The following is a 230,686-nucleotide window of genomic DNA, read 5'->3' as shown; positions in this document are numbered from 1 at the left end:
GTGGCCATCCGATTCTTGCTGAATCTATTAGCTGGTTTAATATTGTTGGTAACGGCTACGTAAAACTTTTACAAATGGTCGTGATGCCTTTGGTCTTTGTTTCGATTTTAGGTGCGGTAGCAAAGTTACACCAAGCTTCCTCTTTAGGAAAAATCAGCGTCTACACTATTGGAACTTTGTTATTTACAACACTTATCGCTGCGTTAGTTGGGGTATTTGTGACGAACCTATTTGGCCTAACTGCCAAAGGTCTAGTACAAGGCGCCGCTGAAACAGCACGTCTGACTGCAATTCAGACTGACTATGTGGGTAAAGTAACAGACTTAAGCGTACCGCAATTTATTCTTTCCTTTATTCCAAGTAACCCTTTTGCTGAGTTAACGGGTGCAAATCCGACTTCAATTATTAGCGTGGTTATCTTTGCTATCTTTTTAGGGATCGCAGCACTCAACCTAATGAAAGATGACGTAGAGAAAGGTCAGCGTATTTTGACTGCTATTCAGACGTTACAGTCTTGGGTAATGAAGCTGGTTCGCTTAGTCATGACGCTTACGCCGTATGGTGTTTTTGCCCTCATGACTAAGGTTGTGGCAAGTTCAAATGTTGCAGATATCTTAAACTTAGGCGGTTTCTTGGTTGCGTCGTACTTAGGTTTGGCAATTATGTTTGCCGTACATGCCATTATTTTGACCCTGACCGGTGTGTCTCCGCTTAAATTCTTTAAGAAAGTTGCGCCAGTTTTAACCTTTGCATTTACAAGTCGTTCAAGTGCAGCAAGTATTCCACTGAATATTGAGGCACAAACTCGTCGTTTAGGTGTACCTGAGTCTATTGCAAGCTTCTCTGCTTCTTTTGGTGCGACCATTGGTCAAAATGGTTGTGCGGGTTTATATCCTGCCATGTTAGCCGTGATGGTTGCTCCAACGATGGGTATTAACACACTAGACCCAATGTGGATTGCTTCTTTAGTGGGTATTGTGACTTTAAGCTCAATTGGCGTAGCAGGAGTAGGTGGTGGTGCAACTTTCGCAGCACTCATCGTGCTTCCTGCCATGGGTTTACCTGTAACGTTGGTTGCACTTCTTATTTCAATTGAACCGTTAATTGATATGGGACGTACAGCATTGAACGTAAATGGTTCAATGACCGCGGGTGTAGTGACGAGCCAATTTATGGGGCAGACCGACAAAGCTATAATGAATAGCGAAGATGAAATTGAATTAACTCAACATCATTAAGAGTTAATATTAAACGGCTCTCCACTCTGGATGAGCCGTTTTTTTATATGCTTAAATTGCCGCTGTGATGTTAATTTTTAAAAAACTGTATCTGTTTTTCTTTTAAATAATTTTCGAAAATGAACCTATTACAAAAGAGAGCACTATCATGAAAATGTATCAAGTCGATGCTTTTACCAAAGAGTTATTTCGTGGCAATCCAGCTGCCGTGATTGTTGAAAAAGAATGGCTAGATGCAGATTTAATGCAAAAGATAGCACTTGAAAATAATTTGTCTGAAACTGCTTTTGTAAAAATCATAGACGCTGAAAACTATGAAATTCGTTGGTTTACGCCAACAGTTGAAGCTGATTTTTGTGGGCATGCGACTCTTGCCAGTGCTTTTGTATTATTTAAAGATTTTACTGACAAGAAGACCATTAATTTTCATGTCCGAAATTTAGGGCTTTTTATCGTTCATCAAGATGATGATGGCAAAATCAGAATGAATTTTCCAATTCGTAAGGCTCATCAAGTTGAAGATTATCCGGCTGTTTTACGTCAAGCATTAACGAAACCTTTTAAAGCGGTTTATCAAAATGTTCAAGCTTATATTGTTGAATATGAGTCAGTTCAAGATGTATTAGATGAGCAGCCTGACATGAACCTCCTCAAGACTTTAGGTAAACGGGCTGCTATTACAACTACAGGCATGGAGGTTGCAATTACCTCAAAAGCCGATCAGCAATATGACTGTGTATCTCGTTATTTTGCGCCTATTGCGGGTATTGACGAAGACCCCGTTACGGGTTCAATTCATACTGCAATAGCACCGCTATGGGCAGAGAAACTCGCTAAAAATAATATTGTGGCGTATCAGGCTTCTAGCCGTGGAGGCGTCTTATATTGCAATATCTTGAATCAGGAACGTATTGAAATTTCAGGTTATGGCAAACTTTATATGCAAGCAGAAATTTTTCTTTAAAATATAAGGCCGTTTAAATAAACGGCTTTTTTTTCAAATCTTTACTATTAATGTCAGCTTAAATTTCCTACTATAGTCCCACAACTATTGATTTTTTATTATTCAAATTAATTGGTATTTATATGTTTATGCAGTTTAAACAACTGACTCTCTCCCTATGTATTCTTGGTTTAAGTGCTGCCTCATTTGCACAAACGACATTAGTAAAAAGTAAGCAAAATATTGAGGAATATAAATTAGATAATGGTTTTCGGGTAGTGCTTGCGCCGAATGACAAAGAAAATAAAATCTTTATTAATACCATCTATTTGACAGGTTCTTTAAACGACCCGCAAGGTAAAGGTGGCTTAGCGCATTTACTTGAACATTTGGCGTTTAAAGGCACGCAAAATGTGAAGGGTGAAGAGTTCCAGCGCCGTTTAGACCAATATACATTAATGACTAACGCGAGCACGGACTACTATTCAACCAAATACACCAATATCGTCCGCCCAGAAAAAACTGCGTTAGATCAAGTGTTGTACCTTGAATCTGAACGTATGGATAAATTGGTACTCCAAGAAAAATTTGTTCCCTCTGAAATTGAAATCGTAAAGCGTGAACGTGAAGTCCGTATGGATCAGCCTTTTGCAGTCTTAATGGATCAAATGTGGAAATCGGCTTATGGAAACAAGTATTTAGGGCGACTACCAATTGGTGATTTACCTGAGCTTAAGTCTATTAAAATGCCTGAGTTAAACCAGTTCTACCGCAGTTGGTATGCACCGAACAATGCGGTCATGGTGATTTCAGGTAAGTTTGATAAAACAGATGTTTTAAAGACAATTGACCAATATTTTAGCCCAATTCCTGCGCGAGCTGTACCGAAGCCTGTTCAGGTGCCAGTGTTAGATTCCACAAAAATGAAAGATCGTGAATTTGTGGTGAAAAAGGGCAGCGATTTAGCCAAATTCCATATTTATATGAATGGAAAAAACATCAAAATTCAACCGACACTGGCTTTAGCACCAATGTTATATACCATGCAGCCAAGTGGTCATTTGTACCAGAACATGGTTGAAACAGGTATTAGTACAGACGTTCAGGCATCAACATGGTTAGACCAAGATTTTAACGTCGTATTTTTAGGTGCTGTTTACTCACCAAAAAATGACCCTAATAAAGTTGAAAGCGCTTTGCTCTCTGGAATTGAAAAGGGTAAACCTTTTACAGAGATGGAGCTAAATCGTGTAAAAAGCTTAATGAAAACGCAAGGTGAGTTAGTCAATAAAGACGCTGTTGCTTTGGGTTCTCGTTTAAGTGATTACACTGTAGCTGGTGGGCAGTGGGATCAATATTTTAAAGATTTAGATGCAGTTGAGAAAGTGAAACTCAATGAAGTCAATCAAACCTTAAAACAGTTCCTTGTTGCTGGGCATCGTATTGATGGCGATATTTTGCCAACACCTGAAGATCAAAAGAAAGCATTGCAACTCGATCCAAAAGATAAGCCTAAAACTTTAGATCAAAGCGATGTTAAGCCAGAGCCTTTAAAAGACCCGAAAGTTTATCAACAAGAAGTTAACGAGTTTTTAAAAACCTCTAAGCAATATGCCGAAAGTAATGAGAAAAAGATTATTCGCGGGAAACTTAAAAATGGAATGAAGTATGCTTTATTCCCTGTAGAAACTCGTGATGACCGTACCTATGCCACTATTACTATGGATTTTGGTACAGAAAAATCTTTATTTGATAAAGGTACGGTTGTTGATTTAACTTCATATTTATTACTTCGTGGTTCTGATAAATATAGTTTGCAAGACATTGCAGATAAATCGATTGATGCAGGCGGAGCAGCTTATGCGAGTGCCGACGGTAATGGCATGACTATTAATATTCAGTCTAAAACTGAAAAATTTGATGAGTTCTTCAAGTTTGTTTTAGAGGTCATGAAAAATCCTAAATTTGAACAATCTCAATTCGATCTAATTAAGTCGCAAAGCTTATCTAGCCTTGATCGCCCATATACTGAACCGGATGTCGTGGCAGGTTTAACATTGTCGCGTTTAATTGAAGAGTACCAACCAGGTGATTTGCGTTATCACTTTGAACCTGAGCTGGCTAAAAAACAATTAAAGAATGTGACTCAAGAACAAGTGAAAGAGCTATATCAGCATTTCTTTGCAATGAATCATGCGCAAATTGCGATTACGGGTGCATTTGATGCCAAGAAAATGAAAAAGTTATTAAATCAAGAATTCGGCAGTTGGAACAGTAAGCAGCCGTATGAAAAAATCTTGATTCAACATGTCGATTTTCCTGCTCAACAAGTACATGCTTTATCTGAACAACGTGAGTTTGGTAGTTATCAAAGCGTACTCGCATTACCTGTTGGGAAAAACCACCCCGATGCATCTGCCTTAATTTTAATGAATTACATTTTGGGTGATTCTCAAATTTCATCACGTTTGGCTCAAGAGCTTCGTGAGAAAAATGCATTGGTATATGGTTTTGGAACAGGGCTGCAACTCGATCAGAATACTAATGTTGGTGCATTAAGCATTAGTGCAAACTATACGGCTGGACGTTCAGCGCAAGTTACTGCCTCTGTTCATAAGGTACTCAATGACTTATTAACCAATGGTATTACCGAGCAAGAGCTTGCAGCAGCGAAAGCAGATCTCATGAAAAAACGTGTTACTGCTTTAGAAGACGAACGCAATATTCATGGTATGTTAAACCTTGAGCTTGAGTCAGGTAAAACCTTACTTGACCGTGTTAAGCATGATCAAGATTTAACAAAGCTGACCGTTGCTGATGTGAATGCCGTCATTAAAAAATATATTAAACTTTCAAACCTTGTGGAAGTTATGGCTGACCAATATGGTCAACCGCAAAAGCAATAAATGACTTAGCAAATAAAAAAGCCACTTGAAGTGGCTTTTTTATTTGGATATTTAAAATTTATTAATGATCATGATCATGTTTGTGAGTATGAAAATCTTCATTCTTACGGAAACGTAAGTAGTTATCGAACTGTTCACAGTACTCATCAAAGTTATCTTCAAGCATCATTTGAAATTGCTGAAGCAGATAAGACATCACTTGCTCTTTTGCATCACGCATTTCGTTGCCATCTTTAAAATTATTGGCAGCAACCCATGTATTAAAACGGGCAGTTGCAAATAACATGGCTGCACTTACTTGACCGCGAAGCTCGGCAGGGTCAGGTTTTTGGCCTTTAGGCGGGCGACAAAAATCATTCGCTTGTTTAATGAATTCATCCGCACGCTCAAAGAAAACAGCATTTAACGCTTCTTCTTCAGTAATATCTGTTGCATTAATCTTTTGAGACATGACATATTCCCGCAAAAATAGAGCTGCTTATTATAGGCAAAGCCTTGCGGAAACAAAACCTTTGCCTTAGTCTGTAAATAGCCTAAGTATTGGGAGTTTTAATATGCAAGATGCAATTGCCGTTCAAAGTTTAAAAACAGATATTGCTTTATTACGTCAGCATATTTTTCCGCCCCAATATTTAGAGCATGTCGAAAGCCTGCCAATTTATTATGGTTTGCAAGAAGAAGTTTTAGCCTATTACCAGCAATGGAAAGACTTAATTGAAAGGGCACAAGAGCTTTTCCAGCCTTTTATGGAAGATGAATTACCAGATGCGATTCATTTACCGAGTCATTTGAACTTACCTTTATTCTTTTTCCATGTAGACCGAATTCGGATTAATAAAACACGCGCAAAAGAATCGAAAACTTTCCGTGGTGTGGCCAGTCTTATTGAAAAATGTGGGCAGTTTGACACAGACCAGATTTTTACCATGCAAGAATGGTTGCAGAGTGATGACACCGCAGCATTAGTTGCACACCGTGAGTTTATCGATTTAAGAACTTATGTGTTTCAACATGGTCAAAGTGAATATACGCGTTCACGGTTTTATACCAATGGTATTGTGTTGGGGGTAGAGCCACACTTTAAACTTGTCGATGCCCGCGATAAGCCAAGAAAACAGCGTAGTGATAGTTATAGCGATCCGTTAGCAGATAACGGTGTATGGAAAGTATTTGGTAAGTACCGATAAAAAGTCGCGACATATGTGTCGCGACTTTAAGATGCTTACCAAAAAGTTTTTACTTGTTTAAATTTTTGCAAAGCTTCGGCAGACTGATTTTGTAAATAAGGTTGTTTGGCCTTAATCCATCCTAATGCAAACCAAAAGTGCGGGTCGTGTTCAATTGCTTTATTAAATAGATCTTCGGCAATAAACAAGTCGTTATAAAGCCCTAAGGTATTTTGCACAGGTTGTAATTGTTTTGAAAACTGCTGAACATTTTTGCGAGGGTATAAGCTCGATATAAATTCGATGCAGTAACGTAATTGCTTCGCTTTTTTGCGTATTTTGTGTTGCTCAGTGACTTCAAGTTCGGTGAAATGCTCGGCATGACTCACGACTTGATGATGTAACTTGTCTAAGCTTTTTTTTATCTGTTTTTTTAATTTTCCTTTGGTGTTTTGATCATCTTCTTCAGAATAAGCAAATGCTAGCAAGGCAAGTATAAGCTTAATGGTATCTGCTGATTTAAACAGCGTGGCAAGGTCTTTTAATGGCTGTTCAGAGATTGGAAGCAAAAGCTCAGGTGAACCATGCTGCACAATCATCGGTAAAATTTCAGTACGAATAGCATCTTCATCACGTGTGTCTCCAAGCTTGCGGAAAAGCTCGGCAATTTGTTCTTCCCAAGCAGGATTTAACTCGTCCGACCATGCTGAAAAGTGATGAAATGCACTGCGTAAACGACGTAAGCTCACACGTGCCTGATGAATATGCTCAGCTTCGGCAACGCCATCGGCAATTGCAGCCATATTCGGTAAGAATTGTCCTAAACAGTTTTCTACAATCTTTTTGAGCGCTTGTTCTGCTGAAATGTCTTTGTCTAAATTCAGGCTTTTTGCGTGAACAGCAGGCGAAGCAGCTTGTCCTAAGGCTAATAAATTACCGCGCTCGGCTTTACTTCTAACATCGAGCCATAACTCATAACGATTAATCCATTGCTGTGCAAATTGAATTAGTGTTTTAACAGCACCTTGTTTAAGTTCAAACTCAACTTCACAAATTTTACTTTGGGTGGTTGCCGTTTTTACTACACCGTCATCAAGACAGACTTCTATAGCAGTGTCATCGGCTTCAAACACATGATAAGTACGATGTACATCGGTCTCAAACTGCAAGCTTAACTTTTCAACTTCAGTACCTAAAGCTTGAGTAAGTAAATCAGTAACTGCTTTATTATCTTTGTATAGCTCAAGGTTTAACTCGGGTTCTTGTTCGCATTTCCCTAAAAAAACTTCTTCTTCGACACGGTGTAAATGGCTTTGACCCGCAGCTTTAAAGGTTTGTACCCACAAATCATTTTCTTTACGTAAACGTAGGGCCATACCATTTTTCGCGAGTAGGCGATTTGGTGTATCGTAATATTTAGCCTGCAAATGAATATTCTGTGCTTTATGCTTTTTTAAATACTGCTGAACAGTTTTTTTCTTCGATTCAGGTAACTGAAACTTAAGCTCAACTTCAACCATAATGGATCTCCCTGAATCAGGTATTTAAACTATCTTGAATAAGTATAATAGCTTAGCGCTAAAAGTAGTGCTTTTGATAGAGAAAGTTACAATCAAACATATGACTTTAGGCTTTCTTTTAGGTGTACAATCAGCTCATGTTTTGATCAAATAAAAATCAGGAAGATGATCGTGAATGCACCAGTAAACTTCAACCATGAAGCTCAGCCAGAGTTTGAATTACCGATTAAAAACTATCAGGAATTTTATCGTTTTTATTTAACCGAACACCGTAACATTATGAGCAGACGCTTACATGTGGTGGGTAGCAGCATTGGCATATACTTTTTTTCAAAAGCCATTCGTAAAAAACAGGCCAAATACGCACTTTATGGTTTAGTTTCTGGCTATGCATGTGCATGGGTTGGACATTTCGTATTTGAGAAAAATAAACCTGCGAGTTTTAAACAGCCTCTTTATAGCTTTATTTCTGATTGGCGAATGCTCTCTGATGTTGCGACTGGTCGATTAAGTTTAATTGATCGCAAGCACGATAAAATTCCAAGTTAATTTTTATTTCTATTTTTAATATACCGATTGGTACTGGTAAGCCTATATCAATCGGTACTTATGATGACTTATAAATCCGTTATACTAGCGAAGTTTTTAAAAAGCGAGAGTAGAGTATGCGCGGTTTATACCTCATTACCAATGATGACCCAATCCAATTATTATTAGAAAAATTAGACGCCGCACTCGCAACCCGTCAAATCGCAATTTTACAGTACCGTCGTAAAAAAGTAGACAAAGCCGACCAATCTGCTGAAGTTGAACAGATCAAACAGTTATGTGAAAAATATCAGGTTTCTTTTGTCATTAATGATGACCTAAAACTGGCTGCTCAGTTTGGTTTAGGTGTGCATTTAGGCCAAAGTGATGGTGAAATCACAGATGCAAAATCGCAGTTACCAGAAGGTGTCGTTATTGGCCGTACTTGCCTAAACTCATTAGAACTTGCCAAAAAAGCAATTGCCGATGGCGCAACTTATGTTGCCTTTGGTGCTGTGTATGCAACTGCCACAAAACCAGAAGCAGGCAATGTTGGCATTGAAGTCATTAAGCAAGCAGCGGCTCAATATGATTTACCTATTTGTGCAATTGGTGGTTTAACTGTTGAAAACTCAAAACCCGTGATTGAGGCCGGAGCTGACCTCTGCGCAGTCATTAGTGATATATTAGGCCGATCAACTGCTGAAATTCCTGCCCGTGTACAGGCGTGGGCACAATTATTTTCTTAAGCTTTCAAAATTATTTTTTAGATATTTAAGACGAGCATTTCCATGAGTTTATCTCCAAAGCAAGAACAGTTATTTAAACAAGCCAGCAAACACATTCCAGGTGGTGTGAACTCTCCAGTACGTGCCTTTAATGGCGTTGGAGGCACACCAGTTTTCATCGAGAAAGCCAAAGGTGCGTATTTGTGGGATGTCGATGGCAAGCGCTATGTAGATTATGTTGGCTCTTGGGGACCAATGATTTTGGGCCATGCTCATCCAGATATTATTAAAGCTGTACAAACAGCAGCAGAAGATGGTTTAAGTTTTGGTGCACCAACCGTACACGAAACAACGTTGGCAGATATCATTTGTGAAATCATGCCATCAATTGAATTGGTACGTATGACTAACTCTGGTACAGAAGCGACCATGACGGCTATTCGTTTAGCGCGTGGTTATACTGGCCGTGACAAAATCGTAAAGTTTGAAGGTTGTTACCACGGGCACTCTGACTCTTTATTGGTAAAAGCAGGTTCTGGTTTATTAACTAAAGGTGAGGGTGAACCAACATCGAAAGGTGTACCAGCTGATTTCGCTAAACACACTTTAACGCTGCCATATAACGATATTCCAGCATTAAAAGAATGCTTTGCTAAATTTGGTCATGAAATTGCGGGCGTCATTATTGAACCGGTCGCAGGTAACATGAATATGGTGAAACCAATTGACGGTTTCTTACAAGCCATTCGTGATATTTGTGATGAATATAAATCTGTATTTATTATTGATGAAGTGATGACAGGCTTCCGTGTTGCTTTAGGTGGTGCGCAATCGGTTTATAACGTTAAACCTGATTTAACGACTTTAGGTAAAATTATTGGTGCTGGCTTACCTGTAGGTGCATTTGGCGGTAAGCGTGAAATCATGGAATGCATCGCACCTTTAGGTGGTGTATACCAAGCGGGAACTTTATCTGGTAACCCACTTGCGATGCGTGCTGGTATCGAAATGTTTAAACATTTACGTCAACCTGACTTTTATAGCAAGTTATCTGCTCAACTTGAAAAGTTACTTGCAGGTTTACAAGCAGCAGCAGATGAAGCGGGTATTCCATTTAAAACTCAGCAAGCTGGTGCAATGTTTGGTCTTTACTTTACCGACCAAGAAGACATTACAAGCTTTGACTCTATGTTGGCATGTGATATTGAAGCTTTCAAAAAGTTCTTCCATGGCATGTTAAAGCGTGGTGTAAACTTAGCGCCATCTGCATTTGAAGCTGGCTTTATTTCATCTGCTCATTCAGATGAAGATATCGAATATACGATTCAGGCTGCAAAAGAAACATTCGCCGAAATGAAGTAAGCAAAAAGGCCCGTTTTAAACGGGCTTTTTAATTTGAGCTATTTTTATATTTGTAGAGAACAATGTTTTATCCTTTACCTCGAAAAATCCAGTTAGCCGCAAGTACTTCAAATTGGCCTATTGAATCTACGCATAGCATCTTGCTCATGGTTGGGTTAAATGAACTTGAAAATGCCCCTGACTGGATGAACCAGCCATTAGTCGATCATTTAGAATTACTAAGCAAAAGAGCAAAGGCACTTGAGATTCCAGTCATGATGATTCAGACATCTCAACTTCAACAGGTCATGTTACAGCTTGGGCAACAGCTGTCATCAAACACTCAGGCACAGGTGATTATGGCGGGGAATTTATCACCGCTATTTAAGCAAGTTATGCAGCTTGTTTTATCCATTACCGATTATGTAGCTGTTGTAAATGATGCGATTTTGGCGAGTAGTTTAGAGCAGCATATACAATGGATTGAAAAAATCAGTTTTGACTCCATTCAACATGTGAACACACAGAGTTTAATGCGGTTATGGTCTTTAAGTGCACCGTCGTCACAGGTGCTATCCGAGAAAGGAATTTTATTGGCAGTTGCTGAACAGGTGGGTCGGCATCCAATGGAAATTCATCCAGAAATAGATTTAAGAAACTATGGTCTAGACGCTTCGGGAGTCAATTATTTGGTGGAATTATGGCGTGCTAATGGTGCGAGCCTAACTGTTGATGAGTTGATGCAAACTCCTACATTGCAACATATTATGCAGTTATTGAAGCGCTAATCGGCTTTAGCCGTAATGTGATTCATAATATTTGCAAATTCTGTCGTTAATTTACCCGAACGGCATTGTAATTCGGACGTAAGCTTTTTATTATTGCCCGCTTGTTTTTCATCTTGCCTTGGGAATACAACTTTGAGTGATTTTCTAAGTGAACATCTGATCTATCGTGATGATGATTTTATGGTGATTCATAAACCTTCGGACATTTTGAGTGTGCCAGGGAAAGGTGATTTACATGACAGCGTTTTGACAAGACTGGTGGCAATTGAACCACGAACTTTGCTCATTCACCGCCTTGACCGTGATACTTCGGGTATTTTGGTTTTTGGGTTATCTAAGCGTGGACAAAGTGCGATTGCGCGCCAATTTCAAGACCGTCAAACTTCGAAAATATATGAAGCGTTAGTCGCAGGCCATCTAGACGGCGAAGGGACAGTTGATATTCCTGTAGTCTATGACCCGAGTCGACCACCTTTACATATTGTCGATGCTTCTCATAACAAACCTGCTTTAACACATTGGCAGGCGATTGAACATTTCCAGATTCAGGGACAACCGGTTACGCGTGTCAAATTAACACCGATTACTGGACGTTCTCATCAACTCCGTGTACACATGCAATATCTGGGACATCCGATTGTAGGTGATACATTGTATGCAACACCGGAACAATTACTTGTTCCTCGTCTGTGCTTGCATGCTAAACAGTTAAGCTTTAATCATCCTGTTACAGGGGAATCATTAACTTTTAACTGTCCTGTACCGTTTTAATGTAAAAACTTTCAATGAGTAATTTTTGTAGCGAAACAATTTAATTGGTTTCTGCTGCAAAATTTTGCTTTAAAGACTACATAAAAAGATGCAAAAATAAGCTAATTTGCATCGTACAATATGTAGTGCGAACTTGAGAAAAAGGTGGAAAAATTGCAGCAGTATGCTATTGGTCAACGTTGGCTATCAGATACAGAGACTGAGCTCGGTTTAGGCGTTCTTATTGATGTAGATGAAAGATCTGTCAGCATTTTATTCCCCAAAAGTGATGAAACGCGTGTCTATGCACGTAATAACGCACCGCTATCTCGCATCATCTTTAACACAAACGATGAAGTTCAAGATCAAGAAGGCCAGAAGTGGATTGTTGAGTCGGTTGAAGACCGCCATGGGGTTTTGCGTTATAACGTCGTTCGTACTTTAGAAAATGGCGAACAAGAACGTAAAGCGCTCAATGAAACTCGTATTGGTGCACAAATTCAGTTGTCAAAACCTTTAGATCGTTTGCTGGCAAGCCAGATCGATTATAAAGAGTGGTATGACTTACGCATTGAAGCAATGCTGATGCAATCGCAAATGCAAACCAGTCCTTTACGCGGCTTGGTCGGTGCACGTGTAGGTTTAATCCCGCATCAACTTTATATTGCGCATGAAGTCGGTAAACGTTTTGCACCACGTGTTTTACTTGCCGATGAAGTAGGTTTAGGTAAAACAATTGAAGCTGGTTTAATTATCCACCAACAGCTTAAAACTGGCCGCTCTGAACGTATCCTCATTTTAGTCCCTGATTCACTACAATATCAGTGGATGATTGAAATGCGTCGTCGTTTCAACTTGCAATTTTCTCTGTTCGACTTAACCCGTACTGCATCTATTAAAGAACATGATCCGGAGCTTAATCCGTTCTTAACTGAGCAATGCATTATTGCCAGCGTGGATTTGATGGTGGATCATGACGATTTACGTGAGCAAGCGCTAGAAGCTGGTTTCGATTTGCTCGTAGTCGATGAAGCGCATCACTTAATGTGGAGCGAAGAAGAAGGCGGTAATGATCGTTACGATTTAGTTGAAGAACTTGCTGAAAATACAGCGGGTGTATTACTTCTTACAGCAACACCTGAACAGCTTGGTGTAGAAAGCCACTTTGCACGTTTACGCTTGTTAGATCCGCAGCGTTTTAGCAGTTTAGAACGTTTCTTAGATGAAGAAGCGCAATATCAGCAAACTGCTCAAGTTGCAGAAGTGCTCATGTCGGATGAACCTTTAACTCAAGAGCATTTAACTGCTTTAGAAGGTTTATTGGGTCATTCAATTGAAGATCAGCCTGAGCAACGTTTCAGAGCGATTCATGAGTTGTTAGACCGTCACGGTACGGGGCGTATTTTATTCCGTAATACGCGTGAGGCGATTCAAGGCTTCCCAGGCCGTGATTGCCAACCGGCACCTTTACCAGCGCCAGAAGATTGGTCAAAAGACGGTAAATTACGTGAGCAAATGTGGCCAGAAGAAGCACAACTTGATGGTTCATGGATGCAAAATGACCCACGTGTGCCATGGTTAATGGAAATTCTACGTAAAGAACTTAAGCATAAAAAAGTTCTTTTAATTGCACGTAGTGGCCCTGTTGTTGAATCTTTAGAAAGTGTACTTCGTTTGCATGCTGGTATTCGTACTGCAATGTTCCATGAAGGCATGAGTTTACTTGAGCGTGACCAAGCGGCTGCTTACTTTGCAGAAGAAAGCTATGGTGCTCAAATTTTACTGTGTTCTGAAATTGGTTCAGAAGGCCGTAACTTCCAGTTTGCAAGTGATCTGATTTTATTTGATTTGCCTGCAAACCCAGATGTCTTAGAGCAACGTATTGGTCGTTTAGACCGTATTGGTCAAGAAAACCGTATTCAAATTCATGTACCTTACTTAATGGGCACCGCGCAAGAGCGTATGTTCCGTTGGTACAATGAAGCGTTGAATATTTTCAGCAATATTTCTCCGACAGCTCAAACGCTGCAAGAAAACTTTATTGTTGAATTAAAAGACTGTTTACTTGCAGACCAAGGTCAAACATTTGAAGATTTACTCGAAGAAGTAAATGTTCAACGTCAAGCTTTGGAAACCGAGTTACAAGCTGGTCGAGATCGCTTGCTTGAATACAACTCATGTCGTCCTATCGTTGCACAAGAAATTGTTCAAGCTTTAGAAGACTACGATGACAACACAACATTACCTATGTTTGTGAAGCGTTTTATGTCTTCAACCAATATTGATTTTGATGAGCAAAGTAACGGTACTGTGATTATTCGTCCGACAGACCAGATGCAAGTACAAGGTTTGGCATTAGACGAAGAAGGCATGACTGCGACGTTCTATCGTGATCAGGCGCAAATGCGTGAAGATGCTCAATATCTAACTTTAGAACATCCGTTCATTGAAAGTGTCATGGAAATGATCCGTACACAAGCGTTCGGTAGTACCAATGTTGCTGTTCTTAAGTCAAATGCATTAAAGCAAGGTTCTGTATTACTTGAAGTTTGGTTTAAAGTTGATGTAGTTGCACCAAAAGCTTTGAACTTGCCATCAAGCTTGCCGAAACAGCTTATTCGCGTGTTGTTAAGTGAAAATGGTCAGGACTTATCTGAAAAGATTGATCCAACCATTTTAAAACCATATTTGCATCATTTAGATGGCAATAGCTGTCGCCAAGTGGTTAAAGCTCGCCGTGAAGTAATTGAAGAGCGTTATAGACAAGCGCTTGATATTGCTAAAGTCGGCTTGCCTCAGCTTCAACAGCAGGCAAAAGAGCATTATGGTAGTAAATGGCAATACGAGATTGACCGTTTAACGTATTTGAAACAGTTCAACCCAAGTATTCGTCAAGACGAAATTGAGCGCTTACAGAAGTTGCAAAAAGAAGGTTTGAGTTTACTTGATGGCTTAACGGTAACTCCAGAAGCAATTCAAGTGCTTGTGGTGGTTAAACCATAAGTGATGAACTATAAAAAAGCGCCGTTACGGCGCTTTTTTATTGAGCAAATTTTAATTAAATCATTCTGGCATCTTTTAGTTCTAGTTTTAAATAGGCATAAAAGATTGGCGCTGCAATAAGGCCGCCTAAACCGAAAATTGACTCAAAAATTAACATGGCTAATAAAATTTCCCATGCGTTGGCATTAATTTTATGTCCAATAATTTTCGCATTAATAAAATATTCTAACTTATGTACTAATACGAGGTAGAGCAGAGCAACACCTGCTAGACCGAGTGAAACCGTAAGTGCAGCAATAAAAGTAAGCGTATTTGAAATTAAGTTGCCTAAAATTGGAATGAGACCAAACAAAAAAGTAAGAATCGTTAAGGTCTTGGCAAAAGGTAGGTGAACACCCCAAATCGGCAATAGTACAAACGCAAATAAGATAAAGAGCAGCGTATTAATTGCCGAAATTTTAATTTGGGCAAAAACTACATTCCTAAAAGAAATTGATAATTTTTGAATACGTTGTATGAGTAAAGACTTAAAAATAGGCTGTGGTGTACGACGGTGAAAGCCATGAATAGCCACCAAAATACCAATAATAAGGCCCATAATCATGGTTACAAAGTTATGTAAGATATCGGAACTGGCATTTTTTAATGTCGTCACGTTATCTTTCATAAACGCGAAAATTTCATCTTTTAGTTCTGTAACACTATCTGGAATATAACCTGGAAGATATTTGCCAATTTCGCTTTGTAAGTGTAATAGCGTTTGATCGACTTTATTGTTGATATTATGGATACCTACACCTTTTAAGTCATAAACGACAAAGCTAATTAAACTTGTAATGAAAAAGGCAATAAGTGAAACCGTGATAATACTTAATAAAATACTAATAAAAATGCGGGCTCTTTGACCATCAATATAACGTTCAACAATAGAGCTTAAACTAATAATAATTTCATAAATGAGAAAGCCAGCAAAAAAACTTGCTAAGAGATGCAAGGGGATAACCGAAAGCAAAAAAATGCCCATCAGAATATAGCTTGCAATCAGGCTTTGACGATTACTCAAACTTTGCATGTGAATCCCTAAATATCGTGGGGAAATATGGGTATGTATTGCTAGAATAATAATTACTTATACTCTTGCATGTTGGTTGCTTCAATCTGTGAATTATATTTTTATCAAGAAATAGGTATGTCTGTATAAAAAATGGCTTGTACAATGACAAACCATTTTATGTTGAATTTATCGTATTTTTGCTTCGTCTAGATGACGGGCACCTTCTAAAATCATTCTGATCATGATCATGGTTTGTTCGGCGACTTCCGCACGTTGATGAACTGGAAGATCAATCACTTTAGCACCCATGTGAAATACCAGTTGCGTAATTGCTTTTGCAACGAGTTCCGGATGGTATAGATGGTTGTTATTTAAGCGCTCTAGGCGGATTAAATCTTCTTGTAGCTCTTGCTGGAAAAAGTTGAGCTGACGGTCTACCGCAGCTTTATAAGAAGCTGAACCTGTAAAGCCCTCGCGTAACAATAGACTTAAATTACCTTCGTCTGCATCAAGCTGCTGAAGAAAAATTTCTACAGAACTGCGAATAATGCTGTCTTGAAAAGATGCACGCAAACGGGCTTGACGAATAATCTTACGTAAAACGATACCAGCGCGGTCAATGAGTGAAATAGCTAATTCATCAATATCTTTAAAGTGGCGATAAAAGCTATTTGGTGCAATACCCGCTTCTCTCGCAACTTCACGTAAGCTTAATGAGGCGATACTTTTTTGTGGACCAATCAGGTTAAGTGCAGCCTGAAAAAGTTCGTCTTTCGTAATCGTCGCTTTTCTTCCAACAGAACGCGTTGCTGTTTTTATTTCAATGACATCTTGTGAAGAGGCTGTGTCATTTGGGCTCTGAGAAAGTGAGGTTTGGGTCATGCTTTTCAATATATTCTTAAACTGTCTGGATTATAGCGTTAGACAGGGAACTTGTGAAATTGTAATTAAAAGTACAGGTGTATATACAAATATATATACATGTGTATAATAATTAAAAAAGAGCGACAGAGCCCTCAGTTATGCAAGCAATCGAAAAGAGAAATTCTCTATTCAATTCATTAACACAAGCTGTATTTGATAAAGATATAGCGAGTTTCTGGCTACAAAAAATAAATCCTTTATGGTCTGTAAAGCACGGACTAGTTCAAATTGTAAAAAAAGAATTCGTAGCTCATGACACTGTGAGCCTTACTTTAAAATGCAACCGTTTGGTTAAAATGGGAGCAGCAGGTCAGCATCATCCAGTGATTGTTGAAATTGCAGGCCGCCGTTATGAACGTACTTATAGCTTGACGCAAGTAGACGCAGAGCACTTACGTTTAACCGTTAAAAAAGTTGCTGATGGTATTGTCAGTAACTGGTTCATTGCCGAAAGTAAAATTGGTGATATTTTTGAGCTTGGTCAGCCTTATGGTGATATGCAACAAAATATCCAGACACCGAAATTAATTATGTTGGCTGCGGGTAGTGGTATTACACCAATGTTGAGCTTAATTACAGCAATTAAGCAAAGCCAGCAGTTAGAAAAAGTACAGGTTCAGCTTTTATATTGGGTAAAACAGCGTTCTGATGCTGCTTTTACAGAGTATTTTGAACAAGTAGCAGAGCAAAATCCAAACTTCAGCTATCAAGTGTTTTACACACAAGAAACACCAAATGATGAGCGCTTAAATGTTGAACATCTTGCATTGGTTGATGATGTTGAAAACAGCACGGTCTACGCATGTGGTCCATCTGGTTTTGTTTCAACTGTCGAAGAGCTTTTTGAAAAGGCACCAGCCGTGCTTACTGAAGCATTTAGTTTAACCAATGAAAGCTCTGCAGATGATGTCGGTTATGTGAATGTCACATTAACACAGTCTAATAAAGTGATAGCAATTCCTAAGGGGCAATCGATTTTGGTGAGCCTAGAGCATGAAGGTGTTAAGCCAACACACGGTTGCCGTATGGGAATTTGTAATAAATGTGTTTGTAGTAAAACGCAAGGTTCTACACGTAACTTACTAAATGGTAGTCAAAATACAGAACCAAGCCAGTTACTTAAGATTTGTGTGAACTCAGCACAATCCGATCTAGTTATTGATCTTTAAGAGAGACCTCTTATGAATATGCCAGTGAAAGTCGAATATTTTAAAAATCCTAAAAATCGCGATTTGACTCCAGCGGAACTTGAAGCATTTGCAAAAGAGCTTGATCAGATCAAACAAGAAGTATTGGATGATTTGGGTGAAAAAGACGCAAAATACATCCGCCGTGTTTATGCAGCAGTTCGCTATAGCGGTCTTTTAGGCCGTGCATGTCTATTTGCAGGTTGGTTCCCGCCAGCATGGATTTTAGGTACAGGCCTATTAGGCTTCTCTAAAATTATGGAGAACATGGAGCTCGGTCATAACGTGATGCACGGTCAGTATGACTGGATGAATGATCCTAAGTTTAATGGTCAAACTTATGAGTGGGATACAGTAGGTACATCGGATAACTGGCGTCAAACGCATAACTATAAGCATCATACTTATACCAATATTAAAGGTATTGATGATGATATTGGTTATGGCTTACTTCGCTTATTCCCAGAGCAACGTTGGAAACCAGGTTTCTTGCTTCAACCTGTTTATAGTATTCCGTTTTGCTTATTGTTCCAGTGGGGCGTAGCAATCCAGAATCTTGAAATTGGTCGTGTTCTTTATAAACGTAAGACTAAAGCAAAATTTTTGGAAGAGTTAAAACCAGTGAATAAAAAGATTGGTAAACAACTTTTTAAAGACTATGTTTTCTTCCCATTAATTGCAGGTCCTGCAGCATTACCTGTATTTACAGGAAACTTGGTTGCAAATGGTCTTCGTAATATTTGGACATTCAGTATTATTTTCTGTGGTCACTTCACAAAAGATGCAGAAGTGTTTCCAAAAACAGTTTTACAAGACGAAAGCCGTGGTCACTGGTATATGCGCCAAATTCGTGGTTCTTCTAACTTAACTGGTTCGGAAGCATTCCACATTTTATCTGGTCACTTAAGCCACCAAATTGAACACCACTTATTCCCAGATATTCCTGCTCGTCGTTATCGTCAAATGGCTCCAAAAGTTGAAGCAGTTTGTAAAAAATATGGTTTGAACTATAACAATGCTAGCTTTGTTAAACAGTTCGGCCAAGTGGTTGGGCGTATTGCAAAATATGCTTTCCCATTTAAAAAATAAGATAAAAAAGCCCTGAAGTTTCAGGGCTTTTTTTATTTCTTTTTAGAAATCCACATTGTAATGATCGCATGAAACACTTTGTCTTTATGAGTGTCGTAAACATCTACACTTACTAAATATTCTCCTGCTTTTTCCCAGTCATAATCAGTTTGTACAGGCGTTGCAATAGCGATGAGGTCTGTTTCTGCCTTTTTTAAATATTCAACTGTCATACCTTTAGGAATCCAGCGGTGTGTAGAAGGGACGGTCACTTCTGTCATAGTACCACCTGCGAGTTCTGCCATATTGCACATGGCAATTGCATGGATCGTCCCAATATGGTTAAGCACAGAGCGCTTCTTCTTAATAGAAATTTCGCAATAGTTCGGTTTTAACTCAATAAAAAGAGGGGAAATGCTACCGAAATAGGGCGCTTTTAGACACAGCATACGAGAGAATGTCCACTTTCCTTTAGGAAAAGCAGTCACTTTTTTCCAAAGTTCTAAGGTAGTTGGCATAATTTTACTTCCTATAATTTTAAATACAGAATATTATTCTGTTAAGGAATATAGTTCTGTTTACAAATAGGCGTCAAGTCATTCAAAATATCTCCGATGACTGGTCAGAGAATACAAAATGGTATCTGCTCAAAACTTATTAGAACGTTTGTATCCCGGAAGAAGGGCTGTTTTAAAACGACAAATATTGTTAGATGCTTTAGTCTGCTTTTTAGAGCATGGTATTGAAACGACCAGTATAGAAATGATTCGAGCCAAATCAGAAACGAGTGTTGGAGCGATTTATCATCATTTTAAAAATAAAGAGGGTATCGTCGCGGCATTATTTTTTTCAGCTTTAGATGACCAAACAGCTCTAAGAGATGAATACTTAAAACAGGCCAAAACGCTACAAGATGTGGTATTTGCTTTAATTCATAGTTATGTGGACTGGGTAAGTGAGCAGCCCGAATTTGCAAAATTTTTAAATTCAGCACGTTTTAACATGATGAAAGGTGAAGAACACCAGCAGCTCGTCCAAAGAAATAAGAACAGAAACCAAAATATATTTAGTCTGATTGCAAATTTTGAAGAATTTAAAGCTTTAAGTTTAATTCCAAATGAGCTTTTGCTTTCATTAGTGATTGGTTCTACAGAGAGTTATTGTCGTGCGTGGTTATCACAGCGTGTAAAGTCCGACCCAAAAGTCTATAAAGATGTGTTAGCCAAAGCAGCGTGGAGTTCATTGCAGGATTTACGTTTAGAACCTTAATATCGAACAATAAAAAAACCGCATTCTTTATGCGGTTTTTTTAGTTTGAAAGATAAATTATTTAAACTGGATTGAGCCGTTTGCATTTACGGTAATTTTAGACTCACCAGCAGCCATGTCTTGAGCTGGTGCCGCTTCAGCAGCAGCGAACTTAGCTAGGCTGGCACGCATAACAGGTTGAGGGAAGTAGTTGTTGGTATTCAAGTTCAGATTCACCAATGTGTATTGGCTTTTATTCCAAGCTTGAGTCAGCATTTGAGCACGTTGCTGGAAGCTTTTAGATGCCTCAACCATTAACTCATTTTCAACTTTTTTACGTTGCTCATCTGAAACGCTAAAGTTAATCGACTGAGTTTGGAAGTTTTGCTGTAACTCATTAATCAATTGGCTTGCTGCTTTAAAATCTTTACTTTCTAAACGGATTTCTGCACGGCCACGCCATTCTTTTAATTTGTTACTGTCATTGTCATAAATTGGATAAGTGCTTTGAGCACCAGTTTCCACTTTTACTTGCGGGTATTTACGTGAAGTCGCAAGTGCTTGATTCATTAACTGGTTAATTTGATTTGAAAGTTCAGCAGGTTGTTTGTTACTTTTTTCAATATATAAAGTTGCATGCATTTCATCGTTAGATACCTGACGAGAAGCTTCAGCTTGTACATTTACGATATTGTAGTGAAGTGCATTATCATCTTGGGCAAAAACCATAGGGCTGAGTACCGTACCAAGTAGAAGAGTAGATATTGCTAAAGTACGCATAAATTTATCCTTTAAAAATTAATATAAATTTAATTTTTTTCATTAAGAAATGTTAAACATAAGTTATGCATAACTTTTGCAGATTTTGTGGGGTATTTGTAATATTTAAATCAATTTTTTTAATTTTTGGTGCAAATAAAACCTTTAAAAAATAAAAACTTAAAATTAAAGTATTTCAATGTAACTTAAAAAATCAAACTAATATAAAAAAAGAATATTTTCTTTAGGTTGTCACATAGTATGATGATAATTCATCATAACTATTGGGATAATACATTTTTTCAATAAGATTAGATGAGTAAAGTACACAAAAGACGTTTTTTTTCTTGCAAAATTAGGTATCATCGCGCTCCTAGTTACAAGATATAAAATATGTGTCTTCGCTAGTTCTATAAAGCACCGAGTCAAAGGACCAAAAGTCACCAGACTTATTTCTTTCTACCCTTATCAGAGATGGTAATCCGATATGAGCGTTACTTCTGTCAACCCTGCCACTAATGCTACCAACGAATATTATTTGACTCGCCAAAGTCAGATGGAATCGAATGTTCGTAGCTATCCACGTAAATTACCGTTAGCGATAGCGAAAGCACAAGGTTGCTGGGTTACTGATGTTGAAGGTACACAGTACCTTGATTGTTTAGCTGGGGCAGGTACATTGGCTTTAGGTCATAATCATCCTGCGGTGATTCAAAGTATTCAAGACACATTGGCAAGTGGTTTGCCATTGCATACTTTAGACTTAACCACACCTTTAAAAGATGCGTTTACTGAAGCGTTGTTAGCATATTTACCAGGCGGTAAAGAAGAGTACTGCTTACAGTTCTGTGGTCCTGCTGGTGCAGACGCGACTGAAGCAGCGGTTAAACTTGCTAAGACTTACACTGGTCGTAGTTCAGTAATCAGTTTCTCTGGTGGTTATCATGGGATGACTCATGGTTCACTTGCAATGACTGGTAACTTAAGTGCGAAAAACTCGGTTAATGGTTTAATGCCAGGCGTACAATTCATGCCATATCCGCATGAATATCGCTGCCCACTTGGTTTAGGTGGTGAAGCTGGTGTTGATGCTTTAACTTACTATTTTGAAAACTTTATTGAAGATGTTGAAAGCGGTGTAACTAAGCCAGCAGCTGTCATTCTTGAAGCAATTCAAGGTGAAGGCGGTGTTGTTACAGCTCCAGTAAAATGGTTGCAAAAAATCCGTGAAGTGACTGAAAAGCACAACATCGTTTTAATTTTAGACGAAGTTCAAGCTGGCTTTGCACGTTCAGGCAAAATGTTTGCATTCGAACATGCAGGTATTGAACCTGATGTTGTTGTAATGTCTAAAGCAGTAGGTGGTGGTTTACCACTTGCAGTATTAGGTATTAAACGTAAATTTGATGCTTGGCAGCCTGCTGGTCACACGGGTACTTTCCGTGGTAACCAACTTGCTATGGGTACTGGTCTTGTTGTATTAGAAACGATCAAGGAACAAAACCTTGCTCAAAATGCACAAGAACGTGGTGATTTCTTACAAGCTGAATTGAAAAAATTAGCTACTGAATTCCCATGTATTGGTAACGTACGTGGCCGCGGTTTAATGATCGGCGTTGAAATCGTTGACGAGCGTAAACCTGCTGACCGTATCGGTTCTCATCCTGCTGACTCTCAGTTAGCAGCTGCGATCCAGACTGCTTGCTTTAACAACAAGTTATTGCTTGAAAAAGGCGGTCGTAACGGTACAGTAATTCGTTTACTTTGTCCACTTATCATTACTCAAGAAGAGTGTGTTGAAGTAATTGCCCGCTTCAAGAAAGCGATTGCAGAAGCATTGGTTGCAGTACGAGGCGCGTAAGAATGGTGGATTTTGCAGAACATCGTAAAGCGTTACTCTGCAATGATGCACAATCCATTGCTGACTATGAGTCAGCAATGGGCGAAGCGGTAAAAGCCGTTTCAGCATGGTTGCAAAATGAAAAAATGTACACAGGCGGTAGCATTAAAGAATTGCGTTCAGCAATTTCTTTCCAACCTTCAAAAGAGGGTATGGGTGTACAAGAATCACTTCAACGTATGATTGAGCTTTTCTTAAATAAAAGCTTGAAAGTACACCATCCTCATTCATTAGCGCATTTACACTGCCCAACTATGGTGATGAGCCAGATTGCGGAAGTGTTAATCAATGCAACTAACCAGTCTATGGACTCATGGGATCAAAGCCCGGCAGGTTCATTAATGGAAGTTCAGTTGATTGATTGGTTGCGTCAAAAAGTAGGTTATGGTTCTGGTCAGGCTGGTGTTTTCACTTCTGGCGGTACTCAATCTAACTTGATGGGTGTATTGCTTGCTCGTGACTGGTGCATCTCGAAAAACTGGAAAGACGAAAATGGTAATCCATGGTCTGTACAGCGTGATGGTATTCCAGCTGAGGCAATGAAAAACGTCAAAGTTATTTGTTCTGAAAATGCGCATTTCTCTGTGCAAAAGAACATGGCAATGATGGGCATGGGCTTCCAGTCAGTTGTGACTGTTCCTGTGAATGAAAATGCACAGATGGATGTTGATGCTCTCGAAAAAACGATGGCACATCTTCAAGCTGAAGGTAAAGTTGTTGCTTGTGTTGTTGCAACAGCAGGTACAACCGATGCTGGTGCAATTGATCCATTGAAAAAAATTCGTGAAATCACAACGAAATATGGTTCATGGATGCACATCGATGCTGCATGGGGCGGTGCACTGATCTTGTCAAATGACTATCGTGCAATGCTTGATGGTATTGAGTTGTCTGACTCGATCACTCTCGATTTCCATAAGCATTATTTCCAAAGCATTAGCTGTGGCGCGTTCTTGTTGAAAGATGAAGCGAACTATCGTTTCATGCACTACGAAGCTGAATACTTGAACTCTGCTTATGACGAAGAACATGGTGTACCAAACCTTGTATCTAAGTCATTACAAACGACTCGTCGTTTTGATGCATTGAAATTGTGGATGACCATTGAATCACTAGGTGAAGACTTATATGGTTCAATGATTGACCATGGTGTAAAACTGACTCGTGAAGTTGCAGATTACATCAAGGCAACTGAAGGTTTAGAGCTTTTAGTTGAACCACAATTTGCTTCGGTATTGTTCCGCGTTGTGCCAGAAGGCTACCCAGTTGAGTTTATCGATAGCTTGAACCAAAACGTAGCAGACGAATTGTTTGCACGTGGTGAAGCAAATATCGGTGTAACAAAAGTGGGTAATGTACAGTCATTGAAGATGACAACATTAAGCCCTGTTGTAACATTCGAAAATGTTAAAAACCTTTTAGGTCAAGTATTGGCTGAAGCTGACCGCATTAAAGATGCAATTGCTTCTGGTAACTATGTACCACCAATCGACTAATTAAGTTGATAACAAAAAAAAGCTCGGTTTATTGCCGGGCTTTTTTATTACATATTATTTTTATTAAAAGTGTGCATCACAACAGAAGGAAATGCACAAAACATGCATATTTTCAAAAAACATAAATAATTATGCATGATTTATGGGGAGCAAATTTCTTATTGTATTGGTATGTTCCCGATATTTTGGGTCGCATTGATATATCAATATCGTACTCACTTTAAATAATCCCGCTTTAACTGAAAAAAGTAAGTGGCTGTAATTACAATTAAGACAAGGAAGAAGAAATGCAACAAGCGAATATGCTCAATGAATTTAAACTCATTATTGGCGGTCAACTTTGTTCAGGTGAACAAGGTGAACTAGAAATTCTTAACCCCACTACTGGCCTAACTGCTGCACGTTGTGCAAAAGCATCGGTTGCACAGGTAAATCAGGCAGTGAGTGCAGCTAAACAGGCATCTAAAGCTTGGCAACAAGTTTCACACGAAGAGCGTAAATCAATCTTAAACAAGATTGCAGATGGCATTGAAAAGCACGCTGAAATGCTTGCAGAGTTGGTTGTGCTTGAACAAGGTAAACCACTCGCACTGGCGCAAATGGAAGTGCAGGGTGCAATTGGTTGGACGCGTTATGCGGCTGCTATGGATTTACCTGTAGAAGTCATTGAAGACAGTGAAACTAAGCGTATTGAGCGCCATCGCCAACCATTAGGTGTAGTGGCTTCAATTACGCCATGGAACTGGCCACTCATGATTGCGGTTTGGCATATCATGCCTGCTTTACGTGCAGGTAACGTTGTCATTAGTAAACCTTCTGAATACACACCATTATCGACTTTACGTTTATGTGAAATCATTCAGCAAGAAGTTCCTGCTGGTGTAATTTCGATTGTGGTTGGTGCTGGTGAGATTGGTGAAGCATTATCTTCTCATCCAGATGTACAAAAAGTTGTGTTTACGGGATCAACTCGAACAGGTCAGCACATTATGGCTGGCGCAGCTCAGCAGCTAAAACACTTAACTTTAGAGTTGGGTGGTAATGATGCTGGTATTGTATTGCCAGATGCAAATATCGATGAAATTGCAGCCAAGATTTTTAATATGGCGTTCTTAAACGCTGGTCAAACATGTGCAGCTTTAAAGCGTCTATACGTGCATGAAAGCCAATATGAGGCTTTATCTCAAAAGTTAGCTGATATTGCCAACGCTCAAGTGGTAGGGGATGGTATGGCGTCTTCTACAACATTTGGTCCAGTACAAAACCAAATGCAATATAACAAGGTAAAAGCTCTGATTACTGAAGCGATTGGACAAGGTGCAAAAGCACTGTCTGGACAACAACAAGTTCCAGAGCAGGGTTACTTTATTGCGCCAACAATTCTGACTGAAGTGTCTGACTCTTGCCGCGTGGTACAAGAAGAGCAATTTGGTCCAGTGTTGCCTGTTTTAAAGTATACCGATATCAACGATGCAATTGCCCGTGCCAATGACAGCGAGTTTGGTTTAGGTGGATCAATCTGGTCTTCTGATATTAAAGCTGCTCAAACTTATGCTACACAGCTTCAATGCGGCACTGTTTGGATTAATACACATGCAGAAGTGCTGCCTCATGCACCTTTTGGTGGCTGGAAAATGTCTGGTTTAGGTGCTGAATTTGGCTTGGAAGGTTTGCTTGAAAATACAATTGGGCAAACAGTTCATATTAGTAAAGTCTAAATATTAACTTTAAGGCGGATCTAGTATCCGCCTTTTTATTTTCACCTTTATGAGTGAAAAGCTGAGCTGTTTATTGGGAGTGATGATAGCTCATGCTTTTAGGTTTGATTAAAAAGTGATTCTGTTCTTTAATTTTTTTAAGAACAATGTAAGACTTTATGTGCCCTATAAAATTATAAGAAAGCAATCTTTCAGTCACAAATTGAGAAAGCTGTTCTAAATTTTCAGCAACGACTTTTAAAATAAAATCCGCATCGCCACTAATTGAAAACGCATCTTGAATGTTGTCTTCAGCTTCAATGAGTTCTTGAAAAGCCTGTTGTGATTTTGCCTCATGTGTCCTTAAATTAATGTGAATCATTGCTGTAACTTCTAGCCCTAGCGCCTGTTGTTGAATGCGCGCCGTGTAACCGAGAATCACACCTTTTTGCTCGAGCAATTGACGTCGTCTTGAACATTGCGAAGCAGATAAACCGATTAAATCTCCAATTTCCTGATTGGTGAGTCGTCCATTCTTTTGTAGTGCCTGAATGATTTGCCAGTCGAACTTATCCATTGCATAAAATCCTTTTATGATACACAAATCATGTATTTTTATTAAAATGCGTTTTCATTATGCACGAAATCTAAAAGATAGATGAAATATTATTTTTCTATGGAATAAAAATTGGTCTCAAAGGATATAGAGCAATGTTCATAGAAATTGGTGAATTTTTAAATCTTCGTCTAAAACAAATGGGTATCCAACATCTTTTTGGTGTACCTGGTGATTTTAACCTCTCATATCTAGAACAAGTTGAAGCAGACCCACAACTCGAATTTATTGGAAATTGTAATGAATTAAATGCTGCCTATGCAGCAGATGGTTATGCACGAATTAACGGTTTTTCTGCCTTGGCAACCACTTATGGTGTAGGTGACTTAAGTGCGATTAATGGTATTGCAGGTGCCTATGCAGAAAATGTGCCTCTTATTCATATCTCAGGTATTCCACCTTTACATGCAGTTCAAAAGGGCACTCTCATACACCATACGTTAGTTGATGGTAACTACGACAACATTATGAACTGTATGAAAGAGTTCACTGTTGCCCAAACTCGTTTAACTCCAGCAAATGCAGCCTTTGAAATTGACCGTGTGTTACGTCAGTGTTTCCTTGAGCGTCGTCCTGTACACATTCAACTACCAGGCGATATTACTCACGTTAAAATTGAAGTATCTGAGCGTCCGCTCGACCTAAGTTATCCAGCTGTTGAACCTGAATTATTACAAAGTGTGGTAAGCAAACTTTGTGACATTATTGAGAATGCTCAAAGCCCAGCACTTCTTATTGATAATGAAGCTTCGGTTTTTGGTGTAACGTCGCTTTTAAATGATCTATCTCAAAAATGCTCAATCCCATTTGCAGGTATGAATACTGCAAAAAATATTATGGATGAAGGCTCGCCTCGTTATATCGGGACTTATGTAGGTGGGGCAAGCCAACCGCATGTAAAAAATATCATTGAGCAATCTGACTGTCTAATTGGTATTGGTGCACGCTTTACCGATGTTGGCTCAGCTGTATTTACTCATCAAATTGAGACCAAGAATTACATCGAAATTAAATCTTATGGTCTGAACATTTTCGGGCAAGATTTTCCGGGTATTGAAATTGGCCAGTTACTTGTTGAGCTAAATAAAAAAGTTGCACCACGTAAATCGTCAACCCCTCTTCTTGAAAAACAACCTCAGAAAGTAGTTGAAGCACCAGCTCAACAAAAGCTAAGCCAAGATGTGCTTTGGAATTATATTTCAGGGTTCTTAAAAGAAGATGATGTGATTATTGGTGAAGTAGGAACATCAAACTCTGCTTTGTCAGGTATAAAGCTTCCAGCGACAGCTAAATATATTGCTCAGCCGCTTTGGGGCTCTATTGGTTATACCTTGCCGGCTTTGCTTGGTAGTTTGTTAGCTGCTCCTGAACGCCGCCAAATTTTGTTTATTGGTGATGGTTCTTTCCAGCTTACGGTACAAGAGCTTTCTACAATTATCCGTCATGGTTTAAAACCAATTATTTTCTTGCTGAACAATGGCGGTTACACCATTGAGCGCCTAATTATGGGTGAAACTGCTGCCTATAACGATGTACAAAACTGGAAATACACTGAAATTCCAGCGGTATTTAACGGTAAGAAAGGCCATACAACTTATGTAGTTGAAACCGCAGGGCAGCTAAAGAGCGTTTTAGACAACGTTCAGCAAAATGACCAGTTAACTTTTATTGAATTAAAACTACCGGCAATGGATGCGCCAGTAAGTTTGAAAAAATTTGCTTCCGTGATTGCACGTTTTGACTACGGCGATCGTGGCTACGAAATTTTAAAGGAGCGTTCCCAACCGATTAAATGTAAGGATGCAAGCTCGTTTTAAATAGAAGACAGGACAAGTCTTCTCAAAATTAAATGGACTCATATTAAAGCAACTTATGTCCGAAGGTCGGTTTCTGATCTTCGGATGTAGTGCTGAATAAAGGTGTACAGGAAGTGACACCAACATTGGAGATAATGTTATGGATGCAAACAATAAGCACGAGTTAAAACAAGGCTTATCCAACCGGCATATTCAACTCATCGCACTCGGAGGGGCGATCGGAACAGGGTTATTCTTAGGTCTTTCTCAAACAATTAAATTGGCTGGTCCTTCAATTTTATTAGGATATGCAATTGCAGGGGTGATTGCCTTTTTAATTATGCGTCATTTGGGCGAAATGGTTGTTGAAGAACCGGTAAGTGGTTCTTTTAGTTATTTTGCGAACAAGTATTGGGGCAAAATGGCTGGTTTTATGTCTGGCTGGAACTATTGGGTGTTGTATGTGCTGGTGAGCATGGCCGAACTGAGTGCAATTGGTACTTTTATTCAGTTTTGGTGGCCTGAAATTCCGACATGGATGACTGCATTATTTTTCTTTATTTTAATTAACGGCATTAACTTGGTAAATGTCCGCTTTTTTGGGGAATCCGAGTTCTTATTTTCCTGCATTAAAATTGTTGCGATTTTAAGTATGATTGGCTTCGGTGCTTATCTTTTACTTTCAGGCTCAGCAGGTCCGCAAGCGGGTGTTGCAAATTTATGGCAACACGGTGGTTTCTTTCCGCATGGTATTCATGGCTTTATTATGGCCTTGGCTGTCATTATGTTCGCATTTGGTGGCTTAGAGCTTATTGGTATTGCTGCGGCAGAAACCAAGAAACCAGAAACAACAATTCCAAAAGCAGTGAACCAGATTGTGTACCGCATCCTGATTTTTTATATCGGTGCAATCGGTATTCTTTTATGCCTTTACCCTTGGAATATGGTGGCAGAAGGTGGTAGCCCATTTGTCATGATTTTCCAGTCACTCAATAGTAATGGCGTAGCAAACGTTCTGAACTTTGTGGTCCTAATTGCTGCTATTTCGGTTTATAACAGTTGTATTTATTGTAATAGCCGTATGTTACATGGTTTGGCAGAGCAGGGTAATGCTCCGGCAATTTTGAAAAAAGTAAACAGCCGTGGTATTCCAGTTCCAGCAGCAGTTGTTTCTGCCTCAATCACAGCAGTATGTGTGGTGGTGAACTATTTAATCCCTGGTCAAGCTTTTCAGCTCTTTATGATGTTGGTTGTGGCTGCACTTGTTATTAACTGGCTTATGATTTCAGTCACGCATTTGAAATTTACCAAAGCAATGAAATTACAACGTCGCCAAACTAAGTTCCAAAGCATTATGAGTCCATGGAGTAATTATTTAACGATTAGCTTTGTATGTTTCATTCTCATTATTATGGCAATGACGCCAGATATGAGGCTGGCTGTAATTTTAGGCCCAATCTGGCTTGCTGTGTTAGCCATCATGTATTTCTTCAAGTATCGTAAAAAAATGGTCCCAATGCCAGAAGTACAATCAAACTAATACGCTAAATTGACAGTGATATTGCGGTTATCTGACAAAGAGCAGGTAACCGTTTATCTTTTTGTCATAATATTTTCATGTTAGAACGAAATAATTTTTTAAAAATAAATATGACATGTAAAAATTTGAGAAATATGTCAATAAATTAACTTTGTAATATCAATTTATTAAATTCTTTAAGCTTTTATAATTTAAGAATAATTGTAATTTTATCAATTTGGGTGATTGTCATATTTAATATAAAATTGAGGTAACACAACCCTTATAAAATAAGATTAAATGATTGATATAAAATAGATTTAGAAATGTGACAATGAACATTATAAAAATCATGAAAGCGTCATAATACTGTAACTTATTTGTCATATTTTCTATTCACAATGCAGCTATCGAAGAGCGTACAAGCACTCAACAAAAAGTGACGTACAACCTATTGCATTAATGAGAGAGAACAGAATGCGCTTAAATCCACGTCAAATCGCAATTGCGTTAGCAGTAACTGGGGCCGCTGTAACAACGACTGCAAATGCAGCTCGTGATACGATTCAAATTGCTGGTTCTTCAACTGTATTACCGTTTGCCAGTGTTGTAGCTGAAGAGTTTGGTAATACATTCCCTCAATTTAAAACTCCTGTTGTAGGTTCTGGTGGTTCTTCTGCTGGTTTAAAACAATTTTGTCAAGGCGTTGGTGACAACACGATCGACGTTGCAAACGCTTCTCGTAAAATTAAAACTACAGAAATTGAAGCTTGTAACAAAGCTGGCGTAAAACAAATTCAAGAAATCAAAATCGGTTATGACGGTATCGTATTTGCGTCTAGCTCACACAAAGCAGCTTATAAATTAAAACCTTACCATGTGTTTGCTGCTTTAGCTGCACAGTTACCTTCAAAAGGTAAATTGGTTCCAAACCCTTATACAAACTGGAACCAAATTGACAAATCACTTCCTAACGAACCTATTACGCTTGTAATTCCTGCGTCTAACCACGGTACGCGTGAAGTTTTCCAAGAAAAAATGGTTGATGCTGGTTGTGAATCATACGAATACTTCAAAAACCTAGATAAAGATGCTCAGAAGAAAGCTTGTTCGACTTTCCGTAAAGACGGCCGTGTAATTGAAATTGCTGGCGACTATACAGAAACTCTAGCTCGCTTAAAAACTTCTCCAAGTGCAGTCGGTGTATTTGGTTTAAGTTTCTATGACATGAACCGTGACAAGTTACGTGTAGCATCAGTAAACAACATTCTTCCTTCTGAGAAAACTGTGTTAAATGGTACATACCCTGTATCTCGCCCATTATTCTTCTATGTGAAAGGCGAACACTTAAAATCAGTTAAAGGTTTACCACAGTATGTAGAATACTTCCTAAGCAAAAAAGCGACTGGTAAAGGTTCTAAAGCTGAGCGTGACGGTTTAATCGCGATGTCTGACGCAGAGCGCGCTAAAGTCTTGGCTGACTTTAAAGCAGGTAAAACTGTTAAATAAATTGTTTTGAATAGGGGCTGGTGATCCCAAGTGATCATCAGCCTTTTTGTCTAACACGTTTTTCCCAAATTATGACAATTGAGAAAACAGTGGAGAATACATGAATCTGCTACTTATCGGTGTGTTGTTAGCCCTTGTGGCAATTGCATATCAACTTGGGCTGAGAAAAAGCCGTAACCTAGCAGGTAAGGGAAGCAACTCGGCGACATTACATTCTCGTCCTGGTTATTATGGCGCACTGGTTGGACTTTGGTGCGGTATCCCTGCTTTTTTAATTTTGATGATTTGGAACTTAGTTGAACCAAATATTTTAAATCATATTATCTTTAATAATGTTCCAGCTTCTGTGTCAGCTTCTCTTGATGAAGCAGCAAGAAGTGTACTTGTTGATCGAGTTCAAGCGATTGCTTCTGGTTTTGGGGTAAGTGATCATCCGGCAGCTTATGAGTTAGCTGCTGCTCAGCAATATGCAAAATTTCAAACGATTGGCTCTTTTGCCAAATTTGCCGTTGTTGTATGTGCTGCATTATTAGGTTTAGTCTGGGCAAAGAAAAAAATCAGCCAAGAATATCGTGCACGTAACCAAGTTGAACGTGCCATTAATGTTGGTTTGATCTTGTGTTCTGGTGTAGCAATTTTGACCACAATCGGCATCGTAATGTCGATGTTTGGTGAAGCAATGCGCTTCTTCCATTTTGTAAGTCCAATTGACTTTTTCTTTGGTACAGAATGGAACCCTGGCTTTAGTACTTCAGGTAATGCTGAAGGTAGTTATGGGTTATTACCATTGCTATGGGGCACGCTCATGGTCAGTGGTATTGCTTTATTGGTTGCTGTACCTGTTGGCTTAATGATTGCCATTTATTTAGCTGAATATGCTTCACCATGGTTACGTTCATGGGCAAAACCAACGATTGAAGTTTTAGCGGGTATTCCAACAATTGTTTATGGTGTTTTTGCCATGATGATTATTGGTCCATTCTTTAAAGCTGTAGGTGCCCATATTGGTATTGAAATTAACGCAACCAGTGCACTTACTGCCGGTTTCGTAATGGGAATTATGATTATCCCATTCGTTTCATCTTTATCTGATGACATTATTACTCAAGTTCCTCGTGCACTTCGTGATGGGTCACTCGGACTTGGCGCAACCAAATCAGAAACAATTCGCCAAGTGGTTTTACCAGCCGCTTTACCGGGTATTACGGGGGCATTTTTATTGGCTGTATCGCGTGCCGTGGGGGAAACCATGATTGTGGTTTTGGCAGCGGGGAACAGCCCACTTCTACATGCAAATCCGTTTGAAGCTGTTTCGACAGTGACCGTAACCATCGTAAAACAGTTAACTGGCGATACCGATTTTGCAAGCCCACAGGCCTTGGTGGCATTTGCATTGGGTTTAACACTCTTTGTAATCACCTTGGGACTAAACATTGTTGCACTGTACATTGTGCGTAAATACCGTGAGCAATACGAATGAGTACATCAAATACATCGTCTCCTATGGATCAGAACGTATTTGATCCACAAGCTGCTGCTCAAGCACGTGATCGCCGTAAAAAGGTGATTGAAAAGTCATTGGCTAAACGTCACCGCAAAGAAAAAGCTTTCCGTTTTGCTGGTTTATCGGCAGTGGTTATTGGTCTTGCATTCGTAGCGCTATTGTTTGGTAGTATTTTGGCAAAAGGTTTACCTGCTTTTTGGCAAACCAGTATGAATGTACCAGTTTACTTCGATCCTAAAGTGATTGATGCCGGTCCATTGCCAGCACGTACTCAAGGTGAAACACCTGCGCATTACCAAGAACGTTATGTAGCTTGGCAAACAAAAATGGGTATGGTGGATTGGGATAGCCTGATCGTAAATGGTATGGTCGCTAAAGATCCTTCACTTGAGTCACAACGTGATTCTTTACGTAGCCTTTACGCAAGCTCTGAAGCTTATCGTTTGCGTGACATGGTATTTGCTGACCCATCGCTGATTGGTAAAAAAGAGAACCTTACTTTCTTGGGTGATGCTAACGTAGATGTATGGTTAAAAGGCAACATTGACCGCTCATTACCAGATGACCAGCAACAGCTTGATCCGGAAATCCGTAAGCTTGCAGATGATTTGAAAGCAAAAGGTATTCTCGAAAATACGTTTAATACCAACTTATTTAAAAATCCGGACTCTCGTAGTTCACCAGCAATTAGTGGTCTTGCAGGTGCATTCATGGGCTCGTTATTTATGATGCTGATTGTGATCATTATTTCGATTCCAATTGGTGTGGCGAGTGCTATTTATCTGGAAGAGTTTGCTCCAAAGAATGTCCTGACAGACATTATTGAAGTCAACATTAATAACCTTGCAGCTGTTCCTTCAATTGTGTTCGGTTTACTTGGTGCAGCCATTTTTATTGGTTGGATGCATTTACCATTATCGGCTCCATTTGTCGGTGGTTTGGTATTAAGTTTAATGACATTACCAACAGTCATTATTACAACCCGTGCGTCTTTAAAAGCTGTTCCACCATCAATTCGACAAGCTGCACTTGGTTTAGGTGCTTCTAAAGTACAAACCGTTTTCCATCATGTTTTACCTTTGGCGATGCCGGGCATCATGACAGGTTCAATTATTGGTGTGGCACATGCGCTTGGTGAAACTGCACCGTTACTTTTAATCGGAATGAGTGCATTCGTTGCAAGTATTCCAACCACTCCATTTGATCAAGCAACTGCTTTACCTGTTCAAGTTTACTTATGGCAGGGTAATGAGTTGCGTAACTTCTTCGAAGGCCGTACTGCTGCTGCGATTATCGTACTTCTTGCATTAATGATTGGTTTAAACAGCCTTGCAATTTGGTTACGTAAAAAGTTCGAAGTGCGTTGGTAATAGAGGATAAATAATGAATACTATTGATATTACGAATTCCTTAGAAAAGGATAAGTTAGTGAATACTGAACAATCTCAATTTACAGATAAGCCGCTGAATCATGGCACTTCATATGTTTCGCATTTTGAACCACAAACTTCAAAAAAGCAGAACTCAACAGAAATCAAAATTAGTGCACAAGATGCCCATGTTTACTATGGTGACTTTGAAGCGATTAAAGGCATTGATTTAGATATCTATCAAAATGAAGTGATTGCATTCATTGGACCATCAGGTTGTGGTAAATCAACTTTTCTACGTACTCTAAACCGTATGAATGACACGATTGATGGCTGTCGTGTAACAGGTAAGATCACTTTAGATAATAAAAATATCTATGATCCAAATCTGGATGTTGTATTGCTACGTGCTCAGGTGGGTATGGTATTCCAAAAGCCAAACCCGTTTCCTAAGTCTATTTTTGATAACGTTGCATATGGACCAAAGCTACATGGTTTAGCACGTGACAAATATGACCTAGAAGAAATTGTTGAAAATAGCTTGCGTAAAGCGGGCTTATGGGAAGAAGTGAAAGACCGTTTGAATCAGCCGGGTACTGGTTTATCTGGTGGTCAGCAACAACGTTTATGTATTGCACGTACGATTGCGGTAAGTCCTGAAGTCATTCTGATGGATGAACCATGTTCTGCACTTGACCCGATTGCAACAGCAAAAGTGGAAGAGCTTATTTCAGAACTTTCTGATCAATATACGATTGTGATTGTAACGCACTCAATGCAACAAGCAGCACGTGTTTCAGACCGTACAGCTTACTTCCATTTAGGTGATCTAATTGAAGTAAACTCTACAGAAAAAGTATTCACGCAACCTGACCATCAATTGACAGAAGCGTACATTACTGGCCGTTTCGGTTAATTTCTAGCTGTAAAAGAAAAAGAGCCTTGTGCTCTTTTTTTTATTTAATAAATGAAAATGAATCTATTTTGCAAAATCGCTATTGAATTTTAATTAAAAGAACCACATCTTAAGGCTATAAAGACAAACTTATGAGCATAGAATTTTATGTTATTCCATTTGCCTAAACTCCCTGCGGAAATACGTGTTAGTCATTTAAATGCACGTGTAAATGAACAGAGAAAAAAAATTGCACAAACCACAGCAAGCCGTTTAGAGCTTTTACAATTGGCTCAACAACTTGCGAAAGAAGCTAAAATCCGCCGTAAGAACAATCAGAAAATTTTTGTTTTAGATTTTAAAGGTGACATTCAAGCATCTGCGGTTGAAAACCTTCGTGAAGAAATCACTCTTATTTTAGCTACAGCTAAAGCTGGACGTGACCGCGTAGTGGTACGTCTTGAAAGTCCGGGTGGTATGGTTCATGGTTATGGACTAGCAGCAGCTCAATTAGTTCGTTTGCGTGATGCAGGTTTTCATTTAACGATTTGTGTCGACAAAGTCGCTGCAAGTGGTGGCTATATGATGGCTTGTATTGCAAATGAAATTATTTCTGCACCATTTGCTGTTGTTGGTTCGATTGGTGTCGTTGCTCAGGTTCCAAATTTCAATCGTCTTTTAAAAGAGCATAACGTTGACTTCGAACTTTATACAGCTGGGCAATATAAGCGTACTGTGACTATGTTCGGTGAAAATACGCCTGAAGGTAAAGCGAAGTTTGAAGAAGAGCTACAACAAACACATATCTTGTTTAAGCACTTTGTAGAGAAGTACCGTCCACAGCTTAATGTAGACAAGGTTGCTACAGGTGAGCATTGGTATGGACAAGATGCGCTTGATTTAAACCTTGTAGATAAACTAGAAACTTCTGATGAGTATCTATTAGCGTTGTTACCTCAGCATGATGTCTATGTGATTAACACACGTAAAAAGGCAACTTTGGGTGAAAAGTTAGGTCTACAAGCGGCCCAAATGGCAGATAGTTTGATTCCGGCGGTAATGAATAAAGTTGTAGATACATTGGCAAAAGCGAATTCAACTTTAGTGCAAATGCGCGATACGAAGTTTTAATTAAGATATATTTTTAACGAAAGAGTACCTTTATAGGTGCTCTTTTTTTATGTGAGTGATTAAATCTATTTGATTAATATTTGTTTAAGTTTCAATTGCCAAAGTTGTGGTTATTTTTAAATTTTTGAGTTTTGTAATGTCAAAGACATGGACGCATATTGATATTCTTATAAGAGTCTTGCACATCATTATTATGGTTGCGTTTGTTGGAGCTTATTTTACAGGGGACAATGAGGACTTACATCAGGTGCATATGATGTTTGGTTATATCCTCCTGATAAGCATTACCACACGAGTTATCTGGCATTTTTTAAGTCCACGTATTTCAAATACTGCGCCATTTGGCATAAAGAAGCGGAGCAGTATGGCATTCAACGCAATTAAAAAGCCGTTTAGTCATGCAAATTCAGTAAGTATTTTTTCGAAAAATTCAATTCAATTGATCAGTATTGGGTTATTTCAAGCTTCGATTGTATTTATTTTCATACTCATTCCTGTTGTTGTAGCACTTGGATATGGAACAGAGCACTTTACTTATTCTTTGAGAGACTTACATTCATTTTTCGCAAACTTATTTTTAGCTTTGGTTATATTGCATCTTTCAACGCTTATTTTAAATAGCATTCTTGCTAAACGCTTTCAGGGCTGGACTATGTTTAAAATGACATTAGCAGATAAAAAAATAACTAAATTTATGACATTATTGGTGTTAGTTCTTGTCGGAGCTTTTAGCTTTGTTTATTTAAGAATGTAATATATAAGGTGCATATAAATCCTGTTTGAAGTTATATTTTTTAATGAGAATTCAAAAAATATTGTTGATAAATATACTTATTGAATTGTGATAGATAAGTGATTTTGATATTTTAGGCAACAATAAAATAGCTTTTAGATGTTTCATTTAAAAAGTTACACATTTAAAAATATAACTGAAATTCAGGATAGGAAATAATGACAAGAATAATTGTGGCATCCAAAGAGGGTTTGGACGTTCTGCAAGATGGTCAGCTCAATAAAGTAATTTTAAACCAGCCTACTATTATTCAAATTGGTGTAAGTCAAAAAGATATTGCATCGATGGAAAAACAGGGTGGACGCCTAGTCCTCCATTTAAAAAATGGAGAGACCATTGTCTTAGAAAATTTCTTTAATGAAGCAACGAATACAATAGAGCATTCACTTGTTTTTCCAACAGAACAAGGGAAGTTTGTTGAAGCACAATTCGATGCCCAAGGCAAAGTGATCGATTATAAAGGCTTAAATCACGTTACAGATTTGGGCTATGCCAGTACGAGTTCAACAGCTGCAACTATGGCAGTTGATGGTGATCCAAGTTTTTCGATGGGTAATGTACTCAAAGCAGGTCTAGCAGTTCTAGCTGTGGAAGGATTATATCTTTGGGCTTTTAAGAAAGATGATAAGGATGACTCAGCAAGTGCACCTGATTTAATCGCACCTGCTGCTCCTACCGCTACGCTTACTGATGATACCGTGACAGTGACTGGTAAAACTGAAGCAAATGCAAAAATCTACCTTAAAGATGCTGCAGGCAATACAGTCGCATCGGGTGTTGCAGATGCAAGTGGTAACTACACGATTAAATTAGATAAGCCTCTAGTGAATGGGGACAAATTAAATGTTATTGCCCAAGATGCGGCTGGAAATAGCTCTAAAGCTACGGTTGTAACAGGTACAAAAGATACAATACCTCCAGATACTCCACAGGCTCAATTGAGCGATGATGGTTCATTATTGACTGGTAAAGCAGAGGCAAATGCAAAAATTACAGTTTATGATGCCACTGGCAAAGTACTAGGTTCTGTTTTTGCAAATAAAGATGGTATTTATTCTTTAAAACTTACTCCGCCATTAACTAGTGAGGCGGGCGGTAAAGTTGTTGCCGAAGATGCTGCAGGTAATAAATCTGAAGAAGTTAAGATTATTGCGGGTAAAGACACCGTGCCACCAGCTTCTCCTTTTGTTGAAGTCAACAAAGAAGGGGCGGTAATTCATGGTAAAACTGAAGCCAATGCAAAAGTTCAAATCAAAGATGCCGATGGCAATGTCATTGGATCTGGCATGGCGGATGCCCAAGGTGACTTTCAAATTACGCTTTCACCTGCTTTAAAAGAGTCTCAAAAAGGCACCGTAGTTGTTGAAGATGCAGCTGGTAATACGTCTAAGCCTGTCGAAATTAAGCCAGGTTTTGACTCGATTGCACCGGATAAACCAACGGCTCAAATTAATGCAGATGGTACTTCAGTAACTGGTACAGCGGAAGCCAATGCCAAAATTGAAATTAAAGATGCAACTGGTAAAGTAATTGGTACTGGAACAGCAGATGCAAATGGAAAATTTACCATTACTATTTCGCCAGCATTGACTGACAATAACCACGGTGCTGTTTCAGCGATTGATAGTGCAGGAAATAGATCTGAAAGTCTGGATATTGTGGGTACAAAAGATACTATACCTCCGACCAAACCTATCTTAAACAGTGTAGAAGATGATGTAGGTGACATCAAAGGCGCTATTGCGGCAGGTTCGGAAACTGATGATGCTAGGCCAAAACTTACGGGTTCAGGTGAAGCAAATGCGACACTTACGATTTATGATAATGGTGTTGCAATTGGGGTGGTGACTGTAACGGCTGGTAGATCTTGGTCATTTACTTTTGATAAAGACTTAACTCTTGGTAAGCACAGCATTACTTTAACTCAAACCGATGCAGCAGGGCTGACCAGTGAAGCAAGCTCTCCATTTACCTTTTATGTGGTTGCACCGAAGGTCGCGAGTCTGGCCGATGCTTCAGTCAATACTTTAAGTACAGAAGCACCATCTTTGGCAGATAGTGTTGGGTTACATACTTTAAAGGTTGCACAAAATACGACAACTGAGTCTGCTAGTCAGCAGAAAACTGTTCCTGTAGATGATTTGCTAAAAAGCTCTTCTTTAAACGAATCAGATCCTGTCTCAAAACTTCTATCATCGACAGCATTAAAAACGGCTCAGACTCCTGAGCAAAATGATGTAAATACTTCAATTGATCAGACAACAAATCTTGATCATCTTTTGCCAAATACGACTTCTTCACCGTTGCAAAATATTTTAGAGCAAACCTATCCGGTTGTTTAACAGGCCATTTGATAAAAAATAAAAAGCGCTCAATGAGCGCTTTTTATTTACGGTTTATTGTCTAATTTGGGGGCTGTTACCAAGGCGAAAAGCCCATAGAGGATTGCGCCAATTGTGGCGAGTAACATGTCTTTATGTGCATCCCACATATCACCTTGTTGCCCATTATAGTTTTCTGCTTGTTCAGGTGATAACCCAACTGCGATTGCCCATTCAATGAGTTCATAAAAGACACTTGATGCCATCACGAATTGGACTACAAGTAAGAATAAAGAAAAAGGACGTGCAGTGGGTAACCATACTTGGAATACACGATAAATAAGAGGGTAGAGCAAAACACCATAGGCAAGATGAACTAAACGATCATACATATTACGAGACCAGCCCATATATTGATCTAGGTTGAAATGAAAGATGTGTTGAATCCAGTCATTGTATGGAACGTATGAGTAGAGATAGTGAGCACCAATAATATGGATTAATAAAAACAGTAGATAAAAAGTAAAACTTAAGAAATCGAGCCCAATTTTTTTGAAAATAATAAAAAGCAGAATCACCATAAAAACAGTGCCAGCTTGATGAAGTAAATAAGCCTCAAACTCAAGTGGTTGAATACCTGAAATGATAATGGCAATAAAAAGCAGGCCAAGCGCAATATAGTGTTTAACTTTAAATTCTTTTTCGATCATTTTATAAATAAGTCTTTGTTCTGATTTATATGAGTGTAATAAAAAAGCGAAGCCTAAGCTTCGCTTTTTATAACTTTTTTAATTAGATTTTGCTAATTAAATCGTTAATTTGTTTTGCTTGTTCAGCTGCATTACCGGTGTAGGTTGCAGGTGTAAGCTCAGCTAAACGAGCACGCTCTTCGCTTGGTACTTGAGCAAGTTCATTACCATTTACGAAGTCAACCATCATGTCACGAGTCATTGCTTGACCACGAGTTAAAGCTTTTAACTTCTCGTATGGTTTTTCAACGTTATAACGACGCATAACTGTTTGAATTGGTTCTGCAAGAACTTCTTGAGCTTGGTCAAGGTCTTCATTTAAGCGGTTTGCATTGAGTTCAAGTTTACCAATACCTTTTAAGCACGCATCAAAAGCAATTAAGCTTTGAGCAAAACCAACACCCATGTTACGAAGTACAGTTGAGTCAGTTAAGTCACGCTGCCAGCGAGAAATTGGTAATTTTTCGCCTAAGTGAGCCAACACTGCATTTGCAATGCCTAAGTTACCTTCAGAGTTTTCAAAGTCAATTGGGTTTACTTTGTGTGGCATAGTTGAAGAACCAACTTCACCTTCTTTAAGTTTTTGTTTGAAGTAACCTAAAGAGATATAACCCCATACGTCACGGTTAAAGTCGATCAAAATTGTATTGTAACGACGTAACGCATCAAACAACTCAGCCATGTAGTCATGTGGCTCAATTTGAGTTGTGTATGGGTTAAATGTTAAACCTAAAGACTCAACAAAAGCTTGTGAGTGCGCTGGCCAATCAACATCTGGGTAAGCAGAAAGGTGAGCATTGTAGTTACCTACTGCACCATTGATTTTACCGAGTAACTCAACATTTTCAAATTGCTTGATTTGGCGAGCTAAACGATATGCAACGTTCGCCATTTCTTTACCCAAAGTTGTTGGGCTAGCAGTTTGACCATGTGTACGAGACAACATCGGTTGTTCAGCATGAGTCGTTGCTAAAGCAGAAATTGCATTTAAAATTTGCTTCATGCTTGATACTAAAACTTCACGACCGTTTTTAAGCATAAGCGCATGAGACAAGTTGTTGATGTCTTCTGATGTACAAGCGAAGTGAATGAACTCACCCGCATTTTGTAATTCAGCAATACCAGCAATTTTCTCTTTCAAGAAATATTCAACTGCTTTTACGTCATGGTTAGTTGTACGTTCAATTTCTTTAATGCGATTCGCATCTTCTTCAGAGAAGTTGCTTACGATTGCATCTAGAGCTGCATTTGTTTCAGCTGAGAAAGGAGCAACTTCAATAATTTCTGGACGATTAGAAAGCGCTTGTAACCAACGCACTTCTACAGTGACACGAGCATGAATTAAACCAAACTCAGAAAGAAAAGGGCGTAGCGCATCACATTTGCTGGCATAACGTCCATCTAATGGTGATAGTGCGGTTAAAGCGTTCATAACGATTCCTTAATGCTGGAATAAACATAAAACAAAAATAATCTCGTTACAGACTTAGATAACTTGGTACTGTAAGCGAGCAAGTGCTTGAATATCCTGTAGCAATTTACGTTTGCTAAAAATCATGTTCCATGAACTACCGCCGAGTTGTCGCCATAAATGAGCCATTTGTAGCCCTGTAAACAGACAAGCACGAATACGGTTGGTATGGTTGGTATCTTTAAATGCCTCAGCATTACCACGAACTAAAATGCGTGGATTAATTTGCCCGGCAGTATCAACATAGGTTTGCGCCAAATTGGCTAAAATACTTGGGTGTAAATAGTTATTATCAAAAAAAGAAAGCTGTTTTAAAATTTTCTGCTGCGCTTTTTCAATAATCGCCACATATTCAGGATTGCTATAGACTTTCTTTTCTAGCTGCAAAAGTGACATTGCGTAAGACATAGGAAGCTTTGCACTACGCATTTTAGGTAAACGAGACTTAGGCGCATTGGTAAAAGGCTGGGTAATACAATTTTCGAGTGTTTTAAGACCTAACGAAATATCAGCCAGTTGATTAAAAAAATCTAAAGTCTGGACGGTATTATTATTTGTTGTCGGGCGAATATTTAAACTCGCCTTTATTAATAACTCAAAATAGAAGTTACCACTTTCACCAATACTTTGCTGACCTGTCATAGCAGTCATATGTGTAAGCTGGGTCGCTTGGAATACCCCAGCCAAAGCAAGGGCACGGTTTTGGCGAACATTCAAAGCTTGTGATTGTTGAAAGGGTAACTCCACCATGCCACTCATTCCCTTAAATAAAATTTGGTGTAGGGGCATTTGTATGGTGAATCACACCCCCGCCTAGGCAAACTTCATCTGAATAAAATACAACACTTTGACCCGGTGTAACTGCGCGTTGAGGTTCATCAAACTCAACACGAATACCGTGTTCACTATTTTCATCAATAAACACTGTGCAAGCCTGATCAGGCTGGCGGTAGCGTGTTTTAGCGGTACAACGTAATCCTTCAGCCGGAATATGTTGTTCACCTGCTACCCAGTCAATGGACTCACTCCAAAGCTGTGTACTTTGCATCAGTGGGTGTTCATGTCCTTGGCCTACAACTAAACGGTTATTGGCAACGTCTTTATGAAGTACAAACCATGCACCTTCTGCTGCACCTTTCATACCGCCTAGACCAATACCACCACGCTGACCGAGCGTATAGTACATCAGACCGTGATGTTCACCAACTTCTTTACCGTTATCCAATACAATTTTACCTGGTTGAGCGGGTAAATATTGTTTAAGGAAGTCATTAAAACGGCGTTCACCGATAAAACATATACCAGTTGAATCTTTTTTCTTCGCAGTTGCTAAGTCCAGTTCTTCAGCAATTCTACGAACTTCCGGTTTTTCAATTTCGCCTACAGGGAACAGGGTTTTATTAATTTCACGCCCATGCACTGCATGTAAAAAATAGGTTTGGTCTTTGTTGTTATCTAAACCACGTAATAAAGGTGCATATGCTTCACCTTTAGAGTTGTAAGCAGTTTCAGCACGACGAGCATAGTGACCTGTTGCAATGAAATCTGCACCTAAAGTCATGGCATGGTCTAAAAATGCACGAAACTTAATTTCTTTATTACACAAGATATCTGGGTTTGGGGTGCGACCCGCTGCATATTCAGCCAAGAAGTGTTCGAATACACGATCCCAATATTCCATAGCAAAGTTTGCAGTATGGAGTTTAATACCGATTTTATCAGCTACTGCTTGAGCATCGGCTAAATCTTCCATTGCTGTACAGTATTCCGTGCCGTCATCTTCCTCCCAGTTTTTCATGAAAAGACCTTCAACTTGATAACCCTGTTGAAGTAAGAGTGCCGCAGAAACAGATGAATCTACGCCACCAGACATACCGACGATGACACGTTGTTGCATAGGACTAGGCATCCAAATGAGAAGTTAATGAGGGAGAGAAAGGGTGCTCATAAATAAGAGCTAAAGGATAATGGTGGCCTTTTATAGCATCTTCAATGGCTTTAATGACTAAAGGACTACGAGCACGGGCAGATTCTTGAAGCTCATCTAGAGTCATCCAGACAGCAGAAACAATACCTGTATCAAGTTTAGGGTCGCTTTCGACTTGAGTGACATGTGCTAAAAAGCAGAAGCGATAGTAAGTACGGTCCGGAAACATGGGTGGGGTATATGTATAAATACCAAGTAAGGCATCTATCTCAACATGATGACCCGTTTCTTCAAGTGTTTCACGAATAGCAGCTTCTGTTAGCGTTTCACCACATTCCACATGACCAGCAGGTTGATTAAACACAGTGTGTACAAAACCTTCGCTATGTTCTTCGACAAAAAGATAGCGTCCATCTTTTTCTACGACTGTAGCGACAGTGACATGAGGAGTCCATGCGGCCATAAAAAAGCACCATGAATTTAAAAGTCGTATGATACGAAATTTAGGGGTTTTTGGCTACGGTGATCTTACAAACGATAGAGCACTCTAAAAACTCTATCGTTTGAAAAACTAACTACGTTTTTAATTTGTTTGGTTATCTTTATGGTTATTTTGCACTTTTACATAATGTCTTGCTGAATAAGGTAAAAATGCCAATTCTTTTTCAGTTAGAGGACGTACTTGCTGTACAGGGCTTCCAACATATAGATAACCACTTTTTAAGACTTTACGAGGTGGAACTAAACTGCCCGCACCAATCATTACATCATCTTCAATAACGACATCATCTAAAATGACGGTATTAATTCCGACTAGTACGCGGTTGCCAATCGTACAGCCATGTAAAGTAACATGATGACCTACTGTCACATCTTCACCAATAATAAGAGGTGAACCATTGGGTTTCGCATCATTTTTATGGCTGACATGTAACATACAATGGTCTTGTACATTACTGTTTTTACCAATTTGAATGCTATTTACATCTCCGCGAATGACTGCAAAAGGCCAAACCGAAACATTTTCGGCCAATTTAACATCACCAACAACCACTGACATTTCATCAATGTAACAGCTTGGATCAATTTGTGGATGATGATCTAAATAAGGACGGATGTTTTTTGTCATGAGAAGCATCAAAATAAAATTTAATCGAATTATAAAATAAAAAAGCACTCAAGCTAATAGCATGAGTGCTTAATCCAACTACTCTAAACTTAGAATAAGTTGCTGAAGAATTGTTTGATATGGTCAATCATACGTGCGAAGAAACTTGCTTCTTCAACTGGTTTTAATGCAACAAGAGGTTTTTCAGCAATGACTTTGCCATCTAAACTTGCAACAAGTTTACCCACCACTTGGCCTTTTTGTAGAGGAGCATTAAGGTTTGGTTGTACAACTAATTGAGTCTTAATGCCACCAGCTTTGCCTTTAGGCATAGTAACGTTAAAGTTCTCTGCTAAACCAATTTGAACTTCATTTTCTTTACCGAACCATACTTTCGCTTTTGCAAGAACTTGGTTTGCAGGTTGAACATTTGCAGTTTCAAAGTTCGCAAAGCCCCAAGACAACAATGAACGAGTTTGATTAGCACGTTCATTAACGCTGTCGGTACCGAAAATAACTGAGATTAAACGCATTGGACCACGTTTACTCGAAGTTGTTAAGCAGTAACCAGCTTCATCTGTATGACCTGTTTTTAAACCATCAACGCTTGGGTCAGTGTAAAGTAAAGCATTACGGTTACCTTGCTTGATACCGTTAAATGTAAATTCTTTTTCAGAGTAAATTGGATAGTATCTTGAGCTATCTTTAATAATATGCTGAGCTAAAACTGCCATATCTTTTGCAGTTGAATAATGACCTTCAGCAGGTAAGCCTGTAGAGTTCATAAATTGGGTATTCGTCATACCAATACGTTTTGCTTCCTGATTCATCAGGTGAGCAAAAGTACCTTCATTTCCGGCAATGTGTTCAGCCATTGCTTTTGATGCATCATTACCAGACTGAATGATAATACCTCGAAGCATTTCTAAAACAGTTGCTGTGCCATTTAATGGTACATACATACATGATTCAGCGCTGCTTCCTTTACACCAAGCTGATTCGTTCATACGAACCTTTTCGTTCTCGGTAAGTTCACCTTTTAATAATTTTTGTTCAATGATGTAGCTTGTCATCATTTTAGTCATAGAAGCAGGAGCAAGCTTTTCATTTTCATTTTTAGAAGCGAGAATTTGTCCTGTCTCGTAATCCATTAATACATAAGACTTATTATTTAATTCTGGCGGAGCTGATAAGACAGTTGCTGCATAAGAAAAACTTGGTAAGAGGAGGAGTGCAGCAATAGCGCTTTTTCGAGTCATTCTAGGTAATTCCAATATCTTGTGTGAAGCAGAAGAGCCTAGCATTTTAGGACAAAGCAAAGCCGACTTCTATGGGGGAAGTCGGCTTTTTCAAACAGTATTGTAACTAGAGAGTTTTTAACTAATTTAGTTTTGCGATTGATAAGCTTTTACGTCTTGACAAACTAACGTGTTTTGCTCGTTACCAGCAGCTTTTGCATCATTACGTGCTTCTTTTAAGACTTTCTTGAAACTTTTGTCTTTAGTACGTTTTTCTAAAGCGGCAACTGGATCTGCTTCATTTGGTAAATAATCTTTTACAAGACGCTCATAACCTTGAGCAAATTCTGCATCTTTTTTACCAATCAAACTTGGGCAAATTTCAGAAAGTACTTGAATTGCTGCTAATTCTTCCGGCGTAGTACCTTTGGTCGGTGTAACTTCAACAACATTTTCATTTTCAGTTTTCTTTTCAGCTGTTTTTTTCTTGTCAGCAGCATAACCCACTGTTGCCATTGTCATGAGTAAAACAACAGAAAGTGATTGAACTAAGCTTTTTTTCATAAACATGGATAACCTGAAACAAAAATTTGAAATATGCCGATAGCTTAAACAATTTAAACGCTAAAAAAATGGAAAAAATGTATTGTTATGTAGGTTTTCTGCTTTACATAAACAGAAAACCCTCCAAAGAAAAGCGAATTAAGCTTAGTCTTTGTAATTTACAACTTCTTCACAAAGTTCATGTTGCTCATGATGATCCATTTCTTTTGCAGCTTGGCGAGCTTCATTTAATAAAGTTTTATACTCTGCATCATTTTGCAGTGCAGAGAAGGTAATTGCTTTATTGGAATAACCGCCGAGGTACATCGCAATAATCTTTTTAGTATTGGTTTCAAGATTTTTATTTGCGCCAACAAAAGTAGGGCAAATTTCTTGTAAAACTTGAGTAGATGCAATGTCATCTTTAATTAAGCTGTCAGCTTCTTGTGTCGAGATACCCTCATCAGCAAAAACCGTTTGCGTACACAATGTGATACTGATCCCCAATACTTGAAAAAAAGGAGCGAAAGTTTTCATTTTTTCACAATTTTATAATGCTATGGAGGCATAAATATATATAATTCAACAAATAATTCAATTGAGAAAACCTTTGGGTTTATTTGTCGAGAAAGATTTTTTGTGAATATTCTAATTGCGAATGATGACGGTGTATTTGCACCAGGTATACAAGCTTTAGCTGAAGCGTTAAAACCACTAGGCCGTGTTGTCGTGGTTGCTCCGGAAAGTGAAAGAAGTGGATTTTCGAGTGCGTTAACACTTGATCGCCCTTTACGTCCTATTCAAATTGCTGAAGATGTATGGGCAGTCAATGGAACACCAGCTGATTGCGTTTATTTATCCATGAATGGATTATTCGATTTCGAATTTGACTTGGTGGTGAGTGGAATCAACAGTGGCGCAAACTTAGGTGATGACGTTCTGTACTCAGGAACAGTCGGCGCTGCCTTTGAAGGGCGCTTAATGAAACAGCCTGCAATTGCGGTTTCTTTGGCTGGGTCGGATGTACGCTCATACAACCATAAAGATGATTATGCTCAAGCAGCCAAGTGGGTGCATGACTTTATTGCCAAAGGTTTACCTGCGCTACCGCCGCGACATATTTTTAATATTAATATTCCGGATGTGCCACAGCTTAAAGGGACTCAAATTACTTACCAAGGCCGTCGTGCTCAGTCTAAACCAATCACAAGTCATGTCGACCCAAGAGGAAGACAGGTTTACTGGATTGGTCTAGCAGGTGAAGCGGTTACGGACCCACAGCGTATTGCCAGCCAAGTTCAGTCTGACTTTTTTGCGGTTGCAAACGGTTTTGTAAGCGTAACCCCAATTCAGATGGATGCAACAAACTATGCGGTTTTAGAAGATTTGCAGGCAAGTCTGGGCTAATAATCTGGGCCAAATGTTATAACTTTGTGAATAAAGAAAAAGAGGAACATGTTTCCTCTTACTTTTTTGGTACTCTTAGCCGAAATGATTTGTAGCATTTAGTGAGGGAGATCGATGCATTTAACTGGGCAACAAAGCAGATCGCATATTCAAAGAGACAATATAATGAAAATTATGATGTTGTCTGTAGCTGTAGGTTTTACTGTTGCAATGGCAGGGTGTGCTTCTAAACCACAAATTAATAATAGTTCTCGCTATTCAATGGCTCCTAACTATTACACCGTCCGTTCAGGTGATACTTTAAGTGGTATTGCAATGCGTTATGGTTTGGACTACCTCAGTGTTGCAGAGATGAATGATATTGCTCCGCCATATCGCATTTATGTCAATCAATCACTACGATTGAAGAAATCTTCTTCACCAAAAACCGTGTCGACACAAGTCATGGCGCAACAAGAACCAATTAAGCGTCAAACCATTGCATTACCGACAACCACAACAACTCCACCAAAAACAACGGTTACTACACCGCCGCCAAGAACGGTTGCATCAACCACCAATACTACAGTGGGTGTCTCTGTTCCAAGTTCAAGCTTGCGTTGGGTGAAACCAAATAGTGGTCCAGTGATCCAAGGATTCAATTTGGCGAATAATGTCAAAGGAATTCGTTACGGTGGTAACCAAGGTGACCCGATTTATGCTGCGGCTGATGGTCAAGTTGTATACGCAGCCGATGGTTTAAAAGAATATGGTAATCTCGTTTTGATTAAACATATTGATGGTTATATCAGTGCGTATGCCCACAATAGCAAGATGATGGTGAAGAGTGGAGATAATGTAACCGCGGGCCAAAAGATTGCTGAGATGGGGTCTTCAGGGGCTTCTCGTGTCATGCTTGAGTTCCAAATTCGCCTTGACGGTAAACCAATCAATCCAGCAAATCTTTTACCAAATTAGCTAATGCAATAAATATAGGTTTCCTCGTATAATGCAATTGGTTGCTTTCATTACAACAATAAGCATTTTTTATAAATTTAGAATTAGATTTGAGGAAACCTATGTTAGATCAGCTTCGTGCGATGGGTGTTTTTGCTTGTGTGGTTGAAAAAAGTTCATTTAGTGGTGCGGCACGTGAATTAGGCATTACAACAAGTGCTGTAAGTCAGCAAATACGTTCTCTTGAAAATGAAATGGATGTAATTTTATTACACCGTTCTACTCGAAAACTTAGTTTGACAGAGGCTGGACAGGCTTTTTTCTCAAGTTGCCAAGAAATGTTGGCGGCAGCAGAAAGAGGCAAAATCAGAATCAATGAATTGCGAGATGATTTGATTGGTGATTTGCGTATAGCAACTACACCAGATTTAGCAGTTCAGCACATTATTCCTGCGTTATCTCACTGGATGTCTGCCCATCGTGGTTTATCTGTTCATTTTGAAGTGGGGCATCGTTATATCGACCTAATTGAAGAGCGAATTGATATTGCAGTGCGTATGAGTTCTACACCAGTAGAAGAGAGTAGTACTGTAGTTCCTATGGCTTTTGTTGATCAGATTTTGGTAGCCTCTCCCAGCTATCTCAATCAATCAAGCCCGATTTTGCATCCGAATGATTTAAACAACCATGAGTTGCTTTCTATCAATGCAATGAACGAATCACGCAGTTTTAGTTTCCAACATGCTAAAACCGGTGAAAAATTACATATAGAGATGGTAAGCCGTTTGCAAAGTAATAATTTGCAAGTTGCTAAAGCCTTATGTCAGCAGGGACATGGCATTGCCAGAATCTTATATTTAGATGCTCAAAAAGAACTTAAGGCTGGTTCTTTAATTGAAATCCTTCCAGATTGGAAACTCCCAGCTTTCACCTTATATGCAGAGATCGCAAAACACGATCAACAGCCAATGAAGATTCAGCGTTGTGTAGAAGCGCTTAAACAGTACTTTAGCCAATTGGCAGGCGGAAGAGCCATGCAAATTGTTCGCTAATTTTATCTTATTCGTAAAAAGGGCTTGTGATTACAAGCCCTTTTTTATTGGTGTTATTTCTGCTTCAGAGTCGCAACTTCTTCTTGAGTCTCTTGTGGAAGATCATCAGCTGTGAGCTCTTCATGCTTTTTGATTTTTTTCTTATTTTTCTTTTTCTTCTTTGGCTCCTCTTCAATTTCTGCACCATCTTCAATGGCTTGCCAATATTCGAGTTGTTCCATTACAGCAGCATAAATAGAGTGTTTACTGTACTTACCTTTTTTGTCGAGTGTACCGACAGGGCGGGCCATTAAAATCTCAAGCGCTTGATCGATGGTATCAATCGCATGGATATGGAATTGGCCACTTTGCACCGCATCAATCACGTCTTGACGTAACATCAAATGCTGCATGTTTTGACGTGGAATAATGACACCTTGTTTGCCAGTTAAACCTTGTAATTTACAAGCATCATAGAAGCCTTCAATTTTGGCATTTACACCACCAATTGGTTGAACTTGGCCTAACTGGTTCATAGAGCCAGTAATTGCCCATGACTGATCAATTGGTATTTGGCTAATTGCTGAAATTAATGCAGAAAGCTCGGCAACTGTTGCACTGTCGCCGTCCACTTGCCCATAGCTTTGTTCAAATGCAAGCGCAGCAGAGAAATGCAAAATCTGTTCACGACCAAAGTGAGCTTTCAAGAAGCTAGACATGAGCAACACGCCTTTGGCATGTAGTGAACCACCAAGTTCTACACTACGCTCAATATCAAGAATATCGCCGCCACCTTGATAAACTGATGCAGTCAAACGTGAAGGTAAACCAAACTCAACATCTGCATAGTGAATGACGGAGAGGGCATTGATTTGACCTAAACGATGACCAGAAGTTTCGATTAATTGAGTTCCACGCGACAGATCTTGCCAGTAAAGCTCTCTTAAATAGCCTAAGCGATATTGTCTATGTTGTAGTGCAAGGTTAATGTGCTGGTCGGTTACAATCTTTTCATTGGCTTTAAATGCATGATGATGCGCTTCGCGAATGAGGTCACCCAAAGTTGAAGCATGTAACGACAGTGAGCTTTGGTCTTCTGCCTGACGGCTTGAGTCGGTAAGTAAAGCTGCTAAAGCACTGCGGTCAAACGGAAGCAATTTATCTGCTTGTACATAGTCAGCAATTAGCTGCATGTAAGCTTGTTCATTTTCGTCATTACGTTGTAATGTATCGGTAAAATCTGCACGAATTTTAAATACACTACCAAGCTCTGGTTCTACTTCTAAAATTTCATAATAAATTTCAGGTTCCGCCATAAGAACCACTTTAATATCAAGTGGAACTGCAGCAGGTTCTATCGAGATAGAACCTGTTAACGTCAACATATGTTCAAGAGAAGAGAGCTTGAGCTGGCCTGATTTTAAGGCACGCTTTAAACCTTGCCATGCATAAGGCTGTTCGAGCAATTGCTCGGCCTCAAGCATTAAAAAACCACCATTCGCTTGATGTAGAGCACCTGGGCGAATGAGAGTGAAATCTGTGGTAATTGTACCGTTGTGAGTAAGTTGTTCTACATGACCAAGCAAGTTGTAGTGCGTTGGGAAATCTTCAAAAATAACCGGCGCACCGCTGTTTGGTTTATTTGAGACAATCACATTGGCTTGATAGCGTGCTGGCACACGATTGAACATAGCAGGAGCAAAGTCATCTTCTTCTTGTTCTAAAATGAGCTCAACATTGTCAATTACGTCTTGCGCATACTGTTTTAAATAATCTTCAAGGCCTTTGACTTGACCATATTTATTTAAAATCAAATCCATGCGTGGCATAACTACTTGAGTCGCGATGTCTCGATTTAAGACAGACACTTTGTCACGTGCGTCATCTTCTAAATCGCCTAAATGCAAACCAAGACGCTCGAGCTTTTTATCCATGTAGCGAACATTAGCTGCGATCTCAGCACGCTGCTTCGTATTTAAAGCATCAATTTCTGTTTGAGTTAGTTCTTGCACCTGATCATCTTTTACTTGTACAGGTACAAAACCATGTTTCTCATTTCGAGAAATCAATTTTAAATCGAGCTCTTCGCCTTCTTTGGTTAATTCAACCAGCGCTTGTTGTTGTTCATCTCCGGTTTCCTCACGGATACGCTCAATACGGTTATGGTAAGTCTCGGCACTAAAACGGCGTTCAAGCTGTTTTAAAATAATTTGCCAAGTTTGGTGAAGGGTATGCTGAAACTTGGTTCCTTGCCCAGCAGGGAAGCGTAGAGCAAGTGGTTGGCGTGCTTGCTTAAAATTATAGACATATACCCAATCATCTGGAGTAGGCATTGTTTTCGCATGTTGTTGGAGTAAACGCTTAATCATGGTGCGTTTACCCAAGCCTGCCGTTCCTACTGCAAAAATGTTATAACCAGAGTAGGGTAAAGAAATGCCTGCTTCTACCGAAGCTTTGGCACGATCTTGCCCTAAAAAGTTATTAAGCGGTTTTATACGTTTTGTAGAAGCTGGGATATTTTCGAAATTTGGAATATGCGTAAGTTGTTCGGGTTTTAAGGCTGTTTTATCCAAAGTCATTTTTATATCAGGTTGCTCAAAAGCTGAAGGAAATGCATTTATTGTGACGTTTGTGGTGTTTGTTTTAGCGAGTGATAAAGTTGAAGTTGTCACTTGATCAAGTTTTTGTGTCACTGTTGATATCCAGCAAAAGAAAACGAAGGTTGAAGATTAAAGGTATACAGGTTTAGCATAAAATATCAAGCAAACTTGCTGCTTTTATCACCAAAACAAAACTTGATTGCAGAAAGAATCTTGAAAGCAATTGTAAGAAGCGATTGAATAGGCGCATTTATAATTTATGGAAAATAAAAAACGAATGACCACACAAACCTCTGGTTGGGTCTCGGCGTTTAAAGCATTTTTAGACCGTCGTGCATTAATTATGCTATTTCTGGGTTTTTCTGCCGGAATACCTATTTTATTGATTTTCTCTAGCCTCTCTTTATGGCTAGGTGAGGCGGGTATCGATAAAAGTGCAGTCACTTTTTTCAGTTGGGCAGCTTTGGGATATTCCTTTAAGTTTGTTTGGGCACCCTTAATTGATGAGTTGCCAGTACCGGTCTTGACCAAGGCCTTAGGCCGAAGACGTGCTTGGTTGCTAATTGCACAGTGTTTAATTGTGCTTGCGATTTGTACCATGGCTTTTGCCGACCCGGCTTTAGGTCATAGCTACCTTGTTCAAATGGCGGCAGGTGCCGTGTTGCTTGGGTTCTCGGCGGCAACGCAAGATATCGTGATTGATGCTTATCGTATTGAGTTAGCTGAAACTGAAATGCAGACGGTGTTAGCATCTACTTATAATGCGGGTTACCGTATCGGTATGATTGTAGCGGGTGCTGGTGCATTATTCTTAGCAGCACATTTAGGAACAGCGAAAGGCAACTATATTTACGAGGCGTGGAAAACAACTTACTTAACAATGGCAGCCGTCATGTCGGTAGGTATTATTACAACCTTGCTTGTCCGTGAACCTAAGGTTAATCGCGTATATAAAAACTATAAAACTACTGATTATTACCGTCTGGTTTTAGTCTTCTTTGTAGCGGTCATTTCGTTTGTCATAACTTATATTTACTCAGGTCAAATTACTGAGGCAATTTCTAAAGCTGGCAATATTCAAGACAGCGCAGCTTTATTTGGCTTAGAAGCTTTAAGATTTTTAACAGCAACAGGCACTGCCATTTTAGTCGGTTATATACTGGTGAAAATAGGCGTGGTCAACCAGCAAATGGCAAAAGAAACTTGGATTGCACCAATTCTTGATTTCTTTAAACGTTATGGTGTCAAACTTGCGTTAGTGCTTTTATTCTTGATTGGTTTCTTCCGTATTTCAGACATTATTGCTGGTGTGATCTCAAATGTCTTTTATCAAGATTTGAACTTTAGCAAAGAGCAAATTGCCGAAGCTGTAAAAGTTTATGGTGTTATCTTTAGCTTGGTTGGTGGCTTCTTAGGTGGTCTATTAGCGCAGCGTATGAATATCATGAAACTGATGTTTGTTGGTGCTGTATTAGCAAGCTCTACTAACCTCATTTTCATTGGTTTAGTAAAATCTGGCAAACCGCTTGATATGGTTGATGTTCAAGTGGGTGATAAACATTATAAAGCTCAGCCAGATGAAGTAGGTTATTGGAAGATTAAAGTCCCGAGTTCCACTTTTGATGGGGCAAAACAAGTTGATGTAAAAGCTGGCTATGCTTTGCAAGGTCAACAAGCAGAGACCATAGTCCGAGTTCAACCATTAGTAACAACTCATGCTGAACATGTTCCTCTACAGATTTTACCTTTAATGGGCAGTGACCAAATCACTGCTAAATCTTCTGAAGGCAGTGTGGTTGTTCGCGGTCAGTACTTTGGCAAAGCTTTATCACCTAACCAAAAGATTGTGGTGAATCTTGATGGACAGAATTTTGATGCAAAAATGACAGATCAAAAAGGCGTGTTTAACGCTGCAATTGATATGCAAAAATTACTGTCATCACCAAGTAAACAACTGACTGCTTCGGTGGTTGAAGGAAACCAAAAAGTATTATCAGTTTCCCATCAATATGAAGTCGCTTCAAATTCTGAACCAAAAGCTGAATTAGATGTGAACATTGAACCTCTACCATACATTGACACCAAGTCAGGTAAAGAAGTTGAGATTAGCGGTAAAGTCATTAAGCCTTATAGTTCACTGTGGCTCTACTTCGCAATTGTTGTAGATAATATGGCTTCGGGTCTTGCTGGTGCAGCATTTATTGCATTCCTTTCGAGTCTAACCAGTGTGTCTTTTACTGCTGTTCAATATGCGATCTTTAGTTCACTGATGACCCTTACACCAAAACTTTTAGGTGGATATTCAGGTACCATAGTGAGTAATATTGGGTACCCAAACTTCTTTTTGATGACCACATTGATCGGGATTCCAATCTTAATTTTAGTGGTTTGGGTTGGAAAACTACTCAAAGATCATCAAACACATGAAACAGAAAAGGCAGGTGAATAAACATGCGAATGCTTCATACAATGTTGCGAGTAGGCAATTTAGAACAATCTTTAAAGTTCTATACCGAAGTATTAGGAATGAAGTTACTTCGTAAGCGTGATTATGAAGAAGGTCGTTTTACACTGGCATTTGTTGGTTATGGCGATGAAGAAAATAATACCGTGCTTGAACTTACACATAACTGGGATACATCAAGTTATGATTTAGGTAATGCTTATGGTCACATCGCAATTGGTGTCGAAGACGCTTACAAAGCATGTGAAGAAATTAAAGCACGTGGCGGTAAAGTTGTGCGTGAAGCTGGCCCAATGAAGGGTGGTGTTACGGTGATTGCCTTTGTTGAAGATCCAGATGGCTACAAAATCGAGCTCATTCAGCAAGATGCAAACGCTAGAAATAATTAAATAATTGACTTTGGCGCTTTAAGATTTAGGTCTTAAAAGCCTAGCTTTATTTTTATAGCCCAGTATGATGAAGGCTTGACCAAATGGTCAATTTATCAACTGGGTTTTTATTTGTCTAAAATAATCATAGGATGTGAACATGCTGAAGTTCTTGGCACTTGATCGATTTACAATTTTGTTGGTTGGTATGGTGCTACTAGCAACATTTTTTCCAGTCAGTGGTCAAGCTGCGCAGTATTTCAATACATTAACTACAGTCGCGATTGCAATTTTATTTTTTCTGCATGGGGCTAAGTTGTCTCGTGAGGCTGTAATTGAAGGTATTTTGCATTGGAAAATGCATTTACTGGTATTTGCAATTACGTTCTTTATTTTTCCTGCACTTGGTTTATTGGCTAAACCTATTCTTTTACCCTTATTAGGACAGCAGCTCTATTGGGGCTTTCTGTTTATGTGCTTCTTGCCATCTACTGTTCAGTCTTCTATTGCTTTTACTTCAGTGGCAAAAGGGAATGTGGCCGGGGCGGTATGTAGCGCATCTTTCTCAAACTTGGTGGGTATGTTCATCACGCCAGTTTTAGTGAGTTTCTTTATTTTAGGGCAAAGTCAGCACGGGTTTGATCCTACATCGTCTATTATAGAAATTACGCTATTGTTATTAGTGCCATTTGTTTTAGGGCAATTGTTTCGTCCTTATATTTTTCCATATATGGCAAAAGTACCAAGCATTGTAAAAGCATTCGATCAAGGCTCAATTTTGATGGTGGTTTATGGTGCATTTAGTGGGGCAGTAGTTGCCGGACTTTGGCATCAAGTGAACTGGAAAACCTTACTTCTTTTAGCACTCGCTTGCTCGGTATTACTGACTATTATTATGTTGCTTGCACTGTATTTGCCACGTGCTTTTGGTTTTAGCCGTGCCGATCAGATTACCGTGTTCTTTTGTGGCTCAAAAAAGACCTTGGCGAGTGGGGTTCCAATGGCACAAATCTTATTTATTGGTCAGCCTTTGGGAATGATTGTATTGCCAATTATGATATTTCACCAAATACAGTTAATGGTGTGTGGAGTAATCGCAAATTACTGGGCTAAATCCCAAGATTAAGTCGCAAAAAAAAATTATATGGCGTATAATACTGTCCACTTGTTGTGCTTAGCTCTAACCCTAGAGGTTTCGGTGGGCCAAAAGAATGGTCTGTTGTGGTGTTGATCTGCTTGAAAAGCCTGCCTCAATTTAATTGAGAGTGATCAATTGCGATGACAGCTTAAGCCTTTCTTCAATTAGGAGTAATCGACGATGCGCGCCGATATTCACCCAAAATATGAAAAATTAGTTGCAACTTGCTCATGCGGTAACGTAATCGAAACTCGTTCTGCTTTAGGTAAAGAAACTATTTACCTTGACGTATGTTCAGCTTGCCACCCTTTCTACACTGGTAAACAAAAGAATGTAGACACTGGTGGTCGTATCGACAAATTCAAACAACGTTTTGCTGGTATGTCTCGCTCTATCAAGCGTTAATACTTCAAAACGAAACAAAAAACGGGCTTATGCCCGTTTTTTGTTTTTAGCGTACAAGACCATTATTGGTCTTGCACATCTGTTAAGCGATCAAGCTTTTTCTGAAAATAATCACCTTGTAAGAAACGTGCTTCCACATTCCATGCATTAGCAAACAGGTTCATATCATTTAGGTTAGCCAGTAAAATTCCAATCGGTTTTACAGTTAGATAGTTCAATACTTTTTCTTGCAAGCTACTAAGTCCTTGGTCTGAGCTTAATAGGTCAGTTTTGCTGGACTGTAATTTTACAAGCTGAATATCAAGCTGCTGCAAAATTGAATCGCTATATATAGAAGAAGCAAAGTCTCGGATTGAAACTTCCGCACCATGTTGACGTAAACGACCAATCAGCGGCTGAGCTGTTGGGAGGTAGTGCTGAAGTGCCTGTTCCGAAAATTGCAAAATTAGCGGACTTTCAAGCTTGCTACCAATGATGGTAAGCAGTTTTGAAATCAGTTCAGGGAATGACTTATCTTTCAGCAAAATATCAATATTAAGGTTAATAATGAGTCTTGCTTTAGGATACTGAGCAATGAAGTTATGAAGCTGTTTACATGCTTCTACCAATATCCAGCGGTCTAGTTGAATTGATAACTCAGCATCTTCTTTTAAGTCAGCTAAGTCATTTAAATCATGCCATTGCTCATCAGCAATGAAGCCACTCGTCACTTCATAGTTATGAGTTTCTTCATCATGCTTGTCATAAACTTGCTGATACTTCAGGTGTATTTGGCCCTGAGCTAGTTTTTGTCTTAACTGCTGCAGCAAAGAAGACTGCGAAGTCACCTCAAAATGTTCAATCGTTAAATCAAGAGGAACAGCTTCAATGCTCGGAGAAACTGTTTTTTCTACGATAGGCGTTATTTCAAGCTGAGGGGTAACTTGAGGTAGGTTCTGCTTTTCAGCTTCATTAAGTAATGAGCTAAATGAAACCTCAGTGAGTGGTTGATTAAGCGGAGCATAGCTAAGCTTTAACTGTACTGAAAAGTTTTGCTCATTCACTTTTAACAAGTGCTCTTTTTGCAAAGTTTGTAAACTCGTCAACTGAGAGTTTAAAACTGTACTATTTTCAGCTTGTAAGATGCCGACATACGTACCCAAATCGACTTGGTAAATCGGCATTTGTGCATGGTCTTTTAAAAAACCATGTAGCTGATTGAAATACTGCCCTAAAGTCTGCCAACCTTGTTGAAAGAGGCGTTCTGGGCACTGTGCAAGTCTAAATAGAACTATGGCATTTGCTTGCGCAGGGTGGGTCGATAAATGTCGGTTAATCTGTGGCCAAGCTGTGCTTAACCCAGTCGTTTTCTCGGACGGTGCCGTATTTGCTGGTGTTTTTAAATCAACTTGATAGTCGATGGTCAGCTGTACAGCATCTTCTTCTTGGCTCGGAATAAATTCCAGTTTTAAAGCATTATTACCCGAAATGGCTTGATGCTGACTTTGAATCTCGAAGCGTGCTTGATCAAACTGTCCTAAAGAAATTTTCTTAAAACGTTGTTTAAAAATATTTAAATCGTTGGGTTGTAAGACATCTAAAATTGGCAAGCCAATAATATCTTCTTCTTGCTGAAAGCCAAAAAGATTCAAATATTCGGTATTTGCCTTAATGTGTATGCCTTCTTGGAAAATAGCGACCGCTTTATGGCTGTTATCGACCAATGTTTGTGTATGCGTATGAATGGTATCAAGCTCCGCCAAAAGACGTTGTTCCTTTTGTAAAAGGCGGCTGTATGACAGTGCTCGAACAAGCGTAATATAGAAATAGTCCAGAGGTTCTAGCGGGACTACATCATAAATACCTTTTTGAATATAGCTTTGATATTGCTGCGCTTGGTAATCATCTGGTTGTAGAAGTAAAATTGGTAGCTGCGGCTGTTCTGAGGCTTGAACAAGGGAGAGAGTTTGTTCAATTTTCAAATCATATGCGCGACCAAAAATAATGACATCCCAGGATGTATTGAGCTGCTTTTCAAAACTTTTTAAATCATCAAGTAATAAAGCATTAACTTGATAATCATTCCCCGATAATAAATTTAAAATTTGGTTATAACGTAACTGGTTATCATCAATAATGAGTAAACGTATTTCAGTACGTTTTAACCTTTTAGATAGTAAAGAGTTTCTCACTTTAATGCTTCCCATAAATCTTGGCTATTCACGTTACTATTCTTTTTCAGCATGAACTGATCAAGCAGGTGTTGCTGCTGCTCATTCAAAAGTTCAAATTGAAATTGAATAAAACTTTGAGTAATGAGTTGTGCTTTGAGTAGATACACTTTGATTTCTTCTGTCCCCAATCGTAAATGAATTGTTTGTTGCTCTCTAAAAATTTGAGACCCCGGTAAAATAAGCGTGTTTTGTATTTCTTCTAAGTTTTGAGTTTGTAGTAATAGTGCAGGGTGGTAATTACGAGTATGGCGCTCTGCCTGAATATGTACAGCACAAGGGAACATGGCTTGTGAAAGAATTTCTAAACCCAGTTCCAGACTTTTTTCAGTCGATTGTTTAATCCAGCGAATCACACCGCCACGCCACTGACCATGCAGCGTTTCTTTGACTAAAATATATTCGCCAGTTCTTAAGTTTTTAGGCGCTTCACCAGACCATTTAATACGGTAGCCATTCACACTAATATCAAGCACGGTGGTTTGATAAATGGTTTTACTTTCACGGCTTAAGCGTTGGTAAGACGAGGTTTGTTGCTCTTTTTTCTCTAGGTTTGATAAAACTTTCGATTCGCTTTGTAGATTATAGTTATTGTTAAGCTGTAGCGTTTCTTCAAAGTTTTTTGCTTTAGATAAGTAAAAATGAGCAGTACTTAACCCGAAACAGATTTGCAGTGCAGCATTATATTCATAACGTTCATGACGGCGTTGTGCTGTCGTGCCCAAAATGGTTTGAACATGGAATTTTAGTGCTGGGCTCAAATAAATCTTTTCATTTTTAGACATATATTGAGCATTTTTATGCATGGTGGCAGTGACATGCTCAAGCAATGCTTGCGTGCTAATAAAAATACTTGGGTTGAAGTTTGAACTTTGTTTTTTGTTATATACAGGCGGGTGGTCTTTAGTTGGATCGACCACATACTTTGTTAAAGCAGAGTCTTTAGGCAAGATTTGAATCATGCGTGCCCAGTCGAAACTACATTGAAACAAAGCCTGAATTTCTGATTGACGAATCTGATTGGTATTAAAAATATCTAATAAAATAAGCTGTGCATAAGCCTGCGTAATATTCGCTAAAGGATGTTGCACGCCTTGAATATGATTAATATTGGTTAAATGGTATTTGTGTTGAACGGCTGTTTCATAAAGTTGATGTGCAATTAACCATTGACCTTTTACAGGTTCGCTATAGAGCATATGCTGTTGGTATAAAAGGTTGGTCAGTTGCTGCAACGCATGGAATGTCGCCAAAATACGTGCAGTTTGTAAGTTTTTCTTTTGCTTAAATGAAAACAAAGAGAACTTCTGTTTTTGCAGCTGTTCGTGACTGGTCTGTGCAATATTTAAATAAATGCTGGCAAAATAACAGCGCAACAGCATTGCCAGCTCAATAATATGCTCGTTACGATCTGTACTAATCACACCTTGGTTAAAGAAGTTCTTTTCTAAACTTGCCAAAACATTATTAATGGTTGGGTGAAGCGTTTGAATTAAGTCAAAGCGAAGTGTTTCACTGCAATTTAATTCATTTAACTCCAAAATTGCGGTAAATAGCGCTTTTGAAGTATCACCCAATTGCATAATAGAAAGGGTAGTAACCCATTCATTAAGGTCTTTAATGTTGGCTTCACAAAAGCTTAACCGTTCACGAGTACGTACGGTTTGATTGTGAAAAATGTCCGAAAGTGCATTATTCATCATCACTTATTATATAACTCAAAAAGTTGTAGCCCCAAAAAGCGGTGTTTTATTCTTTTCGCCCGCAATTTCCCTGACGAGTTTAGGAACCAGATATCCAGGTAGGCTCGCTAACACGTCTTGATATATCGCATCTATTTCAGATGGCATTAAATCAAAATGTTGTGCACCTTTTACTTTATCTAATACGTGTAAGTAATATGGCATAACGCGAGCTTCAAATAGACGATAACTTAAGTCAGTTAAAGTTTGAGCAGAATCATTGACACCTTTTAGCAATACCGCCTGATTTAGTACAGTAATGTGGTGTGAAGATAACTCCATCAACTTTGAACAAGTAAAGTCATCGAGCTCAGAAGCATGGTTCGAGTGTACCACCAGAATAATACGCAGCCTACTGTTTTTTAATAAAGAAATCAGCTCTTCGTCGATTCGATTTGGAATGACAATTGGAACTCGTGAATGAATTCGCAAAATCTTTACTTGTTTGAGAGATGATAAACGTTCTAGCCAAAGTGCTAACTTACGGTTAGAAAGTGTAAGTGGGTCACCACCACTTAAAATTACTTCATTAATGTCAGGATTGGCTTCGATATAGTTTTTAATATTGAGCCAATCATCATTTTTTGGCAGATTTTCCTGATAAGGGAAGTGACGACGGAAACAATAACGACAATGCACAGCACATGCACCCGTCAAAGTTAGTAAAAAGCGCGATTTATATTTATGTAAAACACCCGGTAACTGGTTGGCTGCTTCTTCACCTAAAGGGTCTGTAACAAACTCAGGATGTTCCTCAAGCTCTAAATGATGAGGTAATACTTGTAGTAAAAGCGGGTCAAGCGGGTTTTTAGCGTTCATTTTTCCGACGAACGCACGAGGAACACGCAATTTAAACTTTTCAGAAGCCAGAATCGCACCTGATAATAGCTGATCTGAGGATAACTCGAGTAGGCTTAGCAATTCAGAAGGATCAGTAATAAGGTCACTGAGTTGTGATTGCCAGTTTTGCTCTTGGTATAAATAGTTTATCATTTGACACGATTAAGATAATGCAACAACGCATTATATCGCATAGTTGACTTGTTAAGTTTGGAGTGTGCCTTTCATGGCCTATTATTCTACAAATGATTTCAAAGCTGGCCTTAAGGTTATGCTTGATGGTAACCCATGTTCTATCATGGAAAACGAATATGTAAAACCAGGTAAAGGTCAAGCGTTCAACCGTGTAAAATTACGTAACCTTAAAACTGGCAAAGTATTAGAAAAAACTTTCAAATCAGGTGACTCTTTAGAAGCGGCTGACATCGTTGAAGTTGAAATGGAATACCTATACAACGACGGTGAAATGTGGAACTTCATGGATCCTGTAACTTTTGAGCAAATTGCTGCAGACAAAATTGCAATGGGCGATGCTGCTAAATGGTTAAAAGACGATTCAAATGAAAAATGTACAATTATGTTGTTCAACGGTGTACCTTTAACAGTAAGCCCACCGAACTTCGTTGTATTAAAAATTGTTGAAACTGATCCGGGCGTACGTGGTGATACATCTGGCGGTGGCGGTAAACCAGCTAAGCTTGAAACAGGTGCGGTTGTTCGTGTTCCGTTATTTGTTCAGCAAGAAGAAAGCGTTCGTGTAGATACTCGTACTGGCGATTATTTAGAGCGTGCATAATAGTTAAAAAATAAACTATTATCGAAGGGATGATGTAAATCATCCCTTTTTTTATGCGAAAGTATAAGAGGAAAAAAGAAAAAGGAGGAGTAGAGTCACAGGGATTAAGAGAAACAGTACATAACAATATAAAAATGCTGTAGTTATTTATTGAGAGGTTAAGAATGGACACAATGCAAGCGAAATCTACGCTTCCCTCCAAGCTGGTCTGGAGCCTAGTGGCAATTATAGGTGCAATTTCTTTTGGGATGCTGGCACTCAGTCGTGGTGAACATGTTAACGCGGTTTGGCTTGTACTGGCTGCAGCATGTGTATATAGCATCGCATATCGATTTTATAGTCTATTTATTGCAACTAAAGTATTTGAATTAAACCCAAGACGTTTAACCCCAGCACATCGTTTAGCCGATGGTCTGGATTATGTACCCACCAATAAATATGTGCTTTTCGGTCACCACTTTGCTGCCATTGCAGGAGCAGGGCCGTTAGTTGGACCAATTTTGGCTGCACAAATGGGCTTTTTACCAGGAACCATCTGGTTATTGGTCGGTGTAGTTCTGGCGGGTGCAGTACAAGACTTTTTAGTTTTATTTATCTCAACACGCCGTGATGGTCGTTCACTTGGTGAAATGGCAAAGCAGGAGCTTGGTTCTTTTGCTGGTATTGTCGTAATGCTCGGTGCGCTTGGTGTAATGATTATTATCCTTGCAGTACTGGCGTTGGTGGTTGTTAAAGCACTTGCACATAGTCCATGGGGTGTCTTTAGTATTGCAGCAACCATTCCAATTGCCTTGTTCATGGGCGTTTATATGCGCTTTATCCGTCCGGGACGTATTGCAGAAGTTTCAATTATTGGCTTTGTTTTAATGATGCTGGCAATTGTCTATGGTGGACATGTTGCAGCAGACCCGTACTGGGGTGAATTCTTCACTTTAACGGGTACACAACTGACTTGGTGTCTCATCATTTATGGTTTTATCGCATCGGTATTACCTGTTTGGTTGTTATTAGCACCACGTGATTATTTATCTACTTTCCTTAAAATCGGGGTAATTCTTGGTTTGGCGGTGGGTATTATCATTGCATTACCTGAATTGAAAATGCCTGCTGTAACTCACTTCATTGATGGTACAGGTCCAGTTTTCTCAGGTAGTTTATTCCCATTCCTATTTATTACCATTGCCTGTGGTGCCATTTCTGGTTTCCATGCACTTGTATCTAGTGGTACGACACCAAAACTCGTCGATAACGAAGCTGATATTCGTGTGATTGGCTACGGCGGTATGCTTATGGAGTCTTTTGTCGGGATCATGGCAATGATCTGTGCGACAGTTTTAGACCCGGGTGTGTATTTTGCGATTAATGCGCCAGCGGCAGTACTCGGTACAACTGTAGAAACTGCGGCAGAAGCTGTACGTAATTTAGGCTTTGTGGTTACCCCAGAAATGTTAACCGTATTGGCTCAAGAAGTAGGTGAAAGCTCGATTCTTTCACGTACAGGGGGTGCGCCTACCTTTGCGATTGGTATGGCTCATATCATTTCTGAAATTTTTAATAGCCGCCAAATGATGGCATTTTGGTATCACTTTGCCATTTTGTTTGAAGCATTATTTATTTTAACTGCTGTCGATGCGGGTACTCGTGCTTGTCGTTTTATGGTGCAAGATACTGTAGGTATTGTTATTCCTGCGGTTAAAGCATCAGGTTCTTTCTTTGGTAATTTGGTTGGTACAGCCGTTGCAGTTGGTGGATGGGGCTTCTTCGTCTATCAAGGTGTGATTGACCCACTTGGCGGTGTTAACTCATTATGGCCTTTATTTGGTGTTGGTAACCAAATGCTGGCTTCAATGGCACTCATTTTAGGTACAGTCATTCTGTTTAAAATGAAAAAAGAAAAATATGTATGGGTGACGATTATCCCAACTATTTTCTTGTTCGTGACCTGTATGACTGCGGGTTGGCAAAAGATTTTCCATGAAAACCCAAAAATTGGTTTCTTGGCGCAAGCGCATAAGTTCTCTGATGCGATTGCTCGCGGTGAAATTATTAAACCAGCCAAAACTATTGCTGAGATGCAAAACATTGTGATGTCGAATCAGATTAATGCTGCGCTTTGTGGCTTCTTTATGATTGTTTCGATTGTCATGATTATTGCCTCAATTGGTATTGTTCGCCGTGCTTTAGCGAGTCGTACTCCGACTGTAAATGAAGAACCTGCGGTATATGCCGATCCTAAAGTGGTTACCACTCGAGGAGAATAAAGATGAACTTTAAATTTGCAAAAAATGGAACTGTCATTATTGCGAAAATCATCAAAATGACAGTGCTCTCTCAAAAAGAGCTATTACTTTCTCCAAAGAACTGGTCGCGTATAGCAACCTTGTGGCAACGTTTACAGCAAAGCTTCCGACTTATGGTTGGGGTGCCGGACTATCAAACATATTTGGAACATATGAAAGCCCATCATCCAGATTTAATACCTATGGATGCGAAGACTTTCTATCGTCATTGTGTTGATGTGCGTTATCCATCGGCAGGTGGTACTTTGAAGAAATGCCCTTGTTAAGTTGAGCTTGATATTTGGCTAACCAAAGACGGTATGTGGTTGAACCATGTACCGTTTTACTTTTTGGGAAATGAAAAAGAGTTTGCTCAAAGTCTGCTCATTTGTATTTTTTTCAATGGTAAATGTCTTGTTTTGCTTTTGAAAAATGAATATGATGCTTTCCATTCTAGGTGTATAGCTCAGTTGGTTAGAGCGCTACGTTGACATCGTAGAGGTCTCCAGTTCGAGTCTGGATATACCTACCAAGATTTATAAAGGGTTTACATCGTTTTAATAACATGTAAGCCCTTTTTTTATGCCTGTTTGTCGCATTCTATATTTGGCGGAGTTGGAAACTAGGGGTTTTAGGACAATAAAATGAATATTGATACTTTAAAGAAGCAAATAGAATTCGAGTATAAAAATGTTACTCTGGGAGATGCTTATACCTTACCTGAGGAAGACTATGCCGATACAAGTTATTGGTACTTCGATAAAAGGCGCACCGATTTAAACTTAACTGAGGAAGAATGGGTAAAGCAGGAACTTTTCCTTCTTGAGACTGGTAATTGGTTTAGAGAGGACTTTAACGAGGCTGTAAATGCAATTAAAGAAAAGAGAAAAATGAATAATAGGTACAGTAATCCTTTTGAAATACCTGTTTCATATTTAAACAACTACCATACGGGTTTTAGTTTTTTAAAACCTCAAGGATTTCTGTTTTATACCCCAGCTATTATGAGTTCTGTTTTAAAAGACACAGAAGTTCTATCTTCACCTAGTTTTTTATCTTGGTTTTATCGTTTAAGAAGGTCAAATACTTTTGAAGAAATTTCTACGTTATTAAATTGTTTTACCAAAGCACAAATAGAAGTGCTAAAAGACTTTCTGTTATTTATTTCCACTCTATCTCTAGAGATGAAAGAAGGAGTAGATGAGTGTTTAAATAATATAAGTTTATTAGGATTCTGAGTGTAACGATAAAGGGTTTTCATCGCTTTAATAACATATAAGCCCTTTTTTAATGCCTGTTTTTTGTATGAAACCGATTAGAATTAAAATCAATAGCGAAGATTGAAGCGGGTAGTGGGTGAGAGATGGCGACCTGCCCCCATTGAGATTAAGTTGTAAAAATGATCACGACAAGAAGCAGGTCATTAAGCTATTTCTAAAAACGGCTTTGGCAAGTTAACCCATCTAAGCATTTAAGCAAATAGAGCTAACTCATGAGCTGAATATAGCATTCAAGCTTTATTTGTACATATATTATTTGGGGCTTAATTTGAAAGATTTGATTTTTTTATGAACAATCAGTTTTGAATATGCAAGCTCATATATTTAATGGCCAAACAAGTGTTTTTATAGATATAGCAGATATAGAAAAAAGCCCTAAATAACTAGGGCTTTTTATTAATTATTTTCGGCAATCATCAGCACCGAGTTCATCTTTGGTATATCCCTCATTTAGTTTTTTTAACCATGTTGACTGCTTGGCATCCACCCAAGCATAAACTTTCTGATAATCAACTTGAGACTGAGGGGATAAGTCTTTTTTATAATGCTGAAGAAACTTAGTTGTCCAACAAAGTTTATTTAGTTGAGCTAAGGAAAGGCTTTCTTCAATTACAAAGTTATTTCCAATTTCTTTTTCAAGCTCGCTTAAAACACCTGCTTTCTTTAAAGTGGTATACAGCAAAGCATTTGTAACTTTATTCTTTTCGGATGCTATAGCATTTTTATAGACGGGTTGATCCATAATCAGCATATTTACTGCACCACATGTCGCATTTACTAAAGCTTCACGGTCATTATTTACTTGTGTATTAGCACAACCATTCATGAAAAGCATAAACAGAGGGGGACAGATAAATTTAATATAAGTTCTGTTTGCTGACATTATTTGGATCTCTGTTTTTTCATTGAAAGGATACTTTTTAACTGCATACTTGAACGAAATTTTTAGCTGTTTGATCTTTACTATCTCTTAGCTTAATGATCTTTTTCCGTTCTTCGTATAAACGATGAACATCATTTAAAGTTTCATTTTTAATATCTTTTTTATAATCTACATTGATTTTTTTAACGTAATTCTCCATGTACACAGTCATCCAGCACACTGTGTTTAGGTCTGCATAATCAAAACTATTCTTATCTAAACCAACTACCCAATTAGAGTATTCTTCATTTAAAAGACTTCTTGCTGTTTCCAACTTTACATAGGTGTTATTAAATAGTGTTTCTTTTAAGGCAGGCTCATTGGAAAAGTTCTTATTAGCTTCAATAAAAACTCTATAATTATCCGTCGCATATTTTTTCAAATCAACTTTAACATATTGATCAATATCATCTTTGTCCGATGATGCTTTGCTGTAAGCAGTAACTCCAAATACAGAAATGAGAACAATAATACTGATTAATTTTCTATGCATGATTTATATTTTGAAACCAAAGTTAATATAAAAGAGAGCTTAGTAAGGGGCATTTTGATTTGAGTAAAATTATTTTAAAAGCCCTAAAGAATTAGGGCTTTTTTATTACTCACTTTCGACAATCATCTTCACCGAGTTCGTCTTTACTATATGATTGATTAAGTTTCTTTAACCACGACTGTTCCTTCTCACCAATCCAAGTAAAAATATCGCTGTAGATAGTCTGATCCTTAGATGGTAGTTCATTTTTAGATTGTCTAATAAATTTAGCCATCCAGCATAAATCATTTAATTTACGCGTATTCAAACTTTCTTCAATAACGAAATCCTTTCCAATTTCCGTTTCAAAAGTTCGCAAAATATCTGCTTTTTCTAAAGTGGAGTAGATCATTGCTTTCTTTACTTCACTTGTTTCAGAAGCTAAAGCCTTTTGATAAACATGATGATCTGTGATCACCATATTCACTGCTCCACGTGTCGCATTTACTAAAGCTTCACGGTCATTATTTACTTGTGTATTAGCACAGCCAGTAATCGCAAGTAATAGTAAAGGTACAATAAATTTTTTAGAAAAGTTGCTGATTGCCAACACTGTGAGGATCTCCATTGTATTCTCTATTTTCTTTCATAATCTGGATCATTTTAGGGTTGTAATCCTGATTGAATACTTTTTTAAACATTTCTCTATTGATGAAAAGTGGACCATTATTTCTTCGTAATTTTGTCAAATCGGCACTTGCTGATCCAGCATTTAATTTTGAAAGTGTATCTTTTAAGTCTCCAATTTTTGAGTAAATTTCCTTGCCTTGGTCGAATTTGCTTAAATTACGAAGTTCAAGAAGTTCATCTACGGCAAATGTACTTAAGAAGCGAACTTTAAATGCTGTTTGCTGAAATTCACCAACAATTCGCGCACCTTCTTTCATTGCATGTTTGAGTACATAATTATGAAACTTTATATACATTCCTGTATGAAAAGCAGGATCAGACATATTACTTGAAGGAAGTTTATTTACATCCCATTCCATACCAAAACGTACAGCCATTAATAGTTCAATATCATTTTTGACTTCTGACCATTGATTTATGTTCATCATAAAATTGTATGGTCTTGCCATGTAATAGTTTCTAATTTTTATATGTTCATTACAAAGTGGTTCAGTAATTTCACAAACTTTTTGTTCGGTTGGATAAGCATCCCAAGCGGGCGAGGTGTCAGGTATATTACGACTATAAGGGTTTCTTAAATTTTTATCTGACATTATTAATTCCACTCAGCCATAGGTTCGGATAAATCAAAAGTTGTTAAATCAATTTCTTTGGCTTCAGTACCGGTTTTAATTAATTTTGTATAACCACTTTTATCAGTAAATCCTTCGATTTCAGTTCCATCAGAACTCTTTAATTTAAAATATTGTTGCGCGAGTGGTTTGCCTGTCTCTTGATCTTTAAGTTGGAACTTAAGTCCGTGTTCGTCAGTTTGAGGTGCAAAGCTATCTTGTGCTTGATTTGTATGGGAACTTTGTGCAGAACCACCCCCATTATCCTGAACAACTAAACTTTGTTGTGGAAGTAACTTACAACCACAGGATAGAGAGTCACCAACACGCGCCGCCATTTTGCCAAAAATATTCATGCACGGATCACCCGATACAATCGTGGCTACTAATTTATGTGTAGGGCAGGTGGCTTTATCACCTGTGCAAGCTACAGCTTTTCCATCAATGAGAAATAATGAGTTTCCACTAATTACTTTGCCGCCGCCCGTAGTCGGGCAACCTATGGTGATATAGGGTGTCGCCAAATTATTATTCCTTGTTATTTTCATGAATTGGGCGAATGATAACAAAGAAAAATATACAGATCTGTCTATTTTCTAGAGAAAAGTCTGTGATCTCTAAAATATCTCACCTTTATAAACCCCTCTTAAACAATCACTTATCTATTATTTATCCTTACTTTTTAATGATCTAATTTAAAACAAATGTCATTTTGTGTGCTTGACTGCTAAAGGGCAGAGCACTATCCTTTGCCTGCTGGCCACATTGCCAGCCGGCTTTGACAGGCTGAATAATAACTCCCGCATCAGAGCTTTTCCTTCTGAGGAATAGTTTTGTGTGTGGTGGACCACTCGTTCCCTCCCGTAGCGGTAGGACGGGAGAGGGACACCTTCGGGTGTGCTAGTTTGAGTTATTACTAGTCTGTCAACCTTCTTCCGTTCTGCCACCATAATTCTATAAATGTCTGGCAGAACTCCCAATAAAAAGGAGTTGGCTTTGCACATCCATTATTTCTTGGCAACCTTTGCCAAAAGCTATAACGACACCACTTAAAAATTTAAAGCAGCTTGATGACCTTTAGGGTTTTCAGGCTTTCAGTCATTACGGCTCAAAAAACTTGCATCAACAATAAAACTTGAGATGTGCCAAGCACAGTCTTTATGGCTTTGCTGTGTCTTTTTTTCTCCCAGAAAGGGCACAGGCTTTTTTATCTCATTTATATACAACAAAAATTTATTTTATAACGGTAAAACTATGCCAAATTTAATTCTTCCAACACGTGCTTTTGAAGTTGTAAAAAAAGGGATTAATCTGTTCCATCACGGTGGGTTTCACATGGTCGGCGTCGACAAAATTGTGAGAGAAACCGAAGTGAACAAAATGACGTTTTATAATTATTTTCATTCTAAAGAACGCTTCATTGAAATTTGTCTAATCGTGCAAAAAGAACGCCTTCAAGACCAAGTGATTGCAATGGTCGAGTACGACGATGACACCAGTACACTCGATAAACTCAAGAAACTTTATGTATTACATACCGACTTAGAGGGGCCGTATTACTTATTATTTAGAGCCATTTTTGAAACTAAAAATACTTATTCAAAGGCCTATAAAACCGCGGTGAGATACAGAACATGGCTCACCAATGAAATTTATAGCCAGCTTAGACAACTCAAAACAGATGTTTCCTTTACCGATGCCAGAATCTTTTTATATATAATTGAGAGCGCCATTATTCAGCTTTTAAGCTCGGATGGGGTAGATGAAAGTGAGACGGTACTTGAGTATTTTTTGCGAAGGTTGGTTTAACGTTTATAAAAATATTTGGTATCTCATCGACCACCTAATTTATTCAATACTTATTGATGAGAAATGAACTTAGACTGAAAAAATGTTAGCTCTATTTAAAATCTGATAGTCACAAAAAATGATAACTATCAGATTTAAACGAGAGTAGTTCTATAACCAATTAAAAAATAATGACTGATGACTATCTATAGAATGAACAGCAACAGATACTTTCCGTTGTGGTTATAGCTTTACTAAACAATAGTAAGAACTTCGGTTACAGGCTTACGTATTTTTTGCGCCCAATTATTGGTTGTAGGATAACCCACAGCAACAATCATGACAGGCAATTCATTCGCAGTAAGGTCAAAATCTTGAGAAACTTGTTTTGCATCAAATCCACCCATTGCACAAGTTCCTAAACCCATTTCTTGTGCTGCGAGTATTAAAGTCATTGCAGCTAAAGATGCAGAGCGAATGGCCTCATCGCGTTGTAATATAGCGTTATCTTGATAAGCATGAGTCGCTTGTCTTACCCAGCTATCAATCACTTTATGTCCCATAATATTATTTTCTAGGGATGGCTGAAGTGCGTTATGCAGTTGATGATGTGCATCAAAAGTGCCGCAGATTATAAAGTTTACGGAAGCGTCAGTAATTTTATCTTGTCCGAAAGCCGCCACTTTTAATAATTGTTTTGATTCTTCAGAGCGTACAGCTATGAAACGCCAATTTTGTAAATTATAAGCCGACGGAGCTTTAGTTGCTAATTCGACTAATAACTTGATGGTAGCTTCATCTAATGAGCGATTTGGCTGAAAGTTATTAATTGATGTGCGAGTTTCGATAGCGTGTTGTATAGAGATATTCATATAAGCCTCAGAAAAGAGAAAATAATTTTAAAGTTAATCATTAATTACGACGTGCTGTGGTCCATTGCACTACAAACACACTAATGAGCACGATGACTAATCCTAAAAGGGCAGTTCCTGAAATTGACTGTGATAACAAAGCCCAACCCAGTACAACCGCAGTAAGGGGACTAAGTAACCCAAGGGATGCAACAGCTACACTTGGCAGACGGCTTATGCCTCTAAACCAAAGTACATAAGCCACTAAAGCACCCGCCAAGCTCAGATAAGCGTAAGAAATATATTGGACAGGTTTTAAAGTAGGGAGAGGTGCATCTACCATCCAAGCTATAGGTAGAAGAATTAAGCCCCCAATCACAAGCTGCCAACCCGTAAGAGCGAGTAATGGCATATCCAACTTCCAGCGGGAGGTTAGCCACACGCCACATGCCATACAAATAGCACCTAATAAGGCTGCTAAGATTCCAATCGGTTCAAATACGGTATTAGGCGATAACAGCAAGATTGCCATTCCAAACATACCTATTACGGCTGCCCATAATGTAGATCTGAGCGGTGACCGACCATCTACTACCCAAGCGATTACCATTACAAGTAAAGGCTGAATTGCACCAAGTACAGCTGCCAATCCACCGGGTAAACGATAGGCTGCTATAAACAAAAAGGCTTGGAAAAATCCTATATTGAGTGCCCCAAGTATGATGAGGCGCCACCAATCATTTTTTGCAGGCATGCGGCGCGTCAACAAAAGTAAGAGTAAGCCTGCTGGTAATACTCGTATAAGTGCTGAGGTAAATGGACGGTCGGATGGTAAAAGTTCCGATGTCACAATATATGTGGAACCCCAAATGAGAGGAGCTAATGCGGTGAGTAAAATATCTAACCCGCGTGATGTTGGTAATGTATTTGACATATTGTTGTAATTTATCTTCAATTCAAGATATTATTATGTTGTCACACTAATTAACTTGAAGTCAAGATAAATGAAAAATCAGAACGATAGTCTTGGAAAAGATGAAGTTGATAAAATTTTAGAACAATGGGCGAAAGAACGACCGGATCTTGATGCCAGTCCTATGGGGCCTATTGGTCGCATTAAACGCTGTGCGACTTTGTTAGAACGGCTTTTAGAATCTACGTTCTCAACCTTTGACCTGAGTCTTTGGGAATTTGATATGTTAGCTACCCTTCGACGTTCGGGATCTCCATATAGGCTAAGTCCAACTGAATTGTTTTCAGCATTAATGATTACTTCTGGGACAATGACGCATCGTTTAAAAAAACTTGAGCAGAGGAATCTTATTGAGCGTATAGATAACGAAGAAGATGCTCGTAGTATGCTTGTACAACTTACCAGTCATGGATTGGAGCTCATCAATAAGGCAGTAGAAGCACATGTAGAGAATGAACGTCATATACTTTCAGTACTGTCGAGTAATGAAATAGACAATATCAATGCTTCTCTATCAGTACTGCTCCAATCTTTAGAGAAGTCTTCAAAAAAGGTTAAGTAAGCATATTAAGTATGCAAATTTCTGCTAAGTCCTAATTAAAAATTGATATTTTATAATTAGGACTTGGTGATATATACGAATTACGCTATAACCAAGCTAAGGTCTAGCCTTTAATGCCTTAATGATAATTTTCGAAGTACTGCTTTAAAGAATTTAAAAAAAGTTCAACCTTCTTTGGAACTCTTAATCCATAAGGTGTGGTTGCATAAAAATAAAGGTCAGAGTTTAAAAGGGTTTTTGAATAATTAATAATAATTCCCTCATCTTCATATTTTTTTGCTAAAAAATCAGGTGCAAATAAAATACCTTGATTTCTCTTACAAAGTTCTAAAAGAATTTCTATATTATTACATGTCAATTTTGGTATTGAGTTAATAATATTATTTTTTAAGTCATCTTTAGAATATAGTAAAATACTATGTTCTCTAAGCTCCTCTATATTTTTCGGTTTTCCATATTTATTTAAATACGCGTCTGTTGCATAAAAGCTTCTTTTATACGTGTTTAAAATGAAAGTATTTTGCTCTTCAATATTTTCATCAACTTTTAAAATCACATCAAATTTATGGGGATTGATATGAGTTGAGTGGTCTGAAAACATAAGATCAATTTCAATATGAGGATATTTGATTAGAAAATTAGAAATGACATCTGAAAAGCACGTTTGGATAAAGGCATGTGGAGCACTAATTTTGAGTAAGCCTTCAGGGTATTTCTGGTCGTATACAAAGTCATGAGCTGCTAAATCTAACTCTTTCACAATCACTTTGCATCGCTCATAGAACTTTTCTCCAGAGCGAGTTAAGTCCATCTTTCGGGTGTTGCGTATAAATAATGGTGTATTAAATAGACTTTCTAAATAAAAAATTCTTTTTGAAACTTGATCTCTTGTAATGCCTAGATTTCTAGAAGCATGACTAAAATTTCCATTCTCTACCACACTTATAAAAGTATTAATACAGTCTATTTTATCCATCAAATTTTAAAGGCTAAATGATCTTGCCGCTAAATTATATGAGGAATATCTGTATATCAATCATTGTATCTTTTTAGAATACAGTTTGTATTTAAATAAATATCTAGTAGTTTACACGGATTTTTGATTTTATATACCGTGAGTTATTTGGGTTTTTAAAGGTTAATAAAATATTTAAAACTATTTAAATTGTCTTATTTATATAAAGATAATTTTATAAATTAGATCATGAATATTGCATATTTTATAAACTTTTATTAATACATGAAACTTATATTTTTTAAATATTAAAACTATGAGATTTCAAAAAGGTAAATAGATGAATGACTTGATTAATAATAACCCAGTATGGGTAAAAAAAATCTTATCAATTCATGGATTGCTTCCGCTACTTCGAGTTGCACTTGTTTCAGCCTATTTAGTCGGGGGAATTAATAAATTCATCGGATTTCATGCGGCTATTGAAGAGCAGGCGAGTTTTGGTTTACAGCCTGCTTGGCTCTGGGCAGCTACAGCGATTTTTATTGAAATTGTTGGTTCACTGCTGGTTATTTTTAATCGTTTTGTCTGGTTAGGAGCAGGGGCTTTAGGCTGTCTAACCGCAGTCGCGATGCTCGTTGCAAACGACTTTTGGAATCATACAGGCCCAGCATTTTTTAGTACGTTTAATAGTTTCTTCGAACATCTTGGGCTCATCGCTGCGTTGGTGATGGTCACCATTCTTTCTAATCAATCTTCAAAATCACAATAAGTTTAAGCATCTCATTTAAACAGGAGCATTTTATGAGTAAATCATTATCAGCATTGCTTTTAAGCACCATGCTAGTGGGCACAAATGTTGCCCTAGTTCCTCAAGTTTTTGCCAAAACAACAACAAGTATAAAAAGTGAGGCGCCCGGTGTAGCCCCCCAATACGATACAACGCATGTTTATGTAAACCCTGAAGACTTTGACAAATTTACCGATAGTTTGGTCGCAACATTCGGTGGCACCAAGTCGAAACAAGGTGTTTTCCAAGTTACACCAACACCGAGCCAGACGATGTCTCAGCTTGTATTGACCCCAGTAGGTACATTGTCTGTATTTGGTTTTAAAACCCCAATTCCATATCCGTTTGGTTTGGAAAGAACAGGCTATTTAGTCAAAGACATGGATGCAGCAGTGCAGGCAGCGAAGGCAAATGGGGCAGATGTCATTGTAGATGCTTTCCCAGACCCAATTGGGCGTGATGCGATTGTCCAATGGCCGGGTGGCGTAAATATGCAGCTCTATTGGCACACGACTAAGCCTAACTATAACCAGTTAGAGACTGTTCCAGAAAATCGTATTTATGTTTCAAAACAAAGTGCCGACTCGTTTGTTAAGAAGTTCGTGAGTTTCTCGCACGGTAAAGTCGTTTCCGATAACCCTAAAGCCGCAGGTATAGAAATTGGTCGCCCAAATGAAACGTATAGACGTATTCGCGTTGAGTCTGACTTCGGCAAAATGACAGTGTTCGTCACCAATGGTCATCTTCCTTATCCGTATGGGCGTGATATGACGGGTTATGAAGTTAAAAACTTATCTGAAACTTTAGATAAAGCCACAAAAGCAGGCGCATCTGTTTTGGTTAATGCTTATAAGTCGGATGGTCGTGAATCAGCAATGGTACAGTTCCCGGGCGGTTATATCGCTGAAATTCATGCGTCTATCAAATAATTTATAGCCTAAATGATCGATTGAAATTTGCACTTATGTTGCCTAAGAGCAGTATGAGTGCAAAACACCAAGTCTCTGCAACGACCTATTTATTACTATGGATAACACTTGATGGCCTCGCATGTTTTTAAAGATAGAACATATCGAATTAAGCACTCAGAGATTTACCTTAAAATAATAAAAATGAGTCTGTTATTAACCAGCAGTTTATTTTTCTACGAATCTGCTTATGCAGAAAATGAAGTCTCAAATAAAAATGCATGTCCAACTCGTCCAAAAATCTCAACGAATCGTTGGCAAGAAAATTGGGATGTTTTAAAAAATCCGTGTGTGCCAAAGAAAATAGGAGACGACTTCAAATATATACCTTTTGGCGATAATAATTATTTATCACTAGGGGCAAATATTCGTGAACGTTTTGAAGTCAATAATAATGCCAAGTTTGGTACTGGAAATAATCAGGCCGACAGCTATTTAATTCAAAGATTACAAGCGCATGCAGATTTACGAATAGGTGATCATTTACAATTATTTACTCAGCTCAGTGATGCCCGTGCGTTTGATAAAAAGAATATTACCAGTACCGATCAAAATAGACTCGATATAGAGCAAGCCTTTATTGCATGGGTGAGTCCGTTAAATAATGGAACTTTTAAATTTAGAGTAGGCCGTCAAGAAATGGCTTTTGACTTACAGCGCTTTATTTCAAATCGTGAAGGCCCAAACGTTCGGCAAGCCTTTGATGGCGTGTGGTCAGGTTATGAATATGGTGACTGGAGAATTTTAGGTTATCTCACCAGACCTGTTCAGATTGAAAAAGATTCCACGTTTAATGACCACTCAAAAAGCAATTTAAGTTTTAGCGGCTTTCGTGTAGATAAACAAAATGTAGGGGATGGCGAGTTATCAGGTTATTACTCGCGTTATGAACGAGATAATGCATCCTTTCCAAGTATTAAGGGCAATGAGGTTCGAGACTTATATGACCTTCGTCATATGGGTAAAAAGAATAATGTCGATTGGGATGTTGAAGGCATGCTTCAGCATGGAAAAATCGGTGGACAAACAATTCAAGCTTGGGCGCTCAGTAGTATTACGGGATACACTTTTGCTGACCAAGCGTGGTCACCTCGTTTAGGGGTGCAGTTTGATATTGCCACAGGCGACAAAAGTACCAACGATAATCAACTTAATACCTTTAACCAGCTTTTTGCAAATGGCTCATATTTTACTTTGGCGGGTTATAGTGGCTATAGCAATATTATTCACCTTAAACCGTCTCTGACACTTAAGCCTTCAGACAAGCTCACCTTGTTAAGTGCCTTAGGTTTCCAGTGGCGTGAAACCACCCACGATGCCATTTACTTCCAAGGCAATAACAGCATGGCGAATACCGCAGGGCAAGGTTCGAGATGGACTGGGGCATATATTCAACTCAGAGCAGATCGAAAAATTAATTCCAATCTGTCTGTGGCGGCCGAAGGCGTGCACTTTGAGGTTGGAGATACCATTAAGAAAGCGGGTGGTAAAGACGCAAACTATTTAGGCCTTGAGCTGAAATATGGTTGGTAAAACGAGAAGAGTAAAAATATGAGCACAGAATTAAAGCAAACTAAAATTGGGCGTTACCAAAATTTAAACATTGAACTCGTGACTTGGGACTGTACCTCGGCTGAGGTTGAGCTTTCCTGTGCTTGTATTTTTGAACATGAAATGAATAATCGTTCTTTTTCTGGTGGTTTGGCACATTTAGATGAAGCTCTAAACGGAAGACTATATGAAATACGGAAAAATAACTGGTTTAATGCAAAACTCAATGACTCTCTTTTAATAAATCAAACGCCTTCAACCATACAAGCACCTAAAGTTTTGCTTATAGGCATGGGGGCACCAGAAGATTTCACGGTAGAGCGAATCGAGACTGCGATAAAAACTATTGTAAGAACAGCGCATCAACTGGAACTCAAAAGTGTGGCATTTGCGCCGAGTATTTTAGATACAGGTTTAAATCCTCCTACTGGTTTAAATGAACTGATGCTAAGAAGTTTAAAAGAAGAATTAGACCGATATCATCAGCTTTATTTGCAAAAATTAGTCAAAAAATCTGAAATTGAAAAATGGGTATTTGATGCGGGTTTTCAAAATTATGATGCTAAGGCCGAGCAATATATCGCGTCTTTTGCCAAAGTTTTTACTCAAGATGAATTCTGATTTTAAAAATCAAATTCAGTAAAGCATTATGAAAAGGAACATGCTTTACATTTAACTGCATTAGCCTAAACGATGCAGTTAAATGATAAATATTAAGAAATTTCTAAAATTTTCTGAGCGATATATAAATCTTGGATCGATAAGCCTGAACTGTCATAAATTGTGATTTGTTCCTGAGACTGCCTACCTTGCGCATTTGCTAAAAGCACATCACCTATATTGATTAAGGTTGCAGTCTCAGGCGTATGTTGAAATTCACCAATGAGTTTAGACTGGACATTAAGGTCGCAAAATAAACCACTATGTGAAAATAGCTCTGGCGGAAGCTCTTGTTTGCCATGTTTATCTGAACCCATCGATGAAATATGAGTGCCAGCTTTGACCCATTCAGCTTTAAAAAGAGGAGTGTGCGAAGAAGTTGCAGTCACAATAATATCGGCTTGTTCACAGGCTTCTTTTGCACTCGTAATTTGAAGCTGAATACCTAAGTGTTTGAGGGCATCTGCCATTTTTTCAGCTTTATTCGAGTCGCGTCCTACTATCAAAATCTGTTCGAAATTTCTAATTCTTGCTAGCGCCTCACATTCATATTTGGCCTGATTTCCTGTACCAAATATAGCCAATACCTTTGAATCTTTTCTTGCCAATATATTGGTCGCAATTGCATTAGAAGCGGCTGTACGAAATGCATTTACTTTGGCTGCTTCGATAGCTGCTGCCATTTTTCCATTGGCTTGATTAAATAATAAAATGAGTGCGTTATGGCGAGGCAAACCATTTTTAGGGTTATCTTCCCAAAAAGAACCAACTTTAAGGCCAGCCAAATGCTCGGTCGCCGATGACTTAACACTAAAGGTATTTTTGCTATCGGACCCTTGACCATGAACTACAGCAAAACTTTTAGTTTCTGGTTGAGTCGCAGCAATTAAAGCTTGGTAAATGGCATCATAAGCCAGTTCATGATTGATGAGAGCAGAAGATTCAGACTCAGAAATAAATCTCATCACCATCTCCAAAAGTTTATTTAAATTAAGACACGAGCAAGTCGAGAGACGAATAGCATGTGATACCTATCTATGACGCATTAACGGACATCATAGATAGACATTGGCTTTTATTAAGCTGATAAAAACTCTACATATTTAGAAATATCGACATTCCCGCCACTAATAATGATGCCTATACGTTTGCCTTTTAACTCATGCTTTAAATTACGTGCAGCAGCAAATCCGAGACATCCTGTCGGTTCAACCACCATCTTCATTCTTTCAGCAAATAACTTCATACAGCTAATGAGGTCTTCATCTTCTACTGTCAAAATATCATCTACATTCTTTTGAATAATAGGGAATGTTAGTTTGCCTAGATATTGAGTTTGAGCACCATCGGCAATGGTTTGCGGCGTATCAATATGAACAATTTCTCCTTTTCTAAAAGACATTTGCCCATCATTTCCTAGGGCAGGTTCAACGCCATATATTTTACAGTTCGGAGAGAGCTGGCGAGCAGACAGGGCAGAACCTGCCAATAAACCACCACCCCCTAAACATACAAACAGGTAATCTAATTCGCCGACTTCTTCAAATAACTCTTTTGCAGCCGTTCCTTGGCCTGCAATTACATGTGGATGGTCATAAGATGGAATGAGTGTCAGGCCATTTTTTTCGGCAATCTCTTTTCCAATTTTTTCTCGATCTTCCGTATAACGGTCAAATTCAACAATATCGGCGCCGTATTCTCGCGTTGCTGCCATTTTTGCGGCAGGTGCATCTTGCGGCATAACGATTATGGCTGGAATACCAAGAGTTTTTGCTGACAGTGCAATTGCTTGTGCATGGTTTCCCGAAGAGAAAGCAACCACACCCGCTTTTTTCTGAGCATCATTGAATTGCAAAAGTGCATTCATTGCACCACGAAATTTGAAAGCACCAACACGCTGAAAATTTTCACATTTAAAAAATACTTCTGCTTCAAACTCATTGTTCACAGTACGCGAAGTTAAAACAGGAGTCTTATTTGCAAAACCTTTTATACGTTCAGCAGCGGCTGCCACATCTTCATAAGTGGGAAGGGTTAAATTTTTCATAATTAAACCTAATGCTATTCAATGTTTTTGGATGCAAGATTTACTATTGCTCAAGCAACGCACAATATACTGACCTTGTTTAGATAAAATATATATATTTAGATAAAATGTCTAATTTTATTTTCTAATGTGATAACAATGAGATATAAGATTTTGATTTACATTAAGTTTAAAATTAGATAAAAAGTCTAAATTACTATTGCATGCTTTACGTTAGGGTTTGAAATAGTAAATAAGTCATTTGGAGGAAATACCTTGGGCAATCGTGATAAACATTTACTCACTCAACTAGATACTATCGCGAAGGGGCTAAGTGAAACGTTATTTCCTTTTTGCGAAGTTGTTGTCCATGACTTAACAAATCCTGAGCATGCCATACTCTCTATACATAACAATTTATCTGGTCGAAAAATTGGAGATCCAGCAACTGAGCTGGGCTTGGCTAGAATCATGTCTCCAGAGTTTCCAAACCTCATTTCAAACTATGCAAACCAGTTTGCAGATGGACGCCCTGCTAAAAGTACCTCTATAGGGATTAAAGATGAAGAAGGGCAATATGTGGCTGCTTTATGTATGAATATAGATTTAACCCTATTTAGGGGAATGCAAAGTGCTTTAGATCAGTTCACTAAAATTGAAACTGACAACATTATTGAAAATCTGGAACCGAATGGTACAGAAGCAATTCGAAGATATATCGATCAATTTGCCTCAAAACATGCTACGACACCGCGTATGCTAAAACTCAATGAGCGAAAACAATTAATACATGAACTCAAGAATAATGGCTTATTAGACATTAAAAAGGCTGTGGAAACGGTTGCTCAGCATTTAGGTATATCTAGAGCAAGTGCCTATTTATATGTAAAGGAAACTCAAAACGATTTTTAATAATTTATAAAATGAGGGTGGTTTTATTTAAGCTATGTTGAGAGTGGTAGTGTGTAACCTTCGAGTTATTTTGAAAGGTTACTCATCCAGTTTTTTGCTTTAAAAGTTTTATAGTATTTATCAAAAAATAACTTGTTTAATGCTTATGGCTCATTTAAATAATTGAATAGACATAAATTAGTTTGTTATAGCTGTACTAAGTAGGTGGTTATTTGAAGGTATTTATTATTGTATTTATTACCATTTTTTCCAGTGTGGGATTATTTCTGTTAATTGCAGCTCTTCGCTATCGAAAGAATTATTCATCATCTAGTGAGCATGATTATTCATCGTCAGCAAACCATCATGTTTATGACAATAGCCATCATCATAGCTCAAGCCATTCAAATGATTGTTCATCATCTTCGGACTCAGGCAGCTGCGATAGTGGCGGCGGTAGTGACTAAAAAGCCCTTTTATATAAAAGGGGTTTTAGCTGTTTAAGGTAAATCAAACCAAATAAATTGGCTGTTTTCAAGTGCATGAATCACAGCGTTATCTTCAAACACTAAAGCATCACCAGCTTTAACTTCTTGATCACCAATACGAATTACACCTGAAATTACATGAACGTAATTTACCCGTTTTGATGTTTCAATAGGAAGTTCATTACCTTTTTCCAATACAGCAGATTTTACTTCTGCATTTTGGCGAATGTGCATCGGTGCATTTGCATCAGGCCCTGCAATTAAATGCCATTTATTTGGATCTTTACGTGGGTCCAAATTAATTTGTTGGTAGTTTGGCTCGGCTTCTTTTACGTCTGGAATAATCCAGATTTGTAATAGATGTACGGGTGTATCAGTGTTGTTGATTTCACTGTGCGCCACGCCTGTACCAGCGCTCATGAGTTGCCATTCACCAGCTTTAATCTGACCTTCATTTCCCATCGTATCACGGTGTGAAATTGCACCATCGAGCACACAGGTTAAAATTTCCATGTTGTCATGAGAGTGCGTGCCGAAACCGTTATGGGCATCAATTCGGTCATCATTAATCACGCGTAATGCACTGACACCCATATATTTCAGGTTATACCAGTTACCAAATGAAAAGCTATGATAAGACTCTAACCAGCCCGCTTTAACATGACCACGATCTTCACTACGATGCAAAAAAGCATTCATGATTTGATCTCCTCAAATTATTATTGATCTCTTGAGGACTATGTTAAACCTGTAGAATGAAGCTAAAAATAGAGTAGATGCAACATATTGTTGCGTTTTTAATATGATCGATATATCAATAAATATTCGTTTTAAATTTTAAGTATAAAAAAAGCCTGCATAAAGCAGGCTTTCTTCTTTAAAGGATTATTCTAAGAATTTAACAGTTACACCTGCACGTACTTTATTACCTAAATCGTTAGCATCCCAGTTGGTTAAACGGATACAACCGTGTGATGCAGTTTTAGAAATTAAAGACGGGTTTGGCGTACCGTGAATACCGAATGATTTTTTACTTAAACCAATCCAGATATTACCTACAGGAGCGTTAGGACCTGGTGGTAAAGAAAGTGGTTTTAAGTTTTTACCTTGTACGAAGTTCGAAGGTGAGTAGCTATACCAAGGGTTACGCGCAACACCAACTACCTTATAAGTACCGGTCGGAGATGGCGTATCAGTACTGCCAATTGTTGCAGGAAATGAGGCAATCATTTGATTGCGGCTATTAAACAGATACAACTGTTTAGCACCTTTATGCGCAATAATTAAATGAATGTCTTCTGGTAAGTCATTGCGTACGTTTGGAACGATAACTTTCTCACCAACTTTTTTGAAGGTCGCTTTCGGGTTTAATTTCTTTAAGAAACCTTCATCAATATGGAACTTTTCGCCCAACATTTCAGTCACACGCGTGTAGTACAAACCTTTCATTTTGGCTTGTAATGCGTAGTCAGAAGGAATTGACTCAGCATATGGACCTTTTAGGTCTGCATCAGTAATCGTGTATTCAATAAATGCTGGTTTTGTTTGTTTTGCAACAAGCGCATCCCAAGTTTCTTTAGTCAACTCGCCAGTAGGAGATAAACCATTCATTTGCTGGAAAGATGCAATTGCTTTTAGGGTATTTTTACCGCTCATGCCATCAATCGCACCCGGTGAAGCATGCGCGTTATTGAGCATGACGTGGGCACGTGCATAAACTGGTAATTGACCTTTACCAATATTTTCATACCACTCAGCATTATTTAAGCCATCTAATGTCCATGAAACAGCTGGAGCAGAAGTAGTAGAGTTAGATGCTGTTGTTGTTTTAGCTGGTGCTGTTGGTTCTGAAGCAGCAATGCCTGAGTCAGCATTTGGGTCTTCAGCTTTTTGCAAATTTTGTAATGTAGTAGACGCTCGATTTAAGTCATTTTGTTCTTGAGCAGTAATCTGTGTCTGGGCTTGAGCTTTAACAGTTGAAGCAGCATCTACAGCAAGCGGATCAATCGGATCTTCTACAGGAGCAGATACTTTTTTAGGAGTGACTGGTTGCTCAGTTGTTGACGCAGCCAAAGCAACATTAGCAATAATACAACTTAAACTCATAGCGAGTAATGAGCGAACAAACATGTAATTCAACCTTAAGAATTTTCATATAAGCAATAGGGTAAGAAGACTGATCCTAATGTTTATAAAATCACCAAAAACGCAATGTGTGCGTATTTAAGTATTGGTGAATTTAAGCATTAAAGGAATATCAATAAACCCGATGTAACATGTTGCAAGTATTGCAGAAAACCGAGCTACTTGCAGTAGACTTTTGTGTAAATATGCATTTTTTAGTAGATTGACAAGTTTTTTGTATGAAATTGAAATTATAAAAACATTCACCTTTTTGATATGATGCTGCCACATGAAAAAGATAGAGATCGGCAATGACGACACTTAAAAATGATCGTTTCTTACGTGCTTTATTACGTGAGCCTGTAGATACCACTCCAATATGGATGATGCGCCAAGCAGGACGTTATTTGCCTGAATATCGGGAAACACGCTCAAAAGCAGGTGATTTTCTATCTTTATGCAAAAATACAGAGTTTGCTTGTGAAGTAACTTTACAACCTTTGCGTCGTTACGATTTAGATGCAGCAATTTTATTTTCAGATATTTTAACGATTCCTGACGCTTTAGGACTAGGTCTTTATTTTGAAACAGGCGAAGGCCCTAAGTTTCATAAAACAGTTCGTACTGAACAAGACGTAGCAAACTTACCGAAGTTAAATGCTAAATCTGATCTTGATTATGTCATGAATGCAGTAAGCACAATTCGCTCTGCTTTAGGTGGTCAAGTTCCACTGATTGGTTTTTCGGGTAGTCCTTGGACGCTGGCGACTTATATGGTTGAAGGCGGTTCAAGCAAAGAGTTCCGTTTTACCAAACAAATGATGTATGCGCAGCCGGAAGTTTTGCATGCGTTGCTCGACCATTTAGCAGATTCAGTCATTGACTATCTAAATGCTCAAATTGATGCAGGCGCTCAAGCTATTCAGATTTTTGATAGTTGGGGTGGGGCTTTAGCACACCGTGAATATGTCGAGTTCTCTCTGAACTATATGAAAAAAATTATTGCAGGTCTGCAACGTGAAAAAGATGGACGCCGTATTCCAGTGATTGTATTCACCAAAGGTGGTGGTCAGTGGCTAGAGCCAATGATCACAACAGGTGCAGATGCATTAGGTTTAGACTGGACCACACCATTAAATACAGCGCGTACAACTGTAGCAGGCCGTGTTGCCTTACAAGGGAACCTTGATCCAGCAGTTTTATATGGTTCAGCAGCTACGATTGAAAAAGCAGTGAAAGCAATGCTGGATGATGCTTACGCAAATGGTGAAAAGACTGGCTATGTTGCAAACTTGGGGCATGGTATTACCCAATGGGTAGATCCAGTGCAGCCAAAAATCTTTGTAGATACAGTACATGAGTATAGTGCTAAATATCTAGGATAGTTTTTTGTGCAATATCTGTTTTTACCCCTTCAATTTATTGGCAAGGCTGTTTCGGCAGCCTTGTTTGGTATTTTGCTATTAATTGCTTTTGCTCTGACAGCTCCGATGGGAAGCCATGAATATATGGGTTTTTATCGTTATGATTATTTACTCATCTATGCGCTCATTATTCAAATTTGCTTGTTGTATTTAAAGCTTGAGTCATGGCAAGAAGCCAAGGTGATTGCTCTATTTCATATCATGGCAATGGTTATGGAAATCTTTTTAACGCATCCTGGCATTGCTTCATGGCAATATCCGCAGCCGGCTGTGTTTAAAATTATTACTGTGCCTTTATTTGCAGGCTTTATGTACTCGGCTGTAGGCAGTTTCTTTGCTCGCTCAATCCGTTTATTTCAGGTTTCGTTTGAGAAACTTCCAAGTTTTGGAAGCATGCTTTTTCTCGCATTTTTCTCATATATTAATTTTATGAGTAAATTTTTTATTCCTGATATTCGCTATATTTTATTTGCTTTTAGTGTTTATATTTTCTGGAAAACTACACTTTATTTTCAAATAAATGAACGTAAATTTAAAACCCCGATGCTCCCAGTTCTGTTGACACTCGCGTTTGTTATCTGGGTTGCTGAAAATATTAGTACCTTTTATAAAATTTGGGTTTATCCAAGTCAGATTAATGCTTGGCATATGGTGGGATGGGGTAAACTCGGTTCATGGTATTTATTATTACTACTAAGTTTAGTATTAGTTCTTAAAATATTAGGTCATCGAGATAATCAAGGTAATTGGAATTTAAGATAAAAATTTCCTTTTCTCTTTTTATCATATTATTTAATTTTTAATTGCTAAAAGACAAGCTTATCGTTATCTTTGGAGGGTGTAATAATAATTACACATAACAATACATAAGAAACAATCAATAATGATTTTTGGAGATATTCATCATGTTAAAAAAATTAGCTTTAGCTGCTTTGTTAGCAGCTGGTTCAAGTGTTGCTATGGCTGATAATGATGTAGGTTGTGGTGTGGGTACGCAAGTATGGGCAGGCAAAAAAGGAGTAGCGCCTAAAATTCTTGCTGCAACAACAAACGGTATTTTTACTAACCAATTATTAGGTATTACTTTTGGTACTTTAGGTTGCCGTCAAGGCGGAACAGTAACAGCTCAAGTTGTTACATTCACAAATGAAAATGCAGAAGCTTTAGCGCGTGATATGGCTGTAGGCCAAGGTGAAAGCCTGAACGTTCTTGCTGAATTAATGCAAATCAAACCACAAGACAAAGACCGCTTCTTCAAAGTTTCAAAAGCAAACTTTGGTGAAATCTATTCAACAAACAACCAAAACACACTTCAAGTATTAGCATCATTACAAAACGTAATGGCTAAAGATGAAGTTTTAAAAGCTTACGTATAAGTTTGAACTTGAAAACCCTGTCATCTGGCAGGGTTTTTCTTATATCTAATGATTAAAATTGATGAGCTTAATGAAGTCAGTTGTTTTAGTTTTTGCCTCTTTGGCAGTGAATATTGCGTATTCAGCAGAAATAAATCCATCTATTCAAAACTATTGGTCAGTTGCAGAACAAAAGAAATTAGACCAAGACATTACATGGCAACGGCTCATGTATGCCAATAAAAAACATAACAGTGAAGTGAGTTATTCTGGTTATTTTGTGGCAGCAAACGGAAAAAATAATTTAAAAGAAGAATTAAAAGCTGACATTGCTGAGTTATTTACATCTGCTCCAGATAATCAGTCTTTTCGTTGTAAATTTCCGGCACGTAGCCAGTGGTTAATACAACAGTTAGGTATTCAGCCAAACGAATTACCCGCGGTAAGTTGTTCAGAATTTGAAAACTGGATTGGCCAAATTAAGCCTTATAAAGCGACTTTAATTTACGCGACTGATTTTATGGGCAATCCGAGCTCGATGTTCGGGCATACCTTATTGCGCCTAGACCCTAAAGATCAACAGCAGTTAAACCTCGTTTCTTACGCCGTAAACTATGCAGCAACTGTAGCAGGTAACGACAACTGGTCATATGCATGGAAAGGCTTAACAGGGCAGTATCCGGGTGAATATTCACTTATGCCTTACTACCGTAAGGTAAAAGAATATGGTGATTTCGAGAGCCGTGATTTATGGGAATATGAGTTAAAACTATCCCCTGAAGAAACACGTTTTTTAGTGAGTCATATTTGGGAAATGCAACATGTAAGCTTCCCTTATTACTTTGTGAGTGACAACTGTGCTTATCGGTTATTAGGATTAGTTGATTTAGTTAAACCTGAGTCTAACTTACAAGAAAAGTTTAATTATGCTTCCATTCCAATGGAAACCATTAAAGCGATGCATCAACAAGGGCTAACCAAAGCACCTGTGTATCGACCCGCTTTAGAAACTCAATTATTGGCCCAAGCTCATCAGCATGGCGCGTCTTTAGCTAAAGTTGCTCATAAAGTAGCAATGATGCCAACCAAGCAGTCTTCTGAAATACTTAAGTCATATAGTCAGCCAGATCAGGCCAAAATTCTTGAGATGGCTTACGATGATTTATATTTGCAATTTATTAGTCGTAAAGTTGAAGAAAGCGTTGCTCAACCACAGTTACGGCAGCTTTTGGCTTTAAGAAGTCAGATTGATTTAGATAAACAGCGTCAAGAACCGAAACGGCCATCGACTGAGCCAACCCAAGGCCATAATGCACGTAATGTTTCGCTAAAACTGGGTGAAGTGCAGGGTGATCAGTTTATCGAAATTGGACATAGACAGGCTTACCATGACTTGATTGATCCACAAGGGGGGTATAGAGCTGGTACTCAATTGCTCTTTTTAAATGGTAGTGCGCAGTGGCGTAACGATCACTTAAAGCTAGAGCATCTTGATGTTCTGGAAGTGAACTCTTACAACCCGATTCAACCCTTTAAAACACCGCTTACTTGGGGATTTAACTTAGGTTGGCGTCAAGAAGCAGTCCATGACGGCGTTTATAGTGATGAAAAACAGCACGGTGTAGCAAGTTTTAATACCCAAGTCGGCTACAGTGTTGCAGACTATGAGCGTAAACATGTGTGCTATGGTCAAGTTCAAGCTTATGTTCAAGCGGGTTCAAATTTAGATAAAGGCTGGCGTGTGGGAATGGGCCCAACTTTAGGCTGTATGAACCAATGGTTTGAAAAGTTTAACTCAGTGGTACAAGTTGAACTGCCATATTGGGAAGACCAAAACCAATGGAACTTACGCTTAAATACACAGTGGCAATATGCCATTAATAGCAACAATGCTATTCGTCTTAATTGGGATTATGAAAAACAAAATCATCTGGACTGGATGAAATCCAGCTTAGGATATGTCTGGTTCTTTTAAATAGTATGTCTATAAAAAAGAGAGAAGTAGATGAAGTCTATTTCTCTCTTTTTGTTTTAAGAAAAGACAATTATTTCTTTATTGCATTCAACACAGCATAAGCCGCTTTAATGCGTTCTTCGTTTGGAATGCGTTTATTGGTTAACATGACTAAGCCAATATTTTCTTTAGGGATAAATACGACATATGTTCCAAAACCATTGGTTGAACCAGTTTTGTGGAACATCTTAACTGAAGGTTCTTTTGAAATGGCAGACACTTTATTAGGCTTCATCACAATTTGTTCTGAATTACTGTCTAATAAAGTTTGTAAAGGCGCTGGATAAGAAAATTCTTCCCAACCAAGTGCCTGATACATGGTGTCGACTTGATAGAAACCCTGATGTGTTTCATTAATTGCACGTTGAATATCTTTCGGATATTTCTGTGGGTTGAGGTTGGCATTAATAAAACTCAACATGTCGGGTAGTGTTGATTTGACGCCATATGCTGGGGCATCGAGTGGGCCGGGGTTAACTCGAATCGGCTGATTTTCTTGGTTATAGCCAAAAGCATAGTTTTGCATCTGGGTCTTAGGTACATTTACATAGCTATGTTTTAAGCCAAGGGCCGGAAAAATTGTTTTTTCTAAGACTTGGTCGAAAGGTTTATTCATAGACAAAGCTACAACCTTTCCAAATAGGCCAATACTTGGATTTGAATATTGTCTATATTCACCGATTGGGTTTTTAGGTTTCCAGTCTTTGAAAAAAGTTAAAACTTGTTGGTCTGTTTGTACTTCATCTGGAAATTGCAGGGCAAGATTACCACTGGTATAGGTGGCAAGTTGAAGTAAGTTAACTTGGTCAATCGGTGTATTTTTTAGTTCTTTCCAATATTTACCAGGCGTATCGTCAAAAGAGATTTTTCCTTTATTTTTGGCATAGGCACCTGCGGTTGCAGTAAATAATTTACTGACAGAACCTAGCTCAAAAATGGTACTGCTATTTACGGCTTTTTTATCTTGAATGGACTGCAAACCATAATACATTTCATACTTTTTATTATTTTGAATAACACCCACAGCCATACCTGGCACATCATATTTTTCTAATAATGGTTTAAAATTTTGATCTACCAGTTTTTTAATTTCTTGGTCTTTTGGTGTATTGCCCGCATAAATTGAGGTACTAAAAATAAAAAGCGGGGATAAAAGTAGACAAGAAATTTTTTTAAATCGCATGATTAGCTCATAAATTATTTAAAAAGAAAGATGCCTACTTTTATAACAAAAATCACCTAATTTAATTGTTATGTTTTATAGAGTTGGGTTGAACTTTATAAAGCTAGCCTATAAAAAAAAGCCCAACATGGTTGGACTTTTTTGTGCATTAACAACCAGATTAGTAGCTTTCTGGTACAGCACTTAAGAATTCACGGCGTGCTTCTTTATCGGTTTTAAAATCTCCGACAAATGAAACTGTACGGGTGGTAGATTCCTGTTTACCTACACCACGCATCATCATACACATATGTGCTGAATCGATGACTACAGCAACGCCACGAGCGCCAGTCACTTCAGCGACAGCTTCAGCGATTTGCTGAGTTAGGTTTTCTTGAATTTGCAAACGGCGAGCAAACATCTCGGTAATACGTGCAAATTTAGATAAGCCAAGAACTTTGCCTTCTGGTAAATAGGCAACATGAACACGGCCATAGAATGGGAGAAGATGATGTTCGCAGAGCGAATAAAATTCAATATTCTTCACCAATACCATTTCATGGTTATCTGATGGGAAAACAGCATTATTGGTGACTTCTTCTAAAGTTTTACTATAGCCAGAAGTTAAATATGAAAAAGCTTTAGCCGCACGCACAGGCGTATCTTTAAGGCCGGGACGATCAAGATCTTCACCGACGGCAGTCAGAATATTTGCGTACGATTGCTGCATAGACATAAGAATGTTCACTTACACTGGTTGAACAAAACGGCATTCTACCAGAAAACTATCAAAAGACTGAATTCTGTAGAAAAAGCCGATTATTGTTTGTACTTGGGATTTTTTTCTGCTCGTTTAAGCAGAACGAGAACAGCGCCGGTGCCACCTTGATTTTCAGGTGCACTTACAAATGCCAAAACATCGCGATGTTGGCGTAGCCATCCGTTTACATAGGTTTTTAAAACAGCTTCAGGGCCTTTACCATGCACAATTTTAATGACATTTTGATTTTCATCTTTTGCCATCTGGATGATTTGTAAAACGGCTTCACGTGCTTGTTCAATGGTACAGCCGTGTAAATCCACTGCTTCAAACCAGCGCATTTTACCAGCTTTTAAGTCTTCAAAAACTTTATGCTGAAGGGTAGCTATGCGATAGCTTAAAGCGGCTTGGCTTGCGACCGGATTTAACGCTGCTTGAGTATCTGATAACTCGGCATGTTCAGTATCACGTCCACCTTCAGCGGCTGCGCGTTTTGCTAGTGTTTGTGCATCGACTTTTTTAGCCCGAGGTGGTTTTACATCAGCCACATTACTATTGTTGATGCGTTTAACACCTGCAACAGCCTGTTGAAACAGTTGTGTATCTTCCAATTCTTCAGTCTCAACCTGAGATTTTTTAGTCTCAGGCTGATTTGCGATTTTGCTTGAATGAGGATTGGAGATTTGCTTTTTAAATTGCTTCAATAACTTTTGTTGCTCTTTAGAAAGCGATGAATCTTTATTACTCATATATCTTCATTAAACCGTTTGAGGTTGTCCAAAAAGGGCAGTAAAAGCTTGATCTGGACGTGGTTGTTTCATAAAACTCTCGCCAACCAAGAAGCTGTGAATATCATGTTCTTGCATCATACGCACATCATCTGGTGTCGCAATACCGCTTTCAGTAATTAATAAACGTGAGGCCGGAAGTAACTTTTTCAATCGGATAGATGTATTTAAATCTACATCAAACGTTTTTAAATTACGGTTATTCACACCTAATAAACATTGTTCAGAAAGCTTTAATGCACGTTCCATTTCTTCTTCGTCGTGAACTTCAACCAATACATCAAGTTGATGTTCAAACGCAGTTTTTGACATTTCTTCGAGTTGTTGGTCAGACAAACAAGCAACAATTAATAAAATGCAGTCCGCATGCAAAGCACGGGCTTCAACTACATTATATGGATCGATCAGAAAGTCTTTACGTAAAGCAGGTAGGGCACAATGATTGCGAGCAATCGCAATATTTTCATCTGCACCCTGAAAGAAATCAACATCGGTCAATACCGATAAACATGCTGCTCCAGCTTGTTCATATTGCTGGGCAATTTCGGCAGGATTAAAGTCTGCGCGAATAACTCCTTTTGATGGAGATGCTTTTTTAATTTCAGCAATCACACCTGGACGTTTATGTTTTAAAGCATTTGCAAAGCCACGCACTGGAGTCGCAGCTTTTGCTAATTCTTCAACGTCTTGCAAATTACGTTGTTTTAAACGTGCAGCAAGTTCCTCATGTTTACGGTCAACAATTTTACCTAAAATGGTATTTTGAATATTAATCATGAGAAGTCCTTAATCTGCCTGAGATTGTTTTAATGTTTTGGTAAATTCAGCCAAAACACTCATTTTTTCTAATGCTTGTCCGCCGTAAATAATATCTTGCGCGAATGTAACAGCCTGAGCATAAGTTTTGGTAATGCCTGCTACATAAATACCTGCGCCTGCATTAAGCGCAATCATGTTTGCAGCTTTTTCACCAATATCGGATTTATTTTTGCTTAAAGCATCTTTAATGAGTTTTAGACTTGCCGATGCATCAGCAACCACTAAACCATTTAACGTTTGTGACTCAATTCCGACATCTTCAGGGTTAAGTGTCCATTCAGTAACTTCGCCATCTTTGAGTTCAGCAACAGTGGTAGGTGCTGCAAGACTAATTTCATCAAGACCATCTCTTGAGTGAACAACCATCACGTGTTCAGCACCAAGTTGTTTCATCACTTCAGCAATTGGGCGACATAGTTCATCTGAAAACACACCAATGACAAAGCGCTTTACACCAGCTGGGTTGGTCAGTGGGCCGAGTAAATTAAAAATACTACGAATACCAAGTTCACGACGTGGGCCAGCAGCGTATTTCATGGCTTTGTGGTGGTTGGGTGCAAACAAAAAACCCACACCCATTTCACGGATGCAGCGTTCAGTTTGTTGCATATCTAAATCAAGGTGAATACCCGCTTGTTCAAGTAGGTCTGATGAACCCGATTTACTTGAAACGCCGCGGTTACCATGTTTTGCAATGGTCGCACCTGCTGCTGCAATCACAAAGCTAGACGCTGTAGAGACGTTAAATAAATTTTGTCCATCACCGCCAGTTCCAACAATATCAACCAAGTGTTTGATATCACTCACATCAATTTTAATCGCAAATTCACGCATGACACGTGCGGCTGCCGTCATTTCGTCAATGCTTTCACCTTTCATGCGTAGGCCCATCATTAAAGCACCAATTTGTGCTTCGGTTGCCTCACCTTGCATGATGCTGCGCATAATTTCTTCCATTTGAGGCTGAGTCAAATGAATGTTCTTGGTAATGTGGTTGAGCGCCTGTTGGATATTCATAGTCATGATTTACAGCATTAATGATTAAAATTTTTAGGTGAAGTTGATCAAGAGTGGGAGGTTCGGCCTATTGCGTTCCATGATTCACTAGCTACGGGGGGCTATGTTAGCAGAAAATAACCAAAGATTTTTGTTGTTCGATAAGAGATTTAGAAATTTTGCTCAGTGAAGGTTTTGAATCTATTCATAAACAAAATTTATTTATTGAAAAAGGTTTTAGTTTGTTGTGAGTTTTTATGATAAATAATTAACCATTTGGTATATATTAAACATAAATATATCTAGAAAAAATGTGTATAAATCAACCAAATAAAAGTGGATATAGTAGGGCGATCTTTATTTTGTCTATCAATAAATATGTATTTAAATAACTTGAAATATCTAGGGACGTTAAAAAATAAGCGCTCATTTATTTTTGTATTTGTTGCACTGTTTCATCCATTAGAAAGCTATGCGCAAGAAGCTGTAGAGCAACCACAAAACCAAGCTAAACCAGATAAAGTAGTTCGTGTTGCTGTGACAGGATCTCGGATTTCAAAAGCACAAAAAGATGGCCCGACCAGTGTGACAGTGATAACCGCTGCTGATATTGAAAAACAAGGTTTTAGTAATGCATTTGATGCACTCAATAACCTGACGCAGAACACGGGTTTTGTACAAGGCGCCGATTATGGAAATACTTTTACACCTGCGGCTAATGCCATTAGTTTGCGAGGTCTAGGACCCAATCATACTTTGACTTTAATTAATGGACATCGGGTTGCAGACTATCCTGTACCGTACGATGGTTCTGTCAATTTCGTGAACTTAGCCAATATTCCCACTGCCATTATTGACCGTATTGAAATATTAAACGGTGGCGCTTCTGCAATTTATGGTTCAGATGCAATTGCAGGTGTGGTGAACATTATTCTGAAAAAGAAAACAGACGGCACACAATTTAATATTAAGGCAGGTGGAACCAAAGAAGGTGGTGAAAACTTACGTTTACAACTGAGTGGCAGTAAAACTTTAGACAAGCTTAGTCTCGTTTATGGGGTCGAGCTTAGTGGCCGTGAACCGATATGGGCAGCCGATCGAGATTTTATGTCGAGCCGAACTCGTTTGGGGGAGAAACCCGATACTGTTGTCGGCCGTAAAAATGCCGATACTGGTAAATATCTTTCAATTGGTGGGTGTCAAGCCTTTAATGGTTTATTTAACGGATCAGTCAATAATATTGGACAAGCAGGGGCGGACAATTGTGCCAGTGGTTTGGCTCGACCGACTTATTGGACTGTTCAAACTCAAAATCGCAGTCAAAATGGTTATCTCGGTTTAGATTATGAGTTAAATGATAAAACTCAATTATTTGCCGATTTTTTAATTGGGGCAAATCAAATTGAAAACAATACCCGTAGTCCGATATGGACTTCTCTTGGCGCATCAAGTGGTTATTTCCTAAATCAAGATTCGGGAAATTATGAAATTTGGAATCGCCGCTTTGCACCTGAAGAATTAGGCGGAGTAGAACGAATAAATAAAAAATGGAAAGAACTTTCTTCTAACTTAAATTTTGGAATTCGAGGCGATATTGGAGAGACGAGCTGGAGTTATGAAGCAGCCTATAATGGTTCCATCTATACCAGTCAGCTACGCCGCCAAGGCTTATTACGTTCGAATGTTGATGAGTACTTCTTAGGTCAGCAACTTGGTACAGATGCAGATGGTATTCCTATTTATTCACCTCATTTAGATCGTTTAAGTCGACCACTCACAGCAAGTGAATTTGAAAGTATTTCGGGCACAACAAAAGAAAAAGATAAGTCGTGGGCGCAAAGTTTAACCTTAAGCGCGAATGGTGACGTATTTAAGTTACCTGCAGGAATGGCCAAACTTGCGGCTGTGGCTGAAATCGGACGTCAAGGCTTCTCGATTAAGCCAGATGAGGCGATCGAAAATGGTGAATATTATAATTTAAGTTCTAGTGGCGAATATGGAGGTACACGTACGCGCCAAGCACTCGGTGCTGAATTATTCTTACCCTTAGCAAAACCGTTAAATTTAACCTTGTCCGGACGCTATGACCGTTATGCTTTGTCAGATAACAGCATTGATAAGCTAACTTTCGGTTCGGGTCTCGAGTTTAGACCACATCCGACTTTATTAGTGCGTGGTAATTATGCGACCAGCTTTCGTGCACCAGATATGAACTATCTGTTTTTAAATAAACAAAAAGGTTATTTCGAAAAGACCACCGATTATTTACGTTGTAGTCAAACGGGACAACCTTTAGATAAATGTAGCTTTAAAGACTACGCACCTGGGGCGAACTACACTTTAACCGGAAACAAAGAGCTGAAACCTGAAGAGGGTAAATCTTATGGTGCAGGTTTTGTTTGGTCACCAACCAATAAATTTGATATCAGCGTCGATTACTGGGATATCAAAATTGATAATCTTGTGAGAAATTTGAGTGATGACAAAATTCTACGTTTAGAAGCAGATTGTCGTTTAGGCAACCAAGATATTAACTCTGCAGCCTGTATTGATGCATTAGCACGTGTGGAGCGTAACCCTGCAAATGCAGTTGTCGACCCAAATGTAATTAAGAATATTAATATCGTTCCGATTAATGCTGCATCAGACCATACCCGCGGGATTGATTTCACTAGCAGATGGCGCTGGAAAACAGTCAGCTTTGGTAACTTTCTCTGGACGGTAAATTATAGTCGTGTACTAGAACATGAATATCAACAATCAAAAGATCACGAGAAAGATGACTATTTAAAAGATTTAACTATTCAGGATTGGCGTGACCGTTTTAATACCAGTCTCAGCTGGAGCTTTGGTGATTGGGCATCAACAGTATTAGTTAATCGTTATGGCAAAATTCCAAACGGCGACCAGACTGCTTACTTAAGTCCAACGTATTTGGTGAATTGGAGTGGTACTTATCAAATCTCTCCAAAAGCTTCTGCTTCAATCATTATCAATAACTTGTTTGACAAAGTGAAACGAGATGATACGGGTGGTTGGCCGTATTATCCGGTAGGATCATATTCACCATTCGGCCGTCAAGGTTGGTTGGAGTTTAACTATAAATTCTAAGAATGATGTATGGATGCAGCGAAGTGGTACAGCATTTGCTGCATCTTTTTATTTAAAACTATAGAGGATAAAACCCCTTATGCTGGTCAAGCCTTCATTTAAAAAAAGATTGCTACTTACAACATTATTATCTTTATCGGCAACTCAAATTTTTGCATCTAATAACAGTGAACAAATCCCGATTGGTAAATTACCCGAGTGGGTCGTACCCGAATCTTATGATTTAGATTTTAAGATTGATCCCGCACAAAAAGGCTATACCGGTAAAACTACTATTCATTTAAAACTGGCTCAAGCCACAGATCACATCTGGATTCATGGCAAATCTTTGACGGTGAAAGATGTGAATATCATATCGGCAGAGGGCGTCAAAACCAAAGCAAAATATGAGCAAGCCTCTGAGGTAGATGGGGTGAGTAACATTAAATTTGCCAAGACTTTGCCAGCAGGTCAGTATCAACTCGTTTTAGATTTTAATGCGGCGTATGACCAGCAACTTGACGGTATTTATAAAATCGAGTTTGAGGGTAAACCTTATGTGATGACTCAAATGGAAGCAATTAGTGCACGCCAGTCATTCCCGTCATTTGATGAGCCACGTTTTAAAACACCGTTTAATATTCGTTTGACGATTCCAAGCAAATATTCAGGTTTTGCCAATACCCAACAAACGTCGGAGCAAGCAGAGAAGTCGGGTTGGAAAACCCTCAGTTTTGCACAAACCAAACCACTACCAACGTATTTACTTGCACTGGCTGTTGGACCGTGGCAATTACAAAAAGGGCCAGATATTGGAACAACTTTATGGCGTAAGCAGCCGATTCAGTTACGTGGTATTGCACCTGATGCTAAAGCTGAAAAAATGCAGCATGCCTTATCTGAAACGCCAGCCATTTTAAAAACTTTAGAAGATTATTTTGCCTTTGGTTATCCATTTGACAAGCTCGACTTACTTGCAGCACCAGACTTTGCTGCTGGGGCTATGGAAAACCCAGGGCTAATTACTTTTAGAGACTATCTAATGTTGTTGGATAAGGACTCACCAGTCTCTTTTGTACAGAATTCATTTAATGTCAATGCACATGAGTTGGCACATCAATGGTTTGGTGATGTGGTCACGATGCCGTGGTGGGATGATTTGTGGCTCAATGAATCTTTTGCCACATGGATGCAAAGTAAAATTACTCAAAAATTACATCCCGAATTTAATGCTGACCTAGAACGTATTGCGGATACCGCAGATGCAATGAAAAGTGACAGCTTGGTAAGTGTGCGTCGTATTCGTCAGCCTATTTTAAGCAATGCCGATATTCAAACGGCTTTTGATGGCATCACTTATCAAAAAGGTGCGGCTGTTTTAAATATGTTTGAAAGCTACTTAGGTGAAGAAAAATTCAAACAAGGCGTACGCAATTATATTAATAAGCACCAATATGGTAATGCGACAGCCAATGATTTAATTAGCGCTTTAGCAGAGCAGTCTGAGCAAGGTGAGCGCTTTGCCAAAGCGATGAAAAGTTTCCTTGATCAACCAGGTGTGCCTTTAATTAATACTTCACTACAGCAAGAAGGAAATAAAGTCTTTTTAAATGTGAAGCAAAGCCGTTATTTACCTGTGGGCTCAAAAGGTGATGCAAGAAGTCTGTGGGGTGTACCATTATGTGTACGTTATGAAGTTCCAAATGCAGGCAGTAAAGTTCAGTGTGAACTGGTAGATCAAGCAGAAGCCAAGATTGAACTCAAAGGTGCCAGCCTTGGCAGTTGGTATATTCCAAATGCAAATGCGGCGGGATACTACCAATTTAGTTTACCTCAAAAAGAATTTGCTCGTCTGACTGCCGCTACAGAAAAGCTTTCTAACACTGAACAGTTAGCCTACGCCTACGCGATTTCAGCGGCATTTAACCATGGTGATATTAATTTATTGGCTGTCGTAGATGCTGCGAAGAAATTTGCCAATTCGAATAGCCGACAAATTAGTACAGCGCTGTTTTCCCAGTTAAGTACCATTCATCGTCATGTATTAAAAACAGACGCTGAACGTGAACATTTTAGGAAAGTCTTGGCCAATTTATATTTACCTAAATTAAATCAGTTAGGTTATGTAAACAAAAAAGATGAATCAGCCGAAGACAGTTTATGGCGTAGCGAGTTAGTTAAGTTTCTTGCTTTAGATATTCAAGTTCCAGAAGTCCGTACACAACTGTTAAAACAGTCAGATGCTCTATTTGCTCAAAAGCAGCTTAACTTTGCGCAAGTAACCCCTGAATTATTGCCAACCATTTTAGCTGTACGTGTACAAGAAAAAGGCCAACCTGCTTTTGATCGTTTATCTGGAGAGTTACAACGCGTGACTCAACCAACACAACGTCTTGCGATTCTTACGGCTCTAGGTTCAGCAAATCAAGAAGCAACACGCCAACAAGCACGACAGTTGATTTTAAACCCGCGTGTTAAAGTTGGTGAAGTTCGTACCGTCGTCAACTCAATCAATAATTATGGAGATGAACAAGGTGGCTTATGGTCTTGGTTTAAAGTAAATCATGACGCCGTGTTTGATCGTTTAGGTAAATCTTCGGCTGGGCGTTTCCCTGCAATGTTTAGTGGGGCCGCATGTACCCAACAACAGGCAGTCCAGTTAAATGACTTTTTTGCACCACGAACTAAAGAATTGGTCGGGGTGGAAAGAGGATTGAAACAAACCAAAGAGCGTATTCAACTCTGCGAATCTTTGGTGGCAAAACAAGATGGATCGATTGTGCAGCAGTTACAGTTGTAATTGATTCAGCCATAAAAAAAGCCAACTGATCGTAGTTGGCTTTTTTATTCAGGTTCTTATCAAATTACTTTTAAAATAATCTATTTACGGCTGCCTTATGCATAGATATCTAAAAAGTTTTTAAAGATTTGATGGCCATGTTGACTTAAGATTGATTCAGGATGGAACTGCACGCCTTCAACAGGCAATGTCTTATGTTTAACACCCATAATTTCTTCCATTGAGCCATCTGCTTCATTGGTCCAGCAAGTTACTTCAAGGCAATCAGGCAGTGTTTGTTGATCGATCACCAAAGAATGATAACGAGTTGCCGAGAATGGGCTAGGAAGATTACTGAAAATACCTTTATTGCTGTGGTACATATCAGATAAACGTCCGTGCATCACCGTTTTGGCTCTTACAATTTTTCCGCCAAAAGCTTGCCCAATACTTTGATGCCCTAAACACACGCCAAGCAAAGGAATTTTTCCGGCAAAGTGGTTAATTGCAGGAATTGAAATGCCTGCTTCGCTTGGAGAGCAAGGGCCAGGACCAATCACGAGATATTTTGGTTGCCATCGTTCAATATCCTCTAATGTGACTTGATCATTGCGAACAACTTTTACTTCCTGATCCAACTCGCCAAAATACTGGACGATGTTGTAGGTAAAAGAGTCGTAATTGTCGATCATTAGAAGCATGATGAACTTAACCTCATGATAATTAAAATATATTTAATGAGTGGTTAGAATATTACTCACATTCATACTCACTGTTTAGAAAAGACTTTTTAGGTTTAAAAAATAAGAAGCCGCTTTCTAATGGGCTAATATAGCAAAAAAAGAAGTAACCAGTTTAACTATTTCATTCGTTAGAAATTTGCAGAAAAAATGGTTTAAGAAGTGAGGCTTTTTGAAATTATAGATAAGTACAAATAAGGCAGAATAAGCTTCTATTATAAATAAAAAACTATTCTGCCTTGGTCACACGAAGATTAAATTTTACGTGTGTTATAAATCAGCCAATCTAAAACATCGCCAGATAAGTGTTCAGCCAGTCTTTCTTGGACAGTTTGATGGTAACCATTTAACCAGTCTTTCTCTTCATTATTAAGCATATCGACAACAATACAATCTAAATGAATTGGACAAAGGGTCAGCGTTTCAAACTCTAAAAATTCACCGTAAGTTTTTTCAAATCCAGAGTGGAGACGGTTTGCAACGAGGTTTTCAATACGAATACCGTATTGTCCCTCATGGTATAAGCCCGGTTCGTTAGAAATAATCATTCCTTCACGCAATTTGCTATAGGCATGTATAGGTGCGTAATAAGAAAGCACTTGTGGCCCTTCATGAACATTAAGCGAAAAGCCTACGCCGTGACCTGTTCCGTGGCGGTAATCTAAACCATGTTGCCATAAAGTATGGCGACAAATTGAATCGAGTAGAGGAGCAGCTAAACCTTCTGGATAAATCGTTTTTGCCAAAGCAATATGACATTTTAACACCAGAGTATAGTCACGTTTTTGTTGCTCTGTTGGTGTACCGACAGGTACAACACGAGTAATGTCGGTAGTGCCGTCTACGTATTGTCCACCAGAGTCAATCAGTAATAGACCATCACCTTCAATGAACGAGTAGTGCTCTTCAGTTGCACGGTAATGGGGTAGAGCACCATTCGCATTAAAGCCAGCAATCGTTGAAAAACTTGGGCCTATGAACCCATCTTGCTGAGCGCGGAAAGCTGTAATTTTCTCATCAATAGTCAACTCTGAAATGCTTTCACCGTGATGAAGTGTTTTTTCCAACCAGTGAAAAAAGTGACAAAGTGCAACACCATCTTTAAGCATGGCATGGCTGATATGAGCTATTTCAGTTTCATGTTTACGCGATTTAAAAAGTGTACTTGGGTTGATATCGTAGACAACCCGAATATCTTTTGCGATGGCTTGTTCATGAAAAATCGAGACTTTGGCGGGATCTAACAGCACAGAAGCATCAGAAATATTCGCTAAAAACTGAGCGGAATCTTGGTAGTTACGAATCTCAATACCATCAGCTTTGAAAGCCTGTTGAATGGTTGAATCAACTTTGTGGCTATCAACAAATAAAACAACCTGTTGAGTACTGATATACAAATGGGAAAGGAATACAGGATTGTATTCTACATCTTCCCCCCGTGCATTTAAGACCCATGCAATATCATCTAAAGATGAAATGAAATGTCCTTCAATCACCTTAGTTTTTAACGTTTCGCGAATTGCTTGTATTTTCTCTTTACGAGATAAGGCATTTAACCCTTCAGGCATTAAATGAATCTGCTCTAAAGGAAGTTCTGGACGATTAGACCAGATTGAACCAATTAAATCTTGCTGTATTTCAAGTTTAAAGTCGTGTTGTTTTGCCGTATTTTCCAATGCTTTAAATTGCTGGATTGAAAGCGTTTGCCCGTTTACTGAAATGACAGAACCAGTTGATAAATTTTTCTCAATCCATGCGAGATGTGTAGAAGATTCATCACTGGTCAGTTTTTGTAATTGAAAGCCAGTTCCAGCGAGTTGTTGTTCGGCTTGTACCCAATAGCGTCCATCAGCCCAGAGTCCTGCAAAGTTTTGGGTCACGACTAAGGTGCCAACAGAGCCACTAAAACCGCTTAACCATTGCCTTGCTTTCCAGTAGTCAGGTAAATATTCAGACATATGGGGGTCTGCACTCATGACAACCAAAGCATCAACGTGTTGATTGGTCATGAGTTCACGAAGTTTTGCTAGTTTTTCTGGAACAGTTAAGTCGTTCATATGGTTTCCAAATCAGGTTGAACTTTGTTGGTGCTTTTGCCCATTAATTTATTCATTGGTTTCTTTAATAAAAATAACACGATTGCGCCAATAACCAAGGCCAATACACAGCGCATAAATAGGCTAGGTAAATGATTAATACCATCTGCCGATACATGTCCGCCAATTAAACCTGCCATGAGGTTGCCTAAAGCTGAACCAGTGAACCATAAACCCATAATTTGACTGCGTATGACATCAGGTGCAAGTTTGGTCATGGTTGATAAGCCAATCGGGCTTAAGCAAAGTTCACCTATGGTAAGGAGAAATAAAGTACCGACTAACCAAAATGGTGAAACTACTCCGCCATGAATAGCAAAATGACTGGCTAAAGTCATAAGCAAAAAGCCGCCTGCTGCGAATAACAACGCAATAATAAATTTGCTGATATAGCTTGGATCTTTATTTGCTTTACCAAGTTTAGCCCATAGCCAAGCTGCTACTGGAGCAAAGATAATAATAAAAAGAGCATTGATTGATTCAAACCATACCGTTGGGATCTCAAATCCGAAAACAATACGGTCCGTATAATCTTGTGCAAATAAAGTAAAAGTTGTGGGCTTTTGTTCGAAAGCTGACCAGAATAGAGCAGATGCTGCTAATAAAACGAAGCAAATAACGATTTTAAATTTTTCATGTTGCTCTAAATTCAGGAAAAGTAGTAAGTAGGCAAAATAAGCAATAATCCCAATGCTAATTCCTACAGTTAAGTAGGTTGCAACAACGACTGGGTTGATGTGAATAATCCCAAAGAAAGTTAATCCAATAACCACTGCAACAGCGAATAAAAAGCTAAATACAATTTTAGGCGCATTTTTATTTTCTACGACAGGTTTGCTACAGCTGTTGGCTTCTTGTCGCAATTCATTAAAAGTTTGGAGCTGCGGGACAGCCAAAAAGCGGAAAATTAATAAAGCAATGAGCATCCCAATGCCGCCAATACCAAAGCCTAAGTGCCAGCCATAATCGCGAGCTAATAGACCTGTAATGAGCGGGGCAATAAAGGAGCCCGTATTAATTCCCATATAAAAAATGGAGAATCCAGCATCTCGTCTACTATCTTGAGCTTTGTATAAAGTTCCTACAATGACTGAAATACAAGTTTTAAATAAACCTGAGCCAAGAACAATCAGAACTAGACCGAAATAAAAAAAGAATTGATCAAAAATGGTGGTGAGGGCAATTGATAAGTGTCCTAAAGCAATAATAATTGAACCGTACCAAACAGCACGTGCCTGACCTAACCAGTTATCTGCAATCCATCCACCAAAGACGGTCATTAAATACATGGAGCCTGCAAATAATCCAACAATTGCGGCGGCAGTTGGCCGATCAAGTGCTAGCCCACCGTCATTCACCATAGCAACCATATAAAGAACGAGTAAGGGTCGAATTCCATAATAAGAAAATCTTTCCCAAAGTTCTGTAAAAAATAAAGTTTTTAGTGGTTTTGGATGACCGAAAAATGCTTTATCGGTCTGTTCAAGTTCATGTTTCATTATTCAAATCCTTGAATGATTTTATGTTTTTTATAAACATAACTTTTAGTTTGCTTATTTATAACCAAAATTTATGTTTTTATTTTTTTAGTTATTTTTAACAATAAAAGCAAATTTACCTTGTATAAAAACAGTGAATGAAAAAGAATATGAATAGTGGAGTTTGTTATTAGATAAATAACAGTAAGGTGCGTTCATTTGATAAATCTAAGTCCTGTTAAAAGCGAAATGATTTATAAGAATTCATAAAAATGAAAACTATTTGGTAGATTGTGGATAAGCAATAAAGAACTTTCAAACTTGCTTAGTCAAGAAACTTGAGTCTTTTAAGAAGCGTAAAAAAGGGCGAAATCTGTAGCTTTAAGAGATGTAAATATTTTTGTGTAATCTCATAACAATCTCAACATTATATATAAGAAAGTATTATGATCAGGAACGACTGTTAGAAATTGATGCAGCGAATTATATCAGTGCAACAATTTTGCACTAAATTAGGGCAATAATGAGCTGTTTAAATATGCCATAATTTGAAAATGTGTGAATATGGTGCATTTGCACAAGCAAACAGTATAATGGGTTCAAGACAAGGGGCCTAAATCATGAATACTTATAAGTAATTCAATGTTTTAGGTAAGTCTTATAAAGTTGGTATGAGAATTGCTTAATAAATACCAGCAACTAACACGCACTTAACAAGTGCAACAAAATTTCATTGGAGCAAAATGAGCATGGCGAACAAGGTCCTTCAACTCATACAAGAAAGTGGCGCAAAATGGGTCGATTTTCGCTTTACTGATACTAAGGGTAAAGAACAGCACGTAACTTACCCAGCTGATTCTATTGATGAAGATACTTTTGAAGACGGTAAAATGTTTGATGGTTCTTCAATCGCTGGTTGGAAAGGTATTGAAGCATCTGACATGATCTTACGTCCAGATGCGGAAACTGGTTTCATCGACCCGTTCTTTGCTGAACCAACTGTAGTTGTGACTTGTGACGTTATTGAACCTTCAACTGGTCAAGGTTATGAGCGTGACCCACGTTCGATTGCTCGCCGTGCAGAAGAATACTTAAAATCTACAGGTATCGGTGATACTGCATTCTTCGGTCCAGAACCAGAATTCTTTGTATTTGACGAAGTGAAATGGGACATCGATATGTCTGGCGCTCGTCATACATTAATCGCTGAAGAAGCTGCTTGGTCTACTGGTAACAGCTATGAGTCTGGTAACTCTGGTCACCGTCCACGTGTTAAAGGTGGTTACTTCCCAGTTCCTCCAGTGGATTCTTCACAAGATATGCGTGCAGAAATGTGTGCAAAAATCGAAGACATCATGGGCCCAGGTCGTGTAGAAGTACATCACCACGAAGTTGCTTCTTGCCAGTTAGAAATTGGTGTGAGCTTCAACACTCTTGTTCGTAAAGCTGACGAAGTTCAACAGTTCAAATATGCTGTTTGGAACGTTGCACATCAATATGCAAAAACAGCTACGTTTATGCCTAAACCAATGGTAGGTGATAACGGTTCTGGTATGCACGTTCACATGTCTATCTCTAAAGATGGCAAGAACTTGTTTGCTGGTGATGAATATGCTGGCCTTTCAGAAATGGCGTTGTACTTCATCGGTGGTATCATCAAGCACGCTCGTGCATTGAATGCAATCACAAACCCATCTACAAACTCATACAAGCGTTTGGTTCCTCACTTCGAAGCACCAATTATGCTTGCTTACTCAGCGCGTAACCGTTCTGCGTCTATCCGTATTCCATACGTTTCTAGCCCTAAAGGTAAGCGTATCGAAGCTCGTTTCCCAGACCCAATGATGAACCCATACTTAGGTTTCGCTGCATTGTTAATGGCTGGTATCGACGGTATCCAAAACAAGATCCATCCGGGCGAAGCTGCTGACAAGAACTTGTATGACCTTCCTCCAGAAGAAGAAGCAAAAATCCCAACAGTTGCTCATAGCTTAGATATGGCTCTTGAAGCACTTCAAGCAGATCACGAATTCTTGTTAAAAGGTGGCGTGTTCACTAAAGAAATGCTTGATGCATACATCGAACTTAAAACTGAAGATGTACGTCGTCTTAACACGACTACTCACCCAGTTGAATTCGATATGTACTACAGCTTGTAATACGTATTTCTTAAAAAAGCCTGCTTATGCAGGCTTTTTTATTGCTTGGAATGTTGATTGAATTCTTTACGTTTTTTATCAAAAAATTGGGGTAAACTAGGTGCGAGTTTTCATGTGAGCAGATTATGCGTAAACGACAACCAGTACTTAAACAGGAACAAGTTTTAAATCCTGCATTGAAAACATGGTTGTATGCGTCTGGTTCTCTGACCCAACAATTGACTGAACTTGGCGGTGGACAGTTCAGCGTAAAGCCTTTTAAAGAACACTTTCAACGTTTAACTTTTGCAGACAGTCAATGGATGAGTATGCCTCATACCCACACTTCATGGGTGAGGGAAACTTATTTATATGGCTGTGAAGTTGAGCCATGGGTAAAAGCAAAAAGTATTTTTCCAATTCAAAGTTTACAAAAAAAAGCCCGTATATTTCAGCATATTGGTTCTAAACCGATAGGCCGTTTTTTATTTCAAAGAACAACACCTCTGTGTGACCGCCGTGTTATTCGCTTACCAGAAGGCTGGACGCGACAAAGTTGCTATACTTGGCATGGATGTAAATTTATTGTTCAAGAAACATTCTTACCGGCTTTTGAAGCTTTTTTATATCAGCAGCACGACAAGGAATTACTATGACGACTGCAACAGGCACAACATGGCGTCAGCGTTTAGAAGCTTATTATTATCTATGTCGATTTGATAAGCCAATCGGCACTGAACTGGTGTTCTGGCCAACCATGTGGGCACTTTGGGTTGCATCAAAAGGAATACCGAATTTAGGTATTTTATTCGTCATGATTTTAGGCGTCATTTTTATGCGCGCTGCTGGTTGTGCGATTAATGACTTTGCTGATCGTAAAGTAGATGGTCATGTAGAGCGTACAAAAACTCGTCCTTTAGCAACGGGAGTTATTCGCGCAAGGGAAGCCGTATACGTATTCTTGGGCCTTGTTTTAGCAAGCGCATGTCTTTTGTTCTTTTTACCTATAGAAACTTTTTATTGGTCATTTGGTGCATTATTTTTAGCGTTTATTTATCCATTTATGAAACGCTATACCCACTTACCGCAAGTTTTTTTAGGTGCAGCATTTTCATGGTCTATTCCTATGGCTTTTACCGCTGTAGGTAAAACTCCAGATTTGACTTGTTGGTTGCTCTATTTTGGTAATTTGGCTTGGACAGTGGCTTATGACACTCAATATGCAATTACCGATCGTGAATATGATTTAAAGATTGGCGTCAAATCTACAGCTATTCTTTTTGGTCGGTATGACATCCAAATTATTGCCCTTTTACAAGCAACCAGTCTTGTTTTGATAGGAACGGCGTTATATTTAGAAAATATTTTATTTCCATGGGCAATCATTGCTTTAATTGTTGTGGCATTCGATTTTATATATCAAACAATTAAAACCAAAGACCGCAACCCTCAGGTTTGTTTCTGGGCATTTCGTCACAATCGCTGGGTTGGATTAATCATTTTTCTAGGAATATTTTTAAATTTCATATAGTAAAAATGACCGTGAGGTTGAAAAGTGTTCTATGCAGAGCACTTTTTTTATGTCTTAATATTTGTGCATAAGAAATATGCGGAATAAATAACACATAACATAAAAAGGATATTGTATGAAACGGTCAAATATTGCTTTAGCTATAACATTAACAGCTTCAACTTTTTTTCTTGCAGCCTGTGATGACAATGAAGATGACTATATTGGTGTAAACCCTGATAAAACTTATATTTCAGAAAAAAACTATTCTCAGGACAGTTTAAGTGGCGCTGCATCTATCAAAGTGATGACCTATAACATGGAGAATGTACAAGGGAAAACAGCTCAAGCAACGGCACTTGTCATGTTCCCTAAAATTGCTCAGCCTAAAGACGGTTATCGGGTCGTGGTCTGGGAACATGGAACAGTAGGTGTAGGGGATGGTTGTGCACCAAGCAATAATACAATTAATCCACGTTTCAAAATTTTAGCAGATACTTTATTGGCAGCTGGCTATGTTGTGATTGCCCCAGACTATGAAGGTTTAGGTACGCGAGGAATGCATCCATACCTTAATTTGGGAAGTGAAGCTAAATCTGCAATTGCAGCGGTTAAGGCTGCAAAAGATCATTATGGTAATCAGCTAAACGGGGCATGGATGTCGATTGGACAGTCTCAAGGTGGGCATGCTTCACTAGGTACTGCGGAATTTGCAAATAACGACACCAACTATAAAGGTGCAGTTGCAACGGCACCAGCTTCTAGCCTTGGCTATATTATTTCTACAGTTGCACCACAAGCAATCCAAGATATTCTTAAAAAAGAGCAAGCTGGTACAGCACCTATTGGTACGGCTGTAGAAGTTTATGCTGAGCTACTTGCATATGCTGCATATACTACGGTAGGTATTACCGCTTATGAGCCAAAATTTAATTATCGTGAAATTTTCCAACAACGTTCACAAAGTATAGCTGAGTTCGCAGAGGGCACCACAGGCGAAAATGGTATGTGCTTAACCGATTTACATAATAAATTTGCAGCTGATATTCGTGATTATCTTGCGACTAATGCTGGTAAAATAGTTACAGATTATCCAGGTTTAGCGGGTAATTTCCAAGAAAACCCAACTGTGAAAAAATTCTTGGTAGATAACCAACCTGCTACTAAAAAAATTAATTCACCAGTCATGATTGTTCAGGGTACTGCTGATATGGCTGTACCATATCCAGTCACGGATGCTCTGCAAAAGAGTCTTAAGAACATGGGAACTGACGTGACGTTTGTGCCTGTTCTAGGGGCTGCCCATACTCAAGCGATTGTATGTAGAAATGCTGAAATTTATCAATTTGTACAATCTAAGATGCCAGCTAAAACCAACATCGTGCTCGATCCATCGGTAATAGATGCAAGTAAAAATGTTGAATGCACTGGGGTAGCACAATAATTTTGTATTAAAAATATTCAATTTAAAAGAGTCCTAAAAGGGCTCTTTTTTGTTATATTGTTACATATCTTAAAATTAACGATGTTCGAGTTTAAAGCACTTATGAGCCAGCAACCTGTTGAAAAAAAATCTGTTCCTTGGTTATTAATGGGATTAGGGTTGCTTATTCCTTTTTTGATTATTGCAATACTTTTCTTTGCTGCAAAGAGTGATGCTGAGAATAAAAAGCAATATGAGCAGCAACGTCTAGAAATGGAAAAAAGAATAGCTGAGAAAGAAGCTGCAAATTCGGATAAAAAATAGTATTAGCTATTTAATGAATATCTCTTTGTAGTTGGCGTACGCTAGGAATGCTTGTATATCGTTTTACGATATAACCTGCTTCGGTAAGCATTTGATCACGGATACGATCTTCTTCTGCTTTCTCAAGATGAGAGGGGTCATCTAGTTCAATAATAGCAATTACTTCCATTTTGTCGTTTAGCACGACAAAGTCGGTAACTTTACGGTTGAACTGACTACGAACTTTATAGTCATTACTGGTAATTAACGCGCTAAAGGCCACTTGAGCTAAAACATGGCAACTTGGGAAACTCTGTTTTAAACGTATAAACATCTGAGTTTCAAAATTAGTAATAACAGGACGGGCAAAGAATTTTTGTTTTGGAAATAAATAGGGACGTAAACAAACAACAAGAAAAATGCAGGTGCTTAAGCAACCTAAAATAATAAAAAATAAATGACTCGATTCGAACATGGGATAACATCATACAAATAAAAACCCACTCGTAATGAGTGGGTTTTTAAGAATCTTGGCTCTCCCACCTGGGCTCGAACCAGGGACCTGCGGATTAACAGTCCGTCGCTCTACCGACTGAGCTATGGGAGAATCTGGAAAAGGATTTTAGGCAGGAAAGGGGGATAGGTCAAGGGTTAATAAGAGAATTAAAGAGAATATCTAACTGATTGGCTTAAAAATACTCGAAACATTGATTTTATTCAAAATAATAGAAAATTATTAAATGATTAGAAAAGAAAAAACCCGCAATAAATGCGGGCTTTTAGAATCTTGGCTCTCCCACCTGGGCTCGAACCAGGGACCTGCGGATTAACAGTCCGTCGCTCTACCGACTGAGCTATGGGAGATTAGTAGATGGCTCTCCAACCTGGGCTCGAACCAGGGACCTGCGGATTAACAGTCCGTCGCTCTACCGACTGAGCTATTGGAGAATCTGATGCGCATTTTATGGATGAAATCTAAAAGCGTCAATAAGAATATTAAAGAAAATGAATCGTTTGCTTGATTAATATGCTTTTGTTGTACTAAAAATAAAAAAACCACCCTAAAGAGGGTGGTTTTTTTATAAAGAAATAAACTTATTTCTCTACACCAGCTGGTTGACCTGCAAGTTTTGCATTTGCATAGTCCCAGTTCACAAGGCTTTCTAAGAAAGTTGCGATGTATTTAGGACGTAAGTTACGGAAATCGATGTAGTAAGCATGTTCCCATACGTCAATTGTTAATACAGCAATTTGACCATGTGCAAGTGGAGTGTCTGCATTAGAAGTTTTAGTAATAGAAAGTTTACCGTTCACTTCATCAGCAACTAACCAAGCCCAACCTGAACCGAATTGAGTTGTTGCAGCAGCAGTAAATTCTTCTGCAAATTTTTCGTAGCTACCAAAAGCTTCGTCAATTTTAGCAGCGATTGCACCAGTAGGCTTACCACCACCGTTTGGCTTCATGCTGTTCCAGTAGAACGTGTGGTTCCAAACTTGAGCAGCGTTGTTGAAAATACCAGCTTTAGATGCATCACCAGCAGTTGCTTTAATGATTTCTTCTAAAGTTTTACCTTCAAGGTCAGTACCTTTGATTAAGTTGTTTAAGTTAACAACATAGGTATTGTGGTGTTTGTCGTGATGGTATTCTAAAGTTTCTTTACTGATATGTGGCGCTAAATCATCATAGCCATATGGAAGTGCAGGTAAAGTAATGGTTGTCATGTTCCTATTCCTTGCATTTGCTGGGTTATACAATATTAAGTGGCTCTATTGTAAATGATTCTGTTCACAATAGGGCATCGTTTTAAAGAACTATACACAATAAAGATCTAATTAATACGCATAACACAGATTGAAAAAAAGACTTAATTAAATCGGATTATTCAATTCAAAATATTCACTTTCAACAGAGAACTGTTTTGAAATAGCCTGTGCCAAACGTTGAACACCATAACGTTCAGTTGCATGGTGGCCACAGGCAAAATAATGAACACCTAATTCTTTTGCTTCATAAAAAGTTCGTTCACTGACTTCGCCTGAAATGTAAGCATCGCAGTTTTGCAAAGCCGCTTTAGCAATAAAGTCTTGAGCGCCCCCTGTACAGAAGCCTACTTTTTGAATGCTTTGTTTTTCAGCTGGTAAGTGAATCACTTTAAAATCAAAACTGTTTTGTAGTTTTGCTTTAAATTCATCTACAGAAAGCGCTTGTTCTAAATAACCAATATTACCAATCGGATGTTTCTCATTTGGATCAAGGGGTTCTAAATTTTGTAAGTTTAGTTTTTCTGCAATAGCGATATTATTGCCTAAACTTGGATGCGCATCTAAAGGTAGATGGTAAGCCACCAATGAAATATTATTTTGAATAAGTTTTTTAATGCGATTGCCTCGCATACCAGTGATTGGATACGGTTCACCCTTCCAAAAATAACCGTGGTGTACGAGTAATAAGTCTGCATTTTGAGCAATGGCTGCATCAATTGCATCTTCAGAAGCAGTTACTGCACAAAGAATACGTTTTACTTCAGTTGAACCTTCAATTTGCAGGCCATTTGGTGCGTAATCTTTAAACTCTGCTGCTTTTAAGGTTTGGTCGCACCACTGAATAATTTCATGCAAATTCGCCATGATATTTCCTGAATTGAGTAGTAAATAGTTGCTAAAGCTATAGAAACATATTTTGTTGTGTAACTAAAGCTAGACAAATCTTTTTTGACTTTTTTATGTATATCGACATATTTAATTTAAAATACTTAACTGAAAACTCTTTTTGTTCAATATATTAATTTAATTAAAAACTTCTTTGCGTAGAGGATATGAACGTGCGCCGCACCTTTACATGGTTACCTTGGGTGTTACTTATTATTGTAATTGCCAGTTTTATTGCATGGCAAAAATACCATCAGCCGAAACCAACTGTTGCAGTTGATGGGGTGCAAATGCCTGCTGAGAAAGTTGAGCCACTGGTGGATACTTCTCGAACGGGCGGGGTGGTGTCTTATAGTGCTGCGGTAAAAGTTGCAGCGCCGGCAGTTGTTAATATTTTTACGACCCAGAAAGTTAAACAAAATCATCCTTTATTAAGTGATCCGGTTTTCCGTGAATTTTTTGGAAATCAGGTTCCCGAACAACAACAGCAAAATGAAAATAGCTTAGGTTCAGGGGTTATTGTTCGTGCTGATGGTTATATTCTTACCAATAACCATGTGATTGCCCAAGCTGACCAGATTGTAGTTGCTTTACATGACGGACGTCGTGCAGAAGCTACAATTGTTGGAACTGACCCCGATACCGATTTGGCAGTCATTAAAATCGATTTAGATAAGCTGCCAGTATTGCCATTTAAGTTAAGTGGTAATGAGGTAGGCGATGTTGTTTTAGCAATTGGTAATCCGTTTGGTGTAGGGCAAACGGTAACCCAAGGTATTGTTTCAGCAACAGGTCGCTCAGATTTAGGTATTAATACCTATGAAGACTTTATTCAAACTGATGCAGCAATTAACCCTGGGAATTCAGGTGGGGCTTTAATTGATGTGGCTGGTAACTTGATTGGTGTGAATACGGCTATTTTTTCACAATCAGGTGGCTCTTTAGGTATTGGCTTCGCAATTCCTGCTAAGGTTTGTCAACAAGTACTCAACTCAATTTTAAAAGATGGTCGTGTAGTTCGTGGCTGGTTAGGTATTAGTTTACTTCCACCTACACAAGATGATGTATTGGCACCAAAACCACCAGTAGGTGTAGTTGTTGCTGATGTATTAAAAAGTGGTCCAGCGGCTTCAGCTGGGATTAAAGTTGGCGATAAAATTGTTCAGGTAAATAATGAACCGATTACTTCGGCTTCTCATTTGATTAATTACGTGGCTTTACAAGCGCCAAATAGCGAAATTAATGTGTTGGTTGAACGAGATGGGAAACAACAAAACTTTGTTGTGACTGTGGGCGAGCGAAAAGCGCAAAATACTCAATCTCAGTATATCCCGCTTCCTAAACGTTAAAACCTCATAAAAAAAAAGCCTCACGATGAGGCTTTTTTTATGACTACTGATTAAGAATGGCTAAGACTTTGATGTTGGTTTTTAAACTCAGCTAAAGCCTCAATTCGATATTGAATGAGCATTTCACCAATTTCCGCACCTTTAATGTTCTCTGGTAAATCCTGAACTTTAATAGAGCGAACAATCTGCATGGCTTCACGCATATATTGAGCTTGAGGATACGGACGATCTTCTAGTCCTAATCTTCCTTTTGCATCACACTCACAGGCTTGGACAAAAGCCTCGACTCTTTCTGGGCGACGTAAAACATCTAGGCGTTGTAATAGACGCCATAAAGTGCCTGGTTTTAATGACATAATCTGGTGGCATTTTAAATGTTCTTTACACACTGATAATGCCAATTGCTTGGTTTGTGTTGGAACTCTTAAACGCTCACATAATTGAGTAACCGGTTTAATTCCACGTTCTTCATGCATGATATGACGAGGAAGCTCATCGGCTGGAGTAAGCGCTTTACCCAGATCATGTACTAAAACAGCAAAACGTACATCGAGTGAATAATTCGATTTACAAGCTTGTTGCAGAGACATAAGGGTGTGAACACCACAATCCACTTCTGGATGATATTCAGGGCGTTGAGGTACACCGAATAAAGCATCAATCTCTGGGAAAAGATGTTTTAATGCGCCGCAATCACGCAAAGTTTGGAAGTAAATATCAGCATGAGTTTCCATTAAAGCGCGAGAAGTTTCTTTCCATACACGCTCTGGTGTTAATGCATCTAGTTCACCTGACTCTGCCATGGTGTGCATAAGCTGCAAGGTCTCAGGAGCAATTTGAAAACCATATGGGAAATATCGAGCTGCAAAACGAGCGACACGTAAAACCCGTAAAGGATCTTCAGCAAATGCTTCCGAAACATGACGCAAAATTTTATTTTCTAAGTCGCTTTGGCCACCATATGGATCGTATATTTTGCCGTCTTGATCCATGGCTATTGCATTAATAGTTAAGTCACGACGAATTAAGTCGTCTTCTAAACTTACAGTTGTATCAGTAAAAAATTGAAATCCGTGGTATCCCTGACCAGACTTTCGTTCGGTTCGTGCAAGTGCATATTCTTCTTTGGTTTGGGGATGAAGAAACACAGGGAAATCTTTGCCTACAGGTTGGAAACCTTGGGCGAGCATGTGTTCCGGCGTTGCACCGACCACAACATAGTCTTTTTCTTGATAGGGATGCCCAAGTAAATAATCTCGAACAGCACCGCCTACTAAATACACTTGCATGAAAAAACCTCTATTCTTCAAGCAATCATGCTACAGAATAGAGGTTTTCTCAAGTCATTAGAAAGGCTTTTCGTAAAAAGCGGTTTCTAAATTACTTTTCTTGTTGTTGAATCTCAGCAACTGTTAAAGCAGTCATATTGATAAGACGGCGAGTTGTCGCTGTAGGTGTCAAAATATGAACTGGTTTAGCAGCACCTAGCAAAATTGGACCAATTGTAACGTTGTTACCAGAAGTTGCTTTTAACAAGTTAAATGAAATGTTTGCTGCATCTAGGTTCGGCATAATAAGCAAGTTTGCAGAACCTTTAAAACGTGAACCTGGGAAAGCATATTGACGAATGCTTTCGTCTAATGCTGCATCACCATGCATTTCACCTTCAACTTCAAGCTCTGGAGCTTGCTCAGATAAAATACGATAAACTTCACGCATTTTTTGAGCGCTTGAATCAGTCTGGTCGCTACCGAAGCTTGAGTGAGAAAGTAAAGCTACGCGTGGTGTAATACCAAAGCGACGTACTTCTTCAGCTGCTAAAATTGTCATTTCAGCAAGTTGTTCAGCAGTAGGATTAGTGTTTACATACGTATCAGCAATAAACAAGTTACGGTCTTCAAGCATCAATGCATTTAGCGTGAAGAAGTTGTTCATACCTTCTTTAAGACCAATGACATTGCGTACGAAGTCAAGGTGAATGTTATAGCTACTATAAGTACCACATAACATACCATCTGCTTTGCCGAATTTAACCAAAAGCGATGCGATTAAAGTTGAACGACGGCGAGCTTCACGTTGAGCATATTCAACAGTAATGCCTTTACGTTGCATGGTTTGATAGTAGTCTTTCCAAAACTCTTCGTACATCGGGTTTTGTTCTTGATCTACAATCTCAATATTTACGCCATGTTGTAAGCGTAGACCCAATTTTTTGATGTTTGCTTCAATGACTGCAGTACGACCAACTAAAATTGGTTTAGCTAAATCTTCATCAACTGCAATTTGAACAGCACGTAATACGCGCTCATCTTCACCTTCAGCGTATGCAATACGTTTAGGATCAGTTTTTGCTTGAGCAAAGATTGGTTTCATCAAGAATGCTGAGTTATAAACAAACTCAGAAAGTTTTTGACGATATGCAGAGAAATCTTCGATAGGACGAGTTGCAACACCTGAGTCCATTGCAGCTTTAGCAACAGCAGGTGCGATTTCTAAAATCAAACGTTGATCAAGTGGACGTGGAATTAAGTAGTCACGACCAAATGAAGCAGATTTTTCACCATATGTTGCAGCATCAGCTTCTACATGAGCCATACGTGCAATTGCGTGTACACATGCAATTTTCATATCTTCGTTAATGGTTGTCGCACCTACGTCAAGTGCACCACGGAAGATATAAGGGAAACATAAAGCGTTGTTTACTTGGTTCGGGTAGTCCGAACGACCAGTTGCCATAATGACATCAGGACGTACTTCATGTGCGTGTTCAGGCAGAATTTCTGGATCTGGGTTTGCCAAAGCAAAGATAATTGGATTTTCAGCCATTTGTTTCACCATATCTTTGGTGAGAATACCCGCAGCTGAAAGACCCAAGAACATATCTGCACCAGCCATTACTTCATGTAATTGCGTCGCTTTAATGTCTTGTACATAACGTTTTTTAGATTCATCTAAGCCTTCACGTGAAGTCGTAAGTAGACCACGAGAATCGGCAACAATGATATTTTCTTTATTTACGCCTAGAGCGCAAAGTAAATCTAAACAAGAAAGGGCAGCAGCACCTGCGCCTGAAGCAACAATTTTGATTTCTTCAATTTTCTTGTTAACCAGTTGTAGAGCATTTAATAATGCTGAACCTACAATAATACTTGTACCGTGTTGGTCATCATGGAACACAGGAATTTTCATGCGTTCACGAAGTTTCTTCTCGATATAGAAACATTCTGGCGCTTTGATATCTTCAAGGTTAATACCGCCGAAAGTTGGTTCTAATGAAGCAACAATATCAACGATTTTATCTGGATCGTTTTCAGCAATTTCAATATCAAATACGTCAACACCAGCGAACTTTTTAAACAGAACGCCTTTACCTTCCATTACTGGTTTAGAAGCTAATGGACCGATGTTACCTAAACCAAGAACCGCAGTACCGTTACTTACAACAGCAACCAAGTTACCACGTGCAGTGTATTTTGCAGCAGCTGAAGGATCACGTTCAATCTCTAAACATGGAGCAGCAACCCCTGGTGAATAAGCTAGAGCCAAATCTCGTTGGTTGACGAGTTGCTTACTAGGCGTGACGCTGATTTTCCCTGGATTTGGATATTCGTGGTAATTTAAAGCGGCCTGTTTTAAAGATTGATCGTCCATCTGAGTCTCTATTTGATACAAAAAAGCAAACTAGTCAAATCACTCATTTAGGGGGAGGCAACTCAGTTCTTTTACTATGCTTTAATTTTTACCAATTAAGAGAATAGTAGACGAATTGCCAATAGCCCCGTAGTGAGCTAAATGCTAAAGAATATAACACTACTTCTTTATTTCTCACAGTCAAAAACGCTCATTTTTGGAAAAACCAGCGCATGTAAAATAGACTGTTAAAACAATTATGAAATATACGTATTTGATTGTAGATATTGAATAATCTGATTTGGATGGAGCGGGCGACTAAAGAAATAGCCTTGTAAAAAATCACATCGTTGTTTTTGTAGATAAATAACTTGCTCTTCAGTTTCAACACCTTCAGCAACCAGTTTAAGCGCCATACTTTTACCCATTGCAATCATGGCATTGACAATAGCTTCTTGTTTTTGATCACCGATTTTCGAAATAAAGGCTCGATCAATTTTCAAAACATCAATTGGGTATTCGGTTAGATAAGCTAAAGATGAATAGCCAGTACCAAAATCATCGAGTGCGATCGAAATGTTGCGCTCTTTAATTGAGTGCAGTAGTTTCTTCACATTATCGGTATTGTCCAATAAAGCTGATTCAGTAATTTCTAGTTCTATATTTGAGCCATCTAGCTGATATTTCTCTAAAAATTCATCTAAATCGTTAAGCAATAATCCTCGATGAATTTGTTGAGCCACAATATTTACAGAGACTTGAATATCTGTATAGCCAGCATTTTTCCATTCTTGTAATTGTTTGCCGACTTTATCTAAAACAACTTTGCCAATATCGGAAATAAGACTACTACGCTCGGCAAAAGGAATGAACATATTTGGCATAACTAGTCCTTTTTCAGGATGCTGCCAGCGAATTAAAGCTTCAAAGCCTTTAACCGATTTATCATTTAAATTAATTTTTGGTTGGTAATAAACCACAAATTCATCATTTTGAATGGCTTTACGCAGTTCTTGTTCTAAATCTGCTGTCTTATATGGATTCGTTGTTTTATTACAATAGTAGCTAATAGTATTGCCACCCAAGCGTTTTGCTTCGGACAATGCTTGTTCTGCGTGGTTGTTGAGATGGTCAATTTGTCTGCCGTGCTCAGGAAAACAAGCAACTCCAATAGAGGCTGTAATAAAATATTCTTGCTGATCAATATAAAAAGGGGCATTTAATGCTTGTAATATATTTTGGCAATATTGCTCAATATTTGGATGAATCGGTGATATTTCATAAATGATTGCAAAATCATCCCCATTTAAATAAGCAACTAAAATGGCATTAATATTGGTGAGTCGTAGACGCTGTGCAAATTGTTTTAGCAGTTCATCACCACTATCATTATTTAGAAATTCATTAAATGCTCTAAATCTATCAATATTAATTCTTATTAATGCCAAATTTTTAAAACTATAAGAAGGATTGACTAAATACTGATGTAATTGATTGTAATAATAAAAACGGTTAGGAAGGTGAGTTAAACTATCATAATTTTTTAAATAAGATAAATGTTGCTCTTGGCGTTTCTGCTCAGTTAAATCACGCGCAAAACCAATATAATTAATAACTTGGCTGTGTTCATCTTTCACTGCATTAATATGAAGCCATAAATAAACACTCTTACCCGATGCAAACTTTTCATCAAATTGGCCCATATATTCGCCAGTTTTTAGAAGTTGTTGAGTAATTGAGTCATGAAACTGTTGTTGCTGTAATTTCTGATTTATTGCGATGTTAAATAGTTGCTGATTTAATAATTCAGACTTTGAAAAACCAGTTAATTTTTCATAATAGGGGTTAACATCAATATAATTAAGTTTTTCATCTAGAATAAAAATACCTTCAGCAGCTTGTTCAAGTACAATAGCGCAGAGTCTTAGATGCTCTTGATCTTTTTTTTCCTGATGGATATCTCTGGTCATTCCGACCATGCGTAAAGCTTTATTGGTTTTAGGATCACGGCTAATGACACGACCTACATCATGAATCCAACGCCAAGAGCCATTACGACGTAAGATACGGAAAGTAATATTGAAATGATCAGATTTTCCTTCCAAGTGTTCTTTTAAACGCTCATCAAATAATTGTCGGTCATTAGGATGTATACGCTCTAATATGGTCTTGAGGTGTAAAGACGTATTTTGCGTTTGTTTTTGCTGATCAAAGAAAGTGATTTCTAGTTTTTGTTTTTCAATATCCCAGTCCCACGGTCGAATACCTGCGGTTTCATGGGCAAATGCTAAATTATGATGATTGCTTTCAAGCCTCTCATTCATTTTAGTTAAGTCGTATGTTCTTTCTCGTACTTTTTGTTCGAGTAAATGATTATTAAATTGAAGCTGTGCCTCAATATCTTTGGATTTATTTACTTCTTGCTGAAGCTGTACACATAATTCTTCAGCCCATTGTGTATGTTGTTCTGCGACTTGTACGAGTTGTTTATTTTTAAATAGTAGTTGAGAGATTTTTTGATAGTTACGTTGAGTTGCATAAGCGCAAAGCAAAGTTGCAACAAAAGCTAAGTTATAAGCAAAGTAAAAAGGAAGTTGCGTGATTTGAGAATGGGTAAATTGACTAATAATGAGTGGAACTGTACTTGGAATAAATAACAAATAAAAATATCGGGGCTGCTGAGTCAGAAAGGTCAGGCCAATAATGTGTGCTGAGGTAATAAATAGAGCAATGAGGATATGAACATCAGAGACGGATATTAATGTAGCTGGAAGTGAAAAATGAAGAACAATTATATTTATTCCCATTAAAATTCCAGAGAGCAAACAAATACCTTGCAGCGTTAAATCAGTTTTCTTAATAAAATTAATATCACGATACTGGGTTAAAAGTTTTGGAATAAATAATAGACAGGTAAAAGTTAAAACAGTAAAGCCAATTGACCAAATAAATTTAGTAATGTAGGAAATAAAGTAACAAGAGAAAATAATGGCTGAAATCAGGCAAAGTAATATTAGGCTAATCAGATACCAGCGAATATATTGAATTGAGAGCCGGAGCTGTTCAATTTTGGTTTGATGCTGTAAATATTCTTCCTGAAGGCCAGACATAAGATTTTTCTATCCTATTTTTTTACATTTATACAGAAAGAATCTGATTTATCAGTGGAAAAAAATTTAAATTAATATTCATACAGTAAAAGTAAGTTAACTTTAATTGTTGATTTAATCAATGTTCAATTAGTTTATATGGATAAAAACCGATAATTTAAAATAGATAATGCAACAACAGGGGCAGTTTCAGTGCGCAATACACGGTCTCCAATGCACCAGTTCATAAAACCTGCTTGATTGGCTTGCGTAATTTCATTTTCACTTAAACCACCCTCTGGACCAATTAAGAGAGCAAGTTCGGGTTGGATCCCTGCCAATACATCTTTTTGTTCTTTTTCCGGAGCCAAAACAAATTTAGATGCAGGAAGATCAGAAGAATTTAACCATTCATGAAGAGGGACTGGCGCTAAAACTTCTGGGACTAAGTTAAGCCCACATTGCTCACATGCTGCAATTGCAACGGCTTGCCAGTGCTCTAATTTTTTTTGATCTCTGTCATATTTTAAACGCATTTCACAACGTTCACTGGTTAAAAGCTGAATTTTGCTTACACCAAGTTCGGTGGCTTTTTGAATGGCATAATCCATTCGGTCACCTTTACTCATGACCTGACCAAGAACAGCTTTAAAAGGGGCATTACGGTTTGCAGGATTAAAATTCTCAATGGTGACAAATGCATTTTTTTTATTAATTTCGGTGAGTGTCGCGAGATATTCGCCACCTTGCCCATTGAATAGTGTCGCTTGTTCTTGTAGTTGTGCGCGTAAAACACGCACCCAATGATGGAATACCGATTCAGTCAGTTGAATTGTTGAGCCAACTGTAAGTTCAGTTTCGATAAAAAAACGATTCATTGGGTACGCCTTACAAAATTAATTTAAACCAAGATCAACAACAAGTTGACGAGTTGGTTCGACTTGGTTCATTGAGTAGAAGTGCAAGCTTGGTGCACCACCTGCAATCAGGCGTTCGCATAGCTTAACAACAACTTCATGACCAAAAGCTTTAATACTTTCACTGTCATCACCATAGGCTTGTAATTGCTTACGAATCCAGCGAGGAATTTCAGCACCAGTGCCATCTGCAAAGCGAATTAAGTTGCTTGCATTGGTAATTGGCATGATACCAGGAGCGACCGGAATATTAATTCCAGCTTTCTCCAAACGCTCTATAAAATAAAAATATGAGTCTGGATTAAAGAAGAATTGGGTAATTCCTGCATTGGCACCAGCCTGTACTTTTTCAATAAAACGTTGGATATCTGAATCAAGGCTTTCAGCTTGAGGATGCATTTCTGGATAAGCTGCAACTTCAATATGAAAATGATCACCTGAGTGCTCACGAATAAAACGTACTAAATCTTGAGCATAAGGAAGCTCGCCAAGTCCAACTTGACCAGATGGTAAGTCACCACGCAAAGCGACTATACGGTCAATGCCTTGTGCCTTGTACAAATCGAGTAGTTCAGCAATACGTGTCTTATCATCGCCAATACAAGAGAGGTGAGGAGCAACAGGCGTGCCTTTACCGTTGAAATCATCAATGGCAGCAAGCGTACGCTCACGAGTAGAACCACCAGCACCATAAGTAATTGAGAAAAACTCAGGGTTTAATAGCTGTAATTCTTGGTGAACAATACGAAGTTTTTCAGCACCAGCATCAGTTTTTGGCGGGAAAAACTCAAAAGAAATAGGTGTACGTTTAGTCATGTCAAATCCTTGTAAACAGCGAAACATTATTTAGAAAAAAGGGCAGTCGGTTCACCGTCTGCCCTTAAATTCTTAGTATTTGTAAGCGTCAGACTTGAATGGTCCCTCAACAGCAACACCTAAGTAATCGGCTTGCTCTTGAGTTAACTGAGTAAGTACACCACCGAAACCTGCAACCATTGCCGCAGCAACTTCTTCGTCAAGTTTCTTAGGAAGAACTTCTACACGAATTTTTGCAGCTTTTTCACTTGCAGGAAGGTCAGCAAATTTCTCTTGGAATAAGTGAATTTGGCCTAAAACTTGGTTAGCAAAAGAACCATCCATTACACGTGATGGGTGACCAGTTGCATTACCTAGGTTTACAAGGCGACCTTCAGAAAGAAGGATAAGGTAGTTGTTTTCGTCTTCTGAACGGTAAACTTGGTGAACTTGTGGCTTAACTTCAACCCACTTGTAACCACGTAAATAAGCTGTGTCGATTTCTGTATCGAAGTGACCGATGTTACATACAACTGCACCAGCTTTTAAGCTGTCTAACATTGCTGCATCACACACGTGGTAGTTACCGGTTGTTGTTACAACAAGGTCAGTGTTGCCAAGAAGGTCATGGTTAATATCTTCTTTTTTGCCTGTTTGTACGCCATTTTTGTATGGAGATACAACTTCATAGCCGTCCATACATGCTTGCATTGCACAAATTGGGTCAACTTCTGTTACACGAACAATCATGCCTTCTTGACGTAAAGATTGAGCAGAACCTTTACCTACGTCACCATAACCGATCACAAGCGCACGGCGGCCAGATAACAACATATCTGTAGCACGTTTGATTGCGTCATTTAATGAGTGACGGCAGCCATATTTGTTGTCGTTTTTAGACTTAGTAACTGAGTCATTTACGTTAATTGCAGGTACTTTCAAAGAACCGTCTTTCCACATTTCGATAAGACGTTGAACACCTGTTGTGGTTTCTTCGGTAATACCGTGAATATGTTCTAAAAGAGCAGGATATTTTTCATGAACAAGAGCAGTTAAGTCACCGCCATCATCCAAGATCATGTTGGCATCCCAAGGTTGGCCATTTACATTGATTTGTTGTTCAAGACACCATACATATTCTTCTTCAGTTTCACCTTTCCAAGCAAAAACTGGAATACCGCGAGCAGCAATTGCAGCAGCAGCGTGGTCTTGAGTCGAGAAAATGTTGCAAGATGTCCAGCGAACTTCAGCACCTAATTCAACAAGCGTTTCAATAAGAACCGCTGTTTGAATGGTCATGTGGATACAACCAAGAATTTTTGCACCAGCAAGTGGTTTAGACGCTGCATAACGTTTACGTAAACCGATCAAAGCTGGCATTTCTGCTTCAGCAAGTTTGATTTCTTTACGACCGTAGTCAGCAAGTGAGATGTCAGCAACTTTATAATCTGTAAATGAAGCATTAACCGCGTTCATCAGGATCTCCTAGGAAAAAATAGTATTGATCATTCTGTTCGCGGATGCCGTTGTTGGTTAAAACGAGTGTTTAACCGATCGTCGAGCCTGGCAAAATGATCTTTAGTGCCGATCATTTGTCGCAGCATCCCTCGACTAGCGAAACATTGTACTTGGAAAAGCTTTTAGTGCCAATCCAGTTTTGTTTATTATCTGCTTAATTACGACTTTAGATTTAAATTATGGCCTTAAATATTCCCGAATCTTTGGCAAACCTCAAGGCAAACAGTGGTGTTTTTGCAGTTTGGATGATGCTAAAGCATTATGGGGTTCAAGTTGATGTTGCTGAGTTGATTAAAGTTTGCCGATATGAGCAAGATGGTACCTATACCATTGCTTTAGCTGTTGCTTTAAAAAAGTTTGGTTTTGATGTTTCATTTTATTCAGATAAAGACCCTAACATTAGTCCCAGTGAACGCATGAGTTATAAAGAAGCAAAGGTATTGAAAATACCAATGGGACCAGCACTGAGCTATCAAGACATTCAAGTCGCAATTCAAAATGGGCAAATGGTAATCGTGTACTACGACACTTTAGAAGGTGTTGGAAATCAGTCGCTCGTTTATTCTATAGATCCAAAAGAAATTTGCTTTTTTGATAGTTTCGAACCAATGTCAGCAGCAGTTTTTGAGAACCAGCGTAAAGCAGAAGGAATTTGTCGACAGGCTATCGTAATTGGTGATCGTAATTTAAATATTTATTCGACTAAATTGAATTAGGTCAAAGTGAGCCAGTAGAGTTCTGGCTCAGATTGAAGTTATTGTTGTTGATATTCTTGAATCACTTCTAAAGCAGCACGAAAAGCTTCTTGAGTAGCGGGAGCGCCGCAATATGGCAGACTGTGTAATAAAGTTTCTTGAATCTCTTCGACTGTACAACCATTGTTGAGTGCACCACGAATATGGCCTTTAAGTTCAGTTGGCGATTTAAGTGCGGTTAGCATAGCCAAAGTAATTAATGAGCGATATTTACGTGGAAGTACACCTTCACGTTGCCAAGTCGATCCCCATGCATGTTCGTTAATCCAGTCTTGTAAAGGCTGAGTAAAGGGTACGGTATTTTCTTGGGCACGTTTTACAAAAGCTTCTCCCATCACTTCTGTGCGTACTTTTAATCCATTTTCGTAATCTTGCTTAGACATTAATTTCTCCTAAAAATAAAAGCGTCGAGTGACGCTTTTATGGCTATTTATTAATTAATGCGAATCAAAAATGATTGCAATAGTGAATTGGTGGAGGCACCAGTCACACTATTTGATGAGGGTTTGACAAAGGTAGATCCTTATCGAGTTTTTCATCAAAAACATCGGTAAGCATGCTGTCAAATCGAATTGCGTTGTACTGCAATAATTGTTGAGCTTCGCTTTCAGAAATAAAGCCTTCTTTTATCGCTTGTGTAATGTTCTCTTCAAATGTAAGACCTGTAAACTTGCCTTTGGATTCAGCTTTCTTAAACTTATCCCAAAGTGGTTCAATAGTTCTTAAAATCTGGAACGTGTGCTCTAGACGGCCAGTGACATCATTAGGTTCAGTTGAATAGTACACATGGCGTTTGAGTTGCTCTCTAAACGGATGTTCTTCCATCATGAGTTCCGCAACTTGCTGTTTTAACTCATCGTCAGGTTTTGAAATGACACGGCCAAGAGGGAAACAGATCCATTTTACAAATGCTGCTGGAAGTTTAGCTGGGAAGTTTTCAAATAATCCCCAAAATGCTTCCTGAATATTTAAAAAAGCTTTTTGTAGCGCTAATTTGGCGTGAAGTTGTTCAGCTTCAGTTTTTTGGCCAGCTTCATAAAATTTTAAAATCGCAGTAGAAATAAACAGGTGCGCGTGAATATCTGCTAAGCGTCCTGATAACATTTCTTTGCGTTTTAAGTCTCCTGCAAGTAAACCAAGTGACATATCCGAAACAAGCGCGAAGTTGGCACTAAAACGGTTAATCGTCTTATAGTAACTGGCAGTAAATTGATCTACTGATTGAGGGGCATCGCTTGAGCCACCTGTCCAACCATAAGCAAATGATTTTGCCCCACGGTTAAAGGTATAGGCTAAATGTTTAAATAATAAATCATCGAATTTTTGAACTGCATTAGCTTTATCTTCAGATTGAAGAAGTTGCAATTCTTCAAAAAGATAAGGGTGACAGCGCATTGAACCTTGACCAAAAATCATCAATGAACGGGTCAAAATATTTGCGCCTTCTACCGTAATTGCAATTGGAATTGCTTGATAGGTAAGGGCTAGGAAGTTACGTGGTCCAAGTTGAATTGCACGTCCACCGGCAATATCCATACCGTGATTAATGACTTTACGCATGGTTTCTGTTGCATAGTATTTTGCCATGGCAGTCATCACGGCAGGAGTTCCGCCTTGATTTAAACCACAAGTCACTAAATAACGGAATGCTTCAAGCATATAGGCATCACTGGCAATTTCACTACTTGCTTCTTGCACACCTTCAAATTTACCAACAGAAATATTGAACTGTTGACGAATTCTCGCAAAAGCCCCTACAGTTAAATAGCTCATTTCACCTGCGGCTGTAGCTAACGCTGGAAGTGAAATACCACGTCCAACACCTAAACACTCCATGAGCATGCGCCAGCCTTTACCAGCATTTTCTTGTCCGCCAATAATCCAGTCAATTGGAATGAAGACATCTTCACCCTCTACTGTTCCATTCATAAATGGAGAACCGGGATAATGGCGTGCTCCAATTTTTACACCTGCATGGCTTGCAGGAATGAGGGCACAGGTAATACCGTATTCGGTTTTATTTTTATCGCCGAGTAGACCTTCAGGGTCATAAAGCTTAAATGCTAGGCCAACTACTGTGGCAATTGGAGCAAGCGTAATCCAGCGTTTAGAGAAATTCATGCGCAGACCAAGGACTTGAGCGCCTTCATATTCGCCGTAGCAAACAACGCCTGAATCTGGAATGGCGCCAGCGTCTGAACCTGCTTCTGGACTGGTTAAACCAAAGCATGGAATTTCTTCACCTTTAGCAAGGCCCGGTAAGTATTGTTGCTTTTGCGCATCAGTACCGTAGTGCATGAGTAGTTCACCAGGTCCTAAAGAGTTCGGAACCATACAACTTACTGCTGCAGTTAATGAGCGTGACGCAATTTTGCTCATAATACGGCTTTGAGCAAATGAGCTAAATTCTTTACCGCCAAAGGATTTGGGAATAATCAGGCCTAAGAAACCTTTATCTTTAATGAACTGCCAAACTTCCGGAGGAAGGTCTTTTAATTGATGGTGAATTTCCCATTCATTTAGCATGCTGCATAGCACTTCAACTTCATTATCAATAAAACTTTGTTCTTCTGATGAAAGTGTAGGGTAAGGATACTTCTCAAATTGCGACCAATCTGGAGCACCCATAAATAATTCTTTTTCCCACCAACTTGTTCCTGCTTCCAATGCTTCTTGTTCGGTTGTGCTGATACTTGGCATTGAATTTGCCAGAGTTTTATAAGCAGGTTTTGTAATTAAGCTAAACCGTAAAGGCTTAAACAAAATAATAATGCTAAGGGCAATAAGAGGAATCCCTAAAAGCAGTGACCATGGCGTTAAAATGATTGCGGTAAGTATGGCTACCGCAATCATAAGAATGCTGCCAATGGCTCTGTTTAGGTTAAAAAAGAAAATTGCCCATATTGCAGCGAGCTGAATCACAATACTTAAAACAAAGAGTAGGAAAATCATACTTGCTCCTTGCTAGATAAGCCCTCAAGTTGGAAGTTACAAAAAAGCGAGGAGAGATTTAAGGCTTAACTAGCTAATTTTTTAATGCTGTTTAAATTTAATTTTTTATGTCGCAATTGATGTATATGCTAGAGCAGGGATATATCGTGCTTTTAGATATAAGATATTTTTCAATGAATGTGTAATGGCTTGTTTTATCGATTTGTCAAGAAATGTTATTGATTTTCTTATACAAATAAAAAGCCCTCTGTATTAGAGGGCTTTTTAGAGATATTCAATTTATTAAGCTTCGACGACCTGAACCGCGATTTTTTTAGCAGGATCTACTTTACGACGAACTTCTGGAACTGGCTCACCATGATATTGACGATCAGCAAAGTAACTTGAACGAACCATTGGCGCAGACCAGATATTTCTAAAGCCAAGTTTACGGCCATGCTCTGCATAACGTTCAAACTCTTCTGGTGTTACAAAACGGTCAATTGGCGCATGTTGTTTAGAAGGTTGCAAGTATTGACCAATCGTCACATAGTCAACGTCGTGAGCACGTAAGTCATCAAGTAATGCAATCACTTCTTCTTCAGTCTCACCAATACCTACCATCAAACCACATTTTGTTGGGATGTCAGGGCAGTATTCTTTAAACATTTTTAATAAGTTTAAAGAGTGTTGGTAATCTGAACCTGGACGCATCGCTTTATATAGACGAGGCACAGTCTCAATATTGTGGTTGAAAACATCTGGTGGACATTCAGTCATAATGCGTAAAGCAATATCCATACGTCCACGGAAGTCTGGCACTAAAATTTCGAGTAATGTATTTGGGCTAAGCGCACGAGCTTCTTTAATACAGTCCACAAAATGTTGTGCACCGCCGTCAAGTAGGTCGTCACGGTCAACTGAGGTAATTACTGCATATTTGAGTTTAAGATTGGCAATGGTCTCTGCCATGTGACGAGGTTCATCAGGGTCTAATGCATTTGGACGACCATGTGCGACATCACAGAATGGGCAACGACGTGTACAAATATCACCCATAATCATAAATGTTGCTGTACCACCACCAAAACATTCTGGTAGGTTAGGGCAAGCTGCTTCTTCACAAACGGTATGGAGTTTTTGAGCACGTAAAGTGGTTTTAATACGCTGAACTTCTTCTGGTGCCGTCATCTTGACACGAATCCAGTCAGGTTTACGCGGCACTTCAACCGTAGGTACAACTTTTACAGGAATTCTTGCGACTTTTTCTGCGCCACGAAGTTTTACACCCTGTTCAGGTTTACGGTGTTCTGACATATTTAACTTTTCCACTCGTTTATAGAGACATTGACATTGTATTATAGCGGAGTTCTTTGGTTAATAGCGGAAAATAACTATTCATATAATAAATGTGGTTATTCAGAAATATAGGGTTGAGAAATACATAAATTCACCGCATATTAGTCATAATCTATTATAAAATATGGTCATTCAAGAGAGGAAGGAGCTTTCAATGCCACGTAAAAAAGAGGTCGTTAGTGGGAATTTCGTTAAGTACGATGCGGTAGTTCTCGGTTCTGGACCTGCAGGTGAAGGCGCGGCAATGAAGCTTGCAAAAGCGGGTAAGCGTGTTGCAATTGTAGATGTACGTGATCAACTCGGTGGTAACTGTGCCCACGTAGGAACGATTCCAAGTAAAGCATTGCGTCAAACAGTTTCTAGTATTATTCGCTATCAGCGTGATCCAATGTTTCAAAAAGTAGGTGAATGGAAACAGTTCACCATGAAACAGGTGTTGCGTAACGCACACAAAGTGATTCAACAACAGGTTGATACGCATACACGCTTTTATGACCGCAACAAAATCGGCGTATTTCATGGCCGTGCATATATTCAAGATAAAAATACAGTTTTAGTTTTTAGCCATGAAGGCATTAAAGAAACAATTATCTGTAAGCAAATCGTGATTGCGACAGGTAGTCGTCCTTACCATCCGCAAGGTCTCGACTTTGACCATCCTCGTGTATTTGATTCGGACAAAATTCTTGATCTTGATTACTCAATTCAAAAAATCATTATTTACGGCGCAGGTGTTATTGGCTGTGAATATGCTTCGATCTTTATTGGTTTAGACCATAAAGTTGACTTGATTAATACTCAGCAAAAACTCTTAAGCTATTTAGATGATGAGATTGCTGATGCTTTGTCTTATCACTTACGTGAACAGGGTGTATTGATTCGTCACAACGAACAAATGGACCATCTTGAAACCTTTGATGACCATGTTGTATTACATTTACAAAGTGGTAAAAAGATTAAAGCCGATGCGATCCTTTGGTGTAATGGCCGTTCAGGTAATACAGAAGGTTTAGGTCTTGAGAATGTTGGGTTAGTACCAAACAACCGTGGTCAGCTTTCTGTAAATGACCAATACCAAACTGAAGTTGAAAACATCTATGCTGCTGGTGACGTGATTGGTTGGCCATCACTTGCTTCTGCTGCTTATGACCAAGGGCGCTGTGCTGGCGCAAACATGAGTGGTGAAGATGCGAAGCCAGTACGTGATATCCCAACGGGTATTTACACCATTCCGGAAATCTCATCAATTGGTAAAAATGAACAGGAATTAACGGAAGAGAAAATTCCGTATGAAGTAGGCCAAGCTTCTTTCCGTCATTTGGCTCGTGCACAAATTACGGGTGATACAGTGGGTGAATTGAAGATTCTTTTCCACCGCGACACTTTAGAAATTTTAGGTATTCATTGTTTTGGTAATAACGCTGCCGAAATTATCCACATTGGGCAAGCAGTTATGCACAGCCCAAACAATACCTTGAAATATTTTGTTGAAACAACGTTTAACTATCCAACCATGGCTGAAGCTTACCGTGTAGCTGCACTTAATGGTATGAATCGCTTGTTTTGATTTTAAATAAGTTTTTCATAAAAAAGCCCGCAAACTTGCGGGCTTTTTTATTTTCATTAGACCATACGATTTTTATATTTTTATGACAATGTACAGAGCGATTTTAGCGCCTCATCTCTCTAGTGTGCACAAAATGCTTGATTGAAATATTCAAATAAATCAGGTGTCTGTTTCCATAAAATAATAGAAAGAACCAGAAGAGCTATAATGAAGAAAGTCATAATTGTTTTCAAAAGTAAGGCATTATGCGTCATGAATAACAGCCTCCTCATTTACAAAGAAATGTACAATTACCCCTAATATACTCAAAGCTATTGAACATAGCCAAATCGCATTGTAATTCCCTGTTAAGTCATGGTTAACACCGCCAAGCCAACCGCCAAAGAAAGAACCGACTTGATGGGTGAAAAACACAATGCCGCTTAACATTGAAAGATATTTAACACCAAACATATTTGCGACAATGCCATTCGTGAGCGGAACAGTAGAGAGCCATAGAAGACCCATAATGATGCCAAAAGCATATACCGTATAAGTGCTTAACGGTAATAGTAAAAAGGCAATGATTGCGATGCCACGGCTTCCGTAAAGTGCCATTAATAATTTAGGTTTCGAGAAACGGTCTCCCAACCAACCTGCGCCGTAAGTTCCTACAATATTAAATAACCCGACCAAAGCAAGAAATACTGTACCTGAGGCTGCATCAAAGCCGTGATCGATTAAATAACCTGGTAGGTGGACACCTAAGAAAACAACCTGGAATCCACATACTAAGAAACCTAAAGCTAACCACCAAAATGGCTTATGTTTTCTAGCAATATTTAGTACTTGTTTAAAGGTGAGCTGAGGTTGAGCAATTGCTTTTGGGGCTTGGTTGCTTGGCCCTTTTAACATCCATGCTAGAGGAATAATAAGAGCGATTAACAGCGCACTTACCATTAAAGCTGAAGACCATCCCACTGTTTTAAGTAAGAGAAGGGTGGAAGGCAGCATAATAAATTGGCCAAAAGAACCAGCTGCACTGGCAATGCCCATTGCCATACTTCTTTTTTCTGGTGGAGCAGCTCTGCCTACTGCGCTAAGCAATACTGTGAATGAAGTAGCTGATAAAGCTAAACCAATAATAAGACCTAGGCTCAAATTTAAGATTAAGATGCTTGAACTAAAAGCCATTAACAGTAAGCCAAGGGCATAAAGTAACCCCCCAACAGTAACCACAACTTTGCTGCCATATTTATCTGCGATTGCGCCAGTAAAAGGCTGCACGGCTCCCCAGATTAAGTTTTGCATCGCAATTGCGAGACTAAAAACATGCTGCCCCCAACCAAATTCATGGCTCATGGGTACAAGGTAGAGACCGAAACCATGACGGACACCTAATGAAAGGGCCAAAATAAAGGCACTGCCAATCAGCATATAGATAAGGGATTGAGAAAACTGATTGCTTGTTTTGGTCATTGTGAATAGAAAGTTATAAGAATGTGATGAATCATTGTAGAAGATATATCGAATAATATCGATATATCTATAAAAATATTTAAGAAGAATTAAAAAGTTTGGAAGTGGTATGTGGCGTTATAAAAAAATAAACAAGCAGAAATCATTTTGATTCCTGCTTGTTATAAAAGTTAAGCTGCAGAATTACGTTCAAGTAAAGCCTGTTCAAAAAGTACTTTTTCCTTTTCTTTGTGTTCGGTTGTGAAGCGAATCAAAATTACGCTACAACCTGCAACCATAACCAGTCCACCTAAAATAAATAGACAAGTTTGAACATCAAGTACACCTTTTAACAAGAAACCTGCTGCAACTGCTCCAGCATTCCCACCTGCACCAATAATTCCAGCAACACCGCCTAATGCATTGCGGTCAATAAATGGTACAAGTGCATATGTTGCGCCGCAGGCCATGTGGGTAAATAGTGCAAAGATAGTCATTGAAAGAATAGCGAGAGTGACGCCGTTCATTTGAGAGAAAAGAATTAAGAATAAACCTTCGCCCAAAATCATGAGTACAAGTACTTTAGTGCGTCCATCTAGTCCTTTTGTAAGTGCGACTTTATCGGAAATAATGCCACCAAGCGCACGAGCGAATAATGCGAGAAGACCAAATATTCCGGCAGTTAAACCAGCAGTTTTTAAATCCATTTTAAACTGATCAACATAGTACATGGCTGCAACGTTATGGATAAAAATCTCAATACCAAAGCATGCGCCATAAGCCACAAATAAAATCCAGACACGGTAGTTACGAGCAGCCTGCATTAAAATTGCCATACCGCCTTTTTTACCGCTGCCAACTTCAATACCTTGTGCACGAACTACTTTAAAGTTTCCTTGAGGACAGTCTTGGGTAAGTTTCCAGTAAAGGACGCCAACAATCACCATCATTACACCAGGTACGATGAGTGCAATGCGCCAGCCCATAGTCTGTTCAGCACCAAACATGACAATTGCACCGAGTAATAAAGGCATTAAAGCTTGAGTTGCACCCCCACCAGCATTACCCCAACCAGCCGCTGCAGCATTTGCTGTACCTACAACGTTAGGTGCAAACATAATACTTGTATGATATTGCGTAATGACAAAGCTTGCGCCAATTGCACCAATCAGCAAACGGAAGAATAGAAAAGATTCATAACTGTTGGCAGCAGCGACACCAAATACGGGAATACTGCCGAGTAAGAGTAGGGCTGTATAGGTAATTCGTGGACCATATTTATCACAAAGTGGTCCAACAGCGAGTCGTACTAAAATCGTAATCGCAACGGCGGCAATATTAATATTGGCAATTTGATCTTTTGTTAAGCCAAATTCGCCTTTAATAACAGGCATTAATGGAGCACAGGCAAACCATGCGAAGAAGCAGACAAAGAACGCGAGCCAAGACATGTGAAAGGCACGCATGGCTGGAGTTGAGAAACTAAATAATTTAATCTCAGTTGCTTTTTTTGCATCTAGATTGATATTTGAAGACATACGCCGTCCCCCTGAACTGAACGAAATTTTAATTTGCATGACAAAATGAATTGTCTATCTGCATACCGATCAGAGCGGACGTCATTGGCCGTCTTGGTTTATCCATTGAATCGCCATTGATTCATCATGCTGTAAACAAAGCAAAGGACGTGCCAAAAAATAATTTTTACTAAAAGGAAAACCTTAGTTTTTAATTTTATTAAATTAGTTAGAGGTTAAGAAAATGAATCATAAAATAAGTATGAAACGAAAAATGCTAATAAGAATGATAGAAGCTAAATATTGCTAGAGCTTCCATAAAAAGTGCTCATTTTTTTAGCATATTGGTTTAAAAAGAAGCAGCCTTAATCTGCCTAATAAAAAAGCTATAAAAGCTTCAGTAAAGCTTTTATAGCTTAGGTTCTTTTAAAAATTAGAAGCGGTAACCTACACCTACATAGGTAATGAGTGGATCAATATCAATTTTGGTATTTGCTTTAATGAGCTCTTTACCTGTATTTTGGTCAGTAACATAAATTTTTGCTTCACTATTCATTTTTGAATAAGAAACGGAACCGACAGCAAACCAGTTTGGGTTAAAGTCATAAGTTGCACCGACAGTAACAATAGGTGCAAAAGTATCAGTCGCTTCTAGTTTCACAATAGGATTTGCTGAAGATGTTTTGCGATCTAATGCTGCACCTGCCTTATTATCATGGATATTCTGGATCATGTGTCCCGCTTGAATTAAATCGGCTTCAATACCAGAATTCATTTTTAAATCATTAAAATAGGCATACATGACCCCAGCACCTACATATGGGCGGAATTTATTTACCCCAGATTTACCAAATTGATAGTGTAGTTCAACTGCTGGTAACCATGCACGTGCAGTCGCAGCCTTACCCCCTTGAGAAAGATCAGTAATATGAAGATCTTGTTTTAAAGGAATATCTCCACCCGCCCCGGAAATTCCACCTCCTATGATTTCTCCAATTGAAGATCCATCTTTTAGTGGAGTCGCTTTTCCAGAAAGGGGAGCGTAAATATTACCTTTTCCATTAATATCTACTTTAGGAGGAATACCGCCTTTAATTTCTAAAGATAAATTGTCCGTAAAGTTGTAGTTAAACATAAGGCCAACAGTATCAACATCAGAAGCTTCTAAGCCAGAACCTTGTTGTTGCCATTGAGAAAGGCCATTAACTTCTGCTGTACCTGCAAGTGATGAGGGAAGAGTGTCTGTAAACTTATCAAGAAGGCTAATAGTGCTATACCAGAATTTTCCTGAAGTTTTACTTTGATCGATTGCATCTAAAACGGCTTTTGTAGATACATCTCCAACTTTAGATGTTGTACCTTCTGCAACGCTAGTATTGATATTAACAGGATTTCCTGAGCCTTGAGGCATAGCATGGAGCCAACCAGCCGAGACCGAAAAACGTTTGAAACCATCACCATCTTTTAAACTAAAATATGGTGAAGCAGCGAAAGTGACTGTAGGCAGAGCAAAAAAGGCAGCTGTCATACAAAATAATGACTTTTTCATCATAAAGGACTCCATGTCCAGACATTTGTTTACTGATTTTTATTGAGCCCACCATAACGCGTTTTATTAAAATAATTGTGTAATAAAAATTAATAATTGTAATGTTTTTGAAATATTTGTTTATATTTAGAAAGATTTGTTAATAAAAGTACAAAATAAAAAATAAAAGGCTACATAAAGTAGCCTTTTATTAAATTTAATTAAATTATTAATTAAAGCGTGAGAGGTCTTCTTCAGGACGAGCGGTTAACACTTCAATACCTGTTTGAGTGACCAAAATAGTATGTTCATATTGAGCTGAGAGTTTATGGTCTTTGGTTACAACAGTCCATTTGTCACCAAGTAATTTGGTTTGCCAAACACCAGCATTGACCATTGGTTCAATCGTAAAAGTCATCCCGGCTTCTAAGCGCATACCAGTACCAGGTTGCCCATAGTGCAATACTTGAGGTTCATCATGGAACACAGTACCAATACCGTGACCGCAATATTCACGTACTACGCTAAAACGTTCTGACTCGACATATTTTTGGATGGCATGACCAATATCACCTAAATATGAACCATCTCTAACTGTAGCCATTCCACGATACATTGCTTCTTGAGCAACTTTACATAAACGGTTTGCCAAAATAGAAGTCTCACCACCCACGATGTACATCATGTTCGTGTCGCCGTGATAGCCGTCTTTAATTACGGTTACATCAATATTAAGGATATCGCCGTTTTTTAAGATTTTATTTTCAGATGGAATACCATGACATACGACATGGTTAACCGAAGTACAGATAGAGTGTTGAAAAGCAGGGCGTCCTGGAGCACCACCGTAACCTACGCAGGCCGGAATAGCATGTTGTACATTTTCAATATGATTACGACAAATCGTATCAAGCTCGAGTGTGCTTACACCGGCCTTAATATACGGCTTGATCATCTGTAGAACTTCAGCCGCCAGTCGTCCTGCAATGCGCATTTTTTCAATTTCATCTGGAGTTTTGATTAATCGACGTGGAGCTGTATAAGTACTGTTCATGATCTCTAAAAACTTTTGGTAATTTATAAGTGTATATGGTATAAATAGCCGCCCATTTTATCAAATGCTTTTCGTGAATATCTTTTACGAAGAATTTTGATAGATGGAGTAAAAATCCGCACATATATCGTCACATTACTCTGGGTGCCCGTAAAAAGGTGGAGAATGCGGATATATGGAGGCCTAACCCAACTTTTAAGGTAAAGAAAATGGCAGATTACAACGTAAGCATGCGCGACCTTCTTCAAGCAGGTGCGCACTTTGGTCACCAAACTCGTTTCTGGAACCCAAAAATGCGTCAATACATTTTTGGCGCGCGCAACAAAATTCACATCATCAACCTTGAGCACACTGTTCCTGCGTTAAATGATGCTTTGAACTTCGCTAACCAATTAGCAAGCAAAAAGAACAAAGTTTTGTTCGTTGGTACAAAACGTGCTGCTTCTAACATCATCCGTGAACAAGCTCAACGCGCTGGTCAACCATATGTAGACCACCGTTGGTTAGGTGGTATGTTGACGAACTGGAAAACACTTCGCCAATCTATCAACCGTTTAAAAGATCTTCAAACTCAATCTCAAGACGGTACTTTTGCTAAGCTTACTAAACGTGAAGCTTTAGAACGTACTCGTGAGATGGAAAAACTTGAGCGCTCTTTAGGCGGCGTTAAAAACATGGGTGGTTTACCTGACGCATTATTTGTAATCGACGTTGATCACGAAGCGATTGCAATTAAAGAAGCTAAGAACTTAGGTATTCCAGTTATCGGTATCGTTGATACAAACTCTAACCCAGACAACGTTGATTACGTTATTCCTGGTAACGATGATGCGATCCGTGCAGTAACTTTATATGCTTCAGCTATGGCTGACGCAATTCTTGCTGGTAAAGAATACGCTCAATCTCAAGCGAACGCTCAAGCAAAAGGCGATGACGCTGCGAAAGACGCTTCTGAGGCTTAATGCGTTTTTTGACGCAGGCTTGTCATTTTTGCGACATGTAATGGTGGCAAATTAAGCGTCGAGAGTGCAAACGGCCCAGAGTTTCTTTGGGCCGTTTTTGTTGAACAGATTTATTTTCTACCGATTTTAGGAGATCAACATGACTGCAATTACTGCAAGCATGGTAAAAGAATTACGTGACCGTACTGGTCTTGCAATGATGGAATGCAAAAAAGCATTAACAGAAGCGAACGGTGACATCGAACTTGCTATTGATAACCTTCGTAAATCTGGTCAAGCTAAAGCTGCTAAAAAAGCTGGCAACATTGCTGCTGACGGTGCAATCACTATCGTTCAAGACGGTAATAAAGCGATCTTAGTTGAAGTAAACTGTCAAACTGACTTCGTTGCTAAAGATGAAAACTTCTCTAACTTTGCACACGCAGTTGCTGCTGCTGCTTTAGCTGCTGGCGAAACTGATGCTGCTAAAATCGCTGAATTAAAATTGGCTGATGGCCAATCAGTTGAAGAAGCTCGTATTGCGCTTGTTCAAAAAATCGGTGAAAACATCCAGGTTCGTCGCGCGAAAATCGTTGAAGGCGAAAACTTGGCTATCTATAAACACGGTTTAAAAATCGGTGTTGTAGTTTCTTACACAGGTGATGCTGAGACTGGTAAAGGTATTGCAATGCACGTTGCTGCATTCAACCCAGTAGCAGTAAGTGCTGAAGCTGTTCCAGCTGACCTTATCGCTAAAGAGAAAGAAATTGCTGAAGCGAAAGCGTTAGAATCTGGTAAGCCAGCGAACATCGTTGAGAAAATGGTAACTGGTTCTGTTGAGAAATACTTAAACGAAGTTGCTCTTGACCGTCAAATGTACGTTATCGACAACGACAAAAAAGTTGCTGACGTATTAAAAGCGACTGGTACAACTGTTGCTAACTTCGTACGTTTCGAAGTTGGTGAAGGTATTGAGAAAAAAGCAGAAATGAGCTTCGCTGAAGAAGTTGCTGCTGCTCAAGCTGCTGCGAAGTAATTCGTATCACAATAAAAAAAGCCCCTATGGGGCTTTTTTTATCCCTATTGAAATCGGAATATAAAGATGACAAATAAAAAAAATCTGAGTATTGGCGGCATTATTGTTTTATTGATTGCTGCATATTTCGGTCTAGATTTATCTGGGCATAAAAAAAATCAATCGCCATCATCAAGTCCTGTAACTCAGCATACTGAAACTACGTTTTCAAATGATGGGATAGATACTATAAAAGCTGCCTATGACCGCAGACAAAGTAATGTTCAAGTGCAGGGAAGTGGTCGAGTAAAAGCAATTTTAAAAGAAGATAATGATGGGACAAAACATCAGAAATTTATTCTTGTATTAAAAAATGGCCTTTCAATTTTAGTGGCTCATAATATTGATTTAGCACCAAAAATTGACGATTTGCATAAAGGGGATATAGTCGAATTTAATGGTGAATATGAATATAACGAGAAAGGTGGTGTATTGCATTGGACGCATCATGATCCACAAAACCGTCATGAGAATGGCTGGTTGAAACATAATGGACGTATTTACCAATAGAAAAAGGGGTATTCATTTCGGCCCAACAGCAATTTTGTTCTATGCATCTTTTTAAAACATGGTATGTTTTTTTTCAGATAAATAGATGAGATGTATATATGCACCGGGAACAGGCTGACTACTTGCATTTGCGAGAGTTAGGCGGTTTAGAACTATTAAAAGCACATTATCACCAAACGCAATTTTCAAAGCATACCCATGAAGGGTATTGTATTGGTGTGATTGAAGAAGGTGCACAGTCTTTTTTTAGGACGGGTCAACTACACGTTGCTCCTAAAGGTGACATTATTTTGGTGAACGCAGATGAAATTCACACAGGTTCATCTGCTGTCGAATCTGGTTGGCGCTATCGGGCAATTTATCCTACACCTGAAATGCTCGCTGAAGTGAGTCAGGATTTTTTTGAAAATTTTCATGGTGCGCCTTGGTTCCCTCAAGCAGTTATTCAAGATTTGGGATTATCTCAACAACTTTGCTTATTATTTGATTTATTAGAACAAAAAGATAATTTTCTGCTTAAAGAAACCATGTATTTATCAACATTAGCATGTTTGATGATGCGTCATGGTAAATCACGGCACGCCTTTTGCGAGCTACCAGAAGCTTATTCGAAAATCTTAAAAGTTAAAGATTTGTTGGCAGATATGCCTGAAAATAATTTTTCTTTGCAGGAATTGGCTGACATGGTTGGATTAAGTGCTTGGCATTTTTTAAGACAATTTAAAAAACATGTGGGTTTACCACCACATGCTTGGCTAGTGCAGGCACGTTTGCAAAAGGCGAGGCAGTTATTAAAACAGGGTATTCAAATTGTAATGGTTGCACAGCAATGCGGATTTTCTGATCAAAGTCATTTTAACCGTCACTTTAAAAAGGCGATGGGTGTTACACCTACCCAGTATGTAGCAAGCCTTAATCTCTAAAATTTATTTTCATTTCTAAACGCAATTTTGTTCAAGAGAAGCTAGCCTGCATAGAAGAAAATCTATAAATATTTAATGTTATAGATGTCTAGAGATGAATACTCGTTTAAATCAATCTATTAGATTTTCTAAAAACCAACCTTCGTATCTTTTTTTACGAGGGGCGGTAGATATATTGCCATTATCTATTTCGGTTATTCCGTGGGCTATTTTGGCTGGTTCAATGGCAATTCATGCAGGTTTATCATTTTATAAAGCATTAGCAATGTCAGGAATTGTATTTGCTGGTGCTGCACAATTGGTCAGTTTGAGTATGGTGATGGAAGGTGCATCATTATTAACGATCTATATCACGATTTTCTTTCTTACTGCACAGCATTTTATTTATGCATTAACTTTAAGAAATGATATTTCTATTTTGTCTTTACCCAAACGATTAAGTTTAGGCTTTCTATTAACAGATGAATTATTTGCGCTAAGTGCTCCAAACGAAAAAAGACATCCTCACTATTTATTAGGGGCCGGTATATGTTTTTATTTATTCTGGGTGGGTTTTAGTCTAGTTGGAATTTTGTTGGCTACGGCGATTCCTAATTTATTGTCTTATCACTTAGACTTTTCGATTGTTGCTATTTTTGTGGCCATGATTGTTCCTATGTGTAAAGGAAAACCTGTCATAGCAGGAGTTTTAACAACTTGTGTTAGTGGTTTTGTTCTCAAATTCTTTCACATTGAAGGCGCCATTTTGATTTCCGGTTTATTGGGAATGCTTATTGCCGTTGTCGTAGAAACTAGAGTGGGAGAGAAATGAAATGTCATGGTTCATGATTTTAGGTGTGGCAGTAATTGTCTTTTTTAATCGTTATTATTTTTTAGAACCTACTGTAAAAGTAAAATTACCAGTACTGATGAATAAAATGTTGAATTATTCAGCGCCTTGTTTATTGAGTGCTATTTGTATACCGGTAATCTTTTTTGAAAGAAATGAATTGAGAGGGACTTTGGATAATCCATATTTATATGCGACAGTATTTTGTATTGTAGTTGCTTTCTATTTAAGAAAAGTTTTGCCCAGTGTTCTGCTCAGCCTAGCATTTTTCTATTTTATAAATTTTCTAATAAATCAGTAAATTTAAGCTGAATCTAAAAAAGATTCAGCTTTTTAAAAATTATTGAGTAATCAATTTATTTTGGCGACTTTTCCACTTAGGTAATATTTTTGCAAGATAGGCATCCATACACCAGACTGGACCAATCAATAAAAATTGTAAATCTTTAAAGAAGGAAGGTTTTTTCCCTTCAACTTTATGTCCGTAAAATTGTCCAATCCAAGCAATTACAAAAAGAGCAATATAAAATCCCACGCCTACAGGTAAGACATAAATAAGCCAAGCCATCACGACGAGAAGTGCAGCCATTGCTACTGCAAGTACAAGATCGAGTCGAGCATAGAAAATTAGAGTCAGTACAATGAGTAAAGCAGTGAGTAAGGCGCTAAAGTGGGCAATGATTCCGATAATAGAAAATAAAATAGCGGGAACGCATACCCAGTGGATTTTTTTATTTGTTGGATTTTGATGACTTTCACTATATTCATCAAACCATTCACCAATAGATTTCATAGACCTTGTTCTCCGTGTCTAATTTTGAGTCATTCTTTTTATGTCTATATTTTATCCTGTTGTTAGGTGGGTAGACAAGAAAGTCGCAAATCTTCCTTCTCGTTCATTTATGTATCTTTAAAAATTTAATGACTCATTGTTTGGAAAAACAGGAGGGAAAAAGTTCAAAGTTGGACTTAAAAAAGAGCGAGATTCATTTAAGGAAAATCAGGTTAGTTATTTTTGGATTTTGAAGTGAGGAAATGACTCAGAAAAGCACTTTTTTATGAGAAGTGGGAAAATAATAGAAAAAGACTCAACTCAACTTGTCTTAAAACGCGATAAATAGCTCTTTTTAGACTAAAGTGGTACTAGGGTAGCGTAATTTTTTTAAAATAGCTGTAATCGAAAAATATAAGCAAAAAAAGATGGGTAAGAAAATGATGTGTTTTTGGGTTAAAAAATAATCAATTTTGTAATTGGAAAATGAGTAGAAACATAAAATTTTTGAACATAATTTTTTTATCGTGAACTCCAAAAATTAAAAAAGCCACAAATTAAATTGTGGCTTTTTCATGAACTCTAGGAGTAATCGCTTATGAAGTAGGACCGTCTACACGTTCAATACTTACTTTAGCAGTACCAGCATTGGTAATACCAAGGCGTTTTGCTGCACCGTATGATAAATCAAGTACACGATTTGCATGAAATGGACCACGGTCGTTTACTTTTACAACCACACTTTTACCATTGTCTTTGTTTGTAACACGGATATAACAGTTCAATGGCAGACTACGGTGAGCAGCAGTAAGTGCATTCATGTCGAATGTTTCACCACTTGCAGTTTTACGACCGTGAAATTGACGACCATACCAAGATGCCATGCCGGTTTGGCTAAACTTACGAACAGTATTTGAAGCTACTGTGTTAAGTTTTTCAATCACTGAAGGCTCATCTTCAGGGATTTCAATTTTAGCTGCGATAGCTTGACGACGAATTTGATCGCCAGAACGTTCAGTGATTGAAAGACTGTTAATGTTAGAAAAACGAGAATTAAAGCTTTGAGTATCTTTACTCAACACACGGGCAGCTAAATTAGCATTTGGACCATCTACATCACTGTTTAATGATGATGACTGCATCATTTCAGCGTGCAGCGGGGCCATACTTAAACTAGCCGTCAGTGCAAGAATGTATTTCAGCGATAACTGCATTTATATAAACTCCTGAGAACATGCTCTTTTTCTTTTAGCCGGCAGGCTAAAAATTGAAGTGAACATGCCTAATTATTCACTTTTGCAATTGCTTGATTGGGGTGGATAATATTCATCGCTTACGGAGAGTGTCTAGTCTTTAACGAGAAATAGTTACAAAAAGGGCAAAAACTTACAGTTTTAGATTAAAAAATAACCAAATATGTAACAAGGTATTTAAAATGTATGTATTGTGATCGATTTAACAAAAATATTTATTGACTTTTACATAAACTCATCAAAAAGCTAGCCTATCGGCTAGCTACTTCTGTGCCTAACAACCATACAGCAGTCGCATACATTCGGCTTTTGTTATAAGTCGTAATCACTTGAAAATTCGGATAGGTTAAATAATAAATTGGACCATTATAGTCTTGTAATTGAATAACATTTACCATATCTAGGTCATCAATTTTAACTAAAGGGTTTAATGGAGAAATTCCTTGGTTTTTGAGCACACCGTATGGAGTAGGCTGGGTCAGGTCTTTAGCAATAACACTGTCTGGATTTGAACCTGTGTAACGTGCCATAAAACCAATCGGCTGATCACGCTGCCATCCTTGTTTTGCTAAGTAATTTGCAATTGACCCAATCGCATCTTCCGCAGAGTTTCGAAGATCGATATGACCATTACCATCAAAATCGACTCCATATTTACTAATATTGCTTGGCATAAACTGTGGATAGCCAATTGCTCCAGCATAAGAACCAACAATACTACTAGTTGGGTAGCCTTCTTTATACGTCCATGCAATCAGAGCCGCTAATTCATCACTGAAATAATCAGCACGGCGCGGGTAACCAAATGCTAATGTCGCAAGCGCGTCACGAGTGATGAAAGAACCTTTATTGGCTCCATAACCTGTTTCGACACCTAAAATGCCTAAAATCACAGCTTGAGAGACACCAAATTGCTGTTCAGCTCGGTTAAGTGCATCTGCATATTGGTTTTTAAAGCGGACACCACGCTGAATAGTGCCTTCAACCAAAAACATAGAGCGATAGTCGTACCAAGGCTTACTTTCACCTGGGCGAGTCATAATATTTATAATGTTTGGTAAATTTTTTGCACCGCTCATTGCGGCATCGACTTGTACACTACTTAGACCATAAGTGTTCATGGCTTTTTGTTTAAAATTTAAATAATTAGGATCATTTACAAAATCATTAGCCTGAGCAAAATGACTAGTGCTCACTAGGCCAGTACACAAGGCGAGTACTTTTAAAGTTTTATTAACAAATTGAGACAACATATCTTTTTAAAATTCCAAATTATCGATGTGTATGAATAGACATAACTAAACCAAAAGTGGCCATTAAAGTAATAATAGCGGTACCGCCATAACTCATAAAAGGCAAAGGAACACCCACTACAGGTAAAATACCACTGACCATTCCTGCGTTTACAAATACATAAACAAAAAAAGACAAACCAAAGGCGCCAGCAACCAAGCGGCCATAATTATGAAAGCTTTGTAAACCAATTTGGAATGTTCTAAAAATAATAGCTGAATAAAGAATAACTAATATAAGTACACCAATCAGGCCAAACTCTTCGGAGTAAGCCGCAATAATAAAGTCAGTATGACCTTCTGGTAAAAAGTGTAAATGTGACTGTGTCCCTTCAAGAAAGCCTTTACCTGAGAAACCGCCAGAACCGATAGCTGTTTTAGATTGAATAATGTTCCAGCCTGTTCCTAATGCATCTGCTTCTGGGTCAAGTAGTGTTAGAACCCGTTGACGTTGATAGTCATGTAAAAGAAATTCCCACGCAATTGGAATAACAATAGCGGCACAGGCTGCTGCTGCACCGATCATGCGCCAAGATAGTCCACTTAAAAATAGTACGAAAATACCACTGGCTAATACGAGTAGGGATGTTCCTAAGTCAGGTTGTTCTGCAATCAGTAGAAATGGAACACCAATTAACATTAATGATAAAACAACTTGAGAAAAGCTAGGGGGAAGTGGTTTGCGTGCTAAAAACCATGAGATCATCATTGGCATACCAATTTTCATGAACTCACTGGGTTGCACACTTCCGAAACCCGGGATATCGATCCAGCGTTTAGCTCCCATACGAACTTCACCAAAGACCATAACTCCAATTAAGGAAAATAGTGCAAATAAATAAAAGTAGGGTGAAAAAGCTTGATAAACCTTAGGGGGAATTTGAGCCAGACCAATCATGACTAAAAAGCCAATACCAAAGCTCATGGCCTGTTTACTGACTAAGCCTACATCTTGTGCAGATGCACTATATAGTACCGTTAAACCTAACAGAGCATTTAGGAATAAAAATAGGCATAACCAAGGGTCAATATGAAGTTGCTGCCAGCGTGATGGTTGCATGGCAGTACTAAGACCATCTCGAGGAGCTTGGCGTAAAAATTTATATTGTGGACTAGGAGACATGCGGCTTTAACTAGGTCAATCAGTGCTTGGCGCATGCTAACATAAACCTGATTTATGGCAATGTATATCAATATTTTGCAATAAAAAAACCTGGCTCTCGCCAGGTTTCCGATAGTCTATTTTCTATTAGTTAAAGAATAAACCATCATGATATTCAGCCATCGCTTTCAATTCAGTGCGATTTAAACTTGGAATGAGTTTATCGATCGCGATATGAACCGCTTTAGTAACAGCAGCAGCGCCAATATCGGCTGCTTTACGCTTAATCATGCCTAAATCTAATGTCTTGTTAAAATCAGACATAAAGTGTCTAACCATAGCATCGCCAAACTGTTTATATAGTTCCGCTAATGCTGCTTTATTAATGTCATTACCTGCTTGAAGCTCAGTAAAATTATGCTTCAAATTAGTCACTAAGCCAGCATCTAAAGCTACGCCAACTTTATATTGACCTTGTGGATCTTTAAATAAGCTTTTCTCTGAAAACTCAACTGACTGTTTAACAACGTCATTTGGTGCTTTACTGAGTAATTGCTTTAAAAGTACGGCAACTGTAGATTTGACATAACCAGCTAGTTTTTCGGCAGTATCTCTTTTTTCACTCACTGGGAAATGTTGTACTAACTGAATCAGTACATTATCAATAATTTCTTCATTGAGTTGTAAAGCAATTTTGTCTCGAAGTGGATATAGCGGTTCACTAGAATTTTTATTCGCAATTCCAGTCTGCATATCGTTCAATAAGCCTTCAGAAGGGGTAAAACCAAAAAACGGCATGGTGTATCCTCAAATTATTCGTTTTATTGTCGTGCCAATCGAATCGGTTTTGGCATCCATGATAGATCCGATACTCGGCAAGGATTGATATCAAGTCCACCGCGGCGAGTATAAGTTGCATAAACCATCAGCTTTTCAGGCTGCAAATTTTGCCAAACATCTGCAAAGATTTGCTCAACACACTGTTCGTGGAAACCATTATGCTGACGGTACGAGATAATATAAGCTAAAACACTACGATAACAAGGTTTTTTGCCCTTAAAACGGATAAAAACTGTACCCCAATCCGGTTGTCCCGTGACTGGGCAGTTACTTCTCAAAAGATGAGAATACAGCTCAATTTCAACGTCTTCACCAGACTCATCTCGTTTTAAAAGAGTTGCATCAGGATGTTGCTCTAAACGTTCTGGAGTAAGGTCATCAATACAAATGCCTTGTGGCTTGGAAATATCGAGATCATCTACTTGAAATAGCGTTAGCTCAACTTTTGCGCCTGCCGCAGCCGATAAATCTTTTTCAACTGTTTCAATGAATAACGCTTTAGAGTCAAACTGAGTGAAGTTAAGACTATTGAAGTAAAGTTTTAATGACTTTGATTCAATCAAATTTGGTGAAGAAGCTGGCAATGTAATTCTGCCAATAGCAACCTGTGGAATACCGTGCGAATTTAACCAAGAGATTTCAAAAACATGCCACCAATCTTTACCTTGGGTAATGCCTTCAATATGTGAATAGTTTTCACGAGATTGAGCACGTGCGATTGGAAATAACACATCGGGTTGATAGCTGGTTGGATACTGGGTTTCTTTACCCAATAAAGACTGTTCGACACTCATTCACGCATTCCTGAACCACGAGCAAGTAAATAGTAAGCAACTCCGTAAAGTACAACACAACATAATGTCACAACGATTAAAGAGAACGTAACGTTCACGTCGCTATGACCTAAAATGCCAAAACGGAAAGCATTAACCATATACACAATAGGATTAATTAAAGAAAGTTTTTGCCAAAAAGGACCAAGTGCACTAATGGCATAAAACACACCACCTAAGTAGGTGAGTGGAGTAAGTACAAATGTTGGAATAATAGAAATATCATCAAAAGATTTTGCATAGACCGCATTAATAAAGCCGCCTAAGGAAAATAAAACAGATGTAATTAAGACTGTATATATAGTTACGAACCAGTTATGTATAAAAAGGTCAGTAAAGAACATACTCATCGCGGTAACAATGGCCCCAACTAGAACACCACGACAAATACCACCAATGACATAGCCCCATAAAATAATATGTAATGGCACAGGGCTCATAATGAGCTCTTCAATGCTTTTTTGGAATTTCACACTAAAGAAACTGGAAGAAACGTTCGCATAACTGTTGGTAATAACAGCCATCATGATTAGGCCAGGCACAATAAACTGCATGTAGCTTACGCCGCCCATTTGTCCAATACGTGAGCCAACCAAATTACCAAAAATGACAAAATACAAGCTCATGGTAATCGCAGGTGGTAATAAGGTTTGGGGCCAAATGCGAAGAAATCGGCGTACTTCTTTACGAACTAAAGTCCAGAGGGCAATTTGCAGTTGGTTAAAGTTCATTTTGCCTCTCCTTCAAGATTTTTCTCAACCATTTTGACAAATAGCTCTTCAAGGCGATTTGATTTGTTACGCATACTACGAACACGAATGCCTTGTGACTCTAAAAGTTGGAATAAGTCATTTAATGTATGTGCCTTATCCATTGTTACTTCTAAAGTGCTGCTATCAATTAAGTTGAACTTCACACCAATAATATTTAACTGGAGTGGGGCAATCGGTTCTGCCAAATCGAAAATAAAAGATTCTTCACTCAGCTGGTTTAAGAAACTTTTCATGCTGGTATCTTCTTTGATAACACCACGGTCAATGATGGCAATTTGACGACAGAGCATTTCCGCTTCTTCTAAATAGTGTGTCGTTAAAATAATAGAAGTGCCACTTTCGTTCATTTCGGTCAGAAAATCCCACATAGAACGGCGTAATTCAATATCTACACCAGCAGTAGGTTCATCTAAAATAAGAAGTTTAGGCTCATGCATCATGGCGCGGGCAATCATTAGACGGCGCTTCATACCACCAGACAGCATACGTGCTTGTATATTGCGTTTTTCCCACAAGCCAAGTTTTTCTAAATAATGTTCGGCACGTTTTTCGGCAATCTTTTTGTGAATGCCGTAATAGCCAGCTTGAGTGACTAAAATATCGAATGCTTTTTCGAACTGGCCAAAATTAAATTCTTGAGGAACGACGCCAAGCTGTTGTTTTGCTAAGGATGGATGCGTGTCGAGATTATGCCCAAAAATCTCAACTGTTCCTGAGGTCTTTTTTGTGAGGGAGCTGATAATACCAATGGTTGTTGATTTGCCGGCACCATTTGGGCCTAACAACGCATAAAATTCACCTTCAGGCACAGTGAGGTTAATACCTTTTAACGCCTGAAAACCATTACGATATGTTTTGGACAAATCTTTTAATACCAAAGCATCAGTCATGAAATTCTCACATTATGAAAGAGGGGTATATTTTGAGCGATAATGATTAATAAACCAAGTAAAATAGTCGGAATTTTATGAAATTGGGATAAATTTATGAAGTTATTATATATAAACTGGTGCGCCCGGCGGGGATCGAACCCACGACCCCAGGCTTCGGAAACCTGTACTCTATCCAACTGAGCTACGAGCGCACATGTGTGGGGCACATCATAGGAAAAAAACACTGGTAGGTAAAGCACGAAATACGTACCAAGTGAGTTTAATGCTTAATTAAACAGCAGCTTGTTCTATTTTAGACGCGTTGTTGAATAAGCTGAATTGAATAATTAATAGAATGAAGCGTATGTGCTAGCTCATGAGGAGGAATACGTGACTCCTGTAAACTGGTAATCCATTGCATTTGGCACATTTTAAGTTCTTGAAGCGTTTTGATTTGCTCTATTTTTTGAATAAGTGGTTTTGCCATAAGGCCACAGTACTGGCTCAAGCTTTGTTTCATTAATAGTTGTATTTCTTCAAAAGAGAGTTGTTGAGCTGGAATAGATGGCTGGTCATTTTCTATATTTGGAGAAGTCACAGACGTTGATTGAGGAATCTGAATTTCTCCAATTAAATCATTACTTTTATTCTCATCAATATTTTTCTGATGTACTTCTTTAGTCGTTATAGATGTCTCTGGGGGAGATATTTGTTCGGTCAATTCTGAATAACTTTCGTTAGAAGTAGCAATGAGTTTTAAGTCAATGAGCTGTTGAATTAGCTCTGGTGGGGCAATCCGTTTCTTAAACTCGGGATCGAGGCTTTGAAAATCTTCATGGTCTATTAATAGAAGTAAACGTCTTTGTTTTGCATTTAACGTGATATTACGTTGTTGAAGCGCAACTCTTCCCAAATTGGTTCTATAAAAACCAGACATTGTATTTCCCCAATATAAAAAATGAAGCAGCCTGTTTGAATTTTTCTATCAAACAGTACCGTTCTTAATAAAATATAAATGGGGTTAACGATAAAACTCAAAAATGACAATATGATGAAGAATTTATGAATATCATCTATTTAAGTTAAGTCTTTAAAATGCGCTTTCTAGAGCCTTACGTAAATAGACATCTAGCTCGTCTTGACGTAGAAGCCATTGAATATAATCTTTTGGCAGTTCAGAAATTGCCGTACCTTTATGCTTGCCAAAATTAATAGTCGTGGGGATACGGGCTTCTTCAGAAACTTGGTAAAGCTCTTCAATATCTTGAATATTTAAATGATAGATAATATGCATCAAAATATTGGCAGTTAAAATAATGTCCGCATCGGCACGGTGTGCACCTTTGAGTAATTCTCGCGCTTTACTGCTGCCTTGAGAAATCATATAAATGAGTGCAGAGATGTTGTGAGCTTCAGCATCTGGCCAAGCTTTACGTGCTAAAGCTAGAGTACAAATCGGTTTGATATGAGATACATCAACGCCACAACGAGCAATGGCAGCAATATCATAATCAATGTTATGACCAATAATATAAGTCGTGCTATCCGGTAATTGAAATGTTTTATAGTGAGGCTGGTTTTCTAGGTCAGACTCCAAGATGTGGTGGACCGCCATTGCAGCATAAGAGATCGGAGCTCCCACCTGATAGAGCTGATCAAACAATTTGCTTTTATCTAAAGTGAGTTTACCCGCATTAAGTTCAATGGGAGCGTATGCAATTTCAATAGGCAAACCATTTAGTGTATGAGTTTCTGTATCTAAAATAATGGCTTGCATCTTTTGAACCTTTAAACAATTACAAGTAACCATCAATGTTAACAGTTGGCTATCTACTTTAAAACATGGAGTAAGGCTAGATAAGCTATCAAATGCAATTTATGTTAAAAAGTAGAAAATTTAGCTGCTCATTTTGATTAAATATCACTTGCGAAAAATGAAGATTAGGCGTAATTGTTTGTAAGACATTTAAAATGTTCATTAAAAAGTAAAGCACAACAAAAATCGAATTTAAGGGATATATCAATGAAAATGAAACTGTTCATGACCAGTGTTCTTAGCACAAGTTTATTGTTGACGGCATGTGGAGATGGAAGTAGTGATGACAGTCCGGCAACTACTGATCCATCTGGTGCACCAGCCAATAATATTCAAAACCCAGTGGTTAAGGTAGATGCTTATACAAGTACTAACTTAGGATCAGTTGCTGCTGAAAGTAGTATTTTAACTTATAAAATGTTAGGTCAAAGTGGACAAGAGGTGCAGGCAACCAGTTTAGTATTTACACCAACGACACCACCACCAGCAGGCGGTTGGCCAATTGTGGTTTGGGCACATGGCACGACAGGGGTTGCAGATGCATGTGCACCGAGTAAATCAGCGTTAACAGACAGTACTAAAGATTTAATTAGTAAACTCCTTGCAGCCGGTTATGTAGTGGTTGCTCCAGATTATGAGGGCTTAGGAACCGCAGGCATACATCCATTCTTAAATGTTAAAAGTGAGGCTTATTCAATTACTGATGCAGTAGTTGCAACACGCAATTATTTATCTCAACGTAATTTATTAACTTCGAACAAATGGGTCACCGTAGGTCACTCTCAGGGTGGGCATGCTGCATTGGGTGCTGCACAATATGCAAGCCGTGCACAGCTAAACTATAAAGGTACGGTAGCGGTAGCACCGGCATCTAATTTGGGTTTCATTTTAACGGCAGGAGAACAAGCCGTTGCCAATGCAACTTTGGATAAAAAGATCCCGATGTATGCACAGCTTGATACATATACTGCTTTAGTTACAGCGGGTATTCGAAATACACAGCCAAGCTTTGATTATTCACAGGTATTTACTTCACAAACAGCAAGTACTGCACAGCAGGCAGAAACGATTTGTGCAGGGCCATTGGGCCAAGCCTTGGCAGTTAATATGCAAACCTACGCAGCAACACATGGCGGCACACTAGATGGTTTTACACGTACACAACCTAACTTTATGGCTGTGCCAACCGTAAAAACATTCTTAGATAAAGATTCTCAACCTCTGCAGACAAAAGTATCTACACCAATTATTATTTATCAGGGGTTAGCTGATACAACGGTTCCTAAAGTAGCGACTGATATTTTGATATCTAATGCCACTGTCGTGGGCACAAAAATTAATAGCTATGTAACGGGTAACTGGGACCATGAGACGGCTATGAGCAATAATGTAGATAACATTGTTGGGAATGTGCAAAACTTGTTGTCAGCTCAATAAGAGTAGTTGATATTTAAAGTTTTTTTGTTGTTTTGAGAAGCTAAATTTAACTTTAGAAAATTATTAAATAAAAGTTTTTTAAGTGTTTATAAATTATTTTAGATTTGATGGCTCATTTTTTATAAAAATTGAGCCATTTTTATTTAAAACTGAGCTAACTTGATTCTGTTTAATTATAAAGTTCATGCTACAATATGCCGCAATCTTAGCACGGCTTAAAAGCCCTAATTTATAGGACCCCCGCTAATGTTTGCCAATATTTCCATTTCTGAATTTGATCCAGAATTAGCTCAAGCTATTGCTTCTGAAGGTGAGCGTCAAGAAGCACATATCGAGTTAATTGCATCTGAAAACTATTGCTCTCCTGCTGTGATGGAAGCGCAAGGATCAAAACTTACTAACAAATACGCAGAAGGTTATCCAGGCAAACGCTATTATGGCGGTTGCGAGTATGTAGACGTTATTGAGCAAATGGCGATTGACCGTGCTAAAGAACTTTTTGGTGCTGATTACGCAAACGTTCAACCACATGCTGGTTCACAAGCTAACTCTGCTGTTTATTTAGCACTTCTTAACCCAGGCGATACAGTTTTGGGTATGAGCTTGGCTCACGGTGGTCACTTGACTCACGGTGCAAAAGTAAGCTTCTCTGGTAAAACTTATAACGCTGTTCAGTATGGTTTAAACTCTGAAACTGGCGAGATCGATTACGAAGAAGTTGAACGTTTAGCATTAGAACACAAGCCACGTATGATCGTTGCTGGTTTCTCTGCTTATAGCCGTGTTGTAGATTGGCAACGTTTCCGTGACATCGCGGACAAAGTTGGCGCTTACCTTTTTGTTGATATGGCTCACGTTGCAGGTCTTGTTGCTGCTGGCGTATATCCAAACCCAGTTCAAATTGCTGACGTAACTACAACTACGACTCACAAAACACTTCGTGGTCCACGTTCTGGTTTAATCCTTGCGAAAGCGAATGAAGAAATTGAGAAAAAACTTCAATCAGCTGTATTCCCTGGTAACCAAGGTGGCCCATTAATGCATGCGATTGCTGCTAAAGCAATCTGCTTCAAAGAAGCAATGTCTGATGACTTTAAAGCTTACCAACAACAAGTTGTGAAAAATGCTCAAGCTATGGCTGAAGTGTTAATCGCTCGTGGTTATGATGTTGTTTCTGGCGGTACAGACAACCACTTATTCTTGTTATCTTTAATCAAACAAGACGTAACTGGTAAAGATGCTGACGCTTGGTTAGGTGCTGCTCACATTACTGTGAACAAAAACTCAGTTCCAAATGACCCACGTTCTCCATTTGTAACTTCTGGTATCCGTATTGGTACTCCAGCAGTAACAACTCGTGGTTTTGGCGAAGCTGAAGTTCGTGAACTTGCTGGTTGGATCGCTGACGTGATTGACAGCAAAGGTGACGAAAAAGTTATTGCTGATGTTAAAGCGAAAGTTGAAGCTGTTTGTGCAAAATTCCCTGTATATGCAAAATAATTTGTATGTATAAAAAAAAGCGCCGTAAGGCGCTTTTTTATATCAATTATTCCAACCCCCACCTAAAGCACGGATTAAGTTTACACTTGCAATGATTTGGCCACCTTTCAGCTGGGCTGCCAATTGTTCTTGTTGCAAAATAGTCCGGTCGGAGTCAATCACATCAAGATAGCTAATCGCACCTTCTCGATAACGTAAGTGAGACAGTTGATTTGCATGACGAGACGATGAGAGTGCTTGATTTTGAGCCTGAATTTGCTGATCGAGAATTCTTTGATCAGATAAACCATTTTCAACTTCACGAAATGCGTTTAGTACAGTTTGTCTATAGTTGGCGACGCTTTCTTCATAAGCTGCTCGTGCTTGAGCAACGCCTGCTTTACGTTGTCCGCCATCAAATAATGGTAAAGACAAAATAGTGCCTGCGACTGGACCAAGCAAGAATGTACGGCTCGACCATTTACCCAACTCGCTTAAACTTGAAGATTCATAACCTAAGGCACCCGTTAGATTAACTTTCGGGAAAAAAGCTGCACGGGCAATTCCAATACGCGCATTATCTGCTGCCATAGCACGTTCAGCAGCGGCAATGTCAGGTCGTCTTTCAAGTAAACTTGAAGGTAAACCAGCTGGAAGACGAAGACTATTTGCAGTTAAAGGTTGAACAGCCAAGCTAAAGTCAGCTGGTGTTTTGCCTAATAATACTGCAAGCGCATGCTCTGCATTGGCTCTACTACGAGCAATGTTCAGTGCATTGGTTTGAGCTGTTGCAAGTTCAGTTTGTGCACGAGAAACATCTAATTCACTGACCAAACCATTCTTAAATCGGGTTTGAACGAGATCTCGTGTCTCACCAAGTAACTTAATAGTACGAGTATAAATTGCTTGTTCAGCATCAAGTTGGCGAATGAGAAAATAACCTTGTGCAACATCTGCTTGTAAGGCTAAAAGTGCCGACTGATATAAAGCTTCTTGCTGTTGTAGATCCGCTGTTGCTGCATTAACACTACTGGCGATACGACCAAATAAATCGAGCTCATATGAAACATTGGCTTGAGCACGCCATAAGGTTTGTGCAGATGTATGGGCATTGTCATCTAAACCCAAGGAAGCAGGAGAGGGTTTTTGACGAGTTGGGCCAAAGCCAGCACCAATACTTGGCAAACGTTCAGCTTGTGCTGCCGAACGTATTGCACGTGAAGCCTGAATATTGGCTGCCACCGCTTTAAGATTTTGGTTGCCGGCAATCGCTTGTTGTTCTAGCTCATTCAATTGAGCATCATTAAAAACACGCCACCATTCACCTCGAACTTGTTGGTCGGCAGGTTGGGCAATTTTCCAATTGTTATCTTCAAGTTTAGGGTCTGACTCTTTAAACTTGACAGGAACTATAACTTTTGCAGGTTGATATTCCGGAGCCAAAGAGCAGCCTGCAAGAAGCAGGCTCCCTATGAGTGAGGACAATAACAAACTTTGTTTTGCTGTAGTCATCAAATGTCCTCCTTAATGATCGTGTGGGGTAGATAAAGGTGCTTCATGAACTGCCGCCGAATGCAATTTATGTTTGCTATTCAATGTACGAATCAGGACATAAAAGGCAGGAGTTAGGAATAAACCAAAGAAAGTTACCCCGATCATTCCGAAGAACACTGCAACACCCATGGCATGACGCATTTCAGAACCTGCGCCAGTTGAAGTAACCAGTGGGACTACACCCATAATGAATGCGATAGAAGTCATTAAAATTGGACGTAAACGTAGACGACTTGCTTCAACTGCTGCTTTAAAGGCAGTTGCACCTTGCATTTCGAGTTCTCTCGCAAATTCAACAATCAAAATAGCATTTTTACAGGCCAGCCCAACCAGTACCATCAGACCAATTTGGGTAAAGATGTTGTTATCTCCACCTGTCAGCCAAACACCCGTCAGAGCTGCCAAAATTCCCATTGGTACAATTAAAATTACAGCTAAAGGTAAAGTTAGACTTTCATATTGAGCGGCTAAAACCAAGAACACCAGTAATACGCTAATAGGGAATACCCAAAGCCCTGCATTACCAGCCAAGATTTTTTGGTAGGTTAAATCTGTCCACTCAAACTTGATACCACGAGGTAGAGTTTGTGCAGCAATACGTTCAACCGCAGCTTCAGCTTGGCTAGATGAATAGCCTGGTGCAGGGCCGCCGTTAATATCTGCTGAGGTATAGCCGTTATAACGCACCACCATTTCTGGACCATAAGTTTGAGTCACATTTACCAGTGAAGATAACGGCACCATTTGTCCGGCACTGTTACGGGTTTTAAGCTGCATAATATCTTCAGGGTTAGCACGGAAAGGCGCATCGGCTTGTGCACGAACCTGATAAACACGTCCAAAGCGGTTAAAGTCGTTAACGTACTGAGAACCTAAATAAATCTGCATGGTGTTGAAAACATCTGTCACTGCAACACCTTGTTGCTTGGCTTTTACACGGTCCAGATCTACGTTTAGTTGAGGTACGTTAATTTGATAACTTGAGAACATTGGACCCAGTTCAGGAGCTGATTTTGCTGCTTTCATAAAGTTTTGGGCAGCATCATTTAAGGCTGAATAGCCTAAGGCACCTCGGTCTTCGAGTTGGAGTTTAAAGCCGCCCATGGTCCCTAAGCCCATCACTGGTGGCGGTGGGAAAACCGCAATATAGGCATCTTGAATGGCTGAATATTTCTGGTTGAGAGCACCAGCAATTGCATTTGCAGATAAGTCTTTGGCCTTACGTTCATCGAATGGCTTTAAGGTTACAAAGACAATACCGGCGCTTGAGCTATTGGTGAAACCATTAATTGATAGGCCAGGGAAGGCAACTGCACTTTCTACACCAGGCTGTTTAAGTGCAGTGTCACTCATTTTACGAATGACAGCTTCGGTACGATCTAAAGACGCGCCGTTTGGTAATTGAGCAAAGCTAATCAAATATTGTTTGTCTTGAGCGGGAACGAAACCACCCGGAACAATATAAGAAATACCTACTGTTAAACCTAAAAGTGCAGCATAAACACCCATGGCCGATGCTTTATGAGAGATAACACGACTTACGCCTTTACCATAGTTGTCTGACGCTCTGGTAAATACGCGGTTAAACAGCGCAAAGAAACGTCCAAATACACGATTCATTATGCGTGTTAATGCATCAGGTTTCGCATCATGTCCTTTTAGTAGCATGGCTGCTAAAGCGGGAGATAGAGTAAGGGAGTTAAATGCCGAAATAACAGTTGAAATGGCAATAGTCATGGCAAATTGTTTATAAAATTGCCCTGTTAAGCCTGTCATAAAGGCAAGAGGTACGAACACGGCAACGAGCGTTAAAGCAATCGCAATAATCGGTCCGCTTACTTCTCGCATGGCACGGTAAGTCGCTTCCCTTGGATTTAAACCAGCTTCAATATTCCTCTCGACGTTTTCGACGACCACAATCGCGTCATCGACCACAATCCCGATAGCAAGTACCATCCCGAACAGTGATAGCGCATTGATGGAGTAACCAAAAGCAAGCATGAGCGCGAATGTACCAATAATTGAAACCGGTACAGCAAGTAATGGAATGATTGAGGCACGCCATGTTTGCAAGAATAAAATAACAACCACAACAACCAGTGCAATCGCTTCAAGTAGGGTATGAACCACCGCTTTAATACTTGCACGTACGAATTGAGTCGGGTCGTACACAATGTCGTATTTAATTGAAGATGGGAAATCTTTTGAAAGCTCCTTCATCGTGCTACGCACTTGATCGGAAACTTGTAAAGCGTTGGCACCCGGTGCTTGGAAAATTGGAATCGCGACCGCTTGTTTATTATCGAGTAACGAACGTAAGCCATATTGAGAGGCTGCAAGTTCAACACGAGCAACATCACCCAATCGGGTAACTGCGCCATCGGGAGCAGTTTTTAAAATGATATCTGCGAATTCGTGCTCAGTGGTTAAACGACCTTGAGCATTGACTGAAAGTTGTAAAGGGGAATTACTTGGTGATGCACCGATTGTACCTGCTGCAACCTGAATGTTTTGTTCACGAATGGCAGTCACAATTTCAGTTGCTGTGAGGTTTCGCTGTGCCACTTTTTGTGGGTCGAGCCACACACGCATCGCGTAATCACCAGAACCAAATAAACCGACTTCTCCGACGCCTTGTAAACGTGCTAAACGGTCTTTTACGTTCAGTACCGCATAGTTACGCAAGTAGGTCATGTCATAGCGATTATCTGGTGAGGTCAGATGCACAACCATAGTTAAGGTAGGTGAACTTTTTAAGGTAGTGACACCTAAACGCTGTACGTCTTCAGGTAAGCGAGGCATGGCCTGAGACACCCGATTTTGAACCAGTTGTTGAGCTTTGTCTGGATCTATACCGAGCTTAAAGTTCACTGTAATCGTTAAGTTACCGTCGCTGTTTGCTTGAGATTGCATATACAGCATGTCTTCTACGCCGTTGATCGATTCTTCAAGCGGAGAAGCAACAGTTTCAGCAATGACTTTCGGGTTTGCACCTGGATATTGAGCACGTACCACCACAGATGGAGGAACAACTTCGGGGTATTCCGAAATCGGTAATTTAAATACCGACAGTAGACCGGCGAGTAAAATCAGTACTGATAACACACCAGCAAAGATCGGCCGATCAATAAAGAATTTAGAAATATTCATATGTGATTAACCTTTTGCCGGAGTTGATGTTTTTTCTGTTGGCTGAGGTTGAGGAGGAGTAGTGCTGCTCGCAGTAATTTGTGCGTTTGGCATTGGAACGAGGTGCGGGGTCACAGGGTCACCCGGGCGAATTCGCTGTAAACCATTTACCACAATACGATCACCCGCTTGTAATCCGCTATTCACGATTTGCAAGCCATCTTGTTGGGCACCGAGTTTTACTTCGCGGTAAGCAGTTTGATTTTTCGCATCAACTACTACGACAAAACGTTTATCTTGATCGACCCCAACTGCGATTGGGCTAATCAGAATTGCTGAACGTGGTTGACCGCCCCCTAAACGGATTCGTGCATATAAGCCCGGTAATAAAACGCCGTTCGGATTATCAAAAGTTGCGCGGACACGAATCGTACCTGAGGTGGTATTTAAGTTATTGTCGATTGAGTTGATCGTACCTTCGCGAGTAAAGCCTGTTTCATTGGCAAGTCCCATATAGACAGGAACTTGTGCTGAGTTACGCTGGTTGCTGATGTATTTTAGGTAAGTTTGTTCATCAACATCGAAAGATGCGTATAGGCGTGATACTGATACTAAACTTGTTAAAACCTGTGCGCCGTTACCTGCAGAAATCACATTACCCACGGTCACTTCGGCACGGGAAATTCGGCCGCTGACTGGTGCAGTAATACGAGTGTATTCCAGATTTAAACGTGCAGATTGAACGGCTGCTCTAGCTGCTTGAAGGTTAGCATTGGCTGATCGTGCATCATTTTCTGCCAAATCTAACTCTTGGCGAGAAACAGCATTACTCTGAATTAAACGTTGAATACGAGAAAGGTTAGAACCCGTATATGTTACTTGTGCCTCAGCCGAAGCAAGTTGAGCTTTGGCTCGATTCAGTTCTGCTTCGAAAGGACGCGGGTCAATGGTAAATAGTAAATCGCCTTTTTTAACAAGACTGCCATCTTTGAAGTGTACGGAAATGAGTTTACCTGAAACCTGTGGCCGAATATCGACTTGATCGATTGCTTCTAAGCGACCGGAATATTCTTGCCAATCAGTAATGGTTTTGCTGATGACATTAGAAATATCAACAGTTGCAGCTTGTTGGGTACTGGTCGGTGCAGCTTTTGCATCGGCATTTTCATGTAAAAACATAAAACTGCCCCCTGTAGCCAAAATGGCGACAAAGATGGCAGACAGTGCGAACTGTTTGCGAGAAAATGACATGAGGTGCTCCTAGTTATTTGGATACCTGTTTTCAGACTTTTAGTTTTGGTCCGTATGGGAGAAACAGGGTTTATGGGATGGACGGAGCATAAAAGTTTGTCAATCACGAATAAATATATTAAATTTGATAACACTATTCGTATTTTTATAACAATTGATGTGTTTGATTAAATAAATGCATTGATAGGAGTGTGCGTGTGGATCTATTTCATGCGATGAAAGTCTTTAACAAAGTTGTCGAAACAAATAGTTTCAGTTTAGCTGCTGACAGTTTAGGCCTACCACGTGCTTCTGTGACGACAACCATTCAGGCTTTAGAGAAACATTTACAAGTTCGCTTATTAAACCGCACCACTCGTAAACTCAGTTTGACACCAGATGGCGCGGTTTATTATGAACGGACCGCGCGAATTTTGGCCGATGTCGAAGACGTAGAATCAACTTTTCATGATTCTGAACGAGGACCCCGAGGACGACTGCGCATTGATGTTAAAGCTTCAATCGGGCGGTTGATTCTGATTCCAATGCTGTGTGATTTTCATGCCAAGTACCCCGATATTGATTTGGTGATTGGCATGAGTGATCGTCCAGTCGATTTAGTTCAAGATGCGGTGGACTGTGTCATTCGTATTGGTCAATTGAAAGATTCAAGTTTAGTTGCACGCCGTATCGGAACAATTCAGTGTGTGACAGTAGCTGCGCCACGTTACTTGATGGAACATGGCGAACCAAGAACCATTGAAGACTTACAAAAACATCAAGTGGTACATTATTTTAACAGCCGTACCGGACGCAATATCGATTGGGATTTCATGGTGAACGGTGAGATTCATAGCGTTGGTGTGAAAGGGCGTGTTTCAGTCAACGATGGCGATTCATATATTGATTTGGCAGTACAAGGTTTTGGCCTAATTCAATGTCCATATTATATGGTGGCAAAACATTTAGAGTCTGGTGCTCTTAGAGAGGTGTTGACTGAATGGTTACCTGCGCCTATGCCAATATCAGTCGTTTATCTACAAAACCGTCATTTATCGCCTAAAGTCCGTGTATTTGTAGATTGGGTAGCCGAATTATTTGCAGGTTGTCCATTGCTGAGTGGTTGTTCAATGTCATTAGATCAAAAATGTGAATTTGCCAGTGCCAAAGAACATAACCATGAATACACCATTCGGACATTGGTTGAAAATGAAAATATGGCAGAGGCTTACACACTCAAAAACTAAATTAAAATTTGAGTGATTTTTCAACATTTAATGGGGTAAGGCGATCAGCTGTTTTGATAGTTTCATAAATCCTTAATTTACTGGTATAGAAATTGCAATTATTTCGGTAGAAGAGTAATTTAGAAATTGCTCAAGTTTTTTTATCACCTTATTTGGATTTTAAGGAGAAGCTTCAAGATGGCAAGCTTTATGAAAAAAATGTTCGTTTCAACAACCTTGGTTTTGGCTGCTGTTGCAACGAATGTTCAAGCAAAGGATTGGAAGGTGATTCGTTTTGGTACTGAGTCGTCTTATGCTCCATTTGAATATAAAACACCAGATGGCAAGTTAACTGGTTTTGATGTTGATTTGGGTAATGCAATTTGTGCAAAACTCAAAGCTAAATGTGTTTGGGTTGAAAACTCTTTTGACGGAATGATTCCGGCACTTAAAGCGAAAAAATTTGATGGCATTCTTTCATCAATGACAGTGACTGATGAACGTGCAAAACAAATTTTATTTAGTAGCAAAATCTACAATACGCCAACGCGTATGGTTGCAAAAAAAGGCTCACCGTTATTGCCAACACCTACTTCATTAAAAGGTAAGCGTGTAGGGGTACAACAGGGCACAATTCAAGAAACATATGCTAAAACCTATTGGGCTCCAAAAGGTGTGAGTGTTGTACCTTATCCAACTCAAGACTTGATTTACCAAGATATGATGTCTGGTCGTTTGGATGCAACTTTACAAGATGCAATCATGGTTGATGGCGCTTTCTTAAAACAACCAAAAGGTAAAAACTTCAGTTTTGCTGGTGGCAATGTAGTTGATGTCAAAACACTAGGTGTAGGCGCAGCTATTGGTTTACGCAAAGAAGATGCAGATTTGAAAGCGAATATTGACAAAGCTTTGGCTGCAATCATTGCTGATGGCACATACAAGAAACTAGAGAAAAAATACTTCTCTTTTAGCATTTACTAATGATGTGAAAAATGTCGGCTAAGTGCCGACATTTTTAAATCTATTCTCATCTCATCAATATTAGATATTGTTTTTAGGAGAAGATGAGTCATGTCTTTTTCTGGCTATGGGCCACTCCTTCTCAGCGGAACATGGATGACCATACAGCTTGCGCTGTTGTCACTCTTGCTTTCTGTCATTATTGGCTTAATTGGTGCGAGTTCAAAACTCTCTAATATTAAAGCCTTACGTTATATTGCGACCGGCTATACCACGCTCATTCGTAGTGTGCCTGACTTAGTGATTATGCTGCTGTTATTTTATAGCTTGCAGTTAGGTTTAAACCAAATTACTGAAGCACTGCAAATGGACCAAATTGATATCAACCCATTCGTGGCTGGTGTGATTACTTTAGCGTTCATTTATGGTGCATATTTTACCGAGACCTTTCGTGGTGCATTTCAATCGGTTCCAACGGGACAAATTGAAGCAGCAATGGCCTATGGGATGACGCCGTGGCAGGTTTTTCACCGTGTATTATTCCCTCAAATGATGCGTTTTGCATTGCCTGGCATTGGTAACAACTGGCAAGTTTTGATTAAGGCGACCGCACTGGTTTCTATTATTGGCCTGACTGATATTGTAAAAATTACACAAGATGCGGGTAGAAGTACCATGCAACTGTTCTTTTTCAGCATCGTCGCTGCTGCCATTTATTTGGCAATTACCACCGTGTCCAACCTGATTTTAATGTGGCTTGAACGTCGTTATTCTGCTGGTGTAAGGAAGGGACAATTATGATTGAAATCCTTCAACAATATTGGCAGGCATACCTTTGGACCGATGGCTTGCAAATGACCGGTGTCGCGATGACTGCTTGGTTATTGGTGCTTTCTATTGGTATTGGTTTTGTGCTTGCTGTGCCTTTATCACTTGCACGAGTATCAGAAAATCTTTGGTTGCGTGGCCCAGTTTGGTTATATACCTATGTTTTCCGTGGCACACCACTTTATATTCAATTGCTGATTATTTACTCAGGTATTTACAGTTTTGATTACGTCCATGAACATCAGACGCTCGATGCATTCTTTCGAGAGGGCATAAATTGCACCATTTTGGCATTCGCGCTCAATACTGGTGCATATACAACTGAAATCTTTGCTGGAGCAATCCGTTCTATTCCACATGGTGAGATTGAAGCTGCTCAAGCTTTCGGTATGTCAAAATGGAAACTCTACACACGTATTATCATCCCATCGATGTTACGCCGTGCTTTACCATTTTATGGTAACGAAGTCATTTTGATGTTGCACGCGACAACCATTGCATTTACAGCAACTGTTCCAGATATTTTAAAAATTGCGCGTGATGTTAATGCTGCAACCTATGACACTTTCAATGCTTTTGGAATTGCTGCGGTGTTATATGCGATGTTGGCATTTATTTTGATTTGGATATTTCGTAAGTTGGAAAAACGTTGGTTGGCATTTTTAAAGCCATCGAATCATTAGGAGACATAAATGGAACACGTTGCAAAACTAGTGATTCGTGATTTACACAAAACATTTGGCGATCATGAAGTACTGAAAGGGATATCACTTGATGCAAATGCTGGCGATGTGATTAGTATTATTGGTTCATCCGGTTCAGGTAAAAGTACCTTGCTGCGTTGTATCAACTTTTTAGAACAACCGAGCAATGGCACCATTAAACTCAATGGTGAAAAACTACGCACAGTCTTTGATAAAAAAGGCAATTTAAAAGTGGTTGATCCAAAGCAACTACAAAAAATGCGTACTCAACTGATGATGGTTTTTCAGCACTTTAATTTGTGGTCACATATGACAGTGCTTGAAAATGTCATTGAAGGGCCAATTCATGTGCTCGGAGTTAAACGTGCTGAAGCAGAAGAGTGTGCACGGAAATATCTACGTAAAGTTGGATTGCCTGAAAGCGTTGAGAGTAAATATCCTGCATTTTTATCTGGTGGGCAGCAGCAACGTGTAGCAATTGCTCGTGCTTTGGCTATGGAACCGGAAGTGATGCTATTTGATGAACCAACCAGTGCACTTGATCCTGAGTTGGTGGGTGAAGTACTCAAGGTTATGCAGAGTTTGGCTGAAGAAGGCCGTACCATGATTGTGGTGACACATGAAATGGGCTTTGCACGTCATGTGTCTAATCAGGTGATTTTCTTGCATCAAGGGAAAATTGAGGAACAGGGCCATCCTGATGAAGTACTCAACAATCCGAAAAGTGAGCGTTTAAAGCAATTTTTGACGGGCAGTTTGAAATAAGCTGTTTATACCGAGTAAGGTGAAATTTTTTAAAAAAGATTCGCATCTTACTCGGTTGCTTTTTTAATTATATTTTATAGATGAGTATTTTTAGAAAACACATTAATAATGATAATACCTGCAATCATTAAAGTAAGACCAATACAGGCCGCCAAGTCTAAATGCTGTTTGTAAAATATCCAGCCAATTGCAGAAATTAAAATAATACCCGCACCCGACCAAATGGCGTATGCAATTCCAATCGGAATCGTTTTTAGCGTCAGGGATAATAAATAAAAAGCGATCGCATAGCCCACAACTGTAATGATGGATGGAATAGGAACAGTAAAACCTTGAGATGCTTTTAAAGCTGAAGTTGCAATGACTTCACAAGCAATCGCAATTGCTAAATAAAGATAAGACATGGGGAGCTGCGCCAGAATGAGTTTTAATCAATCTACATGAAATGTTGAAATGGTTTGGCAGTTTTAACGATTGTTTAATTTTTTTGGTACAAAATGACCAGTAAATCAAACTGAACTGATAAATTGATTTTATCACTAGCAAAGTGTTCTCAGCTATTTATTCATTTATCTAATCATTGATCTGTATAGTCATTTAAGAGGATCAGTGACTTTAGCTTGATCCTCCATAGACTTTTAAAGATAGATTAGCCGAGTAAATTTAACCCTTTAAATTTCTCTAGCAGTTGCTCTTTGTTCTCAATATGCGCAGGGTCTGTTTTTATGCAATCGATAGGGCAAACCGCCTTACATGTTGGTTCATCGTAAAAGCCTACACACTCGGTACAACGGTGTGGATCAATTTCATAAACTTTGCTCCCTTCAAAAATAGCGATGTTGGGGCATTCAGGTAAGCACATATCACAGTTGATGCAGTCACTGGTAATCAAAAGAGCCATGTTTAACTCGCTGAATAAGCCAATGTAGATGCGGTAATACTTTCTTTCGCATGAGGCAAATTGCGTACGAGTAGGGCATAACTGATATCAACATTTTGTGAGAGTGGAATTTCAACAAAATACCCCGAACCTTTAGCATCTGTAATCGGGTTACCTTTTAAATCACGCATTGCGGCTAAGGTAAATGTGATGTTGCCTTGAGGCGTCATGAGTTCAAGTGAGTCGCCAACCACAAAACGGTTTTTCACCTCAATGCGAATATAATCGCCGTGACGTTCTAATACTTCGCCGCAAAATTGTTGGTAGTCAAAATGTGATGAACCATCAGCATAGTTTTGATATTCGCTATGTACATGACGTCTTAAAAAACCTTCGGTATAACCACGATTTGCCAACCCTTCGAGTTGAGTCATTAAGCTTGGGTCAAAGGGTTTACCTGCTAATGCATCATCAATGGCTTTTCGATAAATTTGAGCAGTACGCGCACAGTAAAAATACGATTTAGTACGGCCTTCAATTTTCAGTGAAGCAATGCCCATTTTGGTTAAACGATCTACATGCTGTACCGCACGTAAATCTTTGGAGTTCATAAAATAAGTACCGTGTTCATCTTCTTCGGCAGCAAACATTTCTTCATCATTACGTTGTACAAGCAAAGTTTGAGATGAAGTTGTCTCTGATTGTGCTGATGAACAGCAAGACTTCTCTGACGTGTTGAGCTGAGTAACTGGAATCACGTCGCCGTTTGCATCTTCTTGGGTTTCATGCAACTTATAGTCCCAACGACAAGCATTGGTACAAGCACCTTGGTTGGCATCACGTTTGTTCATATATCCAGAAAGTAAACAGCGACCTGAGTAGGCCATACATAGTGCGCCATGTACAAAAACTTCGAGTTCAATGTCTGGTACGTGTTGCTGGATTTCTTCTATTTCTTCTAAAGATAATTCACGAGATAAAATCACACGGCTTAGGCCGTAGTCTTTCCAAAATTTAACAGTGGCCCAGTTAATAGCGTTGGCTTGAACCGATAGATGAATTTGCATTTCTGGAAAATGCTCACGTACCATCATAATTAAGCCCGGATCAGACATAATGAGTGCATCTGGTTGCATAGCTACAATTGGCTCAAGATCACGAATAAAGTTTTTTAATTTGCTGTTATGTGGCTGAATATTCACTACAACATAAAACTTTTTACCCAAAGCATGCGCTTCATCAATTCCAATTTTTAAGTTGTCATGATCAAAAGCATTATTACGAACACGTAAGCTATAACGTGGTTGGCCGGCATATACGGCATCTGCTCCATAGGCAAATGCATAGCGCATGTTTTTTAGTGAACCTGCGGGAGAGAGGAGTTCAGTTTTCATAAAATAAAAGGCATAAAAAATATATGGTTTTATTTTATTAACTCCACATTTTGGATTCAACCTACTGAATTAGTAGGGATTTGACCTATATCTTTTTGCGCGGGCAGCATATTTTTTGCTAACTCTCCTAAGCGCATCAAAGCATTTAACATTTTAGGATTTAGCTCGAAACACGCAGCTATACGTAAGCAGTGACTAAATCGTTTATCAGCTGAACATAAAATTCCCGGCATGCATAAGATTTTTTCATCCATTGCCTGATGAAAAAGTTCTAATGCATCAATAGACTCGGGTAGCTCTAACCATAAAATAAATCCTGCTTGCGGTCGACTGACTCGAGTACCGACTGGAAAATAACGGCAAATATAAGATTTGATGGTGTCAATTTGTTGTTGATAGCGTTTTTTAAGATGCCTTAAGTGCAGATCATAACCTCCATTCTCTAAGAAAAGCCCTAAAGTTTCTGTAAGTAGAGCTGGCTCGGCAACTGTCGTTGTTAATTTAATTTGCTGCACAATATTACGAAAGCGCCCAGCTTCTAACCAACCAATTCGATAGTCGGGTGCCACAGTTTTGGTGTAGCTGCCGCAGACCAAAACCCATCCATTTTGGTCAAATGCCTTAATGTTGGGTAAGAGCGGTTCAGTCAGTTGCAGTTCGGCGTACATTGCATCTTCAATGACAGGGATTTGAAACTGATTAGCAAGCTCTGCTAAGCGACGACGGTTGCTTTCAGGCATGCTAAAACCGAGAGGATTGTGTCCTGTTGGAATAGTTAATATGGCTTGTACACTTTTAGATTTTAACAGTTCTTCAAGAGCATCTAGGCACATACCTGTATGCGGCGAGGTCGGCACTTCTACAATTTTTCGACCTAAATTATGAAGAAGCGGGTAGAGATTATGAAATGTAGGAAGCTCAAGTGCAATGCTGTCACCAGCTTGGGTGGTTGCCATAATCGCGAGACTTAAAGCTTCCATGGTGCCATGAGTGAGTACAATATCATCTGCTGAAAGAAACATACCAAGCTGTAAGCCTCGCCTCGCAATTTGTGTACGTAAACGTATAGAGCCGGGCGGTAAAGTATAGTTTTTAAAAATGTCTGGCTGTGTCCGTAAAACTTGAGCAGTTAAGCGTTTTAAGCGTTCAATTGGATAGAAGTTTTCACCTGTAGGGCAAGCCAGAGCCAAATTGACATAGTCAGGATCCATCTGCTTTTTAACAATTTGCGCGAGAAAACAGCTAATTCCTGAAAGAGATACTTTTTCTTCACTGACATAACGCTCTTCGAGTTCTAGTAAGTTTGAAGGTGCATGACAAACATAGTAACCAGACTGTGGACGAACTGAAATTAAACCTTGATCTTCAAGCTGACGATAAGCTTCTTTTACGGTGTTAATGCTGACCTGATAATGATTTGCGCAGTCGCGAATTGATGGTAAACGGGAGCCGATAGGCTGTCTGCCATTCTGAATTTGAAGGGTTAGGTCATCACTCACTTTTTTATATTTGTACATGTCAATTCATTAAAAAGCCAAAGCAATGGATACACTTTATCGTGATCTTTTATTTAACTCAAATATTGTGGTTGCTTTTGATTGATTCATTTAACACAAATCTAAACTTAAAAACTGTGTCTATTATTTTTCATCTTAACTGATACTGTGACCATTAAAAATAAAGCAGTAAGATCAAAAAATGGTGAGGATTTAAAACCATAATTTTTAATTACAAGATCAGTAGGAGTGGTCTATGTCTGTTGTTGCATTTAAACAAGTTGATGTTTTTACTTCACAAGCATTTAAAGGTAATCCTGTTGCAGTCATTATGGACGCCAGTACCTTAACATCTGAACAGATGCAGGGAATTGCGAATTGGACTAATCTTTCTGAAACGACATTTGTGCTCCCTGCGACTGATTCTCATGCTGACTATCAGGTTCGAATTTTTACTCCGCAAAGTGAGTTGCCATTTGCAGGACATCCTACAATTGGTACTGCCTATGCTTTGCTTGAGGCGGGCCTCGTGACAGCTAAAGGCGGTAAACTGGTACAGCAATGTGCTGCAGGTTTGGTGACTCTGACTGTAAGTGACTCAAAGCATATTTCATTTGAACTACCTAAGCCTAAAATTACACCATTAGATGCAATGCACACTGAGAAATTAGCAGAAATTTTAAAATGTCAGATTAATACTCAATGGAATGCCACATTGGTTGATGTAGGGGCGCGCTGGATTGTATTACAAGCTGTTAATGCTGAGGCTGTTTTGGCAAGTCAGCCTGATCTAAATGCTTTAAAGCAATTTAGTTTAGATATGAAAGTAACAGGCTCTACAATTTATGGATTTTATGAAGAAAGTAATGAGCAAAAGCGCATAGAAGTTCGTTCATTTGCTCCGGCATATGGAGTTAACGAAGATCCTGTTTGTGGTAGCGGTAATGGTAGCGTGGCATCTTTCATTCGTTACCATGGTATTTTGCCTGCGCAAAATGATGTGGTGCTTTCTTCTCAGGGGCAAGCTTTAGGGCGTGAAGGACAGCTTCAACTTGAATTACATCAAGATAAAATTTTAGTGGGTGGAGCTGCTGTTACTTGTATCGACGGTACGATTAAGTTATAAAAACAGAAATAAAAAACCGAGGCCTTTGCCTCGGTTTTTTAATTAGAAAAATCTTATTTTTCTACGAACGCACGTTCAATGACATAGTCGCCCATTTCACCCATACGAGGTGATTCAACTAAACCGTGTTGGTCAAGTAATGCAGCCACATCTTTTAAGAATGCAGGGCTACCACAAAGCATTGCACGGTCAGTTTCACGGTTGAAGCGTGGTAAACCGATTTTTTCAAATAAAGCGCCAGTTTCAATTGCAGTTGTTACACGGCCTTGAGTGTGGAAAGGCTCACGAGTAACAGTAGGGTAGTAAACAAGTTTGTCTTTAATACCTAATTCTTCAAAGAATTCATGATTTGGTAATTCGTTTAAGATTAGGTCTTGATACGCTAATTCAGAAATATAGCGTGTACCATGAACAACGATTACTTTTTCAAAGCGTTCGTAAGTTTCTGGGTCACGAATAATTGATAAGAATGGCGCAAGACCGGTACCAGAAGATAAAAGGTATAAGTTTTTACCTGGTAAAAGGTCATCATGAACCAATGTACCTGTTGGTTTTTTAGAAACTAAAATTTCGTCACCAACTTGTACTTTTTGCAAAATCGAAGTTAAAGGACCGTCTTGTACTTTAATTGAGAAGAACTCTAACTCTTCTTCGTAGTTCGCACTTGCAATCGAATATGCACGCATTAACGGTTTGCCATTCACTTCAAGTCCGATCATTACGAACTGACCATTTTTAAAACGTAAGCTGGTGTCGCGTGTAGTTTTAAAACTGAAAAGGGTGTCATTCCAGTGGTGCACATGAGTAATGCGTTCAACGTTAAAAGCAGCCATTAAAGGTCTCGATCACGATTAAAAGAAAACAGATAGCTATTCTAATATAATTTCATTCCCGATAAACTGAATATATTTAATTGTGTTTATAAGAAAAAGTGATGATGAATTCTGTCACCCTCCCAATAGTCGGGCACATGTGCTCACCTTTTCGAGAAAAATTTGGTATTCCACGCCAACCTAATTTGGTCAATATCGAGTCTTATATTGAAATGGTAGCACCTTATAATGACTTATTGGCTTTTGAAGGAATTGAACAATTTACCCATCTCTGGCTCATCTGGCAGTTTCATGACAATAAAAATCAGGAGACTGCAACTAAGTTTCGGCCTCAAGTTCGCCCACCACGTCTAGGGGGCAATGAAAAAATTGGTGTGTTTGCAACACGTAGTATGTATCGTCCAGCACCTATAGGCTTATCTGTAGTACGTTTAAACAAGGTTGAAAAAGTCGGTAAGTCATTAAGAGTGTATGTGACTGGTAGCGATTTACTAAATGGCACACCAATTTTAGATATTAAACCTTATATTCAATATTCAGATGCCATTGTTGATGCTCAAAGTGGCTATGCACAAGCTGAACCAGAACGAAAGCAAGTCATCTGGTCGGAAAGTGCACTCACTACCCAGCAATATCTTTTAAAGAATAAAAAAATTAATACGCAGTATCTTGATGAATTAGAACAAGTACTGGCTTTAGACCCAAGACCTGCCTATCAAGAAGACCCTGAACGAGTCTATAAAATGAAGTTTTCTAATTTTGATATTCATTTTAAAGTGAATGATAATGTAATTACAGTTGTGGATATGGTGGAACATACTTCACTCGTTTAGAAGAGAGGTTCAAAACCAATGTATGTTCATCCATAGCAGGCTAATCAATATTGCTATGTGAATCAGTTGGGCAGGAACAAAAGCAAGGGCGTAGTGTATTCCACCTGAAATAGCTGAGTTAATGCTCTTAGCAATCGCATGCACAGCAAAACCGCCCATAAAAGCAATGAGTAGTGAGGTATGAGCGTTATTCGGTTCTCCTTGTACAATCACTGCTGCAATTGCTGCATGTATTTCAAACAAAGAGGCAAGTAAGGTCCCTGCAATTAAGCCAGCATCTCCTAAATATAGACTTAGACCATAAACACCTGCCTGAATGAGCGTAAGTGTTCCTGCAATAATGACCGCTTCTTTTAAGCTGAACATTCTGGAGTCTAGCTCGGGTGAAGTCGTACTTTGTTCTGCTTTACGTAATAAAATAAAAGCCCACACTGCTAAAAAAGCCAATGCAATGAGTGTAGGAAATATAATGAATTTGAACCATGCTAAGCTAATTCCAACCACAATAATTAAGGTCTGAATGAGTGTGGAAACACATGACATCAATGCTGCACCTGCATTTGTTTTTGCATTTGCACGACCAGAACGGACTTCTAAACCTAGACTTGCGATAGTGGCTGTACTCGATACAAAACCAGAGGCTAAAGAAGAGAGTAATAAAGCATTTTTAGATGACAAAAGCCGTTTTGCAATATGTGCGAGCGCTTGCACAAATAAAATCAAAGTCAGTAATTTTAAAATGACATGTGGGTTTAAAACTGGTCCCCAAAAAGGTTTATTGGGGACTAACGGTAAGGCAATTAAAAGTAGGGCAAGTAAAAAAATCCCGTCACGTAATTCCGATTCGGTAATCCACTGACTGGCAATACCATGCATAGATTGTTTTGCTAATAAAATAATCGTCATGATGACGGCGAGTCCCGCAGCTAACGAGATATTCCAAATACAAAGCGCCCCTATAAAGTAAGTCATAATAAAGGCGAGTTCAGTAGTCACACCGGGGTCATTCGGCTGATTTTTAAGAGAGACAATACTGATTGCGCCAATAAGTAGAGCGCCTACAATTCCAATTTCAGTACCAAATAAAAAGCAGATTGCACCGAGTAGCGAACTAATTGCAAAAGAACGAAAACCTGCAAAAGTCTTATATTCGTGTTTGAGCTTGCTTCTTTCACGTTCCAAACCAATTAATAACCCGCAGCCTAATGCCGCAGCAATAATGGTGATAAATTCTTCAAATGATGCAATTTGTAATGACATTGTCATTGGAAGATTCATAATACTTCCTCATTGGTTTATTGTTATATACAGGTGTTAATCATATTTAAATCATGTATTCATATGCAGTGTATGCTTTTTATTATATCGAGCATAGTGTCTTTTTTAATCAAACTATCACAATAAATATTTTTATAAATATGATCTACGACACAAAAAAATACCAAGTTGAGAATTGGTTTAATTATTTGAAGTTAAAAGATATTTAAAAGCTAAATTTGAAGATTTGCAGACCAGTTAAATCTAAAACATCTCTGTTATATTATAAAAATATATTGGGGATAACACATGAATGCACATGTAGAAATAGACGCACATTGGTGTCTAGAACAATTATTACAAGAAGGTCGTATTACTGAGCGTGACAAATTACTAGTACAAACGACAAATAGACAAAAAGATCAACTGAAATGGCATCCATTACAGTGGATTGCACATTTTAATTTAAAAGACCAACACCACGTACAAGCGCATTTAAGTTTAAACCGTCTGTGCCAATGGTTTGCCGATCGAGCACAATTACCTTTATTTGTGATCGATCCTTTAAAGGCTGATGTCAGCGCTTTAACTCAAGTCATGTCACAAGAGTTTGCGATTCGAAACCACATTTTAGCTGTAGAAGTCCATGCGGACCGAATTGTGATTGGAACAGACCAGCCTTTTCAAACAGACTGGCTAAACAATTTGGAAAGAAGCCTGGCACCGAAGAAAATTGAACGGGTACTGCTTAATCCCGAACAGTTGCAACGTTATTTGCGAGAATATTATCAGGTTAGCCGTGCAGTAAACTCAGCTCAGAAAGACGCAGCTCATGACCGTGATAACAAAGGGGTAGAAGCGCTTTTACAACTTGGAGATAGCCAAAACCCTGATGCCAATGATCAACACATTGTAAAATTGGTCGACTGGATTTTACAGTTTGCGTTTGAACAAAGCGCCAGTGACATTCACATGGAACCACGAAAAGACAATGGTAAAGTTCGGTTCCGTATAGATGGCGTTTTACACACCATTTATAACATGCCTTCAAATACTCTGACCGCCGTGATTTCCCGAATTAAAATTTTAGGGCGGTTAAATGTAGCGGAAAAGCGTAAACCGCAAGATGGTCGCTTAAAAACACGGACACCGAAAGGACAAGAAACCGAACTACGTTTATCAACTTTGCCAACTGCATTTGGTGAAAAACTGGTGATGCGTATTTTCGATCCAGATGTATTGGTACGTTCTTTTCAGCAACTGGGTTTTGACCAGTCTTTATTACAGCAATGGCAGCGTATTACGCAAAATAGTCACGGCATTATTTTAGTCACGGGGCCAACAGGTTCGGGTAAAACCACCACGCTATATTCTTCTTTAAAGCAGCTCGCAACTGACCAAGTCAATGTCTGTACCATCGAAGATCCGATTGAAATGTTAGAGCCTAGTTTTAACCAAATGCAGGTCAATAATGCAATTGATCTAGGTTTTGCTGATGGCGTGCGTGCTTTAATGCGCCAAGACCCCGACATTATTATGATTGGGGAAATTCGTGACCAAGACACTGCAAATATGGCTATTCAGGCTGCACTCACAGGGCATTTGGTATTATCAACTTTACATACCAATGATGCACCGTCTAGTTTGACCCGTTTACACGATTTAGGTGTACAACCCTTTTTAACAGCAGCGACTATTTTAGGTGTATTGGCACAGCGTTTAGTGCGACAGCTTTGTCCGCACTGTAAGCAACAGACTCATATTAATGAAGATGAATGGCAACACCTAACATTTGACTACATTATGGAAATGCCAGAAAAAGTTTATCAAGCAGTAGGGTGTGAACAGTGTCGACATACTGGTTATAAGGGGCGAGTGGGTATTTATGAGTTTATGCCTGTTAGTCTTGAGCTTAAGCATCTGATTGGTAGTCATGCGACATTAAATGAATTAAGAAGCCAAACGAAAAAAGAAAGTGTAGAGCCTTTGAGAATTGCCGGAGCGCATAAAGTCATAGAAGGGCTTACCACTTTAGAAGAGGTGTTACGCGTTGTGCCTTTAAATTAAATTTTTCTTAAGATTCACCTCATCTATGCTTGTTGTACTTATGTCATTCCAAGATGTAATCAAATAGGTGATTTTATGAAAATATTTAAAGTGATCTTGATGACTGCTGGTTTGGCAACTGCTGGCATGGTTATGGCAAATATACCCTTAAACCATGCAGCAATTACTCCAGCAACCGTAACGACTGTTAAGCAAGCTTTAACAGCAAAAGACAATACGCCTGTAAAATTACATGGCCAAGTGGTGAAATCTTTAGGGGATGAAAAATATCAGTTCCGTGATAAAACGGGCACTATTACCATTGATGTAGATGATGAACTTTGGCAAGGTCATCCTATTTCCCCAACGACTAATATTGGTCTAGTGGGTGAAGTCGATATAGACCTTAAACCGTTAAAACGTGTAGAAATTGATGTAGAACAAGTCCAGTTCTAACATTGGATTTTACTTATACGATTTATAGCCGCACAAATGATGCGGCTTTGCTTTTTTAATAAAGGCTTGGCAAGATCAGGTCAGAATATAACAGGAAAAATAGATGAGAATTTTGCTTGCAGAAGATGATCGCTCTCAAGCGGAAAGTATTCAATCTTGGTTAGAGTTAGACGGTTATCAAGTCGATTGGGTTGAAAGAGGTGACTATGCGCTTACTGCCATTGAGCAGCATGACTATGACTGTATTTTGCTTGATCGAGGCCTACCACAACTCGCGGGTGAAAAAGTTCTAACCACAATCCGTTATAAACAAAAAAATGTACCTGTCATTTTTATTACAGCGCGTGACAGTATTCAGGACCGAGTAGAGGGGCTAGATTTAGGTGCAAATGACTATTTGGTTAAACCTTTTAGCTTAGAAGAGTTATCTGCCCGTATCCGAGCTCAATTACGCAAACAAACTTTGAGTCAGCAATCGGTTTTAACATGGGGAGATTTACACCTAGATACTCAAGCGAAAGTTGTATTATTTGCTGGCAATTCGATCGATTTAACAGCAAAAGAGTTCCAAATCTTACGCAAGCTGATGGTTCATCCTGAACATATTATTACTCGTGATCAATTAGAAGAAGCGCTCTACGCATGGGGTGACGAGATTGAAAGTAATGCAATAGAAGTTTTTATTTATCAACTTCGAAAAAAAATCGGAAGTAGCAGTATTAAAACCATACGGGGACTAGGCTACCGTATGGGAGATTTAAAATGAAACCAAATCGTTCTTCTTTGCAGTCCCAACTGGTTAAAACCACCATGTGGAGTAGCATCGTGGTGGGGCTGCTCGCTTTAAGCTTACTCACCATATTTTCGATTTATCACAACATGTCAGTGCAAGATGAAATCATGGATGAAATTTCAGATACCTTGCTGGTTTCTGATCTCTCTAAACATTCTATGAAACAGTTTGACGAGCTCAGTGATGAATTTGATATTCAATATGAATTATTAAACTCTGGTCAATTACTTACCCATTCTCACACCTATCAACACGAACTGTTTGAACAAGGCAACTTATCAAAAGGTTTTTCATACTTTTGGTTTGATGGCCAGTTATGGCGTAGTCTGGCCACACAACAAAAAGATTCAGAGCTGCAAGTTGAAGTCTTTCAGCCCATGAGTACTCGTGTAGAAGAGGTACTCAAAGCACTCGCTGGATATAGCGGTCTTATGGTTTTGTTTTGGTTATTACAATGGGTGATTGTAAGTTGGCGTACCGAACAACAATTGGCGGCTCTCAATCTACTCTCTAAACGTATCGCTCAAAAAACTGCATCAAATTTAGAGCCTATTCAAGATCCAGATGTCATTACAGAAATTCAACCGGTCATAGATGCTTTAAATCAGTTACTTGCAAGACTTCAAAGAGCACTTGTTGCCGAACAGCGCTTTACCGCAGATGCTTCACATGAGTTACGTTCTCCGTTATCTGCCATACAAATGCGCCTTCAGGTTTTACAACGCAAATATCAGCATGTTCCAGAACTTGACCAAGACTTTGAGCGGATCCAAGAAGACGTTTCAAGAAGTACAAAAATTCTTGAAAATTTACTCCTTCTGGCACGTTTGGAGCCTAATGAAACAGAGCAACCGGAACTCTTTAAGAGTGTGATTGATTTAAACCATGTATTGGCTCGAGTAGTTGAAACCGTAAATATTGATGCACAAGCCAAACAAATGGTGATTGAGACAAATATTTTGTCAAATGAAACTAAAATGTTTGCGAACGAAGAATTACTGTTTATTGCTTTTAGAAATCTATTTGATAATGCTATTCGCTATAGTCCTACTTTGGGATTTATTCATGTTGAACTCAGTCAGTTCCAGCAACAACTGAAAATTTCTATAGAAGACACTGGAAATGGCGTAGATGATGAGGTTTTAAGACGTCTAGGACAGCGTTTTTTTCGCGTATTAGGTACACAGCAGCAAGGCTCAGGATTAGGGCTCTCAATTACTAAAAAAATTATTCAACTCCATGGTGGTGAACTGCAATTTATGCATGCAAGCCAAGGTGGTTTAAAAGTTGAAGTGACATTGCCTTTTAATCATGAAATACAAAAATAGCATGGTTGCCCATGCTATCCATTTTTTGTTTTCCCACGAATATTATTGAAACGCGAGGATCGTTCTTATTTAGTTAAAATGAGACGGTTATTGCGAGTAAGGCGTAAGCGGTATTCCTCGCCAGCATGCATAATTCGAATTTCACGACCTAATGCAAATAGGTTGTTAGAATGTAGCATTGGTAAGGCATGAGCTGAGTCAGTGTTACGAGTAAATAAGCTAAAAGGTGCGTTCATTTGTTGTGCTCCGTGGTATATTCTTGAACGATTTAAATGATAATCATTATCGAATAGATCTGTCAATGAGATTTTAAAGAATTTATAAATTGATAAAATTTGCTTACACTTGAGAAAAATTTGAGTGAGTAGAACAATGCCTAAACCGATAGTCGATGTCGCAATAGCCATCTTAATTCATCGCGGGAAAATATTAGTTGGATGGCGTGGAGAACAGCAGCATCAAGGTGGAAAGCATGAGTTTCCTGGAGGAAAGGTTGAGCAGGGTGAAACACCAGAAGAAGCTTGCCGCCGTGAAATTTATGAAGAAGTCGGCATTGGTTTAAAAGACTGGCATCAATTTGATTATATTCACCATGAATATGAAGACATTATTGTCAATCTTCATTTGTTCCATGGTTATGTCCCTGATGAATTATTAAATCTTATTCATCAGCCTTGGACATGGTACACACGTGAACAGTTACTTCAATTAAACTTCCCGAAAGCCAATAAAGATATTATTAAAAGATTGTATTGGCTACATTTTATTAAAATTAGCTCTACACTCACACTACCCGAAAATGAGGACACTTTAGTGTATTGGCGCAGTGAAAAAGATAATGTTAGTGAGGATAATCTAGAAAAATTAGCTCTTTTAGATACAGATCAGCTTTCAAAATTAATCGTGAATATCGATGTTTGGCACCAGTTAAAACCAGATTTAAAAGATCATATAAAAACGGTTCATCTTAAGCAGTCTCAATTAATGAGTTTGCATAAAGGTGACTTAGAGGTGGGAGTACGTTTTATTGCCGCTTGCCACGATGCAGTTTCTTTACAGCATGCTCAGCAAATTGGCTGTGATGCTGTTTTTGTAAGTCCTGTCAAAGTAACAGAAACCCATCCAGATGCGAGCGCATTAGGATGGGATCGTTTAACTGACTTGATTGAGAAATGCCAGATTCCCGTATTTGCTTTGGGAGGCATGAGTCCTGATGATTTAGCTACAGCACAGCAACATGGTGCGTATGGCTTGGCAGGTATTCGTAATTTTTAATAAGACATAAAAGCATTAAAAGCTAGAGCGCTTTTAATGCTTGCTGTGCTTCCTGAACAGTTTTTGGGTTATTACGCTGTTGACCAGCCTTTAAAATGGTTAGCCAAAGCTGCTTTTTCATTGCTTGGCTCTGAGCAAAGCTTAAACCACGTCTAGCAAGAGACTCAGCATTAGCATATTGCTGTTTATGATTTGCCGTGAGTGCAAGAAATAAATAAGTCTCAGCAGCCTGTGGTGCTAAACGCTGCGCTTGAAGGGCGTAGCGCTCAGCCTCCGACCATTGTTGGTTTTTATAAGCTTGCTCAGTTTTTTGCATTAACGTTTTAAAAGCAGGTAACTGGCTTCCATCATCATTAAAGCGTTGCGGCTTTTTCTGTTGAGGAACGATCACTTGTAAACTTTTACGTTGAATATCTGGATGATCATAAGGTGTAATTTTTACACCGGATGGCGTCTCAGTATTCTTTTTCTCGGTAACAGGCGGTGTTTTCTCTTTTGGGGCTGAATGATCTGGTAAAGTTGTACAGCCGACCATAAGTACAGCACCAATATAAAAAACACCTTTCTTTAACATATCCTGTTTCCTGTCAACGCTTAGTTGTTATAACTACCACTAGAAATCACATGTGAGTTATTCGACAGATCTTGTTCCATCTGATTTTCACTCTCACGAATATAGCTATCGCTATTATCCGGTTGAGAAGCTGGTGCTGTGTTATCACTTTGTGGTGCGTATGTTGGATCAACTTGATAATACGGTGCTCCACATGGCGTAGCACGATGCGGCACTGTATGCGTCAGCATAGGGATATACATCGCACCAGCACAAGCCTGTGCTGATAAATCACCTGTTGCATGATCAATCCATTGCCACTGTACAGTGTCTGGCTGACGTAAATTTACCGGTGTTTGACGTAATTGTTTCATCACATTAATCCACACTGGCAATGCACCAGATGAACCTGTTAAGCCAGTCACTTTGTTGTCATCTAGACCTAACCATACTACAGCGACATGGTTACCCGAATAACCGGCAAACCATGAGTCACGTGTATCGTTAGTCGTACCTGATTTACCAGCCAGTTTTAAAGCAGGAGGTAAGCTGTTGTACGCTGCACGGCCCGTACCTGATGACATGACCTGTTGTAGGCCATAGTTCATGATATAGCCAACCGACGGGTCAATGGTTTGTTGTACGTTTAGGCCATAACGATCAAGTAAACGGCCATTAGCATCTACCACAGAGCGAATCGCACGCGTTGGATATTTGAAACCACCTGTAGCGAAGTTTTCATAGATACCGAGTACTTCCATTGGTGACATATTAACTGCACCAAGGAAAATAGAAGGGTAGGCAGGAATTGGTGATTCAACGCCAAATTTTCTTAAGTTATTGGTAAATGTAGATAACCCAAATTCTTGACCTATACGAACAGCAGAAAGGTTATAAGAGTTTGCTAAGGCTTCACTTAAACTTACAATGCCATGACCACCGCCACTATAGTTTTTCGGTGTCCAACTTTTACCGCCGTCTACAGGAATACTGATTGGTGCGTCTTCAATTTTACTTGCCCAGTTATAACGGCCAGACTCAATTGCACTTAAATAAATCACTGGCTTCAATAAAGAGCCGACTTGACGTTTTGCATCTAAAGCACGGTTAAAGCCAGTAAAATCTTGAGTAGAACCAACGGCTGCAATTAACTCGCCATTTTCAGGATGTGCAATCAGTACCGCACCTTGCAAGTTTTTCAAACGGGCAGGGTTACTTTGAGTCAGACGTTCTACAGAAGCTTTAAATGCATCTTGAACCTGAGTTTGAGCAATTGGGTCCAAGGTCGTAAAAATACGTAATCCTTGATTGGTTAAATCGCTTTCTTGATATTCGGTACGTAACTGACGACGTACAATATCTAAGAAGTCAGGGAATTTTGCAGGACCTAAGCTTGGTTTGCTCAGCACATTTAAAGGACGCGCGATTTCAGTTTCATATTCTGCTTGAGTTAAATAACCCATTACACGCATGTTATTTAAAACTGTATCACGGCGATTTTTTGCACCTTCAGGGTTTTTCCACGGGTTATATAAAGATGGACCTTGAACCAAACCGACTAAATAAGCTTGTTGTGCGACATTAAGTTCACGAAGTGGTAAACCAAAATAAAACTGTGAAGCCAAGCCATAACCATTGATTGAATAGTTACCGTTTTGGCCTAAATTTACTTCATTTAAATAAGCTTCTAAAATTTCATCTTTGCTGTAATGCAATTCAATGAGTAAAGCCATTAGGGCTTCATTCACTTTACGTTTTAATGTGCGTTCAGGTGTTAAATAAAAATTCTTAACTAACTGTTGTGTCAGGGTTGAACCACCTTGGCGACGTCCTCCAGTTACATTACTCACCAAAGCACGGGCCGTACCACGAATTGAAATACCGTGATGATGGTAGAAATTACGGTCTTCTGTAGAAATTAAAGCTTCAATAAGTGGTTTAGGAACATTATTGAGTTTGATCAGAACGCGGTCTTCATTATGCTGAGGATAGATCCCCCCAATGAGCATAGGTTCTAAACGAGCCACACCTGTTGAAGAAGGTTTGGTACTGCGTACCTCTGCAACTTGGTCGTTTGCAAAACTAAGTTCTAAAACTTGTTCAGGTTCTACACTATCACCATAGTCGAAACCACGTGTATGTACATACATGTTGCTACCTTGAGCAACAAAGGTTCCCGACTTGTCATAATTACTTGAAGTTTTGTAACCTAATAATTTTAATTCTTGGGTAAAATTTGCTTGAGTAATAGGTGCATTATTATAAATTTCCAAAGGCCGAGCGAACACTTTGGCAGGAATGTCCCAGCGCTGTCCTTCAAATTTTTCACGGATAATATTATCTAAACGAATCAGATAGATACTAAGAGCAATAAAAGCACCAATCACCAATATGGAAAAAATTAGTGCGAAGAAACCGATACCACGTTCAAACTTCATATAAATGAGATAAAACCCTAAACAATACGTTAATGATGCGATAGCTTGTCATCAATTTGCAATGATAAAACTGTGAATAAATGGAAAACTTAGATTGAATTTTACAGCATCTTGTTGTTATGTTTTTTTAAATTAATCAGGTTAATGTTATGATAGCGTAGAATCGCAGCGGAGCTTACTCATTCGTGCAAATTTCACATAAGTCCTTCAGAAACGTCGGGTTAATTGGTCGACCGGATAAATCATCAGTTGTAGAAACACTATGTTTAATTCATGACCATTTGCTAAGTTTAGGCCTAAACCCCATTTTTGATCAGGAAACTGCCGAATTAGTGCCCTATGATCATGCACAAGTTGTTAGTCGTCACTTATTAGGTGAAGTTGCTGATCTGGTGATTGTAGTCGGTGGAGATGGTTCTTTGCTTCATGCAGCTAGAGCTTTAGTTCGCTACAATACACCTGTTATTGGTATTAACCGTGGGCGTTTAGGGTTTTTAACTGATATTAAGCCTGCGGAAGCTATTTTTAAGCTTGATCAGGTTCTACAAGGTCATTTCCAACTTGATCGCCGTTTCTTGCTTGAAATGGAAGTACGTACCAATGGCGAGGTCATTTATGACGCAATTGCTTTAAATGATGTCGTACTACACTCAGGTAAGTCGGTACATATGATCGACTTTGAACTCAATATTGATGGTCAATATGTTTACCGTCAGCATAGTGATGGTTTAATTGTGTCGACACCGACAGGATCAACTGCTTATGCATTGTCGGGTGGTGGTCCAATTTTACATCCGAGTATGGATGCGATTGCATTAGTCCCTATGCACCCCCATACATTATCTTCACGCCCAATCGTAGTTGGTGGGCAAAGTGAAATTAAAATTGTTATTCGCGAAAATCGAGTGTTACCGATGGTGAGTGCAGACGGACAACATAGCGTATCGCTCAATGTTGGCGACAGTTTGCACATCCGTAAACACCCATTTAAATTAAGTTTATTACACCCACCAGGTTATGATTTCTATATGGCTTGTCGTACCAAACTGGGTTGGAACCAAGATTTTGAATCTTTTCAAAGAGATGAATCATGAATATTGAACAAATGCTATCTGTTTTAAACCCTGAAATTGTAGAGCGTTTAAAAACAGCAGTAGAAATTGGTAAATGGCCAAATGGTGTTGTTTTAACGAAAGAACAGCGCGAAACATGTATGCAAGCTGTGATTGCTTGGGAGTTAAAGAACTTACCGGAAGAGCAGCGTAGTGGTTATATTGACCGCGGAACGAAAGAAGAGGGTGAAGAGTGTGATGATGATCATCACAAGCATGAACCTGAGTTTAAACCGATTCGTTTTGTTTAATTTAGGAAGCTCAGTGATTACTGGGCTTTTTTTATGTTTATCAAAATATAATAAAGAATCATATGAAACATTTAAAACCTATTTACGTACTATTATTTCTCATATTGTTTAGTGGTGCTGCATTGGCCAAACAACCTATTGAGTGTTTACTCAACGTGAAGGTTGTTGCGAGTCAGAAATACACTTCACCTCAAGCTAAATATACAATTATAAAAAATGACGGTTATCCCATGTTATTGATTGGGATTCAGGTGCTGGAGTCGCAAACAATACGAAGCTCCCAAAAGATCAAAGCGCATCATTTATATTGTAAGAAACTTATTGGTCAACAACGAGATGCTTATCTTTCGGGTCCCTACGATTCTAAGAAGATTACAATCAAAATAGGCGATCATTTGAAACTAAGAAATATTCATTCTTCAGGTCAGGAATATCCATTTTGGCCAGATTTTTATTATGTTGACCCTTAAAACCAAGGTTATCTGATATAACCTTGGTCATTCGTATTTTAGAAACGACTATTCCACAACGCTTTGGCTTTATCCATTGCACCATCATAGCTATTGACTACCCCCATGGTATATAACGCAATACCCATGGTTTCTGTTACTGCCATTTCACCATATTCATGATGCTGCTGACCAAGCCAGACAGCTTTAAATGTTGCCAAGTCTAACTCTTCTTCAATTGGGCTACGTTCAGGTGTAAGCTTTGGCAACTCATGTTCATAGAGTTCACCATTTTTAATACCGCAAATCAGTGTTTTAGCATCGGGGTTTCGCTCAAATTCACCGCCTTCACCTTTAATGACTGCACTATTTTGATAGCCTAAGCGAAGCGCACTATGCTGATGAGAGGTTCTATAAGCCGGATGGAATATCGCTTGTAAGGTTGCTTTCGCGTTAAATGGGTTAATGAGACGGGCTAAAGTATGAATAGGAGAGCGTAAACCCATGACATTTCTTAAAGAAATTAAATCACTTAAAACAGGTGAAATTACTTCTAAAGGTAAGTAAGCAAAATTCTGTTCGGCCAATTGTATACGGACGTCTTGTTCAGAATGGCAAATTTTATAATCTAAATATTCTAAAACTTGTTCGGTATAGACTCGGTTAATCGTATGTCCAGAAGCGCCGTGCATGACGATTTTATAGCCGTGATGAGCAAGTGTCAGGGCAGCCAATAAAAACCAAGGGTAATGTTTACGCTTGCCTGCATAAGATGACCAGTCTAGGTCAACGTCTAAAGGTTGAAAATTAAGTTGGTCTTTGGTGGCTTGTACAAAGCCCGCAAGCTCATCAATGGACTCTTCTTTAACACGTAGTAGCATTAAAAAAGCACCCAACTGAACATCAAGAACTTCGCCTTTTAAAATCATGGTAAAAGCTTGATAGGCTTCTTCATAACTCAGTGATCGAGATCCGGTTTTCCCCTTACCTAAAATACGGACATATTGCGCAAAGGGATGTTCAGCATCTTTATAGATATTACGTTTAGTATTCATGGCAATTCAAAACAGTAAAAATAAGGGGTAGGCAGCTCAAAATGAAATGTCTACAAGGACTTATCAATATGACATAAAAATCTGCTGAAAAAATATCAAAAGTGTTTCTCATACTAAAGTCTTAAGGCTGCATGAGTGTTTTTTGTGCGTATTAGCCAAAATTTTAACCGAATCGTGATTTAATTCGAGTAAACTTTCATGTGCTTTTTTGAGCACTCATATCATAATTTTCTGTGATTCTCCTATATCTTCAGCTTTTTATTGAAAAAGTAAGAGGTTATTTCTGGCTACTCAAAGTGGTTGGAAACTTCAGGTATTCTCCTGTTTTAGAAAACAGCTTTTTTGTTTTCGTTGAGGTAGTAGGAAGGTTTTTTGTTATTAAAAAACCGTTTCCCTTTTGCGGTGTTCATGTGAAAGGTTAGGGCTGTGTATTCGTAAAGAATAGACGTTTCATTTTGATATTTCCAACGGACTTGGAAATATAGATTGAAGTAAAGTTATGGCTAAAAAACCGATTTATAAATCACTTTATTTTCAGGTGATTATTGCGATTATTGCGGGTGTTTTGGTAGGGCATTTCTCACCAAGTACAACGCAAATTGTTAATGGTGTCGAACATCATATTCCAGGTTTAGGTGAGCAACTCAAGCCATTAGGTGATGCTTTTATTCGTTTGATTAAAATGATCATCGCACCTGTTATTTTCTGTACAGTGGTCAGTGGTATTGCTGGTATGGAAAGTATGAAGTCAGTTGGTAAAACTGGCGGTGTTGCGTTGTTATACTTCGAGATCGTTTCAACAATCGCACTTCTGATTGGCCTTGTGGTGATTAACATTGCAAAGCCAGGCGTAGGAATGAATATTGATCCTGCGACTCTGGACACTTCAGGTATCCAAAAATACGTCACTTCTGGTGAGTCACAATCTACCGTTGATTTCTTAATGCATATCATCCCAGATACAGTGGTGGGTGCATTTGCAAATGGTGAAATCTTACAGGTCCTTCTTTTTGCAATTCTATTTGGCTTCGCACTGCATAAGTTAGGTGATGCAGGACGTCCAGTATTAAAGTTAATTGATCAAATTGCACATGTGTTCTTTAACATTGTAAATATGATCATGAAGCTTGCTCCACTAGGTGCGTTCGGGGCAATGGCGTTTACCATTGGTAAATATGGTGTGGGTTCACTGGTACAGTTAGGCCAGCTCATCCTCTGTTTCTACATTACCTGTTTATTATTTATTTTCTTGGTATTAGGAACGATCAGCCGTTTAAGTGGATTTAGCATTCTTAAGATGGTGCGTTTGATTCGTGAAGAACTCTTAATTGTACTCGGTACATCTTCTTCTGAGTCGGTCTTGCCACGTATGCTACGTAAGCTTGAAATCGCAGGTTGTGAAAAGTCTGTGGTTGGTTTAGTCATCCCAACAGGTTATTCATTTAACCTTGATGGTACTTCTATTTATTTGACGATGGCTGCAATATTTATTGCTCAGGCAACAAATACGCAGCTTGATATTCAGCATCAAATTACTTTGCTATTGGTACTTTTAATTTCATCTAAAGGTGCGGCAGGTGTAACAGGTTCTGGCTTTATTGTTATGGCTGCAACTTTATCTGCTGTTGGTCATATTCCAGTTGCAGGTTTGGCATTGATTTTAGGTATTGACCGTTTCATGTCAGAAGCACGTGCTTTAACGAACTTAGTTGGTAACTCTTTAGCAACGATTGTGGTTGCGAAATGGGTCGGTGCATTAGATAAAGATAAACTAAATGATGCACTGAATAATCCAGATGAAGTAGATAGAAAAATGCTTGAGCAAAAAAGTGTAATTGCTGAGGCATCTCACTAATCATTTATCGTAATAAAAAAGGAGGCTAAGCTTCCTTTTTTATTGGCTGACTGAAAAGTACAGTTTAAATGAGCAGCTATGCCATGACAGTAACTAAAAAAATGATTAGCATGCACAGCAATGAGATTCGATAAAACAATAAAGCCGAAGGAAAATATTATGTTGGCATATGATGCAGATTTAGAATTATTCCGTGATAATTTTAAACGTTTTATGAATGAGCATATTGCTCCACATTACGACCAATGGGAACGTGAAGGAATTATGCCGCGTTCAGTTTGGAATCAACTGGGCGAAAATGGCTTTTTATGTGTGGATGTCCCAGAAGAATATGGCGGTTATGGGGTTCCAACTTACTATTCATTAATGTTAGTTGAAGAGTCTGCTCGAGCCGGTTTTTGTGCATTATCAACGGCTATTTCTTGTCACTCTGAAATTGCTGCACCTTATATTTTACATATTGGGACAGAAGAGCAAAAACAATACTGGTTGCCGAAAATGGTAACTGGTGAAGTAGTTGGGGCAATTGGTATGACGGAACCGGGTGCTGGTTCAGACTTACAATCAATGCGTACCAGTGCCATTTTGCAAGATGACCATTATTTGCTAAATGGTTCTAAAACATTTATTTCAAATGGGCAACATGCTGACCTTGTGGTGCTTGCAGTAAAAACTGATCCTCAAGCGCGTGCGAAAGGGGTATCGTTATTATTGGCAGATACACATTTGGATGGTTTTAAGAAAGGTACCAACCTCGACAAAATCGGTCTGCATTCTCAAGATACTTCTGAGCTATTTTTTGACAATGTTAAGATTCCTAAAAACCAGTTACTCGGTCAAGCTGGGCAAGGTTTTGCTTATTTAATGCAAGAGTTACCACGTGAACGTACCGCTATTGCATCTACCGCAATAGGAGCTATTCGTGGTGCAATTGATTTAGCAACGGCTTATGTAAAAGAACGTCATGCATTTGGCCAGCCTATTTCTCAATTCCAAAATACGCGTTTTGTTTTAGCTCAAGCAAAAATTGATGAGCTTGCTACAGCTGCTTTTTATGAGAGAAACGTTGCTCTATATCAAGAAGGTAAACTTGATGTTGAAACTGCAGCGGCGCTTAAAAGCTTCAGTACAGATATGCAAATGAAAGTAGCTGACAACTTGCTGCAACTTTTTGGTGGTTATGGCTATATGACTGAATATCCGATTTCACGTTTCTTTGTAGATGCTCGTATTCAACGTATTTACGGTGGTACAAATGAAATTATGAAAGAAATCGTAGCCCGTGGATTAATTGGCAAAGCCTAATTAAATAGTTTCAAAAAAAAGCCTACCTTTGAGTAGGCTTTTTATATTACCTATTTGTTAGTTCGATGAATGACAGGATAGTCTTGTTGTTTGGGTAACTCATGTAAGGCTTGGTTGATCTTTCTTAAAAACTCATCGGCTTCATCTTGACGAAATGAGTCTTCGGTATATTTACTTCGTTTTTGATTGATGCCACAACCCCTTATTTCCATATTTTCAGGATTAAATGACCAGTCATTTGGATTCTTTAAGTTAATGTTTAAATCACTTTCACAGCTTTTCCATAAATGTAAAAACTCATTTGATAACTTTGTATTAAATCCTCGTGCTGGATAGACCGAGAAGCCTTTCATTTCGGGATTAGAAAACTGTATAAACATGTCTACTGGCATGCCACCCCAAATGATTGCAGTATCTGTTGGTAAAGTAATGCCGGATAAATTTTTCTCTTTTAAAGCATGTGTTTGCTCAAATTTCTGCCTGAAGTGTTGCGACTGATAGGTCAGCTTAGTTTGGGCTGGGATTGGAATACCACGAACTTGATTGTTGATAGTCGTCATATAGTACGGAGAATTATCCCTACCATTGCATCCTGCGATTATTGGACAACCGCCACAAGCCGTTAAACTAAAACTTGTAATACCCAGTAAGCCTAAAACAATAATTTTATTCATTCTATTTTACTGTTGTTATGACATATTGGGTCAGTATAACCAATCTATGCATTAAGAGGTCTATCTTTAAGAACAAGGAAATAATCGTTTTAAAAGTTGAGTAATTTTTATTCAGTAGTCTTGTGCTTCTACTCATCAATTAAAGATTTATAGCTTTCTAGGTTTTGACATGAAGCAAACATAAGTGCTTATGGGAAGAGCGGATACAGATTTGTCATCTATTGCTGAGTAGAGTTTTAAAAATACCGATAAGAAATAGGGTAAGTAAAATAATAAATGAAAATCATTATCAAATAAAGTAATCTTATAGACAGGTTCGAGAGCGATTAACGAAAAAAGCCAATACACCGATATTGCCTAACAAATCAAAGCCGACTATTGTTATACTCTCGTTTAAAAGATGATTTTGCTGAGGCTGCATTCCAATGATCAACGATGATCAAAACAAAACGACTTCTCTTAGTTTAGAACAAATTCGCGAAGATATTGATAGCGTAGATCAACAGATTCAAGAATTATTAAATCGCCGCGCAAGCCTTGCTGAAGCTGTTGCTAAAGCTAAATTTGCTTCCGAAGAGAATCCTTTGTTTTATCGTCCTGAGCGTGAAGCACAAGTTTTACGTAAAGTTATGGAGCGCAATCAGGGGCCTTTATCTGATGTTACTATGGCGCGTCTGTTCCGTGAAATTATGTCTGCTTGTCTTGCTTTAGAAGCGCCGCAAAGCATTGCATTTTTAGGGCCAGAAGGTACTTTTACTCAATCTGCTGTACTTAAGCATTTTGGTAAGGATGCAGTTGTTCGTCCACTACCAACTATTGATGAAGTGTTCCGTGAAGTAGAAGCGGGTAGTGCACATTACGGTGTGGTTCCGGTTGAAAACTCATCTGAAGGTATTGTGAATCATACTTTAGACTGCTTTAAAACATCGAATTTAAATGTGATCGGTGAAGTTGAATTGCGTATTCATCATCAATTCCTAGTCTCTGAAAATACGCGTAAAGACAGTATTAAACAGATTTATGCTCACCAGCAAACTTTGGCTCAATGCCGCCAGTGGTTAGATGCGCATTATCCAGGTGTTGAACGTGTCGCTTTAAACTCAAATGCGGAAGCTGCACGTCGTATTCGTAACGAATGGCACTCAGCAGCAATTGCATCTGATATTGCAGCAGGTATGTATAACCTTGAAATCTTACATAGCAATATTGAAGATAATCCGGAAAATACCACTCGTTTCTTAGTGATTGGCCGTGAAAAAATTCCACAAAGTGGCAATGATAAAACATCGTTATTAATTTCGGCACATGACCGTGCAGGTGCTTTATTAGAAATTTTAGCGCCGTTTGCAAAACATAATATTAGTTTAACAAGTATTGAGACCCGTCCAGCGTTACCTGAAAAATGGGCATATGTATTCTTTATCGATTTAGAAGGGCATATCGATCAAGAGAACGTTGCTGCGGCAATCAATGATATTCGTCCAATGGTGAAAGAGCTTCGTATTTTAGGTTCTTATCCTGCTGCTGTTCTATAAACACTCATGTTGGAATAATGACATGTATCAAATAGAACATGTCATTATGCTTAAAAACAAATTGCTCAAGAGTTTAATTAAGTTTGAGCAAAAGCAAAGTTGAAGTTATGTCACAACCCCTATTTAAAAAAGTTGCATTTATTGGTTTAGGACTCATCGGGTCGAGTTTGGCGCGCGTTATTGTTGCAGAAAAATTGGCGACAACTATTGTGGCTTCTACACGCTCACAGAAAACTTTAGAAGATGCAAAATCACTTGGCTTAATACAAGAAGGATTTTCTGATCCTGTAGAGGCTGTGAAGGGGGCAGATTTAGTTGTTTTAGCCTTGCCAGTACGTGCGACACAAAAAGTGCTTGATCAAATTAAGCCTTATTTGTCAGAAACCACGGTTGTAACAGATGTGGGAAGTACAAAAGGTAATGTTGTTGATGCAGCAAAAGCTGTATTTGGTGAAGACTTACCAGCAGGTTTTGTGCCGGGACATCCTATCGCGGGTAGTGAGCACACAGGTGTTCATGCAGGTAAGGTTGATCTATTTGCAAATCATAAAGTGATTTTAACGCCATTGCCAACAAGTGCAGAATGGGCAGTTGAGAAACTGATTCAACTTTGGTCAGCTGCTAAAGCTGAAGTTATTTGTATGGATGTTGCCAAGCATGATGAGGTTTTGGCGCATACGAGCCATTTACCACATTTGATGGCATTTAATTTGGTCGAGCAACTTGCAAACCGTGAAGATAATCTTGATATTTTCCGTTATGCAGCAGGTGGCTTTCGTGATTTCTCACGAATTGCGGCTAGTGATCCCCAAATGTGGCATGACATTTTCTTTGCCAATAAAACCGCTATATTAAATGCTGTAGATGGCTTCGAGAAGCAACTTACCGTACTTAGAAAATTGATTGAAAACGAAGATTCTCATGCATTAATGGGTTTACTCGGCCATGCTCAGGCAGCACGTCAGCATTTCAATCATATGTTAGCCAAAAAACCTTTAATGGAGAAAAATAAGGTGACACAGCAATTCAGTATCTTACCGGGAAATAAGGCATTTAAAGGTAAATTTACCGTACCGGGTGACAAATCTGTGTCACATCGCTCCATTATGTTTGGTGCTATTGCCGAAGGCACGACTCATGTAACTGGCTTCCTTGAGGGCGAAGATGCTTTGGCAACTTTACAAGCCTTTCGTGATATGGGTGTAAGCATCGAAGGCCCTAAAAATGGTGAAGTGACCATTCATGGTGTAGGCATGCATGGCTTAAAAGCGCCAGCAAGTGCATTGTATATGGGTAACTCTGGTACAAGCATGCGTTTGCTTTCAGGTATGTTATCTGCACAAAAGTTTGATTCAGTGATGACAGGAGACGCGTCACTTTCTAAACGTCCAATGGAGCGTATTGCTAAGCCATTGCGTTTAATGGGTGCGCAAATCCAGACAACAGGTGAGAAAGGTACACCACCTGTCAGTATTACGGGTAGCCAGCAATTAAAAGGCATTCAATACGATTTACCGATGGCATCTGCTCAAGTGAAGTCGGGTATTTTACTTGCTGGTTTGTGGGCTGAAGGTGAAACTTCGGTCACTGAACCAGAACCTACTCGTGACCACACAGAGCGCATGCTTCGTGCATTTGGTTATGATGTTAAAACTGAAGGCAATAAAATTTCACTCGTTGGCGGTGGCAAATTAGTGGGTACTGATATTCAAGTACCATCAGACATTTCATCTGCTGCTTTCTTTATGGTGGGTGCTGCAATTACTGAAGGTGCAGACGTTGTGCTTGAAGCGGTTGGTATTAACCCTACGCGTACTGGTGTAATCGAAATTTTAAAACAGATGGGTGCTGATCTGACTGTTGAAAATGAACGTATTGCTGGTGGCGAACCCATTGCTGATATTCATATTAAAGGTTCACGCACGCTTAAAGGCATTCATATGCCGGAAGATCAAGTACCTTTGGCAATTGATGAATTCCCAGCATTATTTATTGCAGCAGCTTGTGCTGAAGGCCAAACGGTACTTACTGGTGCGGCAGAACTTCGTGTGAAAGAATCTGACCGTATTCAGGTTATGGCAGATGGCTTAAAAATCATGGGCATTGACTGCACACCAACTGATGATGGCATCATTATCGAAGGTAAAGGCAAATCTGGCGATTGGTCACCAATTTTTGCTGGTGGTGAAATCGAATCGCACCATGACCATCGTATTGCTATGAGCTTTAGTATGGCAGGTCTTCGTACTTCTGGTCCGATTACAATTCAGGGTACTGAAACTGTGGCGACAAGCTTCCCAACTTTCACTGAGTTGGCGAATCGTGCAGGCTTAACAATCGAAGTTAGCCAATAACTTTTGACCTAACACATTTTATAATTGCTAACACAATAGCAACGGCAGTAGCGGGCTAAAGGCTTGGCTGCTGTTTGTTTATTGCTTATGCTAAGCGCAGATAATGATAAAAGTGTTAGGACAAAGGATGAAAAAATTACAATTTATTGCCAGTTGCCCACAACATGGGGTGCTTGATCATCCACCAAATGAATGCCATATCACACAAGAATATGTAGCGGCTTTATTGTTTAAACAATTGGGGCATTATGGCTTTGATGCACAGCACATTGTGCATGAGCATGAAAAGGTAGAAGTCAGTATAGATAATCATCTTTTACCTTTGTCGATTACTTGTCAGAAAACAGACCATGAAGGGCATTTGATGTGTGAAATCTCTGCCAATCCTGATGAAGAACAAGACTGGTTTGAGAAAATCGAAACACAAAGCATTATTCGCCAGCTTGCACAGGCAGTTGAAAATAGTTTGAAAGCTGATCATAGCTTTTCAGCATTTGAATGGAAAAATTAAGATATACACCTGTTAAGATTTATTTATGAAGTGCGGCTTTTTAAGAAAGCCGTACAGTCTCTTTAGATTAAAGATAAAAATACAAAATCTTTCCCGAAATCCCTACCTATCTTTAATGCTTTGTGTATATTGAAATTATTAAGATATTTACATAATTAGAGTGTGGTTTTCATGACACAAGTTAATATTGCAGCGTTATCTCCTCAAGTGGTTTGGCAGCATTTTCAAACACTTTGCACTATTCCGCGTCCGTCAAAGCATGAACAGCAGCTTCGTGAATTTTTAAAAAACTGGGCTGAAAGTCGGAATCTAGAAACTTATGTGGATGAAGTAGGAAATTTGATTATCCGTAAAAATGCGACTGCGGGTAAAGAACATGTGCCTGGAGTTATTCTGCAAGGCCATTTAGATATGGTTACACAAGCCAATACTGGCACGGTACATGACTTCTTTAAAGACCCGATTCGTCCAGTTCTTGAGGATGGCTGGTTAATTGCTAAAGATACCACTTTAGGTGCTGATAATGGCATTGGGGTGGCTTTAGCCTTGGCAGTTTTAGACTCAAATGATATTGCTCATGGACCAATTGAAGTTCTTTTAACAGTCGACGAAGAAGCAGGCATGAGTGGTGCACGGCTTTTACAGGCAGGTGTACTAAAAGGGAAATGGCTATTTAATATTGATACAGAAGAGTGGGGCGAGTTGTATCTCGGATGTGCTGGTAGTATTGATGTTGAAGTTGAGCAACCGCTTAATTATGAACCAATTCCTGAAAATTTGAATATTGTTAATATTCAGGTGGCTGGTCTTAAAGGTGGTCACTCTGGCGTAGATATCCATTTAGGACGTGGTAATGCCAACGTTATTCTGGCCCGTTTTTTAAATCAGCATTTAGCGAAGTTTGGTGGACGGCTTGTTGAGTTTATAGGTGGTACAGCTCGTAATGCTTTACCTCGCGAAGCTGTAGCAACCATTGCCATTTCATCTAACCAATTGCCTGAATTAGAACAATTACTCGCTGAATATCAAACAGCATGGAAAAAACAGCTACAAGGTATTGATGACAATCTGCAATTAACTATTCAGCCTAATAGTGCTGAAGTGACCGAAGTGATTGCTCAACAACAGCAAAATGAATGGTTGCAAGCTTTAGCAACAAGTCCTTATGGCGTTGCAAGTATGAGTCAGGTTCTATCAGATGTAGTTGAGACTTCAAATAATATTGGAGTGGTGAGACTAAATAGAGAAGGCGGAAAAGCTGTCTTAATGGTCCGTTCAATGGTGAACCAAGAAGCTCAAGACTTTGCAGAAAAAATACAAAAACATTTCAGTCAATTTAATATCGGCTCTACACTTACGCCGTTAGTGTCGGGTTGGACACCAAATCCAGATTCGGCTGCTCTAAAGTGCTTACAGCAGGCCTATCAAAATGCATTTAATATTGAGCCAAATCTAAAAGTAATTCATGCAGGCTTAGAGTGTGGGATTATTGCCGAGCATTACCCACATTTACAAATGGTTTCTTTTGGACCGGATATTCAAGGTGCGCATGCACCGGGTGAACGAGTCAAAGTTGATACTGTAGAGAAATGCTGGAAGCTACTGGTAACCGCTTTGGCATCTGTAGAGTAGTTTTTTAGAAATAAGAAGCTCAGTCATGAGCTTCTTAAACTTTAACCTTTATATGAAAATGATCTGGTTTTAACTCGACAAACTCGATTTCACAATCAATAAATTTTTCAATCATGGCTGCTTGAGTACGAGTGTGTTCGCTAATACATTGTGCGGTGAATTCACCACCTTGGCCTAATGCCAATGGTAGCAGTAACTGGTCTGCCAAATATTCATCTACCACAGCCTGTGAAGATAAATATAATTTTACATCTTTTGCTAAATGATCACCTATTTGCTCTGCACTTTTGCGCATCTCACCTAAAGCTGTAAACAGTTGAGTGTGATATTGATGAGTAACTTTCACATACATTGTATTGCCTTGGCTAATTCCATTTAAATGAAATTGTTGCTGAGAGCTTAAGTTTAGCTTTTTACTTAATGTGGTTAATTCACGTTGAGCAATTTGTGCTTCCTCTGAAAGATTTAATACTGCTGCAAAAGCTTCATTGCATTGCAAAGCACCACGATCTAATAAATTTAGCTTGTTTCGATGTTGCCATGGTTGAACGGTAATCTGAATTTCACCTGCACCAATTGGAAAAAAGCCAGCTTTATTTAATCTAAAATCGACGTTAATTCCAATCTTCGCTAGAGCAGGTAAAAAGCAGTGTTCAATAAAATCTGCTGTTGGTGCAAGTGGATTATGTGTACCCCCTGAAATGGTGAGTTCGGTAGCTTCATTTTGTAACAACAAAACAGGTAGAAGCGTTTGTAAAACCAGTGTTGTACTACCCGCTGAACCGATTTGAAATTGATATTTACCACTTTGAACATGCTGAGGTGCGAAATATAAACGTTGACTATGTAATTCAGCACCCTCTACATAAGCTTGGCTAATTTGTTGAGATGCTTGTACACAAACCAAATGTTGACGCATTAACCCTGGTTTTTTACGTCCTGCACGTATATTAATTAATTCAAATGGTTGGCCTGTAATCATTGAAAGCGCAAGGGCAGTTCTTAAAATCTGTCCACCACCTTCACCTTGTGATCCATCAATTTGAATGGCTTTTGGCATATTTGCCAAAACTGTATTCACTTCTATTTTCCTTATTTTCTAATTTAATGAACATACTGTCAGTACATGGTAATGCGAAGTAACGTGTGACTTTGCTTTTGACAAAGGTTTACTAGGTGCATAGTGCTGAGCCTGATAAGTGAATATCGATGCACGGCTCACATGCTGCCATAGCCGCCTGAATTATTTTCAATCCCTCAGATCGGAGTAATGCAGGATCTTGTACTCGCCCAGTATGTCCAAACTTTGATTGTGAAAATGATTTCACAAAATTTATTGTTTAATCGATTAGATCAATTTGCCAATTAGCAGCCTGAATTTTAACGTTTAAGTCACGGAGTTTCGCACTGATATCATCCGCCTGCTTTTGTAAGCTAGAAACAGGAATGACTTTCTTCCACTTAATTTCACGTGAGCTGTAACGATCAGGTTCTCGATGTGTATTAGCAATCGCATGGATTAAAATCTTATGTTGTTCAGCATAACTATCGCGCAAGCTTAATAGGGACAACAATACTTTGCCATCTTCTAGTTTTGTTTGTGCATTGGTTAGATGAATACAATAAATTAATTCATTGCTTTCTTGGGTTAAGGCAAATACCTGTTTGATCAGTTCATTTGGATCCTCACTAGGTTCATCGCCATCTTGTACCAATACATTGGTGTTGATTCGTTGTTTTAAGGAAGCGAGCTTTTTTTGTTGATCGCTTCGAAGTAAAAGTGCTTCTGCGAGTTTCATTTTATTTACCTTTTATTCAATATGTACAATTACTAAGTTCGAAATATCTTCTAATTGCATAGTAATTTTTGCACATTCAGTAATGTCTTCTAACGTTTCATCTTCATGCCAAGTTGTCATAAAACAATGATCGATTGGTGGCTGATAGTTATAAAGAACTAGATAGTTTTCATCTAGGACATCATCCCAAATAGAACACTCATATCCTGTAACCATCGCTTGAATACAATGTTTGGAATAGACAATCTGCTCACAAATCCAATTACGCCATTTAGGCAGAATTTGATCGGTTTCCACAACCAAGAGGATGTAATAGGGGTGTTCAGGTAGAATCAGATGCTTTTCTTCATTTGCCCTGATTCTATAACTTCGAATATCTAAACAATCTTTTTCCATGATTAACCCTTAACACACACCACTTGTCGTAAGGTATATACCACTTCAACCAAATCGCTTTGAGCTTTCATTACATCTTCAATTGGTTTATATGCCGATGGAATTTCATCAATAACTGCTGCATCTTTACGGCATTCTACACCTTCAGTTTGGGCAATTTGATCTTCTACGGTAAAGCGTCGTTTTGCTTCAGTACGGCTCATAACACGGCCAGCACCATGCGAACATGAACAGAAAGATTCCTGATTTCCAAGTCCACGGACAATAAACGATTTCGCACCCATTGAACCTGGAATAATTCCATATTCACCTAAGCGCGCACGGACAGCACCTTTACGGGTGACCATTACTTCTTCACCGTAGTGTTCTTCCTTTTCCACATAGTTATGGTGACAGTTCACCGCTTCCAAACGTGCCTGAAACGGCTTTGGTACAATAGTCGCCAAGGCTTTAATCGCAGATTGCATCATGATTTCTCGGTTCTTCATCGCAAAGCGTTGAGCCCAACCCACAGCAAACCAGTAATCATCAAAATGTTCAGTGCCTTCGACTAGGTACGCTAAATCTTTATTTGGCAAATTAATGAAATGCTTCTGCATGTCTTTACGTGCAAGTTCGATAAAATGATTACCGATAGCATTTCCTACACCACGAGAACCCGAGTGCAACATAATCCAAACATGATCATGCTCATCTAAACAGATCTCGACAAAGTGGTTTCCAGTACCTAGAGTTCCTAAATGCTTGCGGTTGTTGGTGTTTTTTAAACGTGGATGTTTGGCACAAATGTATTCAAAATCTGCAACCAGACCAGCCCAAGCTTGATCTACCATTTCTGGTGGAGTTTCCCATGACCCACGATCACGTCCGCGCTTAGTCATTCCGTGTGGGATTAAACGTTCAAGTTCAGTACGTAGAGCATGTAAGTTATCTGGTAAATCTGAAGCCGTTAAGCTTGTACGGGTTGCCATCATTCCACAACCAATATCTACACCCACAGCAGCAGGAATAATTGCCCCTTTAGTTGGAATTACGCTACCAATAGTTGCCCCTAAACCGAAGTGTACATCTGGCATAACAGCCATCCATTTATAAATAAAAGGCATTTGGGCAGTTTGCAATAATTGTTGTTTTGAGTTGTCATCAACAAGCACGCCTTTAGTCCACATTTTGACTGGCATACTTTTTTCATTTTGCAGAACTTCATAAGAACGTTGTTGCTGCTTTTGTTCAAACTGAGCTTGTTGTTTAATTTCTTCAATGACAGACATTTTCTTTTCCTTTCAAAGCCTGCCTGCCAAGCGTTTGCAGGCAGGTGTTATTCACAATATCCGAATGATGTTGTGTGCTTTGTACTATTGCACTGAGTGTGCCAACTTTTAAAAATATACTTAATTAAAAATATAAGTTATTGAAAGTAATATATAAAAATAATTATTCTTTCTGCGTAACTAATTTCTGTTGGAAATTTTAATATTTAAAAGATATCTAAAAATATATTTAAATATCTTTTTGGATATATGTATTTAATGGATCTTCCCGTTTCTATCGATTTTTAAAAGCTGTCCAGCTTCACTTAAAGTAAATTCATCAAAATCATTGGCTAAATAAAAATGACCTTTATAAAACTGGCGAACTTCTTCAGTAATAGCTTGCTGCCCAGCTTTATCCTGATGTCTAGGGCTAAAGTGTGTCAGAATTAGATTACTTAAAGATTGCTGTTCTGCAAAATCAGCCACCATTTTTGCTGAGCTATGCATTGGACCTTTGCCGACTTTATCTAAAACCGTTTGTAAGTAAGTCGATTCGTGAATAAGGAGTTGGGCATCTTTGCAAGCGTCTGCTAATAGTTCTGGTTGGTCATTATCTCCACCTATAATTGCATGAACTTGTTGATTTTGAATTTTGATAAAGTCTTGAGCTTTTAAAGTTTTCCCCTCAAACTCAACATCGTAGCCTCGTTTCAAATGGCCCCACATGTCGCCTTGAGGTACGCCAAGTTGAGTTAGAGCTTGGGTATCTAACTTCTTCTGAATAGATTTGATATAAATGCTAAAAGCAAAACTTGGAACACGATGGCTTAGAGGGTGTGCTTGAACAATGAATTCGTCAGTGATCTGTTGTGGCTGCGTTGCTTCATTCACATCAATAAATTGAAGGGGATAGGGTAAATGTAAATCTGTAAGTTGGGCAGTGATTTCAAACCATTGCTGAATTTCTTTTGGTGCAATCACGATTAAGGGTTTGCTACGGGCATTCATGCCCGCACTTGCCAATAAACCAACTAAACCATAACAATGGTCGCCGTGAACATGTGTAATACAAATGGCAACTAGGTTTTGTAATGAAAGTTTAGCTTGTTGAATACGGTGCTGTGTCCCTTCGCCAGCATCAATTAAAATCCAGTCCTTATTTTTGCTGTTACGAACTGTTAATCCTGAAACATTACGTGTCAGGGTCGGTACACCTGAAGATGTGCCTAAAAAAGTAAAATGAAGCATATTCTTGGAATTTTTTGGTCAAATGCGTATTGTATATTATAGACACTTATAAAATTTTATAGAAATTATGGCGGATGCAAAGAAAACAGTTGTTATTGGCTTTGTCGGTTCTACCCTTGATCAGGGGAGAAGGCCAGATCGCTGGCAGCGTTGGCGTCCTACACTTAGCCTGTTAATGCATGAAGATTTGCTTGTAGATGAATTGGTACTTTTACATGATCGACAGCATCATAATTTAGTTAAATCTATAGCAGTAGATGCTAAAGAGATTTCTCCACAAACTGAGGTTTCTGGACATAAGGTAAGTATTAAAGATCCTTGGGATTTTGCTGAAGTTTATGGTGCACTCTATGACTTTGTAAAAACGTATCCGTTTGATATCGAAAAAAATAACTATTTACTGCATATCACGACAGGAACGCATGTTGCTCAAATTTGTTGGTACTTATTGGTAGATGCACATTATTTGCCAGCTCAACTCATTCAAAGTTCACCTAACCAACACAAGACATCAGAAGGTGAATATAGAATTATTGATCTGGACTTATCTCGATACGATGTTTTAAAACAGCGCTTCGATGATGAGCAAAAGCAAAATTGGCAACAACTTAAAGCCAATATTTCTACTCATAATAAAGCGTTTAATCAGCTTATTGAGGAAGTTGAATTAGTTGCAACCCGCTCTAGTGCACCTATTTTAATTATGGGGGCAACAGGGGTTGGTAAGTCTCATTTGGCAAAACAAATTTTTCAGTTAAAGAAAGATAAATTTCAATTAAGCGGCCGTTTTATCGATGTTAACTGTGCAACCTTACGTGGTGATAGTGCCATGTCGACCTTATTTGGTCATATAAAAGGTGCATTTACAGGCGCAGCTGCATCTCGTGCTGGTTTATTAAAAAGTGCTGACCAAGGCATTTTATTTTTAGATGAAATTGGTGAATTGGGACTTGATGAACAAGCTATGCTGCTAAAAGCACTAGAAGACAAAAGCTTTTTCCCTGTTGGAAGTGATAAGGAAATTCAAGCCGATTTTCAGCTAATAGCGGGTACTAATCGTGATTTGCGCAATGAAGTTCAAGCGGGCCGTTTTCGTGAAGATCTATGGGCTCGTTTGAATACGTGGACATTCTTTTTACCTAATTTAAAAGATCGTGTAGAGGATATTGCACCCAATATTGATTTTGAGTTACAGCGGTTTGCTGCAATTCATCAAAGACAATTACGTTTTCAACGTGATGCTTTAGAAACATATTTAAAGTTTGCTAAATCAGTAGATGCATCATGGCAAGGAAATTTTAGAGATCTAGCAGCGAGCGTAACTCGTTTAGCAACTTTATCTCAAGGTGAGTTAATTCGTCGTGAAGCTGTAGAAAAAGAAATTGAACGCCTAAAGCAACTTTGGCTTATTCAGGGTGAATCTTACAATGATAAAAATACAGATATTTTGTTGAACTATTTGGATTCTGAACAAATAGAGCAAATAGATGAATTTGATCAGATTCAATTACGAGGTGTGCTCAAAGTCTGTGAAAATTCAAAATCAATGGCAGAGGCGGGAAGAAAACTCTTTTCAGTATCTCGCCAACAACGTAATACAACGAACGATAGCGACCGAGTAAAAAAATATTTGGCACGTTTTGGGTTAAGTTGGAATAATTTTTAGCAGTTACTGTGCTTATGAAATGATGGACATAGACTCAATCTATGCCCATCAAATACACTTTATTTCATGATAATAAAGCGTGTAATGATTTGACGAAGCTGTTTTAAATAACCTGTAAAGAAGTGGTTAGCGCCTGGCAAAATCGTAATTGGATGCTTCTGTGGTTTTGCCCATGCAATTGCATCTGAAAGTAAGGTAATGTCATCTTGCTCACCATGAATGAGTAGAATATCGCCTTGAATTTCAGGAGTTTTGTAGTGACGTAAGCCCACTACAGTCGCTGTTGGCAAGCCACACAAAATTAACTGTACTGGTTGTAATTCTGGGCTAAGCTGCGCATGACATTTTGCCAAAACATGTGAGCCGAAGCTAAAACCGCCTGCATAGAATGGCAAGCCTTCATGAAGCTTACGAACATGCTCAATCACAGCTAAAATGTCTTCGGTTTCACCATGGCCTTCATCATGAACACCTTCACTGCCGCCTAAACCACGGAAACTAGGACGGTAAACGATACAACCATATTCATTAAAGATTTGGGTTAAAAGAGCAGGGACTTTATGTTGAGGGGTTCCACCTTGCAATGGATGCGGATGGCAAACAACCGCAAAGCCTTTGATTTCACCTTCAGGGCGGTCTACAAAAAGTTCAATTTTACCAACTGGACCCTGAATGAAAATTTGCTCAGACATATAAGAATCGATAAATAACAATACGTATCTCTATTTTACCGATAGTCGTCATTGAAAACACGAGTTAGCATTAAAAAATATCTACTGTTATAGTTGGTATTAAGAATAATTTTTTCAGGTTGTCTATGCTTGCTTTAATTTCTCCTGCAAAAACTTTAGATTATGAAACAGCGTTACCTACAGATGAGTTTACTCAGCCGCGCTTATTAGAAAACTCAGCACAATTAATTGATGTTTGCCGCAAACTTTCCGCTTCGGAAATTGCGACTTTAATGAGTGTTAGTGAAAAAATTGCCACACTAAATGCAGATCGATTCAGAGATTGGAATCCCGAATTTAATTTCTCAAATGCTCGCCAAGCAATCTATGCATTTAAAGGTGATGTTTATACTGGTTTAGATGCTTATTATTTAAAAGACAAAGATATTGATTTTGCACAGCAGCATTTGCGTATGCTCTCTGGTCTATATGGTTTATTGCGTCCTTTAGATTTAATGATGCCTTATCGTCTTGAGATGGGCACTAAATTAAAAAATACGCGTGGCCATAATTTGTATGAATTTTGGGGTGATATCATCACTAACCAGATTAATGAAGATTTGGCCGCAATTAAATCTGAATTATTAGTAAATCTAGCTTCGGATGAATATTACAAATCTGTCAATGAAAAGAAAATTAAGGCTGAAATTGTGAAGCCAGTTTTTCTTGACCAGAAAAATGGCAAATATAAAGTCATTAGTTTCTATGCGAAAAAAGCACGTGGTTTAATGGCTCGTTTTATTATTGAAAACCAATTAAATAAAGCTGAGGACATCAAAGCGTTTAATACCGAGGGTTACTACTTTGATGCTGATAATTCATCGGCAAAAGAGTTGGTGTTTAAGCGCGATGAGCAAGTGGCTTAATTAAATTAATAATTTCACGTGCCATGCGGCCTTTGGTCTCATGTTTAATTTATTAAACTCTATATTGGATATGCCTTACTTTTGAAAGGTCAAAAGTAACAAAAACCTTTGTTGAACAGAGGGCACATCCATGTGGCCCCTGTTCAACAGTGGCATCCATGCCACTCGGCACGATAGCTTTTGTTATCGTGCTTTAAAATTTAATGATTACTTAAAGAAATAACCTGTTTCTGGTGAGCTTGCATTTGCCATACGTTTACGTGGCATGCGACCCGCTAAAAATGCTTCACGTCCAGCTTCAACAGCTTTTTTCATTGCAGAAGCCATCAAAATAGGATTTTGAGCAGCTGCAATGGCAGTATTCATCAGTACGCCGTCACAACCAAGTTCCATTGCAATAGCAGCGTCACTTGCTGTACCAACGCCTGCATCGACTAAAACTGGTACTTTCGCATTTTCTTTAATAATTGAAATGGTGTGTGGGTTTAAAATACCTAAACCTGAACCAATCAGACTACCTAAAGGCATAATTGCAACACAGCCCATACTTTCAAGTTCTTGCGCAATGATTGGGTCATCAGAGGTGTAGACCATAATCTCAAAACCATCATCAATCAAAATACGAGCCGCTTTTAATGTCTCGGTTACATTTGGATATAAGGTTTTTTCATCACCCAACACTTCAAGCTTTACTAGGTTATGACCATCGAGTAACTCACGCGCTAACATACATGTACGTACTGCGCTGTCAGCATCAAAACAACCTGCGGTATTTGGCAAGATAGTATATTTTTCTGGTGGAATAACTGAGAGTAAATTCGGTTGATCTGGATTTTGTCCAATATTCACACGGCGGATTGCGACGGTTACAATTTCTGCACCACTGGCTTGAATAGCTAAATCCGTTTCATTTAAGTCTTTATATTTGCCAGTTCCTACCAATAAACGAGATTGAAAAGAACGTGAACCAATAATGAGAGGGGTGTCTTGCATGGATAACTCCGACTTAGCCGCCGCCAACAGCGTGAATAATTTCGATACGGTCATGTTGAGCAATCGTAATTTGCTCTAATTTGCTTTTAGAAACGATTTGCTGATTGTGTTCGACAGCAAAACGTTTTCCTTCAAGTGCCAACTCCTGAATGAGTTGCAACAGGTTTTGGCTAGGCGTGTCCGTTAATTCGCCATTTAAATAAATTTGCATGATCACATTCCGATTATTTTGCGTATTTGAAAGCATTCCAAGCCAAGATCAGCCATCCAGCAATCATTAAAGCTCCACCGATTGGCGTAATTGCACCTAATATTCTTGGTAATCCCAGCGCCATGATATAAAGCGAACCACAAAAAAATAGAATACCAATCTGGATAAATAAGAAAGATAACTTGATTGGGAAATGGGGAAGAACCTTACTTAAAATACCAAGCGCTAATAGGCCTAGAGCATGATAAAAAAAGTAGTCGGTTGCAGTCTGCCACCAAGCAAGTTGCTCGGGACTCGCGTGAGCTTTAAGACCATGTGCTCCAAAAGCACCCAACATGACTGCAAAAGCAAGATTAAGGGCTGAAATGGCAATCCACATAACAAAAAACGCAACTGAATAATGAAAGGCAACGTTACCATAGAATAGGTTGGCTAAACATAGCCAGATAAAACAAAAGGGCTTATCGCCCTTTTATTTTTTTCATTTACTTTAGCTTGCCGACATAGCGACTTTAATTTTTTCCATCGCATTTTTTTCAAGCTGACGAATACGTTCTGCCGAAACATTATACTCAGCAGCAAGCTCATGTAGGGTAGATTTATCATCATCTAACCAACGGCGCTGCAAAATATTACGCGAACGATCATCTAACTGGTCCATGGCATCATGTAAAGCAGATGTACTTTGCTCTTCCCAGTCTTCATTTTCAACTAAACGAGCCGGGTCATAACGGTTATCTTCAAGATACAACGCAGGGGCAGTATGTGGCGTATCATCGTCATCATCACCTTGCGCTTCAAAAGCAGCATCATAAGCAGTTAAACGACCTTCCATTTCCAGAACTTGTTCTGGAGTTACATTCAAGTCGTTTGCAATAGATTGCGCTTCTTCGAGTGTTAATTTTTTACTCGATTTTTTTAAACTACGTAAGTTGAAGAAAAGTTTACGTTGAGCTTTAGTTGTTGCAATTTTTACGATACGCCAGTTACGAATAACGTATTCATGAATTTCTGCCTTAATCCAGTGGACGGCAAAAGATACAAGACGTACGCCCATATTTGGGTCGAAACGTTTTACGGCTTTCATTAAGCCTAAATTACCTTCTTGAATAAGGTCGCCTTGTGGTAGGCCATAACCTGCATAGCTGCGCGCAATATGAACGACAAAACGTAAATGCGACATTACCAGCATTTTTGCGGCATCAAGATCTTGGTCATAATAATAACGTTCAGCAAGTTCTTTTTCTTGCTCGGCCGTTAAAATAGGAATCTGATTGACAGTACTGATATATGCACCAAGGTTTACACCGGGCGCAGACAATGACAGGGGCATCAATTGATTGCTGCTGTCACTCATGAGTTCTCCTTATAGGATAGGATGGATTAACCAATAAATTCATCTTAATGTGAATTGCCTTCATAATTAAGGAAAATTGGGTAGAAAAATGTAAAATTTTATGCAGTTACTAATCTTAGATTTTAACAAAGAATCATTAAGTTTCAATTAAATAGTGAAATTCTCTTTCTGAAATTTGCATGGTTTGACACATAAAATGATGTAAATTGCAATAACGCGTTACATCAATTTCACTATGAGGGTCAGATGATTTCAATAAAAATAGCTGCTTTCCTGATATTTTCTTAAGTTCACGTTTCAACATTAATAAAGGCATTGGGCATGGTTGACCAAGGGCATTAATTTCAATAGGCGTTACAGTAGAAGAGGTAGTGCTCATTCATTATAAAAACAACTAAAAAAAAATATTCTAACAAATTTTTTGATGAACTCTAGGTGTTTTATAAAAATTAAAAGGTAAAGGATTATATAAAAATTATTGTAATAAGCTGTTTAAAAAAAGAGCTAAAAATAGGGGAAATATTTGAAAAAAATTCTATTAATTGTCATAAACCCGTGTTAAGCTCGAACCGTTTTAGGGATTACCACACAGTTAAATTGTTTTAATAACCTATAACAAATGGATGTAACCGGAAATTGTTGATAGTTTTACAGAATGATTACAAGCTTTAAGATTATAAAAATTTTAAATACTTGTTTACTCTGCTGTTTGCAACACCGGAAGGTCCTTTTTTCATCATCTGAGGATTGACTTATGACAGCTCGTGAACAAGGCGTAGTAAAGTGGTTTAATGACACTAAAGGCTTTGGTTTTATTCAACGTAACGGCGGCGACGATGTATTCGTTCACTTCCGTGCAATCGTAGGTGACGGTCACCGTTCTCTACGTGACGGTCAACGCGTAGAGTTTAGCGTTGTACAAGGTCAAAAAGGTTTTCAAGCTGAAAACGTTCAGCCTTTAGACTAAGACTAATTCATCTTTTTGATGAATGATGGACGCTCCAATTTTTGAATTGGGGCGTTTTTGTTTATAATGATCTTCTCATTCGAGAGATTGTTTGTTAGAGCGCGTATTTATGACATCTGGTTTTGAAACCTTGAATTTACATCCGCAACTTAAAAAGGCGATTGATGCTTTAGGGTTTACTCAAATGACCCCAATTCAGCAAAAGGTTTTAAAATATACATTAGCCGGGCATGATGCAATTGGGCGAGCACAGACAGGAACAGGTAAGACAGCTGCCTTTCTGATTAGTGTAATTAATGATTTACTCAATAATCCGGTTCAAGAGCAACGCTTCCGTGGCGAGCCTCGTGCTTTAATCTTGGCGCCTACTCGTGAGTTGGCATTGCAAATTGAAAGTGATGCAAAATTTCTCACAAAATTCTCTAATTTACATGTCGTAACCCTATTGGGTGGTGTTGATTTTGATAAGCAGAAGAAGCAACTTGATGCTAATTTTGTTGATATTATTGTCGCTACACCTGGGCGTTTAATTGATTTTGTAGAACAAAAAGAAGTTTGGCTCGATCAAATTGAATTTTTAGTCATTGATGAAGCTGACCGTTTATTAGATATGGGCTTTATTCCTTCGGTAAAACGTATTGTTCGTTATTCACCGCGTAAGGAACAACGCCAAACTCTAATGTTCTCGGCGACATTTAGTTACGATGTCTTAAATTTGGCAAGACAGTGGTTATTTGAACCTGTAACAGTTGAAATTGAGCCTGAACAAAAGACCAATAATGATGTCGAACAACGTGTTTACGTTGTGGCTAAACAAGATAAATATCGTCTTTTACAAGATATTTTACGTGAAGAGCCAATTGATAAAGTCATGATCTTTGCTAACCGTCGTGATCAGGTGCGCCGTCTTTACGACCATTTGAAAAAAGATGGGTATAAAGTAGGGATGCTATCTGGTGAGATTGCTCAAGATAAACGCATGAAAATGTTGGAGCAGTTCAAACAAGGTAAGCATAACATCATGATTGCAACGGATGTCGCTGGTCGTGGTATTCATGTAGATGGTGTATCTCATGTAGTCAACTTTACTTTACCTGAACAATCTGATGATTATGTTCATCGTATTGGGCGTACAGGCCGTGCAGGGGCACAGGGTGTAAGTATTAGTTTCTTATCTGAAGATGATGCTTTCTATTTGCCGGAAATTGAAAAGGCAATTGGTAAGAAATTACCACTTACTCGTTTAGATGGTTATTGTTAATAAAAAATCCCAGTCAATTGACTGGGATTTTTTTTACTTAATTAATTTTGCAGTAAAAGGTGAGGGTAGTCTGATAGTCATCATCTTTAGCTAAAGATGCATTTTTACCGGTTAAAGTACCAATGACACCTGCAGCAGCTTCTACCATTTGACCAGTCTTTTCACTGACCACATCTTTTAATACGCCGTGATAAGTGGTTTTTTCATCAACAATAACTGGGCTTGTACTCTTAGAGCATGTTTTTTGTGCCGCAGTAACTGCATTATTCTTTGCAATTAAATTAGTTTTACCAATACCAGTCACTTCAAACTGATTATTTTCTTTTTGAATTGCTAGAGTATTTTTAGGGGTGGTTGCACAAGCACCTAGTAATAAAACAACGCCGCTCATTGCGCTCGCTAAAATTATTTTTTTCATGATTCACCTAAGTTAATCGCCAAAAGACATAGCTATTTGAACATAAGTTTTCTAATTGATTTTGAAGACGTTGTATGAGTTTTGAAGTTTTGTATTAAAAAATGTCAAACTATGAGTTCACTAGGTTTATAAGCTAGATTCAATGGTGGATTAACGGTAGATTATGCTAATCTATTTCGAATTTTTGAGTTAGATCAATATTAATGACGGATTCAGCAATACAAATAATTCACCAAAATATTCATCAGCGTCAGTCTATTGGCCAATTAATTGAACCAGCTCCAAACTCAGAGCAACTAGAGTTAGCTTTTCAGGCTGCTTTAACGGCTCCAGATCATCATAGACTTAAGCCAACGCGTTTTGTAGTTATTTCAGGTGAGCAACGCGGTGCTTTCGGTGAGGTTCTAACAAAAGCTTTGGCAGATTTAGGTGAAACTGATCCCGCTCAACTTGAACGTGTTAAGCAACATCCTTTTCGCGCTCCGCTACTTATTTTAGCGCTGACTCAGTTACAAGATCACCCAAAAGTACCACATTTTGAACAAATCTTAAGTACAGGTGCGGCAGTACAAAATCTTTTGTTATCTTTGCAAGCTCAAGGGTTTTCAACCATGTGGCGTAGTGGAGCTGTTGTTGAATCAAATTGGTTAAAACAGTATTTAGGTCTGCAACCACATGATTTAATTTCAGGTATTATTTACGTTGGCACTGCAGCCAAAGCAATTGCACCTCGTGCAAATATTGAAAGTAAAGAATTCGTAAAAGTTTGGCAGGCTTAAACGTCTGTAAAAGTAAGAAATAGGATAATAAAGCATGGCTGAATTTAAGTTTACAGATTTGGTGGAACCTGTTGCGGTCGATAAAAAAACGGCATTACGGATTACCGTTTTAGGGGGCGGTAGCTTTGGTACAGCCATGGCGAATTTAGCTGCTCGTAATGGCTGCGATACCATGATCTGGATTCGTGATGCCGAAACAGCAGAAGAAATTAATAAAACCCATATTAATAAACGTTATTTACCAGACTTCACTTTAGAATCTTCATTACGTGCAGTTTCTGATTTGGAACAAGCTGTATGTGATCGAGATATTATTTTGGTCGCAATTCCTAGTCATTCTTTTCGCGATGTCTTAAAACAAATCGCTCCGTATATTACTGCACAAGCAGTTGTATCTTTAACCAAAGGTGTTGAAGCTAAAACATTTAGTTTTATGAGCGATATTATTCGTGAAGAACTACCAGAAGTTCCATATGGTGTATTGTCAGGTCCAAACCTTGCCAAAGAAATTATGGCGGGAATGCCATCGGGTACAGTGATTGCTAGTGATTCCGAGCTTGTTCGTTATGCTGTGCAGCATGCGCTTCATAGTGCGTTATTCCGCGTTTTTGGTAGTGATGATGTGCATGGAGTTGAGTTGGGCGGAGCGCTGAAAAATATTTATGCAGTCGCAATGGGAATTGGTGCAGCATATAAAATTGGTGAAAATACCAAGAGTATGATTTTAACGCGTGCTTTGGCCGAAATGAGCCGTTTCGCGGTAAAGCAGGGGGCGAATCCACTTACGTTCTTGGGTTTATCTGGTGTAGGCGATTTATTTGCGACTTGTAATAGTCCATTAAGTCGTAATTACCAAATCGGATATGCGCTAGGTTCTGGTAAAACGCTTGAACAAGCGAGTAAAGAGTTGGGTCAAACTGCTGAAGGTATTAATACAATTGTTCAGGTGCGTGGTAAAGCACAAGAACTGGACGTATATATGCCAATTACCAATGCTTTATATGAAGTGATTTTTGAAGGCGCTCCGCCATTAAATATTGCACTTTCTCTTATGAAAAATGGTCACCGTAGTGATGTCGAGTTTGTTTTACCTCATCATGAAGTCTGACGAATAAATGTCATAAATTGTGGTTATAATGCAGGAATTATTAACAAGGAAATTTTATGCAACTGACATTAGTTCGTCATGGGGAAGCTGCTCCGCCAATAAATGGTAATGATATTAAACGTCCACTTACTGCGCGTGGACATACACAAGCTGAACAAACAGCAACATTTTTAAAAGATATTGTAAAACCTGATATTTTTGTAGTCAGTCCTTTGTTGCGTGCTCAAGAAACATTGGCACATATTCAGACGTATTTTAAAGATGTGCCTGTATTGTTGTGCGATAAAATTAAGCCTGATGATGATGCAAAAGAAGCAATTGAGTGGTTGTCTCAAATTCCTTATGAGTCGATTGTGGTAGTTTGTCATATGAATGTTGTAGGTCATATTGCAGAGTTGCTTACTCATGAAAATTTCAATCCATTTGCGCTTGCTGAAGCTAGAATTTATGATCAAGCTGTGATTGCAAATGGTTTATCAACACAAAAAAATAGTTTTATACCCACAATATAATTAAAAAGGTTATTTAGCCGACATGCTGTATATATGGATGCCTGAAACCAATGGAACATGGCATTGGTCTAACGGAGAAACCTGGTTGCAGGCTGCGAGTCTCGATCAATTAATACAAGACTTGCAAATACATCAAGGAAAAGAGGCTACGGTCTTTTTTCCGAGTCGCCATGCTCAAATGCTTCAGCAATCTATGGCGAAGTCCCACTATAAACAGCTGGGGGCTGATGGGGTTAAATATCTACTTGAAGAGTTTGTGACTTTACCGATTGATCACATGAAAGTGGTCCACCATTTTTATGCGGATCAGTTAACTGTCTTAGGTGTTGCTCAAGGTATGGTTGAGACATGGCAACATTCCTTAGCTTTACTGCCAACCAAACTTGTTGCTTTGTTACCTGATTTTCTGATTTTGCCTGAACCACAAACTGAGCAAGTTATTCTGTGTAATATTAACCATCAACTTTTGGTGCGTGAAAATAAGTGGTTAGGTAATTCAATTGATGACTTGGGGCTTTTTTTAGAATTTCAGCCAGCTGAAATACATTATCAATATAGCGGTTTAACAGCAGAGCAACTAGAGAGTTTAGAAGCCGCCTCAAGCGCAGAGCAACGTTCTGAGTTTGTTTATCAATTTCAGTCTCTAGATAAAACTAAGCAGCATCCTTTTAATGTTTTGCCAAAATCAAAAGGTCAGGAGCGTACTTTCTCTGGCTATTGGAAAGCTTGCGCTGCTGTTGTTTTAGCAATTATTGTGGTGCAGTTTAGCTATGATTTATTGCGTTGGGTCAAATTGAAAAAAGTGGCGAATCAAACTGCTGACCAAACGATTGAACAATATAAATATTGGTTTGGGCCATCTAGTCGTGTAACTGAACAAAACATTAAAGGCCAATTTGAAAGCCATTTAAGAATGAGTCAACAAAGTGATACACAAGCACTTTCTTTATTGAGCCGTGTTGGCCCAATTTTAATGCAAAGACAGATTTTGGCTCAGCAACTTAATTATGATGCTTCAATTTTAACGATGGCATTAAAAGCAAAATCGGCCGATGATTTACAAGCTTTGACACAACAATTAAATCAGCAAGGATTTAAAGCTGAGCTAGGTAATGTCCAAGCAAATGGTGGTGGGGCAATTGGGGTGGTGAAAATACAATAATGAAAATGTTAGTTCAATTGCAGAATCGTTTTGATCAGTGGATTGAACAAGTTGTTCAATACCTAGATCGTTTAACTGTCCGTGAACGCGTTATGGTGGTCTTTACTACAATTTTTGTTTTAGTCGCTATTGTCGGGTCTTCACTTTGGAAAATGCATTCCTTGGCAGAACAACAGCAAAAACGCTTAAATGATTTAAAAGATTTGATGGTGTGGATGCAGAGTAATGCGGTTACTATGAAACCCGCAAATGAGCTTGAACTTGATAAGTCTGGAAAAATACAAAGGGTGGCTCAACAGCAAGGTTTAACTGTGACTTCTCAGCAAAATGGAGAGCAGTTACAAATTGTTGTAACACATCAGAATTATGCGGTTTTAGCTAACTTTTTAACACAACTTGCACAGATGGGCCTTAGTATTCAGAAGATGGAAATGGTTTCAAGCGAAGGTCAGATTAAATTAACAGCGACAGTTCAATAACATATTAAAATATGCTTATGTAAGGCATGGTGTTTTGTGCTGCCTGTGCCTATAATATGCATACCTAAAATCAGTAGACTGTGATTGGTATGTTATATTCACTTGCTCGCCCGATGTTGTTTAGTTTAGCACCAGAGCGTGCCCATGAATTAACATTATCCATGCTTGATAAAGCGCATAAGCTAGGCATGATGCGTCAGGCTGTAGAAGCAAAGCCTACTACATGTATGGGAATCGAGTTTCCTAACCCTGTAGGTTTGGCAGCAGGCCTAGATAAAAATGGTGCTCATATTGATGCCTTAGCTGGATTAGGTTTCGGTTTTATTGAAATTGGCACAATTACACCTCGCCCACAATCGGGTAATCCAAAACCCCGTTTATTTCGTATTCCTGAAGCTAAAGCCATTATTAACCGCATGGGTTTTAATAATGATGGTGTTGATAAGCTGATTGAAAATGTTAAAGCTTCAAAGTTTAGAGGCATTTTAGGAATCAACATTGGTAAAAATGCCGATACGCCTGTCGAAAAAGCAGTTGATGATTACTTAATTTGTCTTGAGAAAGTTTATAACTACGCGTCATACATTACAGTTAATATTTCATCTCCAAACACTAAAAACTTGCGTAGTTTACAAAGTGGCGATGCGTTAACTGAATTACTGCAAACTTTAAAAGCGCGTCAACTTGAGTTGGCTGAGCAATATAATCATTATGTTCCTTTGGTTTTGAAAGTCGCTCCGGACCTAACAGCTGAAGATGTTGAGTTTATCTCTGCTCAATTATTAGATTTTAAAATTGACGGTCTTATTGTGACCAATACGACTTTATCGAGAGAAGGGGTGGAAAACCTGCCTTACGGTAATGAGTCAGGTGGTTTGTCAGGCGCTCCTGTATTTGAAAAAAGTACAGAATGTTTACGTTTATTTGCTCAATCATTAAAAGGACAAATTCCTTTAATTGGTGTGGGTGGTATTTTGTCTGGTGAGCAAGCTTTAGCGAAACAACAAGCTGGAGCAACACTTGTTCAAATTTATAGTGGTCTAATCTACACAGGACCAACACTTGTAAAGCAATGTGTTGAAGCTATGACCTAATTGAACATGAACACTATTGATATCATCATTCTAATACTTTTGCTCATTGGGGGGCTAAACGGTTTGCGACAAGGATTTATAAAAGCCTTTGCGAACTTGGTAGGATGGATTTTTGCATTAATTATGGGTGCAAAATATGCTGTTCTTCTAGCTCCGTCAATGTCGGGTTTAAGTCAGGATCCGGTGGTTCAAAAGATTGCGGCTTTTGCATTTATTGCACTTATTATTGTTGTTTTAACTTGGATCGTCACTGCACTTTTAAATGGCCTCTTGAAAAGTTTGAAATTGGGGCCATTAAATCGTTTAGCAGGTGGTGCTTTTGGTTCGTTGAAAGGTTTACTGGTCGTTCTTATTACCATGCAAGGCGTAGGACCTTGGGTTGAAGGTTCAGCAAACTGGAAACAGTCCATACTTATACAATTTTTACTGCCTTATGCGCCTTTAGCCACAGAGCTTTCTAAAGACGCAGCAAGTGAGGCATATCATCAGATAACATCTGGAGGCGGTGTATCTCGCACTTCTCCAAAACCAATGGACGAGTCGGAAGAATCAGAAATCCGGCCCGACCATTCAACAAAGAATCCTTTTTATTAATTCCTAGCTTGTCTGCGAGGTTGCTATGTGTGGAGTTGTTGGTATAGCCGGTAAATCGCCAGTGAACCAAATGTTGTTTGATGCATTAACGATGTTGCAGCATCGTGGGCAAGATGCAGCTGGAATAGTAACCTGCCATGAAGGCCGTCTTTTCCTTCGTAAGGATAACGGTATGGTGCGTGATGTCTTTCATACTCGTCATATGAGAGCATTACTGGGTAATTACGGTATTGGCCATGTGCGCTACCCAACTGCGGGTTCTGCTAGCAGTGCGGAAGCTCAACCATTTTATGTGAACTCACCTTACGGGATTACACTTGCACATAATGGTAACTTGACCAATGCAGAAGAAATTCATGATGACCTGTTTAAAACAGATTTACGTCACATGAACACTGATTCTGACTCAGAAGTTCTTTTAAACGTTTTTGCACATGAGTTGCAAAAGAAGGGAACACTAAACCCTACAGCTGAAGATATTTTCCATACGGTTTCTCGTGTTCATGAGCGCTGTCAAGGTGCTTATGGCGTAGTAGCTATGATCACTGGTCATGGTTTGGTTGGTTTCCGTGATCCAAATGGTATTCGTCCACTTATTTACGGTTCGCGTGAAACTGAACAGGGCGAGATGGAATATATCATTGCATCAGAGTCTGTAGCGATTACTGCACTTGGTTTTAAAATCGAGCGTGATATTGCACCAGGTGAAGCAATTTTCATTGATTCTGAAGGCCAGTTATTCACTAAACAGTGTGCGGCAGAACCAAAATACCGTCCATGTATTTTTGAATATGTTTATTTTGCTCGTCCAGATGCAATTATTGATGGTATTTCAGTTTATAAAGCCCGTTTAAAAATGGGTGAAAAATTAGCGCATAAGATTTTGCGTGACTGGGGTGAGGACCATGATATTGATGTGGTTATCCCAATTCCAGATACAAGCCGTACTTCAGCATTAGAACTTGCAAACATTCTTGGTGTGAAGTTCCGTGAAGGCTTTATGAAAAACCGTTATATCGGTCGTACCTTCATTATGCCGGGTCAACAACAGCGTAAAAAATCTGTACGTCAGAAATTGAACCCTGTTGAGTTAGAGTTTAAAGGCAAGAACGTTCTATTGGTTGATGACTCTATTGTACGTGGTACTACGTGTAATGAGATCATTCAAATGGCGCGTGACTCTGGTGCGAAAAAAGTATACTTTGCTTCAGCAGCACCAAAAGTAATGTATCCAAACGTTTATGGTATCGATATGCCTGCTAAGACTGAGCTTATTGCTTCAGAACGCAGCGTAGAGGAAATCCAAGAAATTATTGGTGCTGATCGTTTAGTATTCCAAGATTTGGAAGACTTGAAGAACGCCGTACGTACAAGTAAGGTTCCTACATTGACTGAGTTTGATTGCTCTGTTTTTGATGGTATCTATGTAACTGGTGGAATCGATGCAGACTATCTGAATAATTTGGAGCAGAAGCGTAATGATTCTGCGAAAAAGAAAAAAGATGGTTATATTGATGTCAATATTGATGCAGCGTCAGTAGATTTGACGGGTATTAAAGAAGAATAGAAATAGCCGAAAAAAGCGGGTGTTTCCCGCTTTTTTCTTTTATGATGAAACTTAACAATGTAATTGGGATTATTTACATTGAAAGAAGTAAGCCACTATTTAATCGAAAATAAAAATATGGCATGGTCCATCACTATGTGTTTGGTCGCTGTGCTTTTAACTATTTTTATTTTAAATCTCATTTTAGGTTTGCTCGTTCATTTTTTTGATTATAGCCAACCGATTTGGTGGCATGCTTTAAGTCCATATTTTGTTGCTCTTTTGCTTTTTATTATGGTTTGGTCTGTGGTGACCGAGCTTTATATTTTGCGTAAAGGTGGTCATTCCCTTGCCAAACAGCTTAAAGCACGTCGTTTGGTAAAAGGCGAGAGTACACCAGAAGAACATGCCGCATTAAAAATTACAGAACATTTGGCGCAAACATTTTCTCTTAACGTTCCAACTCTCTATGTTTTGCCTGACGAAGTAGGTGTAAATGCGTTAACTGCAGGTTTTCACTCAAATGATATTGTCATTATTTTGACTTGGGGTGCTTTACAGAATCTGGATGAACTAGAGCTGTATGGTTTATTGGGTCATGAGTTTAACCAAATTTTATCGGGCGAAGCTGTAGAAAATACTAAATTAAAAATTTTATACAGCGGTTTAACGACGTTCAGTCAATGGGGTAGTAAACTCGCCAAGCAGGGTTTCAAACGTTATAGTCCAGGCTATAAGCATAAATTTGAAACAGTATTTGTAGCTGTTGGTGGTGTAATCTGGCTGGCGGGAAGCTTGGGTGTATTAATCACTCGTTTTATTAAATATTTAACATTAAGTGGCCGTACGTTTCGCAATGACCAAAAAACCATGCGATTGTTAAAAAATAGTACAAATACCCAAACATTATTACGTATTTATGTTCACCATTCAGGATCACAAATTCATAGTGCTTATTCTGAATCAATCGCGCATATGTGTTTTGCAAATTCACTTAGCCCTCAAAGCTGGATGAATATTCATCCAAGTATTCGCGAGCGCATTTACGAACTTAATCCGACTTTACTGCAAGATTTACAATTAGAAAATCTAAAGAAACTTCGTAATAGGCCTTTATTTAGCCTTTTCCGTTCATTAGAAGAATCTGAGACTGAAATTTATATTCCATGGTCATCACCACAACCTTTGCCATTATTGCGTCTTTCTCCGATTAGTTTTGCATTAAATGATGCGATCAAGCCTTTAAGTAGTGATATCCGGCGTAATAAAAAACGCCCTGAACTTATTCAGCGTGCATTGCAAACAGCCACTGGTTCGCGAGAGGTGATGGTTGCGATTTTAATGATTCGTCAATATCGAGAATTTATTCCGCAAGAAGCTCCGGTAAGCCATTCGATTGTCGATGCTTTGCTTAATCTGGATGGTCGTATTCATATTCAGATATTTCACGACGCATGTAAAAATATTGGCCATATGCCTGCAAGTATTGCGCGTCAATTTTTGACAAAACTGGCACTAATTATTCAGGAAGATGGGGAAATTGGGCTGCTTGATGCATTATTACTAGAGCGGGTCAAGTATGAATTGAATTTGATGCCACTTCATTTGCCAACAGCATTTGAAGAAGTGAAGCCTCAAATAGTTCGTTTAATTGATGCATTACTTCATGTGCAGCAAATTAATAGTCCAAATCAGTTGGAGGTTCGCGAACGTATTTTGCGCTCTTTACTTAACCCAGATGAAATGCATATTTATGATGAAATTTCGGATGAGCCTTTAGACTTGGCTGAAATTTTAAATGACATTGCTGGGCTTTTGCTTCGTGATCGTTTAAGTATTTTGGCCATTGCTGAGATGTGCTTATGGAGTGACCGAATTATTACGCAAGATGAACTGGATGTGCTTGAGTTGCTGTACTGGCGATTTGGTTTCGAGTCTGATGAAATTGTAGAACAAATGCAGAAGAAAAATAGCGTTATGATTATTTAAGAAACATATGTGGTTTCCGATAGGGATCATTAAAAGAAAACGCTGAAAAAAAATCAGAAGCCCGTTAGAATGTGTGTAGATTAGAGGTACTGATTTAAACATGATTGGGCAGCAAAGAAATATACTGGCAACCTTAGGAATTGATGTGTGGATTCCTAGAACACAAGTGTGCCAAAAAAATAATGCCCATACTGTATGGCGAGATCAGGTTGTCGAATCTCAAGCACCAATTATCCCATCTACACTAAATGTTCCTGCTTTTGAACAAAAGCCATCTAAGCCTGTGCTGCCTGAAGTTCCTAAAGTCGTAGAGGAGCCTTCAATAGCAATTGTAGATGTTCCACAGTCTGAAGTAGTTGTAGAAAAACCTATAATTGTTGTTGAGCAAGAGGCAATTGCTCCATTTGAGATGCAAGCTTATTGCCTTGAAAGGTGTGTAATCTTTGTTGATGTAACTGCATTAGAAAAAGAAGAAAAACAACTTTGGGCAAATATACAAAAGGCCAAAGTCGGGCACTATGCTGAATTAAAATGGCCTTTTCCGTTAGCAGCTTATCAGGATCAACGTGGTGTGGGTTCATATATTCAAGGTTTTTTAGATGCTGTGGCGGCAGAAAAAAAGATTTTATGTCTGGGTAAATGTGCCTATATTCAACATACAAATATTATTCATTTAGCTAGTTTAAAAGAAATGTTAGATAAGCCTCTCCTTAAAAAAAGGTTGTGGCAACTTATGCAAGATAACAATGAGTAGTAGGGATATACATGAAAAAGGTTGTGGTTTTTAGCCAAATCGATAAAGAAATTTTGTCACGGTTGCAGCAGGACTATCATGTTGTCGTATTAAACCCTAAATTGGGTGATATTAATGAACAGATACGACAAGAAGTGGTAGATGCTGATGGAATGATTGGGGCAGGCCGCTTACTTAATGAAAGTAACCTTGCTCCAGCACAAAAATTAAAAATTATTTCATCTGTGACAGTTGGCTACGATAATTATGATGTTGCTTATTTAAACCAAAAGAAAATCTGGTTATCAAATACACCACATGTTTTGACTGAAACTACCGCAGATCTTGCCTTTACTCTATTGTTAAGCGCAGCTAGAAAAGTACCATTTCTAGACCATTGGACTAAACAAGGTGAATGGAAAAGAACAGTTGGGCCACAACAGTTTGGTCTGGATGTTTTTGGGAAAACACTAGGTATTATTGGATTGGGTAATATTGGTGCTGCAATTGCACGTCGTGGTTTTTATGGTTTTAACATGAATATTGTTTATCATAATCGACGTGAAAAGCCTGAATTGGCTGAGCCATTGAATGCTCAATATCTAGGTTTGGATGAGTTGTTACAAAAGTCTGATTTTGTAGTCACAGCAGTTGATTTAAATACAGAATCTAAAGCCTTAATGGGTAAAGCTCAATTTGAGCTTATGCAAAAGCACGCTATTTTTATTAATATTGCGCGTGGTTCAGTGGTTGATGAGCAAGCACTTATTGAAGCTTTACAGCAGGAAGTTATTTTTGCTGCAGGTTTAGATGTATATGAAAAAGAGCCTTTGCAAGATTCTGAACTTTTCAAATTACCAAATGTAGTTACTTTGCCTCATGTGGGTTCTGCTACAGCTGAAACACGCAGAAAAATGGCAAACTTAGCATATAAAAACTTGGTAGAAGCATTGGAAGATAAAACACCAAGATATTTGGTGAATCCTAATTTCGTATAAATATTGAATAACACTTCATTGCAAATATAGTCTATTTTCAATGTTATAGTGAAAGCCTGTTCATATGATGCAGCAAACTCAAGCATTCTATGAATGGGCTTTTTTGTTAGTTTAATTTTAATAGAGAAGAACTTTTGAAATTTTTGCCAGTTATTTTAAGTTTGGCTTTTATAACAAATGCCTCTTATGCAGATCCTTTTGATCCAAAACCAGCTTCTGGACAAGTCGAAATTCCCAATATTGGTAGTGGAATAGGATTGCTTGACCAACAGAAAGAAAAATTTATTGGTGAAAAAGTTTTCCGTGAGGTTCATAAGCAAATGCCAGTCATACAAGATGTGTGGCTGGAAGATCAGTTTTTCCAAGTCTTCTCTAATATCTTGGGTGAAACACAACTTGGACAACCTATTGGGCTGGTTGTAATTAAAGATCCTCAAATTAACGCATTTGCTGTTCCAGGTGGGCTATTTGCATTAAATACTGGTCTTATTTCATCAGCTCGAAATATTGATGAGATTGCTGGTGTGATGGCACACGAAATTGCTCACGTTTCTCAGAGGCACTTTAGTCGTTCAGAAGAGGCTTTTAAAGGACAGGCGCTTTTAAGTTTGGCTGGTTTACTGGCAGGGGTGGCTCTAGCTGCTCAGGCAGGTGGAGATGCTGGAGCTGCGGTCATGTTAGGTACGCAAGCTGCACTTCTTGATAAACAGCTCACTTATAGTCGTAATCAAGAGCGTGAAGCTGACCGGATTGGAATGCAGTATATGTATGCCGCAGGTTATAACCCACAAAGTATGGCAGATTATTTTGAAACAATGCACAGAGCAACTAGCCATGTAAGTTTCCTGCCGGATTTTTGGCTTACGCATCCTTTAACGACTGAGCGTATGAGTGAAGCTCGTTTAAGAGCCAATCAAATGCCTAAGGTTAAAAGCAGAATATATGATGTCGATTTTGAAATTTTAAAATGGTACACCATGGTGGTCGCTGGAGAAGCTACAGAAAATCAGCTGCAAAGTCTGGCATCGCAAAAAAATCTGGCAGGGATGTTGGCTTTGTCGGCGTTTTATCTTAAACAAGGAGACTACACGCAGGCTCAAACAACATTAGATCAAGTGAAATCTAGTGGTAAACCACTAGTTACTCTAATTCAAACAGATATTTATTTGGGCCAAAATAAGCTTGATCAGGCCTATAATTCGATTGCCCCACTGCAAATGACTATACCTGAAAATAAGGCGTTCAGTTATAAGTTGGCTGAGGTGTTGTTGCGTCAGGGAAAATATGCGCAAGTACAGACGCTCGTGCAGCGTTTTATTAATAAAAATGCTCGAGATATTCAGGGCTGGCAACTATTACAGCAGGCTGCTAATTTAGATAAACAATCGCCATTAAGAGCGGTGAATGTATTGCGATATCGTGCAGAAGCACAGTATTGGTCTGGTAGTGAAGAAAATGCAATTAAATCTATGTTGCACGCGCAAAGACTAGCGAAGGGCAACCAAGCTATGTCGGCTAAAATAGATAGTCGATTAAAGCAAATGCAAGATGAGCGACGAATGAAAATTTAATAGATTTAGTTTGATCTTTTGATTTTCGCAGATACAAATGTACTTAAACTGACAAGTAAATGAAAGTTTAGTTTAAGAATGTATAAGGAAAGAGGAGGGAATTAAGCTAACTTAGCTTTAATTTTTGCTGAAACTTGAGCAGGATCGGCACGCCCGGCTATGATCGGACGTAGAGAATTCATCACCTTACCCATATCTTTCATGCTAGTTGCTTCTTGAGCAGCAATCGTTTGCTCAATGATAGAATCAAGCTCTTCCTCAGTCATAGCTTCTGGTAGAAACTGGGAAATAATCTCAGCTTCGGCTTGTTCTTTACTAGCTAAATCATCACGACCAGCGCCTTCAAAGGCTTTGATCGATTCTTTACGTTGTTTAATTTGCTTTTCAATGACCGCAAGAACCTGAGCGTCGCCAAGCTCTATGCGCTCATCAACTTCGATTTGCTTAATTGCTGCTTGTAGACTACGCAAAACCGTCACTGTTGCCATATCTTTGGCACGCATAGAAGTTTTTAATGCATCAGTAATTTGGTCTTTTAAAGTAGTCATAATTTCAGCAGTCAATCACAAATTAATTAGTAAAGGCGAGTAGTACGTACAGATTCGCGAGCCAATTTCTTTTGGTAGCGTTTAACTGCAGCAGCTTTTTTGCGCTTACGTTCTTGAGTTGGTTTTTCGTAGAATTCACGCTTACGAACGTCAGCTAAAACACCAGCTTTTTCGCATGAACGTTTGAAACGACGGATAGCTACGTCAACTGGTTCGCCTTCTTTCAACTTAACTTGTGGCATGTAAAATCCTCTAGATTATGGATAAGATCAGGCACACCATTGCGCCGGATCACAAGTGAAGGTCAGTATTTTACTCATTTACAACTCATATCACAAGTCTATAATAGCGATTGCAATATTTTGACTCATATAAAAGGCAGTTTTGATGATTGTTTTAGGCTTGGAAACTTCTTGTGATGAAACAGGGTTGGCACTTTATGATAGCGAACTCGGCTTACGGGGACAGGTTCTTTATAGCCAGATAAAACTTCATGCTGAATATGGTGGGGTAGTACCTGAACTTGCTTCTCGTGACCATGTTCGTAAGCTCATTCCTTTAATGAATCAATTGCTTGAACAAAGTGGTGTAACAAAAAAAGAAATTGATGCAGTCGCTTATACGCGTGGCCCAGGTTTAATGGGAGCATTAATGACAGGCGCATTGTTTGGACGAACTTTAGCTTTTTCTTTAAATAAGCCTGCGATTGGTGTTCATCATATGGAAGGGCACATGTTGGCGCCCTTGCTTTCAAGCCAACCGCCTGAGTTTCCATTTGTTGCATTACTTGTTTCAGGTGGACATACACAATTGATGGCAGCTCATGGCATTGGTCAATATGAACTATTGGGTGAGTCTATTGATGATGCTGCAGGTGAAGCTTTCGATAAAGTTGCGAAAATGATGAGCTTGCCATATCCGGGTGGGCCAAATATCGCAAAACTAGCGTTATCTGGTGATCCGTTAGCATTTGAATTTCCACGACCAATGCTTCATCAAGGCCTAGATTTTTCTTTTAGTGGTTTAAAAACGGCAGTTTCTGTTCAATTGAAAAAGTTGAATGGTGAAAACCGTGACGCAGATATCGCTGCTTCATTCCAAGAAGCCATTGTTGATACCTTGGTAAAAAAATCAGTAAAAGCCTTAAAGCAAACTGGACTTAAGCGTTTAGTGATTGCGGGTGGGGTAAGTGCAAATTTACGATTACGCGAGCAATTAGAAACTTCTTTGGCGAAAATTAAAGCACAGGTTTACTATGCAGAACCTGCTTTATGTACAGATAATGGGGCAATGATTGCATTTGCAGGTTATCAGCGCTTAAAAGCCGGCCAACACGATGGCTTAGCTGTCACGACTACACCGCGTTGGCCAATGACTGAATTATCTATTCCTGAATAAAATTATTTATCTGTAAAGGCTTGTTGGTTTTCAATATCTATATATTCGATATAACCACGGCCTTGCACTTCCTTACCGAAATAATTACCCGTAAATCTATAACCACTTGCATAACCTCGCCCATGACCGTAACGAAATGGGCAATCAATTTCTGCCTGAATATTTAAAATAATTTGCTTTGCATCATTTCGAGCAATCCAAGAAAAAAATTTAGGAAGTCGCATCTTTTGCCCACTAGGTGAAACGAAGTCATCAACTTGGTGAGAAATAATATCAAAACTTACATCTGTGTAAATTTCGGCTGGCTGGTCCAGATGTCTAATATGCAGGGTATATGCAGCTGTTTGTCCTGCAATATCGGCTTTGGTAAGAAGAAGTTGAGTGATCTCATTTAAATTGATAATTTGATAAGTAAAAAAATCAAGTGGCAGTTTATATGCGTCAGGAAGAAGTTTATTTGTAATGGAGTGAGCTCCAACTGCTCGAGCATATTCGTAAGTGCAGAGTCCCTCACTTTCAATACGTTCTGATTGATAGCTTAAGAAGCCTTTAAATTTTGCCAATAAACTAAAATGATCATAAATCGGTGTTTTTATAAACCATGAAACATGTGAAGTGATATCGATATTAAATTCGAAATCAAACCCATCATAATGTCCATTAATATGAATGTGTGGGAATTTTCCTTGAATTGAAATTTCCTGACCTAGTTCTATCAAACTTCCATCTTCATTAATTTTTGTATCTTCGGGAATGATATAGGCTTTCAATAATGCTTGTTCAAGAGCGGCTGTAGTTGAAAAGAAAGTCGCTGTTTTTCTGGGGTTTCCAACAATAATGTCATCATGATCAAATGCAAGAGCACTTGGTGTGCCTAATAAAATCATAATATTTAAATAGCGGTGCGGCTCTGGCAAAAGTGGGAAAAAGATTCCGTAGTGGGTCCAGCTATAATATTTTTCATCAACTCGGGGCTGGATAATATGAGGCTGAGAAAAAGGAAGGGTTGAGTATTTTTCTGCTTTATCTATAACACTTTGCGCGAGCAATAAGCTTTGACCTAAAAATTTGCTGCCTATAGAAATTTTGGGCAATTGTTTTTTCATATATAACCTTAAATGAGTACAATCTTGGTTTTAGGTTATGAAAAACAACTGCCAAAGCTAAGCGGTTTACAGGCCAAAGCTAAGGCTTTGTGGGACATTTTATTTAACTGTTAGACAACTCTTTTAAGCCATTTAAACCAATCCAATGCTTAGAAAATTGATATGCAGCACGACCAGAACGTTGTCCACGCATTTGGCACCAACGCAAGCTTTCAGCACGAACTTCATCGGTAAAAGGCATGTTTGCTTTATCAAGATAATGTTCTACGATTTCTAAATATAAATTTTGATCCATTGGATAAAAAGATAACCACAAACCAAAACGGTCAGACAAAGAGATCTTTTCTTCAATCGCTTCTTGAGGGTGTAGTTCGGTATATTGAGGTACATCCACCTTGGTTACAGGTGTATTTTCATGCATGAATTCGGGTAATAAGTGACGGCGGTTACTGGTCGCATAAATAATAAAATTTGTTGAACCTGACTGTAATGAGCCATCTAATACACTTTTTAAACTACGATAATTTTCATCTTCAGCATTAAAAGCTAAGTCATCACAATAAACGATATACTTTTCAGAGCGGTTTTGAATGATTTTTTGGATTTTAGGTAAGTCTGCTAAATCATCACGTTCAATTTCAATTAAACGTAATCCTTGAGTTGCATACTCAGTGAGTAAAGCACGCACAATAGAAGATTTACCTGTACCACGTGAACCCGTTAGAAGTACATCATTTGCAGGTAGGCCATTTAAAAACTGCAAAGTATTTTGAATGATTTTTTCTTTTTGACGTTCGATGCCTTTTAAGTCATCAAGATAAATATTCTTAGGTGTATAAATGGCTTTAAGTTGCTGGTTTTCCCATCTAAAAGCGGGGGCAGTAAAATCAGTTTCTTGTTTAGGTTCGGGTAAGACTTGCTGTAACTGATTTAATACAAGTGATAAGGTTTGAACTAAATTGTCGGGTAAATCAATGGTAGCCATGGTTAATCAATCATGTTAAACAGTAATTTACTAGGATACTAACACCGAAATTTGCACGCTGACAAAAAAGATACTAGCAATGCAGTTTATCGGTTTTGCAATTGATTGAAATGTTCAGACCGCGCATAGTGTTGTCATGTCTATTCAGTAAAATCATCTGTGAAGATGAGGACGAAATATGTTTGAAAAAATACGAAGTGATATGAATCCGCATCAGGCTTACCGTATCAAAAAATTACAACGTCAGTTAGACATGGCTGAATCTTATGAAGAGTGGAAGTCTTTTGCATTAAAGCTAGATGAAGAAACAGGTGCGCAAGAGTGGAAGTTCGATAATAGTTCACCTTATTTTGATGCTGAGCTTATTTCTTATCGTTACACTTTACTGAAAAGATATCGTCAGCAACATCGTACTTTAGATTTGATTTATCTTTTAAAAGAAGGGTTAACCTACGATATTGCAAATATTGGTCACCCTATGTTGTTTGCTGCAACGCATGTAGGTACAAAAAAATTAATTGAAGATTATATTGAAGAAGTCAGCCAAAGCTTGGCTTACATTGCTTCTAGTGAATGTATTACCTTTCAAAGAAAAGAAAAAATCGAGTTTTTTGAAAATTGTGAAAAAGCATATGGACAGCCCGCGCTTATGTTTTCGGGCGGTGCAACTTTAGGTCTTTTTCATACAGGTGTATGTAAAGCTTTAATTGAACAAGACTTAATGCCCAAAGTCCTATCTGGCTCAAGTGCTGGCGCCATTATGACAGGTATGTTGGGGACTTCTGCGAGTGAAGACGTTCAAAACTTATTAAATGGCGAGCAATTTTTTAGTGATGCGTTTCACTTTAGAAAGCTTCGCGAACTCATAAAAGGGAATGGGGGCATTGCGGATGTCCATTATTTGAAAAAATTTCTAATCGAGAACTTAGGTGATTTGACTTTTGAAGAAGCATTTAAAAAATCGGGTTTAAATATTAATGTCGCAGTTGCGCCATACGATGCAACAGAAAACCCACGAATTATGAATGCAATTATGACACCCAATGTTTTGGTTTGGAGTGCTGTATTAGCTTCTTGTGCTGTGCCAGTTCTATTTCCGCCTGTGCGTTTAACCAGTAAGCGTTATGATGGTGAACATACGCCTTATATGGCAAACACTAAATGGGTAGATGGTAGTGTGCGCAGTGACTTTCCACAAGAAAGAATGGCAAGGCTTTATAATTTAAACTACACCATTGCCAGCCAAGTAAATCCGCATGTTGTACCATTTATGCAAGATGATGCACACCGTTTCCGTAAAGATCTTTTAAGTTGGCCTGAACGAATTTTAAGACGGCAAGGTAAAGTTCTATCTATGGGGGTAATGGACTTTACCCGTCAAAGACTTGGCGCTATTTCTCCAGTAAGAAGATTGCTTGATCATGGGTATGGGGTAATAGGGCAGCGTTACTATGGCGATGTCAATATTATTGCCAAATATGGCCTGAAACATTATGCCTATACGCTACAAAACCCTCGTCCGCATTTGTTTAAGCGTTTACAACGAGAAGGTGAGCGGGCGACTTGGCCGAAAATCTCTTCTATAGAAACTCATGCGCGTATTGGTAAAACCATTCAGCATTGTTTAGACGTTCTACGTTTTGAAGAAAAGAGACAACAACCAGAGTCTTATTATGCTGAAGCATGATTTTGCTTCTCATATAGAAAACCTAAAATGCGTAACAAAACCTAAAAGTGCAGCTTTAGGGCGGCATCTATGGACATGTACTATAGATGCTCATCACTACTGGCTAAAATATCATTTGCCGCATGTACATGCTCAAAGTGAGCAAGATTTTTTGCATGAATTACAATTCTATGAAGATATTCAGCATAAAAAAGTGAATTGGCTTTTGCCATTTAAAATATTTGATGTCAGTACTATTTCCGAATTACATGAGTTCGAAGGGAAAGCATTAATTTTGCCAGACACTCATTGCTGGTTTGGCAATTTAGATCAAAAGCAAAATTTAAAAGATATTCGTGAGATGATCTATACCTCGCTTATAGCTTTAGCAGAGTTTCATGAGCTGGAGTGGATTCATGGCGATATTAAAAAAGAGCACTTTCGAAATTTTGAGCAAGGGCTCTATTTAATTGATTTTGAAAAAACAAGGTTTATATCGAGTCCTGATTCAATCATTGATGCTACGCCAAGATATATGGCACCTGAACTTTTTCATGGGACGAGTAAGAGTATACAAAGCGATTTATATGCTTTTGGAATTGTGTTGTATGAATGGTTAAGTCGAATGCGTTTGCAAGCAAACACTTATCATGATTGGGCTATATTGCATTGCCAAAATTTAGACATTCAGTTGCCTGATTCAGTTCAATTTTTTTACCCTTTACTTGTAGGGTTATTGCAAAAACAACATAAAAATCGATTTTCAAATGCATTTGAAGCAATCAATTGTTTAAATGCGCTCTCAAACTGATAAAAATCATTGATCTAGTATCTGTATACAATTTACACGGTCAGTTTTTTTTAGAAAAAAAACACTTGTCACTGTTAGATCTTATCGCTAATATACACAGCCATCGGGGGCGTGGCGAAATTGGTAGACGCACTGGATTTAGGTTCCAGCGCCGCAAGGTGTAAGAGTTCGAGTCTCTTCGCCCCCACCACTTTAAGTTAAGACTTAAAGTTGATTTGGATGTTAAGTCATCTAAATCTTGGAAGAGGATTGGTGTAATGGTAGCATGACGGTCTCCAAAACCGTTCGTCAAGGTTCGAATCCTTGATCCTCTGCCACATTTATTTTAAATAAATGTCCCAGATGGGGGCGTGGCGAAATTGGTAGACGCACTGGATTTAGGTTCCAGCGCCGCAAGGTGTAAGAGTTCGAGTCTCTTCGCCCCCACCATTGAAAGAAGCAAGACGATGATCTTGCTTTTTTTATGATTAAATCTAAAGGGTTTAATTATTAATATAGAGGATTGGTGTAATGGTAGCATGACGGTCTCCAAAACCGTTCGTCAAGGTTCGAATCCTTGATCCTCTGCCAAGATTCAAAAAAGCTCCTGTTGAGGGAGCTTTTTTTATGTCTAACTGATTTTTATAAATAAATTGTGATTTAAAACTAATATCTTATAAAAGTAAGATTTAAGAAAATAAGATTTATTTTACATACAGACAAATCTGTATAAAAAATGCTTCCACTTTGTTAAGGTTTTGTTAAAATAAAATTAAGTTGATATTAATCACGGTTTAATTTTATATGTTGAACTATAACAAATTTAATAAAAGTGTCTTATTCATCTGCTTATCACTAACGGGGGGCCTAAGTTTTGCTGCGGACTCGGATGATCCTATTCGTCAGAGAATTCAGGCTGACCAAACTATTCGACAACAGCAACGTGATAGTGCTTTAGAAAAACAAATTCAACCAGATGTAAACGTCAATCTAGGGCAAGAACAAAATAAGATTTCAGCTCAGCAATTACAATATTTACGTTCTAACAGTGAAACACCTTGTTTTGAAATTAAAAAAATACTTTTAGAAGGTGAAGAAGCCCATCAATTCATTTCTACTTTTAATGTGATTACTACTGGTAAGAACAATATTATTGGAAGATGTTTAGGGGTAAATGGACTAAACCAAGCCCTTGATCTTGTACAAAATAAAATTATAGCAAACGGTTATGTAACAACACGAGTTTTGCTTCCTCAGCAAAATATTGCATCCGGTACGGTGCGTGTTCGTGTTATTCCGGGACGAGTGGATCAGATTAAGTTTGCTGAGGGTACTTCTAGACGTGCACATTTATGGAATGCTTTACCGATGAAGTCGGGTGAGCTTTTAAATATTCGTGATATGGAGCAAGGTTTAGAAAACTTTAAACGAGTGCCAACGGTTGAAGCTGACTTTAAAATCCAACCAGCAGAACAAAAAAAAGAACCGGGCTATAGTGATGTGGTTTTGGCTTGGCAACAGGCTAAACCTTATCGCTTGCATATAGGGATTGATGATTCAGGGAGTGAGGCGACTGGAAAATATCAAGGCACAGCAACTTTATCACTTGATGATGTGCTGACTTTAAATGATCTATTTTATATCAGTTATAACCATGATTTAGGTGGTGGAAACTCTGGTAAACATGGCACAGATGGTTTTTATGCAAGCTATACCATTCCATTTGATTATTGGTTATTTTCAACTAGTTATAGTCGTTCTAACTACTTGCAAACAGTCGCTGGAAGTAGTGAAACTTATCAATATAGCGGTAAAAGCGAACTCATTAATGCAGATTTATCACGAGTAATTTATCGGGATGCGCACCGTAAAACAGCTATAGGTTTTGGTGGATGGTACCGTGAATCACAAAATTATATTAATGATGTAGAAGTTGAGGTACAGCGCCGTAAAACTGCAGGCTGGAAAGCAACTTTTGACCATACCGAATATTTTTCCAATGCCACTTTAAGCGGCAATGTGACTTATAAACGTGGTACAGGTTGGTTGAATGCAATGAGGGCACCAGAAGAAGACTTTGGTGAAGCTTATACACATGTCGGGATTTTACAGGTCAATGCCAGCTTACAAGTGCCTTTCAAAGTTGGGCAACAAAATCTGCAATATTTAGCTGAATGGCGTACTCAACACAGCAATCAACCTTTAACACCTCAAGATAGATTTTCAATTGGAAACCGTTATACCGTAAGAGGTTTTGATGGTGAGCAAACGTTATTGGCCGATAATGGTTTTTTAGTTCGCAATGAACTGAGTGGCTCAATTATGAATAAGCCACACTCTTGGTATGCAGGTATCGATTACGGAGAGGTTGGTGGAAAAACTGCACATTATCCGAATCCTTTACCAGGCACGAGTTTATTAGGTGCAGTTATCGGGTTGCGTGGACAAATTGCTCCCTTGCGTTTGAATTATGACGCTTTTGTGGGTGCGCCTTTGAAAAAGCCAGATCACTTCGAAACAGATGATTACACGACTGGATTTAGCGTGAATTGGACCTATTAATTCAAGTTTAAAGGTCCAGAACTTAATCAACTTTATTAAAAAAAGATTTAGTGAGATTTTAGAATGAATAAGAACCGTTATCGTATTATTTTTAGCCATGCTCGCGGTATGTTTATTGCTGTTGCTGAAATTGTAAAAAGTAAAACCAAGCAAGCAGGGCAAAGTCAGGGACAAGTGGGAACAGATTCGACTATAGATTCGGTTCTACCTATTCATTATAAAAAACTAAATCTACTTAATTTTGCTGTAATTGGTTGTTTGGGAGCATTGGTGATTAGCTTACCAATGAGCAGTGTGGCTGAAACTCAGATTATTGCTGATAAAGGTGCGCCTACATCGCAGCAACCAACTATTTTAAATAGCGCAAATGGCACGACTCAGGTCAATATTCAAACACCGAGCGCAGGTGGTGTGTCACGTAATACCTATACTCAGTTTGATGTGGGGCAAGAAGGCGCCATTTTAAATAACTCACGTAATAACACCCAAACCCAATTAGGGGGCTGGGTACAAGGTAACCCATGGCTCGCAAAAGGCGAAGCCAAAGTTATTTTGAATGAAGTGAATAGTAATAATCCAAGTCAACTCAAAGGCTATATTGAGGTTGCTGGAAAACAAGCACAAGTTGTTATTGCGAATCCATCTGGTTTGATCTGTGATGGCTGTGGTGTGATTAACGCAGACCGTTTTACTTTAACCACGGGTCAAGCGGTAATGAACCAAGGTTATCTTGAATCATTCCGCGTCCGCGAGGGACAGGTCACGATTGAAGGTAAAGGTTTAAATGGAAGTTTAACTCCCTATACAGATATTTATGCGCGTGCTTTAAAAGTGAATGCAGGCTTATATGCAAATGAGCTTAATACGGTACTTGGACAAAATGATATTCAAGTCAAAGACCAAGTAGCTCCTCAAATCACGGCAACGACAGCAGCTACAACCACACCTCCGCCAAACTTTGCTTTAGATGTAGGCCAACTGGGTGGGATGTATGCCGGAAAAATCTTTTTGGTGGGAACAGAGCAAGGACTAGGTGTACGTAACGCAGGTACGATAAATAGTACTCAAAGTACGCTTACGCTGAATGCAAATGGTGATTTGGTCAATAATGGTAACTTGATCGCGAATAAAGATCAGGTACAGCTGAAAGCTCAAAATATTCAAAATACGGGTAATGTAAGTAGCGCAACTTCACAAATTTTAGTTGAGAGTCAAAGTCTAGATAACTCTGGTTTAATCAGTAGTGCAGATGAGTTACATCTTAATCAACAGAATAGTTTAAGTAATAGTGGCACCTTGAATGCTGCTCGCGTTGTTATTGATGCGGGTAGTCTAAAAAATAGTGGTTCTATCGAACAAACAGGTTTGCAAGGATTCGATTTAAAGTCGGGTTCAATGACAAACCTTGGTGGTAAAATCGGAATTGCCAAAAATACCACAGGTGGCGGTACGGGTGGATCGACAGGTGGTAGTGTTCCGACAGTTCCAACTGATCCATCCAAAGATGGCGGAAGTTTAGAAGTTGCCACTCCAATAGATACGACCCCAAAAACTTATGATCAAGGTTATATTCATGTTAAGGAACAACTAAATAATGACCAAGGGGCGATCATTGCCAATGGTGGTGTAGATTTAGACAGCCAAAATGGATTAGATAACCAAGGCGGTCAACTTAATTTGGGTGCTATTCATATTAAAGGGAATAGCTTTAATAACAACCAAGGTGAGCTCACGGTTAAAAGTGCTGATATCCAAACCTCAAGTTTTAGTAACCAACAAGGATTACTGCAATCACTCACTTCTTTAGATGTAAATAGCCAGTCGATTGATAACCAAGGCGGTAAAATTAATGCCTTGAATAATATTAGTATGATCTCGAGCGGAAACATTCTAAATCAAGCGGGGCAGATCGCGAGTTCGTCTGAACTTTATTTACAGGGATTGGGCCTAAACAACAGTGGGGGTGATCTGGAGGCTGAACAATTATTAAAACTTAATCTTTCAGGTCATTTGAATAACCAGAAAGGAAAAATAGTCACTAATAATAACTTGGATAGTTCGCTTTTTGGTTTAGATAACGACCAAGGTGAAATTTCTGCAAAAAATATTACGATTCAAAACAAAGATCAGGCTTTAAATAACGGATCTGGAACGATTTATGCTGACCAAAGTTTAAAAATTCAAACTGGATCTTTAAATAATGCAGTCAACGGTACGTTATCTAGTCATGAAAATCTGCAAATTGATAGTCAACAACTCACCAATCAGGGCTATATTCGTGCTGATCAACAATTAAAAATTAATAATACAGGTGTTATGACACAGCAAGGAGGCGTTCTTTCAGCCTACGGTAATATTGATTTAACGAGTCAGCGTCTTGTTAGTGATGAAAAAAGTGTTATTGCGGTCGGTATCAATGCTCAAGGTGAGCAAGATCAAAATGTTCAAGCGGATTTAAATATTAAAACAGAGCAGGCACTTGAGCATCACGGAAAACTACTGGCAAGCCGTAATATTGATTTAGATGGGGCAAATGTAGATTTATCGCAAGGAACGGCAGCAGCTCAAAATATAAATATTACAGCTCGTGATGGAGATATAAATAATCAGTCTGGTGTGTTACAGGCTGACTCTATTCAATTAAATGCAGTACAAAATCAACAAAGTTTAATTAACCAAAGTGGTCAAATTCTTGCTAAAAAATTGAATCTGAACATTGGGAAAGATATTAATAACCAACAAGGTTTGATTCAGCACACTGCGACAGATGACCTGAATTTAATAGTTCAGGGAATTATTAATAACCAGCAAGGCCGTATTCTCACAAATGCAAATCAGTTAAATATTCAAGCACAGGGACTCAATAGTGACTCTGGTGTGATCCTGCATTCGGGACAAGCTGGCTTAAATATGGATATACAAAATATCCATGCTCAAAAGGCTGAATTGAGAACTAATGGTGCACTTAAGCTTACAACCGATCAAGCACTATTAGACCAATCAAAAGTGTCTGCTACTCAAGCCAATATTCAAGCCAACCAATTGACTGACCGTAATGGTGAAATGCTGTTTAGTGCCGCAAATGGACAAAGTTCAATCCATGTAAATGGTGACTATCAACATCAAGGAAGTGTATTACAAAGTAATCATAGCTTAGACATTCAAACAGGTTCGCTTAATAACCAAAGTGGGAATATCTTAGTCACTCAAAATGAAGCAACCTCACAACCAGTACAGTTAAATATTGTCAGCCAAAACGATATTCAGAATGATCTGGGTAACATTGTGAGTGAAGGTCAACTTACATTGAAAACCGGAAAAGGAATAAGCAACCAACAAGGAAATATAATTAGTTCTAATGCGCTTGAGCTTACAACAGATCAGTTAATTAATAACCAGTCAGGGCAGATACAAGCTAAGGATATCAAGCTCTCTGCATCAAACTTAGATAATAGTTCAGGAGTGATTGCTGCTAAAACTGGTGATATATCACTCAATATTAATAGTCAGTTGATTAATGGTCGTGTCGAGCAAGCTAAGCCAGCTGGTATTATTCAGGCAGCACAAAATATAGATGTTCAGACTGGGCTATTAGACAATAGTGGTCTGATTTATGCTGGTCAAAATCAGCAACTGAAAGTCGCTCAAAATCTTAAAAATGCTGGACAGTTAGCTGCTCAAAATAACTTAAATATACAGACGGCTACACTTACGCAGACTTCTGCAGGGAACATTATTGCAGGTTTAAAATCAGATGGTTCATTAGCAAATCAGGGTAATCTTAACATTGATGCTACAGGCGCTATCAATGCGCAGGGACAACTGATCGCGGGCGGTGATTTAAATAGTCAGGCAGCGAGTCATGTCTTAAACCAAAGTCTTGTTCAAGCAAAAAATATTTCACTCAACAGTAAATCTGGTCAATTGAGTGCTCAACAAAGTTCGATTCAGGCAGCTCAGCGACTTAATATTGTTACTCCAGATACGCTAGATACTCAACAAGCCAATTTAAAGGCGAATAAAGTTCAAATTAATGCAAAAGACTTAAATAACCAGTCAGGACATATCCAGCAAACAGGTTTAGATGACACTCAAATTTTGTTGACAGGTGATTTAAGCAATCAAAACGGGCAAATTGACAGTCTAGGCCAAAAAATACAAATAAATGCTAATAATTTAAATAACCAGAATGGTCTCATCCAATCTGGTACAGCAGACAGCCAACTTATACTCGCTATAGCTAATACGCTCAATAATAATCAGGGCAATATCAAAACTGCTGGTAGTCTGCAAACGAATAGTTCTGAGTTAAACAATGACGCTGGAACGCTACTTAGCTTTAATGGCTTTAACATCACTACACAGCAGCTTAGCAATCAAGCGGGTCAAATTGTTGAGGCTGGAACACAAGACAATATTGTTAACCAATTAATTGTTAAAAACCTTCTAAATAATAGTAATGGCAAGATTCAGACAAATCATAATCTTGAAATTCAGGCTGATGCGTTAAAAAACAATGCGGGTAGTATTGTGACCGCAGGCGCAGCAGGTCTTAATCTCAACACGACATCACGACTCGATAACCAGTCTGGAAATATTCGTTCTAGTGGTGATCTCAATGTAAATGCACAAGACATTTTGAACGGTCAGGGACAAATTCTTGCTGCAAAAAATGCTCAGCTTAATAGCCAAAACACTTTAAGTAACCAAGCGGGATTAATTGCAGCACAACAACAATTAATGATTCAAAGTGCTGCCTTGAATAACCAAGCGGGTCAAATTGGGTCGGTA

General features: G+C 38.7%; 203 protein-coding genes, 9 tRNA genes and 3 pseudogenes (2 of these 215 only partly in view). 113 read left to right on the top strand and 102 right to left on the bottom strand.

The window, feature by feature from the left end; translation table 11 throughout:
• The 3 genes from ACG59Z_RS03065 to ACG59Z_RS03055 form a co-directional block, all read left to right on the top strand.
• Nucleotides 1–1,238 carry the 3' portion of an L-cystine transporter gene (locus ACG59Z_RS03065; RefSeq protein WP_400197911.1) on the top strand. 157 nt of this gene lie to the left of the window's left edge, so 1,238 of the gene's 1,395 nt are visible here — the last part of the coding sequence; its start codon lies beyond the left edge, outside the window; it ends in the stop codon at nt 1,236–1,238.
• Between the two features lie 148 nt (nt 1,239–1,386).
• Nucleotides 1,387–2,202 (top strand): PhzF family phenazine biosynthesis protein, encoded by an 816-nt coding sequence (locus tag ACG59Z_RS03060; protein ID WP_400197910.1) that lies wholly within the window; start codon nt 1,387–1,389, stop codon nt 2,200–2,202.
• A 122-nt stretch (nt 2,203–2,324) separates the two neighbouring features.
• Nucleotides 2,325–5,087: a M16 family metallopeptidase gene (locus ACG59Z_RS03055; protein WP_400197909.1), complete on the top strand. Its 2,763-nt coding sequence runs from the start codon at nt 2,325–2,327 to the stop codon at nt 5,085–5,087.
• Nucleotides 5,088–5,148: 61 nt separating this feature from the next.
• Here the strand turns inward: ACG59Z_RS03055 and ACG59Z_RS03050 are convergent, their stop codons facing one another.
• Nucleotides 5,149–5,538 (bottom strand): DUF3144 domain-containing protein, encoded by a 390-nt coding sequence (locus tag ACG59Z_RS03050; RefSeq protein ID WP_209048400.1) that lies wholly within the window; start codon nt 5,536–5,538, stop codon nt 5,149–5,151.
• A 103-nt stretch (nt 5,539–5,641) separates the two neighbouring features.
• Between ACG59Z_RS03050 and ACG59Z_RS03045 the strand changes: the two genes are divergently transcribed.
• Nucleotides 5,642–6,274, top strand: a complete 633-nt coding sequence (locus tag ACG59Z_RS03045) for a hypothetical protein (protein ID WP_400197908.1) — start codon at nt 5,642–5,644, stop codon at nt 6,272–6,274.
• Between the two features lie 35 nt (nt 6,275–6,309).
• On the opposite strand, the gene ACG59Z_RS03040 is transcribed toward ACG59Z_RS03045, so the two are convergent.
• Nucleotides 6,310–7,773 carry a CHAD domain-containing protein gene (locus ACG59Z_RS03040; protein ID WP_400197907.1) on the bottom strand — a complete coding sequence of 488 codons (1,464 nt, stop codon included), beginning with the start codon at nt 7,771–7,773 and terminating at the stop codon, nt 6,310–6,312.
• Between the two features lie 165 nt (nt 7,774–7,938).
• Between ACG59Z_RS03040 and ACG59Z_RS03035 the strand changes: the two genes are divergently transcribed.
• From ACG59Z_RS03035 to rapA, 6 genes are all read left to right on the top strand, one after another.
• Nucleotides 7,939–8,322: a DUF962 domain-containing protein gene (locus tag ACG59Z_RS03035; RefSeq protein WP_191016885.1), complete on the top strand. Its 384-nt coding sequence runs from the start codon at nt 7,939–7,941 to the stop codon at nt 8,320–8,322.
• A gap of 116 nt (nt 8,323–8,438) precedes the next feature.
• Nucleotides 8,439–9,050: a thiamine phosphate synthase gene (gene thiE, locus ACG59Z_RS03030; protein ID WP_400197906.1), complete on the top strand. Its 612-nt coding sequence runs from the start codon at nt 8,439–8,441 to the stop codon at nt 9,048–9,050.
• A 42-nt stretch (nt 9,051–9,092) separates the two neighbouring features.
• Nucleotides 9,093–10,391: a glutamate-1-semialdehyde 2,1-aminomutase gene (gene hemL, locus ACG59Z_RS03025; protein ID WP_400197905.1), complete on the top strand. Its 1,299-nt coding sequence runs from the start codon at nt 9,093–9,095 to the stop codon at nt 10,389–10,391.
• Nucleotides 10,392–10,453: 62 nt separating this feature from the next.
• On the top strand, nt 10,454–11,158 hold the full coding sequence (locus ACG59Z_RS03020; protein WP_400197904.1) for an acyl carrier protein: 705 nt from the start codon (nt 10,454–10,456) through the stop codon (nt 11,156–11,158).
• Between the two features lie 132 nt (nt 11,159–11,290).
• Entirely contained in the window at nt 11,291–11,929 is a 639-nt protein-coding gene (locus ACG59Z_RS03015) for an RluA family pseudouridine synthase (protein ID WP_004700090.1), read from the top strand.
• Nucleotides 11,930–12,073: 144 nt separating this feature from the next.
• The gene (gene rapA, locus ACG59Z_RS03010) at nt 12,074–14,911 is read left to right on the top strand and encodes an RNA polymerase-associated protein RapA (RefSeq protein ID WP_263614319.1); all 2,838 of its coding nucleotides are present in this window, start codon (nt 12,074–12,076) and stop codon (nt 14,909–14,911) included.
• Nucleotides 14,912–14,966: 55 nt separating this feature from the next.
• Here rapA and ACG59Z_RS03005 read toward each other — a convergent pair whose 3' ends face one another.
• The gene (locus tag ACG59Z_RS03005; RefSeq protein ID WP_343569171.1) at nt 14,967–15,983 is read right to left on the bottom strand and encodes an AI-2E family transporter; all 1,017 of its coding nucleotides are present in this window, start codon (nt 15,981–15,983) and stop codon (nt 14,967–14,969) included.
• Nucleotides 15,984–16,151: 168 nt separating this feature from the next.
• A complete protein-coding gene (gene fabR, locus ACG59Z_RS03000; RefSeq protein ID WP_002052794.1) occupies nt 16,152–16,847 on the bottom strand; it encodes an HTH-type transcriptional repressor FabR in 696 nt (231 codons plus the stop codon).
• A gap of 140 nt (nt 16,848–16,987) precedes the next feature.
• On the opposite strand from fabR, the gene ACG59Z_RS02995 reads away from it, so the two are divergent.
• Together ACG59Z_RS02995 and ACG59Z_RS02990 are read left to right on the top strand one after the other, a co-directional pair.
• Entirely contained in the window at nt 16,988–18,058 is a 1,071-nt protein-coding gene (locus ACG59Z_RS02995) for a ferredoxin reductase (protein ID WP_212511054.1), read from the top strand.
• A 12-nt stretch (nt 18,059–18,070) separates the two neighbouring features.
• The gene (locus ACG59Z_RS02990; RefSeq protein ID WP_212511055.1) at nt 18,071–19,165 is read left to right on the top strand and encodes an acyl-CoA desaturase; all 1,095 of its coding nucleotides are present in this window, start codon (nt 18,071–18,073) and stop codon (nt 19,163–19,165) included.
• A 32-nt stretch (nt 19,166–19,197) separates the two neighbouring features.
• Here the strand turns inward: ACG59Z_RS02990 and ACG59Z_RS02985 are convergent, their stop codons facing one another.
• A complete protein-coding gene (locus tag ACG59Z_RS02985; RefSeq protein WP_400197903.1) occupies nt 19,198–19,662 on the bottom strand; it encodes a hotdog fold domain-containing protein in 465 nt (154 codons plus the stop codon).
• 118 nt (nt 19,663–19,780) lie between these two features.
• On the opposite strand from ACG59Z_RS02985, the gene ACG59Z_RS02980 reads away from it, so the two are divergent.
• Nucleotides 19,781–20,413 carry a TetR/AcrR family transcriptional regulator gene (locus ACG59Z_RS02980; RefSeq protein WP_400197902.1) on the top strand — a complete coding sequence of 211 codons (633 nt, stop codon included), beginning with the start codon at nt 19,781–19,783 and terminating at the stop codon, nt 20,411–20,413.
• Nucleotides 20,414–20,470: 57 nt separating this feature from the next.
• Here ACG59Z_RS02980 and ACG59Z_RS02975 read toward each other — a convergent pair whose 3' ends face one another.
• Entirely contained in the window at nt 20,471–21,172 is a 702-nt protein-coding gene (locus ACG59Z_RS02975; RefSeq protein WP_212511058.1) for an SIMPL domain-containing protein, read from the bottom strand.
• A 466-nt stretch (nt 21,173–21,638) separates the two neighbouring features.
• Here ACG59Z_RS02975 and ACG59Z_RS02970 point away from each other — a divergent pair, with 466 nt between their 5' ends.
• From ACG59Z_RS02970 to ACG59Z_RS02960, 3 genes are all read left to right on the top strand, one after another.
• Nucleotides 21,639–23,012, top strand: a complete 1,374-nt coding sequence (locus tag ACG59Z_RS02970; protein ID WP_311069380.1) for a diaminobutyrate--2-oxoglutarate transaminase — start codon at nt 21,639–21,641, stop codon at nt 23,010–23,012.
• A 2-nt stretch (nt 23,013–23,014) separates the two neighbouring features.
• Nucleotides 23,015–24,547: an aspartate aminotransferase family protein gene (locus ACG59Z_RS02965; RefSeq protein WP_346788974.1), complete on the top strand. Its 1,533-nt coding sequence runs from the start codon at nt 23,015–23,017 to the stop codon at nt 24,545–24,547.
• Nucleotides 24,548–24,834: 287 nt separating this feature from the next.
• Complete coding sequence (locus tag ACG59Z_RS02960) at nt 24,835–26,265, top strand: aldehyde dehydrogenase family protein (protein ID WP_400197901.1); 1,431 nt, start codon at nt 24,835–24,837, stop codon at nt 26,263–26,265.
• A gap of 70 nt (nt 26,266–26,335) precedes the next feature.
• Here ACG59Z_RS02960 and ACG59Z_RS02955 read toward each other — a convergent pair whose 3' ends face one another.
• On the bottom strand, nt 26,336–26,821 hold the full coding sequence (locus tag ACG59Z_RS02955) for an Lrp/AsnC family transcriptional regulator (RefSeq protein WP_000357090.1): 486 nt from the start codon (nt 26,819–26,821) through the stop codon (nt 26,336–26,338).
• Between the two features lie 134 nt (nt 26,822–26,955).
• Here ACG59Z_RS02955 and ACG59Z_RS02950 point away from each other — a divergent pair, with 134 nt between their 5' ends.
• From ACG59Z_RS02950 to blp2, 9 genes are all read left to right on the top strand, one after another.
• Nucleotides 26,956–28,677, top strand: a complete 1,722-nt coding sequence (locus ACG59Z_RS02950; protein WP_396478345.1) for an alpha-keto acid decarboxylase family protein — start codon at nt 26,956–26,958, stop codon at nt 28,675–28,677.
• Between the two features lie 139 nt (nt 28,678–28,816).
• A complete protein-coding gene (locus ACG59Z_RS02945; protein ID WP_368568111.1) occupies nt 28,817–30,196 on the top strand; it encodes an amino acid permease in 1,380 nt (459 codons plus the stop codon).
• A 456-nt stretch (nt 30,197–30,652) separates the two neighbouring features.
• Nucleotides 30,653–31,684 (top strand): substrate-binding domain-containing protein, encoded by a 1,032-nt coding sequence (locus ACG59Z_RS02940; RefSeq protein ID WP_400197900.1) that lies wholly within the window; start codon nt 30,653–30,655, stop codon nt 31,682–31,684.
• Nucleotides 31,685–31,784: 100 nt separating this feature from the next.
• Nucleotides 31,785–33,164, top strand: a complete 1,380-nt coding sequence (pstC, locus tag ACG59Z_RS02935) for a phosphate ABC transporter permease subunit PstC (protein ID WP_002052700.1) — start codon at nt 31,785–31,787, stop codon at nt 33,162–33,164.
• Nucleotides 33,161–34,558: a phosphate ABC transporter permease PstA gene (gene pstA, locus ACG59Z_RS02930; RefSeq protein WP_077169543.1), complete on the top strand. Its 1,398-nt coding sequence runs from the start codon at nt 33,161–33,163 to the stop codon at nt 34,556–34,558. Before pstC ends, pstA begins: the two co-directional genes overlap by 4 nt.
• Nucleotides 34,559–34,571: 13 nt before the next feature.
• Entirely contained in the window at nt 34,572–35,474 is a 903-nt protein-coding gene (pstB, locus tag ACG59Z_RS02925; protein WP_004700130.1) for a phosphate ABC transporter ATP-binding protein PstB, read from the top strand.
• Nucleotides 35,475–35,621: 147 nt separating this feature from the next.
• On the top strand, nt 35,622–36,584 hold the full coding sequence (gene sohB, locus ACG59Z_RS02920; RefSeq protein WP_400197899.1) for a protease SohB: 963 nt from the start codon (nt 35,622–35,624) through the stop codon (nt 36,582–36,584).
• 136 nt (nt 36,585–36,720) lie between these two features.
• Nucleotides 36,721–37,338 carry a cytochrome b/b6 domain-containing protein gene (locus tag ACG59Z_RS02915; RefSeq protein ID WP_400197898.1) on the top strand — a complete coding sequence of 206 codons (618 nt, stop codon included), beginning with the start codon at nt 36,721–36,723 and terminating at the stop codon, nt 37,336–37,338.
• Between the two features lie 197 nt (nt 37,339–37,535).
• The gene (gene blp2 / locus ACG59Z_RS02910) at nt 37,536–39,719 is read left to right on the top strand and encodes an Ig-like repeat protein Blp2 (protein ID WP_400197897.1); all 2,184 of its coding nucleotides are present in this window, start codon (nt 37,536–37,538) and stop codon (nt 39,717–39,719) included.
• A 47-nt stretch (nt 39,720–39,766) separates the two neighbouring features.
• Here the strand turns inward: blp2 and ACG59Z_RS02905 are convergent, their stop codons facing one another.
• The 9 genes from ACG59Z_RS02905 to ACG59Z_RS02865 form a co-directional block, all read right to left on the bottom strand.
• Nucleotides 39,767–40,408 (bottom strand): DUF2238 domain-containing protein, encoded by a 642-nt coding sequence (locus ACG59Z_RS02905; RefSeq protein ID WP_400197896.1) that lies wholly within the window; start codon nt 40,406–40,408, stop codon nt 39,767–39,769.
• 82 nt (nt 40,409–40,490) lie between these two features.
• Nucleotides 40,491–41,879: an adenylosuccinate lyase gene (gene purB, locus ACG59Z_RS02900; RefSeq protein WP_002052704.1), complete on the bottom strand. Its 1,389-nt coding sequence runs from the start codon at nt 41,877–41,879 to the stop codon at nt 40,491–40,493.
• 54 nt (nt 41,880–41,933) lie between these two features.
• Entirely contained in the window at nt 41,934–42,668 is a 735-nt protein-coding gene (gene hflD / locus ACG59Z_RS02895) for a high frequency lysogenization protein HflD (RefSeq protein WP_000229973.1), read from the bottom strand.
• A gap of 13 nt (nt 42,669–42,681) precedes the next feature.
• A complete protein-coding gene (gene mnmA, locus ACG59Z_RS02890) occupies nt 42,682–43,815 on the bottom strand; it encodes a tRNA 2-thiouridine(34) synthase MnmA (RefSeq protein ID WP_031981789.1) in 1,134 nt (377 codons plus the stop codon).
• Between the two features lie 4 nt (nt 43,816–43,819).
• Entirely contained in the window at nt 43,820–44,308 is a 489-nt protein-coding gene (locus ACG59Z_RS02885) for an NUDIX hydrolase (protein ID WP_174722977.1), read from the bottom strand.
• Nucleotides 44,309–44,428: 120 nt separating this feature from the next.
• Nucleotides 44,429–44,974: a gamma carbonic anhydrase family protein gene (locus tag ACG59Z_RS02880; RefSeq protein ID WP_004707665.1), complete on the bottom strand. Its 546-nt coding sequence runs from the start codon at nt 44,972–44,974 to the stop codon at nt 44,429–44,431.
• Nucleotides 44,975–45,063: 89 nt separating this feature from the next.
• Nucleotides 45,064–46,212 carry a D-alanyl-D-alanine carboxypeptidase PBP5/6 gene (gene dacC, locus ACG59Z_RS02875; protein ID WP_174722975.1) on the bottom strand — a complete coding sequence of 383 codons (1,149 nt, stop codon included), beginning with the start codon at nt 46,210–46,212 and terminating at the stop codon, nt 45,064–45,066.
• A 126-nt stretch (nt 46,213–46,338) separates the two neighbouring features.
• Nucleotides 46,339–46,761, bottom strand: a complete 423-nt coding sequence (locus ACG59Z_RS02870; protein WP_263614302.1) for an MCR_0457 family protein — start codon at nt 46,759–46,761, stop codon at nt 46,339–46,341.
• A 138-nt stretch (nt 46,762–46,899) separates the two neighbouring features.
• Entirely contained in the window at nt 46,900–47,271 is a 372-nt protein-coding gene (locus ACG59Z_RS02865) for an MCR_0457 family protein (RefSeq protein WP_263614301.1), read from the bottom strand.
• A 102-nt stretch (nt 47,272–47,373) separates the two neighbouring features.
• On the opposite strand from ACG59Z_RS02865, the gene surE reads away from it, so the two are divergent.
• The 3 genes from surE (at nt 47,374) to ACG59Z_RS02850 (ending at nt 50,129) form a co-directional block, all read left to right on the top strand.
• Entirely contained in the window at nt 47,374–48,141 is a 768-nt protein-coding gene (gene surE, locus ACG59Z_RS02860) for a 5'/3'-nucleotidase SurE (protein WP_174724179.1), read from the top strand.
• A 114-nt stretch (nt 48,142–48,255) separates the two neighbouring features.
• Nucleotides 48,256–49,098, top strand: coding sequence for a peptidoglycan DD-metalloendopeptidase family protein (locus tag ACG59Z_RS02855; RefSeq protein WP_174724177.1), 843 nt, complete (start codon nt 48,256–48,258; stop codon nt 49,096–49,098).
• A 101-nt stretch (nt 49,099–49,199) separates the two neighbouring features.
• A complete protein-coding gene (locus tag ACG59Z_RS02850; protein WP_263614299.1) occupies nt 49,200–50,129 on the top strand; it encodes a LysR family transcriptional regulator in 930 nt (309 codons plus the stop codon).
• A gap of 53 nt (nt 50,130–50,182) precedes the next feature.
• Here the strand turns inward: ACG59Z_RS02850 and ACG59Z_RS02845 are convergent, their stop codons facing one another.
• Entirely contained in the window at nt 50,183–52,801 is a 2,619-nt protein-coding gene (locus tag ACG59Z_RS02845) for an ATP-binding protein (RefSeq protein ID WP_263614297.1), read from the bottom strand.
• 166 nt (nt 52,802–52,967) lie between these two features.
• Between ACG59Z_RS02845 and ACG59Z_RS02840 the strand changes: the two genes are divergently transcribed.
• From ACG59Z_RS02840 to rpmE, 4 genes are all read left to right on the top strand, one after another.
• On the top strand, nt 52,968–55,157 hold the full coding sequence (locus ACG59Z_RS02840) for an AmpG family muropeptide MFS transporter (RefSeq protein WP_400197894.1): 2,190 nt from the start codon (nt 52,968–52,970) through the stop codon (nt 55,155–55,157).
• Nucleotides 55,158–55,159: 2 nt separating this feature from the next.
• On the top strand, nt 55,160–55,561 hold the full coding sequence (gene gloA / locus ACG59Z_RS02835) for a lactoylglutathione lyase (protein ID WP_002052709.1): 402 nt from the start codon (nt 55,160–55,162) through the stop codon (nt 55,559–55,561).
• 133 nt (nt 55,562–55,694) lie between these two features.
• Entirely contained in the window at nt 55,695–56,666 is a 972-nt protein-coding gene (locus ACG59Z_RS02830) for a bile acid:sodium symporter family protein (protein WP_400197892.1), read from the top strand.
• A 192-nt stretch (nt 56,667–56,858) separates the two neighbouring features.
• On the top strand, nt 56,859–57,083 hold the full coding sequence (gene rpmE / locus ACG59Z_RS02825; protein WP_001200845.1) for a 50S ribosomal protein L31: 225 nt from the start codon (nt 56,859–56,861) through the stop codon (nt 57,081–57,083).
• A gap of 62 nt (nt 57,084–57,145) precedes the next feature.
• Here the strand turns inward: rpmE and ACG59Z_RS02820 are convergent, their stop codons facing one another.
• The 3 genes from ACG59Z_RS02820 to epmB are packed head-to-tail and all read right to left on the bottom strand — an operon-like array spanning nt 57,146 to nt 62,028.
• Nucleotides 57,146–59,254: an EAL domain-containing protein gene (locus tag ACG59Z_RS02820; RefSeq protein WP_400197890.1), complete on the bottom strand. Its 2,109-nt coding sequence runs from the start codon at nt 59,252–59,254 to the stop codon at nt 57,146–57,148.
• Nucleotides 59,251–60,996, bottom strand: a complete 1,746-nt coding sequence (locus tag ACG59Z_RS02815) for a GTPase (protein WP_396463942.1) — start codon at nt 60,994–60,996, stop codon at nt 59,251–59,253. The genes ACG59Z_RS02820 and ACG59Z_RS02815 overlap by 4 nt, the downstream gene beginning before the upstream one ends.
• A 15-nt stretch (nt 60,997–61,011) precedes the next feature.
• Entirely contained in the window at nt 61,012–62,028 is a 1,017-nt protein-coding gene (epmB, locus tag ACG59Z_RS02810; RefSeq protein WP_002052728.1) for an EF-P beta-lysylation protein EpmB, read from the bottom strand.
• A gap of 73 nt (nt 62,029–62,101) precedes the next feature.
• On the opposite strand from epmB, the gene efp reads away from it, so the two are divergent.
• The 5 genes from efp (at nt 62,102) to ACG59Z_RS02785 (ending at nt 66,188) form a co-directional block, all read left to right on the top strand.
• Nucleotides 62,102–62,671 (top strand): elongation factor P, encoded by a 570-nt coding sequence (efp, locus tag ACG59Z_RS02805; RefSeq protein WP_263614294.1) that lies wholly within the window; start codon nt 62,102–62,104, stop codon nt 62,669–62,671.
• A 164-nt stretch (nt 62,672–62,835) separates the two neighbouring features.
• Entirely contained in the window at nt 62,836–64,932 is a 2,097-nt protein-coding gene (locus tag ACG59Z_RS02800) for a carbon starvation CstA family protein (RefSeq protein WP_400197887.1), read from the top strand.
• Nucleotides 64,933–64,934: 2 nt separating this feature from the next.
• The gene (locus tag ACG59Z_RS02795) at nt 64,935–65,237 is read left to right on the top strand and encodes a YbdD/YjiX family protein (RefSeq protein WP_151740500.1); all 303 of its coding nucleotides are present in this window, start codon (nt 64,935–64,937) and stop codon (nt 65,235–65,237) included.
• Between the two features lie 168 nt (nt 65,238–65,405).
• Nucleotides 65,406–65,482: transfer RNA gene (locus ACG59Z_RS02790), tRNA-Val, on the top strand.
• A 112-nt stretch (nt 65,483–65,594) separates the two neighbouring features.
• On the top strand, nt 65,595–66,188 hold the full coding sequence (locus ACG59Z_RS02785; RefSeq protein WP_400197886.1) for a DUF6714 family protein: 594 nt from the start codon (nt 65,595–65,597) through the stop codon (nt 66,186–66,188).
• 442 nt (nt 66,189–66,630) lie between these two features.
• Here the strand turns inward: ACG59Z_RS02785 and ACG59Z_RS02780 are convergent, their stop codons facing one another.
• The 5 genes from ACG59Z_RS02780 to ACG59Z_RS02760 form a co-directional block, all read right to left on the bottom strand.
• Nucleotides 66,631–67,113, bottom strand: a complete 483-nt coding sequence (locus tag ACG59Z_RS02780) for a hypothetical protein (RefSeq protein ID WP_400197885.1) — start codon at nt 67,111–67,113, stop codon at nt 66,631–66,633.
• Nucleotides 67,114–67,150: 37 nt separating this feature from the next.
• Nucleotides 67,151–67,645 carry a hypothetical protein gene (locus ACG59Z_RS02775; RefSeq protein WP_400197883.1) on the bottom strand — a complete coding sequence of 165 codons (495 nt, stop codon included), beginning with the start codon at nt 67,643–67,645 and terminating at the stop codon, nt 67,151–67,153.
• 109 nt (nt 67,646–67,754) lie between these two features.
• Nucleotides 67,755–68,252 carry a hypothetical protein gene (locus ACG59Z_RS02770; protein ID WP_079377792.1) on the bottom strand — a complete coding sequence of 166 codons (498 nt, stop codon included), beginning with the start codon at nt 68,250–68,252 and terminating at the stop codon, nt 67,755–67,757.
• On the bottom strand, nt 68,212–68,907 hold the full coding sequence (locus tag ACG59Z_RS02765) for a hypothetical protein (protein ID WP_031952999.1): 696 nt from the start codon (nt 68,905–68,907) through the stop codon (nt 68,212–68,214). Before ACG59Z_RS02765 ends, ACG59Z_RS02770 begins: the two co-directional genes overlap by 41 nt.
• A gap of 2 nt (nt 68,908–68,909) precedes the next feature.
• Nucleotides 68,910–69,449, bottom strand: coding sequence for a PAAR domain-containing protein (locus ACG59Z_RS02760; protein WP_400197881.1), 540 nt, complete (start codon nt 69,447–69,449; stop codon nt 68,910–68,912).
• A gap of 730 nt (nt 69,450–70,179) precedes the next feature.
• On the opposite strand from ACG59Z_RS02760, the gene ACG59Z_RS02755 reads away from it, so the two are divergent.
• On the top strand, nt 70,180–70,734 hold the full coding sequence (locus ACG59Z_RS02755; protein ID WP_400197879.1) for a TetR/AcrR family transcriptional regulator: 555 nt from the start codon (nt 70,180–70,182) through the stop codon (nt 70,732–70,734).
• 233 nt (nt 70,735–70,967) lie between these two features.
• On the opposite strand, the gene ACG59Z_RS02750 is transcribed toward ACG59Z_RS02755, so the two are convergent.
• Nucleotides 70,968–71,585: a nitroreductase family protein gene (locus ACG59Z_RS02750; protein WP_400197877.1), complete on the bottom strand. Its 618-nt coding sequence runs from the start codon at nt 71,583–71,585 to the stop codon at nt 70,968–70,970.
• Nucleotides 71,586–71,625: 40 nt separating this feature from the next.
• Complete coding sequence (locus ACG59Z_RS02745; protein WP_396478387.1) at nt 71,626–72,498, bottom strand: EamA family transporter; 873 nt, start codon at nt 72,496–72,498, stop codon at nt 71,626–71,628.
• Nucleotides 72,499–72,568: 70 nt separating this feature from the next.
• Between ACG59Z_RS02745 and ACG59Z_RS02740 the strand changes: the two genes are divergently transcribed.
• On the top strand, nt 72,569–73,099 hold the full coding sequence (locus ACG59Z_RS02740) for a MarR family winged helix-turn-helix transcriptional regulator (protein ID WP_396478389.1): 531 nt from the start codon (nt 72,569–72,571) through the stop codon (nt 73,097–73,099).
• A gap of 118 nt (nt 73,100–73,217) precedes the next feature.
• Here ACG59Z_RS02740 and ACG59Z_RS02735 read toward each other — a convergent pair whose 3' ends face one another.
• Nucleotides 73,218–74,075, bottom strand: coding sequence for a LysR family transcriptional regulator (locus ACG59Z_RS02735; RefSeq protein ID WP_400197875.1), 858 nt, complete (start codon nt 74,073–74,075; stop codon nt 73,218–73,220).
• Between the two features lie 319 nt (nt 74,076–74,394).
• Here ACG59Z_RS02735 and ACG59Z_RS02730 point away from each other — a divergent pair, with 319 nt between their 5' ends.
• The 4 genes from ACG59Z_RS02730 to ACG59Z_RS02715 all read left to right on the top strand — a co-directional run bounded on the left by ACG59Z_RS02730 (nt 74,395) and on the right by ACG59Z_RS02715 (nt 77,984).
• Nucleotides 74,395–74,826, top strand: coding sequence for a DoxX family protein (locus ACG59Z_RS02730; protein WP_343569197.1), 432 nt, complete (start codon nt 74,395–74,397; stop codon nt 74,824–74,826).
• 32 nt (nt 74,827–74,858) lie between these two features.
• Nucleotides 74,859–75,773: a glyoxalase gene (locus ACG59Z_RS02725; protein WP_400197873.1), complete on the top strand. Its 915-nt coding sequence runs from the start codon at nt 74,859–74,861 to the stop codon at nt 75,771–75,773.
• Between the two features lie 111 nt (nt 75,774–75,884).
• Complete coding sequence (locus ACG59Z_RS02720) at nt 75,885–77,345, top strand: alginate export family protein (protein ID WP_400197871.1); 1,461 nt, start codon at nt 75,885–75,887, stop codon at nt 77,343–77,345.
• An 18-nt stretch (nt 77,346–77,363) separates the two neighbouring features.
• Nucleotides 77,364–77,984, top strand: a complete 621-nt coding sequence (locus ACG59Z_RS02715; RefSeq protein ID WP_400197870.1) for a M17 family peptidase N-terminal domain-containing protein — start codon at nt 77,364–77,366, stop codon at nt 77,982–77,984.
• 92 nt (nt 77,985–78,076) lie between these two features.
• On the opposite strand, the gene ACG59Z_RS02710 is transcribed toward ACG59Z_RS02715, so the two are convergent.
• Together ACG59Z_RS02710 and ACG59Z_RS02705 are read right to left on the bottom strand one after the other, a co-directional pair.
• On the bottom strand, nt 78,077–78,988 hold the full coding sequence (locus tag ACG59Z_RS02710) for an ornithine cyclodeaminase family protein (RefSeq protein ID WP_400197869.1): 912 nt from the start codon (nt 78,986–78,988) through the stop codon (nt 78,077–78,079).
• Nucleotides 78,989–79,101: 113 nt separating this feature from the next.
• A complete protein-coding gene (locus ACG59Z_RS02705) occupies nt 79,102–80,070 on the bottom strand; it encodes a threo-3-hydroxy-L-aspartate ammonia-lyase (RefSeq protein ID WP_400197867.1) in 969 nt (322 codons plus the stop codon).
• A gap of 255 nt (nt 80,071–80,325) precedes the next feature.
• Here ACG59Z_RS02705 and ACG59Z_RS02700 point away from each other — a divergent pair, with 255 nt between their 5' ends.
• Both ACG59Z_RS02700 and ACG59Z_RS02695 read left to right on the top strand, forming a co-directional pair.
• On the top strand, nt 80,326–80,961 hold the full coding sequence (locus ACG59Z_RS02700) for a transcriptional regulator (RefSeq protein WP_077169524.1): 636 nt from the start codon (nt 80,326–80,328) through the stop codon (nt 80,959–80,961).
• 318 nt (nt 80,962–81,279) lie between these two features.
• Complete coding sequence (locus ACG59Z_RS02695; protein WP_400197866.1) at nt 81,280–81,444, top strand: hypothetical protein; 165 nt, start codon at nt 81,280–81,282, stop codon at nt 81,442–81,444.
• Here the strand turns inward: ACG59Z_RS02695 and ACG59Z_RS02690 are convergent.
• Nucleotides 81,441–82,127, bottom strand: a complete 687-nt coding sequence (locus ACG59Z_RS02690; RefSeq protein WP_400197864.1) for a pirin family protein — start codon at nt 82,125–82,127, stop codon at nt 81,441–81,443. The genes ACG59Z_RS02695 and ACG59Z_RS02690 overlap by 4 nt on opposite strands.
• 186 nt (nt 82,128–82,313) lie before the next feature.
• Nucleotides 82,314–83,558 (bottom strand): L,D-transpeptidase family protein, encoded by a 1,245-nt coding sequence (locus ACG59Z_RS02685; RefSeq protein ID WP_400197862.1) that lies wholly within the window; start codon nt 83,556–83,558, stop codon nt 82,314–82,316.
• A gap of 305 nt (nt 83,559–83,863) precedes the next feature.
• On the opposite strand from ACG59Z_RS02685, the gene hemE reads away from it, so the two are divergent.
• From hemE to ACG59Z_RS02665, 4 genes are all read left to right on the top strand, one after another.
• Nucleotides 83,864–84,937, top strand: coding sequence for a uroporphyrinogen decarboxylase (gene hemE / locus ACG59Z_RS02680; protein ID WP_400197861.1), 1,074 nt, complete (start codon nt 83,864–83,866; stop codon nt 84,935–84,937).
• 6 nt (nt 84,938–84,943) lie between these two features.
• A complete protein-coding gene (locus ACG59Z_RS02675) occupies nt 84,944–85,738 on the top strand; it encodes a DUF817 family protein (RefSeq protein WP_311069354.1) in 795 nt (264 codons plus the stop codon).
• 143 nt (nt 85,739–85,881) lie between these two features.
• Nucleotides 85,882–86,352, top strand: coding sequence for a DUF3015 family protein (locus ACG59Z_RS02670; RefSeq protein ID WP_000914197.1), 471 nt, complete (start codon nt 85,882–85,884; stop codon nt 86,350–86,352).
• Nucleotides 86,353–86,413: 61 nt separating this feature from the next.
• A complete protein-coding gene (locus tag ACG59Z_RS02665) occupies nt 86,414–88,306 on the top strand; it encodes a DUF4105 domain-containing protein (RefSeq protein ID WP_400197858.1) in 1,893 nt (630 codons plus the stop codon).
• A 70-nt stretch (nt 88,307–88,376) separates the two neighbouring features.
• On the opposite strand, the gene blaADC is transcribed toward ACG59Z_RS02665, so the two are convergent.
• The 5 genes from blaADC to trpD all read right to left on the bottom strand — a co-directional run bounded on the left by blaADC (nt 88,377) and on the right by trpD (nt 92,891).
• Nucleotides 88,377–89,528, bottom strand: a complete 1,152-nt coding sequence (blaADC, locus tag ACG59Z_RS02660; protein ID WP_400197856.1) for an ADC family extended-spectrum class C beta-lactamase — start codon at nt 89,526–89,528, stop codon at nt 88,377–88,379.
• A 160-nt stretch (nt 89,529–89,688) separates the two neighbouring features.
• Nucleotides 89,689–90,237, bottom strand: a complete 549-nt coding sequence (gene folE / locus ACG59Z_RS02655) for a GTP cyclohydrolase I FolE (RefSeq protein ID WP_002118643.1) — start codon at nt 90,235–90,237, stop codon at nt 89,689–89,691.
• Nucleotides 90,238–90,326: 89 nt separating this feature from the next.
• A complete protein-coding gene (locus tag ACG59Z_RS02650) occupies nt 90,327–91,016 on the bottom strand; it encodes a Smr/MutS family protein (RefSeq protein WP_400197854.1) in 690 nt (229 codons plus the stop codon).
• 9 nt (nt 91,017–91,025) lie between these two features.
• On the bottom strand, nt 91,026–91,832 hold the full coding sequence (gene trpC, locus ACG59Z_RS02645; RefSeq protein ID WP_400197853.1) for an indole-3-glycerol phosphate synthase TrpC: 807 nt from the start codon (nt 91,830–91,832) through the stop codon (nt 91,026–91,028).
• A 9-nt stretch (nt 91,833–91,841) separates the two neighbouring features.
• Entirely contained in the window at nt 91,842–92,891 is a 1,050-nt protein-coding gene (gene trpD, locus ACG59Z_RS02640) for an anthranilate phosphoribosyltransferase (protein ID WP_009498528.1), read from the bottom strand.
• Between the two features lie 357 nt (nt 92,892–93,248).
• On the opposite strand from trpD, the gene ACG59Z_RS02635 reads away from it, so the two are divergent.
• Nucleotides 93,249–95,981, top strand: coding sequence for a TonB-dependent receptor plug domain-containing protein (locus tag ACG59Z_RS02635; RefSeq protein ID WP_400197851.1), 2,733 nt, complete (start codon nt 93,249–93,251; stop codon nt 95,979–95,981).
• 67 nt (nt 95,982–96,048) lie between these two features.
• Nucleotides 96,049–98,760 carry a M1 family metallopeptidase gene (locus tag ACG59Z_RS02630; RefSeq protein WP_400198018.1) on the top strand — a complete coding sequence of 904 codons (2,712 nt, stop codon included), beginning with the start codon at nt 96,049–96,051 and terminating at the stop codon, nt 98,758–98,760.
• A 95-nt stretch (nt 98,761–98,855) separates the two neighbouring features.
• On the opposite strand, the gene ACG59Z_RS02625 is transcribed toward ACG59Z_RS02630, so the two are convergent.
• The 3 genes and pseudogenes from ACG59Z_RS02625 to ACG59Z_RS02615 all read right to left on the bottom strand — a co-directional run bounded on the left by ACG59Z_RS02625 (nt 98,856) and on the right by ACG59Z_RS02615 (nt 103,094).
• Nucleotides 98,856–99,440 carry an aminodeoxychorismate/anthranilate synthase component II gene (locus tag ACG59Z_RS02625; protein ID WP_005307201.1) on the bottom strand — a complete coding sequence of 195 codons (585 nt, stop codon included), beginning with the start codon at nt 99,438–99,440 and terminating at the stop codon, nt 98,856–98,858.
• 293 nt (nt 99,441–99,733) lie between these two features.
• Nucleotides 99,734–101,536, bottom strand: a complete 1,803-nt coding sequence (locus tag ACG59Z_RS02620) for an aminopeptidase P family protein (RefSeq protein WP_400197849.1) — start codon at nt 101,534–101,536, stop codon at nt 99,734–99,736.
• Nucleotides 101,533–103,094 (bottom strand): annotated as a pseudogene (locus ACG59Z_RS02615) (peptide MFS transporter). Before ACG59Z_RS02615 ends, ACG59Z_RS02620 begins: the two are co-directional and overlap by 4 nt.
• A gap of 702 nt (nt 103,095–103,796) precedes the next feature.
• On the opposite strand from ACG59Z_RS02615, the gene glnA reads away from it, so the two are divergent.
• From glnA to ACG59Z_RS02590, 5 genes are all read left to right on the top strand, one after another.
• Nucleotides 103,797–105,212: a type I glutamate--ammonia ligase gene (glnA, locus tag ACG59Z_RS02610; protein WP_171057781.1), complete on the top strand. Its 1,416-nt coding sequence runs from the start codon at nt 103,797–103,799 to the stop codon at nt 105,210–105,212.
• Nucleotides 105,213–105,337: 125 nt separating this feature from the next.
• On the top strand, nt 105,338–105,847 hold the full coding sequence (locus ACG59Z_RS02605; RefSeq protein WP_198072309.1) for a chorismate lyase: 510 nt from the start codon (nt 105,338–105,340) through the stop codon (nt 105,845–105,847).
• On the top strand, nt 105,844–106,722 hold the full coding sequence (ubiA, locus tag ACG59Z_RS02600) for a 4-hydroxybenzoate octaprenyltransferase (protein ID WP_400197847.1): 879 nt from the start codon (nt 105,844–105,846) through the stop codon (nt 106,720–106,722). The genes ACG59Z_RS02605 and ubiA overlap by 4 nt, the downstream gene beginning before the upstream one ends.
• A gap of 115 nt (nt 106,723–106,837) precedes the next feature.
• On the top strand, nt 106,838–108,145 hold the full coding sequence (locus ACG59Z_RS02595; protein ID WP_400197845.1) for a lipase family protein: 1,308 nt from the start codon (nt 106,838–106,840) through the stop codon (nt 108,143–108,145).
• Between the two features lie 102 nt (nt 108,146–108,247).
• Nucleotides 108,248–108,448, top strand: a complete 201-nt coding sequence (locus ACG59Z_RS02590; protein ID WP_311086861.1) for a hypothetical protein — start codon at nt 108,248–108,250, stop codon at nt 108,446–108,448.
• 10 nt (nt 108,449–108,458) lie between these two features.
• Here ACG59Z_RS02590 and ACG59Z_RS02585 read toward each other — a convergent pair whose 3' ends face one another.
• From ACG59Z_RS02585 to ACG59Z_RS02560, 6 genes are all read right to left on the bottom strand, one after another.
• Nucleotides 108,459–108,902 (bottom strand): DUF2726 domain-containing protein, encoded by a 444-nt coding sequence (locus ACG59Z_RS02585; protein WP_400197844.1) that lies wholly within the window; start codon nt 108,900–108,902, stop codon nt 108,459–108,461.
• Between the two features lie 56 nt (nt 108,903–108,958).
• A tRNA-Asn gene (locus tag ACG59Z_RS02580) sits at nt 108,959–109,034 on the bottom strand.
• Between the two features lie 181 nt (nt 109,035–109,215).
• A tRNA-Asn gene (locus ACG59Z_RS02575) sits at nt 109,216–109,291 on the bottom strand.
• 8 nt (nt 109,292–109,299) lie between these two features.
• Nucleotides 109,300–109,375 (bottom strand) — tRNA-Asn (locus tag ACG59Z_RS02570).
• Nucleotides 109,376–109,522: 147 nt separating this feature from the next.
• Nucleotides 109,523–110,149: a superoxide dismutase gene (locus tag ACG59Z_RS02565; RefSeq protein ID WP_000208083.1), complete on the bottom strand. Its 627-nt coding sequence runs from the start codon at nt 110,147–110,149 to the stop codon at nt 109,523–109,525.
• Nucleotides 110,150–110,296: 147 nt separating this feature from the next.
• Nucleotides 110,297–111,055, bottom strand: coding sequence for a Nif3-like dinuclear metal center hexameric protein (locus ACG59Z_RS02560; RefSeq protein WP_151739174.1), 759 nt, complete (start codon nt 111,053–111,055; stop codon nt 110,297–110,299).
• Between the two features lie 194 nt (nt 111,056–111,249).
• On the opposite strand from ACG59Z_RS02560, the gene ACG59Z_RS02555 reads away from it, so the two are divergent.
• Nucleotides 111,250–112,425 (top strand): S1C family serine protease, encoded by a 1,176-nt coding sequence (locus ACG59Z_RS02555; RefSeq protein WP_151817802.1) that lies wholly within the window; start codon nt 111,250–111,252, stop codon nt 112,423–112,425.
• A gap of 50 nt (nt 112,426–112,475) precedes the next feature.
• Here the strand turns inward: ACG59Z_RS02555 and ACG59Z_RS02550 are convergent, their stop codons facing one another.
• The 6 genes from ACG59Z_RS02550 to ahcY all read right to left on the bottom strand — a co-directional run bounded on the left by ACG59Z_RS02550 (nt 112,476) and on the right by ahcY (nt 122,332).
• A complete protein-coding gene (locus tag ACG59Z_RS02550; RefSeq protein ID WP_396463047.1) occupies nt 112,476–113,714 on the bottom strand; it encodes a multifunctional CCA addition/repair protein in 1,239 nt (412 codons plus the stop codon).
• Nucleotides 113,715–113,805: 91 nt separating this feature from the next.
• The gene (locus tag ACG59Z_RS02545) at nt 113,806–116,076 is read right to left on the bottom strand and encodes an NADP-dependent malic enzyme (RefSeq protein ID WP_151817803.1); all 2,271 of its coding nucleotides are present in this window, start codon (nt 116,074–116,076) and stop codon (nt 113,806–113,808) included.
• A 236-nt stretch (nt 116,077–116,312) separates the two neighbouring features.
• Nucleotides 116,313–119,165 (bottom strand): putative bifunctional diguanylate cyclase/phosphodiesterase, encoded by a 2,853-nt coding sequence (locus tag ACG59Z_RS02540; protein ID WP_400197839.1) that lies wholly within the window; start codon nt 119,163–119,165, stop codon nt 116,313–116,315.
• Nucleotides 119,166–119,299: 134 nt separating this feature from the next.
• Nucleotides 119,300–120,022 (bottom strand): 16S rRNA (uracil(1498)-N(3))-methyltransferase, encoded by a 723-nt coding sequence (locus ACG59Z_RS02535; protein WP_400197837.1) that lies wholly within the window; start codon nt 120,020–120,022, stop codon nt 119,300–119,302.
• 18 nt (nt 120,023–120,040) lie between these two features.
• Nucleotides 120,041–120,877, bottom strand: a complete 837-nt coding sequence (gene metF, locus ACG59Z_RS02530) for a methylenetetrahydrofolate reductase [NAD(P)H] (protein ID WP_311086867.1) — start codon at nt 120,875–120,877, stop codon at nt 120,041–120,043.
• Between the two features lie 72 nt (nt 120,878–120,949).
• Nucleotides 120,950–122,332, bottom strand: coding sequence for an adenosylhomocysteinase (ahcY, locus tag ACG59Z_RS02525; RefSeq protein WP_400197836.1), 1,383 nt, complete (start codon nt 122,330–122,332; stop codon nt 120,950–120,952).
• 221 nt (nt 122,333–122,553) lie between these two features.
• On the opposite strand from ahcY, the gene ACG59Z_RS02520 reads away from it, so the two are divergent.
• A complete protein-coding gene (locus ACG59Z_RS02520) occupies nt 122,554–123,090 on the top strand; it encodes a cysteine peptidase family C39 domain-containing protein (RefSeq protein ID WP_400197834.1) in 537 nt (178 codons plus the stop codon).
• A 38-nt stretch (nt 123,091–123,128) separates the two neighbouring features.
• Here the strand turns inward: ACG59Z_RS02520 and ACG59Z_RS02515 are convergent, their stop codons facing one another.
• The 3 genes from ACG59Z_RS02515 to lipA all read right to left on the bottom strand — a co-directional run bounded on the left by ACG59Z_RS02515 (nt 123,129) and on the right by lipA (nt 127,377).
• Nucleotides 123,129–123,512, bottom strand: coding sequence for a carboxymuconolactone decarboxylase family protein (locus tag ACG59Z_RS02515; protein WP_212511088.1), 384 nt, complete (start codon nt 123,510–123,512; stop codon nt 123,129–123,131).
• Between the two features lie 103 nt (nt 123,513–123,615).
• Entirely contained in the window at nt 123,616–126,081 is a 2,466-nt protein-coding gene (locus tag ACG59Z_RS02510) for an acyl-CoA dehydrogenase (protein ID WP_400197830.1), read from the bottom strand.
• A 282-nt stretch (nt 126,082–126,363) separates the two neighbouring features.
• The gene (gene lipA, locus ACG59Z_RS02505) at nt 126,364–127,377 is read right to left on the bottom strand and encodes a lipoyl synthase (RefSeq protein WP_001289255.1); all 1,014 of its coding nucleotides are present in this window, start codon (nt 127,375–127,377) and stop codon (nt 126,364–126,366) included.
• A 196-nt stretch (nt 127,378–127,573) separates the two neighbouring features.
• Between lipA and sthA the strand changes: the two genes are divergently transcribed.
• Nucleotides 127,574–128,986 carry a Si-specific NAD(P)(+) transhydrogenase gene (gene sthA / locus ACG59Z_RS02500; protein ID WP_004700414.1) on the top strand — a complete coding sequence of 471 codons (1,413 nt, stop codon included), beginning with the start codon at nt 127,574–127,576 and terminating at the stop codon, nt 128,984–128,986.
• A gap of 243 nt (nt 128,987–129,229) precedes the next feature.
• On the opposite strand, the gene ACG59Z_RS02495 is transcribed toward sthA, so the two are convergent.
• From ACG59Z_RS02495 to map, 4 genes are all read right to left on the bottom strand, one after another.
• On the bottom strand, nt 129,230–130,444 hold the full coding sequence (locus ACG59Z_RS02495; RefSeq protein WP_400197827.1) for an MFS transporter: 1,215 nt from the start codon (nt 130,442–130,444) through the stop codon (nt 129,230–129,232).
• Between the two features lie 170 nt (nt 130,445–130,614).
• Nucleotides 130,615–131,961, bottom strand: a complete 1,347-nt coding sequence (locus ACG59Z_RS02490; RefSeq protein WP_400197826.1) for an MFS transporter — start codon at nt 131,959–131,961, stop codon at nt 130,615–130,617.
• A 412-nt stretch (nt 131,962–132,373) separates the two neighbouring features.
• Nucleotides 132,374–133,492 (bottom strand): OmpW family protein, encoded by a 1,119-nt coding sequence (locus tag ACG59Z_RS02485; RefSeq protein ID WP_400197825.1) that lies wholly within the window; start codon nt 133,490–133,492, stop codon nt 132,374–132,376.
• Nucleotides 133,493–133,697: 205 nt separating this feature from the next.
• The gene (gene map, locus ACG59Z_RS02480; protein WP_400197824.1) at nt 133,698–134,522 is read right to left on the bottom strand and encodes a type I methionyl aminopeptidase; all 825 of its coding nucleotides are present in this window, start codon (nt 134,520–134,522) and stop codon (nt 133,698–133,700) included.
• A gap of 209 nt (nt 134,523–134,731) precedes the next feature.
• Between map and rpsB the strand changes: the two genes are divergently transcribed.
• From rpsB to ACG59Z_RS02450, 6 genes are all read left to right on the top strand, one after another.
• A complete protein-coding gene (gene rpsB / locus ACG59Z_RS02475; protein WP_001982118.1) occupies nt 134,732–135,484 on the top strand; it encodes a 30S ribosomal protein S2 in 753 nt (250 codons plus the stop codon).
• Between the two features lie 139 nt (nt 135,485–135,623).
• Entirely contained in the window at nt 135,624–136,499 is an 876-nt protein-coding gene (tsf, locus tag ACG59Z_RS02470) for a translation elongation factor Ts (protein WP_311069331.1), read from the top strand.
• 66 nt (nt 136,500–136,565) lie between these two features.
• The gene (locus tag ACG59Z_RS02465; RefSeq protein ID WP_400197822.1) at nt 136,566–137,048 is read left to right on the top strand and encodes a DUF3465 domain-containing protein; all 483 of its coding nucleotides are present in this window, start codon (nt 136,566–136,568) and stop codon (nt 137,046–137,048) included.
• Between the two features lie 98 nt (nt 137,049–137,146).
• The gene (locus ACG59Z_RS02460) at nt 137,147–137,971 is read left to right on the top strand and encodes an AraC family transcriptional regulator (protein ID WP_396478446.1); all 825 of its coding nucleotides are present in this window, start codon (nt 137,147–137,149) and stop codon (nt 137,969–137,971) included.
• Between the two features lie 94 nt (nt 137,972–138,065).
• Nucleotides 138,066–138,782: an AzlC family ABC transporter permease gene (locus ACG59Z_RS02455; protein ID WP_400197821.1), complete on the top strand. Its 717-nt coding sequence runs from the start codon at nt 138,066–138,068 to the stop codon at nt 138,780–138,782.
• 1 nt (nt 138,783) lies between these two features.
• A complete protein-coding gene (locus ACG59Z_RS02450) occupies nt 138,784–139,101 on the top strand; it encodes an AzlD domain-containing protein (protein WP_400197819.1) in 318 nt (105 codons plus the stop codon).
• A 39-nt stretch (nt 139,102–139,140) separates the two neighbouring features.
• Here the strand turns inward: ACG59Z_RS02450 and ACG59Z_RS02445 are convergent, their stop codons facing one another.
• From ACG59Z_RS02445 to ACG59Z_RS02395, 11 genes are all read right to left on the bottom strand, one after another.
• Nucleotides 139,141–139,593, bottom strand: a complete 453-nt coding sequence (locus ACG59Z_RS02445; protein ID WP_077163000.1) for a DUF962 domain-containing protein — start codon at nt 139,591–139,593, stop codon at nt 139,141–139,143.
• A gap of 575 nt (nt 139,594–140,168) precedes the next feature.
• The gene (locus ACG59Z_RS02440) at nt 140,169–140,786 is read right to left on the bottom strand and encodes a septal ring lytic transglycosylase RlpA family protein (RefSeq protein ID WP_002052473.1); all 618 of its coding nucleotides are present in this window, start codon (nt 140,784–140,786) and stop codon (nt 140,169–140,171) included.
• A gap of 290 nt (nt 140,787–141,076) precedes the next feature.
• Nucleotides 141,077–142,078: a lytic murein transglycosylase B gene (gene mltB, locus ACG59Z_RS02435; protein WP_400197814.1), complete on the bottom strand. Its 1,002-nt coding sequence runs from the start codon at nt 142,076–142,078 to the stop codon at nt 141,077–141,079.
• Nucleotides 142,079–142,097: 19 nt separating this feature from the next.
• Nucleotides 142,098–143,240, bottom strand: a complete 1,143-nt coding sequence (gene rodA / locus ACG59Z_RS02430; RefSeq protein WP_019457155.1) for a rod shape-determining protein RodA — start codon at nt 143,238–143,240, stop codon at nt 142,098–142,100.
• A 126-nt stretch (nt 143,241–143,366) separates the two neighbouring features.
• On the bottom strand, nt 143,367–144,017 hold the full coding sequence (locus ACG59Z_RS02425; RefSeq protein WP_174723386.1) for a hypothetical protein: 651 nt from the start codon (nt 144,015–144,017) through the stop codon (nt 143,367–143,369).
• A gap of 23 nt (nt 144,018–144,040) precedes the next feature.
• Nucleotides 144,041–144,853: an NADPH-dependent 7-cyano-7-deazaguanine reductase QueF gene (queF, locus tag ACG59Z_RS02420; RefSeq protein ID WP_400197813.1), complete on the bottom strand. Its 813-nt coding sequence runs from the start codon at nt 144,851–144,853 to the stop codon at nt 144,041–144,043.
• Nucleotides 144,850–145,623 (bottom strand): ABC transporter permease, encoded by a 774-nt coding sequence (locus ACG59Z_RS02415; RefSeq protein ID WP_077165428.1) that lies wholly within the window; start codon nt 145,621–145,623, stop codon nt 144,850–144,852. The genes queF and ACG59Z_RS02415 overlap by 4 nt, the downstream gene beginning before the upstream one ends.
• Nucleotides 145,620–146,555 (bottom strand): ABC transporter ATP-binding protein, encoded by a 936-nt coding sequence (locus tag ACG59Z_RS02410; RefSeq protein WP_004700452.1) that lies wholly within the window; start codon nt 146,553–146,555, stop codon nt 145,620–145,622. Before ACG59Z_RS02410 ends, ACG59Z_RS02415 begins: the two co-directional genes overlap by 4 nt.
• Nucleotides 146,556–146,672: 117 nt before the next feature.
• Nucleotides 146,673–146,749 (bottom strand) — tRNA-Arg (locus tag ACG59Z_RS02405).
• Between the two features lie 101 nt (nt 146,750–146,850).
• Nucleotides 146,851–147,474: a hypothetical protein gene (locus tag ACG59Z_RS02400; protein WP_311086890.1), complete on the bottom strand. Its 624-nt coding sequence runs from the start codon at nt 147,472–147,474 to the stop codon at nt 146,851–146,853.
• 153 nt (nt 147,475–147,627) lie between these two features.
• A complete protein-coding gene (locus ACG59Z_RS02395; RefSeq protein ID WP_191028966.1) occupies nt 147,628–148,314 on the bottom strand; it encodes a 3'-5' exonuclease in 687 nt (228 codons plus the stop codon).
• Between the two features lie 246 nt (nt 148,315–148,560).
• On the opposite strand from ACG59Z_RS02395, the gene ACG59Z_RS02390 reads away from it, so the two are divergent.
• Nucleotides 148,561–149,790, top strand: a complete 1,230-nt coding sequence (locus tag ACG59Z_RS02390) for an alpha/beta fold hydrolase (protein WP_311086891.1) — start codon at nt 148,561–148,563, stop codon at nt 149,788–149,790.
• 108 nt (nt 149,791–149,898) lie between these two features.
• On the opposite strand, the pseudogene ACG59Z_RS02385 reads toward ACG59Z_RS02390, so the two are convergent.
• A pseudogene (locus ACG59Z_RS02385) lies at nt 149,899–149,976 on the bottom strand (hypothetical protein); the annotation flags it as partial.
• A 60-nt stretch (nt 149,977–150,036) separates the two neighbouring features.
• On the opposite strand from ACG59Z_RS02385, the gene glyA reads away from it, so the two are divergent.
• On the top strand, nt 150,037–151,290 hold the full coding sequence (gene glyA / locus ACG59Z_RS02380) for a serine hydroxymethyltransferase (RefSeq protein ID WP_191028968.1): 1,254 nt from the start codon (nt 150,037–150,039) through the stop codon (nt 151,288–151,290).
• Nucleotides 151,291–151,332: 42 nt separating this feature from the next.
• Here the strand turns inward: glyA and adeH are convergent, their stop codons facing one another.
• The 3 genes from adeH to adeF are packed head-to-tail and all read right to left on the bottom strand — an operon-like array spanning nt 151,333 to nt 157,203.
• The gene (adeH, locus tag ACG59Z_RS02375; RefSeq protein WP_400197808.1) at nt 151,333–152,781 is read right to left on the bottom strand and encodes a multidrug efflux RND transporter outer membrane subunit AdeH; all 1,449 of its coding nucleotides are present in this window, start codon (nt 152,779–152,781) and stop codon (nt 151,333–151,335) included.
• 12 nt (nt 152,782–152,793) lie between these two features.
• The gene (adeG, locus tag ACG59Z_RS02370) at nt 152,794–155,973 is read right to left on the bottom strand and encodes a multidrug efflux RND transporter permease subunit AdeG (protein ID WP_400197806.1); all 3,180 of its coding nucleotides are present in this window, start codon (nt 155,971–155,973) and stop codon (nt 152,794–152,796) included.
• Between the two features lie 6 nt (nt 155,974–155,979).
• Nucleotides 155,980–157,203 (bottom strand): multidrug efflux RND transporter periplasmic adaptor subunit AdeF, encoded by a 1,224-nt coding sequence (adeF, locus tag ACG59Z_RS02365; RefSeq protein WP_400197804.1) that lies wholly within the window; start codon nt 157,201–157,203, stop codon nt 155,980–155,982.
• Nucleotides 157,204–157,400: 197 nt separating this feature from the next.
• Between adeF and ACG59Z_RS02360 the strand changes: the two genes are divergently transcribed.
• From ACG59Z_RS02360 to ACG59Z_RS02340, 5 genes are all read left to right on the top strand, one after another.
• On the top strand, nt 157,401–158,429 hold the full coding sequence (locus ACG59Z_RS02360; RefSeq protein WP_191001352.1) for a LysR family transcriptional regulator: 1,029 nt from the start codon (nt 157,401–157,403) through the stop codon (nt 158,427–158,429).
• Between the two features lie 177 nt (nt 158,430–158,606).
• Nucleotides 158,607–159,392, top strand: coding sequence for an ABC transporter substrate-binding protein (locus tag ACG59Z_RS02355; RefSeq protein WP_002049251.1), 786 nt, complete (start codon nt 158,607–158,609; stop codon nt 159,390–159,392).
• Nucleotides 159,393–159,482: 90 nt separating this feature from the next.
• Nucleotides 159,483–160,172, top strand: a complete 690-nt coding sequence (locus ACG59Z_RS02350; protein ID WP_311086896.1) for a histidine ABC transporter permease HisQ — start codon at nt 159,483–159,485, stop codon at nt 160,170–160,172.
• Nucleotides 160,169–160,882 carry an ABC transporter permease gene (locus ACG59Z_RS02345; protein ID WP_174764843.1) on the top strand — a complete coding sequence of 238 codons (714 nt, stop codon included), beginning with the start codon at nt 160,169–160,171 and terminating at the stop codon, nt 160,880–160,882. Before ACG59Z_RS02350 ends, ACG59Z_RS02345 begins: the two co-directional genes overlap by 4 nt.
• A gap of 9 nt (nt 160,883–160,891) precedes the next feature.
• On the top strand, nt 160,892–161,668 hold the full coding sequence (locus tag ACG59Z_RS02340) for an ABC transporter ATP-binding protein (protein WP_005307066.1): 777 nt from the start codon (nt 160,892–160,894) through the stop codon (nt 161,666–161,668).
• A 74-nt stretch (nt 161,669–161,742) separates the two neighbouring features.
• Here ACG59Z_RS02340 and abeS read toward each other — a convergent pair whose 3' ends face one another.
• The 4 genes from abeS to ACG59Z_RS02320 all read right to left on the bottom strand — a co-directional run bounded on the left by abeS (nt 161,743) and on the right by ACG59Z_RS02320 (nt 165,465).
• A complete protein-coding gene (gene abeS / locus ACG59Z_RS02335; RefSeq protein WP_003650669.1) occupies nt 161,743–162,072 on the bottom strand; it encodes a multidrug efflux SMR transporter AbeS in 330 nt (109 codons plus the stop codon).
• A 245-nt stretch (nt 162,073–162,317) separates the two neighbouring features.
• On the bottom strand, nt 162,318–162,569 hold the full coding sequence (locus tag ACG59Z_RS02330) for a YfhL family 4Fe-4S dicluster ferredoxin (RefSeq protein ID WP_267530801.1): 252 nt from the start codon (nt 162,567–162,569) through the stop codon (nt 162,318–162,320).
• A gap of 2 nt (nt 162,570–162,571) precedes the next feature.
• Nucleotides 162,572–163,942 carry a tRNA 5-hydroxyuridine modification protein YegQ gene (yegQ, locus tag ACG59Z_RS02325; protein WP_400197796.1) on the bottom strand — a complete coding sequence of 457 codons (1,371 nt, stop codon included), beginning with the start codon at nt 163,940–163,942 and terminating at the stop codon, nt 162,572–162,574.
• Nucleotides 163,943–163,998: 56 nt separating this feature from the next.
• Nucleotides 163,999–165,465 carry a PLP-dependent aminotransferase family protein gene (locus tag ACG59Z_RS02320; RefSeq protein ID WP_400198017.1) on the bottom strand — a complete coding sequence of 489 codons (1,467 nt, stop codon included), beginning with the start codon at nt 165,463–165,465 and terminating at the stop codon, nt 163,999–164,001.
• Nucleotides 165,466–165,694: 229 nt separating this feature from the next.
• Here ACG59Z_RS02320 and ACG59Z_RS02315 point away from each other — a divergent pair, with 229 nt between their 5' ends.
• Nucleotides 165,695–166,564 (top strand): PhzF family phenazine biosynthesis protein, encoded by an 870-nt coding sequence (locus tag ACG59Z_RS02315; RefSeq protein WP_400197795.1) that lies wholly within the window; start codon nt 165,695–165,697, stop codon nt 166,562–166,564.
• A gap of 53 nt (nt 166,565–166,617) precedes the next feature.
• On the opposite strand, the gene ACG59Z_RS02310 is transcribed toward ACG59Z_RS02315, so the two are convergent.
• On the bottom strand, nt 166,618–167,397 hold the full coding sequence (locus ACG59Z_RS02310) for a ferredoxin--NADP reductase (RefSeq protein ID WP_002118187.1): 780 nt from the start codon (nt 167,395–167,397) through the stop codon (nt 166,618–166,620).
• Between the two features lie 104 nt (nt 167,398–167,501).
• On the opposite strand from ACG59Z_RS02310, the gene tsaA reads away from it, so the two are divergent.
• Nucleotides 167,502–168,230, top strand: a complete 729-nt coding sequence (gene tsaA / locus ACG59Z_RS02305; protein ID WP_400198016.1) for a tRNA (N6-threonylcarbamoyladenosine(37)-N6)-methyltransferase TrmO — start codon at nt 167,502–167,504, stop codon at nt 168,228–168,230.
• 9 nt (nt 168,231–168,239) lie between these two features.
• On the opposite strand, the gene ACG59Z_RS02300 is transcribed toward tsaA, so the two are convergent.
• A complete protein-coding gene (locus ACG59Z_RS02300; RefSeq protein ID WP_400197793.1) occupies nt 168,240–169,508 on the bottom strand; it encodes an MgtC/SapB family protein in 1,269 nt (422 codons plus the stop codon).
• Between the two features lie 288 nt (nt 169,509–169,796).
• Here ACG59Z_RS02300 and ACG59Z_RS02295 point away from each other — a divergent pair, with 288 nt between their 5' ends.
• From ACG59Z_RS02295 to ACG59Z_RS02280, 4 genes are all read left to right on the top strand, one after another.
• Nucleotides 169,797–171,554 carry a GspE/PulE family protein gene (locus tag ACG59Z_RS02295; RefSeq protein ID WP_400197791.1) on the top strand — a complete coding sequence of 586 codons (1,758 nt, stop codon included), beginning with the start codon at nt 169,797–169,799 and terminating at the stop codon, nt 171,552–171,554.
• Nucleotides 171,555–171,629: 75 nt separating this feature from the next.
• On the top strand, nt 171,630–171,989 hold the full coding sequence (locus ACG59Z_RS02290; RefSeq protein WP_263614171.1) for a NirD/YgiW/YdeI family stress tolerance protein: 360 nt from the start codon (nt 171,630–171,632) through the stop codon (nt 171,987–171,989).
• Nucleotides 171,990–172,092: 103 nt separating this feature from the next.
• Entirely contained in the window at nt 172,093–172,755 is a 663-nt protein-coding gene (locus tag ACG59Z_RS02285) for a response regulator transcription factor (protein ID WP_263614170.1), read from the top strand.
• The gene (locus ACG59Z_RS02280; RefSeq protein WP_400197790.1) at nt 172,752–174,110 is read left to right on the top strand and encodes a sensor histidine kinase; all 1,359 of its coding nucleotides are present in this window, start codon (nt 172,752–172,754) and stop codon (nt 174,108–174,110) included. The genes ACG59Z_RS02285 and ACG59Z_RS02280 overlap by 4 nt, the downstream gene beginning before the upstream one ends.
• A 65-nt stretch (nt 174,111–174,175) precedes the next feature.
• Here ACG59Z_RS02280 and hemP read toward each other — a convergent pair whose 3' ends face one another.
• Nucleotides 174,176–174,346: a hemin uptake protein HemP gene (hemP, locus tag ACG59Z_RS02275; protein WP_000993415.1), complete on the bottom strand. Its 171-nt coding sequence runs from the start codon at nt 174,344–174,346 to the stop codon at nt 174,176–174,178.
• A gap of 136 nt (nt 174,347–174,482) precedes the next feature.
• Between hemP and ACG59Z_RS02270 the strand changes: the two genes are divergently transcribed.
• Nucleotides 174,483–175,385 carry an NUDIX domain-containing protein gene (locus tag ACG59Z_RS02270; RefSeq protein WP_400197788.1) on the top strand — a complete coding sequence of 301 codons (903 nt, stop codon included), beginning with the start codon at nt 174,483–174,485 and terminating at the stop codon, nt 175,383–175,385.
• A 22-nt stretch (nt 175,386–175,407) separates the two neighbouring features.
• Here the strand turns inward: ACG59Z_RS02270 and ACG59Z_RS02265 are convergent, their stop codons facing one another.
• Complete coding sequence (locus tag ACG59Z_RS02265; protein WP_400197787.1) at nt 175,408–175,959, bottom strand: tetratricopeptide repeat protein; 552 nt, start codon at nt 175,957–175,959, stop codon at nt 175,408–175,410.
• Nucleotides 175,960–175,979: 20 nt separating this feature from the next.
• Nucleotides 175,980–178,376, bottom strand: a complete 2,397-nt coding sequence (gene mrcB, locus ACG59Z_RS02260) for a penicillin-binding protein 1B (protein ID WP_311069310.1) — start codon at nt 178,374–178,376, stop codon at nt 175,980–175,982.
• A 185-nt stretch (nt 178,377–178,561) separates the two neighbouring features.
• Here mrcB and ACG59Z_RS02255 point away from each other — a divergent pair, with 185 nt between their 5' ends.
• The 3 genes from ACG59Z_RS02255 (at nt 178,562) to ACG59Z_RS02245 (ending at nt 180,209) form a co-directional block, all read left to right on the top strand.
• On the top strand, nt 178,562–179,470 hold the full coding sequence (locus tag ACG59Z_RS02255; RefSeq protein ID WP_002049094.1) for an NAD(+) kinase: 909 nt from the start codon (nt 178,562–178,564) through the stop codon (nt 179,468–179,470).
• Complete coding sequence (locus ACG59Z_RS02250; protein WP_004643467.1) at nt 179,467–179,739, top strand: YeaC family protein; 273 nt, start codon at nt 179,467–179,469, stop codon at nt 179,737–179,739. The genes ACG59Z_RS02255 and ACG59Z_RS02250 overlap by 4 nt, the downstream gene beginning before the upstream one ends.
• Nucleotides 179,740–179,801: 62 nt before the next feature.
• A complete protein-coding gene (locus ACG59Z_RS02245) occupies nt 179,802–180,209 on the top strand; it encodes a hypothetical protein (RefSeq protein ID WP_400197783.1) in 408 nt (135 codons plus the stop codon).
• A 38-nt stretch (nt 180,210–180,247) separates the two neighbouring features.
• Here ACG59Z_RS02245 and ACG59Z_RS02240 read toward each other — a convergent pair whose 3' ends face one another.
• Nucleotides 180,248–181,243 carry a glycosyl transferase family protein gene (locus tag ACG59Z_RS02240; RefSeq protein ID WP_400197782.1) on the bottom strand — a complete coding sequence of 332 codons (996 nt, stop codon included), beginning with the start codon at nt 181,241–181,243 and terminating at the stop codon, nt 180,248–180,250.
• A 499-nt stretch (nt 181,244–181,742) separates the two neighbouring features.
• On the opposite strand from ACG59Z_RS02240, the gene ACG59Z_RS02235 reads away from it, so the two are divergent.
• Both ACG59Z_RS02235 and ACG59Z_RS02230 read left to right on the top strand, forming a co-directional pair.
• Entirely contained in the window at nt 181,743–183,098 is a 1,356-nt protein-coding gene (locus tag ACG59Z_RS02235) for a dicarboxylate/amino acid:cation symporter (RefSeq protein ID WP_002049312.1), read from the top strand.
• A 159-nt stretch (nt 183,099–183,257) separates the two neighbouring features.
• Nucleotides 183,258–184,403 (top strand): acyl-CoA dehydrogenase family protein, encoded by a 1,146-nt coding sequence (locus ACG59Z_RS02230; protein WP_151739198.1) that lies wholly within the window; start codon nt 183,258–183,260, stop codon nt 184,401–184,403.
• Nucleotides 184,404–184,453: 50 nt separating this feature from the next.
• On the opposite strand, the gene ACG59Z_RS02225 is transcribed toward ACG59Z_RS02230, so the two are convergent.
• On the bottom strand, nt 184,454–185,077 hold the full coding sequence (locus ACG59Z_RS02225) for a hypothetical protein (RefSeq protein ID WP_400197780.1): 624 nt from the start codon (nt 185,075–185,077) through the stop codon (nt 184,454–184,456).
• Nucleotides 185,078–185,205: 128 nt separating this feature from the next.
• Nucleotides 185,206–185,295: pseudogene (locus ACG59Z_RS02220) on the bottom strand (hypothetical protein); the annotation flags it as partial.
• 207 nt (nt 185,296–185,502) lie between these two features.
• Between ACG59Z_RS02220 and pheA the strand changes: the two are divergent.
• From pheA to ACG59Z_RS02200, 4 genes are all read left to right on the top strand, one after another.
• Nucleotides 185,503–186,612 (top strand): prephenate dehydratase, encoded by a 1,110-nt coding sequence (pheA, locus tag ACG59Z_RS02215; protein WP_002049199.1) that lies wholly within the window; start codon nt 185,503–185,505, stop codon nt 186,610–186,612.
• Nucleotides 186,613–186,719: 107 nt separating this feature from the next.
• Nucleotides 186,720–188,966 carry a bifunctional prephenate dehydrogenase/3-phosphoshikimate 1-carboxyvinyltransferase gene (locus tag ACG59Z_RS02210; protein ID WP_400197777.1) on the top strand — a complete coding sequence of 749 codons (2,247 nt, stop codon included), beginning with the start codon at nt 186,720–186,722 and terminating at the stop codon, nt 188,964–188,966.
• Between the two features lie 127 nt (nt 188,967–189,093).
• Entirely contained in the window at nt 189,094–189,477 is a 384-nt protein-coding gene (locus ACG59Z_RS02205; RefSeq protein ID WP_005068294.1) for a hypothetical protein, read from the top strand.
• Nucleotides 189,478–189,648: 171 nt separating this feature from the next.
• Nucleotides 189,649–191,109 carry an aminoacyl-histidine dipeptidase gene (locus tag ACG59Z_RS02200; RefSeq protein WP_400197775.1) on the top strand — a complete coding sequence of 487 codons (1,461 nt, stop codon included), beginning with the start codon at nt 189,649–189,651 and terminating at the stop codon, nt 191,107–191,109.
• 34 nt (nt 191,110–191,143) lie between these two features.
• Here ACG59Z_RS02200 and rtcA read toward each other — a convergent pair whose 3' ends face one another.
• From rtcA to ACG59Z_RS02175, 5 genes are all read right to left on the bottom strand, one after another.
• Entirely contained in the window at nt 191,144–192,190 is a 1,047-nt protein-coding gene (rtcA, locus tag ACG59Z_RS02195; RefSeq protein ID WP_400197774.1) for an RNA 3'-terminal phosphate cyclase, read from the bottom strand.
• A gap of 259 nt (nt 192,191–192,449) precedes the next feature.
• The gene (locus tag ACG59Z_RS02190) at nt 192,450–192,908 is read right to left on the bottom strand and encodes a DIP1984 family protein (RefSeq protein ID WP_400197772.1); all 459 of its coding nucleotides are present in this window, start codon (nt 192,906–192,908) and stop codon (nt 192,450–192,452) included.
• A gap of 12 nt (nt 192,909–192,920) precedes the next feature.
• On the bottom strand, nt 192,921–193,304 hold the full coding sequence (locus tag ACG59Z_RS02185; RefSeq protein WP_400197770.1) for a hypothetical protein: 384 nt from the start codon (nt 193,302–193,304) through the stop codon (nt 192,921–192,923).
• 2 nt (nt 193,305–193,306) lie between these two features.
• Nucleotides 193,307–194,575, bottom strand: coding sequence for an RtcB family protein (locus tag ACG59Z_RS02180; RefSeq protein ID WP_400197768.1), 1,269 nt, complete (start codon nt 194,573–194,575; stop codon nt 193,307–193,309).
• 255 nt (nt 194,576–194,830) lie between these two features.
• Nucleotides 194,831–195,805, bottom strand: coding sequence for a ribonuclease Z (locus ACG59Z_RS02175; protein WP_400197766.1), 975 nt, complete (start codon nt 195,803–195,805; stop codon nt 194,831–194,833).
• 67 nt (nt 195,806–195,872) lie between these two features.
• Between ACG59Z_RS02175 and rtcR the strand changes: the two genes are divergently transcribed.
• Nucleotides 195,873–197,471, top strand: coding sequence for an RNA repair transcriptional activator RtcR (gene rtcR / locus ACG59Z_RS02170; protein ID WP_400197765.1), 1,599 nt, complete (start codon nt 195,873–195,875; stop codon nt 197,469–197,471).
• A 59-nt stretch (nt 197,472–197,530) separates the two neighbouring features.
• Here the strand turns inward: rtcR and ACG59Z_RS02165 are convergent, their stop codons facing one another.
• Entirely contained in the window at nt 197,531–198,163 is a 633-nt protein-coding gene (locus ACG59Z_RS02165; protein WP_016805219.1) for an alpha/beta hydrolase, read from the bottom strand.
• 125 nt (nt 198,164–198,288) lie between these two features.
• Here ACG59Z_RS02165 and yaaA point away from each other — a divergent pair, with 125 nt between their 5' ends.
• Complete coding sequence (yaaA, locus tag ACG59Z_RS02160; RefSeq protein WP_400197761.1) at nt 198,289–199,068, top strand: peroxide stress protein YaaA; 780 nt, start codon at nt 198,289–198,291, stop codon at nt 199,066–199,068.
• A 207-nt stretch (nt 199,069–199,275) separates the two neighbouring features.
• On the opposite strand, the gene ACG59Z_RS02155 is transcribed toward yaaA, so the two are convergent.
• From ACG59Z_RS02155 to ACG59Z_RS02135, 5 genes are all read right to left on the bottom strand, one after another.
• Complete coding sequence (locus ACG59Z_RS02155; RefSeq protein ID WP_392451790.1) at nt 199,276–200,061, bottom strand: thiazole synthase; 786 nt, start codon at nt 200,059–200,061, stop codon at nt 199,276–199,278.
• Between the two features lie 13 nt (nt 200,062–200,074).
• Nucleotides 200,075–200,272 (bottom strand): sulfur carrier protein ThiS, encoded by a 198-nt coding sequence (gene thiS, locus ACG59Z_RS02150; RefSeq protein ID WP_004700562.1) that lies wholly within the window; start codon nt 200,270–200,272, stop codon nt 200,075–200,077.
• A 13-nt stretch (nt 200,273–200,285) separates the two neighbouring features.
• Complete coding sequence (locus ACG59Z_RS02145) at nt 200,286–200,651, bottom strand: DUF423 domain-containing protein (protein WP_114154511.1); 366 nt, start codon at nt 200,649–200,651, stop codon at nt 200,286–200,288.
• A gap of 111 nt (nt 200,652–200,762) precedes the next feature.
• On the bottom strand, nt 200,763–201,629 hold the full coding sequence (gene rpoH, locus ACG59Z_RS02140) for an RNA polymerase sigma factor RpoH (RefSeq protein WP_002049311.1): 867 nt from the start codon (nt 201,627–201,629) through the stop codon (nt 200,763–200,765).
• 136 nt (nt 201,630–201,765) lie between these two features.
• Nucleotides 201,766–202,008 (bottom strand): sulfurtransferase TusA family protein, encoded by a 243-nt coding sequence (locus tag ACG59Z_RS02135; protein WP_400197755.1) that lies wholly within the window; start codon nt 202,006–202,008, stop codon nt 201,766–201,768.
• A gap of 375 nt (nt 202,009–202,383) precedes the next feature.
• Between ACG59Z_RS02135 and ACG59Z_RS02130 the strand changes: the two genes are divergently transcribed.
• Both ACG59Z_RS02130 and rhlB read left to right on the top strand, forming a co-directional pair.
• Nucleotides 202,384–202,596 (top strand): cold-shock protein, encoded by a 213-nt coding sequence (locus tag ACG59Z_RS02130; protein WP_000126912.1) that lies wholly within the window; start codon nt 202,384–202,386, stop codon nt 202,594–202,596.
• A gap of 109 nt (nt 202,597–202,705) precedes the next feature.
• Nucleotides 202,706–203,857: an ATP-dependent RNA helicase RhlB gene (rhlB, locus tag ACG59Z_RS02125; protein WP_042077024.1), complete on the top strand. Its 1,152-nt coding sequence runs from the start codon at nt 202,706–202,708 to the stop codon at nt 203,855–203,857.
• 37 nt (nt 203,858–203,894) lie between these two features.
• Here the strand turns inward: rhlB and ACG59Z_RS02120 are convergent, their stop codons facing one another.
• Nucleotides 203,895–204,275, bottom strand: a complete 381-nt coding sequence (locus tag ACG59Z_RS02120) for a hypothetical protein (RefSeq protein WP_263614150.1) — start codon at nt 204,273–204,275, stop codon at nt 203,895–203,897.
• 203 nt (nt 204,276–204,478) lie between these two features.
• Here ACG59Z_RS02120 and ACG59Z_RS02115 point away from each other — a divergent pair, with 203 nt between their 5' ends.
• From ACG59Z_RS02115 to ACG59Z_RS02060, 12 genes are all read left to right on the top strand, one after another.
• Nucleotides 204,479–205,054, top strand: coding sequence for a nitroreductase (locus tag ACG59Z_RS02115; protein WP_400197751.1), 576 nt, complete (start codon nt 204,479–204,481; stop codon nt 205,052–205,054).
• Between the two features lie 34 nt (nt 205,055–205,088).
• Nucleotides 205,089–206,162: an NAD(P)H-dependent glycerol-3-phosphate dehydrogenase gene (locus ACG59Z_RS02110; RefSeq protein WP_000807316.1), complete on the top strand. Its 1,074-nt coding sequence runs from the start codon at nt 205,089–205,091 to the stop codon at nt 206,160–206,162.
• Between the two features lie 56 nt (nt 206,163–206,218).
• Nucleotides 206,219–206,674 carry a SixA phosphatase family protein gene (locus ACG59Z_RS02105; RefSeq protein WP_400197749.1) on the top strand — a complete coding sequence of 152 codons (456 nt, stop codon included), beginning with the start codon at nt 206,219–206,221 and terminating at the stop codon, nt 206,672–206,674.
• 22 nt (nt 206,675–206,696) lie between these two features.
• A complete protein-coding gene (gene gspL / locus ACG59Z_RS02100) occupies nt 206,697–207,836 on the top strand; it encodes a type II secretion system protein GspL (protein ID WP_400197747.1) in 1,140 nt (379 codons plus the stop codon).
• The gene (gspM, locus tag ACG59Z_RS02095; RefSeq protein WP_400197745.1) at nt 207,836–208,315 is read left to right on the top strand and encodes a type II secretion system protein GspM; all 480 of its coding nucleotides are present in this window, start codon (nt 207,836–207,838) and stop codon (nt 208,313–208,315) included. Before gspL ends, gspM begins: the two co-directional genes overlap by 1 nt.
• Nucleotides 208,316–208,404: 89 nt before the next feature.
• Nucleotides 208,405–209,409, top strand: a complete 1,005-nt coding sequence (locus tag ACG59Z_RS02090; RefSeq protein ID WP_004707879.1) for a quinone-dependent dihydroorotate dehydrogenase — start codon at nt 208,405–208,407, stop codon at nt 209,407–209,409.
• A 6-nt stretch (nt 209,410–209,415) separates the two neighbouring features.
• The gene (locus ACG59Z_RS02085; protein ID WP_263614145.1) at nt 209,416–210,003 is read left to right on the top strand and encodes a CvpA family protein; all 588 of its coding nucleotides are present in this window, start codon (nt 209,416–209,418) and stop codon (nt 210,001–210,003) included.
• Nucleotides 210,004–210,028: 25 nt separating this feature from the next.
• On the top strand, nt 210,029–211,570 hold the full coding sequence (purF, locus tag ACG59Z_RS02080; protein ID WP_019457102.1) for an amidophosphoribosyltransferase: 1,542 nt from the start codon (nt 210,029–210,031) through the stop codon (nt 211,568–211,570).
• 78 nt (nt 211,571–211,648) lie between these two features.
• Entirely contained in the window at nt 211,649–213,538 is a 1,890-nt protein-coding gene (locus tag ACG59Z_RS02075; RefSeq protein WP_031971918.1) for a M48 family metalloprotease, read from the top strand.
• 100 nt (nt 213,539–213,638) lie between these two features.
• Nucleotides 213,639–214,292, top strand: a complete 654-nt coding sequence (locus ACG59Z_RS02070; RefSeq protein ID WP_400197739.1) for a hypothetical protein — start codon at nt 213,639–213,641, stop codon at nt 214,290–214,292.
• Nucleotides 214,293–214,303: 11 nt separating this feature from the next.
• The gene (locus ACG59Z_RS02065; protein ID WP_400197737.1) at nt 214,304–215,269 is read left to right on the top strand and encodes a 2-hydroxyacid dehydrogenase; all 966 of its coding nucleotides are present in this window, start codon (nt 214,304–214,306) and stop codon (nt 215,267–215,269) included.
• Nucleotides 215,270–215,412: 143 nt separating this feature from the next.
• Nucleotides 215,413–216,840, top strand: a complete 1,428-nt coding sequence (locus ACG59Z_RS02060) for a M48 family metalloprotease (RefSeq protein ID WP_311086924.1) — start codon at nt 215,413–215,415, stop codon at nt 216,838–216,840.
• Between the two features lie 101 nt (nt 216,841–216,941).
• On the opposite strand, the gene ACG59Z_RS02055 is transcribed toward ACG59Z_RS02060, so the two are convergent.
• Both ACG59Z_RS02055 and rpsU read right to left on the bottom strand, forming a co-directional pair.
• The gene (locus ACG59Z_RS02055) at nt 216,942–217,388 is read right to left on the bottom strand and encodes a GatB/YqeY domain-containing protein (RefSeq protein ID WP_004700591.1); all 447 of its coding nucleotides are present in this window, start codon (nt 217,386–217,388) and stop codon (nt 216,942–216,944) included.
• Nucleotides 217,389–217,414: 26 nt separating this feature from the next.
• The gene (gene rpsU, locus ACG59Z_RS02050) at nt 217,415–217,630 is read right to left on the bottom strand and encodes a 30S ribosomal protein S21 (protein ID WP_001136722.1); all 216 of its coding nucleotides are present in this window, start codon (nt 217,628–217,630) and stop codon (nt 217,415–217,417) included.
• A gap of 145 nt (nt 217,631–217,775) precedes the next feature.
• Here rpsU and tsaD point away from each other — a divergent pair, with 145 nt between their 5' ends.
• The gene (gene tsaD / locus ACG59Z_RS02045; RefSeq protein WP_272326779.1) at nt 217,776–218,786 is read left to right on the top strand and encodes a tRNA (adenosine(37)-N6)-threonylcarbamoyltransferase complex transferase subunit TsaD; all 1,011 of its coding nucleotides are present in this window, start codon (nt 217,776–217,778) and stop codon (nt 218,784–218,786) included.
• A 2-nt stretch (nt 218,787–218,788) separates the two neighbouring features.
• Here tsaD and ACG59Z_RS02040 read toward each other — a convergent pair whose 3' ends face one another.
• Both ACG59Z_RS02040 and ACG59Z_RS02035 read right to left on the bottom strand, forming a co-directional pair.
• A complete protein-coding gene (locus ACG59Z_RS02040) occupies nt 218,789–219,892 on the bottom strand; it encodes a DUF6670 family protein (protein ID WP_400197733.1) in 1,104 nt (367 codons plus the stop codon).
• A 103-nt stretch (nt 219,893–219,995) separates the two neighbouring features.
• Nucleotides 219,996–220,877 (bottom strand): ATP-binding protein, encoded by an 882-nt coding sequence (locus ACG59Z_RS02035; protein ID WP_400197731.1) that lies wholly within the window; start codon nt 220,875–220,877, stop codon nt 219,996–219,998.
• A 178-nt stretch (nt 220,878–221,055) separates the two neighbouring features.
• Here ACG59Z_RS02035 and ACG59Z_RS02030 point away from each other — a divergent pair, with 178 nt between their 5' ends.
• From ACG59Z_RS02030 to ACG59Z_RS01995, 8 genes are all read left to right on the top strand, one after another.
• Nucleotides 221,056–222,564, top strand: coding sequence for a DUF3336 domain-containing protein (locus ACG59Z_RS02030; RefSeq protein WP_400197730.1), 1,509 nt, complete (start codon nt 221,056–221,058; stop codon nt 222,562–222,564).
• Nucleotides 222,551–223,354, top strand: coding sequence for a protein kinase (locus ACG59Z_RS02025; protein ID WP_400197729.1), 804 nt, complete (start codon nt 222,551–222,553; stop codon nt 223,352–223,354). The genes ACG59Z_RS02030 and ACG59Z_RS02025 overlap by 14 nt, the downstream gene beginning before the upstream one ends.
• A 105-nt stretch (nt 223,355–223,459) precedes the next feature.
• A tRNA-Leu gene (locus ACG59Z_RS02020) sits at nt 223,460–223,544 on the top strand.
• Between the two features lie 53 nt (nt 223,545–223,597).
• Nucleotides 223,598–223,671: transfer RNA gene (locus ACG59Z_RS02015), tRNA-Trp, on the top strand.
• 27 nt (nt 223,672–223,698) lie between these two features.
• Nucleotides 223,699–223,783, top strand: a tRNA-Leu gene (locus ACG59Z_RS02010).
• 67 nt (nt 223,784–223,850) lie between these two features.
• Nucleotides 223,851–223,924 (top strand) — tRNA-Trp (locus ACG59Z_RS02005).
• A gap of 213 nt (nt 223,925–224,137) precedes the next feature.
• Nucleotides 224,138–225,895, top strand: a complete 1,758-nt coding sequence (locus ACG59Z_RS02000; protein WP_400197728.1) for a ShlB/FhaC/HecB family hemolysin secretion/activation protein — start codon at nt 224,138–224,140, stop codon at nt 225,893–225,895.
• A 63-nt stretch (nt 225,896–225,958) separates the two neighbouring features.
• Nucleotides 225,959–230,686, top strand: the beginning of a protein-coding gene (locus ACG59Z_RS01995; RefSeq protein ID WP_400197726.1) for a hemagglutinin repeat-containing protein. Its footprint extends 7,314 nt past the window's final position; 4,728 of the gene's 12,042 nt are visible here — the first part of the coding sequence; the start codon lies at nt 225,959–225,961; its stop codon lies off the right edge, out of view.

It is taken from the genome of Acinetobacter sp. ABJ_C1_1 (genome assembly GCF_044684115.1).
GTDB classification, from domain to species: domain Bacteria; phylum Pseudomonadota; class Gammaproteobacteria; order Pseudomonadales; family Moraxellaceae; genus Acinetobacter; species Acinetobacter nosocomialis_A.
The sequence above is the reverse complement of the archived record's forward strand: the minus strand, read 5'-3'. Positions and strand labels throughout refer to the sequence as shown.

What these genes read in the sequence shown, in the direction of transcription:
- ACG59Z_RS02070 (WP_400197739.1), top strand. Translation starts at nt 213,639, where the DNA reads ATGATTGGGCAGCAAAGAAATATACTGGCAACCTTAGGAATTGATGTG.
- abeS (WP_003650669.1), bottom strand. Translation starts at nt 162,072, where the DNA reads ATGTCTTATCTTTATTTAGCAATTGCGATTGCTTGTGAAGTCATTGCA.
- ACG59Z_RS03005 (WP_343569171.1), bottom strand. Translation starts at nt 15,983, where the DNA reads ATGCAAAGTTTGAGTAATCGTCAAAGCCTGATTGCAAGCTATATTCTG.
- ACG59Z_RS02315 (WP_400197795.1), top strand. Translation starts at nt 165,695, where the DNA reads ATGTCTGTTGTTGCATTTAAACAAGTTGATGTTTTTACTTCACAAGCA.
- thiS (WP_004700562.1), bottom strand. Translation starts at nt 200,272, where the DNA reads ATGCAAATTTATTTAAATGGCGAATTAACGGACACGCCTAGCCAAAAC.
- dacC (WP_174722975.1), bottom strand. Translation starts at nt 46,212, where the DNA reads ATGACTCGAAAAAGCGCTATTGCTGCACTCCTCCTCTTACCAAGTTTT.
- ACG59Z_RS02230 (WP_151739198.1), top strand. Translation starts at nt 183,258, where the DNA reads ATGTTGGCATATGATGCAGATTTAGAATTATTCCGTGATAATTTTAAA.
- ACG59Z_RS02035 (WP_400197731.1), bottom strand. Translation starts at nt 220,877, where the DNA reads ATGGCTACCATTGATTTACCCGACAATTTAGTTCAAACCTTATCACTT.
- ACG59Z_RS02295 (WP_400197791.1), top strand. Translation starts at nt 169,797, where the DNA reads ATGAATGCACATGTAGAAATAGACGCACATTGGTGTCTAGAACAATTA.
- blaADC (WP_400197856.1), bottom strand. Translation starts at nt 89,528, where the DNA reads ATGCGATTTAAAAAAATTTCTTGTCTACTTTTATCCCCGCTTTTTATT.
- ACG59Z_RS02745 (WP_396478387.1), bottom strand. Translation starts at nt 72,498, where the DNA reads ATGTCAAATACATTACCAACATCACGCGGGTTAGATATTTTACTCACC.
- metF (WP_311086867.1), bottom strand. Translation starts at nt 120,877, where the DNA reads ATGACTAAACGTACACCTATTTCTTTTGAGTTTTTCCCGCCAAAAACT.
- ACG59Z_RS02290 (WP_263614171.1), top strand. Translation starts at nt 171,630, where the DNA reads ATGAAAATATTTAAAGTGATCTTGATGACTGCTGGTTTGGCAACTGCT.
- rpoH (WP_002049311.1), bottom strand. Translation starts at nt 201,629, where the DNA reads ATGAGTGACAGCAGCAATCAATTGATGCCCCTGTCATTGTCTGCGCCC.
- ACG59Z_RS02590 (WP_311086861.1), top strand. Translation starts at nt 108,248, where the DNA reads ATGAGCCAGCAACCTGTTGAAAAAAAATCTGTTCCTTGGTTATTAATG.
- glyA (WP_191028968.1), top strand. Translation starts at nt 150,037, where the DNA reads ATGTTTGCCAATATTTCCATTTCTGAATTTGATCCAGAATTAGCTCAA.
- ACG59Z_RS02735 (WP_400197875.1), bottom strand. Translation starts at nt 74,075, where the DNA reads ATGGATAAAATAGACTGTATTAATACTTTTATAAGTGTGGTAGAGAAT.
- yegQ (WP_400197796.1), bottom strand. Translation starts at nt 163,942, where the DNA reads ATGAAAACTGAACTCCTCTCTCCCGCAGGTTCACTAAAAAACATGCGC.
- ACG59Z_RS02635 (WP_400197851.1), top strand. Translation starts at nt 93,249, where the DNA reads ATGTATTTAAATAACTTGAAATATCTAGGGACGTTAAAAAATAAGCGC.
- ACG59Z_RS02540 (WP_400197839.1), bottom strand. Translation starts at nt 119,165, where the DNA reads ATGTCTGGCCTTCAGGAAGAATATTTACAGCATCAAACCAAAATTGAA.
- ACG59Z_RS02235 (WP_002049312.1), top strand. Translation starts at nt 181,743, where the DNA reads ATGGCTAAAAAACCGATTTATAAATCACTTTATTTTCAGGTGATTATT.
- ACG59Z_RS02175 (WP_400197766.1), bottom strand. Translation starts at nt 195,805, where the DNA reads ATGCTTCATTTTACTTTTTTAGGCACATCTTCAGGTGTACCGACCCTG.
- ACG59Z_RS02110 (WP_000807316.1), top strand. Translation starts at nt 205,089, where the DNA reads ATGGCTGAATTTAAGTTTACAGATTTGGTGGAACCTGTTGCGGTCGAT.
- ACG59Z_RS02730 (WP_343569197.1), top strand. Translation starts at nt 74,395, where the DNA reads ATGAATGACTTGATTAATAATAACCCAGTATGGGTAAAAAAAATCTTA.
- ACG59Z_RS02120 (WP_263614150.1), bottom strand. Translation starts at nt 204,275, where the DNA reads ATGAAAAAAATAATTTTAGCGAGCGCAATGAGCGGCGTTGTTTTATTA.
- tsf (WP_311069331.1), top strand. Translation starts at nt 135,624, where the DNA reads ATGACTGCAATTACTGCAAGCATGGTAAAAGAATTACGTGACCGTACT.
- ACG59Z_RS02155 (WP_392451790.1), bottom strand. Translation starts at nt 200,061, where the DNA reads ATGCAAGACACCCCTCTCATTATTGGTTCACGTTCTTTTCAATCTCGT.
- sthA (WP_004700414.1), top strand. Translation starts at nt 127,574, where the DNA reads ATGCCACGTAAAAAAGAGGTCGTTAGTGGGAATTTCGTTAAGTACGAT.
- ACG59Z_RS02205 (WP_005068294.1), top strand. Translation starts at nt 189,094, where the DNA reads ATGAAAAAATTACAATTTATTGCCAGTTGCCCACAACATGGGGTGCTT.
- ACG59Z_RS02485 (WP_400197825.1), bottom strand. Translation starts at nt 133,492, where the DNA reads ATGATGAAAAAGTCATTATTTTGTATGACAGCTGCCTTTTTTGCTCTG.
- ACG59Z_RS02980 (WP_400197902.1), top strand. Translation starts at nt 19,781, where the DNA reads ATGGTATCTGCTCAAAACTTATTAGAACGTTTGTATCCCGGAAGAAGG.
- ACG59Z_RS03055 (WP_400197909.1), top strand. Translation starts at nt 2,325, where the DNA reads ATGTTTATGCAGTTTAAACAACTGACTCTCTCCCTATGTATTCTTGGT.
- ACG59Z_RS02065 (WP_400197737.1), top strand. Translation starts at nt 214,304, where the DNA reads ATGAAAAAGGTTGTGGTTTTTAGCCAAATCGATAAAGAAATTTTGTCA.
- ACG59Z_RS02355 (WP_002049251.1), top strand. Translation starts at nt 158,607, where the DNA reads ATGGCAAGCTTTATGAAAAAAATGTTCGTTTCAACAACCTTGGTTTTG.
- ACG59Z_RS02705 (WP_400197867.1), bottom strand. Translation starts at nt 80,070, where the DNA reads ATGAAAAATTTAACCCTTCCCACTTATGAAGATGTGGCAGCCGCTGCT.
- ACG59Z_RS02605 (WP_198072309.1), top strand. Translation starts at nt 105,338, where the DNA reads ATGCGTAAACGACAACCAGTACTTAAACAGGAACAAGTTTTAAATCCT.
- hflD (WP_000229973.1), bottom strand. Translation starts at nt 42,668, where the DNA reads ATGGTGGAGTTACCCTTTCAACAATCACAAGCTTTGAATGTTCGCCAA.
- pstA (WP_077169543.1), top strand. Translation starts at nt 33,161, where the DNA reads ATGAGTACATCAAATACATCGTCTCCTATGGATCAGAACGTATTTGAT.
- glnA (WP_171057781.1), top strand. Translation starts at nt 103,797, where the DNA reads ATGAGCATGGCGAACAAGGTCCTTCAACTCATACAAGAAAGTGGCGCA.
- ACG59Z_RS02710 (WP_400197869.1), bottom strand. Translation starts at nt 78,988, where the DNA reads ATGAGATTTATTTCTGAGTCTGAATCTTCTGCTCTCATCAATCATGAA.
- ACG59Z_RS02115 (WP_400197751.1), top strand. Translation starts at nt 204,479, where the DNA reads ATGACGGATTCAGCAATACAAATAATTCACCAAAATATTCATCAGCGT.
- ACG59Z_RS02445 (WP_077163000.1), bottom strand. Translation starts at nt 139,593, where the DNA reads ATGAAATCTATTGGTGAATGGTTTGATGAATATAGTGAAAGTCATCAA.
- pheA (WP_002049199.1), top strand. Translation starts at nt 185,503, where the DNA reads ATGATCAACGATGATCAAAACAAAACGACTTCTCTTAGTTTAGAACAA.
- ACG59Z_RS03035 (WP_191016885.1), top strand. Translation starts at nt 7,939, where the DNA reads ATGATCGTGAATGCACCAGTAAACTTCAACCATGAAGCTCAGCCAGAG.
- rpsB (WP_001982118.1), top strand. Translation starts at nt 134,732, where the DNA reads ATGGCAGATTACAACGTAAGCATGCGCGACCTTCTTCAAGCAGGTGCG.
- adeH (WP_400197808.1), bottom strand. Translation starts at nt 152,781, where the DNA reads ATGACTACAGCAAAACAAAGTTTGTTATTGTCCTCACTCATAGGGAGC.
- ACG59Z_RS02535 (WP_400197837.1), bottom strand. Translation starts at nt 120,022, where the DNA reads ATGAATCGTTTTTTTATCGAAACTGAACTTACAGTTGGCTCAACAATT.
- ACG59Z_RS02985 (WP_400197903.1), bottom strand. Translation starts at nt 19,662, where the DNA reads ATGCCAACTACCTTAGAACTTTGGAAAAAAGTGACTGCTTTTCCTAAA.
- trpC (WP_400197853.1), bottom strand. Translation starts at nt 91,832, where the DNA reads ATGATTAATATTCAAAATACCATTTTAGGTAAAATTGTTGACCGTAAA.
- fabR (WP_002052794.1), bottom strand. Translation starts at nt 16,847, where the DNA reads ATGACCCAAACCTCACTTTCTCAGAGCCCAAATGACACAGCCTCTTCA.
- gloA (WP_002052709.1), top strand. Translation starts at nt 55,160, where the DNA reads ATGCGAATGCTTCATACAATGTTGCGAGTAGGCAATTTAGAACAATCT.
- rodA (WP_019457155.1), bottom strand. Translation starts at nt 143,240, where the DNA reads ATGTCTCCTAGTCCACAATATAAATTTTTACGCCAAGCTCCTCGAGAT.
- ACG59Z_RS02350 (WP_311086896.1), top strand. Translation starts at nt 159,483, where the DNA reads ATGTCTTTTTCTGGCTATGGGCCACTCCTTCTCAGCGGAACATGGATG.
- ACG59Z_RS02715 (WP_400197870.1), top strand. Translation starts at nt 77,364, where the DNA reads ATGAGCACAGAATTAAAGCAAACTAAAATTGGGCGTTACCAAAATTTA.
- tsaD (WP_272326779.1), top strand. Translation starts at nt 217,776, where the DNA reads ATGATTGTTTTAGGCTTGGAAACTTCTTGTGATGAAACAGGGTTGGCA.
- ACG59Z_RS02165 (WP_016805219.1), bottom strand. Translation starts at nt 198,163, where the DNA reads ATGTCTGAGCAAATTTTCATTCAGGGTCCAGTTGGTAAAATTGAACTT.
- ACG59Z_RS02945 (WP_368568111.1), top strand. Translation starts at nt 28,817, where the DNA reads ATGGATGCAAACAATAAGCACGAGTTAAAACAAGGCTTATCCAACCGG.
- ACG59Z_RS02650 (WP_400197854.1), bottom strand. Translation starts at nt 91,016, where the DNA reads ATGAGTAATAAAGATTCATCGCTTTCTAAAGAGCAACAAAAGTTATTG.
- ACG59Z_RS02855 (WP_174724177.1), top strand. Translation starts at nt 48,256, where the DNA reads ATGCATTTAACTGGGCAACAAAGCAGATCGCATATTCAAAGAGACAAT.
- ACG59Z_RS02695 (WP_400197866.1), top strand. Translation starts at nt 81,280, where the DNA reads ATGATTATTCATCGTCAGCAAACCATCATGTTTATGACAATAGCCATC.
- ACG59Z_RS02950 (WP_396478345.1), top strand. Translation starts at nt 26,956, where the DNA reads ATGTTCATAGAAATTGGTGAATTTTTAAATCTTCGTCTAAAACAAATG.
- ACG59Z_RS02310 (WP_002118187.1), bottom strand. Translation starts at nt 167,397, where the DNA reads ATGGCTGCTTTTAACGTTGAACGCATTACTCATGTGCACCACTGGAAT.
- ACG59Z_RS02330 (WP_267530801.1), bottom strand. Translation starts at nt 162,569, where the DNA reads ATGGCTCTTTTGATTACCAGTGACTGCATCAACTGTGATATGTGCTTA.
- ACG59Z_RS02225 (WP_400197780.1), bottom strand. Translation starts at nt 185,077, where the DNA reads ATGAATAAAATTATTGTTTTAGGCTTACTGGGTATTACAAGTTTTAGT.
- ACG59Z_RS02840 (WP_400197894.1), top strand. Translation starts at nt 52,968, where the DNA reads ATGGAAAATAAAAAACGAATGACCACACAAACCTCTGGTTGGGTCTCG.
- ACG59Z_RS02915 (WP_400197898.1), top strand. Translation starts at nt 36,721, where the DNA reads ATGTCAAAGACATGGACGCATATTGATATTCTTATAAGAGTCTTGCAC.
- ACG59Z_RS02740 (WP_396478389.1), top strand. Translation starts at nt 72,569, where the DNA reads ATGAAAAATCAGAACGATAGTCTTGGAAAAGATGAAGTTGATAAAATT.
- hemP (WP_000993415.1), bottom strand. Translation starts at nt 174,346, where the DNA reads ATGAACGCACCTTTTAGCTTATTTACTCGTAACACTGACTCAGCTCAT.
- ACG59Z_RS02560 (WP_151739174.1), bottom strand. Translation starts at nt 111,055, where the DNA reads ATGGCGAATTTGCATGAAATTATTCAGTGGTGCGACCAAACCTTAAAA.
- ACG59Z_RS02450 (WP_400197819.1), top strand. Translation starts at nt 138,784, where the DNA reads ATGTCATGGTTCATGATTTTAGGTGTGGCAGTAATTGTCTTTTTTAAT.
- ACG59Z_RS03020 (WP_400197904.1), top strand. Translation starts at nt 10,454, where the DNA reads ATGTTTTATCCTTTACCTCGAAAAATCCAGTTAGCCGCAAGTACTTCA.
- ACG59Z_RS02880 (WP_004707665.1), bottom strand. Translation starts at nt 44,974, where the DNA reads ATGACAAAAAACATCCGTCCTTATTTAGATCATCATCCACAAATTGAT.
- ACG59Z_RS02795 (WP_151740500.1), top strand. Translation starts at nt 64,935, where the DNA reads ATGAACTTTAAATTTGCAAAAAATGGAACTGTCATTATTGCGAAAATC.
- ACG59Z_RS02285 (WP_263614170.1), top strand. Translation starts at nt 172,093, where the DNA reads ATGAGAATTTTGCTTGCAGAAGATGATCGCTCTCAAGCGGAAAGTATT.
- ACG59Z_RS02395 (WP_191028966.1), bottom strand. Translation starts at nt 148,314, where the DNA reads ATGCAAGCCATTATTTTAGATACAGAAACTCATACACTAAATGGTTTG.
- adeF (WP_400197804.1), bottom strand. Translation starts at nt 157,203, where the DNA reads ATGTCATTTTCTCGCAAACAGTTCGCACTGTCTGCCATCTTTGTCGCC.
- ACG59Z_RS02755 (WP_400197879.1), top strand. Translation starts at nt 70,180, where the DNA reads ATGCCAAATTTAATTCTTCCAACACGTGCTTTTGAAGTTGTAAAAAAA.
- ACG59Z_RS02990 (WP_212511055.1), top strand. Translation starts at nt 18,071, where the DNA reads ATGAATATGCCAGTGAAAGTCGAATATTTTAAAAATCCTAAAAATCGC.
- ACG59Z_RS02055 (WP_004700591.1), bottom strand. Translation starts at nt 217,388, where the DNA reads ATGACTACTTTAAAAGACCAAATTACTGATGCATTAAAAACTTCTATG.
- ACG59Z_RS02625 (WP_005307201.1), bottom strand. Translation starts at nt 99,440, where the DNA reads ATGCTTCTAATGATCGACAATTACGACTCTTTTACCTACAACATCGTC.
- ACG59Z_RS02210 (WP_400197777.1), top strand. Translation starts at nt 186,720, where the DNA reads ATGTCACAACCCCTATTTAAAAAAGTTGCATTTATTGGTTTAGGACTC.
- ACG59Z_RS02955 (WP_000357090.1), bottom strand. Translation starts at nt 26,821, where the DNA reads ATGGATAAGTTCGACTGGCAAATCATTCAGGCACTACAAAAGAATGGA.
- ACG59Z_RS02300 (WP_400197793.1), bottom strand. Translation starts at nt 169,508, where the DNA reads ATGAATCTTCCAATGACAATGTCATTACAAATTGCATCATTTGAAGAA.
- ACG59Z_RS02185 (WP_400197770.1), bottom strand. Translation starts at nt 193,304, where the DNA reads ATGGAAAAAGATTGTTTAGATATTCGAAGTTATAGAATCAGGGCAAAT.
- ACG59Z_RS02960 (WP_400197901.1), top strand. Translation starts at nt 24,835, where the DNA reads ATGCAACAAGCGAATATGCTCAATGAATTTAAACTCATTATTGGCGGT.
- ACG59Z_RS02765 (WP_031952999.1), bottom strand. Translation starts at nt 68,907, where the DNA reads ATGTCAGATAAAAATTTAAGAAACCCTTATAGTCGTAATATACCTGAC.
- ACG59Z_RS02870 (WP_263614302.1), bottom strand. Translation starts at nt 46,761, where the DNA reads ATGTTTATGAAAAAAAGCTTAGTTCAATCACTTTCTGTTGTTTTACTC.
- ACG59Z_RS02685 (WP_400197862.1), bottom strand. Translation starts at nt 83,558, where the DNA reads ATGTTTGTTCGCTCATTACTCGCTATGAGTTTAAGTTGTATTATTGCT.
- ACG59Z_RS02965 (WP_346788974.1), top strand. Translation starts at nt 23,015, where the DNA reads ATGGTGGATTTTGCAGAACATCGTAAAGCGTTACTCTGCAATGATGCA.
- ACG59Z_RS02670 (WP_000914197.1), top strand. Translation starts at nt 85,882, where the DNA reads ATGTTAAAAAAATTAGCTTTAGCTGCTTTGTTAGCAGCTGGTTCAAGT.
- ACG59Z_RS02750 (WP_400197877.1), bottom strand. Translation starts at nt 71,585, where the DNA reads ATGAATATCTCTATACAACACGCTATCGAAACTCGCACATCAATTAAT.
- hemE (WP_400197861.1), top strand. Translation starts at nt 83,864, where the DNA reads ATGACGACACTTAAAAATGATCGTTTCTTACGTGCTTTATTACGTGAG.
- ACG59Z_RS02770 (WP_079377792.1), bottom strand. Translation starts at nt 68,252, where the DNA reads ATGGAGATCCTCACAGTGTTGGCAATCAGCAACTTTTCTAAAAAATTT.
- rpmE (WP_001200845.1), top strand. Translation starts at nt 56,859, where the DNA reads ATGCGCGCCGATATTCACCCAAAATATGAAAAATTAGTTGCAACTTGC.
- ACG59Z_RS02130 (WP_000126912.1), top strand. Translation starts at nt 202,384, where the DNA reads ATGACAGCTCGTGAACAAGGCGTAGTAAAGTGGTTTAATGACACTAAA.
- ACG59Z_RS02975 (WP_212511058.1), bottom strand. Translation starts at nt 21,172, where the DNA reads ATGCGTACTTTAGCAATATCTACTCTTCTACTTGGTACGGTACTCAGC.
- ACG59Z_RS02025 (WP_400197729.1), top strand. Translation starts at nt 222,551, where the DNA reads ATGCTGAAGCATGATTTTGCTTCTCATATAGAAAACCTAAAATGCGTA.
- ACG59Z_RS02460 (WP_396478446.1), top strand. Translation starts at nt 137,147, where the DNA reads ATGCACCGGGAACAGGCTGACTACTTGCATTTGCGAGAGTTAGGCGGT.
- folE (WP_002118643.1), bottom strand. Translation starts at nt 90,237, where the DNA reads ATGCAGCAATCGTACGCAAATATTCTGACTGCCGTCGGTGAAGATCTT.
- ACG59Z_RS02180 (WP_400197768.1), bottom strand. Translation starts at nt 194,575, where the DNA reads ATGTCTGTCATTGAAGAAATTAAACAACAAGCTCAGTTTGAACAAAAG.
- gspM (WP_400197745.1), top strand. Translation starts at nt 207,836, where the DNA reads ATGAAAATGTTAGTTCAATTGCAGAATCGTTTTGATCAGTGGATTGAA.
- ACG59Z_RS02725 (WP_400197873.1), top strand. Translation starts at nt 74,859, where the DNA reads ATGAGTAAATCATTATCAGCATTGCTTTTAAGCACCATGCTAGTGGGC.
- ACG59Z_RS02885 (WP_174722977.1), bottom strand. Translation starts at nt 44,308, where the DNA reads ATGGCCGCATGGACTCCTCATGTCACTGTCGCTACAGTCGTAGAAAAA.
- thiE (WP_400197906.1), top strand. Translation starts at nt 8,439, where the DNA reads ATGCGCGGTTTATACCTCATTACCAATGATGACCCAATCCAATTATTA.
- ACG59Z_RS02090 (WP_004707879.1), top strand. Translation starts at nt 208,405, where the DNA reads ATGTTATATTCACTTGCTCGCCCGATGTTGTTTAGTTTAGCACCAGAG.
- ACG59Z_RS02780 (WP_400197885.1), bottom strand. Translation starts at nt 67,113, where the DNA reads ATGTCAGCAAACAGAACTTATATTAAATTTATCTGTCCCCCTCTGTTT.
- ubiA (WP_400197847.1), top strand. Translation starts at nt 105,844, where the DNA reads ATGACGACTGCAACAGGCACAACATGGCGTCAGCGTTTAGAAGCTTAT.
- ACG59Z_RS03040 (WP_400197907.1), bottom strand. Translation starts at nt 7,773, where the DNA reads ATGGTTGAAGTTGAGCTTAAGTTTCAGTTACCTGAATCGAAGAAAAAA.
- ACG59Z_RS02545 (WP_151817803.1), bottom strand. Translation starts at nt 116,076, where the DNA reads ATGGACGATCAATCTTTAAAACAGGCCGCTTTAAATTACCACGAATAT.
- ACG59Z_RS02085 (WP_263614145.1), top strand. Translation starts at nt 209,416, where the DNA reads ATGAACACTATTGATATCATCATTCTAATACTTTTGCTCATTGGGGGG.
- ACG59Z_RS02905 (WP_400197896.1), bottom strand. Translation starts at nt 40,408, where the DNA reads ATGATCGAAAAAGAATTTAAAGTTAAACACTATATTGCGCTTGGCCTG.
- mrcB (WP_311069310.1), bottom strand. Translation starts at nt 178,376, where the DNA reads ATGAAGTTTGAACGTGGTATCGGTTTCTTCGCACTAATTTTTTCCATA.
- yaaA (WP_400197761.1), top strand. Translation starts at nt 198,289, where the DNA reads ATGCTTGCTTTAATTTCTCCTGCAAAAACTTTAGATTATGAAACAGCG.
- ACG59Z_RS02280 (WP_400197790.1), top strand. Translation starts at nt 172,752, where the DNA reads ATGAAACCAAATCGTTCTTCTTTGCAGTCCCAACTGGTTAAAACCACC.
- gspL (WP_400197747.1), top strand. Translation starts at nt 206,697, where the DNA reads ATGCTGTATATATGGATGCCTGAAACCAATGGAACATGGCATTGGTCT.
- pstB (WP_004700130.1), top strand. Translation starts at nt 34,572, where the DNA reads ATGAATACTATTGATATTACGAATTCCTTAGAAAAGGATAAGTTAGTG.
- ACG59Z_RS02455 (WP_400197821.1), top strand. Translation starts at nt 138,066, where the DNA reads ATGAATACTCGTTTAAATCAATCTATTAGATTTTCTAAAAACCAACCT.
- ACG59Z_RS02425 (WP_174723386.1), bottom strand. Translation starts at nt 144,017, where the DNA reads ATGCCGTTTTTTGGTTTTACCCCTTCTGAAGGCTTATTGAACGATATG.
- ACG59Z_RS02995 (WP_212511054.1), top strand. Translation starts at nt 16,988, where the DNA reads ATGCAAGCAATCGAAAAGAGAAATTCTCTATTCAATTCATTAACACAA.
- ACG59Z_RS02620 (WP_400197849.1), bottom strand. Translation starts at nt 101,536, where the DNA reads ATGAACGACTTAACTGTTCCAGAAAAACTAGCAAAACTTCGTGAACTC.
- ACG59Z_RS02270 (WP_400197788.1), top strand. Translation starts at nt 174,483, where the DNA reads ATGCCTAAACCGATAGTCGATGTCGCAATAGCCATCTTAATTCATCGC.
- ACG59Z_RS02415 (WP_077165428.1), bottom strand. Translation starts at nt 145,623, where the DNA reads ATGAACTTTAACCAACTGCAAATTGCCCTCTGGACTTTAGTTCGTAAA.
- ACG59Z_RS02190 (WP_400197772.1), bottom strand. Translation starts at nt 192,908, where the DNA reads ATGAAACTCGCAGAAGCACTTTTACTTCGAAGCGATCAACAAAAAAAG.
- tsaA (WP_400198016.1), top strand. Translation starts at nt 167,502, where the DNA reads ATGAATTCTGTCACCCTCCCAATAGTCGGGCACATGTGCTCACCTTTT.
- ACG59Z_RS02850 (WP_263614299.1), top strand. Translation starts at nt 49,200, where the DNA reads ATGTTAGATCAGCTTCGTGCGATGGGTGTTTTTGCTTGTGTGGTTGAA.
- ACG59Z_RS02135 (WP_400197755.1), bottom strand. Translation starts at nt 202,008, where the DNA reads ATGAGCACTACCTCTTCTACTGTAACGCCTATTGAAATTAATGCCCTT.
- ahcY (WP_400197836.1), bottom strand. Translation starts at nt 122,332, where the DNA reads ATGAACGCGGTTAATGCTTCATTTACAGATTATAAAGTTGCTGACATC.
- ACG59Z_RS02515 (WP_212511088.1), bottom strand. Translation starts at nt 123,512, where the DNA reads ATGTCTAAGCAAGATTACGAAAATGGATTAAAAGTACGCACAGAAGTG.
- ACG59Z_RS02245 (WP_400197783.1), top strand. Translation starts at nt 179,802, where the DNA reads ATGAAACATTTAAAACCTATTTACGTACTATTATTTCTCATATTGTTT.
- trpD (WP_009498528.1), bottom strand. Translation starts at nt 92,891, where the DNA reads ATGAATATCCAACAGGCGCTCAACCACATTACCAAGAACATTCATTTG.
- ACG59Z_RS02000 (WP_400197728.1), top strand. Translation starts at nt 224,138, where the DNA reads ATGTTGAACTATAACAAATTTAATAAAAGTGTCTTATTCATCTGCTTA.
- ACG59Z_RS02775 (WP_400197883.1), bottom strand. Translation starts at nt 67,645, where the DNA reads ATGCATAGAAAATTAATCAGTATTATTGTTCTCATTTCTGTATTTGGA.
- ACG59Z_RS02565 (WP_000208083.1), bottom strand. Translation starts at nt 110,149, where the DNA reads ATGACAACCATTACTTTACCTGCACTTCCATATGGCTATGATGATTTA.
- ACG59Z_RS02865 (WP_263614301.1), bottom strand. Translation starts at nt 47,271, where the DNA reads ATGAAAACTTTCGCTCCTTTTTTTCAAGTATTGGGGATCAGTATCACA.
- ACG59Z_RS02250 (WP_004643467.1), top strand. Translation starts at nt 179,467, where the DNA reads ATGAATATTGAACAAATGCTATCTGTTTTAAACCCTGAAATTGTAGAG.
- pstC (WP_002052700.1), top strand. Translation starts at nt 31,785, where the DNA reads ATGAATCTGCTACTTATCGGTGTGTTGTTAGCCCTTGTGGCAATTGCA.
- hemL (WP_400197905.1), top strand. Translation starts at nt 9,093, where the DNA reads ATGAGTTTATCTCCAAAGCAAGAACAGTTATTTAAACAAGCCAGCAAA.
- purF (WP_019457102.1), top strand. Translation starts at nt 210,029, where the DNA reads ATGTGTGGAGTTGTTGGTATAGCCGGTAAATCGCCAGTGAACCAAATG.
- ACG59Z_RS02970 (WP_311069380.1), top strand. Translation starts at nt 21,639, where the DNA reads ATGAGCGTTACTTCTGTCAACCCTGCCACTAATGCTACCAACGAATAT.
- ACG59Z_RS02815 (WP_396463942.1), bottom strand. Translation starts at nt 60,996, where the DNA reads ATGATGAATAATGCACTTTCGGACATTTTTCACAATCAAACCGTACGT.
- sohB (WP_400197899.1), top strand. Translation starts at nt 35,622, where the DNA reads ATGTTATTCCATTTGCCTAAACTCCCTGCGGAAATACGTGTTAGTCAT.
- map (WP_400197824.1), bottom strand. Translation starts at nt 134,522, where the DNA reads ATGAACAGTACTTATACAGCTCCACGTCGATTAATCAAAACTCCAGAT.
- ACG59Z_RS02265 (WP_400197787.1), bottom strand. Translation starts at nt 175,959, where the DNA reads ATGTTAAAGAAAGGTGTTTTTTATATTGGTGCTGTACTTATGGTCGGC.
- efp (WP_263614294.1), top strand. Translation starts at nt 62,102, where the DNA reads ATGGCCTATTATTCTACAAATGATTTCAAAGCTGGCCTTAAGGTTATG.
- ACG59Z_RS02490 (WP_400197826.1), bottom strand. Translation starts at nt 131,961, where the DNA reads ATGTCTTCAAATATCAATCTAGATGCAAAAAAAGCAACTGAGATTAAA.
- purB (WP_002052704.1), bottom strand. Translation starts at nt 41,879, where the DNA reads ATGAACGCTTTAACCGCACTATCACCATTAGATGGACGTTATGCCAGC.
- ACG59Z_RS02240 (WP_400197782.1), bottom strand. Translation starts at nt 181,243, where the DNA reads ATGAATACTAAACGTAATATCTATAAAGATGCTGAACATCCCTTTGCG.
- ACG59Z_RS02690 (WP_400197864.1), bottom strand. Translation starts at nt 82,127, where the DNA reads ATGAATGCTTTTTTGCATCGTAGTGAAGATCGTGGTCATGTTAAAGCG.
- ACG59Z_RS03050 (WP_209048400.1), bottom strand. Translation starts at nt 5,538, where the DNA reads ATGTCTCAAAAGATTAATGCAACAGATATTACTGAAGAAGAAGCGTTA.
- ACG59Z_RS02040 (WP_400197733.1), bottom strand. Translation starts at nt 219,892, where the DNA reads ATGAAAAAACAATTGCCCAAAATTTCTATAGGCAGCAAATTTTTAGGT.
- lipA (WP_001289255.1), bottom strand. Translation starts at nt 127,377, where the DNA reads ATGTCAGAACACCGTAAACCTGAACAGGGTGTAAAACTTCGTGGCGCA.
- rtcR (WP_400197765.1), top strand. Translation starts at nt 195,873, where the DNA reads ATGGCGGATGCAAAGAAAACAGTTGTTATTGGCTTTGTCGGTTCTACC.
- ACG59Z_RS02440 (WP_002052473.1), bottom strand. Translation starts at nt 140,786, where the DNA reads ATGCAGTTATCGCTGAAATACATTCTTGCACTGACGGCTAGTTTAAGT.
- ACG59Z_RS02495 (WP_400197827.1), bottom strand. Translation starts at nt 130,444, where the DNA reads ATGACCAAAACAAGCAATCAGTTTTCTCAATCCCTTATCTATATGCTG.
- epmB (WP_002052728.1), bottom strand. Translation starts at nt 62,028, where the DNA reads ATGATAAACTATTTATACCAAGAGCAAAACTGGCAATCACAACTCAGT.
- ACG59Z_RS02595 (WP_400197845.1), top strand. Translation starts at nt 106,838, where the DNA reads ATGAAACGGTCAAATATTGCTTTAGCTATAACATTAACAGCTTCAACT.
- ACG59Z_RS02390 (WP_311086891.1), top strand. Translation starts at nt 148,561, where the DNA reads ATGAAAATGAAACTGTTCATGACCAGTGTTCTTAGCACAAGTTTATTG.
- ACG59Z_RS02200 (WP_400197775.1), top strand. Translation starts at nt 189,649, where the DNA reads ATGACACAAGTTAATATTGCAGCGTTATCTCCTCAAGTGGTTTGGCAG.
- rpsU (WP_001136722.1), bottom strand. Translation starts at nt 217,630, where the DNA reads ATGCCACAAGTTAAGTTGAAAGAAGGCGAACCAGTTGACGTAGCTATC.
- adeG (WP_400197806.1), bottom strand. Translation starts at nt 155,973, where the DNA reads ATGAATATTTCTAAATTCTTTATTGATCGGCCGATCTTTGCTGGTGTG.
- ACG59Z_RS02345 (WP_174764843.1), top strand. Translation starts at nt 160,169, where the DNA reads ATGATTGAAATCCTTCAACAATATTGGCAGGCATACCTTTGGACCGAT.
- ACG59Z_RS02800 (WP_400197887.1), top strand. Translation starts at nt 62,836, where the DNA reads ATGGACACAATGCAAGCGAAATCTACGCTTCCCTCCAAGCTGGTCTGG.
- ACG59Z_RS02410 (WP_004700452.1), bottom strand. Translation starts at nt 146,555, where the DNA reads ATGACTGATGCTTTGGTATTAAAAGATTTGTCCAAAACATATCGTAAT.
- ACG59Z_RS02785 (WP_400197886.1), top strand. Translation starts at nt 65,595, where the DNA reads ATGAATATTGATACTTTAAAGAAGCAAATAGAATTCGAGTATAAAAAT.
- ACG59Z_RS02585 (WP_400197844.1), bottom strand. Translation starts at nt 108,902, where the DNA reads ATGTTCGAATCGAGTCATTTATTTTTTATTATTTTAGGTTGCTTAAGC.
- ACG59Z_RS02145 (WP_114154511.1), bottom strand. Translation starts at nt 200,651, where the DNA reads ATGTGGATTGCCATTTCAGCCCTTAATCTTGCTTTTGCAGTCATGTTG.
- queF (WP_400197813.1), bottom strand. Translation starts at nt 144,853, where the DNA reads ATGAGTGTCGAACAGTCTTTATTGGGTAAAGAAACCCAGTATCCAACC.
- ACG59Z_RS02940 (WP_400197900.1), top strand. Translation starts at nt 30,653, where the DNA reads ATGCGCTTAAATCCACGTCAAATCGCAATTGCGTTAGCAGTAACTGGG.
- rhlB (WP_042077024.1), top strand. Translation starts at nt 202,706, where the DNA reads ATGACATCTGGTTTTGAAACCTTGAATTTACATCCGCAACTTAAAAAG.
- ACG59Z_RS02030 (WP_400197730.1), top strand. Translation starts at nt 221,056, where the DNA reads ATGTTTGAAAAAATACGAAGTGATATGAATCCGCATCAGGCTTACCGT.
- ACG59Z_RS02720 (WP_400197871.1), top strand. Translation starts at nt 75,885, where the DNA reads ATGGCCTCGCATGTTTTTAAAGATAGAACATATCGAATTAAGCACTCA.
- mltB (WP_400197814.1), bottom strand. Translation starts at nt 142,078, where the DNA reads ATGTTGTCTCAATTTGTTAATAAAACTTTAAAAGTACTCGCCTTGTGT.
- blp2 (WP_400197897.1), top strand. Translation starts at nt 37,536, where the DNA reads ATGACAAGAATAATTGTGGCATCCAAAGAGGGTTTGGACGTTCTGCAA.
- ACG59Z_RS02400 (WP_311086890.1), bottom strand. Translation starts at nt 147,474, where the DNA reads ATGTCTGGTTTTTATAGAACCAATTTGGGAAGAGTTGCGCTTCAACAA.
- ACG59Z_RS02105 (WP_400197749.1), top strand. Translation starts at nt 206,219, where the DNA reads ATGCAACTGACATTAGTTCGTCATGGGGAAGCTGCTCCGCCAATAAAT.
- ACG59Z_RS02340 (WP_005307066.1), top strand. Translation starts at nt 160,892, where the DNA reads ATGGAACACGTTGCAAAACTAGTGATTCGTGATTTACACAAAACATTT.
- ACG59Z_RS02665 (WP_400197858.1), top strand. Translation starts at nt 86,414, where the DNA reads ATGAGCTTAATGAAGTCAGTTGTTTTAGTTTTTGCCTCTTTGGCAGTG.
- ACG59Z_RS03060 (WP_400197910.1), top strand. Translation starts at nt 1,387, where the DNA reads ATGAAAATGTATCAAGTCGATGCTTTTACCAAAGAGTTATTTCGTGGC.
- ACG59Z_RS02465 (WP_400197822.1), top strand. Translation starts at nt 136,566, where the DNA reads ATGACAAATAAAAAAAATCTGAGTATTGGCGGCATTATTGTTTTATTG.
- ACG59Z_RS02520 (WP_400197834.1), top strand. Translation starts at nt 122,554, where the DNA reads ATGGCCTTAAATATTCCCGAATCTTTGGCAAACCTCAAGGCAAACAGT.
- ACG59Z_RS02510 (WP_400197830.1), bottom strand. Translation starts at nt 126,081, where the DNA reads ATGATTTTCCTACTCTTTGTTTTAAGTATTGTGATTCAGCTCGCTGCA.
- ACG59Z_RS02550 (WP_396463047.1), bottom strand. Translation starts at nt 113,714, where the DNA reads ATGCAAGTGTATTTAGTAGGCGGTGCTGTTCGAGATTATTTACTTGGG.
- ACG59Z_RS03045 (WP_400197908.1), top strand. Translation starts at nt 5,642, where the DNA reads ATGCAAGATGCAATTGCCGTTCAAAGTTTAAAAACAGATATTGCTTTA.
- mnmA (WP_031981789.1), bottom strand. Translation starts at nt 43,815, where the DNA reads ATGCAACAACGTGTCATCGTCGGTATGTCTGGTGGCGTAGATTCATCT.